The organism is Streptomyces sp. T028 (assembly GCF_048159505.1).
GTDB lineage: Bacteria > Actinomycetota > Actinomycetes > Streptomycetales > Streptomycetaceae > Streptomyces.
Genome location: NZ_JBLRVZ010000009.1, coordinates 56,444 through 285,372, shown reverse-complemented (window position 1 = coordinate 285,372; position 228,929 = coordinate 56,444). Strand labels below are relative to the sequence as shown.

The window sequence follows — 228,929 nt, the reverse complement described above, 5'->3', positions numbered from 1 at the left end:
GAGCTAGCCCGTCCCGGCCACCTAGGCTGACGGCATGGCACCGAACATCGCGACCAACACCGCCGTCTCGCTCGACGAGCTGCTGGACTTCGTACGACCCCGTCATCGCGCGATCCTGCTGACCCGGCGGCGTGACGGCGGGCCCCAGGGGTCGCCGCTGACCTGCGGCGTCGACGACTCGGGGCGGATCGTCGTCTCCACCTACCCCGAGCGGGCCAAGACGCGCAACGCCAAGCGGGACGAGCGGGTCAGCGTGCTCGTGCTGAGCGACGACTGGGACGGGCCGTGGGTGCAGATCGACGGGACGGCCGAGGTGCTCGACGTGCCGGAGTCCGTCGAGCCGCTGGTGGAGTACTACCGGAACATCGCGGGGGAGCATCCGGACTGGGACGAGTATCGGGCGGCGATGGTGCGGCAGGGGAAGTCGATCGTCCGGATCACTCCCGTACGGTGGGGGCCGGTTGCTACCGGCGGCTTTCCTTCTCGGCTCGCTTCGCGAGGGTGAGCGCCTATTGACTCGGGGCGCCTTGTCGTCTTGCGGGTGCGGGTTGAGTGGGGTCTTTCGCGCCCACGCGGCGGAGCCGCATATCGATACAGCCCCGCGCCCCTAGGGGGTTGTCCTGGACCTTTCTGCCATGGCTTCGATTCCTGCGATCAGTAGGTCCAGGGCGTACTCGAAGTCCCGTTCCCACATCTCCTCGACCGTGTCTCCGCCCCGGGCCGCCATGATGTCCTCGCTCTCCCTGATGACGTCGGCGGCCTGGGGGGCCTGGGTCACTGTGGTCATGGCCTCGCGGAAGTACTCGTCGGGGGTGAGGCCGACGGCTGTGGAGCGGGCGATGAAGTGGCCCTCGATCGTGCCGAAGCCGTAGACGAACTGGAAGACGGAGGAGATGGCCGCCGCCAGGCCGTGCGTGGGCAGGCCGGTGCGGCGGACGACCTGCTGGATCGTGCGGGAGAACGCGAGGTTGTTCGGGCCGACGTTGAGGAAGGTGCCCGCCAGCGGCGACAGCCAGGGGTGGCGGACCAGCAGGGAGCGGTAGGAGCGGGCCAGGGCGCGCAACTGGTCGCGCCAGTCCTCGTCCTCGTTCGCCGGGTCGGGCAGCTCCAGGCCCTCGAAGGCGGCGTCCAGGGCGAGTTCGAGGAGGTCGTCCTTGGTGTCGACGTACCAGTACACGGACATCGCCGTCACGTTCAGCTCGGCCGCCAGCCGTCGCATGGAGAACTTGGCGAGGCCCTCCGCGTCCAGCAGCCGTACGGTGACCTCGGTGATCCGGGTCCGGTCGAGCCCGGAGGGCTGGCCGCCGCCCCTGCCGCGCCGCCGTGCCTTGCCCTCCAGCCACACGCTGTGGTGCGGGGCGTCCTTGGCGGTCTCGGCCATGGCAGGGCACCTTCCTCGTCATCCGGTACGGGGAAATATGTTCCGGTACTGGGGAAGATGCTAGGCCTGCCCGGGGCGGCCGGTGTTCAGCGCAGGGTCAGCGGGTTCTCTGAGTCGACCCGCGTCAGTTTCTCCGGGTTGCGGACGTAGTAGAGGCCGGTGATGCGGTCGTCCTCGAGGCGGATGGCGACGACACCGTCGATCTCGCCGTCCAGGCGCAGGACCAGCGCCGGGCTGCCGTTGACCATGGTGAACTCGCTGGTGAGCCTCGTCTCGTGCCTACGAGTGCCGCCCATGATGAAGCGGGCCACCTTGAGTGCGCCGGTGATCGGCCGGGGCGCGGCCTGCTTGAGCCCGCCACCGTCGCTCATCAGGACGACCTCGGGGGCGAGGACGTCGAGGAAGCCCTGGAGGTCCCCGGTGGTGACCGCGTGCTGGAAGGACTCCAGGGCGGCCCGGGTCCTGCTCTCGGAGACCACCTCGCGCGGGCGGCGGGCGTCGACGTGCCGACGGGCGCGGTGCGCGATCTGGCGGACGGTGGCGGGGCTCTTGTCGACGGCGGCGGCGATCTCGTCGTAGCCGACGTCGAAGACCTCGCGCAGTACGAAGACGGCCCGCTCGGTCGGCGACAGCGTCTCCAGGACGAGCATCAGCGCCATCGACACGCTCTCGGCGAGCTCGACGTCCTGGGCCACGTCGGGGGTGGTGAGCAGCGGCTCGGGCAGCCACGGGCCGACGTAGGCCTCCTTGCGGCGGGTCAGGGTGCGCAGCCGGTTGAGGGCCTGGCGGGTGGTGATCCGGACGAGGTACGCGCGCTGGTCGCGCACCTCCTCCAGGTCGGCGTCGACCCAGCGCAGCCAGGTCTCCTGCAACACGTCCTCCGCGTCGGCCGCCGAGCCGAGCATCTCGTAGGCGACGGTGAAGAGCAGGTTGCGGTGGGCGACGAACGCCTCGGTCGCCGGGTCGGCGGTGTGATCGTTCATGTCCGGGTCCCTCCCCCGTTCGGGTGTGGCCTAGGCCGCGTGTTCGACGGCGGCCGGGCTCTCGGCGCGGTCGGCGTGCTCGGTGTGCTCGGTGTGCTCGGTCTGGAGCAGGAGCTGCTGCCGCTTCGATCCACCCGAGACCTTGTGCAGACGGTACGAACCGGGCTTGTGCCCCTCACCGGCCAGGTGCTCGATGATGCCCTTGCACACGAACTCCTTGAGCTTCGCTCCGGCGCGACCGGCGATGTGGAACCCCACCGCGACGTCGTACCGGTGGGCGAACTGGAAGATGCCGGCGTCCCGGCCCAGGCTGATGCACTGGCCGGCGAACACCTGGTGGAGGGTCGAGGGCTGCTCACCCGCGATCCGGCTGAGCACGGTGTCTGCGGCCCGGGCGCCCAGCGGGATCGCGGCCTGGCAGCTCATCCGCAGCGGCAGGCCGGAGGGCGCCGCCGAGTCCCCGGCCGCGACGATGTGCGGGTCGTCGACGCTGGTCAGCGTCTCGTCGGTGAGCAGACGGCCGAGGGCGTCGGTGCTCAGGCCGCTGCGCGCGGCCAGGTCCGGCACCCCGAAGCCGACGGTCCAGACGGTCACCTCGCTCGGCAGTTCTCGGCCGTCGGCGAGCGTGACGGTGTCCCGGGTCACGGCCGTCACCTTCGTGCCGGGGCCGTCGAGGACGGTCACCCCGAGCGCGGCCATCCGCCCGGCGACCGAGCGCCGGCCGCGCGGGTGGAGGTAGGGGCCGAGGACTCCGCCGCAGACCAGGGTCACGGTGTGGCCCTGCTCGGCCAGCTCGGCGGCGGTCTCGATACCGGTCGGACCGGCTCCGACGACGGTCAGCGGGGCGTTCGGGGACGCGGCCTCGACGGCCGGGCGCAGTCGCCGCGCGTCCTCCAGGGTGGCGATCGGGTGGGCGAACTCGGCCGCTCCGGGCACACGCGGGTCGGCGCTGCCGCTGCCCACCGCGTAGACCAGGTGGTCATAGCGGACGGTGCCGCCGCTCGCCAGCGTCAGACCGCGTCCGGCCGCGTCGATCCGGGTCACGGTGTCGACGACCAGCCGGACGCCGTCGCCCAGGACCTGCTTGTAGTCGGTGACGGCGTCATGGGTGCCGGCCACCAGCTGGTGCAGCCGGATCCGCTCGACGAAGGACGGGCGCGGGTTGATCAGCGTCACGTTCACGTCGTCGCGGCTCGTCAGGCGGTTGGCGGCCATCACACCGGCGTATCCCCCGCCGATCACGACGACTTCGGTGTTCTCGCTCACGGTGTCTCCTCCGGTTCCCGTTCCAGGGGGTTCGGCCACAAGACACCGGGGGCCGGTCAGCCGTGACAGCTTGTGACCCAGATCACTCCGCCGGTACCGATACGGCCGTCGGCGCCTTCTCCTGGTCGGCCCTGCGCAGCAGCCCCGCCGCCACCAGTCCCCCGCCCAGTACGGCGACCGCTCCCACCAGCAGTCCCGCGCCCAGCCCGTCCGAGAGCGAACTGCCCGACGCGACGGAGGAGCTCAGTACGGCGCCCAGGACGGCGACGCCGAGACCGTTGCCGAACTCCGCGAGCGTGCCGTTGATGCCCGCGCCCACGCCCGCCTTCTCCGGCGGTATCGCGCTCATGACGGCGTGGGCCATCGCCGGGTTGGCGACCGCGCAGCCGACGCCGATGAGCACCAGACCGGCCGCGACACCGCCGTACCCCTCGCTGCTGAGCGCGATCGAGACGAGCCCGCCGGCCATCAGCACCATGCCGGCCGGCACCGACAGCGGAGCCCCCAGCCGGGTGGTGGCCTTCGCCGCGAGCCCGCTGAAGTTGAGCACGACGACGGTCAGCGCCAGCGGCGCGGTGCGCAGGCCCGCCTCCAGGGGGCCGTATCCGAGGACGGACTGCAGGTGCTGGGTGAGCAGGAAGAGCGCGCCACCCATGCCGAAGGTGATCAGGACGACCCCGCCGACCGCGCCGGTGAACCGGCGGTCACGGAAGAACGCCAGATCGAGCATGGGGTACGGGATCCCGCTCTCCCAGCGGGCGAACAGCGTGAGGACGACGGCGGCGACCGCCGCGCTCACCAGCACCCGCGCCGAGGTCCAGCCGTGGGTGGGGCCGGAGATGATCGCGAAGACGAGCGAGGCCATGCCGATCGTGGACAGGACCGCGCCGAGCAGGTCGGGGCGGTCGCCCTGAGGGTTCTTGGACTCGGGGACCAGGGCGACGACGGCCGCCAGGCCCAGCGCCGCGACCGGCAGGTTGATCAGGAAGATCGTGCCCCACGCGAAGTGGTCGAGCACGAAGCCGCCGACAAGCGGGCCGGTGGCGAAGCCGAGCGCGTTCACCGCGGCCCAGATGCCGATCGCCTTCGGCTGCTCCTCGGGGGTGAAGATCTGCATCGCCACCGCGAGGGTGGTGGTGAGCAGCAGCGCGCCGCCCACGCCCATGCCGGCCCGCGCGGCGATCAGCTGTGCGGAGGTGGTGGCGAACCCGGCCACCGCCGAGCCCACGCCGAACAGCGCCAGGCCCGTGGCCAGCATCTTCTTGCGGCCGTATCGGTCGGCGGCGCTGCCCGCGGTGAGCAGCAGACCGGACTGGACGAGCGAGTAGGCGTTGATCATCCACTGGATGTCGGCGGTTGTCGCGTCCAGCTCACGGGTGAGGGAGGGGATCGCGACGTTCAGGATCGTGTTGTCGAGCAGCACGGTGAGCTGCGCGAGACAGATCACGGCGAGGATCAGCCAGCGTCGGGGGTGGCCCTGTGGGGACGTAGACATGTTGTACACCGTAGAAGGTTTCCCATACGCCGTACAACAGCAAGACGGGGAAACGAGGAGAGGGCGGTGGCCCTTGAGCCACCGCCCTCTCCTCTTCCTTTCTTCCTTCTCAGCGCGCCGCCGTCAGCTGTCGGTGCTGCTCGCCTTCTGCGTCAGGTCGTAGAAGGTGGACGAACCAACCGTCACCTGCTTGAAGTTGGCCTCGACCCAGGACGTGATCTGCGAGGACGTACCGCTGCTGCTGCCGCCCATGCCACCGCCGGTGCCGCTGGAGATGAAGTAGTGGATCTTGCCGTCCTCCACGTACTGCTTGAACTGCGCCAGCGTCGGGGACGGGTCGGTGCCGTTGAAGCCGCCGATCGCCATGACCGGGTCGCCCGTGGAGAGCTGGTAGCTCGCCGCGTTCTGGGCACCGATCGCCGCCGCGACCCAGGTGTAGTCGTCGGAGTCGGTCTCCAGCAGCTTCTTGGCCTCGTCGGAGACGCTCGCGCCGTTCAGCAGACCGCCGACGCCACCGCCGCCGCCCATGCCGCCGCCGTCACCGGTCTGACCGCCGGGACCGCCCTGCTGGCTCTGGCCCTGGTTCTGGCCCTGGGTGTTGCCGTTGCCGTTCTGCTGATTCTGACCCTGCTGGCCCGGCATACCGCCGCCGGGGAAGCCGTTGCCGTTCTGGCTGTTGCCGTTGCCCTGCTGGTTCTGGCCCTGGGTGTTGCCGTTGCCGTTCTGCTGGTTCTGACCCTGCTGGCCCGGCATACCGCCGCCGTTGCCGCCGCCGAAGCCGCCCCGGCCGCCGCCACCGCCCGGACCGCCGCCCATGGACGCGCCCGACGGACCCGCCGTGACGATGGAGCCGGTGTGGCCCGTCTGCAGGGTGCTGATGGTGTAGGCCGTCGGACCGGCCAGGGAGGCGACCAGGCCGACGGAGGCCGCCGCGAGGGCGAGCCGGCGGTTGATCCGGCCCGCGAAGACCAGGCCGAGCGCGGCGGCCAGACCGCCGATCAGGACCAGCCACTTCAGCCAGGGCAGGTAGTCCGAGGTGCGGTTGAGCAGGACGTACGACCAGGAGGCCGCCGCCACGACCGAGGCCGCGAGGGTGATCGAGGCCCACAGCTCGGACCGCTTCTCCCACAGCACACCGGCGCCCATGCCGATCACGGCCGCCATGTAGGGGGCGAGGGCCACCGTGTAGTACTGGTGGAAGATGCCCGCCATGTAGCTGAAGACGACCATGGTGATCAGCAGCGAGCCGCCCCAGACGAGGAACAGACCGCGGGTGGCCGAGGTGCGCTTCAGCTTGCGGGTGGCGACCAGACCGCCCACCAGCAGGATCAGTGCGGCCGGCAGCAGCCAGGAGATCTGGCCGCCGACCTCGGAGTTGAACATCCGGTCCCAGCCGGTCTCGCCCCACTGCCCGGTGTTGCCACCGCCGCCGCCGACGCTGCCGGTCTCCTCGCCGTTGAGGCGGCCGAGACCGTTGTAGCCGAAGGTCAGCTCCAGGAAGGAGTTGTTCTGCGAGCCGCCGATGTACGGGCGGGAGGAGGCGGGCCACAGCTCGACGATCGCGACCCACCAGCCGCCGGACGCGATCAGCGCACCGGTGGCCAGGGCCAGCTGTCCGAACCGCTTCTTCACGCTCACCGGCGCGCAGACCGCGTAGACGATCGCGAGCGGCGGGAGGATCAGGAAGGCCTGGAGGGTCTTGGCGAGGAACGCGAAGCCGATCGCGACACCCGCCCACACCAGCCACTTCGTCCGGCCGTCCTCCACCGCGCGGGCGGTGAAGTAGCAGGCCACAGCCATCAGCAGGGCCAGCATCGCGTCCGGGTTGTTGAACCGGAACATCAGCGCGGCGACGGGGGTGAGCGCGAGCACGGCGCCCGCGATCAGGCCGGCCGCGGCGCTGAACCGGCGGCGCACGGAGGCGTAGACGACGGCGACCGTGCCGACGCCCATCAGCACCTCGGGAGCGAGGATCGCCCACGAGTTCAGGCCGAAGATCCTGACCGACAGCTCCATCGGCCACAGGGAGGCCGGGGGCTTGTCGACGGTGATGGCGTTGCCCGCGTCCAGCGAGCCGAAGAAGAAGGCCTTCCAGGACTGGCTGCCCGCCTGGACGGCCGCCGAGTAGAAGGAGTTGGCGTACCCGGAGGCGCTCAGGTTGTAGAGGTAGAGGAGGAGGGTGGCGAGGAGGAGGCCGAGGAAGGCCGGGCGGACCCAGCGGGGGTCCTCGGGGCGGCCGCGCCAGAGCCTGCGGTGCAGGGGCTGCTTCGGCTCACCCGCGTCGGGCGCCGGGACGGCACCGGAGTCGGGGGCCGGGAGGGCCGGCTGCTCCGGCTCTCTCGTCGGAGGGGCGGTGGGGGGCGGGCCCCAGGCCGTCGGCTGGTCGAGATGGGTGGTCATCGGGGGTCCCCCGGGTCGGTGTCGTGAGGGCGCACCGGCTGCAGTCGCACGGTGGCGTCCCTCCAGGTGCCGTCCGCGGCTTCTCCGGCGCGGAACTGGGTGGTTTCTTGGGTGGCGGTGGTGCTCCGGTACGGCGAGGCGTACGCCGGGGCCTGCGGCTGATGCTGCGGCGCGTACAGCGGTGCCGTCGGCAGGCCCGGGTGCTGGGGGCCGTACGTCGGACCGGCCGGCCGGTCCGGCAGGTGGGAGGCGACCACGGTCGACATCGAGTCGTCGTCCTCCCGTCGGTCCGAGAACACCCACGCGCGGAAGAGCAGGAAGCGCAGGACCGTCGCCGCGAGGTTGGCGGCGATGAGCACCGCGAGTTCGGTGGCGTGCGCGGGCTCGGTCGTCGCCGCGTTCAGGGCGACGAGCGAGCCGCTGGTCAGCGCCAGGCCGATGCCGAAGACGACCAGGCCCTGCGCCTGGTGCTTGACGGCCCCGCCGCGACCGCGGACCCCGAAGGTCAGGCGCCGGTTGGCGGCGGTGTTGGCCACCGCGGACACCAGCAGAGCGAGCGCGTTGGCGAACTGCGAGCCCGTGAACTGGCGGAAGCCGCTGTAGAGCAGCAGGTAGAACAGGGTGGACAGCCCGCCCACGACACAGAAGCCGACGAGTTGGCGGGCCAGGCCCTTGGGCACGTCCTGGATCTCACGGTCGCGCGGGTCGTCGCCGAAGGGGCGGGTGAGCCGGTCGAGCGACAGGGAGCCGGTGGCCAGGGCCTTGCCCACGCGCCACACGCCTTTGAGGTCCTCGGTGGCCGTCTTCACGATGTGCACCGTGGAGTCCGGATCGTCGACCCAGTCGACGGGCACCTCGTGGATCCGCAGGCCGGCCCGCTCGGCGAGCACCAGCATCTCCGTGTCGAAGAACCAGCCGGTGTCCTCCACCAGGGGCAGGAGCACCTGGGCGACGTCACGGCGGATCGCCTTGAAGCCGCACTGGGCGTCCGAGAAGCGGGCCTGGAGCGAGCCGCGCAGGATCAGGTTGTACGCGCGGCTGATGAACTCCCGCTTCGGGCCGCGCACCACGCGCGAGCTGCGGGAGAGCCGGGAGCCGATCGCCAGGTCGGAGTGACCGGAGATCAGCGGGGCCACCAGCGGCAGCAGCGCGTTGAGGTCGGTGGACAGGTCCACGTCCATGTACGCGAGGATCGGGGCGTCCGAGGCCGACCAGACGGTCCGCAGCGCACGGCCGCGGCCCTTCTGCTCCAGCCGGAAGTTCCTGACCTCGGGGATTTGCGCCTCCAGCCGGCGCGCCACCTCGGGGGTGCTGTCGATCGACGCGTTGTCCGCGATCGTGATCCGGAACGTGTACGGGAACGTACGCGTCAGGTGGTCGTGCAGTCTCTCGACGCACGGCTGGAGGTCCTTCTCCTCGTTGTAGACGGGGATCACTACGTCCAGGACAGGCGTACCGGCTGTGGCGGCCGGGAGGTGCTCCCGCGCCGGCAGGGTGCCGGGAGAAGAGTCGGTTCGCATGTCAACGACTTTCGTCAAGCCCCCTGTTGCACCCATGTGGCGGCACTGTGCTGTACCTGTGAGTCCAGTTGCCAGTTCGTTTCGGGTGCGGGCTGGGGCACGGCGGGGGCGAGCGCGGGCAGATGCACCGTGAAGACGGTCTGTCCGGGCACGCTGTCCACCGTCACGGCACCGCCGTGCGCGGTCGCCACGGCCTGCACGATGGCGAGTCCGAGGCCGGTGGAGCCGGTGGAACGGGAGCGTGCCGAGTCACCCCGGGCGAACCGCTCGAAGACATGCGGGAGCAGGTCGGACGGAATGCCCTGCCCGTTGTCCTGGACGTCGACACACAGCCACGGTCCGCGCCGCTGCACCCGTGCGGTGACGGTCGTCCCGGGCGGGGTGTGCGTACGGGCGTTGGCCAGCAGGTTGACGAGCACCTGCTGGAGGCGGGCCGAGTCGGCGGAGACGAGCGCGGGCTCGTCGGGCAGTTCGAGCCGCCAGACGTGGTCGCGTCCGGCGGCGCGGGCGTCGCTGATGGTGTCGATGACCAGCGGGACGAGGTCGGTCTGCTCGAACTGCAGCGGGCGCCCGGCGTCGAGCCGCGCGAGAAGGAGGAGGTCCTCGACGAGGAGGGTCATCCGCCCGGCCTCGGACTCGATACGGCCGAGGGCGTGCTTGGTGTCGGGGCCGACCTCCTCGCGTCCGCGGCGGGTCAGCTCGGCGTACCCGCGGATGGACGCGAGGGGCGTCCTGAGCTCATGGCTGGCGTCCGCGACGAACTGCCGGACCCGCATCTCGCTCTCCTGGCGGGCGTGCAGGGCGCCGTGGACATGGTTCAGCATCCGGTTCAGCGCGGCGCCGACCTGGCCGACCTCGGTGTGCGGGTCGGTCTCGGACTCGGGCACGCGCTCGCTGAGGTTGACCTCACCGGTGTGCAGGGGGAGCTCGGAGACCCTCGTCGCGGTCGCGGCGACCTTGCGGAGGGGGCGGGTGGCGACGTTGACCATGACGGTGCCGGCGAGACCGGCGGCGACGAGACCGGCGACGGTGAGGCTGATCTCTACGATGATCAGGGTGTTGATGGTGTTGTCGACGTCGGTCGTGGGGATGGCCACGTAGTACGCCGAGTCGTCGTTGTACGCGTACTTGACGCGGTACGAACCCAGGTCGGGCAGCTCCACGGTGTGCATCTTTCCGTCCTGGGAGACGGAGTTGAGTGCCTTGATCTGGGCATCCGTGAGCGACGTGGCGCCCATCGAGAAGTCGCTGGACTTCACGCCTCGCCTGGAGTCGGTGATGACCTTGTTCTCGACCTTGGCGACGACCGTGCTGTCCGACTGCGGGCCCTTGACGAATTCCTCGAGGGAGGTGGTCTTCGCCTTGCCCTGCTGGTCGGACGCGGTGGAGCCGTTCTTGGGCTGGTCGGGCGGTCCACCCTCACGAGGTGCCACGCGCGCCGCGACCTCACCCAGCCGGCCGTTGAGCTGGCCGTACAGATGGTCCCGCAGCACCAGCGTGGTGACCGTCCCGATCACCGCACACACCACGGCGATCAACGTCACGGACACGACGACGAGCCGGGTCCGCAGGGTGCGCGGCTTCCCCGCTCGTCTCTTCTGCGGACGCGGCCGTCGTCGCCCGCTCATGACGCGGCGGGCTTGATCAGGTAACCGGCCCCACGCCGGGTGTGGATCATCGGCTCCCGGCCGGCGTCTATCTTGCGGCGCAGGTAGGAGATGTACAGCTCGACCACGTTGGCCTGGCCGCCGAAGTCGTACGACCACACCCGGTCCAGGATCTGCGCCTTGCTGAGCACGCGCCGCGGGTTGCGCATCAGGAAGCGCAGCAGCTCGAACTCGGTCGCGGTGAGGTGGATGTTCTCCCCGGCCCGCGAGACCTCGTGGCTGTCCTCGTCGAGCGTGAGGTCACCGACGACGAGCACGGAGTCGGAGCGCCGGTCGGCGGCACCGGAACGCCGGATGAGACCGCGCAGCCGGGCCACGACCTCTTCGAGGCTGAACGGCTTGGTGACGTAGTCGTCGCCACCGGCGGTGAGCCCGGCGATACGGTCCTCGACGGCGTCCTTGGCGGTGAGGAACAGGACGGGGACGTCCGGCAGTTCACGGCGCAGCCGGCCCAGGACGGTCAGCCCGTCCATGTCGGGCAGCATCATGTCGAGGACGACGGCGTCGGGACGGAACTCCCGGGCGGTCTGGATGGCACCGGTGCCGTCTCCCGCACTGCGGATCTGCCATCCCTCGTAGCGCAGGGCCATGGACAGCAGTTCGGTGATCGACAGCTCGTCGTCCACCACAAGCACTCGGACGGGGCTCCCGTCCGGCCTCAGCAGTTCGGTGCGCCCCTGGGGCGAGGTCGTGGTCATGGGGAACACCATGTCGGTGTCCTCTGAGAACACTCTTTCCAGAACCTGTGATTTCCCTAAGAAACTCACAGGAGCCTCTCAGGCAATGCCTGGCAACCCCTGACGCCGAGTTGATCTCGGGCGGCCGCGGCCCTGCTCACCGCCCATCATCCCCGATCAGCTCGGTGCGGGCCGCTCGAACCCGTGGCTGTGTTCCACCTTGGCGATGTGCAGGGAGTAGCGCTCGTACCAGCGTGCCCTCCCGCGCTCCTTGGCCGCCCGATGCTCCTCGTGCGCCCGCCACCGCTCGATTCCCGCCAGATCCTGGAAGTAGGCGACGGTGATCCCGAGCCCTCCCGGTGTACGGGCCGAGTCCTCTCCCAGGAACCCCGGGATGTCCTTCACCAGCTCCCCGAGCCGCTCGGCCGTCTCGCCGTATCCCGCGTCCGGCTCGGTGCGCAGGGAGGTGAAGACGACGGCGTAGTACGGCGGTTGAAGTGCGGGGACAGGTGCGATCTGCTGTTCGCTCATGTCACCCACGATCGGCCGAGGGACCGCCACGAGTCCAGGGACCTTGCCGAACGGGATCCGTCCGGGATCCAAGTCTTTACCTGGGGGCGGCCCGAGGCCCGACCCGAGCGGCACCCCGAGGTCCGACCCGAGCGGCACCCCGAGAGCGGGCCCGAGCGGCACCCCGAGAGCGGGCCCGAATGGCGCCCCGCTCAGAACAAGCCGTCCTGCAGATGCCCGCTCCCCCTGAACTCCCGCACGGGCAGCCGCGCTTCCGAACCTCCCCCGACGCCGAGCGGAACCAGCTCCCACCCGCTCATCAACCGTGTGTCCAGCACGATCACGCCCTCCCCGCCTGCCTCCCCGCCTGCCAGATGAAGATCGGGCCCGGCCGCCGCCACCAGTTCCCCGCTCACCGAGCCCCCGGCGACGAGCTCGCTCACCTCCCCGCGGGCGGCGGGCGCCGCGTCGAGCCCGAACACCCTGAGATGGTCGACGCCTTCGAAGGGCGCCCGCGTCAACGACTCGGGCCACTCGGCCAGTTCCACGGCCCGCGCGTGCAACTCACGGATCTCACCGACCCGTTCCCCCTCCTCTCCCGGCAGGGCACCCCGTACCGCCCGCTTCTCGGCGTACGGAATCCGGTCCGGCACCCGCAGCGCCGCCCTCAGCAGCTCCTCGGTGCGCCGGGCGGCCATCAGCGGCCCGCTGCCCAGCCAGCTGAAGCAGACCGCCCCCTGCTCCAGCAGCCGCGCAGACCCCCGCTCTACCGCCGTGATCCCGACCTTGACCAGCCCCGGCCCGAACCACGCCAGATACACCCGGTACGGCCGGGGATCGTCGGCGATCCCGTCCGCGGCGACGGAATGCGCCCGGTCCAGCCGCGCGCACTCCTCGCACCGCGCCCCCGTACTCCTCGCCGGCACCGCCGCCCGCACCGGGCACGCGTGCCCCCGAGCCCCGACACACCCCCGTACACCCCCTTCCGCGACCCCGAAGGCCACCCGCTTCCCCCAGGACAGCGGGCTGAGGCGACCCCCGTCCCACAGCAGTACGGGACCCTCAGTCGCCCACCGCAGCCCCGCGCACTTCCATGCCTGTGCCATCGCCCACCACGCTAGCCCCCACCACTGACAACGCACCCCGACGTGCGGCTTCACGCCCGGCAAGCCGGCATCCGACGCACCCCGGGTGACCGCCGCGCGCCGAGGCGTCCCGCACCCGCATCCCCCACTCCGCCCGGGGCCGCACCCCCGGCGGCTTGCCCCACCCGGCCAGATGCAGCGCCCACGTGACCAGCACGCTCACGGCCACCACGGCACCCCCGCCGACCAGCAGCGCGGGGGAGACGGCACACACACCCGCCCCCATCACCGCGGTCCCGACGGTCGCGATCCCGAATCCGGTCCAGCCGGCGACCGTGTGCCCTTCGTCGTACTGATGACCCGCCACGCGATTCCCTCACAGCCTAAGAGATTTATGACATGAACCTCTTACAAGGTAAGAGAAACCGAAAGCAGATAACAAGGACCCAGCACGAACCCTCCGAGAACCACCGAGAACACGCCGAGAACACGCCGAGACCCGCCGAGACCCCGCGGGCCCTCCGAAAGGAACCTCCCCCGCGATGACAGCCCAGCCACCCCGCCCGCGCCCCGCGGCGACCCCCGCCCAGGCGATCTCGGCCATGGACGACCTCATCGCGACGAGCATGATCGGCCAGCAGGAGATGGCCCAGCGCCTCGGCCTGAACGTCACCGACGTGACCTGCTTCGCCTACGTCCTCCAAGCGGGCGAGAACCTGCTGACGGCAGGCGAGTTGGCGACCCGCGTCCACGTCACCACGGGCGCGGTCACCGGCATCCTCAACCGCCTGGAACGCGCCGGTTACGTCACCCGCCGCCCCGACCCCCAGGACCGCCGCAGGGTCCGCGTGGCCGCCGTACCCGCCGCCGTGGCCCGGGCGTACGCGCTCTACCAGCCGTACTACGACCGTCTGAACGACCTCTTCGCGGACTACTCCCCGGACGAGATCGCCGTCCTGACGGACTGGTTCACGCGGGCGACGGCACTGGCGAACGCGTATCGCGAGGAACGCCGGGCGGACGAGGACGGAGCCGAGGACGTCACGGCGTGAAGGTGATGACCGAGGTGTAGTCGGAACCGAGGTGGAACTCCACCCTCTGGGTCCCGCTCGGTGAGCCGATGGCCCGCAGCGGCAGCGACCAGGTGTGTGTGGAGCCGCTGACCGACATCGAGGGGCTGGTCCCCAGTTCGCTCCAACTCCACTCCGTCGAACGGCTCTTGTAGAGGCCGTCGTTCTCGATCATGTAATCGGCACCGAGGGCGGAGGGCGAGGGATAGGGGAGCTGATAGCCGGTGGAGGTGTCGCCGTCGGTGTTGATGAAGACGTGGTAGTAGCGATCCGAGCCGTTGAAGGCCGCCCGGAAGGTGACGGTCCCGGAGGAGACGCAGACGGAGTAGGCGCCGATGGTGCCGGAGACCGAGCCCGACCCGGAGGCACAGGAACTGCCGCTCCCACTGCTGCTACCGCTACCCGTGCCGCTGCCGCTGCCGCTGCCGCTGCCGCCCGACCCGGAGTCGGTCCGCTCGGTGCCGGTCGTGGAGGTGGTGTCCGACTCGTCCTGCGCGTCCGCGCCGGAGCTACCGGCGGTGGCCGATTCCTTGGCCGACGCCTTCGGCGACGCGCTCTTCCCGTCCGCCGACGGCGAGGCGGACACCGACGCGGACGCCGATGCCGAGGCCGACTCGGGCACGCTGGGCGGACTGCCGTACGGCCCACTCCCCTGAGTGTGATCCGGCCCGGCACCCGGCACGGCCGACGACGACCGGCTGTCACCACCGCCACGCACGAGGAACACCCCGCCGATCAGCGCGGCAACGGCGAGGCCGGCCCCGGCGAACAACGCGGCTCGGGGTATCCGCCGCCGCGCGCCCGGAGTCCTGGCCGAGGCAGAAGTTTCGGCCGAGGTGGCGGTCGGGGCCTTGACGGAGGCCGGAGCCTTGACGGAGGCCGGGGCCTTGGCCGAGGCAGGAGACTTGGCCGAGGTCTGAGACACGGTGTTGGCGGGGCGCCCGCCCGGCCGCCCCGCCATCGGGCTTCTCCGAACGCTCCCGGCGGAACCGCCGCCCGCCGGGTGCTCCCCACCCACCCCCGGACGGGCGGCGTCCGCCGAACCGGCCGCCGTATCGGTCAGCTCCGCGACGAACGACTCGGCAGCCGCCGACATCACCGACGACGAGCCCTCCCCTTCCGGCTCGCCCCCTGCCTCACCCCGAGAGTCGGAGTCCTCCTGGGAACCACCCCGGGCCCCCTTCTTGGCGCCCCGAGCGGACGCCGCAGCGATCGCCGAAGGCCCCTTGGACCGGCGCGGCAGCGGACCCTGCACTGTTGGGGCGTCCTTCCACGAGAGCTACGCCGCACGCATCCGTCGGCACCGGGCCGCCGATCGTACCGGGGTTCGATACGCATCCAACCCCAGGGTTGTTGTCGCGGCATTGTTTCGCTTCCGACCACCCGTTGATCCTCGTAGGAATTGCGGCAGGATGACCGAATGAGACTCAGCTGGGGCTGGTTGGGGCTTGAGCGCCTCCGTGGGACGGACCGGAGGCGACGTGCCGCCGACCTCGCCGAGATCGAAGCGGAGATCACGTCGTACGGAGAGATCCTCGACCGGCACCCCTTCTCCCCCGGCCAGTTGGGCGCCACGGACGAGATGCGCTCGGACCTGGCCCGCGCCCTGGACGCCTACGAGGAGGCCAAGCGTGCCTTTGTGGGGGACCGGGACCGTGCGGACGCCTTGGACGTGTTGCGCGCGCTCGACGAGGGGCGCCACGCGTTGGCCTGCCTGGACGCACGGCTTGCGGGTGCTCCCGTCCCCGAGCGGTTGCCGCTCTGCTTCTTCGACCCGCGGCACGGAAGGTCGACCGCCCGGATCAGCTGGGCCCCGGACGGCGGAGCCGCACGCGATGTCGCCGTGTGTGCCGCCGACGCGGTGCGGATCGCCGAGAGCCGGGAACCGATCACCCCGAGGAGAGCCCGTGCGGAGCGCAGCTTGCGAGGGTCGCCGCGGGGCACCGCGCAGCCCGGCGGGCGGGCGAGCCGGACGGCGTCGGGAAAGGGCAACGGCAGCCACCGGGTGGCCCTGCCCGGACCGCGACAGCCGGCTGTCCTGGTGCTCCGCACCGAACGCCCCGCCCACATCACCGTGCTGGTGGATCAGCCACAGGGACGCCGCCCACGCGGCTACCTGAAACCACGTCAACCCGCCCTGACCTGCTAGTCAGTCACTCCCGCGCAGCGGGGGAACCTCACCGCGCAGGACGATGAACTCGCCGATGCTGAGTCACCCTGACGAGCCTTCTGGACGACGCGGACATCAGAGCAGGACGGCCACACCACCCGTAATCACCACTGACGGCCACAGCCTGCGTTCATACTGCAGCCTGTCGGCCGTACCTTGCGCATCAGCCGAGGTACGGCCGATTGCGGTGCTCCAGAAAGTGCCGAAGCCGTAGCCGTTGGGTGTGGTGCATGGGCAACTCGGCCAACTCCTCCTCCGAAACGAAGCGCAGCTCCGTGGACTCGTCCGAGATCGTGAGTCGCCCGCCGATCACGCGGGCGGTGAAACAGACGTTGAACTGTCGACGCACCTCGCCGTCCGTATAGGCGATGACGTGGCGCGGGTCGGTGTAGGTCCCGACGAGCCCGGTGATCTCCACGTCCAGGCCCGTTTCCTCTTTCACCTCACGGATGGCAGTCCCGGGCAGCGAGTCGGTCATCTCCATGCCGCCACCGGGCAGCGCCCAGAGATCATTGTCCCGCCGGCGCTGGAGAAGGATGCGTCCTTCGTCGTCAGTGACCACCGCAGATGCCGCGACGACCAAACTGTTGGGCTTCGGGGCGTCCGGATCGTCGTAGTACTCGGTCCGTGCCATGGTCACCCTTCTCGGACTGGCGTCGCGGTCGCCCACACCGCGTCGAAACTGTGAGCGTATGTGTCGAACATGCTGCCCGCCCTGCTCTGGCGCACGTGCCAGACAGGGGCGCTGTAGGCGTTCACGCCCCAGACATGCGCGTTGACCAAGGCCTGATCATCGGCACGGTAGATCGAGTTGTAGAGCGTCGTGGCATGGGTCCGTACCTCGATGCCAGGTACCCCTACGAGGGGGCGATAGTGCATCTGCGCAAGACGGCAACGAGACTGGATTCCGTGGCCGAACTTCTCTTCCTCGCCACGCTGTTGGACGTTGGAGCTGTCCGCTTCGCCGACGGCAATACGGACTGCGCAGCCCTCGGCCGCTCGCTCCTTCAAGAGCTCGTTGAGTCTCGGGTACGCCTCGTGCAGGAAGACGGCGGCGTAGACCAACACGTCGATCTGCTCGCGCGCCTGGCTCAGCAAGTCCACGAAGGTGGACACGGGGACGTCCGCCCGTTGGTCGTAGAGAGCCACAAGTTCCGGGCTGACGGCGCGGGCGGGGCGTGCCTGCCTGAGCGATGGCCATAGAGCGTGCACGTCTTCTCCTAGCGTTTCTGCTGCCAACATGGCCGTGGCACGGCGCGGCGTACGCCCCAGATTGACCCATCGTTCGACGGACTTGGGGTCGACTTCGACCTTGTCCGCGAGGGCGTTGTACGTCCAGCCGCCGGCCGCCATGGCAGCACGTAACCTCTCGTTCGGCATCTCAATCTCTCCCAACGTCCGGGGACGGCACTAGGGACGTTCCACCCGATGCGGGACGTCCCAAAGTGGGGTTTGTCGGTGGTTCCAACGTCCTGATGAACGGCACGAAGCTCGTGTGCATGGCGAGCAATCAGCAGACCAGGCCAGGCATCGGCGAACTGGCGAGAGACAGAGCCAGCGGACGCATCGGCGTCGTCATGGGTGAGATCGGCGGTCGTGTGCAGATACGGCCGGTCCGTGGCGGCAGGGAGTGGGATGCCATGCCGTGCAACGTCGTGGCGCTCAGCGCTCGGGAAGAACTGAGCGCACGTCTGGCCATGAAGAACGGCAACAGTCGGGCTGGGCTGTGATGCGCGCCGTCGGCCGATACGCGGGGGTCCTGTTCATCATCTGCCTCAGCGGTGCATGCGGCTTGGTGATCGGCATGGCCTTCGGGACTGACCAGTACTAGACCGGCCGCCCCAAGCGGGGTGCCGCTTCCGGCTCCCCGTCCCCGTTCGGGGCCGGCCTCCAAACCCGCTCGCGATCGCCTCCGAGCCGAGCTCGGCGATCAGGACGGGACCGTTCATCCCCGCACCACCTCACACGAGGAGACTGCACATGACGGCAACGACGAACGCCCAGAGGACCGGTCGCGCGGCGGCAGGTGAGGAGCTGTTCGAGAGCCTCGCCCACTTCGTGGCCACCCACAACGGCCAGTCGGCCGAGCGTGCCGAGCGCATCGCCGACCAGGCGGTGGCCTTCGTGGTCACGGCGGCCACCGCGACCGTTCCCATGGTCCCGTCGGACGACGTGGACTTCGGCCTGCACGCGCTCATCCTGCACACGAAGGAGTACGCGGCGCTGTGCGAGCAGTACGCGGGCCGCTTCCTCCACCACAACCCGAAGCCGGGCGGCGGGGGCCGTGACCCGGAGAAGGTCGCGACCTCGGCCCGTGCCATGAAGGCGGCCGGATTCGTGGTCTTCGACGACCTGTGGACCGTGGACGGCACGAACCTCGCACAGTGCGACTCCGACTGCGGCCGTCCCTACGGTCAGAACTAGCACCCGACATCACCGACGCGGCCGGCCTGGACCCAGGGTCGGCCGCGTTCGTCCGGAAGGAGAACAACGACGTTGTCCGGCTCGATCCCTGAAGTGCCGACCGTGGTGCTCGATGCGCTCATGCCGAACGTGCAACGCCTGGTCATCAACCGGCGGGGCTCCACCGTGTGGGAGGTGTTCGGCCCTCGGGGCCGCTACGCCGTGAAGGTCGGCTGTCCGATCGAGGCCACGGCCGACTGGCCCGGGCAGCCCTGGACCGCCCTCGCGCCGGCCCGCGAGGGTGCCGTGCTGCATCACCTCGGCTTCGACGAGATCGCCTACGGCGAGTGGGAGCAAGGAACGTGGAACTTCCAGCCGTGGCACGAAGGGCCGGACCTGTACCAGCTCTGGGAGCCCTGCCGTAGGCCGGACTCGTCCATCGCACCGCACACCAGCGTGGCGCTGGGCTGCGTCGAGGCGCTGGCCGAACTGCATGCCAAGGGCTGGGCACACGGTGACGTACAGCCCGCCCACTTCATCATCGGCCCGGAACGAACGCATCTCATCGACCTCGCCCTGGCCCGGGGCGGACACGTGCCGCAGGGATACGACTTCCCGTTCCGCGGCTGCCTCGTCCACTACGAGGCCCCGGAGATCGCCCGCAGCGTGCTCGCCACCGGCGAGGCCGAACCGACGCAGGAAGCCGACATCTACGCCCTCGGCGCCTCCCTGCTCATCTCCGCCACCGGCTGGCGGGCTGTCGAGTACCCGGACGACGCTCCCCGCCCCGTACAGCGAGAAGCCGTGGCGAACGGTCGGCGCCGCACCGTGAAGGCGCCCGGTGAGCTGGGCGACCTGATCGACGCGATGCTCAGCCACGCTCCCGAGGACCGGCCGACGATCTACGAGGTGGGCAAAGCTCTGAGCTGACCTCGAAGACCGTTCGCCGTGGGTTGCCCGTGCGGCGGCTGCCAGCAACAAAGACGGACCACCCCTCACTCGCATGTTCGCCCTGCGGGCCCGCCATGCAAGCGAGGCGGAGGTGCGCGCCGCGCTCGGCAAGCTCAGAAGGGAGGCGGGTCCGGGTGAGCGGGTACGCGATTGGCGCCCTTGAGCAGGTTGATGATCCGCTCATGGGTGTCTCCGACTCGATCTACCACCTGCACTCTGACGAATACGTTCTCCACGTCGCTCATGGCCTCCTCCGTGAACCAGCCCAGGAACATCAACTGTTCCCCTGGAATGGGCCGACCAGGTCCTATGAGGTCGAGGGCAAAGTCTCGCCTGCTCAGGAGTGCTCGGCTCTCCATCGAGTCCACCGCCGCCTGATGGGTCATCCAGTCCGAGGAGTCGGCGGAACCGCCCCGGGTCTTCGCGGCGGACGTGTAGGTGACCCAGTAGCTCACGTGCGTCGTAACAGCCACATCCTGGCCACCGTTGAACAAGTGGCACGCCCAAGCCAAACGGCTGTCCGGGGCCATACCGTTCATGACACGGCCGAAGTAGCCGATAGCGGGTCTAACAGTGCGCGCGTACTGGGCACGAGCCAGAGTCGCCCCGCCCGTGGCGAGGACGGCCGCCGTCGCGCTCTGGATGTCCAGAAGCTTGAGCTTCCACGGCCAGTCACGGGTGAGTCGCTGCGGGAGGTTCTCCCGGACCAGGGTGTAGCAGAAGAGCAACACCGCGAGCCCAACGAGTACCAGCAGGAACTTTGAGAAGAGCCCGTTCCGGTGGATCACGCGCTGCGTCGTCTCCATGCCCCGCCCCAGTCGACCCCGTCCAGTTGATCAAACTCTAGGGAGCAATCCTGGATGGAGACAGAGGGCGTGGGCGCTTGGGTACTGCAGCACGCCGAGTGACGGCCGTGAAATCGCCGGCACCCCGTAGCCGCACTTCGGTGCCGTACACCCTCGAAACGTCAAGGGCCCCGGATCTCTCCGGGGCCCTTGACCTGTGTGCACTCGGCAGGATTCGAACCTGCAACCTTCTGATCCGTAGTCAGATGCTCTATCCGTTAAGCTACGAGTGCTTGTTATTCGGTTTTTTCTGTCTTCGATCCTTGCCCTTCCGGGCCGCTCTCGGCGACAGGAAGAACATTACATGACTGCCGCCGACATGTGAAATCCGTTTGCCGTACCCCTTGTGACCTGGGCAAACACCTTCAGGGGGTGATCGCGAGGGGCTGGGGTACGACGAAGCCCCGGGCCGTGAACGGACCGGGGCTTCGGTGATCTGGCGGAGGCGGAGGGATTTGAACCCTCGATGGGCTTTAAGGCCCAAACCGCATTAGCAGTGCGGCGCCATAGACCGGACTAGGCGACGCCTCCAGCACAACCTCTCGCGTGTGTGCGAGTGGTGCGTGCAGATGATGACACAGTCGAGCGCGCTGTCACCAATCGACCTCCACGGTACTAGGCAGTCGGGTCACAGGGCAAAGGGCTTCCCCCGTGCGCAACGTCCGGCGTGGCGCCGCGTTGGTCCGGACATGTCGCAGGTCACCGCCGTCTCCCGCCGCAGCAGGCTTCCTCGCCGGCTCGGGGGCACCGTCGTCATGTCCATTGCCATCGCCGGGCTCGGAGGCATCCTCTCCCTTCCCGCCTCCGCCGCGCCCCCGCCCGTCCGGGAGGAGGACCGGGCCGCTCAGGATCACCTCGTCGTCACCGTCCGGAACGCGGGCGGGAGGGTCGACGGGGTGTTCGAGGTGTGGTGCCGTCCCGACGGGGGCCGTCACCCGGACGTGTCAGGCGCCTGCCGGGCCGTCGAGCGGAACACCCGCTGGGGGCGGGACCCCTTCGCACCGTTGCCGGGCGGTTCCGTGTGCACCATGCGGTACGGCGGGCCGGCCACCGCCCATGTCACCGGCCGCTGGGCCGGGCGGCCCGTCGACGCGACGTACGACCGCCGCAACGGGTGCGAGATCGAGCGCTGGGACCGGATGGTGCCTCTGCTGCCCTCGCTGCCCCGTCTTCGGCCACTCCCCGCCGCCCGCTGACTCTCCCCGCGTCCCCTGACGGCGTCCCCCGACGACCTCCCCGAGGGCGGTAGCCCGGGTTCCGCTCCCGGGCCGCCGCCCCCGGCCGGTCCGCCTCGCACAGGTCCCCCACGGCGGATTCACCCGTCCCGTGAAACTCCCTCGAAGGTCATGCGTACGGTCACACGTTCTGGGTCACTTCATAGTGCGAGCTCCCTCTCATCGAGGGCCTGTGACGGGAACCCAGCCCTTAGACTCCCTCGCGTGACACGCTGCGGGCCGGTTGGCAAGATGGCCCGAGCGGTCGGCAAGGTGCGGTAACAGGGAGGAAGCGACTCGTGAGCAGCAGGCCATCCCGAGGCGCTGCTCGCCTCGCAGCCATACTCGACGCCCTTCCCGACGCGTTGGTGCTGGTCAACGCGAACGGGACCGTCGTCAACGCGAACACCATCGCGCTCGAGGCCTTCGAGACGCCCGGTACGGCTCTGGTGGGGCGAGGCCTGCTCGATCTGCTCCCGCAGTTCGACTCCAAGCTGATCCCGGGTTCCATGCGCCGGCCCGACCACATGGATCCGCGCGGGCGGACCAAGCCCACCCGGATGGTCGCCCGGCGAACGGACGGATCCGAGTTCCCCGTCGAGGTCACCAGCGCGAACCTCGAGAACGGGCAGCAGGCCTACGACGGCTACGGCTACAGCGGCGACGAGCTGCTGATGCTCGTCGTACGGGATCTGACCGGGACCGTGGACACCGAGGCCGAGCTGGCGCGGTCGCAGCGGCAGACCGAGATGATCCTGCGGGCCGCGTCCGAGGGGGTCGTCGGGACCGACACCGACGGGCGGATCGTGCTCGTCAACCCGGCCGCCGCGCAGATCCTCGGGTACCGGGCCAGCGATCTCGGCGGCAAGGAGCTGCACACCCTCGTGGTGCACTCGCGCGCCGACGGCTCGCCGTTCCCGTACGACGAGTCGCCGCTCGCCGACACCCTGCGCTCCGGGCGCAAGCACCGGGTGCGCGGGCAGGTGCTGTGGTCCAAGGGCGGGGAGAAGGTGTCCGTCGACCTGACCACCGCCCCCGTGCGCGACGGGGACCAGCTCGTCGGCGCCGTGATGACGTTCACGGACCGGCGGCCGTACGACGATGTCGTCGCGGAGAAGGAAGGTCTCGAGAAGCGGCACGAGGGCGAGCTGGAGCAGCTCTCCGAGGAGCACGCCTCCGATCTCACCGCGCTCCGCCAGCGGCACGTCACCGAGCTGGAGGAGCTGCGCGAGGAGCATGCGGAGGAGGTCGCCGCCGCCGAGGAGCGCTACGCGGCCCTCGGCGAGCGGGAGAAGGACCGGTACGACGCCCTCGCCGGGCGGTACGACCAGCTGCTCACCCTCCTTGCGGCCTCCCTGCGCGGGCCCCTCGACCAACTGCGCCGTGAGCTGGCCGCGCTCGCCGCCGACGACGCCGGGCAGCTGTGGCCCGAGGCCAACCAGGTGCTCCATCACCTGTCGGCGGGGTATTCGAGGATCACCACCCTCATCGACAACGTCCTCGGCTACCAGCGTCTCGACGCGGGCGCCGAGGACGTCGTCCGTACGAAGGTGATGCTGGACGCCGTCGTCGCCGCCGGTGTCGACGGGGCCGTCGAGCTCATCGGGCCCGGCCGGGTGCAGTTCGCCGTACACGCGCCGCCGATCGAGGCCGAGGTCGACGCCCGGCTCCTCGCGACCGCGCTCGCGCATCTCGTCGCCGACGTCGCGGGCGTCGACGCCACCGGCAACGCGCCCGTCTCGGCGGGCGGTTACATGGACAACACGGTCGTCGTCGCGGCCGCCCAGCGGGGCGAGGTCGTACGGATCGAGGTACGCGGGCCGTACGCCGGGGGCGACCCGGTGCACGAGCCGATCGTGCGCGGGATCGTGCGCGCTCACGGGGGTGTCCTGCAGACGCACGAGGTGCCGGGCATGAGCGGCAGTGCCTACGTCCTCGAAGTCCCCCTCGGGGGCGGGGCGGGGGCCGTCGCCCCTCCGGGGCCCGCGGCGCTGCCCGCCGCGCTGCCCGCGGCCCAGAGCGTCCCCGACCACGGCGAACCGCCCGCCGAACACGCGCAGGGCCGCCGCCGGGCCCGCCGGTCCTCCGTGGACGCCTTCCTGGAGGGCGAGGTCCCGGGCTCGGCCGAGGGCACCGAAGCGGAGGCCGCGGCACCCACCGGTAGGCGCCGTCGGCGCGGTCCGGCCGCCGACGAGACGCCCGGTGAGCTGCCGGAGGGGGCCGACGAGGCCTCCGGCGGTTCCGGGCGGCGGCGCGGCCGTCCCGCCGAGGACGCCGGGTCCGGTGCGGCCGGCGCGGCCGGTGCGCCCGGTGCGGGTGTGGCCGAGGGTGCGGTCGTGACCGCTGCCGAGAGCGCGGCCGGTACCGCCGCCGCGGGCACGGGACTGGGCGGCACCGTTCCGCCCCAGGGGGTACCGGCGCCGCCCGGCGGACGACGGGCCCGGCTCGCCGACGACGGACAGCAGAACGCCCTGCCGCCCGCCCTGCCCGCGGTCGCCGGGGCGTCGGCCGAGGACACTCAGCCGACCGGGCGTCGGCGGCGTGCCCTCGCCGCCGCGTCCGAGCGCGCCGCCGCGCAGGAGGCTGGACCGCGCACGGTGTTCGCCCTGCCGCCGGCCGAGGCGGACCGGGTGGCCGACGGTCCGGGCGTGCCCGGTCAGGGGCAGGAGGCCGGGCCGGTTCCGGTTCCGGTTCCAGTTCCCGGCCCGGTGCCCGGCCAGGCTCCCGTGGCCCAGATTCCCGCCCAGGGCTCGTCCGAGGACGCCCTCGTCGACCACGGTCGCCACGACGCCGTGCCGGTCGGCCAGGACGACGACCACACCCCGCCCCAGCCGCACCCCACGAGCGCGCCCACCGGCCGCCGCCGACGCGCCGTGGGTCAGCCCGCGGAAGCGGCGGGTCCCGTGGCACCCACGGGCACGATGGCCCCGGGTGGCGTTCCGGCCCAGGCCACGGCTCCGGTGCCGACACAACAAGCACAAGCACAGGGACAGGGACAGGGACAGGGACAGCCTGCCCAGGTCCAGCCGCAGCCCGTGAACGCGACCCCGGCACAGGGCCAACCGCTCCCCGCCGAAGCCGCCCCGGCGGCTCCCGCACCGCCCCGGACCCCCACCCCGCCGACCGCCACCCCCAGCACCGGCACCCCCCTCCCGCCCGAGGCCCCCGTGCGCCCGGTCGCCCCGGCGGCGCAGCCGCTGCCCGCCGAGGCGGCGGCGCTGCCCATGGATCCGAACTCGACGCAGGGCCGGGCGTTCAGCGTGCGGACGCTGGGGCAGGGCGTCCCCTTCACCCGGCAGGCCGCCCAGGTGCAGCAGGCGCAGCCCGCCGCGCAGGCCACGGCCACTCCCGCCCCGCACTCGCCGGGCGGTTCCGGGCGCCGCCGCAAGCTGGGCACACCGCCGGACCCGGCCTCCCGCCCGGAGCAGACGGCCCGTCCGCATCCGCCGGCCGAGCAGCCCGTCGCGGGCCAGGCACCCGTGCCCGCGCACCCCTCGCTCGCGGGCCAGCCGCTGGGCCAGCCCCTGGCCCAGCAGCCGTCGCTCGCCGGACAGCCGCTGCCCCAGCCCTCCCTCGCCGGTCAGGCGCGGCTCGCCCCCGGGACGACCGAGGGGGCCGGACGGTCGTACGCCATAGGAGCCCCGGACGAGAACGCCGCCGAGGGCCCCGAGCCGCTGGACGGTCCCGGTGGGGCCGTCGAGGTGGCGGATCCGCCTCGGCCGATGCCGATGGACGACGAGCTGCCGCCGGAGCCGCTGGACAACCCGCGCCGGCTGCTGGTGTGGCCCGCGCCGGACGTCTCCACCCAGCAGGCGCTCAGCGACCGCGGCTACCGGCCCGTCATCGTGCACTCGCGCGAGGAGGTCGACGCGCAGATCGCCGCGTTCCCGGCCGCGCTGTTCGTGGACCCGCTGACCGGGCCGATCACCCGTACCGCGCTGCAGTCGCTGCGGCAGGCTGCGGTGGCCGCGCAGGTCCCGGTGCTGGTCACGGCCGGGCTCGGGCAGGCGACGCGCGAGGCGGCGTACGGCGCCGACCCCGCCGTACTGCTGAAGGCTCTCGCGCCGCGGGACAGTGAGCAGCACCCGCCGCGTGTGCTGCTCATCGAGGAGCACGCGGAGATCGCGCTGGCGCTGACCGCGACGCTGGAGCGGCGCGGGATGCAGGTGGCGCGGGCGGCGAGTGACGCGGATGCCGTGACGCTCGCGGGGCAACTGCGGCCGAACCTGGTGGTGATGGACCTGATGCAGGTGCACCGGCGGCAGGCCGGATTCGCCGGGATCATCGACTGGCTGCGGGCGAACGGCCAGCTCAACCGCACTCCGCTGGTCGTCTACACCGCCGCCGTCGGCCAGGCGGACCTGCCCCGGCTGGCGTCGGGGGAGACCGTGCTGTTCCTGGCCGAGCGGTCGACGAGCGCCGAGGTGCAGATCAGGATCGTGGACCTGCTGGCGCGCATCGGCACCAACTGAGCTCCGCTGGACGGGCCGCGCCATGCCGTCTTTCGTCTGCGGTGTCGTCGTGGCTGGTCGCTCCCCCACTCTCGGCTTCGCTCGAGCGGGGGGGACCCCCATCGCGGCGGAGCCGCACATCGATACGGCCCCGCGCCCCTTCGGGCGCTGCCGAACCGCCGCGAACTTCGCGGGCCCCGCTTAATGCCGCGGCACCAGCGACCAGCCGACGACGAATAACGGGCGCGCGGCCAGCTGTACGACGGTGAAGGCGCCCGTAGTCGGCGCGGCACACGCCGGGCAGGTGCCGCGAGGTGACCTGCCCGGCGTGCACGGCAACCGTACTCAGATCTGGGTGATGTCCAGCGCGCCCTCGGCGTACCGCCGGCGCAGCACCTTCTTGTCGAACTTGCCCACGCTCGTCTTCGGGACCGCCTCGACGATCGTCCAGCGCTCCGGGAGCTGCCACTTGGCGATCTTCCCCTCCTCGGCGAGGAAGGCGCGCAGGGTCTCGAAGTCGGCGTTGGCGCCCTCCTTGAGGACGACCGTGGCCAGCGGGCGCTCGCCCCAGCGGTCGTCGGGGACGGCGACGACGGCGGCCTCGGCGACGGCCGGGTGGGCCATCAGCGCGTTCTCCAGCTCCACCGAGGAGATCCACTCACCGCCGGACTTGATGACGTCCTTGGCGCGGTCGGTGAGGGTGAGGAAGCCGTCGGGGCTGATCGTGCCGACGTCGCCGGTCTTCAGCCAGCCGTCCTCGCTGAACTTGTCGGCGGGGCGCAGCGTTTCGGCGCCGGGGCCGTTGTAGTAGGCGCCCGCGATCCAGGGGCCGCGCACCTCCAGTTCGCCCGCGGACTCGCCGTCCCAGGGGAGGCGCTCGCCGCCGGGGCCGGTGAGGCGGGCCTCGACGCCTGCCGGGAAGCGGCCCTGGGTGAGGCGGTAGGCGAACTCCTCGGGCATTCCGACGACATGGGCCGGCGGGCGGGCGATGGTGCCGAGCGGGGAGGTCTCGGTCATGCCCCAGGCGTGGCAGACCCGCATGCCGAGGTCGTCGAAGGCCGACATCAGGGCGGGCGGACAGGCCGAGCCGCCGATGGTCACCTGGGTGAGGGAAGTGACGTCCCGCGGCTTGACGGTCAGCTCGGCCAGCAGGCCCTGCCAGATGGTGGGGACTGCGGCCGCGTGGGTCGGCTTCTCGCTCTCGATCATCTCGGCGAGCGGGCCGGGCTGCAGGAAGCGGTCCGGCATCAGCACGTTGACGCCGGTCATGAAGGTGGCGTGCGGCAGACCCCAGGCGTTGACGTGGAACTGGGGGACCACGACGAGCGAGGTGTCCTGGTCGGTCAGGCCCATCGACTGGGCCATGTTGACCTGCATGGAGTGCAGGTAGATCGAGCGGTGGCTGTAGACCACGCCCTTGGGGTCGCCGGTCGTGCCGGAGGTGTAGCACATGGAGGCGGCCGTGCGCTCGTCCAGTTCGGGCCAGTCGTACTCGGTGGGCTTTCCGGCGATGAGGTCCTCGTACTCGTGGACCTGGGGGCGGACGTCCGCGAGGAGGGAGCGGTCGCCGGGGCCGGAGACGACCACGTGCTCGACCGTCGGCAGATGCGGGAGCAGCGGGGCCAGCAGGGGGAGGAGGGAGCCGTTGGCGATGACGACCTTGTCGGCCGCGTGGTTGACGATCCAGACCAGCTGTTCGGCCGGGAGACGCAGGTTGAGGGTGTGCAGGACCGCGCCCATGGAGGGGATCGCGAAGTAGGCCTCGACGTGCTCGCCGTTGTTCCACATGAGGGTCGCGACCCGGTCGTCGCCCTCGACGCCGAGGTCCTCGCGCAGGGCGTGGGCCAGCTGGGCGGCGCGGTCGCCGATCTCGGCGAAGGTGCGGCGCTGCGGGGCGCCCTCGCCCGTCCAGGTGGTCACCCGTGACGAGCCGTGGATCTTCGCCCCGTGGGTCAGGATCCTCGAGATCAGCAGCGGTACGTCCTGCATGGTGCTCAGCACGGCGTCCTCCCAGGGTGGCGACATTGCCTACGCGGTGGTAACGGTTGCGCTGATTCTGCTCACATACCGCGCGGTATGTCACTAGGTAGCGACGATCGATCACATGATCGATCACACCGCTTAAAGCACCGGTAAAAGCATTACGTCAGCACGCTAGCGGACAAGCACCAGCTCAGAGTCCTCGCGGAGCTTGGCGAGCGCGCGCGACACCGCCGATTTCACCGTGCCCACCGAGACCCCGAGCACGTCGGCCGTCTGGGCCTCGCTGAGGTCCTCGTAGTACCTCAGGACCACCATCGCCCGCTGCCGGTCCGGCAGCTTCATGATCGCCCGCCACATCGCGTCGTGCAGGGCCTGCCGCTCGGCCTGGTCCTCCTCGCCGGGCGCGGGCTCCGGCTCGGGCAGCTCGTCGCAGACGTACTCGTCGACCTTGCGCTTGCGCCACTGCGAGGTGCGGGTGTTCAGCAGGGCGCGGCGGACATAGCCGTCGAGCGCCCGGTGGTCCTCGATCCGCTCCCACGCGACATACGTCTTGGTGAGCGCGGTCTGCAGCAGGTCCTCCGCGTCGCTCTGGTTCGCCGTGAGCGACCGGGCGGTACGCAGCAGCACCGGCCGGCGGGCTCTGACGTACGACGCGAAGGACGGGTACGGAGACGGCCGCCTCTGGCCGTGGGAGGCGCTGGTGCAGACGGGTGTGGTCATGGCTCCACGCTAGGAGTGAGCCCGTGTAATCCGGATCGCCCGCAGGTGCCGAAGACGGGTCCGCCTCAGGTTGTAGTGGTGGTGCCTGCTCCACCTACTGGAGGTGGAGCGCGGGGCGCCGAGTACTACGGGTCGACCCCTGAGACGCACCGCTGACGAACGCCGGCCGGGATTCAGCCGTCGGAGGTCAGGACCAGGCCGGAGGTCGGCACTCCCGTCCCCGCCGTCACCAGGGTCCGTGCCGCGCCCGGCACCTGGTTGACGGAGGTGCCGCGCAGTTGCCGTACCGCTTCCGCCACCCCGTTCATACCGTGGAGGTACGCCTCCCCGAGCTGGCCGCCGTGGGTGTTGAGCGGCAGCCGGTCCTCCGCGACGAAGGCGGCCGCCTCCCCGGGCGCGCAGAAACCGAACTCCTCCAGCTGCATCAGCACGAACGGGGTGAAGTGGTCGTAGACGACGGCCACGTCGACGTCGGCGGGCGCGAGCCCGGAGGTGCGCCAGAGCTGGCGGGCGACCACGGCCATCTCGGGCAGGCCGGTCAGGTCGTCGCGGTAGAAGCTGGTCATCTGCTCCTGGGCCCGCCCGGCGCCCTGCGCGGCCGCCGCGACCACGGCGGGCGCCTGGGGCAGGTCGCGGGCCCGCTCCACCGAGGTGACGACGAGCGCCTGGCCACCGTCCGTCTCCTGACAGCAGTCCAGCAGCCTCAGCGGCTCGGCGATCCAGCGGGAGGAGGCGTGGTCGGCGAGAGTGATCGGGCGGCGGTGGAAGTACGCCGCCGGATTCGCCGCCGCGTGCCGGCGGGCCGTGACGGCGACCGGCCCGAAGGCATCCTCCGGGGTCAGCCCGTACGTGTGCAGATACCGCTGGGCCGCCATCGCCACCCAGGATGCCGGGGTGAGCAGCCCGAACGGCATCACCCAGCCCAGCGCCGCGCCCTCCGCCGTGGGCTCCCGGTGCCGTACGCCCGACCCGAAGCGGCGGCCCGAACGCTCGTTGAAGGCCCGGTAGCAGACCACCACCTCGGCAACGCCCGTCGCGATCGCGAGCGCCGCCTGCTGCACGGTCGCACAGGCCGCCCCGCCGCCGTAGTGCACCCGGGAGAAGAAGGACAGCTCGCCCATCCCGCAGGCCTGCGCCACGGTGATCTCCGGGCTGGTGTCCATGGTGAACGTCACCAGCCCGTCCACGTCGGCCGCCGTCAGCCCCGCGTCGTCGAGCGCGGCCCGCACCGCCTCCGCCGCCAGCCGCAGCTCGCTGCGCCCCGAGTCCTTGGAGAACTCGGTGGCCCCGATGCCGACGACGGCGGCCCGGCCGCCGAGCTCGTCACGCGCGCGTACGCTCATGCCGGGCCCCCCACGGTGACCGTGACCGTGCCGGTGACGTGCCGGCCGATACCGTTGTCCCCGGTGACCCGCACCACGGCCGTGTCCCCGTCGACGATCTCCTCGATGCGGCCGCGCAGCACCATGGTGTCCCCGGGGTAGTTGGGCGCCCCGAGCCGGATGGCGACCTTGCGGAGCACCGCCGTGGGCCCGAAGTGGTCGGTGAGATAGCGGCCGACCAGGCCGTTCGTGGTGAGGATGTTCATGAAGACGTCCGGGGAGCCTTTCGCGCGGGCCGCCTCGGGGTCGTGGTGCACGTCCTGGTAGTCGCGCGAGGCAAGCGCTCCGGCGACGATCAGCGTCCGGGTGATCTCTATCTCCAGCGGGGGCAGCGCGTCACCGGCGTTCACACCGTCACCCCCCGGAACACCGGCAGCGTCAGTTCCTCGTCGTACCGCCGGAACTCGAGCCGTACCGGCATCCCGATCCGCACCTTGTCGTACGGCATCCCGACCACGCTGCTCACGATCCGCACCCCTTCGGCGAGTTCGACCAGCGCGACCGCGTACGGCCCCGCCGCGTCACCGGCATGATCGGACTCCGTGAAGGCCGGGAACGGCGGGTGGTGCATGACGACGTACGAGAAGACGCTCCCCTCGCCGGACGCCTCCACGGTGTCCCACTCCGGGCAGCCGCAGCTCTGGCAGCCGGGCAGCCACGGGAAGCGGAGGGCGGCGCAGGCGGCGCAGCGCTGGATGAGGAGCCGGTGCTCGCGCACGCCCTCCCAGAAGCCGGCGTTGTCGCGGTTGACGACGGGCCGGGGCCGGCGCTCGCGCGGTGCCTGTTTCCGGCGGGCGGGGGCGTACTTGAGGATGCGGAAGCGGTGGGTGCCGACGAGGTCGGGGCCGACCCTGACGTCCGTGCGGGTCGTGACGAAGTGGCCGGTGCCCAGCTTGGTGGTCTTCCGCGCCGACACCGACTCGATCACCGTGTCGAAGGCGACCTCGTCGCCGGGGCGCAGGGGGCGGACGTACTCCTGCTCGCAGTCGGTGGCCACGACCGCCGTGCAGCCCGCCTCGTCGAGTACGGCGAGCAGCTCCTCGTAGGCCGGGGCGCGGCCCGCGTGGCCGCTCAGGCCGCCCATGATCCAGGCCTGCAGCATGGTGGGCGGGGCGATCGCGTCGGGCCCGGTGTACGCGGGGTTCCGGTCGTCCATGGCCTCGCACCAGTGGCGGATCATCGGCGCGTTGACGGGGTCCCGGCCGGTGCCGGCGACGGCGGCGGGCCGGCCCTCGTAGGCCTTCAGGCGTGCGTAGAGCCCGTCGTCGTCCACGGTCGCCGCTCCCTCCGGGAAACACCGCTGGGACAGGTTTCCGAGCGGGTTTCTGACTGTCCGTCAGATAGGGGGAGCTGTCAAGGTCACGGGTGGGCCGTCACGGGAGGGCTGCCGCAGGAGGGTCGTAGGAGGCATGCCGCAGGAGGGCCGTAGGAGGCATGCCGCAGGAGGGCCGTGGGAGGCATGCCGCAGGAGGGCCGCAGGAGGCATGCCGCAGGAGGGCCGCAGGAGGGCTGCCACCGCCACGGGAGGGCTACCGCGGCGCCGCGGGCACACCTGTGCGGCGGTACCGAGGCACCGCCGCACAGTCACTGCCACACCCCCACGGAGCACACTCCGACGAGAGACCGGGGGCCGCCTCCCCCGCCTTCCCGGCTTCCCCGGTCTCCCCGGCTCACCTGAAGAGCGGGGCGAAGGAGACCGCGGTGTTGCTGTTGCCCTGGTTGAGGGCCGTGTACGCGGCGCCGTTGACCTGCCCGGTGTTGCTCTGGTTCGAGGCGCCCGAGCCGACGGCGTTCTGCTGGGTGGTCGAGGAGTTGCCGTTGTTGTCGTGTCCGACACCGCTGCCCACGACGCTCGCGACACCCGCGTTCGATCCGTCGTCCGCGAAGCCGCCGTTGTCCGCCACCGCGACGCCGTTGAAGAGCGCGGCGGCCAGCGGAAGGGCGGAAACGGCGGCGATGACGCGGGCGGTACGGATGCTTGCCATATTGGTCCTCCAGAACCATCGGTCCATGCGGTACGAAACCCTGAACTGCGGCTTCCACCAGGCCGGTTGGCCGACCGGCCCGGTGCGGTGACGACGTCGCGAGACCAGAGTTGCCCACGGATCCCGGCCGAACCACCTCGGAAGGCCCGATTAGCACGCAAGCGTGATGACAAGTCGATAAACCCCTAGCCGCACTTTTCTTTCCCCGAGCGCCACAACACCTGCAAGTCGGGTTACTCGCCATGCGGGCCCCACAAGGGATGAAGCGTTTCGCCAGCTGTCCGGCCGTGGATGCCCGCGCACGGCCATCCACGGCCGCCATCGCGACTCTCGGCGCGCCGGACGGTCCCACCCTTCCTTTTTTCGAACACCAGTACGATAATGGGTCCATGGCCACCACCGACCGGCACAGCGCCCGGAACCCGGACCGCCGTCCGGACCGGCACCCCCGGCAGGCCGCCACCCTGGCCCTCGCCCACGCCCTGTCGGCCGCCGAGCGCGGCCTGGCCGTCATCCCCCTGTCCCGGACCAAACTCCCGGCCCTGCGCTCCCCCCACCGCCCCGACGACCCTCCGTGCCACGGCACCTGCGGCCGTTTCGGCCACGGGGTGTACGACGCCTCCACCGACCCCGCCCGGATCCGCGCGCTCTTCGCCGCCGCGCCCTGGGCCACCGGCTACGGCATCGCGTGCGGGCTGCCCCCGCACCATCTGATCGGCGTCGACCTGGACACGAAGTCCGGGACGGACGCCACAGGCGCCCTGCGCGAGCTGGGCCTGCGCCACCTGTTCACCATCCCGCCGACGGTCGTGGTCGTCACCCCCTCGGGCGGGCGTCACCTCTGGCTCACCGGCCCGCCGGACGTCGTGATCCCCAACTCGGCCGGCCGCCTCGCCCCCGGCATCGACATCCGGGGCGCCGGGGGCTATCTGGTCGGCCCCGGCTCGCGCACGGCCCACGGCGTCTACAGCACCGCCCCGGGCACCGGCCGTCTCGCGCCGGCGCCCTGCCCGCGGGCCCTGGTGAGACTGCTGGTCGCGGGGCCGGCTCGGGGGCGAGGGGTGTCCGGACGCGGGATCGGCTCCGGGGGCGGGACCGGCGGGACCGAGGGCAGGACTGGAGGTGGGCCCGGGTCCGGGTCCGGGTCCGGGGTTGGGGCCGGGGCCGGGGCTCTGGCCGGCTCTTCGGCCGGGGCGGATGGCGCGCACGGCCGTGGGCTGGTCCAGTTCGTCCTGGCTGCGCACGAGGGCCAGCGCAACACCCGGCTGTTCTGGGCGGCCTGCCGGGCCTATGAGAACGGCATCGGCGAGGCGCTCGCCGACGCGCTCGTCGCGGCCGCGGTCCGCACGGGGCTGACGGAACGCGAGGCCCGCTCGACGGTCGCGTCGGCGGCACGCATGTCCCGCCCTACGGCGTGAAGACCTGCTCCAGCCGGTGAATGGCACCGTCGTCGCCGGTCTCGTACTCGAACACCAGACCGGAGTCGGGGTGCGCGTCGACCCAGTCGATCAGCTCCTGCACGCCGATGCGCTCGTTCTCGGTGCTGTCGGTGATCGGCGTGACGGCGGTGACGTACGCGGCCTGGTCCAGCGCCCAGCGGCTGTCCTCCCCGGAGACGACGAAGGGCGGGCCGTCGGTGTCCTTGCCGGGGCATCCCCAGGCCCCGTGCTGGATGACCAGGTTCACCTTGCCGGTGTCGGCGGGGAGTTCCTCGACGCGGAACAGGGCGAACTCGTCGGGGTCGTAGTCGTCGGGGGTGGGGGGCTTGTCGGCGCAGGCGGAGGCGGATCCGGCGGACGCCGCCGGGGTGGCCGTGGTGGCGGCGGAGGGCTTGGCCTTGGAGGTACCGGTGGACGTGCCCGCGGACGTGCCTGTGGGCGTCTTTGTGGCGACGGAGCCGGCGGGCGCGGCGGTGGCACCGGCGGTGGGGCTCTTCGGGCTCTTCGCCGTGCCCGTGCTCGCGGTGGCCTCCCCCGCCGCCGCGGCGGAGCCGCCCTTCTCGCACCCGGTGAGTACGGCGGTCAGCGTGGCGGCGGCCATGAGCGCGCCGACGACGGGTCTGAGCCGGTTGACCTTCATGTGGGACATCCCCCCTGTGCACGGGCGACCCAGTCGGCCGCACCCGAGGCGGGACGCTAACAACGTCCCTGGTCAGAGGGGAGTGCAGCAAGCCCTTGCGTCACACAGTCGAGACACAGCTGTCACTGGCCGGGGACCGGTGTGACGGCCCGCGTGCGAAACGGTCCAGCCCTTCCCGGAGCAGGTCGAAATCGGTCGGCCCGAGGTGGAAGTCCTTCGGCGCGGGCGCGTGCCGTCAGGACGGCTGGGGTGGCGCTTTGGCGGTGCGTCTGGCGAGCAGGCCTGCCAGCAGCATGACGGCGAGGCTGATGCCCACGCCGCATAACGTCCACAGCACCCGGTAGCCCTCGGCCGAGTAGTCGGAGGGCCGCGGAAGGTCCACCAGGATGAGCACGCCCGCGGCGATGGCGGCGCTGTAGAACGTGTAGCTCCAGAAACGGAGCCCCGCCCCGTGCATGAACAGGACGAGCGCCACCACTTCGAGTCCGCGCTCCACCGCGAACAGCCTGAGTCCGGTTTCGTTCGCGGGCACCAACAGCAACAGCCCAGCCGCAACGGCGCCGATCAACGCGCCGACCAGTCTCTGTGCGCTGACGAGCGTGGCCTGCTCCAGGCTCGGCTTCATCGCGATCATGGCCGCGATCGGGATCCAGCTGCCGTACGACAGGTCGAGTCCGTACGCGAGCGCGACGGTGCCGGCGATGACCAGGGCGCGGATCACCGCGAACAGGATCAGCGGCGGGGTCAGCTTCCTTCGCGAAGTGTCACCCGGGAGTTCCGAGAAGGGCTGGGCCCAGTCGGCGCGCCCACGGATCAGCCACCAGATGAACGTCACCACGATCCACAGCGCCGCACCTCCGGTCCAGGCCACCACCTGAGCCCAGGTGTAGCTGGTGACGTGGGCCGCTTGATCGAGGCCGGATTCAAGTCCGATGGCGACGATGAACCAGATGTTGAGAATCAGGGCGTTGACGAACCTGCGCGTCCCGAACGCGACGGCCAGCCCGGCCACCAGCGTGACCCCGAAGGCCGCGAGCACCAGCCACCCCCATGCGTCTGCCCCGATACCGAAGCCCAGGGCGGTCACCCCGGCACCGATCAGCGCGAAGACGGCGACGTCGAAAGCGCGGTGCCCGAAGCCACCTCCGGGGTCGGCCAGCGCCGCGAACAGCAGTCCGAACAACGCGCTGAGCAGGTACTGCTCATACCCGATCGCCCAGAAGACGAACAGCGGCACCAGCCCGACGTCCAGGAACACCACCGCTCGCGGCCAGTTGAGCCCTGCGGGGTTGACCTCGAACACCTTCGACAGTCGGCCCATGACCTTCCCCCGGCGAACGGGCTGTGCTGCTCGTTTGCTCCGACTGGCCACGGCCGCCCTCTCTCACCTGACGGCCCGGTATGCCGCTTCAGCGAAGATAATCCTCCGATTCCCCTACTTTCACCGCGAAGCGACCCGCCGTGCAGCCGTCGACAAGAGCCCGCACGCCCCCGATCGGCCGTCGCGACCGACTGCCGTCGGACACGAGAACGGCCCCCGACCTGAATTTCAGGTCGGGGGCCGTTCTCACTGCTCACCACGCGGAGACGGTGGGATTTGAACCCACGGTGACATCGCTGCCACGACGGTTTTCAAGATCTCTCGGCGATACGTCGACCGGGTAGCTCCGCCGCAGGTCAGACGGGTACGGGCACCTCGGCGGACCCGTCGTCATCCTCGTCGTGCCCGCTACGTGCCCCCGGCTCGTGATCGTGCCCGCTCAGCCAGGAGTCGGCCGCTTCGGCGACCTGGTCGTCGCGACCGGCGACCGGCCGGGCGTAGTGCCGGGTGGTGACGCTCGCGTTGGAGTGGCCGAGCCGATGGGCAGCGGTCATGACGCCGTACCGGTCGGCGACCCAAGTGCCGTGCGAGGCCCGGAGGTCATGCGGGGTCACGTCGGTCAGCCCGGCCGCGGAGACGGCGGGGTCGAAGTAGGCCTTGCGCCACTGGTTGTAGCGCATCGGCTTGCCGCCCAGTGTCGTGAACAGGAGCGCGTCATCACCGCCGGGCAGAGTCTCCAGGTGCCGGCCGAGCTGCTTCGCCAGCTTCGGGCCGACCCGAAGGAGCCGCTTCTGATGGGACTTCGGGGTGTCGAAGACCAAGGTGCCGTTGGCTTCGGCGAGGTTCTCGTCGACCAGGACGAAGGCGCCGGACACGTCGATGTCCGCGCGCCGGAGGGCGAACGCCTCGCCGACTCGCAGGCCCGCGTACGCGAGAAGCGCGATCAGCAGGTCATGAGGCTTGGCCGCACTCCGCACCATCCGGGAGGCTTCGAGCGGGGTCAGGATGTGCGGCTCGGTCTGCGGCATTCGAGGCAGCTTGACGCCCCGGCAGGGGGTCTGCGGGATCATGTCGTTGTCGACGGCGGCCCGCATGACCTGGGACAGGACGCGGTACGCCTGCCGGATCCGGGACGCGCTGAGCCCCTTGGTCTTCATCCCGCCGACCCACTCGGCAACCGTGATCGGCCGCAGGCTGGACAGCTCACGGTCCCCGAGGGCGGGGTTGATCAGCGAGTTGATCAGAGACCGGTACGACGCCTGTGTCTTGTGCTTGAGCTGCGGGGAAACGGCTGCGAGCCACCGGGCCGCCCAGTCTCGTACGGTCGTCTGCCCCTCGGCGGGGTCCAGCCAGTGCCCTTCCTCGATCTCGATGCGCTTCCGGGCGAGCCAGCGGTCAGCGTCCGTCGAGGTGGCGAACGTCCGATCCGCAGGGCGGAGGACCCCGTCGGGCCCCGGGTACCGCGCTTGGAAGCGGCCGGAGGGGAGCTTGCGGACCCGGCCGAAGGCACGGCGGGACTTGCGCTTGCCAGCCATCAGGCAGCCCTCCTGAGCGCGTTGGGCCGCAGGGCGATCGACTGAACGGTGTTCTCGGCCACGTACGCCTCCAGAGCCCATTCCGGGATCCGCACGTGTCGGCCGACCTTCACGAAGGTGATGCGACGCTCTTCAACAAGCCGACGGGGGAACCTCACACCGGTGCCGAGCCGGTCGGCGACCTCTTGCACGCTCAGCAGTCGATCCACACTCACCACTCCCCCTCAGCCTCAAGATCAGAAATGTCGGCCAGGGCCTCACGGGCCGTCTCTCGGTTCAGTCGGATCTCCTTTGCGATCGATGCGGCGAGCCAGGATTCGCCGGGGGTGTGGCCGTGCCCGGCGTAGGACCAGTGGGCGAGCACGAGCGTGGAGCCCTCCGTGTCGTCCGGGTCCTCGGGCAGCCCTCGTTCCCGACGCTCCTGGCGTGCGCGGAAGTCGGCGCGGACCTGGCGGCGTTCGGCGAAGGTCGAGGAGTACCGGCGGGACTTGGTGAGGAAGTGGCCCCGGAAGCCGAGCATGTGAGCCCAGGCCCAGAGCTTGCGGTCCGGGTAGTGCCCGTCCAGTGCATGACAGGCTCGGATCAGGCGCCGGGTGTGATCGGGAAGGTCGGGCCGCTTGTCGAGCTCGGAGAGCTCCCCGACGCGGCGGTCCACGGTGCCGGTGGACTCAGCAGCCTTGGTGGCGTACTTCGCGACGTACGCGGCTACGGCCTGTTCGGTCAGCTCCTGGCCGTCGGTGCCGATGGCGCGTACGTCGACCTGGGCGCCCCAGCGCAGGACGCGCGCCGGGAGGTCACCGGCAGGCGCGACCGGCACGGAGACCCGGGCGGCGGCATCGCGGATGGCGTCGCCGAGCAGCGCCGTACTGGCCCACTCGGGCGGGGTGTCGTCGGGACCGGCCGGGCCGTCCAGTCGGACGATGGCGTGAAAGTGGATCGCTCCCCGCTTCTGGAACTCGGCGACCTTGCCGAAGGAGATCCGGCAGACCTCCCGCAGGGTGGCTTGGGTGATCCCGGCACGGGCGGCGATCTCCCGGCGGAGGTAGATCGTGAACCGGCGCCAGAGGTCCCCGGCATGGTTGTTCCAGAGGACGGCCCCGGCGTAGTCGTACGTGACCGAGTCGAGGGCCGTACCGAGTTCGAGGGCGTCCTCGGCGTGAGCGGCACCGCAGCGGCAGCGGCCCGTCTTGGGGCGGTTGTGGACCGGCCCGAAGGAGGGGGCCGTCAGGGTGGCGAACACGCCGGGATGGATGCGTACACCGTCCGGGATGCCCATGCGCGGGTCACCGGTGAGCCCGGCGCGTATGAGGTGGTAGGCGTCCCCTGCGTACGTCCAGGCGCAGGAGGGGCACCGGGAGGCCCGCCGGTTGCCGCAGGCGACCCGCAGACGTCCGCCAGGCTCCTCGGCCGTGGAGTACGAGTAGAGGACATCCCCGGTACGGGCGTCACGGGTGACCGTCGTACCGGAGAGATGGATCGGATCCGAGCAGCCACCCGTACGGCGTACTTGCTCGCGCCACCGGTCGAACCCGGGAGCCGAGGCGACCCGCAGCAGATCGGCCAGAGTCACGGGGTCGGTGCCCATGGTGGCCGCAGCACCGGCGACGGCCGCAGGGGAGACGGGGAACACCGTCACTCGACCACCCCCGGAGCGTCGACGATCTCGACCTCCAGGACCTTCGCGCCGCCGCAGTCGGGGCAGTACAGCTGGAACCCGGTGGTGTCGTAGCCGCTGCCCGCGCAGGCCGGGCACTCCAGCCACTCGGTGGTGCCGAAGGCCGCACGGCAGGTGTTCTTGTCCTGGCAGCGCGTCTTGCCGCACACCGCGCAGCTACGGGTCGTACGCCGGACGATCCTCGGTGCTGAGGCCCCGGTCTGTCGGCCGGGGTGGATCAGCGAGACAGGCATGATGGAGGCTCCCTTGGAAGAGGGGTAGGGCGGCGCATCTGCTTGGCGGTAGGGGCGCCGCCCTTCTTCAGGGAGTGTTCACCTCCCTAGGGAGATTGAAACCAAACCTCCCTAGGGATGTCAACGAGACCTGCGGATGACAGGTGGGTTGGCGAAGTGATCGGGTACGCGTTCATGCGACCGGAAGGGGGTGGCAGGTAGGCTGACCACCCTAGGGAGCATCGACAAGTGGGAGAGACAATGCCCGAGACTGCGCGGCAGATCGCCGACGATCTCCGGGCGCGGATCGAGTCCGGTGAGCTACAGCCGGGCGATCGGTTGCCCGGTGAACCCTCGTTGGTGAAGACGTACGGCGTCGCCAAGATGACCGCGAACCAGGCGCTGAAGATCCTCGTGAGCGAGGGCCTTGCGGTCGCACGGCCGGGATCCGGAACCTACGTACGGGAGTTCAGGCCGATCCGCCGGGTCGCGAACGACCGCCTCTCCAAGACGCGCCGAGACGCAGGGCAGTCCATCTGGTCGGCCGATGTCGCCCAACGCCCCCTGGTCACCGACGTCCAGGTCTACGAGGCCGAGGCTCCGCGCCAGATCGGGCGCCTGCTGAACCTTGAGCCCGGAGCCGCCGTCATCGTGCGAAGCCGGAAGTTCGTCGTCGAGGACCGCCCAGTGCAAATCGCGACGTCATACCTCCCGGCGGACCTGGTCCGAGACACGGCGATCGCCCAGCCGAACACGGGCCCCGGAGGCAGCTACGCCCGCCTGGCCGAGCTGGGCGCGGAACCCGTGCTCTTCTCCGAGGAGCTGCGGGCGCGGATGCCGAGCGAGGAGGAGCGCACGGCCCTGGCCCTCGCGGCCGGCACTCCGGTCCTGGAGATCTGCCGCACCGCCTTCACCGAGGACGAGCGCCCCGTAGAGGTCAACCAGATGCTGCTGGACGCCGGTTCGTACGTCCTGGAGTACCGCCTGAGCAGCTGAGCTGTTACAGGAATCCCTACCTCATCAAGCACCCGTCGTCGCTCCGCTCCTCCGGGCGGGCGCGGGCCGCCGTCCGCGCCCGCGCTCATGTCTCCGCCCCGCTCGGCACGGCCGACGACCCCCGCCCGCCCAAGAGGCAGGCACACAGGAGCATGAGGTCAGAACACGTCGTGGCTGGGGCGGTCAGCTCCACGGCTTTAGGCAGCCACTTTGGGGCGAGCCTCTAAGATCATGGCCCCCACGTCGTGCTTTACCGGGCAGGTCCACAGACTGCCCGACGCGCCATCAGCTTACGGGGCCATGATCACTCGCCCCAAAGCAGCTCCAGCCCAAAGCCGCTCCGCCGACCTCAACGGGCCACGTTCGCAAGAGAGTTGGAAGGGGTCTGCTACACTCGCGCCCGAACATGACGAAATGGCCGTAGGGCGTGCTGTCTCTTGGTGGGAGACACGTCTTACGGCTTTCGCGTATCTACTCATTGAGGAGGAGTCAGGTGACCAACCCGAAGGGCCAGGACATTGACCGCAACACAACTTTCGACGGTGGCAATAGTACACCAAGGGAAATCAACGAGCCAAGCACCAGAGGTCACCAGGCCGCAGCGCTGATCACGGCTCTCGCGCAACTGATCACCGCTCTGACAGGTGCGGCAGCAGTGCTCTTGTACCGTTCCTGACCTTCACGCAACACCGTGCCCCAGTCGTGCCCGATACAGCGGGAAACCACGGGGCACAGCGGCCAATCAGGGGCAGCGCCCAGCACAACGACCCCTGACCGTTTCACCTGGTCAGGGGCCGTTCACCTGCGGAGACGGTGGGATTTGAACCCACGGTGACATCGCTGCCACGACGGTTTTCAAGACCGTTCCCTTAGGCCGCTCGGGCACGTCTCCCCGCGCCGCTTGATCGGCGGCGCGGGGATAAGGGTAACGGGTGGACACGCACGCGTGTGGGTCAGTCGGTACTGAGCCGGGGAGGTACGCGCGCGTGGGCTCAGTTGTCGCCCGTGCGGGAGCCGAGGGTGAGTTCCACGGTGCGGGTCTTGCCGTCGCGCTCGTAGGTGATCGTGACCTTGTCGCCGGGCTGGTGGGTCCAGATCTCGCCGATGAGGGTCGGGCCGGAGTCGATCACCGTGTCGTCGAGCTTGGTGATGACGTCGCCGGGCTTGAGGCCGGCCTTGTCGGCGGGGCCGCCCGACTCGACGGCGGAGGAGCCGCCCGAGCCCTGGTCGGTGATCTTCGCGCCGCCCGTGGAGTCCTCCAGGGAGACGGACGCGCCGATCTTCGCGTACACCGGCTCACCGGTCTTGATCAGCTGCTGGGCGACGTACTTGGCCTGGTTGATCGGGATGGCGAAGCCGAGGCCGATCGAACCGGACTGGGAGGTGCCGCCCAGGCCGCCGCTGCCGGTGGACTGGATCGCCGAGTTGATGCCGATGACGTTGCCCTGGGCGTCGAGCAGCGGGCCGCCGGAGTTGCCCGGGTTGATCGAGGCGTCGGTCTGCAGGGCGCTCATGTAGGACGAGGAGCTGCCGCTGCCGTCCGAGGAGGCCACCGGGCGGTTCTTGGCGCTGATGATGCCCGTGGTCACCGTGTTGGAGAGACCGAAGGGGGCGCCGATGGCGATCGTCGAGTCGCCGACCGCGACCTTGTCGGAGTCGCCGAGGGTGAGCGGCTTGAGGTCCGACGGGGCGTTCTTCAGCTTGATGACGGCGACGTCGTAGCCCTGGGCGTGACCGACGACCTCGGCGTCGTACTTCTTGCCGCTCGGGAAGGTGGCCGTCACCTTGCCGCCGTCGACGGCGTCCGCGACGACGTGGTTGTTGGTGACGATGTGGCCCTGGGTGTCGAAGACGAACCCGGTGCCGGTGCCGCCCTCGCCGCTGCTGGACTCGGCCTCGATGGTGACCGTGGAGGGCAGGGCCGCTTCGGCCACCGCCGCGACCGAGCCCGCGGCGCGCTTCACATCGCCGCCGCTGGTGGAGGCCGAGACGGTCGTCGAGCCGGTGTTGTCGTCGTTCTTGGCGAGGGTGTAGCCGAGTCCGCCGCCCAGGCCGCCCGCGACGAGTGCGGCGACGAGGACCGCGGCGACGAGCCCGCCCCGGCCGCCGCGCCCGGGCTTGGGCGCGGGCTGCTGGTAGGAGGCGCCCCAGGCGAGGCCGTCGGCTCCGCCCGCGCCACCGGCACCGCCCATTCCGGCGTCGCCGTACGCTCCGGTGGCACCGGCCGCACCGCCGTCACCGTACGCGTGCGTGCCGGCGTCGGCTTCGGCGTAGAGAGGGGTGGCCGGCGGGTTCTGCCAGCCGTCCGGCGCGGCCGGCGCGGCGGGGGCGGCGGGGGCGGCCTGGGGTGCCGTCGGCGGGGGCCAGTCGCCCTCGGCGGCGGCCGGCGCCTGCTGCGGGGCGGCGGGCGGGGGCCAGTCACCCACGGGAGCCGCCGGGGCCACCGGGGCCGCGGGCGGGGTCTGCGGGAGCGGGGTGGTGGGGGCGCCGGCGTCCGGCGCGGGTGTCTGAGGGGTGGCTGCCGAGGAAGACTCCACCGGCACGGGGGGTGCGGACGGCGCCGGGGGTACCGGGGTGCCCTCGTTCGTGCCCTCGTTCTCGGTGCTCACAGCTCTTCTCCTCGATCCACGGCTGTTGTCGTCGGTCGCACTAGGTCTCGCCCGTTCACGCTTGTCGTCGACCCGGCGCGGCGGTAGCTGTGCGTGTGCTTGTGTACTGCTCAGCTTTTCCCACGGGCCGTCAGAGCACCATAAGCGCTGGCTGTGGGTACGCGGGCAATCTTTATAAGGGACTTTTAGTGCACTAAGTGCGCATCTTCGAAACATCTCAGACTGTTCTCAGATGCTTACGGTGGCACCATGACGCGGTGACCCACGCACGGCAGCACCACATTCAAGTCGTCGCCCACCGCGGAGCCTCCGAGGAAGCGCCCGAGCACACCCTGGCCGCGTACAAGAAGGCCATCGAGGACGGTGCGGACGCCCTCGAGTGCGATGTACGGCTGACCGCGGACGGCCATCTCGTCTGCGTGCACGACCGACGAGTCAACCGTACGTCCAACGGCCGCGGAGCCGTCTCCGCCCTGGAGCTCGCCGATCTCGCGGCCCTGGACTTCGGCTCCTGGAAGACGAAGGAGGCACGCGAGGCCTGGCACGCACGCGTGGAGGACCCGGACTGGGAGGTCCGGCCGGAGGACCGCGAGGAGACGTCCGTACTGACCCTGGAGCGACTGCTGGAGCTGGTCTCCGGCGCCGACCGCCGGGTGGAGCTGGCCATCGAGACCAAGCATCCGACGCGCTGGGCCGGGCAGGTCGAGGAGCGGCTGCTGATGCTGCTGAAGCGGTTCGGCCTGGACGCGCCGGACTCGGCGGCCGACTCGCCGGTGCGGATCATGAGCTTCTCGGCGCGCTCGCTGCATCGCGTGCGTGCGGCGGCGCCGACGCTGCCGACCGTCTATCTGTCGCAGTTCGTCTCACCCCAGCTGCGCAACGGGCGACTGCCCGCGGGAGTGGGGATCGCGGGCCCCTCGATCCGGATCGTGCGCAACCACCCGGTGTACGTCGAGCGTCTGAAGCGTGCCGGTCACCAGGTGCACGTCTGGACGGTGAACGAGCCGGAGGACGTGGACCTCTGTGTCGAACTGGGCATCGACGCGATCATCACCAACCGCCCGCGCGCGGTGCTGGACCGACTGGGCCGCTGAGCACTCACACCGGCCGGGCTCCGACGCCCCACAGGTCACTCACACCTCACAGATACCTCACGTCCCCTTGACCCCACGCCAACCCTCCCGCATCCTCCAAATCGGCCACTCCGTCGAAAATCAGCCATGCGCTTACGGGGGGTGCTCCGGCGCGTTCGCTCCGTAACCGATCGTTGCGAATGCGTCTGAGGACATGGATTGGCCGGTTTCCGGTACAGGCCAATGGGGCATCCACACGGTGGCGTGGGGCGAAGGAGGTCTCGGGGGTGGCGTTGGTGGTGGCACAGGAGGTGCCCACGTCGTCGAGCATGGCCGTACCCCATGGCCCTGCGGGCGTGGGGGAGGCGCGACACCGCATGCGTGATCAGTTGCGCAGGGGCGGGGTGTCGGAATCGGTCATCGATGATGCCGTACTGATCCTTTCCGAACTTTTGAGCAACGCGTGCAAACACGGCCGGCCCCTGGGTGACGCCCTGGCCGGAGACGGCGACGTGCGTGCCGCGTGGCGGGTCGATCCCGGCGGCCGACTCGTCGTCGAGGTGACCGACGGCGGCGGTCCGACCCGGCCCTCACCGGCCACCCCCTCCGTCACCGCGCACGGCGGCCGGGGGCTGAACATCATCACGGCCCTGTCCGACGACTGGGGCGTACGGGACGACGCCCGCGGCGAGGTCACCGTCTGGGCCCTGGTCCACGCGGACGCCTTCGACCCCGACGTCGGCCGTCGCCGCGACGACTTCGCCTCACGGGTCGGCGCACCCTCGGTGTCGTCGATGCCCGGACTGGGCTTCACCGACGCGTTCGACGACATGGACTGACACCGACCGGCCGGAGCAGCCCGGACCCACCCACCCCGACCCGCTCCGACCGGCCGCGACCGACCCCAACCGGCTCCGACCGACCTGAACGGGCTCCGACCGGCCGCGACCGACCCCAAGCGGATCCGACCGGCCCGAACCGGCTCGTATCCGCCCCGATCAACCCCCTGAAGAACCAACCCGTTGTCCACAACCGCCGCGTTGTCCACAGGTTCCCGTGGTCTCGGGTGCGAACGGCTAGGCTCCCGCCGTACCAGACGAGCCGTACCCGGGAGACACCCAGTGGCCAAGAAGCGACCCCAGACGAAGGCCGGTCGGCCGCAGCTCACGGACGGGGAGATCCCGGTCGTCGGCGCCCGGGAGCCCTGCCCCTGCGGCAGCGGCCGCCGCTACAAGGCCTGTCACGGCCGGGCCGCGGCGCACGCCGTGACCGAGCTGGTGCAGCGTCCCTTCGAGGGTCTGCCCGGCGAGTGCGACTGGGTGGCGCTGCGCGAACTGGTCCCGGCCGCGACGGTCGAGCTGACGCTGAAGGACGGTCTGCCCGAGGGCGTCCCCTCGGTCACCCTCGCCACGGTCCTGCCGATGGCGTGGCCCGCGCTGCGCCGCGACGACGGCTCGGTGCTGCTCGGCCTGCAGAACGACACGCCGTCCGGCGACATCAGCCGTGACCTGGCGGACACCCTCCAGCGGGCCCTCGAGGCCAAGCCGGGCACTCCGGTGCAGGCCCGTCGTGCCCCGGCGGACGGTCCTCGGATGCAGGATCTGCTCGACGCCGAAGGCGTGTTCGAGCCAGTTGTGCACGACGGTTTCGAGTTCTGGGTGCCGGACCCGGAGAACGCCTCTCCGGACGTGGCCGCCTCCCTGGAACGGGCCAACGCGGCGGCGATCCCGACCGTGAAGCTGACCGGTGTGGACGCGGCGTACTGGTGCGAGACGCCGGACAAGAACCATCTGCGGTGGGTCATGCCGCACCCGGAGGAGCGACTTCTGGACGCTCTCGCGCGGTTGCACGCGGCGGGCGGTTCCAGCCTCGGCGAGGGCACGCGTCTGGTGGGCTCCTTCCGGGCCCACGGCCTGACGGTGCCGGTCTGGGACCTGCCGAGCGGGGTCTCGGCGGACGACGTGGAGAAGCCGGCCGCCGAGTTCGCGGAGCGGCTCGCGGCGGCCCTGGCGTCGGAGGCGGCGCTGACCCCGGAGGAGCGCCGGGCCCGCGGCGGGCTCACCAACCGTCAGGTGACGCTCAGCTGAGACACGGTCGTCGAACAGGCTCGGCTGACCGGTCGGTCAGCCGGAGCGAGGCGGACGGAAGGCGTGACTCCGCTCACAACTCCCTTGTGCGCAAGGTGAGTCGGCGCCAGAAAACGCCGATCAGCGGGTGTCCGAAAGCCCGATGAAAACCAGAGATCGAATTTGCTTGGAGCCGATCTCTTGTTACCGTTTCTTTAGCCCGGTTGCTGGTGCATCCCCCGTCGCCAGCAACCGGGTCTTTTCATGCCCGCCGGGCTGGGCAGAACCGGCCCGTCCGTCAACTGCCGCCGTCGGTGGTGGAGTTGCTGCCGGAGCGCAGCAGTAGCGGCCCCTCGCCGGCCTCCCCCGCGGACGCCGAGAACTCGGCGACGGCGGTGTACGCGTCCAAGGTCCCCCGCGTCGGCTCACGGGGCGTCTCACAGGTCTCCGGCTCGTCCTCGGCGCCCACAGCGCAGCGCATCTGCACCGTGCGCCCCGCGGGCCCCATGAGGCTCAGGACGGCGTCCAGGGCGCGTCCGGTGGCGTTGCGGTAGTAGGTGCGCGCCCAGGTGTCCTCGCCCTGGGTCATGAGACAGGTCTGCGCCTCGACGCCCTCGGGCGAGGTCAGTCCGGGACCGCAGCGCGCGGCGGCGGCCAGGCCGAGGCCCAGCAGCAGCGGAGAGGAGAGAGCGGACGGGGCCGGGGACGCGGACTGGGACGAAGACGGGATAACCCACGGTGCCTTCGGGTCCGTATCACCGCCCGAGGTCGTCGGGGGCCCCTCGGCCGAGCGCACGGCGGAGCGTCCTTCGTCTCCGTCCTGCCCCGCCGAAGCCATGGCGAGGGGCAGTGCGACCACGCAGGCCACGGCTCCGCCGAGGGCGAGGAGACGAAGGTTCATAGTAGGAAGATAGGGGGCGAACCCGGGCACCCCCGGGCGGCGCGCGCCCGGCACCCCTACAACTCGGGCGCGCTCACACCCGTACGAGTGAGGGCGTCGACGACGGCGTCCACCACGGCCTCGACGTCGGGCACCCAGGGGGAGGCAGAGCCGGGCAGCGGGGCGCGTTCCCAGCGGATGTCGCCGCGGCCGGTCTCGGACGGGGGCAGGGCGAGGTAACCGCCCTCGCCGTGGAAGCGCAGGGAGCCGGGGACGAAGTCCTTGGCGTACAGCAGTTCGCCCAGCTGCTCCATGGAGTAGGGGCGCACAAGGATCGCCCAGCGGGTGGGCGAGGCGACGACCGGGCCGAGCCGCATGCCCTGCCGGTCCAGCGCCACGAGCGCGCGGGAGGCGGCGAGTGCGGGGAGGCTGACCGCACAGGGAGCCTGGCCCCCGGTCGCGAGGATGATCGGCGCGGCCGGCCGGTTCGTCCACCACCAGCGCACCATACGGGCGTCGGTGGTGGCCGCGAGCAGGCCGGGGTCGAAGGGATGGGCGCCGGGCAGGACGCACTCCGGGTCGGGGCAGCCGCACCGGGAGGTGCTGCGCCGGTCCGCCGTCACGCCGGGGAGGACGGGCCACTGCCATTCCGTCGCGAAGGTCAGAGCCGAATCGACCAGCTCAGGCCCCTTGTCGCTGGACTGGGACAGGAGCCTGCGTCGCCTTCCGAGGATCTCGCGCATGAGCGCTCGTTCCTTTCCGTTGCACCGCTGGCAACACCGTGGGCCACATCACACCATGTGTAGATCACTTCACTGGGCGTACCTGTTGGCGCATCACACCCCTGTCCTCGACAAGGGGAACCCCTGGGGGCCGAGCTCCGGCCGCTTCCGCGGCCGCTCCGCCGACTTGCGTCCATCAAAACGCTGGGCGTGGCGTGGGGTGGCGAAGTCTGGCGTTTTGCCGCTCGCCGTATTTCTCTCGGCCTCCGCCACGGGAGGATGGGGCACGGTCGTCGGTGGCTATGACGCTCGGTTCGGTCACCAGGTTCCGGGTGGCTCCCGACGACCCCTGGTCCTTACCGAGTACGTACCCATCACGACCGCTGTGACGCTCCGTGGAGCAAGGCCAGTCGACCGCAAACAACCGTAACCCGAGTCAGTTTTAAGCCATTTTCGCTTTTCGACAAGAGGGCGGGATGACCCGCGTCGGATTCCCCCCAAAGGCCTCATGGACACCACTAATCCCAGCAGGACAATGCTGGACATCCCCTTACGAGTGCGTGTACATGTGGAGACACTGCTAAGCGGCGCAGATTGACATGGGGGTTTGCGATGCTTTTGAGCAATACGCTCCGGTCCGAGAGCCGGACACCATGAACGCCCCTCACGCTCCGAAAGTGGCCGGAATCGATTCACCGGTTCCCTCGCCAGCACACACTGTCGCGCCCGCGCCCGCCTCCCCGGACGCCCCACCGGCCGCCGCGGCCTCCTCCGGCCCGGGTGCCCTGCTGACGGACCGGCTCGCCGGCTGGGTGTCGGACCTCACGACCCTGCACGAACTGACCGAACGTCTGGCCCGCACAGATGCACTGAGCGAGGCCCTGACCGAACTACTGCGCGCCGGAGCCGCCCTCGTGGGCGCCCGGCGCGGTCTCGTCGTCCTGGAACCGGCGAGCGGCCTCGGCCCCGACACCACGATCGGCCTCGGACTCGGCCGCGCGGATCTCGGGCACATCGAGACCGTGCCGCGCAGCGCCATCTCCTACGGCCGGATCCTCGACGGTCTGCCGGGTGCCGACGGCGAGATCGCCGAGCCCGACCTGTTCGCCGAGGACGGGCTCGACCCCCGCCACCGCGAGGTGGCCGCACGCCTCGGCTACGCCGCCAGCTACGCCCTTCCCCTGGTCGCCGAGGGCCCGGAGGGCCGCGTCGGCGCCGCCGTCTGGCTCTACGACGAGCCCGCCGAACCGGGTGAGCGCCAGCGCCATCTGATCGGCCTGTACGTCCGCACCGCCGCCGAGCACCTGGCCCGGCTCGTCGAGGTCGAGCGCACGCGCGCGTCCATGGCCACCATGGCCGAGGAACTGCTGCCGTCCCGGCTGCCGAGAGTGCCCGGCGTACAGCTCGCCGCCCGGCGCAGCAGCGGCCCGCGCGGCGGCGGCGACTGGTACGACGCGCTGCCGCTGCCCGACGCGGCCCTGGGCCTCGCCGTCGGGTCGGTCACCGGCTCCGGGCCGAGCGCGATCGCCGCGATGGGCCGGCTGCGCGCCTCCCTGCGGGCGTACGCCGTCATGGAGGGCGAGGACCCGGTCGCCGTCCTGTCCGACCTGGAGCTGCTGCTGCGCCTGACCGAGCCCGCCCGCTCCGCCACCGCTCTGTTCGCCTACTGCGAACCCGCCCTGCGCAAGATCACCCTGGCCGGGGCCGGGCACTGCCCGCCGCTGCTGCTGGGCGAGCGGCGCACCGAGTTCGTGGAGACCTCCGTCTCCGCTCCGCTGAACATGCTGACCTGCTGGGAGGCGCCGAGCATCGAGCTGGAGCCGGAGCCGGGCGAGACGGTTCTGCTCTACACCGACGGGCTGCTGCACCGCACCGGCGACCCCGTGGACCGCGCCTTCGCCCGGGTGCACGCGGCCGCCGCCGGGGTACCGAAGACCCTGCGGGGCGACCCGGGCGCGATCGCCGACCATGTGCTGCGCACGGTGCTGCCGGGCGGGCTGGCCGAACAGGACAGCAAGGAGGACGTGGTGCTGCTGGCGGCACGCTTCGAGTGAGCGACCGGGGCCGCGGGCTTCCCGCGCTTCCGAGCGCCCGGGTTCCTCCCCCGGGCCGTCTCCCGTACGACCGTACGATGGAGAAGGTCCAGTGCCTTATCGAGGAGGATGACCGTGGCCGAGGAGCTCACCCCGGAGACGCCGGAGACCCCGGAGGAGACCGAGGAGCCCATCAAGCAGCGCAAGAACGGCCTGTACCCGGGCGTGTCCGACGAGCTCGCCGAGAACATGAAGTCCGGCTGGGCCGACACGGAGCTGCGTGACCTGGAGCCGATCGCCCAGGCCGCCGAGACCGCCGCCCGCCGCGCCGCGCTCTCCGGGCGCTTCCCGGGCGAGCGTCTGGTGATCCCCGCGGGCAACCTGAAGACCCGGTCCAACGACACGGACTACCCGTTCCGCGCCTCCGTCGAGTACGCGTACCTCACCGGCAACCAGACGGAGGACGGCGTCCTGGTCCTGGAGCCCAAGGGCGAGGGCCACCGGGCGACGGTCTACCTCCTGCCGCGGTCCGACCGTGAGAACGGCGAGTTCTGGCTCTCCGGCCAGGGCGAGCTGTGGGTCGGCCGCCGCCACTCGCTGAGCGAGGCGGAGAAGCTGTACGGCATCCCGGCCGCCGATGTGCGCGAACTCGCCGGCAGCCTGCGCGAGGCCACCGGCCCGGTGCGGGTCGTCCGCGGACACGACGCCGGGATCGAGGCCGCCCTGACCGACAAGGTCACCGGCGAGCGCGACGAGGAACTGCGGGTCTTCCTCTCCGAGGCACGGCTGGTCAAGGACGCGTTCGAGATCGGCGAGCTGCAGAAGGCCGTCGACTCGACGGTCCGCGGCTTCGAGGACGTCGTCCGCGTCCTGGACAAGGCCGAGGCGACCAGCGAGCGGTACATCGAGGGAACGTTCTTCCTCCGCGCGCGCGTGGAGGGCAACGACGTCGGATACGGCACGATCGCCGCGGCCGGGCCGCACGCCTGCACGCTGCACTGGGTGCGCAACGACGGGCCCGTGCGCTCGGGTGACCTGCTCCTGCTGGACGCGGGCGTCGAGACGCACACGTACTACACCGCGGACGTCACGCGCACGCTGCCGGTCGGCGGGCGGTACACCGAGATCCAGAAGAAGATCTACGACGCGGTGTACGAGGCCCAGGAGGCCGGTATCGCGGCGGTCGTGCCGGGGGCGAAGTACCGCGACTTCCATGACGCCGCGCAGCGGGTGCTCGCCGAGAAGCTCGTCGAGTGGGGGCTTGTCGAGGGGCCGGTGGAGCGGGTGCTGGAGCTGGGGCTGCAGCGCCGGTGGACGCTGCACGGCACCGGGCACATGCTCGGCATGGACGTCCACGACTGCGCCGCCGCGCGGGTGGAGTCGTACGTCGACGGGACGTTGGAGCCGGGGATGGTGCTGACCGTCGAGCCGGGGCTGTACTTCCAGGCCGACGATCTGACCGTGCCGGAGGAGTACCGGGGGATCGGGGTGCGGATCGAGGACGACATCCTCGTGACGGACACCGGGAACCGGAATCTGTCGGAGGGGTTGCCCCGGCGGTCCGGTGAGGTGGAGAGCTGGATGGCTTCGCTGAAGGGCTGACGTGTGAGTGACGAGGCCGGGTACCGGAGGGGTACCCGGCCTCGTCGCGGTCTGCGCGCGCCCCTCAGGGGGTTGCCCTTACGTCGGGCAAAGAGTCCACGAAGAGAGCACCCGCCAGTAGGCCTGCGCTTCCCCTCGGGCTCCAGGACCGGTCGTGGAGGTCCGCGTCGAAGGACGTGAGGGCCTCGCGGCCCGCGTCCGTGGTCACGCCGCCCGCCTCCAGGACTCCGCGGGCGCCCGCCTGGACATGGCGCAGGCCCAGGGGGCCCGCCGTGTACAGGAGTTCGGAGTCCTGGAGGGTGGACATCACGGTGAGCAGGGCGTCCAGTCGTGCCTCGGCCTCGCCCGCGCCGGCGGAGCGTGCCTTGGCCAGGGCGTCCAGTGCCCGCCGTACATGAGGGAACCCGGCGCGTGCCTCGCCCCGGGCGCCTGCCGCGCCGTACTTCGCCGAGACCGTCGAACCGCGTGACGGCCGCCGTGGTGCGCCCCGGTCGGGGTGCGCGGCGATCCGCTTGGCGGCCTGGGCGACCTCGGCTCCCCGCGCGCGGGGGTTGAGGGCGGCCGCGGAGACCAGCAGACCCAGCGTCCACAGGGCTCCCCGGTGTCCACCGCCGGCCAGGCCCACGGAGTGCTCGGTGCAGCGCCCGATGGCGCCGAGTTCCGCGCGGAGCCGGGGGGTGGGTTCGCCGGTGCGGCGGGCGGCGGCAGCCATCGCCGCAAGGCCTGGTGCGAGCGCCTTGGCCGACCAGCGCAGCCCGCAGTGGTCCCTGCGGGTGACGCGGGCGTCCAGGTCACGGGGGTCGGGCAGGCCCGGCTTGGGAGCGAGGGCCAGCTGACCGGTCAGCGCGGCCACGGCGGCCTGCGCGAGCACGTCGTCCTCACGGCTGGTCATGACCCCGCCTTACGAGGACGTGGTTGCGGAGTCGGTGGGGGCGTCGCTCGGCGGGGTACCCGTGGGGGCGTCGCCGGTCGGGGCGTCGCTCGGCGGGGTGCCGCCGTCGCCGCCACCGCTGCCGCTGCCCGCGCCGGTGTTCTCGGCGTCCGGGTCGATGCCGAGGGTCAGGAAGCCCTTGTAGCCCTTGGAGGGGTCGGCCTTGTGGACGGCCTTCAGGGTCAGCAGGCCGCTGGAGGCGCCGCCGCCGTCGTACACCATGTCGTTGTCGAGGGTGGTGTAGCTGCCGGAGTGCTGCGAGTACGGCTCCAGGGTGAAGATCTCCTCGGCGATCGTGTCGTCGAAGAAGAACTGGCCGGTGTAGTTGACCTTGCCGCCCTCGTAGGTGCCGTCCTCCTTCTCACCGCCGGTGTGCACCTTGACGTGGATGTGGCAGGTGCGGGGCGTGTACCAGCCGGGGAAGATCGTCTCGAACTTGACGACCCCGTTGGCGTTGGCGATCTGGTAACCGCGCAGATAGGTGTTGTCGTTGGCGGTGGAGCCGTCCTCGCTCTCGGCGGGGGCCGAGCCGCCGGGGTTGGCGGTGGTGTAGCCGGAGTAGTAGCCCCAGGCGTCGCAATGCCAGATCTCGACGGCCGCGCCGGGGACCGGGGTGCAGCCGTCGGTGGCGTCGACGACCGTGAGGCGCAGGGTCAGCGGTACACCGCTCTTGCCCTCGGTGATGTCCTTGCGCACCAAGGCACCGTCGAGGTAGTACGGCCCTTCCGTGACGCTGCTCATCAGCGTCATGCACTCGCTGCTGGTCGCGGTGGCGTCCGCGGTCGCCGCGGTGTCCGTGGTGGTGTCGGCGAACGCCGACTGGTAGCCCGCGACGGCGAGTCCGCCGGCCGCGACCGTGCCACCCGTGACCACGAGAGCGCGGCGCCGGGTGATGCTGGTGTCTTTGTGGTTTCCCGTCATGAACAGGAAATTAGGAACGCAGTCCATCAGCGGGCTGGAAGAACGCTGAGAGGAACCTGTGAGTGCTGAGGAACCTGAAGTTCCGTGCCCTCAGGAAGCCTGAGAGGACGTCATACGGCCATCAGCGGGGCGTCCTTGCGCCACTTCAGGATCTTGTCGAAGCTGACCACCGCTCCGCCGCGTCCCGGAGTGTTGCCGATGTGGACGTGGTCGGCGAGCTCCTGGATGAGGAAGAGGCCTCTGCCCTGTTCGGCGTCCGTGCCCGTGCGCACCGGCGCGGGCGCGGGGCGGTCGCCGGTGAAGCCGGGGCCGGAGTCGGCGACCTCGATCCGGCACTTCTCGCCGTCGAGGTACGCGGTGACCCGGTACGCCTCCGAAGGGCCCCCGCGCGCGTAGTCACCGCCGTGCTCGACGGCGTTCGCACAGGCCTCGCTCAGCGCGACCGAGAGGTCGTAGCTCACGTCGGGATCGACTCCCGCCGTCTCCATCGTGCCGAGCAGCAGACGGCGGGCGAGCGGAACACTCGCGGCTTCGCGCCGCAGATGGAGTGACCACCAGATGCTCATGCTCCAGCCTCCTGGCCGCGGCTCGACATACCGATACGTATTGCCGCCCAGGCGTGTATGTAAGCGCGAATTCCGCGTGATGCCGCCCATATGGGGGATGCACGGATGACAAGAATCGGTGTATGTGGGGCGCACGGGGCATCAGTCGTCTCAGTCTTCCCAGAAGGCGATCTTCCGGATGGTAGGGAGCCCTACCGCATCGCGTGAACCGGGCATGGGGAGCCGTACCGCATCGTGTGGACCTGGCGTAGGGCGGTCGTAAGGCCAGTGCGATGATGAGGCCGCCATGACTGCCCCCCACGAGGTCCGCCTGCTGCGGGCCGCGGTGTTCACCGCGGTCTGTGTCGTGCTGGCCGCGGCCGGGCACACCATGGCCTCGTGCGCCACCGTTCCGCTGTGGACGCTCGGCGCCGGCTTCCTGGGCGCCCTCGCCGTCGTGCTGCCGCTCGCCGGGCGCGAGCGCTCGCTGCCGGGCATGGTGGCGCTGCTCGCGGTCGGACAGACCGTGCTGCACACCCTGTTCGGGCTGGGGCAGCACACCGCCGCCACGGCCACCGGCGCGATGTCGGCGTCCGACGCCGCGCTCGTCGCGCGGGCGGCCCGGCTGGTGTGCGGGGCGACGGCGGCGGCGATCAGCCCCGCCCAGGCCCAGAAGATCCTCGTCGACGCGCGGCTCTACAGCGCCACCGACGGCACGGACATGGCCGGTATGGGCGGGATGGGGTCCATGGCCCACCCGGCGGACGCCGTGTCCACGGCCGGCACGACCATGTCCCTGCTGCCGTCGCTGCCCATGGTGCTCGGCCATCTCCTCACGGCCCTCACCACGGGCTGGCTGCTGCGCCGCGGCGACCTCGCCCTGCGGCAGCTGATCCGACTGTCGGCGCACGGCGTCGCCGAGGGCGCTCTCGTACGGTCCCTGCGCGGGGCGCTCGCGCTGGTGCGTGCCCTGCTCGCGGGACTGCCGGCGACACCGGGAACGGGGCCGCGCACCCCGCGCACCGCGCTTCTCGCGCCCCCTCGGCCCCGTACCACCGCACTCCAGCACACGGTGATCCGGCGCGGCCCGCCGACCGGCTCCGTCCTCGTCCTCGCTGCCTGACACGACACGACCAGCACTCCGACATTCGGTTGGGAGGGTGGCCGCTGTCGTGCGGCACGCGCGCGTGCGCGCTTCTCTCCGGTCTCTTCCGGCTCCCGCCGGTCCCTTCCGGCTCGGTCGCCGGTCCCTTCCGGTTCCGTCGCGTACGCCTCCCACCGTCAGACTCTGTCGTCAGACCTCATTCGGAGTGGAGTGCTCCTCGCCATGCAGGCCTCTCGTATCGCCGCCGCCGCTGCCGTCGCCGGTTCCGCGGTCCTCCTCCTGTCCTCGCCCGCGTTCGCGCACGTCAGCGTGCAGCCGGACGGCACGGCCGCGAAGGGCGGCTACGCCCTCGTCAACTTCCGCGTTCCCAACGAGCGCGACGACGCCTCGACCACCAAGCTCGAGATCAACTTCCCGACCGACCATCCGCTGGCCTCGGTGATGCCGGAGAAGATCGCTGGCTGGAAGGCCACCGTCACCAGGACCAAGCTCGCGAAGCCGCTCGAAGTGCACGGCCAGAAGATCAACGAGGCCGTCTCCAAGGTCACCTGGACCGCCGACGGCAAGGGCATCGAGCCCGGCTACATCCAGCGGTTCCCGGTCTCCATGGGCGCTCTGCCCGAGGACGCGGACGAACTGGTCTTCAAGGCGATCCAAACCTACTCGAGCGGCGAGGTCGTGCGCTGGATCGAGGTGCAGGAGGACGGTGCGGAGGAGCCGGAGAACCCGGCGCCCGTGCTCACCCTGTCCGCCGCGTCCGAGGACCACCACGGGGCGAGCACCGCCGAGGACGCCTCCGACGAGTCCTCCGAATCCTCCGAGTCCTCCGACGACGCCAAGGCCGCCTCCGTGACCACCGAGGCCGCCGCCGACTCCTCCGACGGCAGCGACACGACCGCCCGCGTGCTCGGCGTGGTCGGCATCGTCGTCGGCGCCGCCGGGGTGGCCTACGGCGTGCTCGCCGGCCGCCGCCGTACGACGTCCGACGCCTGACCGACCCCGCTCCACGGCCGTACCGCCGTACGCACCGGGCCCGTGCAGCCGCACGGACGCACGGCCCCGGTGCGTGCCGGAGTTCATACATCTGGGACATTTCTCTATGCGCAAGAAGACGTTCGCCGCGGCCGCGCTGCTCGCCGCCGCCACCCTCACCCTCTCGGCCTGCGGCAGCGGCGACAGCGCCGACACCTCCGTCGCCGCCGTCTCCGAGGAGAACGGCAAGCAGCAGGCCGCGACCGTGCTCGACCAGCCCTTCACCAAGCCGGACCTGGTCCTCACCGACACCCAGGGCAAGTCGTACGACCTCCGCAAGGAGACCGCCGGCCACCCCACGCTGATCTACTTCGGCTACACCAACTGCCCGGACGTCTGCCCGCTGACGATGAGCAACATCGCCGTCGCCAAGAAGCAGTTGTCCAAGGCCGACCAGGACGAGCTGCGCGTGGTGTTCGTCACGACCGACCCGGACCGGGACACCCCGGCCGCGCTCGGCAAGTGGCTCAAGGGCATCGACCCTCAGGTCGTGGGCCTCACCGGCAAGTTCGCCACCATCCAGGCCGCCGCGCGCACCGTCGGCATCTCCGTCGAGCCGCCGCACAAGGACAAGAACGGCAAGTTGGTCTCCACCCACGGCACCCAGGTCATCGCCTTCTCGCCGAAGACGGACGGCGGCTATCTGCTGTACGGCGAGGAAGCCACGGTCGACGACTACACCAAGGACCTGCCCAAGATCATGAAGGGGCAGAACCCGTGAGGCGTCCCGTCGGCACCGCCATGGTGGTGGGGGCCCTGCTGCTGACCGGCTGCGGCTCCGACGGCAAGGCCGAACTGTCCGTCGAGTCCGCCTACATACCGCAGCCGGTCTCCGACACCATGGCCGCCGGTTTCCTCACCGTCGTCAACAAGGGCGGCGAGCAGGACGAGCTGACCTCCGTCACCAGTGCCGTCGCGGGCAGCGTCACCCTCCACGAGACCGTCGGGTCCTCGATGCGGGAGGTCACCGCGCTGGAGGTGCCCGCGCACGGTCAACTCGTGTTCAAGAGCGGGGGAAACCACCTGATGTTCGAGAAGCTGAAGCGCAAGCCGGTGCAGGGCGAGACGGTCGCCGTCGAACTGCACTTCGCCGATTCCGGCCCGCTGAAGGTCGAGATCCCGGTGGAGTCGGCCGTGTACAGCCCCAAGACCGGCCACTGAGGGAAGGACCATCGTGAGGCAGACCATCGCCCCCCGCGTCCGGATGATCGTGCTGCTGTTCCTGGCGGTCACCGGCGCGCTTCTCGCCGGTGCCGGACCGGCCGCCGCGCATGCCGCGCTGACGGGCAGCGACCCCGCGCAGGGAGTGGTGGTCGACAAGGCACCCACCCAGGTGACGCTGACCTTCTCCGAGACCGTCTCCCTGAACGACGACTCGCTGCGCGTCCTCGACCCCAAGGGCGCCCGGGTCGACAAGGGCAAGCCGTCCGACGTAAGCGGCACCTCGTACGCCGTCCAGCTGCACTCGGGGCTGCCCGACGGCACGTACACCGTGACCTACCAGGTGGTGTCCGCCGACAGCCATCCCGTCGCCGGCGCCTACACCTTCTCCATCGGCTCCCCCTCCGAGACCAGCGTCTCGGTCTCCGACCAGACGGCCGGCGGCGGGGTCGTCGGCGGGCTCTACGGCTTCGGCCGGTACGTGTCGTACGCCGGGTTCATCGTGCTGGTCGGCGGCGCCGCCTTCGTGCTGGCCTGCTGGCAGCGCGGCACCGGGGTACGGGCGCTGCAGCGGCTGGTGGTCTCCGGCTGGCTCGCGATGACCGCGGCCACGCTGTTCCTGCTGCTCCTGCGCGGCTCCTACACCGGCTCCGGGAAGCTCGGCGACATCTTCGACCTGGAGCTGCTCGGACAGGTCCTGCAGACCAAGACGGGCGCGGCTCTCGTCTCCAGGCTGCTGCTGCTCGCAGCGGCGGCGCTGTTCATCGCCGTCCTGTTCGGCGCCTACGACAAGCGCGAGGACGAGGAGAAGCGGGACCTCACCTTCGGGCTCGCGGTCGGCGGCATCGTCGTGGCCGCCGGGCTCGCCGCGAGCTGGGCCATGGCCGAGCACGCCTCGACCGGGCTGCAGCCGGCTGTCGCGATGCCCGTCGACGTCCTGCACCTGCTGGCGGTCGCCGCCTGGCTGGGCGGGCTCGCCGCGCTGCTCGTCGCCCTCTACCGGGCGCCCGCCGACCGGCCCGTCGAGGCCGGCGCGGTCCACCGCTTCTCCCAGGTCGCCTTCGGCAGCGTCATCGCCCTGGTCGCGACCGGTGTCTACCAGTCCTGGCGCCAGCTCGGCTCCTGGTCGGCCTTCACCGAGACCCGCTATGGGCAGCTGCTCCTGGTGAAGATCTGCCTGGTGGCGTTGCTCGTCGGCATCGCGTGGATCTCCCGGCGGTGGACGGCACGGCTGGGGGACACGGCGGTCATCGCCGAAGAAACCGACGCGTCCGAAGAAGCCAAGGAAGCCGAAGAAGCCGAGGAAGAGCAGCCGGCGAAGGAGCGTGTGACCGCCCAGCGCGTGACCGCCCCGGCGGCTGCCGGTGATTCCCGGCGTGCCGCCCAGCTCGCCCGGCAGCAGGCCGCCGTGGACACCGCGCGGGAGAAGCGACTGCGGGACGGCGACCCCCACCGCTTCGGGCTGCGCCGCTCGGTGCTCGCCGAGGCCGGTGTCGCCGTCGTGCTCCTCGCCGTCACCACCGCGCTGACCTCGACCGAGCCCGGCCGTACGGAGCTGGAGGCCGCCAAGGCCACCTCGTCGGCCTCCTCTGCATCCTCCTCGTCCTCGTCGTCGGACTCCACCTCGGGCGCCCTGACGCTGGACATGTCCTTCGACACCGGTGGCACCGACGGCAAGGGTGTCGTCAGCGTGGATCTCAACCCCGCCCGGTCCGGCGCCAACGAGATGCACGTCTATGTGACCCGCCCCAACGGCCGCGGCTTCGACGTCCCCGAGGTCAAGGTCGCCTTCACCCTCGAAGCCCAGAACATCGGGCCGCTGCCCGTCGTCCCCGACCACGTCACCACCGGCCACTGGGCGGCGAAAGGCGTGCAGATCCCCATGGCCGGCGAATGGAAGATCTCCGTGACCGTGCGGACCTCCGACATCGACCAGGTGACCGTCTCCAAGAACGCGCAGATCGGCTGAACCGCACCATGCCTGACCAGTCCACCACCGAAGCCCATGAGCCGGAGGTCTCCTCCCCCGAGGAGGGGTTCGCGCGGCTGACCCGACGCCGACTGCTCGGCACCGCCGGAGCCACCGGGCTGGTGCTCGGAGCGGCGGGCACCGCCGCGGGCTATGCGGCGGCACCGGCGGAAGCAACCCCGCTGTCCTCGATCGGTGCCGGGCATGTCCCGTTTCACGTGAAACATCAGCCCGGCATCACCCAGGGCCTCCAGGCGCGGGGGCATCTGGTGGCCTTCGACCTGGCGGCGGGCGCCGGCCGCAAGGAGGCCGCCGCACTGCTGCGCCGCTGGTCGGAGACGGCCCGTCGGCTGATGGCGGGCGAGGCGGCCCCGAACGACGACACGGACATCGCCCGGGACGCGGGGCCGTCCTCGCTGACGATCACCTTCGGCTTCGGCAACAGCTTCTTCGCCCGTACCGGTCTGGAGAAGCAGCGTCCCGTCGCCCTCGACCCGCTGCCCGACTTCTCCTCCGACCACCTCGACAAGGCCCGCAGCAACGGCGATCTGTGGGTGCAGATCGGTGCGGACGACGCCCTGGTCGCCTTCCACGCCCTGCGCGCGATCCAGAAGGACGCGGGCAGCGCGGCGAAGGTCCGCTGGCAGATGAACGGCTTCAACCGCACGCCGGGCGCCACCGCCCACCCCATGACGGCCCGCAATCTGATGGGCCAGATGGACGGCACCCGCAACCCCAAGCCGACCGAGTCCGACTTCGACCAGCGCATCTTCGTCCCGGCGAAGAGCACCAAGGACCCCGCCTGGATGGCGAACGGCTCCTACGCCGTCGTACGCCGTATCCGCATGCTCCTCGACGACTGGGAGAAGCTGTCGCTCACGGCGCAGGAGCAGGTCATCGGGCGGCGCAAGTCCAATGGGGCGCCGCTGACCGGGGGCGGCGAGACGACCGCGATGGACCTGGAGAAGACCGACGCGAACGGCGATCTGGTCGTCCCGCTCAACGCGCACGCCCGGATCACCCGGCCCGACCAGAACGGTGGCGCGGCCATGCTGCGGCGGCCCTTCTCGTACCACGACGGCATCGACCCGGACGGCACCCCCGACGCGGGTCTGCTGTTCGTCTGCTGGCAGGCGGACCCGCTGCGCGGTTTCGTCACCGTTCAGCGCAAGCTGGACCGCGGCGACGCCCTGTCGAAGTACATCCGCCACGAATCCAGCGGCCTCTTCGCGGTGCCGGGCGGAGCAACGGAGGGCGAGTACGTGGGGCAGGCGTTGCTGGAGGGGTGAGGCGGGAGGCGTGAGGCGCGGCGGTTCCCCGGTCTGGTCCAACTCCCCGGCCCGGGGTTACGCGGATTCATTCGTGGGAGGGGTGCGCGTGAGACGGCGGCCCGTGGTTTCGGTAGGGCCATTAGGGTGAGGGCATGCCAGCGAGCTATGCGTATCTCGGCCCCGAGGGCACCTTCACGGAGGTCGCCCTGCGTACGCTTCCGGAGACCGCCACCCGGCAGCTGATCCCGTACGTGTCCGTGCAGTCCGCGCTCGACGCGGTGCGCGGCGGCGAGGCCGAGGCCGCGTTCGTGCCGATCGAGAACTCCGTCGAGGGCGGTATCACCACCACTCTGGACGAGCTGGTCGCGGGTGAGCCGCTGATGATCTACCGCGAGGTGCTGCTGTCGATCACCTTCGCGCTGCTGGTCCGGCCCGGCACCACGCTGGCGGACATCAAGACGGTCTCCGCGCATCCGGCCGCCCAGCCGCAGGTGCGCAACTGGCTGAAGGCGAACCTCCCCGACGCCGTCTGGGAGTCTGCCGCCTCGAACGCGGACGCCGCCCGGCTGGTCCAGGAGGGCCGTTACGACGCCGCCTTCGCGGGCGAGTTCGCGGCAGCCCGCTATGGCCTCACGGCCCTGGAGACCGGGATCCACGACGCCGAGAACGCCCAGACCCGGTTCGTGCTCGTCGGCCGGCCCGCCCGGCCCGCGGCGCCGACGGGCGCGGACAAGACCTCGGTCGTGCTGTGGCAGCGCGACGACCACCCCGGCGGGCTGCGCGATCTGCTGGGCGAGTTCGCCACCCGGGGCATCAACCTCATGGTGCTGCAGTCCCGGCCGACGGGCGCCGGCATCGGCAACTACTGCTTCTGCATCGACGCCGAGGGACACATCACCGACCGCCGGGTGGCGGACGCGCTGATGGGGCTGAAGCGGATCTGCCGCGATGTGCGCTTCCTCGGCTCGTACCCGCGTGCGGACGCGACCGTGGCGGACGTACCGGATCCGCTGACCGGGACCTCGGACCGGGAGTTCGTGACGGCGGCGGACTGGGTGGCTCGCTGCCAGGACGGCCGCTTCTAGCCCCGGCGGGATCGGACCGGATCCAGTCCGGTCCTACCTACATATCTTCGTTATCCACAGAAGTTATCCACAGGTGGGCTTCTCGACCTGGGGACAAGTCGACAACGAAGCATCATCCAGTCGACAAATCGCCCTGGAGCACCCAAGCGTGCCCACAGTCACGCGCATCACCCTTCGTCCACCCGTTTCCTTCGATCAATCCTTTGGGGCGACCCATTTCCACTCGAAAGTGGGGGCGAAGGGCGTCGGGGACGGGAATTCCTCGTGTCGCCGAGGCATCTCGGAATGATCCATTCCGATGTCCACAGACCTTTCGCACACCCTGTGGATAACTCACTCGGGGCGTGGATCCCTGTGGACAACTCCTCCCCCAAGTCCCGCCTCGCGCAAGGAAATCGAGTCAATGCGACGCCCGTCACATGCCCCGTCCCAGGGAGTGAGACACTATTCCTTGACACGCTCGGCAATTCCCTCATAACGGAACGTAAGCCGTGATTCGGGTGTTCGGCGCGCGGTTCGGAATAGCGAGTCGTGAGCCGCAACCGGGCACCGGTAGCCTTGACCGCGTGATTGACCTTCGCCTGCTCCGTGAGGACCCCGACCGTGTGCGCGCGTCCCAGCGCGCCCGTGGAGAGGACGTCGCGCTCGTCGACTCTCTCCTGTCTGCCGACGAGCGGCGCAGGTCGTCCGGCGTCCGCTTCGACGAACTGCGCAACGAGCAGAAGTCGCTCGGCAAGCTGATCCCCAAGGCCTCCGCCGAGGAGAAGACCGAGCTGCTGAAGAGGGCGAGCCAGCTCGCCGCCGATGTCAAGACGGCCGACGCCGAGCGTGACGCGGCCGACGCCGAGACCCAGGAGCTGCTGCTCAAGCTCGGCAACCTCGTCCACCCCGGCGTGCCCGTCGGCGGCGAGGAGGACTTCGTCACCCTCGAGACGCACGGCACGATCCGCGACTTCGGCGCCGAGGGCTTCGAGCCCAAGGACCACCTGGAGCTCGGCCAGCTCCTCGGCGCGATCGACGTCGAGCGCGGCGCGAAGGTCTCCGGCTCGCGCTTCTACTTCCTGACCGGCGTCGGCGCCCTGCTGGAGCTGGCCCTGGTCAACGCGGCGATCGCCCAGGCCACGGCGGCCGGCTTCACGCCGATGCTCACCCCGGCCCTGGTCCGCCCCCAGTCGATGGCGGGCACCGGCTTCCTCGGCCAGGCGGCCCAGGACGTCTACCACCTCGACAAGGACGACCTCTACCTCGTCGGCACCTCCGAGGTCCCGCTCGCCGCGTACCACATGGACGAGATCATCGACGCCGAGCGCCTCCCGCTGCGCTACGCCGGCTTCTCGCCCTGCTTCCGCCGCGAGGCCGGTTCGCACGGCAAGGACACCAAGGGCATCTTCCGCGTCCACCAGTTCGACAAGGTCGAGATGTTCTCCTACGTCCACCCCGACGACTCGGTGGCAGAGCACCAGCGTCTGCTGGCGTGGGAGAAGCAGTGGCTGACCTCGCTGGAGCTGCCGTTCCGCGTGATCGACGTCGCCACCGGTGACCTCGGCTCCTCGGCCGCCCGCAAGTTCGACTGCGAGGCGTGGATCCCGACCCAGGACAAGTACCGCGAACTGACCTCGACCTCGGACTGCACCGAGTTCCAGTCCCGTCGGCTGTCGATCCGCGTCCGCGAGGGCAAGCAGGTCCGCCCGCTGGCCACGCTGAACGGCACCCTGTGCGCCGTCCCGCGCACGATCGTCGCCATCCTGGAGAACCACCAGCAGGCCGACGGTTCGGTGCGGGTGCCCGAGGTGCTGCGTCCCTACCTCGGCGGCCGGGAGGTCCTGGAGCCGGTCGCCAAGTGAGCACCGCGTCTCCCTCCGGGGGATTCCCCTACCGGCTGATCGCGACCGACCTCGACGGAACGCTTCTGCGCTCCGACGAGTCGGTCTCGCGGCGCACTCGCGACGCGCTCGCCGCCGCCACCGCGGCGGGCGCCGCGCACATCGTCGTCACCGGTCGCGGGGTCCCCTGGACCCGGCACATCCTCGACGACCTCGGCTACGAGGGCCTCGCCGTCTGCGGGCAGGGCGCGCAGGTGTACGACGCCGGCGAGCACCGCCTGCTGACATCGGTGACCCTGGACCGCCGACTGGCCGGAGTGGCCCTCGCGAAGATCGAGGCGGAGGTCGGCCCGCTGTACCTGGCGGCGAGCCGGGACGGGCTGGACGGCGATGTGCTGGTCGGGCCCGGTTACTCGGTCACCGGCAAGCTGCCCTCGACCCCGTTCACGGACGCGTCCGATCTGTGGGCGGCCCCGCTGAGCAAGATCTACGTACAGCATCCGACGCTGACCGACGACGAGCTGGCGGAGACGGCCCGCCGGGCCGCTGGTGGTTTCGTGACCGTCGCGCTGGCCGGCGAGGGCATCGTGGAGCTGCTGCCCTTGGGCCTCTCCAAGGCCACGGGTCTCTCCCTGGCCGCCCGCCGCCTGGGCGTGAAGGCCGCGGAGACCATCGCCTTCGGCGACATGCCCAACGACATCCCGATGTTCGCGTGGGCCTCGCGGGGTGTGGCCATGGCCAACGCCCATGAGGAGCTGAAGGCTGTCGCCGACGAGATGACGTCCTCGAACGAGGAGGACGGGGTCGCGGTGGTGGTGGAGCGTCTGCTGGGCTGAAGTCGTGGTTCGGGTGCGGGTTGGTGGGACCAGGCGCTCTGGATTTCAGTGTCTTGCGGAGGATGCACGGATCGAACGTGCGCGGGCTTTCCAAGCCCGACCGCGGTTTAGCAAACCGGTGCCTTGCCACTCGGCCAATCCTCCGGGTGGGCGGCCCACGCGAGAGCGACATCGCGTGCTCGAAGCGGCCGCCCCGGGCAGCTCCCCGTGCGACTTGGGCTCCACGGAGGGGTAACTACTCCGAAGCCCGCCGCCGGCTGCCCTGTCGGGAGCTGGACGTACTGCCGTGCATGGACATCGCCCCGCTCCTCTCCCAGCTCGTGGTGGACGACAACCACTGTGCCCGGCGGACGAGTTGGGCGCCACCGAATAAAACAGGTGTGCTATCGGCGGCGCCACCTGCGGCGGCGGGCCTTGCTGAAGAACCAGCCGGCGGGCGGCTCGTCGGAGCGCCACGGCTGCGGCTCGGGCTCCTGGGCCCGCCAGCGTGCGGCGAGCATCCGGGCCCGGGCGGACGGCTCGGACGTCTCGGCGGCCCGGACGAAGTCCTCGTCCAGGACGAGGTCGTCCCAGGTCTCGTCGCCCGATTCCTCACGACCGCCGCGCTGTGACGTCGTGTCTGCCATCCCCGGCCTCCTGACCTCCTGATGGGCCGCAATCCTTCGGCCCAGTGTGCCCGGAAGGGGGTGAAGCCACCGTCAAGAGCGACGACGGCCCCACTCCCCGCCCCTTGCTACTCCTCGCCCGCCAGGGTCAGCGCCCGCAGCTTCTGTCCCGCGTACCAGGTGGCCAGGACGGTCACCGCGACCAGCAGCACCGTCGCCGTCGTCAGTCCGACGTCCGAGGTGATCAGGTCCCCGCCGGCCACCTTGTGGGCGACGGCCAGCGACCACTGCTGGACACTCAGGGTGCGTGCGCCCGGCACCAGGGAGCCGAACAGGGCCTCCCAGACCAGGGCGTAGACGAGCCCGAAGACCACCGCGTGCCGGGACACCGTGCCCAGCAGCAGGAAGAGCGCCGCGTAGGCGATGGAGGAGACCAGGGCCGCGACCGTGTAGGCCACGGCGATCTGCTGGCCGTTGCCGTTGAGGATGAACCCGGCGATCAGCGTCGGCAGGGCCGAGAACACCATCGTGACCGCTATCGCCACGATCAGCTTGGTGAAGATGATCGTCGGCCGCTTGATCGGCTTGGACAGCAGATACACCACGGAGCCGTCGTCGATCTCCGGGCCGATCGCGCCGGTGCCGGCGATGACGCCGATGATCGGCACCATCGTGGCCAGCCCGAGCCCGCCCAGCAGGTCGGCGGCCGTCTGGTCGTCGGCACCGGTCAGGGCCCGTACGACCACGGAGATCACGATCAGCAGCAGGGGCAGGGCGCCCAGGATGAGGGCCCGACGGCGGCCGAGCAGGGCCCGGTAGGTGAGCCGGGCGACTGTGGGGTCGTACATCTTCGGCCTCCTACGCCGCGACCAGGTACGAGAACACGGACTCGAGGGACTCGTCGGACGGCGAGACCGTCAGCAGCCGGATGCCGTGGTCCCTGGCGACCTTCGGCAGCAGCGTCGTGAAACGGCCGAAGTCGACGGCCTGGATGCGCAGCGCCCCCTCGGCCAGGTCCACCTCGATGCCGGAGGTCGACGGGTCGGCGATCAGCGCGGCCGCGAGGGCGCGGTCGTCGCTGGAGCGCACCAGATAGCGGTGCGGGCGGTCGGTCATCAGGCGGCGGATCTTGCGGAAGTCGCCGCTGGCCGCGTGCCGTCCGGCGACGACGACCTCGATGTGCCAGGCGAGTTGCTCGACCTCTTCGAGGATGTGGGAGGAGAACAGCACGGTGCGGCCCTCGTCGCCCATGCGGCGCAGCAGGTCCATGAGCTGCATGCGCTGGCGCGGGTCCATGCCGTTGAAGGGCTCGTCGAGCAGGAGCAGCGAGGGGTCGTGGACGAGGGCGCTCGCCATCTTCACGCGCTGCCGCATGCCCTTGGAGTAGGTCGCGATCTTGCGGTCCTGCGCGTACTCCATCTCCACCGTGGCCAGGGCCCGTTGGGCGGCCTTGTCGCCGAGGCCCTGGAGTTCGGCGTTGGCGACGACGAACTCGCGGCCGGTGAGGAAGTCGTACATCGCCTCGCGCTCGGGGACGATGCCGATGTGTTTGTAGATGTCCTCGTTGCGCCAGACCTGCTGTCCGTCGAGGGTGACGGTGCCGGTGGAGGGGGCGAGGAAGCCGCCCATCATGTTGATCAGGGTGGACTTTCCGGCACCGTTGGGGCCGAGCAGGCCGGTGACTCCGGGGCCGATGGTCATGGTGATGTCGTTGACGGCGACCACGTTGCCGAACCAGCGGGAGACATGGTCGATGTGGAGCGTGGTCACCGGAACCTCCGGAGGATTTCCTGATTTCGGGCGTGGCGGGGCAAGGATCCGCGGTACGCTCGCGGCGTGCTGAGCGAGAGCCAAGCCAGCACAACACCCTCCATTCCATTGGGGAACCGGGCTGGTTCCAACCCGGCTGGTGTTGATCGTGTGAGACTCGATCGCTCGCTGAGCGGCTGAGCAACGTGAGCCAGGAATCCTTCTCGTTTGCGAGAGGGAGGGTTCAAAGGCCCACCTTCCGGTAGCGGCGCATCAGCAAGCCGTAGCTGGCGGCCACAAGACCGACGGCGGCGAGGACGTACACCAGGCCCTCGCCGTCAGTCGGACCAACCCCGCCCGGGAAAGCCGAACTCGCGCCCAGGAACGCGGACTGCACGCCGTCGATCAGCGTGACCGGCGAGAACAGGCCGATCCAGGGGATCGCGCCGGTGCTGTTCTGGGCGTCGGCAATGGCCTGGAGCGTGGAGACGGCTCCGTAGGAGATGGTCAGGACGGCGATGACGGCCGCGATGCCGAAGCCGCGGCGGGGTGTCACCGAGGCGATGACCAGGCCGATGCCGGCGAAGAGGAGCGAGAGCAGTGCCACGGAGACGAGTCCCTGAGCGAATCCCTTGGTCTGGTCGGCGAAGTCGAGCTTGGCCAGGAGTGCGCCGATGTACAGCACGAGCAGGGGGGCGCCGGTGAGGACGAACAGCGCCGAGGCCAGTGCCGCGTACTTGGCGCGGACGTAGTCCGCGGTCTCGATGGGCCGGGAGAAGTACAGCGGGACGGTCTTGAAGCGCAGGTCGCGGGAGACGGACTGGGGTGCCTGCGAGGCGACGTACAGGCTGATGACGGCCTGCATGACGATCGCGTAGCGCGTGTAGTCGAGGGGGAGTTCCTTGGCCTTCGTGGCGACGGCGACGGCGACCATGATGGCCGCGGGCACGCACATCACCACGAACAGCAGCATCGGCAGCACCTTGGACTTCACCGAGCGGCCGAGGCCGTAGGAGCCGCGCAGGGACTGCGAGTACAGGGAGCGGCGGGCGTAGGCGCGGCCGAGGCGGGGGCCGTCGTAGCTGCGGTAGCCGATGTTGTGGATGCGGGTCTGGTCACCCGCGGGGGTGGTGACGGGCTGGTCAACCGCCATGGCCGACGGCCTCCTTCCTTGTTGTGGTGTCGCTGTCCGCGGTGTCGGTGAAGACCTCGGAGATGTGGTGCCGGCGCTGCTCCATGCGGACCAGGCCGAGGCCGAGGTCGGCGACCACGTCGCGGACGAGGTCGTAGGTCTCCTCGCCCTGGGCGGTCAGCAGGAGGATGTGGCCGGCGCCGGGCAGGCCCGCGCCGGATTCCACGATCTCCACCCCGCGCGCGTGGAGCGCCTCGCGGACCGCGCGGGTGCCGTCCGGGTGGTCGTCGGTGTCGGTGACCTCGATGGCCAGGGTGGTGGTGGTCTGGGTGAAGTCGGTCGTGGAGCTGGAGCGCAGGAGCTTGCCGCCGTCGACGACCACGACGTGGTCGCAGGTGCGCTCCAGTTCGCCCAGGAGATGGGAGGTGACCAGGACCGAGATGCCGAAGTCGGTGTGAATGCGGCGGATCAGGCCGAGCATCTCGTCGCGGCCGACCGGGTCGAGGCCGTTGGTCGGCTCGTCCAGGAAGACCAGCTGCGGGTCGTGCACCAGGGCCTGGGCGAGTTTGACGCGCTGCTTCATGCCCGTGGAGTAGCCGCCTATGGGGCGGTAGCGCTCCTCGTACAGCCCGACGTGGCGCAGGGTGTCCGCGGTGCGCTCGCGCGCGGCGGTGGGCGGCAGGCCGGACATGCGGGCCATGTGCACGACGAACTCGGTGGCCGAGACGTCGGGCGGCAGGCAGTCGTGTTCCGGCATGTAGCCGACCCGCTCGCGGATGGCGGCGCCCTTGGTGGCCACGTCGAGGCCGAGCACCTCGGCGCGGCCCTCGGTGGCGGGGGAGAGACCCAGCAGGATCTTGATGAGGGTGGACTTGCCGGCGCCGTTGGCTCCGACGAGTCCGGTCACACCGGCTCCGATGTCCACGGACAGCCGGTCGAGCGCGGTCACCCGGGGGAACCGCTTGCTCAGGCTTTCGGTCGCGATCACAGTCACAGCTTCGAATGTAGTGACGCGCGCCACGGACATCGTCAGACCTCAGAGCCGTCTTCGCCTCAGACCTCAGATGTACGGGCCCGTAGGGGGACCCCCTTCTTGAGAGTTACGGGGCCGTTAATCCGCCGCCGACTCCTCGGGGTGCGGCCGCCCTGTTGACGCTTTCTCTAACAAGTGCCAGATTCGGCGTGGCCAGGGCACCTTCTGGCTGGACGACGATCTGCCGCACCCGCGGCGCTGGGCGGAAGCGAAGGCGGAGGGGAAGTGACGGTGCTCCAGGGCGCGCGCGAGCGGTGGGTGCGGACCGGCGGGACAGTGCTGTGCGTGGCCGAGCTGGGGGATCCCGGGCGGCCGACGGTCGTGCTCGTCCACGGCTACCCGGACAGCAAGGAGGTGTGGTCCGAGGTCGCGGTCCGGCTGGCCGACCGGTTCCATGTGGTGCTGTACGACGTCCGGGGCCATGGCCGGTCCAGCGTGCCGAGGCCGCTGCGGGGCGGGTTCACCCTGGAGAAGCTGACGGACGACTTCCTTGCGGTCGTGGACGCGGTCAGCCCGGACCGGCCGGTGCATCTGGTGGGGCACGACTGGGGTTCGGTGCAGTCCTGGGAGTTCGTGACCGTCGAGCGCACCAGAGGCCGGATCGCGTCCTTCACCTCGATGTCCGGGCCGTCCCTCGACCACTTCGGCCACTGGATCAACAAGCGCCTCACCAGGCCCACTCCGCGCCGGGTCGGTCAACTCCTCGGCCAAGGCGCCAAGTCCTGGTACGTGTATCTGCTGCACACCCCCGCTCTGCCCGAACTCGCCTGGCGCGGCCCGCTCGGCAAACGCTGGCCCGCGATCCTCGCCCGGGTCGAGAACATGCCCGGCGACGGCTACCCGACCTCGTCCCTGCCGTCGGACGCGGCCAACGGCGCCTGGTTGTACCGGGACAACGTACGGACCCGGCTGCGCAACCCGCGTCCCGACGCGCACGCGCACGTTCCGGTGCAGCTGATCACGCCCCTGGGCGACAAGTTCCTGTCGGAGCGGCTCTACGACGAACTGGAGCGGTGGGCTCCGCAATTGACCCGGCGCACGCTGCCCGCGAAGCACTGGATCCCGCGGACGCGCCCCGACCGGCTCGCCTCCTGGATCACTGAGTTCGCCATGTCCGTCGAGACCACCGGGGAGCCCGAGCTGCAGGCCACCGGGCGTCATTCCGACCGTTTCGGGGGTCAGTTGGTGCTGGTGACGGGCGCGGGCAGCGGCATCGGGCGGGCCACGGCGTTCGCGTTCGCCGAGGCCGGAGCACGGGTGATCGCCGTCGACCGGGACGCGGAGAGCGCCGCCCGCACCGCCGACATGGCACGGCTGACCGGCGCTCCCGAGGCCTGGGCGGAGACCGTGGACGTCTCCGACGAACAGCAGATGGAGAAGCTCGCGGCCAAGGTGCACGCCGAGTACGGGGTGTTGGACGTGCTGGTGAACAACGCCGGTGTCGGGCTGTCCGGTTCGTTCTTCGACACGGCCTCCGACGACTGGCGCCGGGTACTGGACGTCAACCTGTGGGGAGTCATCCATGGGTGTCGGCTCTTCGGCAGGCGGATGGCCGAGCGCGGCCAGGGCGGCCACATCGTCAACACCGCGTCCGCCGCCGCCTTTCTGCCGTCCAGGGCGTTGCCCGCCTACAGAACGTCCAAGGCCGCCGTGCTGATGCTGAGCGAGTGCCTGCGCGCCGAACTGGCGGGACAGGGCGTCGGTGTTACGGCGATCTGCCCCGGACTGGTGAACACCAACATCACGGCCACGGCCACCTTCGTGGGCGTCGACGCGGCGGAGGAGAAACGCCGCCAGGAGCGCGCCACGCGCGCGTACGGACGGCGCAACTACCCGCCGGAGAAGGTCGCGGACGCGATCCTGCGCGCCGTGGCCCGCAACGAGGCCGTGGTCGCGGTGACGCCGGAGGCGCGCGGAGCGCATGTTCTGTCGCGCTTCGCACCAAGGGTGTTGAGGGCGCTCGCGCGGCTGCAGCCCCCGGTGTGAGGCAACTTGGACCGCCCTGCCTCAAGCCAGGTCGTATCAGATGGCGTTGGCGAAAGAAGCCAGCAGTGCGGCCAGTTGTCCACAGAAACGCCAACTCGCCTGTGGATAACCACTGTTGGTTGTGGATCAAACCTAGGGCCCAAAAGAAAATGCGTGATCCACGTCTCCCCCGCCATGCTGAGGGCATGAACAAGAAGGACCCTCACCACCAGGGCATGGACGAGAGACGCACCGTGAAGGTGTCGAAGTACCTCTCCAAGCATCTGCGCCACCAGCCCGAGCGCATCGGCCTCACTCTCGACGAGGCCGGCTGGGTCGAGATCGACGAGCTGATCGCGGCGTGCGCCGCGCACGGCTTCCACTTCACCCGGGACGAGCTGGACCACGTCGTCGCCGCCAACGACAAGAAGCGCTTCGCGATCGAGGGCACCCGGATCCGTGCCAGCCAGGGCCACAGCATCGAGGTGGACCTCGGTCTGCCCCCGGCGACTCCGCCGCCGTACCTCTACCACGGGACCGTGGCCCGCTCGCTGGACGCGATCCGCGCCGAGGGGCTGCGGCCGATGAACCGGCACGACGTGCACCTCTCTGCCGACCGGGAGACCGCGACCCGGGTCGGTGCCCGCCGGGGCCGCCCCGTCGTCCTCTCCGTGGACGCCGGCGCCATGCACCGCGACGGCCATGTCTTCCACCTCAGCGCCAACGGGGTGTGGCTGACCAAGGCCGTACCGCCGCAGTACCTGCGGTTCCCCGAGAAACACTGACCCGGCATGATCGATGGTATGGACCACCTCCCCACCACAGAGGCTGCAGTCACCGCGCTCCGTGCGATCGCCGACGCCTTCGGCCTCGCCATCGCGGTCACCCACGACATCGGCGCCGACCACACCTCCCGCCGTACGGCAGCGGGCATCGGCGTCACCACCGACCCGGACGGCTCGCTGCCCCACGAGGCCCACGTCGAGCTGGGCGGCCGGCCCAGCGTGAGCGTACGGCTCTACCCGGACGACGACGCCCTGATCACCGTCGACGGAGTGGAGTGCCCCGATGTGGACCGCGACGACGTCCCCGCCTTCCTCCGCGCCCTCTACGAGGGCCACGCCTGGGTAAAGACGCGCCGCTTCCCGCCGAGCCACACCCTGATGGTGCCGCTGCCGGGCGACCGGGTGCACAAGGAGTTCATCGGGATGAGCCTCAGTCCGTGGCTGGCCGGTCGCGTGCGGTGACTGTTTCACGTGAAACACGGTCGGCCGCATACGCTCGATGACATGAGTCTGCGTCTGAGCACCGTGATCCTCCCGTACCGCCGCTGGAACGAAGGGGGCCGTTCGGCGTGGACGCGTGCCGAGCAGCTCGGCTTCCACACGGCCTACACCTACGACCATCTGTCCTGGCGCAGCTTCCGCGACGGCCCCTGGTTCGGTGCGATCCCGACGCTCACCGCCGCGGCTGCCGCCACCGGCCGACTGCGGCTGGGCACCCTGGTGACCTCGCCGAACTTCCGGCACCCGGTAACCCTCGCCAAGGAGCTGATCTCCCTGGACGACATCTCCGGCGGCCGGGTGACCCTCGGCGTCGGTGCCGGCGGCGCCGGCTTCGACGCGACCGTCCTCGGTCAGGAACCGTGGACCCCGCGCGAGCGGGCCGACCGGTTCGCCGAGTTCGTCCCGCTGCTCGACCGGCTGCTCACCGAGGACTCCGTGTCGCACGAGGGTGACTTCTACTCGGCGCACGAGGCGCGCAACATCCCCGGCTGTGTCCAGCGCCCCCGGCTGCCCTTCGCCGTCGCGGCGACCGGCCCGCGCGGACTGCGGCTCGCGGCCCGGCACGGACAGGCGTGGGTGACCACCGGGGACCCCAAGCTGTTCGAGACCGGCACCCCGGAGCAGTCGGTTCACGCCATTCGCGGTCAGATCGAGAAGCTCACCGACGCCTGCGCCGCCCAGGGACGGGACGTGAACGAGCTGGACAAGATCCTGCTCACCGGATTCACCCCGGACCGCGGCCGTCCGCTGGAGTCCCTGGACGCCTTCGTCGACTTCGCCGGACGGCACCAGGAGCTCGGCTTCACCGAGCTGGTGCTCCACTCGCCCATCCCGGGCTCCGACTTCGCTGCGGACGAGAAGGTCTTCGAGCAGATCGCCATGGAGGCGCCGGCCCAACTCGGCTGACACCGACGGCCGGTCACCGACCGCGAAGACCGGCCGCCTGAGCCGTTTCTGTGACTCATGTGTGCGGGCTCTCGCACGGCCGTGCGGGCATATGCGCGAGAATGGCCCGGTGACCTCAGCGACTCGACAGCCCGAGACCCCGGCCCCCGCTCTCCCGCCGCGGCTGATCGCAACCGATCTCGACGGCACTCTCCTGCGCGACGACAAGTCCGTGTCGCCGCGCACGGTCGACGCCCTCGCCGCCGCCGAGGAGGCGGGCATCGAGGTCTTCTTCGTCACCGGCCGCCCGGCCCGCTGGATGGACGTCGTCAGCGAGCACGTCCACGGCCACGGCCTGGCGATCTGCGGCAACGGCGCGGCCGTGGTCGACCTGCACGGCGGCCCCGGCACCCACCGGTTCGTGAAGGTCCGCGAGCTGGAGCGGGACCACGCGCTGGACGCCGTACGGCTGCTGCGCGAGGCGGCGCCCGGCACGATGTACGCGATCGAGCAGACGTACGGCTTCCACCAGGAGCCGGAGTACCCGAAGATGCACATGGAGGTCCCGGACAACCTCGCGCCCGCCGAGGAGCTGCTGGCGCCGGACGGTCTCGCCGCCGACGAGCCGGTGCTGAAGATCCTGGCGTTCCATCCCACGCTCGACCCGGACGCCTTCCTCACCCTGGCCCGCCTCGCCATCGGGGAGCGCGCCAGCGTCACCCGGTCCAGCCCCAGCGCCCTGCTGGAGATCAGCGGCCCGGACGTCTCCAAGGCCAGCACGCTCGCCCTGTGCTGTGCCGAGCGCGGGATCTCGCACGAGGAGGTCGTCGCGTTCGGGGACATGCCCAACGACGTCGAGATGCTGACCTGGGCGGGCCGTTCGTACGCCATGGGCAACGCGCACCCCGACGTGATCGCGGCCGCCTCGGGGCAGACGGTCGCCAACAACGAGGACGGGGTGGCCGTCGTCATCGAGCGGCTGATCGCCGAGCGTCGATAATTCGGGGAAAGCCACGCAGCCCGGTTTCTAGGCAACCGGCACCCCGCGTTCCGCCAGCCACGGCACCGGGTCGATCGACGAGCCCAGCTCGGGCGTGATCCGCACCTCGAAGTGCAGGTGCGGGCCGGTGGAGTTGCCGGAGGTCCCGGACTGGCCGATCCACTGACCGGGCGCCACTCGGTCGCCCTGGTCGACCGTCACGGCGGCGAGATGTCCGTACTGGGTGAAGTAGCCGTCGGAATGCCGGATCACGACCTGGATGCCGAAGGCGCCTCCGCACGACACCCGCACGACCCGCCCCGCGCCGACCGCCCGCACCGGCGTCCCGATCGGCACCGCGAAGTCCTGCCCGGTGTGCCGGTTCACCCAGCGGTCACCGCCGCTGCCGAAGCCCGCGGACAGGGCGTACGTCTCGACAGGGGTGGCCCACTCGCTCGTGACACTCGTGGGCGGCTCGTCGAGCCGTACGGCGCCGCGGCACGCGCCCGCGGCCACCGAGGCGTCCGCCTGCCCCTGCAACTCCCACCGCGCCTGTTCGAGCTGGTCCTCGATGCCCTTCTTCAGGGCCTCGAGTTCGGCGCGCTTGCGCTCGACCTCCTGCCAGACCGCCACGGCCTTCCCCTCGCCTGCGGCCAGCCGTGCCTCGGCCCGGCGGCTCTTCTCCATCGCGTTTTCCACGGCCAGATTCGCCTGCGAGAACAGATGCTGACCGCGCATCAGCCGCTCCGGATCGCCCGTTAGCAGCATCTGCGCGACGACCGGCAGCCCGCCCCCGCCCCGGTACTGGGCACGGGCGATACGGCCCAGGTCCTCGCGCAGCACCGCGGTCTCCCGCCGTTCCCGGCCCAGGAGTTCCTCCAGCCGCCGCACCTCGCCCTGCTTCGCCTCCGCCTCGCGCCGCCCCGTCTCGTACCGCTGTGTGGCCACGGCCGCGTCCTCGTACAGCCGCGCCACCCGCGTACTGAGCCCGGAGTCCGGGCCGTCACCGGGCTCCCCGTCGGCGGCCGTGGGCCCGGCCGCGAGCAGGGCGGCCCCGCACAACAGGACCACGACGAGCCGGGAACGACGGCGAAGTGAGCGCATGTCAGCGATCGTGACCCGGCCAACGGCCCCGGTCCTGTTGGGGGCGTACGCCCGGGGGACGCCTCACCCCTGATGGCTCAACGCGACGGCTACGCTCCCACCAGCAGGTCCGCCGCCGCCTCCCGCTCGACCATCCTCCGCAACGGTCCTTCCACGGCCGTCAGTTCCGCGTACGTCCCGCGCTGCGCGATCCGGCCCGTGTCCAGGACGACCACCTCGTCCACCGAGTCCAGCCCGGCCAGCCGGTGGGTGATGAGCAGGGTGGTGCGGCCCTCGGTGGCGGCCAGCAGGTCCGCGGTGAGCGCGTCGGCGGTCGGCAGATCGAGGTGCTCGGCGGGCTCGTCGAGCACCAGCACGGGGAAGTCGGCGAGGAGCGCGCGGGCGAGCGCGAGGCGCTGCCGCTGGCCGCCGGAGAGCCTGGCCCCGTGCTCGCCCACGAGCGTGTCGAGCCCGTCGGGCAGCCCGTCCGCCCACTCCAGCAGCCGGGCCCGTGCCAACGCGTCCCGCAGCTCGTCCTCGCTCGCGCCCTTCCGCGCCAGCAGCAGGTTCTCCCGCACCGAGCTGTCGAAGAGGTGCGCGTCCTGGGCGCACAGCCCGACGAGCCGCCGTACGTCGTCGCCGTCGAGGGCGCCGGCGTCCACCCCACCGAGGGTGTACGACCCCGCGTCCGCGTCCAGGAAGCGCAGCAGCACCTGCGTCAGGGTCGTCTTGCCGGACCCCGAGGGCCCCACGACGGCGATCCTGCGCCCCTGCGCCAGCGTGAGGTCGACCCCGGCGAGCGCGTCCCGCTCCTGCCCCGCGTACCGGGCGGTGAGCCCCTTGACGACAAGCGGGAACGGCGACGCGGGCGCCTGCCGAGGCCGCTCCGGCTCGCGCACCGGGTCGGGGGAGTCCAGCACCTCGTACACGCGCTCGGCGCTCCTGCGGACCCGCTGGCGGTACTGGACGGCGAGCGGCAGCCCCAGGACGGCCTCGAAGGCGGCCAGCGGGGTGAGGACCACCACCGCCATGGTCACGCCGTCCAGTCGCCCGGCGGCGACCGCCTGGGCGCCGACGAGCGCCGCGGCGGCGACGGTCAGCCCGGAGACGAGCGCGGTCAGCCCGTCGCCGAGCGCGGTGGCCGTGGCGGCCCGGGAGGCAATCCGGGTGAGGACGCCGTCGGCCGCCTTCACCTCGGCGGTACGAGCGGGCAGGGCGCCGGCGACGGTCAGCTCGGCGGTGCCGGTGAGCAGGTCGGCCGTGCGGGTGGCCAGCACCCCTCGGGCCGGGGCGAGCCGGTGTTCGGCCCGGCGGGCCACCGCGCCGGTGATCAGCGGAACGCCCACCCCGGCCGCCAGCAGTCCGGCCGCGAGCACCGCGCCCGCCTCGGGCAGCAGCCACGCGGTGAACGCAACCGAGCCGGCCGAGACGACGGCGGCGGCACCGGCGGGCAACAGCCAGCGCAGCCAGTAGTCCTGCAAGGCGTCCACGTCGGCGACCAGCCGCGTCAGCAGATCACCCCGTCGCGCCGTGCGCAGTCCGGCGGGCGCCAGCCGCTCCAGGCGCCGGAAGACCGCGACCCGGGTGTCGGCCAGCATCCGCAGCACGGCGTCGTGCGACACGAGCCGCTCCGCGTAACGGAACACCGCCCGGCCGATGCCGAAGGCGCGGGTCGCCGTCACCGCCACCATCAGGTACAGCACCGGCGGCTGCTGCGAGGCCCGCGAGATCAGCCACCCGGAGGTGGCCATGAGCCCGACGGCACTGCCGAGGGCGAGACTGCCGAGCAGCAGCGCGAGGGCGAGACGACCACGGCGGGCGCCCGCCATGCCCCGGACCCGGGCGAGCACGCTGCCGCCGGTCCCGGCCTCGCCCACGGCGGGGACGGTAGCCGCCGCTCCCTCCACGGGGTCGGCAGCGGCCTTCGACCGGGCCTCCACAGGCCGGTGAGCATCGGCGCCGGCCGCCCCCGCCACCCGGTCCGCCGGCTCCAGCCGTACGACCCGGTCCGCCACGCCCAGCAGCGCCGGCCGGTGGACCACCAGAAGGACCGTACGCCCCGTCGCCAACCGCCGGACGGCCGCCACGACCTCCGCCTCGGTCTCCCCGTCGAGCGCGGCCGTCGGCTCGTCCAGCAGCAGCACGGGGCGGTCCGCGACGAACGCCCGGGCCAGCGCGAGCCGCTGCCGCTGCCCGGCCGACAGCCCGGCCCCGTCCTCACCGAGGACCGTGGCCGCCCCCTCGGGCAGCGCGTCCACGAAGTCCAGCGCCCCCGCGTCGGCCAGCGCCCGCCGTACGGCGGCCTCGTCGGCGTCGGGACGTGCCAGCCGTACGTTCTCGGCGATGGTCCCGGCGTACAGGTGCGGGCGTTGCGGCACCCAGGCGATCCGTGACCGCCACTCCTCCAGGTCGAGTTCGGCGAGATCGGCTTCCCCGATCCGCACCCGGCCCTCGGTGGGCCCCACGAAGCCCAGCAGGGCGTGCAGCAGGGTCGACTTGCCCGCGCCGCTCGGGCCCACCAGCGCGACGGTCTCCCCCGGTGCGACGGTGAACGACACGTCGGAAACGGCGTCTGCCGCACGGCCGGGGTAGCGGACCGTCACCCCCTCGAAGGCAAGCGGGCCGTTCGGGACGGCCGCCGTGCCCGCGTCCGGGACCGGCGTCTCCAGTACGGCGAAGATCTCCTCGGCGGCCGCGAGCCCCTCGGCGGCCGCGTGGTACTGCGCGCCGACCTGGCGCAGCGGCAGATACGCCTCGGGGGCGAGCACCAGGATGACCAGGCCGATGTACAGATCCATCTCGCCGTGCACGAGCCGCATGCCGATCGACACGGCGACCAGGGCCACCGAGAGGGTCGACAGCAGCTCCAGCGCGAAGGACGAGATGAAGGCGATCCGCAGGGTCCGCATGGTCGCCTGGCGGTACTCGCCGGTGATCCGCCGGATGGACTCGGCCTGCGCCTTGGCCCGCCCGAACACCTTCAGCGTGGGCAGTCCGGCGACCACGTCCAGGAAGTGCCCGGAGAGCCGGGACAACAGCCGCCACTGACGGTCCATCCGTGACTGGGTGGCCCAGCCGATCAGCATCATGAAGACCGGGATCAGGGGGAGGGTGCCGACGACGATGGCCGCCGAGACCCAGTCCTCGGTGACGATCCGCGCCAGCACCGCGACCGGCACGACCACCGCGAGCCCCAACTGCGGGAGATAGCGCGCGAAGTAGTCGTCGAGGGCATCGACTCCCCTGGTCGCCAGGGCGACCAGGGAACCGGTGCGCTGACCGCTGAGCCAGCCGGGGCCGAGCGCGGTGGCCCGCTCCAGGAGCCGCCCCCGCAGCTCCGACTTCACCGCCGCGCTCGCCCGGTGCGCGGCGAGCTCGGTGAGCCAGGAGACCAGCGCACGGCCGACCGCCACGGCCGCCAACAGCAGCAGGGGAGTGCGGAGTCCGGAGAGGCTCAGTCCGTGTTGGAAGGCGCCTACCACGACTTCGGCGATGAGCATCGCCTGGGCGATGACCAGCAGTGCCCCGACAACGCCCAGACCGACCACGGCCACCAGGAAGAACCGGGTGGCCCGGGCGTAGCGGAGGAGACGCGGATCGATTGGTTTCACGTGAAACGTGCCCTTCGGCCCAGTGGGGTGTGTTTCACGTGAAACACACCCCGGTCGGACTCAGTGAGCGGCCTCGGCGATGTGCTGGGTGCCGATGCGCTTACGGAAGACCCAGTAGGTCCATCCCTGGTAGAGCAGGACGAGCGGAGTGGCGATCCCCGCACACCAGGTCATGATCTTCAAGGTGTACGGGCTCGACGAGGCGTTGGTGACCGTGAGGCTCCAGTCCGAGTTCAGGCTGGACGGCATGACGTTCGGGAAGAGCGTCAGGAACAGCATCGCCACGGCGGCCACGATGGTGACGCCGGAGAAGGCGAACGACCAGCCCTCGCGCCCCGCCTGGTTGGCCACCAGCGCCGCGACCAGGGCGGCGACCGTGACGACCAACGCGACCAGGCTCTTGGCGTCACCACTGTCGACCTGGGTCCACAGCAGGAAGATCAGCGCGCACCCGGCCGTGACGAGACCGACATACAGCGCCAGCTTGCGAGCCCGCTCCCGGATCTCGCCGACGGTCTTGAGAGCGGTGAAGACCGCGCCGTGGAAGGTGAACAGCGACAGCGTGACCAGGCCGCCGAGCAGGGCATACGGGTTCAGCAGGTCCCAGAAGTTCCCGACGTACTCGAAGTGCCGGTCGATCTTCACGCCGCGCACGATGTTGCCGAAGGCGACACCCCAGAGGAACGCGGGGAGGAGCGAGGTCCAGAAGATCGCAGTCTCCCAGTTGCGCTGCCAGTTCTCCTCCGGCCGCTTCGCCCGGTACTCGAAGGCGACGCCCCGGACGATCAGGCAGACCAGGATGAGCAGCAGGGGCAGGTAGAAGCCGGAGAAGAGCGTGGCGTACCACTCGGGGAAGGCGGCGAAGGTGGCGCCGCCGGCAGTGAGCAGCCACACCTCGTTGCCGTCCCAGACGGGGCCGATGGTGTTGATCAGCACCCGCCTCTCGGGCCGGTTACGGGCGAGCAGCTTGGTGAGGATGCCGACCCCGAAGTCGAAGCCCTCCAGGAAGAAGTAGCCGATCCACAGGACGGCGATCAGGACGAACCAGACGTCGTGCAGTTCCATGACTGTGCAGCTCCCTCGGCCTAGTAGGAGAAGGCCATCGGCTTGTCGGCGTCACGGGGGTCGCCGCCGATCTTCGTGGGCGGGTTCAGGTCGGCCTCGGTGAGCTCGGGCGGGCCGGCCTTCACGTACTTCGCCAGCAGCTTGACCTCGACGACGGCGAGGACGGCGTACAGGACCGTGAAGACGATCATCGAGGTGAGGACCTCGGCCTGGGAGACGCCGGGGGAGACCGCGTCACGGGTCTGCAGGACGCCGTAGACCGCCCAGGGCTGGCGGCCCATCTCGGTGAAGATCCAGCCCCAGGAGTTGGCGATCAGCGGGAAGCCGAGAGTCCAGATCGCGGCCAGCCAGTACAGCTTCGAAAGCTTGGGATTGAGGGCCTTGTTCCGGAAGAGGACCAGGTGGGGCACCTCGTCGTCACCGACCCTCAGGTGCTGCGGGAGCATGAACTTCTTGCGGGTGAGCCAGAGTCCGGCAACGCCGATGGCGAAGGAGGCCATGCCGAAGCCGATCATCCAGCGGAAGCCCCAGAAGGTGACCGGGATGTTGGGCCGGTAGTCGCCGGGGCCGTACGCCTCCTGCTCGGCCTTGTTGACGTCGTTGATGCCGGGCACGTACGAGGTGAAGTCGTCGTTGGCGAGGAACGACAGCAGGCCGGGGATCTCTATGGCCACGCTGTTGTGGCCTTTCTCGACGTCGCCGTAGGCGAAGATCGAGAACGGCGCGGAGTTCTGGCCGTCCCACAGGGCCTCGGCGGCGGCCATCTTCATCGGCTGCTGCTTGAACATCACCTTGCCGAGGACGTCACCGCTGATCGCGGTGAGCAGGCCGGCGATGACGACGGTGACCAGGCCGAGCCGAAGCGAGGTCTTCATCACGGTGACGTGCTTCTTGCGGAACAGGTGGAAGGCCGCGATGCCCACCATGAAGGCACCGCCGGTGAGGAAGGCCGCCGACATGGTGTGGAAGACCTGGCTGAGCGCGGTGTTCTGGGTCAGTACGGCCCAGAAGTCGGTGAGCTCGGCGCGGCCCTTCTCCTCGTTGATCCGGTAGCCGACCGGGTGCTGCATCCAGGAGTTTGCCGCGAGGATGAAGTAGGCCGACAGGAACGTACCGATCGAGACCATCCAGATGCAGGCAAGATGGATCTTCTTCGGCAGCTTGTCCCAGCCGAAGATCCACAGACCGATGAAGGTGGACTCGAAGAAGAAGGCGATCAGGGCCTCGAAGGCCAGCGGGGCGCCGAAGACGTCGCCGACGAAGCGCGAGTAGTCGGACCAGTTCATGCCGAACTGGAACTCCTGCACGATGCCGGTGACGACGCCCATCGCGATGTTGATCAGGAAGAGCTTGCCCCAGAACTTGGTCGCTCTGAGGTACTTCTCCTTCTCCGTACGCACCCATGCGGTCTGCAGCCCGGCGGTGAGGGCGGCGAGGGAAATCGTCAGGGGGACGAAGAGGAAGTGGTAGACGGTGGTGATGCCGAACTGCCAGCGCGCCAGAGTTTCCGGCGCCAAAGCCAGGTCCACGTCGCCGCTCCTTACCTCACAGGCTGGTGGCGCTTGTGAAAGCGTTCACATTCACAAGCAATTATGACGCATGCCCGTTCGACACTGCAGAGGCGGGGGGTCCCCAATGCTCACCCAAGAGGTCCCGGCGGGTGTGGACCGGTCGACCCATGGCCGAAAAAGGGCGCCTCGGTTTCACGTGAAACGAGGCGCCCCACGGGCTACATCTCCTTGCGGAAGCCCTCCGCCGTCTTCAGGAAGATGTCGTTCGCCTCGGCCTCGCCCACCGTCACCCGGACCCCCTCGCCCGGGAACGGCCGGACCACGACCCCGTGCTGCTCGCACGCCGCCGCGAACGCCGCCGTCCGCTCCCCCAGCCGCAGCCACACGAAGTTGGCCTGGCTGTCGGGCACCGCCCAGCCCTGGGCGCGCAGCCCCTCGACCACCCGGGTGCGCTCGCCCACCAGCGAACCGACCCGCCCGAACAGCTCGTCCTCGGCGCGCAGCGAGGCGACCGCCGCCTCCTGCGCGAGCTGGCTCACCCCGAACGGCACCGCCGTCTTACGCAGCGCCTCCGCCACCGGCTCATGCGCGATCGCGAAGCCGACCCGCAGACCGGCGAGACCGTACGCCTTCGAGAACGTCCGCAGGACACAGACGTTCGGCCGGTTCCGGTACAGCTCGACGCCGTCCGGCACCTCGGGGTCGCGGATGAACTCCCGGTAGGCCTCGTCGAGCACGACCAGCACGTCACCGGGCACCCGGTCGAGGAACCGCTCCAGCTCGGTCCGCCGTACGACCGTACCGGTGGGGTTGTTGGGGTTGCAGACGAAGATCAGCCGGGTCCGGTCGGTGATCGCGTCGGCCATCGCGTCCAGGTCGTGGACGTCCCCCGGGGTCAGCGGCACCTGCACCGGCCTGGCGCCGCTGATCTGGGTGATGATCGGGTACGCCTCGAAGGAGCGCCAGGCGTAGATCACCTCGTCGTCGGGGCCCGCGGTCGACTGGACCAGCTGCTGGGCGACGCCGACCGAGCCGGTGCCGGTGGCGATGTGGGAGGCGGGCACGCCGAAGCACCCGGCGAGCTCGTCCACCAGGGCCGAGCACGCCAGGTCCGGGTAGCGGTTGAAGTTGGCGGCGGCGGCCGTCACGGCCTCCATCACGCCGGGCAGCGGCGGGTAGGGGTTCTCGTTGGAGGACAGCTTGTAGGCCACGGGACCGCCGGCCGCGGCAGGCTTGCCCGGCTTGTAGGTGGGAATCCCCTCCAGCTCGGCACGCAGCTTGGGGCTCGTCTCGCTCACCGCAGTCCTCCTCGTGACCACCACCGGCTCCCGGCTTCAATACTGCTCACCTTATGAGGATTCGAGTCGGGTGCGAACAGCTGTGGACCCACCTCGTTCGCCACAGAAGACCTACCTCGTTCGCGGCAGAGGACTGGTCTCGTCGTCACACCGGCATCAGAGGCATCACAGCACGAAGGCGTACGAACTGGGGGGCGCGCCATACATATATCTACGCGCCGGTGGCTCACGCCGTGGCGCGCATCCCTCGTGCAGGTGAGTTGAGACCTCTTCGAAACATCGGTGTGTTGGCAGGCTCATCCGTGTCAACACGCCACGTCCTGGCATGTGAACGCTCAACTGACTTTGTTTCTAAGGCAATTGGGGTGCATCGACCATGCAGAAACGTGCCTGTCAACGCGTGCATATGCGTCCGCCCTACCCCACCGGATGAGCCCTACTATCGGCTCGCCATGACAGCAGCAGGGAAGCACCAGGTGAGCCGCGCGGAAACCTCACGCCGAGGCAACCGGCCGGGCCGGGCGGGCATCAGGGACGTGGCCGCCGCCGCCGGAGTGTCCATCACGACCGTCTCCGACGCCCTCAACGGCAAGGGCAGGCTCCCCGACGCCACCCGACGCCATGTCCGCGAGGTCGCCGACCGACTGGGCTACCGCCCCTCGGCCGCGGCCCGAACCCTCCGTACCGGCAAGTCGGGCCTCATCGGTCTGACCGTGACCACGTACGGGGATGAACCTTTCACCTTCACCGAGTTCGCGTACTTCGCGGAGATGGCGCGCGCCGCCACCTCGGCCGCGCTCGCCCGCGGCTACGCGCTCGTCATCCTCCCCGCGACCTCACGCCACGACGTGTGGTCGAACGTCGCCCTGGACGGCACGGTCGTCATCGACCCGTCCGACCAGGATCCGGTGGTCAGTGAGCTCGTGCGACAGGGTTTACCGGTGGTATCCGACGGCCGCCCGGTCGGCGCGCTGCCGGTCACCGCCTGGGTCGACAACGACCACGAGGCCGCCGTGCTCGACATCCTCGACCACCTGGCCGACGCCGGTGCCCGCCGTATCGGCCTGCTGACGGGGACCACGACGGACACGTACACGCATCTGTCGACCAGCGCCTATCTGCGCTGGTGCGAGCGGGTCGGCCAGGACCCGGTGTACGAGGCCTACCCCGCCCACGATCCGTGCGCGGGCGCCGTCGCCGCCGACCGGCTGCTCGCCCGCCCCGACCGCCCGGACGCGGTCTACGGCCTCTTCGACCCCAACGGCACCGATCTGCTCGCCGCCGCCCGCCGCTACGGGTTGCGGGTGCCGGAGGACCTGCTGCTGGTGTGCTGCAGCGAGTCCACGGTGTACGCCAATACCGAGCCGCCCATCACCACGCTCTCCCTGAAGCCCCGCCGCATCGGCACGGCGGTGGTCCAGCTGCTCATCGACGCGATCGAGGGCGTGCAGTCGGACTCGCCGGTCGAACAGGTGATACCGACCGAACTGATCATCCGTACCTCTTCTCAGCGACGTCCGCCACGGACGACGGTCAGCCCTCCCCGCGCACCGGAGAAGGGGTAGCCGGGGCCCGAAAGGGCGCCGGAAGGGGCGGGAAGGCGCCCAGCAGGGGGCGCAGGCGGTACGACGGGGGCGCACTCGTCGTACCGGCGGCCCACGGCTGTGTTTCTCGCACACAGCTCTACGGCCGTACTTCTCGTCGTACCACCGAGGCTGTGTGCCTGGTCGTCCGTGTCCGAACGGCCGGGCCGTCCGGACATCCGGCGTCGCCCCGGGAAACCGGTCCTCCGCCCCATCGGTGGGACCCGGCGCGTATGAGTGTGGTGTGCGCCGGGTGTGTGCGGGCTGCCGAAGCCCGGCCCAATCGGGGCGAAAGCCGCGATGAACAGGAGCCTTGCTCCGATTCACCACCCCTGGGTCATCACACGGCTCGATCCGCATTCCTATGATGGGCCCACGGCACCGCGGGCCGCTGAGACCAAGCAGCCCGCAGAGTGCAGCTGCGGCGCGATGGTGGAGGGGTCTGATGACTCAGGGGGCCGGTCAGGGACCCGAGGCGGAGCGGACGGCGACGTTGCGCGACTTCCGGGTACCCGCTTACGTGCACGAGACCGGTCCGTACGACCAGAACACGCATCCGGGCAACGCCACGCCGCCCCTGGAGGACGCCCGGGAGGACGCCTTGGAGCACCCGGAGGGCTACACGCCCACGCAGCGCGATCTGCCGGTCATCAAGCGCGGCGACACCCTGCAGGTGGCCGTGGACCCGGCGCCCGCCGCCGCACCGCAGCCCTCGACCGGCCCGGGACCCCTGTTCGTCGTCGGCGACGTACACGGCTACCTCGACGAACTGCTGGCCGCACTGCGGGAGAAGGGCCTGATCGACGAGGCCGGCAACTGGTGCGCGGGCACCGCCCGGCTGTGGTTCCTCGGCGACTTCACCGACCGCGGCCCGGACGGCATCGGCGTCATCGACCTCGTGATGCGGCTGTCCGCCGAGGCCGCGGCCGCGGGCGGCTACTGCAAGGCCCTCATGGGCAATCACGAGCTGCTCCTGCTCGGCGCCAAGCGGTTCGGCGACACTCCCGTCAACTCCGGCGCGGGCACCGCCACCTTCCAGGCGGCCTGGCTGCTCAACGGCGGCCAGAAGAACGACATGGACCGCCTCCAGGACCACCACCTGCAGTGGATGGCCCGCCTCGACGCCGTCGAGGAGGTCGACGGCCATCTCCTCGTCCACTCCGACACCACCGCCTATCTCGACTACGGGGACTCGATCGAGGCGGTGAACGACACCGTCCGCGAGACGATCACGCGCAACGACGCGGACGAGGTGTGGGATCTCTTCCGCAAGTTCACCAAGCGTTTCTCCTTCCGGGACGAAGGTGGAGCAGACGCCGTCCGTTCCCTCCTCGATACGTACGGCGGCACCCGTATCGTTCACGGACACAGCCCGATCCCGTATCTGCTGGGCGAGGTCGGCTCCGAGGAGGAGGACGAGAACGGCGGCGGCCCGCACGTCGAGGGACCGCACGTCTACGCCGACGGACTGGCCATCGCGATGGACGGCGGCGTGACGATGGCCGGAAAGCTGCTGGTCCAGCAACTGCCGCTGGACGACTGAGCGTTCAGAAGCGGCTGTCCAAGCGCTCGCTCGGCCGGCGCACCCCGTTGCAAGGCGGTCGGCGGCGGCGCAGGCCAGGGGCCAATTTCGTCAAACCCCCTGTCACCGCAGGCCGTCGCCGCTCTACCATCGCATTATCCGTAGCAGGCTCCCCTCCGTTTCTGCCCGACGGCTCGTTGGCATGCGAGCCCCAAGCCCTACGGAGCATCGGGGGATGCACATGAACAGCGTTCCGCAGCACCTGCACAGTGAGGACCGCCAGGAGTACGAGCGGGTCCTCGACGAGGCGCTGCGCTCCGCACCACACCACCCGGAGCTGGCCGCTGTGGGCCAGCGGCTCAATCCCGAACAGCTGCGCACCATGGCGCTCAACGCCTCCGCGCTCATCACGGCGGCCGCGGCGACCGAGTACCAGCACTACATAAAGGTCCGCGAGGAACTGCGCCACCCGGCGCCGTCCACCCCGTCGTCCCCGCGTGAGTCCGGTTCGGGGGAGCCGGGCTCGGGCGCGATGGGGCTCGCCACCTCCATGGGGGACGCCGCGCAGGCCGCCGAGGCCGCCGGGGCTGGCGCCGTGGCCGTCGCCGCCGTGCTCACCCCCGTCCTCGCCGGCACCGCTGCGGTGATCTTCCTGCTGGTCGGCTACCTCCTCATGGCGGTCGACTCCGATCGGACGGCCGCCCACGCCATGCTCAACGTCGGATGGACGTTCGGAGCGATCGCCGCCCTGGCGATCCTCGTCGCCACCGTCGGGCTGCTGCTCACCGCCCTGCGCAACCGTCCCTCCCTGGAGGCGGGAGCGTACGGCGAACTGAGCGACGAGGTCGACCGGGCGAGGGAAGCCTGGCGGGAGGCTCTGCTGGAGCGGGGCATCCTGCCGTTCCTGCAGAAGGCCCTCGCCAACCAGAGCACGAGCGCCCTGTCCCCCGAACCAGCCCCGCCCGCCCCCACCGGCCGCCTGCCGAAGATCGGGTACGACCGTCCGGGCTTCACCAGCCCCGACGACGGCCCCGCGGCCGGCCCCCGCCCGAGCTTCACCAGCCCGGACTACACGAGCCCGGACTTCGGCGGCCCGGAACACCAGCCGGAATAGCCGCTCGGCTTGCGCCCCCGCATACCTGGGGTCGGGGAGCGCAAGCCGATCGGTGGGGGTGGTTGTTCGGCGATGTGATGGTCGTACGACGTGATGCTCGCGCGCGGCTCAGAGAATGCCGGCGTGTCCGGCCGCGGTGATCCACGACGGGAACTCCGACAGCAGCCGGTCGTAGAGTTCCTGATCCGGTACGGAGCTGATGTCGTCCACTGCGAAGAAGCCGACGTTGTCCACACGCCGGCCGGGGAGGGTGTCGAACCGCTCCAGGACGCCGTAGTGGGACCGGCCGAGCCCCACGAACTGCCAGAAGACCGGCTCCTCCACCGCAGCGCGCAGCTCCTGTTCGATCGCCGCGTCCCGGTAGACCCCGCCGTCGGAGAAGAACAGCACGAGCGTGGGCAGGCTCGTGGGATTCTCCCGTACATAAGCCCTGACCTCGGCGATCGCCTTCTGCTCCTCGTTCTGGATGCCGACCGCCCGCATGTCCACCTGACCGGCCTCCAACCCCTTGCGGGGCTTCTTGCCCCGGCGGAACAGGCTGATCTCGCCCACCCGGACATGCAGCCGCAGCCACTCGGGGAGTTCGGCCAGACGGAGATCGGGGAGCCGGGCGGGGTTGCTGGCGAACGTCCAGGCCTGCATCTCGCCGTCGTCGTCGAGCTGCGCCGCCACCGCGGCCATCCGCTCCACGACGTCCGCCACCACACCGCGCGAGTACAGGAACGCCATGGAACCGGAGGCGTCCAGCACGAGCACGACCCGCGCGCGGACGCCCGCGGCCCCCCGCTTGCTCAGACTGACGGCGACCTGCTCCTTGCGCAGAGAGAGCCGCTTGCGCATGTCGACGGGGAGCCGCTCCTCCCCCTTGATCAGGCGGGGGCCGGGAGGTGGCGCAGCTGAAGTGGGCTGAGGGGGAGACTGCGGCGGCGACGGGGCTGTGGCCGGCATTGGCGTCGGCGACGCGGTGGCCGACGAAGGCGGCGGCGACGTGGCGCCCGCGTCGGCCGGTTCCTCGTCGACCGTGATCCCGAAGTCGGTGGCCAGTCCCGCGAGCCCGGAGGCGTACCCCTGGCCGACCGCGCGGAACTTCCAGCGCCCTTCTCGCAGATACAGCTCGCCGCAGATGAACGCCGTCTCGGTCTCGGCCCGCATCTCGAAGCGCGCCAGTTCGGACCGCCCGTCCGGGCCGAGCAGCCGTAGCGTCAGCCCGGCCACCTGCCCGAAGGTGCCGCCGTCGGCCGACGCACCGAGCACGACCCGTGTGACGGCGCTCTCCAGCGCGCCGAGGTCCACCTGGACCGTGTCGGTCATGACCCCGCCGGCCCGCTGCTTGCCGAGGTGGGTGACGGCGCCGGAGGCATGGCGCGGCTGGTTGTAGAAGACGAAGTCACCGTCGTCACGCACCCGCCCGGCGGAGGTCAGCAGCAGTGCCGAGGCGTCGACGTCCGGCCTTCCGGGCCCCTCGGACCAGCTGAGCTCCGCCCTTACGGCGGGAGAGTCGACCGGCAGGTTCGCGCCCTTGCTCATGGATCCCGCGTTCATGGACTCAGTCAAGCACCGACACCCCTGATTCCGAGCCGTGCGCGCCGAGGCGTTCGGTGACCCCGGGACGTTCGGTGGCACCGGGACGCTCGGTTGTGCCGAGGCGGATCGGCGCCCTCTCCGCGACGTCCGCGGCGGCCCGTACGAACTCGCGAACGCGCTGCGTGGTGTTTCCCTCCCGCCAGACCGGTCCCCGTTCGATCAGTGGTGTGTCGTACATGTGCACGTACGACACGTCCGGCCGGGGGTAGTAGCGCCGGGCGTGTTCTCCGACCGGGAGGACGCCTCTGCCCATCGCGACCAGCGTGAGCATCTCGGAGAAGGACCCTCCGGACGGCCCCTTCGGCACGGGTCTGCCCGACGGGGTGCGGTCGGGGGTGCGGTCCCGTTTGAACCCCGCCGACGTCACCTCCGGGTACTGCACCACGGGGTGGTCCGCCAGCACCTCGACGGAGACCGACTCCTCGCCGGCGAGCGGATGCCCGGCGGCGACCGCGAGCATCCGCCGCTCGGTCAGCATGACGGGCCCACGGGCCATCCCGTCGAAGGGGTACGAGGCGATGAGCACGTCGATCGAGCCGTCGAGGAGGCTCGCACGGGAGTTGGACAACTGGACCTCCCGTATCTCGACCCGGCACTCGGGATGCTGCTCGCCGAAGAGGGCGACCGCTTTCAGGAGCGCGGGTGCCGTCACCTCGCCGAGGAAGGCGACCCGCAGTTCTCCCGTGACACCGCGACTGGCGTCGGCGGCCCGGCGCAGCGCCTCTCGCATCCCGGCGACCAGGGGGCCGAGCTCATCGGCCAGCTGCCGTCCGACGGGTGTGAGGCGCACGGTTCTGCTGGTCCGCTCGAACAGCGTGCCCCCGATCCGCCGCTCCAGCTTCTTGATCACCTGGCTGACCCGTCCCGTCGTGACCCGCAGACGCTCGGCGGTACGGCCGAAGTGCAGCTCCTCGGCCAGCGTCAGAAAGGCCTCGAGTTCGACCCGTTCCAGCATGGTCCCCCGTTTCGTTCAGTCACACTCAACGATCGTATGCAGATCCCGTCTTGATGGCGTATCCCCGTCGGCGGATCGTGAGAGGCGTCCACCGCAGCCCACACCCGACAGCCAAGGAAGCTCCCATGACCTCTCTGCGCGTGAAGGCCTTCGACCACCTGGTCCTCAACGTCGGCGACGTCGAGCGGGCCCTGGACTTCTACGCCGGACGCCTCGGCCTGGAACCGGTCCGTGTCGCCGCATGGCGGGCCGGCGAGGTCCCGTTCCCGTCGGTACGGATCACCCCCGACACCATCGTCGACCTGGTCGCCCGACCACGCGGCGAATCGAACGTCGACCACATATGTCTCACCGTCGACCCCCTGGACTGGGACGAGTTCATCTCGTCGGGATCCTTCACGGTCCTCGAAGGCCCGGTCCAGCGCTTCGGCGCACGCGGCACCGCCACCTCGGTCTACGTCGCGGACCCGGACGGCAACACCGTGGAGCTCCGCTGGTATCCGCAGGACCGATGAACGACGCCCCGCCCGGCGGAGCAGGACGGCCCGCGACTCTCCATGAGGCGCGAGCCGCCCGGTGGGGCTGCGAACTAATCCGCCAGTGGCAGGTACACCCGGTTCCCGCTCGCCGCGAACTCCTTCGATTTCTGGAGCATCCCCTCGGCGATGTCCTCAGGTGACACGCCCTCAGCCACCGCACCACCGAACCGCTCCGTGATGGTTTGGCTGATCTTCATCGAGCAGAACTTCGGCCCGCACATCGAGCAGAAGTGAGCCGTCTTGGCCGGTTCGGCGGGCAGGGTCTCGTCGTGGAACTCGCGTGCCGTGTCCGGGTCGAGGGCCAGGTTGAACTGGTCCTCCCAGCGGAACTCGAAGCGGGCGTCGGACAGTGCGTCGTCCCACTCCTGCGCACCGGGATGCCCCTTGGCGAGGTCGGCCGCGTGGGCTGCGATCTTGTAGGTGATGACACCGGTCTTGACGTCGTCGCGGTTGGGCAGGCCCAGGTGTTCCTTGGGCGTGACGTAGCAGAGCATGGCCGTGCCCCACCAGGCGATCATCGCGGCACCGATACCGGAGGTGATGTGGTCGTACGCCGGGGCGACGTCCGTCGTCAGCGGGCCGAGCGTATAGAACGGAGCTTCATCACAGATCTCCTGCTGAAGGTCGATGTTCTCCTTGATCTTGTGCATCGGGACATGGCCCGGGCCCTCGATCATCGTCTGTACGTGGAAACGCCTGGCGATCGTGTTGAGTTCCCCGAGCGTGCGCAACTCCGCGAACTGCGCCTCGTCGTTGGCGTCCGCGATCGAGCCCGGCCTGAGGCCGTCGCCCAGCGAGTACGTGACGTCGTAGGCGGCGAGGATCTCGCAGAGTTCCTCGAAGTTCTCGTACAGGAACGATTCCCTGTGGTGCGCCAGGCACCAGGCCGCCATGATCGAGCCGCCGCGCGAGACGATCCCGGTCTTGCGGTTGGCGGTGAGCGGGACGTACGCGAGGCGCACGCCCGCGTGGACCGTCATGTAGTCCACGCCCTGCTCGGCCTGTTCGATGACGGTGTCCTTGTAGATCTCCCAGGTCAGTTCCTCGGCCCTGCCGTCGACCTTCTCCAGCGCCTGGTACAGCGGCACCGTGCCGATGGGGACGGGGGAGTTGCGCAGCACCCACTCGCGGGTGGTGTGGATGTTGCGGCCGGTGGACAGGTCCATGACCGTGTCGGCGCCCCAGCGGGTCGCCCAGGTCATCTTCTCCACCTCCTCCTCGATGGAGGACGTCACCGCCGAGTTGCCGATGTTGGCGTTGACCTTCACCAGGAACCTCTTGCCGATGATCATCGGCTCGATCTCCGGGTGGTTGACGTTGGCCGGCAGCACCGCGCGACCCGCCGCGATCTCCTCACGCACCACCTCGGGAGAAACGTTCTCCCTGATGGCCACGAACTCCATTTCGGGCGTGATCTCCCCCCGGCGCGCATACGCGAGCTGGGTGACGGCCTTGCCGTCCCGGCTGCGCCTCGGCAGCCGAGGCCGCCCGGGGAACACCGCGTCGAGATTACGCAGTCCGCCGCGCGGCGAGGTGTGCTTAATGCCGTCGTCCTCGGGACGGACCGGACGACCGGCGTACTCCTCCGTGTCACCACGGGCGATGATCCAGTTCTCGCGCAGCGGCGCCAGGCCCCTGCGTACGTCGGTGTCGACGAGCGGATCGGTGTACGCGCCGGAGGTGTCGTACAGCGTGACGGACTGCCCGTTGGTGAGGTGCACCTGACGGACCGGCACACGCAGGTCGGGGCGAGCGCCCTCGATGTACCCCTTGTGCCAGCCGATGGACTTCCCGGTCTTCTCGCTGGTCTCGTCGGCCGTGTCTCCGTCGGCCGCGTACTGCGTGAAGGCAGGCGTGCGTGCGTCCTTGTTGGTCATGAGACCTACTCCCTACGCCGGCATTACCCGGTAACAGGTTCGGCGGTCGACGCAGCGGCTACCGTCTGTCGACGTTTCATGTGAAACATCACTCGCTGTGGTGACGTTCCACGTGAAACATCGCGAAGACGGAGGTCAGCGCCCTCTCAGCCCGGTGCTCCGAGCTCCCGCGTGTGCAAAGGTGGCTCCACGCTAGCGTCATGTGTGGCGCGGTGAACAGTGGGCCTCTGCCGTTCTTGCGATGATCGGGCGGTGACCACGACACACCAGTCCCCGTATCCGCCCGGCGAGCCCCCTCGCAGGCCGGGCGCCACTGGCGGCCCTGCCAACGGTCCCGCCGGTGGCCTCGGAAACCGTCCTGGAAGCAGCTCCGGGGGCGGCTTCGGACGCGGCCCGGGAAGCGGTCCGGGCGGCGACTTCAGAAGCGGTCCGGGGCGCGAGGACGGCCGTGCCTTCAGCAGCGGCTTCGACCGCGGTCACGATGTCGGGCACGGCCATGGGCCGGGGCAGGGGTCACCTCCAGGTCCCGGCGACGGCCCCAACTCCGGGCATCAGCACGGCCATGGCGGCGGTCACACCGGCGGACACGGCACCGGTTCCGGGGGCGGGCACGGCCACGGGCACGGGCAGTCGCACGGGCACAGCCACAGCCACGGTCCGGCCGCGCCCGTCTCCAAGCATCTCCGCAAGGTCATCGGAGCCATCCTCATCCCGTTCGCAGCCGCGGTGCTCGTCGGGCTCGTGGTGCTGTGGCCCGGCGGTGCCCCACCGCACGAGCGCACCGGGGTCGGCTTCGACCGGCAGACGCAGCACGCCACGGTCACCAAGGTCGTCAGCGTGAGCTGCCAGTCGGTGAACTCCTCCGGTGGCACCCCGACCGGTGACACCTCCACCGCCGAGGGCTCCTCCGCCGTACAGCAGGCGAACGGCACCTGCAAGAAGGCCACGATCCGCGTGGACACCGGCGACGACAAGGGCCGTACGTTCACCGAGATCGTCCAGCCGGACCAGTCACGACAGTTGGAGCAGGGCGAGAAGGTCGTGGTGGCCTACGAGCCCTCCGCACCGAAGGACCTGCAGTACTCGGTCACCGATGTGAACCGCCGTATCCCGATGACGGTGCTGGCCGTCATCTTCGCGGTCGCCGTCGTGGTCGTGGGGCGGCTGCGCGGTGTCATGGCGCTGGTGGCGCTCGCCGCGAGCTTCCTGATCCTGAACTTCTTCATCCTGCCCGCGATCCTGCAGGGCTCGAACCCACTGCTCGTGGCCGTGGTGGGGTCCAGCGCCATCATGCTGATCGCCCTGTATCTGTGCCACGGCCTGTCGGCCCGAACATCCGTCGCCGTGCTCGGCACGCTCATCTCGCTGATGCTGATCGGCCTGCTCGGCTCCTGGTTCGTCGACTGGGCCGCGCTCACCGGCAACACGGACGACAACACCGGTCTGATCCACGGTCTGTACCCGTCGATCGACATGAGCGGTCTGCTGCTGGCCGGGATCATCATCGGCTCGCTCGGTGTCCTCGACGACGTCACGGTCACCCAGACGTCGGCGGTCTGGGAGCTGCACGAGGCCAACCCGGCGATGGGCCGGCGCGGGCTGTACCGGGCCGGCATCCGGATCGGCCGCGACCACATCGCGTCCGTGGTGAACACGCTCGTCCTGGCCTACGCCGGTGCCGCCCTGCCGCTGCTGCTGCTTTTCTCGATCGCGCAGAGCAGCGTCGGCACGGTCGCCAACAGCGAGCTGGTCGCCGAGGAGATCGTGCGCACCCTCGTGGGCTCGATCGGGCTGGTGGCGTCGGTGCCGGTCACCACGGCCCTCGCGGCCCTCGTGGTCGCGGCCGACCGCCCGGAACCGGGTTCGGCGGCCGCGGCCGCACCGGCGGGAGCGCCGGCGGCCGACCAGGCCACCCAGCCCCGCGGCGGCCGGGGGAGACGGCGCAAGCACTGAGGCGGCGCGTGCGGGCACAGCGGCGGCACGGCAGCGGCACGCATGCACTGCAGGCAGATGCACCAGGCACAGAGGGGGATGCGGGCGCCCTAAGGCGCTCGCATCCCCCTGAAGAAGAAGCGTTCCTGCATGGCCCCACCCCCTGGCGAAGCGTTACGCCAGCGTCGGCCGTCGGACTGTCAGCCGGTGCTCTGCTCCTCGGCGAGGATCCGGTCCAGCGCCTCGTCGAGATGGGCGTCGAAGTCGGCGAGCGCACCCTCCTGGCCCAGCGGGACCAGCTTGTCGGTACGGTCCAGGAAGGCCACCAGGGGAGCCGCCGAGGACCGGAACAGCGCCTGGTCACCGCCCACCTGAAGCCGGATCAGCACCTCACCGAGCACATCGGGGTCCACGGGCGAGACCCGTACGTCCCCCTCCCCGCACGGCCTACCCACCCCGTCGATGAGCAGCTCGCGCCCGAAGGCCCAGGTCACCGGGGCATCACCGGGCAGATGGAAGGTGAGCCGTACGGCGTAGGGATCGCGCGACTCATAGCCCAGTTCCACCGGGATGCGGAACGAGAGCTCCTCGGACACGAGGAAGCTCATCATGACCTCTGCCTGAACTGCCTGTACGGACTCGCGCATCGCGTTACCCCGTCATTTGCCGTCGAATGGCCGGTAATCAACCCCTGACACTGCACCGCATCTTGCTGAACGTGCACAACAGATCACAAGGAGTGAGTTTTCACATACTGATAGAGATCGCGATTGACCCCAACTTGCTCGCGATCTCGCTCTGCAGCTGTCGTGCCGCAGGGAGCAGCCGGTCGGCCTGACGGGCGGGCAGGGAGATGGCCATCGTCGCCATCGTGGCGCCCACAGTGATCGGGATCGCGGCGCACACCGTGCCCAATGCGTATTCCTGCCTCTCCACGACCGGTTCCATGCGCCGCGTCCGCTCCAGGCGTCGCAGCAGGGTGTGGTCGTCACGCACGGTGTACGGGGTGAGCGACTGAACGGGGTAACGGTCCAGGTGGTCGCGGCGGGCGTCGTCGTCCATCTGGGACAGCAGACACTGGCCGATGGCGTGCGCGTGCGCCGTCTCACGGAAGTCGGCCCACTCCTGCACCGCCGGATTACCCGGGCTGTCGGAGACGCACATGATCTCGATCTCGCCGTCGCGGTACCGGGCGTAGTACACGGGGGCACCGATCGAATCACGCCACCCGGCAAGGGTGTCGGCGACCGTGCTGCGACGTTTCTGCGCGGCGCCGTTGCCGGCCAGCCGCTCGGCCGCCTCGCCGAGGAAGAACAGTCCCTTGTCCCGCCGTAGATAGCCCTCGTACACGAGGGTGCGCAGCAGGTGGTACGCCGTGGGCAGCGCGAGGCCGGTCTCACGGGCGAGCTGCTTGGCAGGGGCTCCGCACTCGTGCTCTGCGACGGACTCCAGCAGCCGCATCGCACGCTGCACCGAGCCGATGAGCGTCATGGCGGGGTTCGGCTGCGCCGGCGCGGAACGGGGCTGCTCGGGGAGTCCCGTGCCCGAAGGACGCTGGAGCGGGGGCGCGGGTGGACGCCGGACGGGGGGTGCGTGTGGTTCCGGGGATACGGTGTCGACCAGGGCCAAGGGGTCACTCCCGAAGCGCGAGGGGGCGGCCCGTGCGGGGAGACACGGGAGGGGGGTGTACGCCGCTCGCGGGGTTCTTCCCCGCGTCGAGTTCCGGACTTTAACCGTCCGCCACCGCCCGGGAACCGGCCCTGCGGGAAACTTCCCCCAGCCGAGGGAACAGGCGATTCCTGTTACCGCTCAGTGGTCTCCCGCGCCGCTCACCAGTCGCCGCGCGAGGAGGACCCCGCCATGAACTTCCGTACGACATAGACCAGTCCGCCGACCAGGGCCACGAAGATCAGCACCTTGAACAGGAGCCAGACCAGGAAACCCACGACGTTGGCTATGAGGCCGCCGAAGACGACCAGGGCGATGACCGGCACCGCCACCCACTTCACCCACCACGGCAGTCCCGCGAAGATCTCTCGCATCGCCCTCGTCCTTGTCCTCGTCCGTCCGGAACTCCTGTGAGTCCGGCTGCTTCCGATGTCCTGCCGTCGATGCTAGGTCCGCGGAGGGTACCGGCGGGGGCCCGGCGCCCCTTGTCCTCCCCTGATCGATCCCCTAGGGAACCCGGGGTGCCGGGTCAGGCCTCAGGCGGAGAGAACACCACCATGACCCGCAGATCCTCGCTGATGTGGTGGAACTTGTGCGCGACCCCGGCCGGGACGTACACCACGCTGCCGCGCGCGACCTGGGTGGTCTCCATCCCGACGGTGATCGAGGCGCGGCCGCTCACGACGAAGTACACCTCGTCCTGGTTGTGCGGGTTCTGTGGATCGTGTTCCCCGGCGTTGAGCGCGTACAGGCCCACGGACATGTTCCGCTCCCGCAGAAACTGCAGGTAGGCGCCGTCGTTGGCGGCCCGCTCCGCCTCCAGTTCGTCCAACCGGAATGCCTTCATCGTATTGGTCCGCCCTCGCCCGGTGCCCGTTGCCGATCTCTCTGCCACGATTCGACACATGAAGAATTTCGTAGTCAAGACGATCGCCAACGCGGGTGCCCTGGCGGTCGCCGTCTGGGCGCTGTCCGGCATAACCCTGTCCGGTGACAACACGGGCAAGGAGGTCTTCACCCTCCTGCTCGTCGCCCTCCTCTTCGGCCTGGTGAACTTCCTGGTCAAGCCGATCGTGAAGGTGCTGACCTTCCCCCTGTTCGTCCTGAGCCTCGGTCTGATCACCCTGGTCGTCAACGCCCTGATGCTGCTGCTGACCTCGTGGCTGGCCGACGCGTTCGACCTGAGCTTCCACGTCGACGGCTTCTGGACCGCGGTCGGCGGCGGCCTGATCGTCTCCGTCGTCTCCTGGGCGCTCAACGTCGTCCTGCCGGACGGGGACTGAGCCCGCGATGACCTACCGCGTCTGTTTCGTCTGCACCGGCAACATCTGCCGCTCGCCGATGGCCGAATCGGTCTTCCGCGCGCGCGTGGAGGAAGCCGGTCTCGACGGGCTGGTCGAGGTCGACAGCGCCGGCACGGGCGACTGGCACGAGGGCGAGGGCGCCGATCCGCGCACCCTCTCCGTCCTGGAGCAGAACGGTTACGCCCTCGATCACACAGCCCGGAGGTTCGAGCCGTCCTGGTTGGCCCGCCTCGACCTCGTGATCGCCCTGGACGCCGGACACCTCAAGGCCCTGCGCCGCCTGGCGCCCACCGCGCAGGACGCCGGGAAGGTGCGCCTGCTGCGCTCCTACGACCCCGCAGCGCAGGACGACCTCGACGTCCCCGACCCCTACTACGGCGGCCGGGACGGCTTCGAGGAGTGCCTCGAAATGGTGGAGGCGGCGTCTGTCGGTCTGCTGGCCGCCGTACGCGAGGATCTGGAAGGACGGCTGCCATGAGCGGCTCCGCCGCGACCGGCGGCCTCCCCGAGGACGCCGGTGAGGGCACACGCGCGGTTCGGGCCGGGCTGCCCGAGCCGGTGAAGTACGAACCGACCCTTCCGGGCCCGGTGTTCGCCGCGCACTACCACCTGCCGGGGCAGCCGACCGGGCCGTACACCTACGGCCGCGACGAGAACCCCACCTGGACCCGTCTGGAGCGGGCCATCTGTGAGCTGGAGGCACCGGGGCAGGACGGGGTGGAGACGCTCGCGTTCGCCTCCGGCATGGCGGCGATCTCGGCGCTGCTCTTCTCCCGGCTGCGCTCCGGCGACACTGTCGTCCTGCCCAGCGACGGCTACCAGGCGCTGTCCCTGGTGCGCGCCCAGCTGGAGTCGTACGGGATCGAGGTGCGGACCGCCCCGACCGGCGGCGACGCCCAGCTCGATGCCCTCGACGGCGCCCGGCTGCTGTGGATCGAGTCGCCGTCGAACCCCGGCCTCGACGTGTGCGACATCCGGCGGCTCGTCGAGGCGGCACACGCGCGTGGCGCCCTCGTGGCCGTCGACAACACCCTCGCGACCCCGCTCGGACAGCGCCCGCTGGAGCTCGGCGCCGACTTCTCCGTGGCCAGCGGTACGAAACAGCTCACGGGGCACGGCGACGTCCTCCTCGGATACGTCACCGGTCGGTCCGGGGAGGAGATGACCGCCGTACGACGCTGGCGGAAGATCGCCGGAGCGATCCCCGGGCCGATGGAGGCCTGGCTGGCGCACCGCTCCATCGCCACGCTCCAGCTGCGCGTCGACCGGCAGGCCGCCAGTGCCCTGGCCGTCGCCGAGGCGCTGCGGGTCAGGCCGGAGGTGACCGGGCTGCGCCACCCCGGACTGCCCGGCGACCCGGCCCACGAGGTGGCGGCCCGGCAGATGCGGCGCTTCGGATGCGTGGTGTCGTTCACGCTGCCCACGCGCGCGCGTGCCGAGCGTTTTCTGGCGGCGCTGCGGCTGGTGGACGACGCGACCAGCTTCGGCGGCGTGCGCTCCACCGCCGAGAGGCGTGGGCGCTGGGGCGGCGACGCGGTGCCGGAGGGCTTCATCCGGCTGTCGGTCGGCGCCGAGGACCCCGAGGACCTGGTGGCGGATGTGCTGCGTGCGCTGGAGGAGTCGGCGCCATGACCGGTTTACGGACGCCCGGGTGGCGTCCCCCTGCGTACGACGGACGGTCCGAGCCTCCCCCCTCGTGGCTCGGACCGTCCTCGGTTCCACGCGCGAAGAACCGCGCGAACAAGGCTAGTTGACTCTGTGTCAGTGTCCAATCACAGTAGCGACAGGGACCTATCGACATATTTATAGTTGGGCCCTGCCCCCGAGCCGGGACAAAGACGGGGGAAGGCAGGAGGACACACCGTGGATCTGGCCTTGCTGCGCACCTTCGTGACCGTGCACCGGGCCGGCTCCTTCACCCGCGCCGCCTCTCTGCTGGGCCTGTCCCAGTCGGCCGTCACCTCGCAGATCCGCACGCTGGAACGGCAGCTGGGCCGCCCTCTGTTCCTGCGCCAGGCGCGCGGGGTGACACCGACGACCATCGGGGACGAGCTCGCCCACAAGGCCGCCCCCCATCTCGACGCCCTGGTGGAGATCACCGAGACCGGCCTCGACGACGAGTCCTCCCTGCGCTCCCTGCACCTCGCCGGGCCCCCGGAGTTCACCGCCGAGCGAGCCCTCCCCGCTCTCACCGAACTGACCGGCGACGACGGTCAGGGACTCACCCTGCGCGTCTCCTTCGGCACCGCCGAGGAGGTCCTGGAAGGACTGTCGGCCGGGCACCACGACCTCGCCATCAGCACCGCACGGCCACGCGGCGCCCTGCTCACGGCCACCCCGCTGTGCGACGAGGAGCACGTCCTGATCGCCGCCCCGCAGTGGGTGGAGCGGATCGACACCGGGAAGCTTCGCCGCAAGGGCGCTGCCGCGCTGGAGAACCTCCCGGTGGTCGAGGTGCACGAGTCGCTGCCCCTCGTCTCCCGCTACTGGGCCTCCGTCTTCGACTCCCGTCCCGCGGCCTCCGGCACGGTCATCGTCCCCGACCTGCGCGCGGTGCTCGCCTGTGCCGTCGCGGGCGCCGGGCTCGCGGTGCTGCCCCGCTACCTGTGCGAGCCCGCCCTGGAGCGCGGTGACGTCGTCGCCCCGCACGAGCCGGCGGTGCCGCCGCTGCGGACGTACGTGCTGGTCGTGCGAACCGGCACCCTGGCGATGCCGCATGTCGCACGCGCCCACGAGTGGCTTCTGGGGGCGGCCGCAGGATGGTGCTAAGCGAGCTCGGGGCAGCTTCCGCGGCACCGTCACCAGGTGCGCTCTCCTGGTGACGTTTCGCGATGTTTCACGTGGAACATGCGGGGCCACATTTCTCCCATGACCGTCCGACCTGTGGTCAAGCGCACCGCCCGTGCCGTTCTGCTGGACGGCGACGACCTCATCCTGATCAAGCGCACCAAGCCCGGTGTCGATCCGTACTGGGTCACGCCCGGTGGCGGCGTCGAGCCGGATGACGCGACCGTCGTCGACGCCCTGCACCGCGAAGTGCACGAGGAACTGGGTGCGAAGATCACCGATGTGGTTCCCTGCTTCGTCGACACCGTCGAGCACATCGGCGAGGACGGCGGCGCGACCGGCGTGAAGGTGCAGCATTTCTTCGTCTGCCGTCTGGAGTCCATGGACCCCTCCCTGCGGCACGGCCCCGAGATCGACGAGCCCGCCGGGGAGTACGAGATCGTCTGGGTGCCGTTCACCCGGGTGGGCATCGCGTCCGTCCATCTCGTGCCGCTGTCGCTGCGCCATTACCTCGACGGCAACATCGAGGGCGTACGCGCCATGCACGCGCCCGATCTCGGGTGAACCCGTAGGGACCGCCTCCGCGTCAGCTGCCGGAGGCGACGAGTTCCTCCACCGAGTCGTGCCGTATGCGCTCCAGGGGGAAGCCGACACCGCGCAGAGCGTCCACGCCGCTGCGGATCATGCCGGGCGGGCCGGAGACATAGGCGTCGTACTCGGTCCAGGGTCCGAAGGTCCGTATGGCGTCGGGCAGCTGAAGCAGACCGTGCCGGTCGACCACCGGGTGCACCTCCAGCCACGAGTGCGCCTGCTGGAGGCGGAGCATCGTGTCGATGTCGTACAGGTCGTGGTCGCTTCGGGCGCCGTAGAACACCTCGACCGGGCGGCGGGCGCCGTGCTCGGCGACATCCTCGACCAGCGCCTTGATGGGGGCTATGCCGGTGCCGCCGCCCAGGCAGAGCAGCCCACTGTCCCGGGTGTGGTCGACGGTCATCGAGCCGGCCGGCGGCCCGAGCCGTACGACGTCGCCGGGCCGGGCGCGGTGCACCAGGGCGTTGGAGACCCAGCCGGCCGGAATCGCCTTCACGTGGAAGGCCAGAAGCCCGTCGGACCGGGGCGCCGAGGCGAACGAATAGTGCCGCCAAATGCGCGGCCACCAGGGTGTCTCGAGGCTCGCGTACTGTCCGGCGCGGAAGGGATAGGGCTGGTCGGGCCGGAGGGCGAGGACGGCGACGTCCGGTGTTCTGAGGTCGTGGGAGACGATCTCCGCCTGCCACCAGGCCGGAGCGTGCAGCTCGTCCGCAGCCGCCGCATCGATCATGACCTGCGAGATCGTCGTGTACGCCCGGACCCAGGCGGCTTCGGTCTCGGCGTCCCAGACGGCGTCGGCGTACTTGTTCAGCGCGCCGATGAGGCACTCGCCGACGGCCGGGTAGTGCTCGGCCCGGGTGCCGTACTTGCGGTGGCCGCGGCCGAGGTTCTGCAGGTACTCGACGAGGACCGGCGTGTTGTCGATGTGCTCGGCGGCGGTCAGCAGGGCCTTGAGCAGCCGGTCGCGCTGAGCGTCCATCGCGGGCGGGAAGAGCGGGCGCAGTTCGGGGTGGCGGACGAACAGCATGGCGTAGAAGTACGAGGTGACCTTGTCGGCCACCGGGGCCACCTGGGCCATGGTCCGGCGGATGAGGACGGCGTCCGGGGACGCCTCCTCCTGGGCGGGGCCGGAGGCGGGCCGCTGGGCGGGGGCCATGGGATCGGTGAGCGGAGAGGGTTGTGCCGCCCCGGTGGGCGGGGAGGGCTGCGCCGCCGAGGGCTTGGGGGCTCCGGCGGGCCCCGAGAGGTAAGGGGCGGACGATGCGGCGCGCTGTAGGGGGGTACCGGCCAGGGTGGCCGCTCGCGCCAAGACGGGCTGTTGGGCCTGAGCGGGTGTGCGAGGCTCGGCGGGAGGCTGAGGCCCCTGCGGCGCCGGGGACCGTCCGAGAGCGTCGGCGCCCACGGTCGCCGGTGGGGCTCCCATCGGTGCGGCAGGGGCGCCTGACGGGCCGTACGGGCTCTGTGGCCCGGTTTCCGGCTGACGCCCCACGTCCGCCTCCACGCGCTGTCCCGTGTCCTTGGGGGCGCCTTGGGGCGAGTCACCGTAGGCCCGACGGGGATCGCCGTCGGTCTGAGGCGTGCCACGGCCCACCGGGCGCAGTGCGGCCAGACGGCGGCGGCCGTCCGACGCCCCTTGCTCGCCCCCCGTAGCCGGCTCCGGCTGTTTGCGCGGCGAGAACCATCCCTCCCCGCCGCCGGACGTGCCGTTGTCGGCCGAATTGGTGGTCGGAGCGTCCATGGTCTGCCTCGCCTCGAACATCTTTCGGTCGGTCTGCGCACTTCCTGGCTCGGAAGAGGCCTGCTTCCCCCGCAGACGGCTTGCTTTTCCGTTCGGTTCCGCGGGCGGCAAGGCCCGCGGTCCACCCGTGTTTCCGCTCCGCACGAACGCATGAGACGAGAGTGCGACCTGGTCCGCAGCACTCTCACCGCAGCATCCCACCCCTTGTGGACACCGCGGTCGCGCAACCGGAAATGCGGGTCTTCGATCTCTCCGTCCCGTTAGGCTGCACTGCCCTGTTCCCGGCCCACTCGGAAGGGGTGCACCAAGTCCCGCGCACCTCATCCCGGAAGCGAACCGGAGTCGACCATACCGGCCGCGGTGGGCCGCACAAGTCCCCCCTTCCTTCCCCTGGAAAACGGCCGGGGTGTGAACCGTCGATTCCCTCAACTACCGGGCGTGACGCACCAATTCATAGGCATCCCACAGATCTTTCCCCGTGTAGGAATGGGTCGCGAGGCTCAACAGATGCCGGTCCGCGTTGACCGCCACGGAGACGGGCACTGCTCCGAACAGGTCTTTGTCGGAGCCCGAGTCGCCATACGCGACGCAGTCGTCCCTCGTCACCCCGAACTCCGCGCACAGCCGATCGGCGATCACCACCTTCGCCGCGGCACTGAGCACTCCCGCCGGATCCACCGGCTCGGTGAAGGGAAGGGTGGGAAAACGCGATCCATAGGCCGCGTGAGCGCCCCAGCCCGTGAGTTTTTCCACGAAGAAGGAGGGCGAGAGCGACACGACGGCGCAGTACTCGCCCCGGCTGCCGATCTCCGCCCAGACCTCACGGATGCGCGCCAGCCAGGGAGCACCCTCGAACGCCGCCGCCACATGCTCCTCGGTGAGGCTCGCCCACAACGCGTGCACCTGAAGCGCGTACTCCGGCGGTTGGATCCGCCCTGCCGACGCAGCCCGGTCCAGCTCCACCGTCTCGGCCTCCAGGCCGAGTTGGCGTGAGATCTCCCGTGGCGCGGACGTTCCGTGCAGCAGGGTGCCGTCGAGGTCGAAGAGATGCAGTCTCGCCATGGGCCGAGGCTAACCGGGCGGGTGGTCCGCCTCCTGACAGCGGTTCGCCGCCCCGGACTGCGTGTTTCACGTGAAACAGCGGCACACGGCCCCTTGTCCCCGCTGTCGAAGCCCTGTGCGGTTGACAACGACATGGCCAAAAGCACGTACGTCTCAGGGGAAACAGGTGGACGCCAGGGGTGCCGGTCGGACAGCCTGGCCCGCGTGCCGACTCCTTCCCTCGCCGCTCTGCCCATCCGCCGTCTGACGCACCGCGATCTCACCGCCTGCGCCGACTTGTCCGAGGACCGGGGGTGGCCGCGCGAGGAGCACAAGTGGGGTCTCCTCCTTTCCGCCGGAAGGGGATACGGCATCGACGACCCCGTCGGAGGTCTGGTCACCGCCTGCGTCGTCACGGAGTACGGCTCGCACGACCGTCCCGCCCTCGGGGCCATCGGGATGGTGCTGGTCGCCGAACGGCATGCCCGGCAGGGCGTCGGTCGTCGGCTGATGCAGCATGTCGTCTCCACGATGGGTCCAACCCCACTGACCCTGCACGCCACGCCGAACGGCCGTCCGCTGTACGAGGAGCTCGGCTTCAAGACCACGGGCCGGGCGGAGATGGTGCTCGGGCACTTCACCCCCGACGGCTCGTCGTCGGACATCGCCACCCGCGCGGCCACGGCCGAGGACCTGCCGGCGATCCTCCGGCTCGACGAGGAGGTGTTCGGCGCCGATCGCACGCACATGATCACGCGGCTGCCCGCCTTCGCCGACCAACTGCGGGTCGCCGAGGACGGTGGCCGGATCATCGGCTACGCGGCCGCCTGGCCGAACATGGCCACCCATGTGGTGGGTCCGCTGATCGCCCGGGACACGGAGACCGCGAAGGCTCTGGTGGCCTCCCTCGCGGCCCGCACCGACCGGCCCCTGCGGACGGACATCGACGTACGACACAAGGAACTGCTGGCGTGGGTGAAGGCCCGGGGCCTGCAGTCGATCGCCTTCAACGCCATGATGAACCATGGCATCGCGGAGCTGCCCGGCGACTGGAGCCGACGGTTCGCCCCGCTGACGGTGGCGGCAGGCTGAGGCGCACACCCGACGGTTCTGCGGGCTGCCCGGGTTCACGGGCTGCCCGGGTTCAGTGGTGGACGGCCGCACGTGGTGCGGTGGGCACGCCACCGATGACGATCGTGCCGGGAGCGCCGCTGTCACGGCGTTCCAGCGCGGACGAGACGACGGCGAGGAGCAGGGGCCGTGGCGATGACGCGGCCACCCAGCCAGGCGGACAGCGCGTTGCCGAGGTTGAAGGCGCCGATGTTCACGGCCGAGGCCGGCGTCGGGGCACCATGCGCCTGGTCGAGGACGCGTTTCTGCAGGGGTGGCACGATGGCGAGGCCCAGGGCGCCGATCAGGACGATCGTGAGGGCGGCGAGGACCTTGTGGTGGGCGGTGACCGTGAACAGGGCCGGGACGACCGCCAGGGTCCTGAAGGCGGCCAGTTCCTCGCGCAGGGTGCACGCCCTGTGCGCGGGGCATCTCGGCGACGACCTGGCCGATCAGCATCACGGCGAAGGCCGGGGCGACGGCGGAGGGCAGGTTGCCGACGATGAACAGGCCCATCAGCAGCACCAGCATCCGCTTGCGGCAGACCTTGGCGCCTAGGACGGTCATCAGCGCGGCGCCGAACACGACACCGAGCGCGTAGCCGGTCACGAGGAAGCCGGCGACAATAGTTGCAGACGCAGGTTATATGCAATCACCGACTATTGCGGCACTCTCCTATCCTGGTGTCAGCCGCTCCGGGACCGAGGAGAACGCCCATGACCGCGACGGACCCCGCACTCACCGCTCTGGCCCAGGGCTGGTGCGCCCTCACTCTGCTGCACGGGAGGATCGAGGCCCACATCGAGCGCGCCCTGCAGAGCGGCCATGACCTGAGCGTGCGCGAGTACTCCCTGCTCGACGTGCTCAGCCGGCAGCACGACGGCAAGGGGGGCCATCTGCAGATGAAGCAGGTCGCCGACGCGGTCGTCCTCAGCCAGAGCGCCACCACCCGACTGGTCACCCGGCTCGAGGACCGCGGGCTCCTGGAGCGCTACCTGTGCCCCACCGACCGCCGGGGCATCTACACCAACGTCACCGAGGCAGGTCTCGAACTGCTCGCCGGGGCCCGGCCGACCAACGACGCCGCCCTGCGCGAGGCCCTCGACCAAGCCGCCGAGAACCCCGAACTGGCGCCGCTGGTACGGGTCGTGGAGTCATTGAAGGCACCCGCCGCCGCTTGGGGCACCTGAACGCCCACCGCGGGTACGTAGGGTGCGGCCATGGGAGATCCTGAAATCCGAGCCGCCGTCGCCGAGGACATCCCCGCGATCGTCGGCATGCTCGCGGACGACCCGCTGGGCGCACAGCGTGAGTCGCCGGACGACCTCACGCCGTACCGCAGCGCGTTGAAACGGCTCAGCGCCGATCCGAACCAGCGTCTGGTCGTCGCCGTACGCGAGGGGCGCGTCGTCGGCACACTCCAGCTGACGATCATCCCCGGCCTGTCCCGTCGGGGCGCGACCAGGTCGGTCATCGAGGGCGTGCGAGTGCACGCCGACGAACGCGGCAGCGGTCTGGGCACGCGTTTCATCGAGTGGGCCATCGAGGAATCCCGACGGGAGAACTGCCAGTTGGTGCAGCTGACCTCCGACGCCACCCGCACCGACGCGCACCGCTTCTACGAGCGGCTGGGGTTCGCGGCCTCACACGTGGGCTTCAAATTGCAGCTCTGAAGAGCACGAGGGGGGCATGTTCCACGTGAAACATGCCCCCCTATTTTCCGCGGGACCGATCAGCCGATCCCCCGCCATCCCTCCGGGTCCACCCCGCCGGGCACAGCGGCCCCTTCCTCATACGGCTGGCGCGTGAACACGAACGTCCCGAGGTCCAGGTGGTCCACAGTCCCGTCCGGCCGTCGTACGGGCCGCAGAAGCTCTCCGGCAAAGTAGCCCTCGAGGCCCGTCCAAGTGCCGTCCCCGTTCGCCCGGAACCGTGAGCGGCGGCCACCACCGGCCAGCGGCCCCAGGGAGACGAGCCCGTCGGCCGTGACCCGCAGGACACTGGGGCTGGTCCCCCAGTACCAAGGGCCCGCCAGCTCCAGCAAAGAACGGTCGGCTTCCCGCAGCGGCCGCCATGGCTCCGGGATCCGCGGCTCGGCCTCCGCGACGAGGCGTACGAGATCGGCACCCACCTGCCCCAGCAGCAAACCGGAGGTGCAGTTGGCGAGCACCACGGCCGCGACGTCGTCCGCCACGGCGATGGTGAGGTTGGCCAGGAAGCCCGGCACCGAACCGGAGTGGCCCACGAGCAGCCGCCCGTCCCGGTGCTGGACCTGCATACCGAGTCCGTACGTGGCTCCGTCGGCGAGATCGGCGACCTCGGTCGGCGCCGCGGGCGTCCGCATCTCGCGCAGGGTCTCCTCGCTCAGCACCCGCTCGTCCCCGCGCATCAGGAAGGCGGCGAACCGCGCCAGGTCCCCGGTGGTGGACCAGAGCTGGCCTGCCGGGGCCATCGCCCCGTACTCCTCGACGGGTTCGGGCTGCATCGCGTCCGCCCAGGGATGAACCGCCCAGCCCCCCGCGGCAGGGGGCTGCGGGCGCATGCTCGTGCGGTCGAGGCCCAGAGGTTCGAGCACTTCACGCCGGAGTACGTCCTCCCAGGACGCTCCGCGCAGCCTTTCGATCAGTGCGCCCAGTACGGCGTACCCGGGGCTCGAGTAGTGGTGACGGCGGCCCGCCGGATGCAGGGCCGTCCCCTCACCGAGGACGTCGGCGAGCTCCGGCCGCAGCGACCCCGGCGTCCGCTCCCACCACGGAGCGGGCGTCTCGGCCGCCAACCCGCCCGTGTGGGCGAGCAGCTGGGCGATCGTCAGCTCCCCCGCCCCGGTGCCGGGCAGGTGTTTCTCCAGCGGATCCTCTAGGTCCAGCACTCCCTCGTCACGCAGCCGCAGCACGAGGACGGCGGTGAAGGTCTTGGTGATCGAGCCGATCCGGTACTGCACGGTCTCGTCCGGCGCATGCCCGTCGACCGAGGTCCGCGCCCCGTGCCACACGGCCCGCCCGTCCCGTACGACCGCGGCGACGAGCGACGGGGCACGGCCGTCCGCCTGGGCCACGGCGATCCGGTGCAGCAGTGCGCGCCGGGTGCCGGGGAGCAGTTCTTCCTGGGGTGTCGTCATGGCGCACAGTCCACCCGCCCGCACAGCCGGCGTCGAGTTCATTTCACCCGGCGCGGGATCGCACTGCTGGTTCGGGGCGGGATCAGCTCCGGTTCATGGCCGGCTCAGGTCTGTGCCATGTCCACGAAGCGGGAGTAGTGGCCCTGGAAGGCGACGGTGATGGTGGCCGTCGGGCCGTTACGGTGCTTGCCCACGATGATGTCGGCCTCGCCCGCGCGCGGCGACTCCTTCTCGTAGGCGTCCTCGCGGTGCAGCAGGATCACCATGTCGGCGTCCTGCTCGATGGACCCGGACTCTCGCAGGTCGGAGACCATCGGCTTCTTGTCCGTACGCTGCTCGGGGCCACGGTTGAGCTGGGAGAGCGCGATCACCGGGACCTCGAGCTCCTTCGCCAGGAGCTTGAGGTTACGGGACATGTCGGAGACCTCCTGCTGACGGCTCTCGGAGCGCTTGCCTCCGGACTGCATCAGCTGGAGGTAGTCGATGATGACGAGCCTGATGTCGTTGCGCTGCTTGAGCCGGCGGCATTTCGCGCGGATCTCCATCATCGACAGGTTCGGGGAGTCGTCGATGAAGAGCGGCGCGGACGACACCTCGGGCATCCGGCGTGCCAGCCGGGTCCAGTCCTCATCCGTCATGGTGCCGGACCGCATGTGGTGCAGGGCGACGCGGGCCTCGGCGGACAGCAGACGCATCGCGATCTCGTTGCGGCCCATTTCGAGGGAGAAGATGACGCTGGGCAGGTTGTTCTTGATCGACGCCGCCCGCGCGAAGTCCAGCGCGAGCGTCGACTTGCCCATGGCGGGACGGGCGGCGATGACGATCATCTGGCCCGGGTGCAGACCGTTGGTGAGTGAGTCGAGGTCCGTGAAGCCGGTGGGTACACCGGTCATCTCGCCGGTGCGCGAGCCGATCGCCTCGATCTCGTCGAGGGCGCCTTCCATGATGTCGCCGAGCGGCAGGTAGTCCTCGCTGGTGCGCTGCTCGGTGACCGCGTAGATCTCCGCCTGGGCACGGTTGACGATCTCGTCGACGTCGTCGTCGCCCGCGTATCCCATCTGTGTGATGCGGGTGCCGGCCTCGACCAGGCGGCGCAGGACCGCCCGCTCGTGCACGATCTCGGCGTAGTACTCGGCGTTGGCCGCAGTGGGCACTGTTTGCACGAGGGCGTGCAGATACGATGCGCCGCCGACCTTGTTGATCTCGCCGCGCTTGGTGAGCTCGGCGGCGATCGTGATGGGGTCGGCCGGTTCGCCCTTGGCGTAGACGTCGAGGATCGCCTGGTAGATCGTCTCGTGCGCGGGCTTGTAGAAGTCGTGGCCCTTGAGGATCTCGACGACGTCGGCGATGGCGTCCTTGGACAGGAGCATGCCGCCGAGGACGGACTGCTCGGCGTCGAGGTCCTGCGGCGGTACGCGCTCGAAGGCGGAGCCGCCCTCCCACTCACCGTTGTCCCGGCCCCGGTCGTGCTGCTCGTCCCGGCTTCGGCCGCCCTCCCCGCGGCGGCGGGCAGGGGGCAGACGATCACTGGGTCCGCTGTCGGCCCACGGGTCGTCCAAGGGCTCGGAAATGCTCACCGAGCCACCTCCTCCCGTCCGCCGAGCGGACCTCGCCGTGACCTCAGTTCTACGGCACGGCACTGACAATTGAGAGGCCCAGTTCCGGTTCAGCCACGTCGGTTTCGTGAGGGTTCCACAGGCCGGTGGACGGAGCGGGCGCCGGACCACGTTAGGCCCGCGGGCACCGTCAGCCAATCTGGTTATCCACAGGCCATGTGGACGACGGCCCGGATGCTGTGGACAACTCCGCAAAACCTGTGCACGACGCGGTGGACAGCCCTGTGAACAAGCCCTCGCCTTTTCCTGCCGACCGTCCCCGACCTGCACCTTTCCCATCCACCGGCTGTGCAGAAGAAAAACTTCCCCAGTCAGCGCAAGATCGCTTCGAGCGAGGGGCGAAGCGACACGCAACGCAACGAGAGGTAAGGGTCACAATGCAATTGCATCTCTTACCTGTGGACGATTAGATTGATGCCCATGACACAGGCTCCCGCGATCCCCAGGGCCACCCGGCGACAGCACGATCGGGAGATCGTCTCACTGGCCGTCCCGGCCTTCGGCGCGCTTGTCGCCGAGCCTCTCTTCGTCCTGGCCGACAGTGCCATCGTCGGCCATCTCGGCACCGCCCAGCTCGCCGGACTGGGCATCGCCTCCGCCCTCCTGACAACGGCCGTCAGCATCTTCGTCTTCCTGGCCTACGCCACCACCGCAGCCGTGGCCCGCCGTGTGGGAGCCGGTGACCTCACCGCGGCCATCCGGCAGGGCGTGGACGGCATCTGGCTGGCCCTGCTGCTCGGCGCCGCAGTGGTAGCCGCAGTCCTGCCCACGGCTCCGGCGCTCGTGGAACTCTTCGGCGCCTCGGACACGGCCGCCCCCTATGCGACCACCTATCTGCGGATCTCGGTGGCCGGCATACCGGCCATGCTCGTCGTGCTCGCCGCAACCGGAGTGCTGCGCGGCCTCCAGGACACGAAGACCCCTCTGTACGTCGCGGTCGCGGGCTTCGTCGCCAACGCCGCCCTGAACGCCGGTCTCGTCTACGGCGCCGGTCTCGGCATCGCGGGCTCCGCCTGGGGGACGGTCATCGCCCAGTGCGGCATGGCCGCGGTCTATCTGGCCGTGGTGATCCGGGGAGCCCGCCGCCACGGAGCCTCGCTACGGCCCGACGCGGTCGGCATCAGAACATCCGCCCAGGCCGGCGTGCCCCTGCTGGTCCGGACGCTGTCCCTGCGGGCCATCCTGATGATCGCCACCGCCGTCGCGGCCCGGCTGGGCGACGCCGACATCGCGGCGCACCAGATCGCGTTGTCCCTGTGGAGCCTGCTCGCCTTCGCTCTCGACGCCATCGCGATCGCCGGTCAGGCCATCATCGGCCGGTACCTCGGAGCGGGTGACGCCCGGGGTGCCCGGGACGCCTGCCGCCGCATGGTGCAGTGGGGCATCGTCGTCGGCCTGGTGCTCGGGCTCATGGTCATCGTGGCCCGGCCCCTCTTCCTGCCGCTGTTCACCAGCGACTCGGGGGTGACGGACGCCGCGCTGCCCGCTCTGCTCGTGGTGGCGCTGTCCCAGCCGATCTGCGGCATCGTCTTCGTCCTGGACGGCGTACTGATGGGCGCCGGGGACGGGCCGTATCTCGCCTGGGCGATGGTGGTCACCCTGGCGGTCTTCACTCCCGTGGCTCTGCTCGTCCCCGTCCTCGGTGGCGGCCTCACCGCGCTGTGGGGCGCCATGACACTGATGATGACGATGCGGATGCTGACGCTGTGGCTGCGGGCCCGCTCGGGCCGTTGGATCGTCACAGGCGCCACCCGCTGACCGTTTCACGTGAAACACGACGAAGGGGCCGCACCCTGGTGGGTGCGGCCCCTTCTCAGCTGTTCACGCCAGACGCGCGATCAGGCCGCGACGACCTCGATGTTGACCTTGGCGGCAACCTCGGGGTGCAGACGCACGGACGTCTCGTGGGCGCCCAGGGTCTTGATCGGCGTGCCGAGCTCGATGCGGCGCTTGTCGACCTCGGGGCCACCGGCAGCCTTGATCGCGGAGGCGATGTCGGCCGGGGTGACGGAACCGAAGAGACGACCGGCGTCGCCGGAGCGGACGGCCAGGCGGACCTTGACGCCCTCGAGCTGGGCCTTCACCTGGTTGGCCTGCTCGATGGTCTGGATCTCGTGGATCTTGCGAGCACGACGGATCTGCTCGACGTCCTTCTCGCCACCCTTGGTCCAGCGGATCGCGAACTTCCGCGGGATCAGGTAGTTACGGGCGTACCCGTCCTTGACGTCGACGACCTCGCCGGCGGCGCCGAGGCCGGAGACCTCGTGGGTGAGGATGATCTTCATGTGTCGGTCACCCTTCCCTTAGCGCGCGGTGGACGTGTAGGGCAGCAGCGCCATCTCACGGCTGTTCTTGACGGCCGTGGCGACGTCACGCTGGTGCTGCGTGCAGTTGCCGGTCACGCGGCGCGCACGGATCTTGCCGCGGTCGGAAATGAACTTCCGCAGCATGTTCGTGTCCTTGTAGTCCACGTACGTGACCTTGTCCTTGCAGAAAGCGCAGACCTTTTTCTTCGGCTTGCGCACAGGCGGCTTCGCCATGGTGTTTCTCCTGTGTGATCAAGAAGTGTGGGTACGACCCGCCCTCGATCCCGGGGTCCCGCTGGACCCTGAGGACCTAGAAGGGGGGCTCGTCCGAGTAGCCGCCGCCACCGCCGCCGGAGTTTCCACCCCAGCCACCGCCGCCGCCCTGGTTGCCACCGGCGGGAGCGCCGGTCGCCCACGGGTCCTCGGCGGGAGCGCCGCCCTGCTGACCGCCACCGGGGCCGCCGCCCCAGCCGCCGCCACCCTGGCCGCCACCGCCGCCGTAACCGCCCTGGCCACCGCGTCCGCCACCGCTGGTCTTGGTGACCTTGGCCGTGGCATTGCGCAGGCTGGGGCCGACTTCCTCGACGTCCAGCTCGAAGACCGTGCGCTTGACACCCTCACGGTCCTCGTAGGACCGCTGCTTCAGCCGACCCTGCACGACGACGCGCATGCCTCGCTGGAGCGACTCGGCGACGTTCTCCGCCGCCTGACGCCAGACCGAGCAGGTCAGGAAGAGGCTCTCGCCGTCCTTCCACTCGTTCGTCTGGCGGTCGAAGGTGCGGGGGGTGGACGCGACACGGAACTTCGCGACCGCCGCACCCGAGGGGGTGAAACGCAGCTCGGGGTCATCGACAAGGTTGCCGACGACCGTGATGACGGTCTCGCCTGCCATGGGGGAACCTCTCGGCGGGTTTGCTGCTGCTGGCTGCTTGTGCTGCTACTCGAAGTCCCGAGATCGGCTGAGCGGGAGAGCTCAGTGGGTCTCGGGACGGAGGACCTTGGTCCGGAGGACCGACTCGTTCAGGTTCATCTGGCGGTCGAGCTCCTTGACGACCCCAGGCTCGGCCTGAAGGTCGATGACCGAGTAGATGCCCTCGGGCTTCTTCTTGATCTCGTACGAGAGACGACGACGGCCCCAGGTGTCGACCTTCTCGACCTTGCCGTTGCCCTCGCGGACGACGGAGAGGAAGTTCTCGATCAGGGGGGCGACAGCGCGCTCCTCCAGATCGGGGTCGAGGATGACCATCACCTCGTAGTGACGCATGTGGAACCCACCTCCTTTGGACTCAGCGGCCACGGTCGTTCCGTGGCAGGAGGGTTGTGATGCGTACGCAACGGTATCGGCCACCACTGACAATCGGGGGTCGGATGCCGACGTCCCCGCTCTGATCTGGGCGGATTCCCTGGCTGTGCCTGGGCAGACACCGGTGCAGACGGTACAGACTACCTGCACACCCGCTTCCGGTTGAAATCCGGCCGCGAGGGCAGCCAATCTGTACACATCGGGTGTGTATGGCGCTACGATGCGCCGCCTTCCGCAGGAGGTGCCCTATGGCACAGGCATTGCGACCCAACACCGGAGTCGGTTCCCTCTTCGCCACCGACGGAAAGTCCCATCCCGTCCAGGACACCCTTGTGGCGGTGACCCTGGTCCTGGGAGTCGTGTCCTTCGTCACGGCGCAGTTCGACAGCCTCCATCTGCTCAGCTCCTGGACCGGTCTGGTGGGGATCGGGACCGGCGCGTACGGCCAGTGGATCTCCGAGACCACCCGTGAGCGCTTCGGTCTGATCCTGGGTCTCGGCGCCTCCGGCGTCGGCTTCTTCCTCGGCATGGCGCACGGCGGTCTCTTCGGCGGACTGTGGTGACCTGACCGACCCCCGGATCACTCTCCTGGCCGATCCGGCCGCGCAACACGCACACCGTTCCCACCGCGGGACACGTAGGACAGCTACGAACCCTGACGTAACGCCCCGGCCCTTCAACGGGCCGGGGCGAAGGTGCCGTACGCCCAGTCGAGGCCCGCGCACGGCGCAGTAGGCTTCGGCGAGAGCCGGAGCCCCTGTACCCATGGGGACACACCAGCCCGAGGAGCGCCCCGAATGAGCCTGACCCTGAGGACGATCAGCCGCGAGCAGCATCTGGCGTACATCCAGAGCCTGCCAGCGGCGAGCCACATGCAGGTTCCGGCCTGGGCCGACGTCAAGGCGGAGTGGCGTTCGGAGAGCCTCGGCTGGTTCGACGAGCGGACCGGCGAACTGGTCGGCGTGGGCCTCGTCCTCTACCGCCAGCTGCCCAAGATCAAGCGCTACCTCGCCTATCTGCCCGAGGGCCCGGTCATCAACTGGTACGCGCCGAATCTGACCGAGTGGCTGGAGCCGATGCTCGCGCACCTCAAGCAGCAGGGCGCGTTCTCGGTGAAGATGGGCCCGCCGGTGATCATCCGGCGCTGGGAGGCCACGTCCATCAAGGCGGGTATCCAGAACCCGGACGTGAAGCGGCTGCGCGACATCGAGGCCGACTTCATCGAGCCGCGCGCCTTCGAGGTGGCTGACAAGCTGCGCCGCATGGGCTGGCAGCAGGGCGAGGACGGGGGCGCCGGCTTCGGCGACGTCCAGCCGCGTTACGTCTACCAGGTACCGCTGGCGAACCGCTCCCTTGAAGAGGTCCACAAGAACTTCAACCAGTTGTGGCGCCGCAACATCAAGAAGGCCGAGAAGGCCGGTGTCGAGGTCGTCCAGGGCGGCTACCACGACCTCGAGGAATGGCAGCGGCTGTACGAGATCACGGCCGTGCGTGACCACTTCCGGCCGCGCCCGCTGTCGTACTTCCAGCGCATGTGGACGGCCCTCAACACCGAGGACCCCAACCGCATGCGGCTGTACTTCGCCCGCCACAACGGTGTGAACCTGTCGGCGGCGACGATGCTGATCGTCGGCGGCCACGTCTGGTACTCCTACGGCGCCTCCGACAACATCGGCCGTGAGTTCCGCCCGTCGAACGCCATGCAGTGGCGGATGCTGCGCGACGCCTACGCGCTCGGCGCCACCGTCTACGACCTGCGCGGCATCTCCGACTCGCTGGACGAGACCGACCACCTCTTCGGCCTGATCCAGTTCAAGGTCGGCACGGGCGGCCAGGCGGCCGAGTACCTCGGCGAGTGGGACTTCCCGCTGAACAAGCTGCTCCACAAGGCGCTCGACATCTACATGTCGCGCCGCTGACGTCACGTTCAGTGATTCCATACGTCCGACACGTCTGACGCACCTCCCTCACCCAGCCACGAGAAAGGTCCCAGGTCCGGCCATGGCGCTCACGCTCTACGTCGACACCGCGCGCTGGCGGGCGCACCACAAGCACGTGCAGGAGCAGTTCCCGGGACTCGTCCCGGTCTGCAAGGGCAACGGCTACGGCTTCGGGCACGAGCGGCTGGCGGAGGAGGCCACCCGGCTGGGCTCGGACATCCTCGCCGTCGGCACGACGTACGAGGCCGCGCGCATCAAGGACTTCTTCGGCGGCGACCTGCTGGTGCTGACGCCCTACCGGCGCGGCGAGGAGCCCGTCCCGCTGCCCGACCGGGTGGTGCGCTCGGTGTCGTCGGTGGACGGTGTGTACGGCCTCGTGGGCGCGCGGGTGGTCATCGAGGTGATGTCGTCGATGAAGCGGCACGGCATCAGCGAGCAGGACCTGCCGCAGCTGCACTCCGCGATCGAGAACGTCCGACTGGAGGGCTTCGCCATCCATCTGCCGCTGGACCGCACCGACGGCTCCGACGCCGTCGAGGAGGTCATCGGCTGGATGGACCGGCTGCGCGCGGCACGGCTGCCGCTGCACACCATGTTCGTCAGCCACCTCAAGGCCGATGAGCTGGCCCGGCTCCAGCAGCAGTTCCCGCAGACCCGGTTCCGTGCCCGGATCGGCACGCGGCTGTGGCTGGGGGACCACGAGGCCACCGAGTACCGCGGGGCGGTCCTGGACGTCACGCGCGTCGCCAAGGGCGATCGCTTCGGCTACCGCCAGCAGAAGGCGGCCTCGGACGGCTTCCTGGTGGTCGTGGCGGGCGGTACGTCGCACGGGGTGGGCCTGGAGGCCCCCAAGGCCCTGCACGGCGTCATGCCGCGCGCCAAGGGCGTCGCCCGGGCCGGCCTCGCCACGGTGAACCGGAATCTCTCCCCGTTCGTCTGGGGCGGCAAGCAGCGCTGGTTCGCCGAGCCGCCGCACATGCAGGTGTCGATCCTGTTCGTTCCCGCGGACGCTCCGGAGCCCACCGTCGGCGACGAGCTGGTGGCCCATCTGCGGCACACCACGACACAGTTCGACCGGCTCGTTGACCGCTGAGCGGCCCAGGGGCAGCGAACAGGCCGTACACGAAGTCTCCGTGTACGGCCTTTTCGACGTCCGGTGCGGCCGACCTGCGCCCGGTGCCGCTGAGCTACCGCCGGTCGACGCCCTGTTCGCTCACGGCGAACCCTCGGCGGTGTCCCGGCTGCCCCACTCCACTTCGCCCTGCGTGCCCCACTCCACCGGTGGCCCCTCGAAGTGGGAGGCGTGCCGGGGCGGATGAGCCGCGGCGCCGATGACGAAGACGTCCTCGGCCCTGTCGAGCACGCCGCCCGAGGGGTCGTCGTCACCGTTCTGGCGCACCACGTCCCGGTCCGGCATCAGGATGTCGCGCACGACCACGGCACACAGGTAGAGCGTGCCCAGCAGATGCAGCCCGATGGCCCAGTGGTAGCCGTCGGTCGGCAGTCCCTTGTGGGCGTCTCCGCTGGTCGTGTAGGCGAGGTACATCCAGATGCCCAGGAAGTACGCGACCTCGCACGCCTGCCAGATCAGGAAGTCCCGCCACTTCGGCCGGGCCAGCACGGCCAGCGGCACCAGCCACAGGACGTACTGCGGCGAGTAGACCTTGTTGGTGACGATGAAGGCGGCCACCACCAGGAAGGCGAGCTGGGCGAACCGGGGGCGGCGCGGCGCGGTCAGCGTCAGCCAGGCGATGCCCGCGAAGCACACCACCACCAGGAGTGTGGCGAGGGTGTTGACGCTGTCGGTGGCGAGGGGATCGCTGGAGTTCTGGGCCAGGATCAGCCAGAAGGACCCGAAGTCGACGCCGCGCTCCTGGCTGAACCGGTAGAACTTCGACCAGCCCTCGAAGGCGAAGAGCATCACCGGCAGATTGACCACCAGCCAGGCGACAGCCGCGCCGCCGAGGGCCTTGCCGTAATCCCGCCACTTGCCCGCGCGCCAGCACAGGACGAACAGCGGTCCGAGCAGGAACACGGGATAGAGCTTGGCGGCCGTGGCGAGCCCCAGCAGCACACCGAAGGCGAGGGAGCGCCCCCGCGACCACATCACCATCGCCGCGGCCGTCAGGGCGACGGCCAGCAGGTCCCAGTTGATGGTGGCGGTCAGCGCGAAGGCGGGCGCCAGGGCGACCAGCAGACCGTCCCAGGGGCGCCGGGCGTGCGTACGGGTCACGCAGACGGCGATGACGGCCGCGCAGCCCATCAGCATGCCGGCGTTGACCATCCAGTACCACTGCTCCTGGTGCTGGATACTGCCGCTGCCCGGAGTCAGCCAGGCGGCGACCTCCATGAACACGCCGGTCAGCACCGGGTATTCGAGGTAGTCCATGTCGCCGGGGAGCTTGTCGAAGTACGGCACCAGTCCATCGGCGAAGCCACGCCCCTGGTAGAGGTGCGGGATGTCCGAGTAGCAGGCGTGGGTGTACTGGGTGCTGGCGCCGAAGAACCAGCCCCCGTCGTAGCAGGGCACCTTCTGGATCAGGCCCAGGGCGAACATCCCGATCGCCACGAGCGCGATGACCCGTACGGGTGTCCACCACGACGTCCCGGTCAGGGCTCGCTGTCCTAGAGGGCCGCCGATCAGCTCGCTGCCGGCCGAGGCGACCTTGTCGTTCCTGGTCGGCTGCACCGGCTCCGGCTCGTGCACGCGCGCTGGCGTCGATTCTGCACTGGGCATGGGCCACATCCTGCCGTACCGAGTTAGGAAAAAGCCGAGAGCCGCCCCACCTGGTTCGGTGGGGCGGCTCTCGTTTCACGTGAAACATCCACATGTTTCACGTGAAACACCCGTGCCGGGCAGAGCGTGGCTAGCCGTCTGAGCCTCCGAAGAGGCCTCCGTTCTGGTTGCCTCTGGTGCTGTCCGTCTCGGTCGCCGTCGGTGTCGGTGAGGAGCTCCCGTCCGAGCCACCGTTCGAGTTGCCGTTGCTCGTGCCGCCGTTGTTGCACTCGAAGAAGTTGCCGCAGGTCGCCGTCGCCGTGGGCGAGGGCAGGGTCTGCGTCTGCGTGGCGGTCGGAGTCGGGGACGGCTCCGCCTCCTCGGTGGCCGTCGGGGTCGGCGTAGCCGACGGTGCCGCGTTGACGACCTCACCGATGGGCTCGGGCTCCGGGAAGTCCTTCGCCTGCGTGCCCTCCAGCGCCTCTGCCATGTAGTCGTGCCAGATCTGCGCCGGGAACGAGGCACCGTGGATCTTCTTCTGGCCACCCGTTCCGAACATCTCCAGGAACGTGCGGTTCTTGTTCTTCTCGTTGTCGTCCAGCCGGAACATGCTGATCGCGGTCGACAGCTGCGGGGTGTAGCCCACGAACCAGGCCGACTTGTTGCCGTCGGTGGTACCGGTCTTGCCGGCCACCTCACGGCCGGGCAGCTGGGCGTTGGTGCCGGTGCCCCGCTCGACCACGGTCTTCAGGACGTCCGTGACGTTGTCGGCGACCTTCGAGGTGAAGGCCTGCTTCGCCTCGTCCTTGTGCGTGAAGATCTGACCCTTCTCGCTGGTGACCTTCTCCACGGAGTACGGGTCGCGCTGCTTGCCGCTCGCGGCGAACGTGGCGTACGAGCCCGCCATACGGATCGCACTCGGGTCGGAGATGCCGATCGAGAACGAGGGGAAGGTCGTGCCGGCGAGGCTGCTCTCCCTCAGGCCCGCGCTGACGGCGGAGTCCTTGACCTTGTCCAGACCGACATCCATGCCGAGCTGCACGAAGGCGGAGTTCACCGACTCACGCATCGCCTCGCGCAGGTCGATCTTGAAGTCGGGCGCAGAACCGTACGACTCGTTGCCGTCATTGGTCTGCAGCCACTCCTCACCCTTCTCGTTCTTCCAGACCGTGCGGTTGTAGTCCTGGATCTTCAGCTTGTTCTTGCCGCTGAACAGGCTCTCCGGAGAGACGATGGTGCGCTCGTCCTGCGCCTGGGACGACCCCAGGTCGGGATCGCGCACGCCCCAGGTCATCGCGGCCGCCAGCACGAACGGCTTGAAGGTCGAACCGACCTGGGCACCGGTTTCGTCGGCGTTGTCGGTGAAGTGCTTGGTGGCGTCCTCACCGCCGTAGATGGCCCGGATGGCACCGGTGTCCGGCTCCACCGACGCCCCGCCGAACTGGACGTGGGTGTCGGTGTCCGGGCGTTCCTTCGGCTTGATGTTGGCCTTCTGGACCTTGGTCACCGCGTCCTCGAGCTGCTGGACCTTCTCCTTGTCGAAGGTCGTGTAGACCGAGAAGCCGCCCTGCTGCAGCTGGTTCTGGGTGATCCCGGTCTCCTTGCTGTGGGTGACCAGGTAACCGTTGGCGAGGTCGACAAGGTAGCCGATCTGACCGCTCAGCTGGGTGTTCGACCGCGGGTTCTTCACCGTGGGGAGCTTCGTGTACTTGGCGCGGACCGAGGCGTCGAGATGGCCGTACTCGACCATCTTGTCGAGGGTGTCCTGCATCTGGAGCAGGGCCCGCCTGCTGTTCTTCTCGGGCGTGGCGTTGACCGGGTCGATGGAGGTCGCACCCGCGGGGTCGTAGTACGTGGCGCCCTTCAGCATGGCGGCCAGGAAGGCGCACTCACCCGGGTTGAGCTTGATCGCGTCCTTGCCGAAGTAGCCGCGGGCGGCCGCCTGGATGCCGTAGTCGGTGCGGCCGTAGTACGCGGAGTTCAGGTAGCCGGCCATGATCGTGTTCTTGTCGACCTCGGCGCCGACCTTTATCGCCACGAAGATCTCCTTGAACTTGCGGGAGATCGTCTGCGACTGGTCGTTGAGCATCGCGTTCTTGACGTACTGCTGGGTGATGGTCGAACCACCCTGCGTCTGTCCGCCCCGGGCCATGTTGAACAGGGCGCGGGCGATGCCCTTGGGGTCGATGCCGCTGTCCTCGTAGAAGGTCTTGTTCTCCTGCGAGATCACCGCGTAGCGCATCTCCTCAGGGATCTGCGACAGGTCGATGTTCTGCCGGTTCGTCTCACCACCGGTGGCCACCATCTGGGAGCCGTCTTTCCAGTAGTAGACGTTGTTCTGGGCGGTCGCCGTCTTGTTGACGTCGGGCACGGTCACCATGGCGTAGCCGATGCCCGCCACGGCCACCAGGCTGCCGACGAAGCCGATGAACAGACCGGCGACGAGTTTCCAGGACGGCATCCAGCGCTGCCAGCCGTACTTGTCTGCGCGGGGATAGTCGATCAGGCGCTTCCTGCCGGGCGCCGAGCGCCCTCTGCCGGGCCCGTTGAGGCCGCCGAAGGACCCTCCCGGCTCGGCCCCTCTGCGCCGGCCGCCCGTGCTTCTCTGGGCGGCGCGTCGGGCGTCGGCGCGGCCGCTGTACGACTGCTCCGGGCTTCCCGACACCTGACCCAACCCATAATCGGAAGGCGATCCGGTGGCGCCTCGCGGTGCGCGGCGACCGGAGGACGGCCCGGACTGGCCGCGTCGGGCCGCGGCACGTCCGCCTCCCTGCGGCTGCGGCGGTTTGCGACGGTGCTCGCTCATCGAACGATTACTCCTAGGGCAGGCGCATCCGTGCGCGCCTGTAAAGGGCGGCTGGTTTCCTGTCCCCCCGAAGTACGGATGCGGTCGGCTGCGCATTCACCCGTACGGCACCGGGGGCCACGACGCCCCCCGGCGTCTCTCGGGTCCCGGTGGTCTGCATGGCGCACAGACTACGCACCGTCAAAACCTGATCAGCCCCAAGGTTCACCCCAAATCAGGCAAGTCGCCTGCGAAGAAACGGTGATGTGATCCCGTTCACCACCGCCCCCCTTGTCGCATCCGGAAGGCCGTTCTATCGTCATGATGTATCGAGTCGATACATCAGAGCGAGATAAGCGGGCTGTGGACGAGAGGAGGCGACGGTGAGCCGACGTTCCGGCATCCTCGAGTTCGCCGTGCTCGGCCTGCTCCGCGAATCTCCGATGCACGGCTATGAGCTGCGCAAACGACTCAATACGTCACTGGGAGTGTTCCGTGCGTTCAGCTACGGGACGCTGTACCCCTGCCTCAAGATGCTGGTCGCCAACGGCTGGTTGATCGAGGAGCCGGGGAACAACCCCGAGGACGCCCTCGCCGCGCCACTCGCAGGGCGTCGCGCCAAGATCGTCTACCGGTTGACGGCGGAAGGTAAGGAACACTTCGAGGACCTGCTCTCGCAAACCGGCCCCGACGCGTACGAGGACGAGCACTTCGCCGCCCGTTTCGCCTTCTTCGGGCAGACGTCGCGCGATGTGCGGATGCGCGTCCTGGAGGGCCGCCGCAGCCGGCTGGAGGAGCGGCTGGAGAAGATGCGCGCCTCGCTGGCGCGCACGCGGGAGCGCCTCGACGACTACACGCTTGAGCTCCAGCGCCACGGGATGGAGTCCGTGGAGCGCGAAGTGCGCTGGCTGAACGAGCTCATCGAGAGCGAGCGGGCCGGACGGGACCTGAAGGGTTCCGCTTCCGGGGGGTCCGCTCAGCAGAACACCAATGGAGCGCCGGGCGTCCTGCCCCGTCCCGGGGACACCCCCGGGACGGATACGCCCGGCGACACCACCCCGTGAGCGCCCAGCCAGGGCCTCACTCGTACACACAGGGAGCAACCGGAATGGGTTCGGTTCGCGTAGCCATCGTCGGTGTGGGCAACTGCGCCGCATCGCTGGTGCAGGGCGTCGAGTACTACAAGGACGCCGACCCGGCGTCCAAGGTCCCGGGCCTGATGCACGTCCAGTTCGGCGACTACCACGTCCGTGACGTCGAGTTCGTCGCCGCGTTCGACGTGGACGCCAAGAAGGTCGGCCTCGACCTCTCGGACGCCATCGGCGCGTCCGAGAACAACACGATCAAGATCTGCGACGTGCCCAACACCGGTGTCACCGTGCAGCGCGGTCACACCCTCGACGGTCTCGGCAAGTACTACCGCCTGACCATCGAGGAGTCCGCCGAGGAGCCGGTCGACATCGTCCAGATCCTCAAGGACAAGCAGGTCGACGTCCTCGTCTGCTACCTGCCGGTCGGCTCCGAGGACGCGGCGAAGTTCTACGCCCAGTGCGCCATCGACGCCAAGGTCGCCTTCGTCAACGCCCTTCCGGTCTTCATCGCCGGCACCAAGGAGTGGGCGGACAAGTTCACCGAGGCGGGCGTCCCGATCGTCGGCGACGACATCAAGTCCCAGGTCGGCGCCACCATCACGCACCGCGTCATGGCGAAGCTGTTCGAGGACCGCGGTGTCGTCCTGGACCGCACCATGCAGCTGAACGTCGGCGGCAACATGGACTTCAAGAACATGCTCGAGCGCGACCGCCTCGAGTCCAAGAAGATCTCCAAGACGCAGGCCGTCACCTCCCAGATCCCCGACCGGGAGCTCGGCGAGAAGAACGTCCACATCGGCCCGTCCGACTACGTCGCCTGGCTCGACGACCGCAAGTGGGCCTACGTCCGCCTCGAGGGCCGCGCCTTCGGCGACGTCCCGCTGAACCTGGAGTACAAGCTCGAGGTCTGGGACTCCCCGAACTCCGCCGGTGTCATCATCGACGCCCTGCGCGCCGCGAAGATCGCCAAGGACCGCGGTATCGGCGGCCCGATCCTGTCGGCCTCCAGCTACTTCATGAAGTCCCCGCCGGTCCAGTACTTCGACGACGAGGCCCGCGAGAACGTCGAGAAGTTCATCCGCGGCGAGGTCGAGCGCTAGCTCGACACCACACGGCGCGCCACCCGCTGAAATTCGCTCCTGCCAGGGCTGAGAAGGTCCCCGGGTCGCATGACCCGGGGACCTTCCCCATATGTGAGGCTGGGCCCCATGGCCGTCGTCCGTGATCTGCGCGTCCTGCTGCGCTTCGGCAACTTCAGGCGCCTGCTCGCCGTACGGCTGCTGTCCCAGTGCGCCGACGGCGTCTACCAGGTCGCGCTCGCCACGTACGTCGTCTTCTCCCCGGAGAAGCAGACCTCGGCCGCGGCGATCGCCTCCGCGATGGCGGTCCTGCTGCTGCCCTACTCCCTCGTCGGCCCCTTCGCCGGCGTCCTGCTGGACCGCTGGCGGCGCCGCCAGGTCTTCCTCTACGGCAATCTGCTGCGCGCCCTGCTGGCGTGCGCGACGGCCGTCCTGATGCTCAGCCATGTCCCCGACTGGCTCTTCTACGTCTCCGCGCTGTGCGTCACCGCCGTCAACCGCTTCGTCCTCGCGGGCCTCTCGGCCGCCCTGCCGCGGGTGGTCGACGCCGAGCGCCTCGTCCTCGCGAACTCCCTCTCCCCGACAGCCGGAACACTGGCCGCGGTCGCGGGTGCCGGTCTCGCCTTCGTCGTACGCCTCGCGATCGCGGACACCGACGCCGCGGTGGTCCTGTTCGGCAGCGCGCTGTACCTGTGCTCGGCGCTCATGTCCCTGACCATGGCCGCGGATCTGCTCGGGCCCGAACGCGACCTGGTTCCGGCCGGGTTGTCGAGCGCCCTGAGGGGTACGGCCCGCGGACTCGCCTCCGGGGTCCGCCATCTGGCCGAGCCGAGGCGCAGGGAGGCCGCCTGGGCGCTCGGCTCGATCACTCTGATGCGGTTCTGCTACGGCGCCCTGACCGTCATGGTGCTGATGCTCTGCCGGTACGCCTGGTCCACCGACACCGACGAGGGGCTGGCGCTGCTCGGCGTGGCCGTGGCCATCTCCGGCGTCGGCTTCTTCGTCGCGGCCGTGGTGACCCCGTCGGCAGCCGGGCGACTGGGCCCGGGCCGCTGGATCGTCGTCTGCTCGGCGTCCGCGGCCGTGCTGGAGCTCGGCTTGATGCTCCCCTTCGCCCAAGCCACCACGTTCGTCGCGGCGTTCGTCCTCGGACTGGTCACCCAGGGAGCGAAGATCGCCACCGACACCATCGTGCAGTCGTCCGTGGCGGACGGCTTCCGCGGCCGGATCTTCTCCCTCTACGACGTCCTGTTCAACGTCGCGTTCGTCGGAGCCGCCGGAGTGGCCGCCCTGATGCTGCCGACTGACGGCCGCTCAGCGGCGCTGGTGGTAACGGTCGCTGTTATCTACGGGGCAATTGCTATGGCTATGGCCCGCTTTGAGCGTCGGTAAGTGTCACATCAAAGACACAGAGTTCCTCTGAGGTCGGGCACTGTCAGTGGTGGCCGGTACTTTACGTGAGTCTTATTTCGCGCCATGCGCACCCATGTTCTTGCGCACCCACGTTCTAGGGGGACCCCAGCATGACCACTCCGCCGCCTCCGCAGGGCCAGAACCCGTACGCCCAGCCCACTGCGCCCACGGGGCAGCAGCAGCCCGGTCAGCCGGGAGTCCCGCCGCAGCAGCCGTACGCCCCGTTCCCCAACCAGGGCGGCGCTCCGGTTCCCCCGCCGCCCGCGCCGGCCGGCAAGCGCATGGGCAAGAAGGCCATACGCATCATCGGTGCCATCGTCGTCGCCGTCATCATCGGCATCCTCAAGTTCGGCGCGGGCTGGTTCCTGACGCGCGACGACGCGGAGACGACCTCGGTCGGCGCCTGCATGTACAACGAGGGCACGGACACCAACGCGGACCTCAACGAGGTCGGCTGCACGGACAGCAAGGCCCAGTACAAGGTCGTCGAGAAGTTCGACGGCTCCAGCGACGACAGCAAGTGCGAGGCCGTCACCGACGCGACGATCTCCTACGTCCAGTACGGCGGCGGCCACGACGTGGTCCTCTGCCTGAAGGAAGTCAAGTAGCAGCACAGCTGCCATGACTGAGGGCCGGTGTTTCACGTGAAACACCGGCCCTCAGTGCGTGCGGGGCTTTCGGGGTTATGGATCGGGGCGATGTTTCACGTGAAACATCGCCCCGTTTCACGGCCTCAGCTCTGCTCGGCCCACCACTCCTTGAGGGCCGCCACCGCGGCGTCGTACTCCATCGGCCCGTTCTCCAGGCGGAGCTCCAGCAGGAACTTGTACGCCTGGCCGATGACAGGGCCGGGGCCCACGCCGAGGATCTCCATGATCTGGTTGCCGTCCAGATCGGGGCGGATCGCGTCGAGCTCCTCCTGCTCCTGGAGCTGGGCGATGCGGTCCTCCAGGCCGTCGTAGGCCCGGGAGAGCGCGGTGGCCTTGCGCTTGTTACGGGTCGTGCAGTCCGAGCGGGTCAGCTTGTGGAGGCGTTCCAGCAGCGGCCCCGCGTCACGGACGTAACGGCGGACGGCGGAGTCGGTCCACTCGCCGGTGCCGTAGCCGTGGAAGCGCAGGTGGAGCTCGACCAGCCGGGAGACATCCTTGACCAGATCGTTGGAGTACTTCAGCGCAGTCATGCGCTTCTTGGTCATCTTCGCCCCGACCACCTCGTGGTGGTGGAACGAGACCCTGCCGTCCTTCTCGAACCGCCGGGTGCGCGGCTTGCCGATGTCATGGAGCAGCGCGGCAAGCCGGAGGGTGAGGTCGGGTCCGTTCTCCTCCAGCGCGATCGCCTGCTCCAGAACGATCAGCGTGTGGTCGTAGACGTCCTTGTGCCGGTGGTGCTCGTCGCGCTCCAGCCGCAGGGCGGGCAGCTCCGGCAGGACATGGCCGGCGAGGCCGGTGTCGACCAGCAGGCTCAGGCCCTTGCGCGGATGGTCGGAGAGGATCAGCTTGTTCAGCTCGTCCCGCACCCGCTCCGCGGAGACGATGCCGAGGCGCTCGGACATCTCCTTCATCGCGGTGACGACCTCGGGGGCGACCTCGAAGTCGAGCTGGGCGGCGAACCGGGCGGCGCGCATCATGCGCAGAGGGTCGTCCGAGAAGGACTCCTCGGGTGTGCCAGGGGTGCGCAGCACACGGGCCGCGAGGTCGTCGAGGCCGCCGTACGGGTCGACGAACTCCTTCTGCGGGAGCGCCACGGCCATCGCGTTCACGGTGAAGTCACGGCGGACGAGGTCCTGCTCGATGGAGTCGCCGTAGGACACCTCGGGCTTGCGCGAGGTGCGGTCGTACGCCTCGGAGCGGTACGTCGTCACCTCGATCTGGAAGCTTCGATCAGCGTCTCCGACGCGGGCATCCTTCTGCGCACCGACCGTGCCGAAGGCGATCCCGACCTCCCACACCGCGTCCGCCCACGGCCGCACGATCTTCAGTACGTCCTCGGGACGGGCGTCCGTGGTGAAGTCGAGGTCGTTGCCGAGCCGGCCGAGCAGCGCGTCCCGGACCGAGCCGCCGACCAGGGCGAGGGAGAACCCGGCCTCCTGGAAGCGGCGGGCGAGGTCGTCGGCGACAGGCGCGACCCGCAGCAGTTCGCTCACCGCGCGGTGCTGCACCTGGCTCAGGGCGCTGGGGGTGTCTTCGTTGGCGTTCGGCACAACAGGAAAGGGTACGTGGCCGTGCGGGCGCCGGGCGCCCCGATTAAGGCCGGGGGCCACCACTCATGGACCAGGGACAGCTCGGGCGATAGCCGTTGAAGGACAGCGTTGGAGCTTTTTCACAGACACTCCCCTCTATACGCGACCATAGAGGACAGGACGAAGGCCTCACCTGATCTTGTGGACCGGTCCGCGGCACTTCACCTCCGCGCGCATCGTTACCATGCGTGGACGCACATTCCAACGACCACTGACGACGACGAGAGACGGGCGAACGCGTGGCCGAGGCGGCAGACTTCCCGGGGATGAGTCCCTCACCTGCCCGCCGGTGGCTGCGGCGCACCGGAGCACTGCTCGCCGGGGCGCCCCTGCTGGCCGGGCTGCTGCAGCTGCCCGCCGCCCTGCCCGCGCACGCCGACGCCGCGACAGGCGTCAAGGAGGCCTCCGACAAGGGCTCCGTCTCCGTGGCCGTCGACTCCCTCAGCCCGGCCGTCCCCACCGACGACGACACCGTGACCGTCTCCGGCACGGTGACCAACAAGGGCAAGCAGGCCGTCACCGACGCGCACGTCGGCCTGCGGGTGGGCTCCGCGCTGACCACCCGCTCGGCGATCGACGACGCCGCCGAGGAAGCCGACGACCTCTCGGCCGGCTACGGCTCCGAGGTGGGCGGCAAGTACGTCGCCGAGTTCGCCGAGCTCACCCCGGGCGTCGCCGAGCACTTCAGCATCTCCGTACCGGTGGACGAACTGGACCTCGGCGGCGACGGCGTCTACCCGCTGGCGGTCTCCCTCTCGGGCGAGACCTCCGCGCAGCAGTGGGAGCAGGTGCTGGGCATCCAGCGGACGTTCCTTCCCTGGCAGCCCGACGGGGCGGACACGGCGACGAGGACGACGGTCCTGTGGCCGCTGGTCTCCACCGTCCACATGACCGCCGAGACCGGCTCGAACGCGAGCCAGACGCCTGTCTTCCTCAACGACGACCTCGCCGAGGAGATCGCTCCCGGCGGCCGTCTCGACCAGTTGCTGAGCCTCGGCAAGGACCTCGACGTCACCTGGGTGATCGACCCGGACCTGCTGGCGTCCGTCGACGCGATGACCGGCAGCTACCGAGTACGCGCCGACGGTGACACCACCACGGCCGGCACCCACCAGGCGGTCGCCAAGAAGTGGCTGGCGGAGCTGCAGGACGCGGTGGCCGACAAAGAGGTCGTCGCCCTGCCCTTCGCCGACCCGGACCTGGCCTCGCTCGCCCACAACGGCACCGGGGTCGCGGGCTCGCTGAGCCAGCTCAAGGCGGCCACCGACGTCGCGGCAACCACGGTGGAGACGATCCTCCACGTGACACCGAGCACCGACTTCGCCTGGCCGGTGAACGGAGCCGTCGATCCCTCGATCGTCAAGGTCGCCACCTCAGCGGGCGCCGACAAGGTGATCGCGCGCAGCGACAGCCTGGCGGAGACCGGCGGCCTCTCCTACACCCCCTCCGCGACCCGGCCCATCGGCGGCGGCACCACGGCCGTGGTCGCCGACGCACGCCTGTCCAAGACGTTCCAGGGCGACCTGACGAACGCCTCCGCGTCCACGCTCGCGGTGCAGGAGTTCCTCGCCCAGAGCCTGGCCCTGAACCTGCAGACGCACAAGCAGCGCAGCATCGTCGTCGCCCCGCAGCGCATGCCGACCGCCGGCCAGGCCCAGGCGATGGCGGCGGCCGTCACATCCCTGCAGGACTCCGGCTGGTCGCAGTCGCAGGACCTCACCGCGGCCGCCGAGGCCAAGCCCGACGGCGGTGCCACCACCGAGGTGCCCTCGCGGTCCTCGTACCCCTCCTCGCCGCGCAAGCAGGAACTGCCGAAGTCGGCCTTCGAGCAGATCGCGGCCACGCAGGACACGCTCGACAACTTCAAGGTCATCCTCACCGACAAGTCCCGGGTGGTGACCCCCTTCGGGCGGGCCACGAACCGGGAGATGTCCACGTCGTGGCGGGGCCGCTCCACCGCGGCGAGCACCTTCCGCCAGGGCGTGCAGAGCTACCTCGACACCCTCACCGGCCAGGTCAAGCTGATCGAAAAGTCGGAGACCAAGCTCTCCGGGCGCAGCGCCACGATCCCCGTGACCGTGCAGAACAACCTGGTGCAGGGCGTCCAGCACCTGGTCCTGCGGCTCACCTCGACCAACGACACCCGTCTGGAGATTGGCGGCCACGACTCCGACCCGCGCATCGAGGTCTCCGGCGGGCACAGCACGACGGTGAAGTTCACCGCCTCGGCCAATGTGAACGGCCAGACCACGGTGATCGCCCAGCTGTACACCGAGGACGGCCAGGTGTACGGCGCGCCGGTCACCTTCGATGTGAAGGTCACCGAGATCACGGCCACCGTGATGCTGGTCATCGGCGGCGGTGTGCTCCTGCTCGTGCTGGCCGGCTTCCGCATGTACACCCAGCGAAAGCGGGCGGCGGCCCGCGAGGCGCAGGAGGCGGACGCCGAGGACACCGAGGACACCGGGAACACCGAGGAGAGCGAGGCCTCGGAGGCCGACGGCAGCCCCGGGAAGCACGCGGACGCAGAGGACCGTACCGGGGAGGAATCGCCCGCCCGGTCCGGGGCAGACGACCCGGAGCAGCCGAGTGACGGGACACCGGACACCGCAGCGGAAAGCGCGGCCCCCTCGGGGACGGGTGAGAGAGTGGACCGTTGAGGATGTCGTGGCCGGTGGGCCCGGGACGATGAGGTGGGGTAAACCATGAACGCGCCGTACGAGGGTGACCGCGGCCAGGCCGCGGGCAGCTCGGGTCACCCCGAGGGCCCGCCGCCCGAGCACGGCCAGGTGCCGCCGCAGCACGCCGCGGACATGTACCTCCAGGACGCCTACGACCAGGACCCCTACCGGTCCCAGGACCTCGCGGCGCAGGACCCGGTCGCCGAGGCGCTCTACGACCGTGCCGCGCACCCCCCGCCGCCCCCGGGCACCTACCAGCCGCAGCAGCCGCTCTACGGCCGCCCGGCGCAGTCCCCGTACGCGCCCGACCCGAACGTGTGGGCCCAGCCCCCGGCGCCCGAGCCGGATGGCCCCACCCAGTACCTGCCCTACGGCGACGACCCGCGCACGACCCAGTTCGTGGGCGTGGACGACCTGGTGTCGCACTCCGGTGAGGACCCGCACCAGCCCGACGCGTTCGCGCATCTCTTCAAGGACCAGCAGCAGGGCGGCACCCGCCCGTCGGCCGGGTCTGCGGCGGTGCCGGGCCCGGCCCTGGCTCCCGGCGGCCAGGGGCCCGCGCCGCGCCACCAGGCTCCGGCCTCCGTGCCGCCCACGGACGACCGCACCATGAACCTGGGCAGCTCGGCCGCCGCGACCGAGGCACCGGCTCCCGAGCCCGCTGCCGCTCCGGCCGCGAAGAAGGGCGGCAAGGCGGCCGGCCTGCTGAAGTCCAGCGCCGTGATGGCCGCGGGCACGATGGTCTCGCGCCTCACCGGCTTCGTCCGTTCCGCGCTGATCGTCTCCGCGCTCGGCGTCGGTCTGCTCGGCGACACCTTCCAGGTCGCCTACCAGCTGCCGACGATGATCTACATCCTGACCGTCGGCGGCGGCCTCAACTCCGTCTTCGTGCCGCAGCTCGTGCGGGCCATGAAGGAGGACGAGGACGGCGGCGAGTCCTACGCCAACCGGCTGCTGACGCTCGTGATGGTGGCACTCGGCACGCTCACCGTCGCCGCGATCGCCGGTGCCCCGCTGCTGATCCGGGCGCTGTCCGACCCGGTCGCCAGCGACCCGGCGGCCAACGAGGTCGCCATCACGTTCGTCCGCTACTTCCTGCCCTCGATCTTCTTCATGGGCGTCCATGTCGTGATGGGCCAGATCCTCAACGCACGCGGCAGGTTCGGCGCGATGATGTGGACGCCGGTCCTGAACAACATCGTCATCATCGTGACGCTGGGCATGTTCATCTGGGTCTACGGCACCGCCGCCGACTCCGGCATGAAGGTCACGTCCATCCCGCCGGAGGGCCAGCGGCTCCTCGGCATCGGCGTCCTGCTGGGTCTGGTCGTACAGGCGCTCGCGATGATCCCCTATCTGCGGGAGACGGGCTTCCGGCTGCGGCTGCGCTTCGACTGGCGGGGTCACGGGCTCGGCAAGGCCGTGACGCTCGCCAAGTGGACCTTCCTGTTCGTCCTCGCCAACCAGGCCGGCGCGATCGTCGTCTCCCAGCTGTCGACCGCGGCCGGCAAGGCCTCGCCCGTCGACGGCACCGGCTTCGCCGCCTACGCCAACGCCCAGCTGATCTGGGGCCTCCCGCAGGCCATCATTACCGTCTCGCTCATGGCTGCCCTGCTGCCGCGCATCTCCCGCTCGGCGGCCGAGGGCGACGGCGGCGCGGTCCGCGACGACATCTCCCAGGGACTGCGCACCACGGCCGTCGCGATCGTGCCGATCTCCTTCGGCTTCCTCGCGCTCGGCATCCCGATGTGCACCCTGATCTTCGGCTCGTCCGGCACCAGCGAGGCCACCAACATGGGCTTCATGCTGATGGCCTTCGGCCTCGGCCTGATCCCCTACTCGGTGCAGTACGTCGTCCTGCGCGCCTTCTACGCGTACGAAGACACCCGCACCCCCTTCTACAACACGGTCATCGTGGCCGCGGTCAACGCGAGCGCCTCGGCGGTCTGTTACTTCGTCCTCCCGGCCCGCTGGGCCGTCGCGGGCATGGCCGCCGCCTACGGCCTGGCCTACGCGATCGGTGTCGGCGTCGCCTGGAACCGGCTGCGCAAGCGACTCGGCGGCGACCTCGACGGCTCCCACGTCCTGCGCACGTACGCCAGACTGTGCATCGCCTCCGTACCCGCGGCGCTGATCGCCGGCGCCGCCTGCTACGGCCTGGCCCAGACCCTGGGCCAAGGCGTCGTCGGCTCCTTCGCCGCCCTTCTGGTCGGTGGAGCCCTGCTGCTCGGTATCTTCTTCGTCGCGGCCCGCCGCATGCGCATCGAGGAGCTCAACTCCCTCGTCGGCATGGTCCGCGGGCGCCTGGGTCGCTGAGCGAGGAGGTAGTCGCACAACCATCGTCAGCCGCCGCGTGTCGTGCATAGCGGCGGACTGTGGGCACAATTGGATCCGGCGTCGGACGGCGCGCACGAGGTCGGCGGCGCGCATTGGATGGGGAGGCAGGAACGACGGTGGCGGAACGGAGCACGGCTGCCGTCGACGTGGCAGACAACAGCGGCGACGAGCCGCTGACCGCACAGGCGGACCAGTCCACGGCCGACGGGGTGGCCAAGAACCGGGAGCGGGACACGGACAGCGACGAGGCACAGGGGAGTGGCGGGACCGAGCATCCCGGGAAGGCCTCAGCGCCTGAACTGCACAGCGGCCACAAACTCGCCAGACGGTACCGCCTGGAGGAGTGCGTCACCCGTCTGGACGGTTTCAGCAGTTGGCGTGCGGTCGACGAGAAACTCCGCCGCGCCGTGGGGGTTCACATCCTGCCCGCGGACCACGCCCGCGCCCGCTCGGTGCTGGCCGCGGCCCGTTCCTCGGCGCTGCTCGGCGACCCTCGTTTCGTCCAGGTCCTGGACGCCGTCGAGGAGAACGACCTCGTCTATGTCGTCCACGAATGGCTGCCCGACGCCACCGAACTGACGACGCTGCTCGCGTCCGGCCCCCTGGAGCCGCACGACGCGTACCAGATGGTCAGTCAGATCGCCTCGGCGATGGCCGCCGCGCACCGTGAGGGTCTGTCGCATCTGCGGCTGAACCCCACCGCCGTCCTGCGCACCTCCACCGGCCAGTGGCGCATCCGCGGTCTCGCGGTCAACGCCGCTCTGCGCGGCATCACCTCGGACACCCCGCAGCGCACCGACACGGAGGCGATCGGCGCCCTGCTGTACACGGCGCTCACCCAGCGCTGGCCGTACGAGAACGACGCCTACGGTCTGTCCGGGCTACCCAAGGACGTCGGTCTGATCGCGCCCGACCAGGTCCGCGCCGGCGTCCACCGGGGTCTGTCCGAGCTGGCCATGCGCGCGCTCGCCAACGACGGGGCGACCGCGTCCCGGCACGAGGCCGCGTGCACCACACCGGAGGAACTGGTGAAGGCGATCGGGGACATGCCCCGCATCCGCCCGCCGGAGCCCGCGTTCACCGCGCCGCCGGAGTATCAGCGCACGACGTACCAGCAGGGCACCTACGGCCGCCCCGCGCCCCACCCGGGCGCCACCCAGCCGGTCCCGGCCCCGCCGCCCCCGCTGCAGAGCCGCACCGGCCGCGCCCTGAAGTGGGCGGTGTCCGCTCTGCTCATCGCCGCGCTCGGCCTGGGCAGCTGGCAGCTCGCGGACGCCCTGATGGACCAGGGCAAGTCCGAGGACACCAACAAGACGCAGACTACGGACGACGACGGCGACAAGAGTCCGACGAAGCCCGCCAGCCAGCCGATCACCATCGCGGGCGCCCGGGACTTCGACCCCTTCGGAGACCGGTCCGAGAAGCCTTCCGACATACAGAAGGCCTACGACAACAGCCCCTCGACGTACTGGCAGACGGACTTCTACAAGGGTGCCAACTTCGGGAACCTGAAGCCGGGCCTCGGCATGATCCTCGATCTCGGCAAGGTGCAGCAGGTCGGGAAGGTGACCGTCACCTTCGTGGGGAAGACGTCCGTCGAGCTGCGTACCGCCTCCAGCACGGCCGGCTCGGAGCCCACGTCCTTCGACGCCTACACGAAGGTCGCGGGCGGCTCCGGCACGACCGTGACGCTCACTCCGTCCCAGTCCGTCAAGACTCGCTACGTACTGGTCTGGCTGACCGAGCTGCCGCTGACCGACGACGGGAACTACCGTGGCCGAGTGGCGGACATCGAAGTAGCCAGCTGAGGCCGAGGGGAGGGGGTCCGATGGCGGAGAGCGCCGGATATGACGCGGCCAGCGATCAGGACCTCCTCGCCCAGCACGTGGAGGGCGACCCGGACGCCTTCGGTGAGCTTGTGCGACGTCACCGGGACCGACTCTGGGCCGTTGCCCTGCGGACGCTGGGAGACCGCGAGGAGGCCGCTGATGCCGTCCAGGACGCCCTGGTCTCGGCCTACCGGGCCGCCCACACCTTCCGCGGCCAGTCCGCCGTCACGACCTGGCTGCACCGCATCACGGTGAACGCCTGTCTGGACCGGGCCCGCAAGGCGGCCTCACGCAAGACCTCGCCGGTCGACGACACGGAGCGCCTGGAGCAGCTGCTCGAACCTCACGAGTCGGCCGCCGCCCCCGCGGAGCGCAACGACGTGCACCGCCAGCTCTTCGAAGCGCTCGGTGCCCTCCCGCCCGACCAGCGGGCCGCTCTCGTCCTGGTGGACATGCAGGGCTACCCCGTCGCCGAGGCCGCCCGCATCCTCGATGTGCCGACCGGAACCGTGAAGAGCCGCTGCGCCCGGGGCAGAGCCAGGCTCCTGCCGCTTGTCACCCATCTACGGCCGGAAAACACCGGCGACGACGAGGAGAGCGGCGGAGGACGGAACCGGGCGCAGGGGACATCCGTCCCATCGGCAGCGGGCCCTCCCGACAAGAAGTCGGACGGCACCGAATCAGGCGATTCAGCAGCGGTGAAGGGCGGAGGTGGGCGAGCGTGACATCGACGCCGGACACGACCGGGCACCCGGACGTCACGGAGATCTCCGACCTCACCGAGGGCCTGCTCGCGCCTTCCCACAGCGCCGATATACGCCGGCACCTCAATGGCTGTGAGCTCTGCGCCGACGTCCACGCGTCGCTCGGGGAGATCCGCGGTCTGCTCGGCACAGTCTCCGATGCGCCCCGGATGCCGGAAGACATCGCCCGCCGCATCGATACCGCACTCGCCGCCGAAGCGGTTGTTGGTGCCGCGACCGACAGCGAGGCCGCGGACGCCAAGGCGTCCCATGTTTCACGTGAAACAGCGATCGCTGCGGACCGGCCCTCGGGGCATGCCCGCCCCGCCACCACGGGACCGGGGCGCAAGAGCGGCAATCGGGGCGGGCGCCGCAGGATCGCCGTCCTGGGCGCCGTCCTCGGTGCCGCCGCCCTGGGGCTCGGTGGCGTCCTGCTGTCCTCACTGTCGGGAGGCGGGGGACCGGGCACCTCCGCGCAGGGGCAGTCCACCGCCGCCGACACCTTCGCCCAGAGCTCCCTGGAGCAGGAGGTCACGGATCTCCTTGGCGAGGCCCAGGGGTCCAAGGATCCGAACAGTCTGGGCATCGAAGGCAGCACCGGCAGCCCCCGGACCAAGGTCTACACGGAGCCCACCGTCCCCCCCTGCGTCCAGAAGGGCATCGGCCGCAACGACGCGGCCCTCGCCACCGAGGAAGGCGTGTACAAGGGAACGGACGCGCTTCTCGTCGTGCTGCCCGACACCTCCGACAGCACCAGGGTCGACGCCTATCTCATGGACAGGACCTGCGTCACGCATCCTTCGTCAGGCCCGGCCAAGATCCTTCTGAAGGACTCCTACACCCGTCACTGACGGCCCACCTGCGCCTCCGTCTCTCGCGGCTCTCCCCAGGGGGTCCTCCCTCCGTGCGCCCGGACACACCGGGAATGCGCGCCCCTTAGGATCCGTTGGGTGGGGTGAGAGTTCAGAGCAGCTCCCACCGGTCGAACGACGCAGACCAGAGACGAGGAACAAAGCCGTGAGCGACGTCCGTAACGTGATCATCATCGGCTCCGGGCCCGCCGGCTACACCGCCGCGCTCTACACCGCGCGCGCGTCGCTGAAGCCGCTGGTGTTCGAAGGCGCCGTCACCGCGGGCGGTGCCCTGATGAACACCACCGAGGTGGAGAACTTCCCCGGCTTCCAGGACGGCATCATGGGCCCCGAGCTCATGGACAACATGCGCGCCCAGGCCGAGCGCTTCGGTGCCGAGCTCATCGCGGACGACATCGTCTCCGTCGACCTCACCGGTGAGATCAAGACCGTCACGGACACGGCCGGAACGGTCCACCGCGCCAAGGCCGTCATCGTCACCACCGGCTCCCAGCACCGCAAGCTCGGCCTGCCGAACGAGGACGCCCTTTCCGGCCGCGGTGTCTCCTGGTGTGCCACGTGTGACGGGTTCTTCTTCAAGGACCAGGACATCGCCGTGATCGGCGGTGGCGACACCGCCATGGAGGAAGCCACCTTCCTCTCCCGCTTCGCCAAGTCCGTCACCATCGTCCACCGCCGGGACACCCTGCGCGCCTCCAAGGCGATGCAGGAGCGCGCCTTCGCCGACCCGAAGATCAAGTTCGTCTGGGACAGCGAGGTCGCCGAGATCCAGGGCGACCCGAAGCTGGCCGGTCTGAAGCTGCGCAACCTCAAGACCGGGGAGATCTCCGACCTGGCGGTCACCGGTCTGTTCATCGCCATCGGCCACGACCCGCGCACCGAGCTCTTCAAGGGCCAGCTCGACCTGGACGAGGAGGGCTACCTGAAGGTCGCCGCGCCCTCGACCCGGACGAACCTGACCGGTGTCTTCGCAGCCGGTGACGTGGTGGACCACACCTACCGCCAGGCCATCACCGCGGCCGGAACCGGCTGCTCCTCCGCTCTCGACGCCGAGCGCTTCCTCGCCGCCCTCGCGGACGCAGAGCAGGCCGAGCCCGAGAAGACCGCTGTCTGACACCCCCCTCTCCCGCCCCACCGCACAAGGAATGAAGGAGCCCCCTGTGGCCGGCACCCTGAAGAATGTGACCGACGCCGACTTCGATGAGGTCGTCCTCAAGAGCGACAAGCCCGTTCTGGTGGACTTCTGGGCCGAGTGGTGCGGCCCGTGCCGCCAGATCGCTCCGTCCCTCGAGGCCATCGCCGCCGAGCACGGCGACAAGATCGAGATCGTCAAGCTCAACATCGACGAGAATCCGAACACGGCCGCGAAGTACGGCGTCATGTCGATCCCGACGCTGAACGTCTACCAGGACGGCGAGGTCGCCAAGACCATCGTCGGCGCCAAGCCGAAGGCCGCGCTCGTCCGCGACCTGGAGACCTTCATCTCCGAGTGACGCACTGTTCCACGTGAAACGACGCACTGTTCCACGTGAAACAGGAGAAACACGAAGGGGCCGGTCCTGGTGGACCGGCCCCTTCGTCATGCCTACAGCGGTCGTAGCGCCGGCTCCTTCTGTACGGCGCCCAGCAGCCGGTCCAGGGCCATTTCCACGTCTTCCTTCCAGGAGAGCGTGGTCCGCAGTTCCAGTCTCAGCCGAGGGTGGCGGGGATGCGGCCGTACCGTCTTGAAGCCCACGGCCAGGAGATGATCGGCGGGGAGCAGACAGCCCGGTTCCTTCCAGCGCGCGTCACCGAACGCCTCGATCGCCTTGAAGCCCCGCCGCAGCAGATCCTTCGCGACCGTCTGCACCATTACCCGGCCGAGCCCCTGCCCCTGGTATCCCGGCATGATGAACGAAGTCATCAGCTGCACGGCGTCCGGCGCCACGGGACTCGTGGGAAACGCCGTCGAGCGGGGCACATAGGCGGGCGGCGCGTAGAGGACGAACCCCACGGGACGGTCGTCGACGTACACCACCCGGCCGCACGATCCCCAGTCCAGCAGGACGGCGGAGATCCAGGACTCCTTCTCCAGAGCGGCCGTGCCCGCCTTCAGCGCGGCCGCACCCCTGACGGGATCCAGCTCCCAGAAGACACACGAGCGACAGCGTTTGGGAAGGTCCTGAAGGTTGTCCAGCGTGAGCGGTACGAGCCGACGCCCCATGAAGGCTGTTCCTCGCTTCCTTCGCCCGCGGCGTCGCGAGCGGCTGTCAGAGCGCTGCGTTCCCTGAGCAGGCTGCCGACGAATCCGCCGACCGCGCCCAGTCCCAGCCCCGCGCTCACCAGTCCGGTCCGGCTCATCGTTCGCATGGCCCCCGCCTCCCATGTCGAGGTGCTGCCTGGTGGATGCGCCATACCCTCTCGCATCGTATCCACGATGAGATTCCCGTCGATACCGACTGAACGCAAAGAGCGAGCCGTGTTCCGGACACACCGGGCACGGCTCGCTCAGACGATCGCCAGGCCGACCTATGACGGGGTCGCAGCGCCGGCCGGTGACTCAGTCGTCCGCTTCCTCGGAGTCAGTCTCCTCATCGAGCCCCTTCTGCAGGGCGAATCCCTCGCCCGGGGCCAGCGTGCCGAGGATCCGCTCCAGGTCGTCCACCGAGGCGAACTCGACGGTGATCTTGCCCTTCTTCTGCCCCAGGTCGACCTTCACCCGGGTCTCGAAGCGGTCCGAGAGCCGGGTGGCGAGCTCCGACAGCGCCGGGGAGACCAGGGCACCGGCACGCGGCTTCCGGGCGCGCTGGGCCGTCTGCGGCCGGGAGCCCATGAGGGTCACGATTTCTTCGACGTTCCGCACCGAGAGGCCCTCGGCCACGATCCGGTGGGCCAGCCGCTCCTGCTCCTCCGCGTCCTCCACGGAGAGCAGCGCCCGCGCGTGCCCGGCGGAGAGCACACCCGCCGCCACCCGGTTCTGAACGGCCGGCGAGAGCTTCAGCAGCCGCAGTGTGTTGGAGACCTGCGGGCGGGACCGGCCGATGCGGTCCGCCAACTGATCGTGCGTGCAGTTGAAGTCCTTCAGCAACTGGTCGTAGGCGGCTGCCTCTTCCAGCGGGTTCAGCTGCGCCCGGTGGAGGTTCTCCAGGAGTGCGTCCAGCAGAAGCTTCTCGTCGTCCGTGGCCCGCACGATCGCCGGGATCGCCTCAAGCCCCGCCTCACGGCAGGCCCGCCAGCGCCGCTCGCCCATGATGAGCTCGTAGCGCCCGGGGCCCAGCTGCCGTACGACGACCGGCTGGAGGAGACCGACCTCCTTGATGGAGATGACGAGTTCTTCCAGCGCGTACTCGTCGAAGACCACGCGGGGCTGCTGCGGGTTCGGCGTGATCGCATCAAGGGGGATCTCGGCGAAGTACGCACCGATGGGAGGCGCGAGCGTCTCCACCGCATCGTAGGCCGACGGCTCCTCTGTTTCACGTGAAACAGTCGGCAGTGCGGCCACCTTGGCCGCGGCCACCCCGCGGTCGGAGTTCGGGCCCGGGACAGCCACCGGGGACGCGGAGCCCGCCACTGCGGTCTGCGCCGGCGTCTTCTCCGTCGGGGCGGCAGGGATCAGTGCGGCGAGACCACGGCCCAACCCCCTCCGTCGCTCATTCACTGGATCCCCTCCACCATGCTCGGATTGTTCTGAGCGCCGATATGGGCGTGAGTGGCGTCATAGCTGATGCCCACACCCTTCAGCGCGATCTCTCGGGCGGCCTCAAGATAGGAGAGGGCACCGCTCGATCCTGGATCGTAGGTCAGCACCGTCTGCCCATAGCTCGGCGCCTCGGAGATACGGACCGAGCGAGGAATGCTCGTCCGCAGCACCTCGTCACCGAAGTGGGTGCGCACCTCCTCGGCGACCTGAGACGCCAGGCGCGTCCGGCCGTCGTACATGGTGAGCAGGATGGTCGACACATGCAGGGCGGGGTTGAGGTGCCCCCGCACCAGGTCGACGTTGCGCAGCAGCTGGCCCAGTCCTTCCAGCGCGTAGTACTCGCACTGGATCGGGATCAGAACCTCCGCACCCGCCACCAGCGCGTTGACCGTCAACAGGCCGAGCGAGGGCGGGCAGTCGATGAGGACGTAGTCCAGCGGCTGCTCATAGGCCTGGATGGCCCGCTGCAGTCGGCTCTCTCGGGCCACCAGGGACACCAGCTCGATCTCCGCACCGGCGAGATCGATCGTGGCGGGGGCGCAGAAGAGGCCTTCGACATCGGGGACCGGCTGGACGACTTCCGCGAGTGGGCGGCTCTCGACCAACACGTCATAGATGGACGGGACCTCGGCGTGATGGTCGATCCCCAGGGCAGTGGACGCGTTGCCCTGCGGGTCGAGGTCGACGACGAGGACGCGGCCGCCGTGCAGAGCCAACGAGGCCGCAAGGTTCACGGTCGTCGTGGTCTTGCCGACCCCGCCCTTCTGGTTGGCGACCACGATGATCCGGGTCTGCTCCGGACGTGGCAGACCCTCGCCGGCGCGGCCCAGTGCCTCCACCGCCAGTTGGGCAGCACGACCGATCGGAGTGTCGTCCATCGGGGGCGGTGTTTCACGTGAAACATCCTCCCCCAAGGACTCGGTACGGGGACCGGGGACCGGATCGGCCATCGGTCCCGCGATGTTGGCGTCGGACCGCAAGGATTCACTCTCCTCGACTTCAAGCTCGCAATGAACAGAGCCTGCCATGTCTTCGGGGTCGCGAACCAGTGAGGCCTGTTGTTCTGTGGAGAAATCCACCTGTGTGGACAACTCCACTCCCGCTTTGAGTGAACGGAGGGGCTTTCGTTCGCGGGGTTCGGCCGCGGCGCGACCGCGGCTGATGATGCCGTGCAGCAGGGAGCGACGTTTCACGTGAAACACGATGCACAGCGCCTACGGCCGAACGGACGCGACACTCCGTCATACGTAGGTGGGGCAGCTTGTGTGGAGTACGTCTCACCACCGAGTCCGCCCCACGACCGCGTCCGACCCACCACCTGACATCAACGACGGCTCAGCGTCGACGGCGTGCCCGCCCCGTCCGTGCCGCCTTCGCCCGCTTGGCCGCGAACCTCACACCGCCTGGGCTCTCCCCGACCTCGACCCGCACCACCGTGGAGAGCGGATCGACGACGCCCTCGCCGACCTGGAGGATCGAGGTGGTGACCGCGCCCAGCTTGCTCAGGGCGGTGGCCGCGCTTTTCAGCTCCTCCTCGGCGGTGTCGCCCTTGAGAGCGAGCATCTCACCGTAGGGACGCAGCAGCGGGATGCCCCAGGTCGCCAGACGGTCCAGGGGAGCCACGGCACGGGCGGTCACCACATGCACGGGCGGAACCTTGCCCATGACCTCCTCGGCACGGCCGCGGACCACCGTGACATGGTCCAGACCGAGGAGTTCGACGACCTCGGTGAGGAAGTTCGTGCGCCGCAGCAGCGGCTCCAGAAGAGTGATCTTCAGGTCCTCGCGCACCAGCGCCAGGGGGATGCCGGGCAGTCCGGCGCCGGAGCCCACATCGCACACGGTCACCCCCTCGGGCACGACCTCGGAGAGCACCGCGCAGTTGAGGATGTGCCGCTCCCACAAGCGGGGCACCTCACGCGGGCCGATGAGGCCGCGCTGCACACCGGCCTCGGCCAGGAGCTCGGCGTACCGGACCGCATCCGCGAAGCGATCACCGAATACCTCGCGTGCCACCTCGGGCGCAGGGGGGAGCTCCGCTGCCTCCGTCACGGGGACCGTCCTTCCGTACCGCATCGGCACATCCAGCGCCGACCATCAGAACCACCAGGCTGACAAAGACCGGCCCCGCCTGCGCTACAGACGGGGCCGGGGTGACGTACGTACCGAATCTAGTTGGGGAGCACGACGACGAAGCGCTGCGGCTCCTCGCCCTCGGACTCGCTGCGCAGGCCCGCGGCCTTCACCGCGTCATGGACGACCTTGCGCTCGAAGGGCGTCATCGGCTTCAGCTTCACGGGCTCGCCGCTGTTCCTGGCGTCGGCCGCGGCCTTGGCGCCCAGCTCGGAGAGCTCGGCGCGCTTCTTGGCGCGGTAGCCCGCGATGTCCAGCATCAGCCGGCTGCGGTCGCCGGTCTCCCGGTGCACGGCAAGGCGCGTCAGCTCCTGCAGCGCCTCCAGCACCTCGCCGTCCCGGCCGACCAGCTTCTGCAGGTCACGGGCGCTCGTGTCGCTGATGATCGACACAGAGGCGCGGTCGGCCTCGACGTCCATGTCGATGTCGCCGTCGAGATCGGCGATGTCCAGCAGACCCTCGAGGTAGTCCGCCGCGATCTCGCCCTCCTGCTCCAGGCGGGTCAGGGTGTCTGCACCCTCGGCAGCGGAGGTGGTGCCTTCCGTCACGGGATGGGCTCCTTCTTACTTCTTGGACGGGGACTTGGGGCGCTGCGGGCCGCCCTTGCGCTGCCCGGACTGGGCCTTGCTGCGGCCACCGCCGGTACCGGCCTTGGGAGCGGTCTGCCGGGCGGCGCCGGAGGGCTTGTCGTCCTCGGGCTCGTCGGACTTGCTCAGCGAGGTGGTCTCGCCGGCCGCCTTGGGGCCGCCGTGCTGGCGCTGGGACTTGGTCTGCCGCTTCGGCTGCTGGCGCTTGGCGGCGGCCGCGGTCGTGGTGGTGCCGTCCTCGGTCTCCACGACGGTCTGGGCGTCGCTCTTCATCACGGTGCCGTCGGCCTGGGCCGCGAGGCCCGCCTTGGTCAGACCGTTGATGAACTTGCGCTCGGCCTCGTTGCGGTCGCGGCCCTTGGCGACGATGGCCTTGATGATGGTCTTCTCGCTGCGGCGGCGGGCCTTGCCGGCATGCGTCACGTGCTTGTACAGCCGCTCCAGGTACGCGGCCTGGGCCTTGGAACCCGGGGTCGGGTTGTTGTGGATGACGTACATCTGCTGGCCCATGGTCCACACGTTGGTGGTCAGCCAGTAGACGAGGACACCGACGGGGAAGTTGATGCCGAAGACGGCGAACATGACCGGGAAGATGTACATCAGCATCTTCTGCTGCTGCATGAACGGCGTCTTCACCGTGGTGTCGACGTTCTTCGTCATCAGCTGGCGCTGGGTGAAGAACTGGGACGCCGACATCAGGACGATCATGATCGCGGTGACGACCCGCACATCGGTGAGCGAGGCGCCGAGGGCCTCGACCTCCGAGGCGCTGTCGGTGAACTTCGCGGCCAGCGGAGCGCCGAAGATGTGCGCCTTCTGAGCGCTCTGCAGCAGGCTCTCGTTGATCACACCGACGGTGTCACCGTTCGCGATGCCGTTGAGCACGTGGTACAGGGCGAAGAAGAACGGGGACTGCGCCAGGATGGGAAGGCACGAGGAGAGCGGGTTGGTGCCCGTCTCCTTGTACAGCTTCATCATCTCTTCGGACTGACGCTGCTTGTCGTTCTTGTAGCGCTCCTGGATCTTCTTCATCTCGGGCTGGAGCGTCTGCATGGCCCGGGTCGCCTTGATCTGCTTCACGAAGAGCGGGATCAGGCAGATGCGGATCAGGATCACCAGAGACACGATCGACAGGCCCCAGGCCCATCCGGTGTCAGGGCCGAAGATCTTGCCGTACACCGTGTGGAACTGGACGATGACCCAGGAAACGGGTGTCGTGATGAAGCTGAAGAGGCTGGCAATCGTGTCCACTAATCATGCTCCTTGGGCATGGGACGGGGTCTCTGCGGCCGGGCTCGGGGAAACACTCTCCTCGGTGGCCGTTTCGGCGGCGGAGGTCCCGCCCCTGCGTGCACGCCAGGCGTCCCGCAGCATTTCGTGCCACCGCGGGCGCTTCCGCGGCGGAACATGGTCCACACCCCCCAGCGACCACGGGTTGCACCGCAGGATGCGCCAGGCGGTGAGTGCCGTTCCCTTGATCGCGCCGTGCCGGTCGATGGCCGTGTATCCGTAGTGGGAACACGACGGGTAGTACTTGCAGACCGGCCCGAGCAGCGGACTGATCGTCCACTGGTAGAGCTTGATCAGGGCCAGCAGCGGGTACTTCATCGCGCGCCCCCTCCCAGCAGCCGTTGAAGGGCGGCATCAAGGTCTTGGGCCAGCTGTGCGTGGTCGGCGTCGCCCGCACCGGGCAGCGCCCGTACGACTACCAGGCTACCGGGGGGCAGGAGAACGACCCGATCGCGCATCAGATGACGCAGTCTGCGCTTCACCTTGTTGCGCACGACCGCTCCACCCACGGCCTTGCTCACGACGAAACCCGCACGCGTCGGGGGAGCGCTCTCCCCAGGCGCGTGCGGGTCCATGGCACCGCTTCGAAGGTGGACGACGAGCGTCGGGCGTCCGGCCCGGCGGCCCCGTCGTACCGCGGTCGCGAAGTCCTCGCGCCGCCTCAGCCGGTTCTCGGTGGGCAGCACGACGGCATGACCTGACCGGGATCAGGCGGACAGACGGGCGCGACCCTTGCTACGGCGGGACGCGAGAATCGCGCGGCCGGCACGGGTGCGCATACGCAGCCGGAAGCCGTGGGTCTTGGCGCGACGACGGTTGTTCGGCTGGAAGGTGCGCTTGCTCACTCGGGGGCTCCAGAAATCAAATCGGTGTGGCGGGTGCCGTCCTGGCTGTCACCGTGCGCCCACGAGTAGCTCTCGTTACGCCCGAGTGCACCGCTTCCCGATCACCTGAAGCGATCTGTGCCCATCGGAGGCAGGCGGCAGCAGCCATCGACAACTCGACCTGGTTACGGTACGCGCGGCTGCGCCATCCGGTCAAACCAGGGGTCGCCGGGAGACACTATCCACAGCCTGGGGACAACAACTTGAACCGCACCCGTCGCCCTGACTACCGTGACTGGACTCCGATTCGTTCCTTTGACCCCTGGTTCCCGACTCGCAGTTCTCGGCCCCCGCCGAGGTGAATCCCGATTCGTCCCGCAACCACACGTTCGTGGGACCCCCACGAGAGAGCGTGCCCTGTGGCTGACGTACCTGCCGATCTTGCCGCAGTGTGGCCACGAGTACTGGAGCAGCTCCTCGGTGAGGGCCGTGGTCAGGGTGTCGAGGTGAAGGACGAGCACTGGATCCGGCGCTGTCAGCCGCTCGCGCTGGTCGCCGACACCGCCCTGCTGGCCGTACCGAACGAATTCGCCAAGGGCGTACTGGAGGGCCGGCTGGCCCCGGTCGTCAGCGAGACGCTGAGCCGCGAGTGCGGCCGCCCGATCCGTATCGCGATCACCGTGGACGACTCCGCCGGCGAGCCCCCGGCCCCGCCGGCGCCCCCTGTCCAGCAGCAGCCACAGCCGCGCTACGAGGAGCCCGAGCTCCCGTCCGGCCCGTACGACGGCCCGTACGACGAGCCGAAGGGCCGCTACGACAGCACGTACGACAATTCCTACGACAGCGCTTACGACGGAAGCTACGGTCGGCACCGCGCCGAGCCGCGCCCGGGTCCTGTCGGGGAGGGTCCGCGCGGGGACCAGCTGCCGACCGCTCGGCCCGCGTATCCGTCGGAGTACCAGCGCCCGGAGCCGGGCGCCTGGCCGCGGCCCCAACAGGACGAGTACAGCTGGCAGCAGCAGCGGCTCGGTTTCCCTGAGCGCGATCCGTACGCCTCGCCGGCCCAGGACCCCTACAGGTCGCCGTCGGCGGACTCCTACTCCCAGGATTCCTACGGTCAGCCGCCGCAGGACTACCGGCCGCAGTCGATGGAGCGGCCTCCGTACGACTCTGCCCCCTACGAGCAGAAGCGGCCCGAGTACGACCAGCGGGACGCGGGCCGGCGCGAGCTGCCCGACCTGTCGTCCGGCTCGAACGCGCCGCAGCGGCCCGGCGGACCCGGGGTGCCCGGGGTGCCCGGATCCTCGACCTCGCCGTCGCCATCGGCGGGCGGGCCCGGTGAGCCGACCGCGCGGCTGAACCCCAAGTACCTGTTCGACACGTTCGTCATCGGCGCGTCCAACCGCTTCGCGCACGCGGCCGCGGTCGCCGTGGCCGAGGCACCCGCGAAGGCGTACAACCCCCTCTTCATCTACGGCGAGTCGGGGCTCGGCAAGACGCACCTGCTGCACGCGATCGGACACTACGCGCGGAGCTTGTATCCCGGCACGCGCGTGCGGTACGTCAGCTCGGAAGAGTTCACCAACGAGTTCATCAACTCCATCCGCGACGGCAAGGGCGACAGCTTCCGCAAGCGGTACCGCGAGATGGACATCCTGCTCGTGGACGACATCCAGTTCCTCGCGGACAAGGAGTCGACGCAGGAGGAGTTCTTCCACACCTTCAACACGCTCCACAACGCCAACAAGCAGATCGTGCTGTCCAGCGACCGGCCGCCCAAGCAGCTGGTGACGCTGGAGGACCGGCTTCGGAACCGTTTCGAGTGGGGTCTGATCACCGATGTCCAGCCGCCCGAGTTGGAGACGCGGATCGCGATCCTGCGCAAGAAGGCGGTGCAGGAGCAGCTCAACGCCCCTCCGGAGGTACTGGAGTTCATCGCCTCGCGGATCTCGCGGAACATCCGTGAGCTGGAGGGCGCGCTGATCCGGGTGACCGCGTTCGCCTCGCTCAACCGGCAGCCGGTGGACCTGGGCCTGACGGAGATCGTCCTGAAGGACCTGATCCCAGGCGGCGAGGACTCGGCGCCCGAGATCACCTCCACGGCCATCATGAGCGCCACCGCCGACTACTTCGGCCTCACGGTCGAGGACCTGTGCGGGACCTCGCGCGGGCGGGCCCTGGTGACGGCCCGGCAGATCGCCATGTACCTGTGCCGCGAGCTGACGGACCTCTCGCTGCCGAAGATCGGCGCGCTGTTCGGCGGCCGTGACCACACCACGGTCATGCACGCCGACCGCAAGATCCGCAATCTGATGGCCGAGCGCCGGTCCATCTACAACCAGGTGACCGAGCTGACCAACCGCATCAAGGCCGGCTGACCGCCGTACGACGCCGCGGAGGGCGCCCCCGGAGCTGATCCCNTACAACCAGGTGACCGAGCTGACCAACCGCATCAAGGCCGGCTGACCGCCGTACGACGCCGCGGAGGGCGCCCCGGGAGCTGATCCCGGGGCGCCCTCCGCGTGTGCGGGGACGCCGTGGTGCGTCCTTGGAGGGGCCTGGGGAAGACCGTGCGTCCCGGCCGTGCGTCCTGGGCCCGTCATCCGCTGTTCGATTTCCGGCCGGGTTACGGCCACTCTCCACAGATTCGGTGACTTTTTCCCGTCCACACCCTGGGGACCCGGAAGTTGTCCAGACTGTATCCACAGGCGAGCCTGTGGGAGGAGCATCGAGCCAGGTCAACAGGTTGTGGATTCGTGGACGAAGGACGTCCACAGGCTGTGGACAAGAAAACCTTCCACAGGCTGTGCACGAAGTTGTCCACCGGCAACCCACAGGCTGGGGCCGGTTGTCCCCAGCGATCAGCGGTTTCTCCACATCCCTGTCCACTGTTCGGCAAGCTGACGCGCCTCCTCACCGTGTCGAGTGAAAGGCGTCACACGAAGTTGCCGGGTTGGGCTGTGGGAAAGGTGGGTAAAGCTGGGGACAACGCTGGGGAGAACTCGCCCCTCCCTGTGCACGGAGTGTGCAGAACTTTCTGTTCTCCACAGACGGCCCCGGTTGTCCACCGCCTCCACCCACAGGGCCAGTGGATAAAAAATCGCCTCTGAGCTGCGAAAACAGGGTTATCCACGGTATCCACAGGCCCTACTACTACTGACGACTAGAGAGAGCCAGGAATCCGTTTCGAAGTGGGTCCTGTGCACAACTCGCTCTCCGGCGTCCGGCTGCCCCTCGTCACGACTTGACCCCGAGAGGCACCTACTGTCAGTGCGGTGCGTCAGACTGGTCCCCGGTGGTCCTTCCCTTCACAGGGGTCGATCACACCGACACCAGACAGACGAAGCCAGGCAGGCCTAGAAGCGCCGGCAACAGCAGGAGGCGGCAAGAGTGAAGATCCGGGTGGAACGCGACGTACTCGCGGAGGCAGTGGCCTGGGCGGCGCGCAGCCTCCCGGCCCGTCCGCCGGCGCCTGTCCTCGCCGGCCTGCTGCTGAAGGCCGAGGACGGTGCGCTGAGCCTCTCCAGCTTCGACTACGAGGTCTCCGCGCGTGTGTCCGTGGAGGCCGAGGTCGAGGAGGAGGGCACGGTCCTCGTCTCCGGCCGTCTGCTCGCGGACATCTGCCGCGCGCTCCCCAACCGGCCGGTGGAGATTTCCACAGACGGTGTACGGGCGACCGTGGTCTGCGGCTCCTCGCGGTTCACCCTCCACACCCTGCCTGTGGAGGAGTACCCGTCGCTGCCCCAGATGCCCAACGCGACGGGCACCGTCCCCGGCGAGGTCTTCGCCTCCGCGGCCGCCCAGGTGGCGATCGCCGCCGGCCGTGACGACACGCTCCCCGTCCTCACCGGTGTGCGCATCGAGATCGAGGGCGACACCGTCACCCTCGCCTCCACCGACCGCTACCGCTTCGCGGTCCGTGAGTTCCTGTGGAAGCCGGAGAACCCGGACGCCTCCGCGGTCGCCCTGGTCCCCGCCAAGACGCTCCTGGACACCGCCAAGGCGCTCACGAGCGGCGACAGCGTCATCCTGGCGCTCTCCGGATCGGGCTCCGGCGAGGGCCTGATCGGTTTCGAGGGCGCGGGCCGCCGGACGACCACCCGTCTCCTCGAGGGCGACCTGCCGAAGTACCGCACGCTGTTCCCGACCGAGTTCAACTCCGTCGCCGTGATCGAGACCGCCCCCTTCGTGGAGGCCGTCAAGCGTGTGGCCCTGGTCGCCGAGCGCAACACCCCGGTGCGGCTCAGCTTCGAGCAGGGTGTGCTCATCCTGGAGGCCGGCTCCAGCGACGACGCACAGGCTGTGGAAAGGGTCGACGCGCAGCTGGAGGGCGACGACATCTCGATTGCCTTCAACCCGACCTTCCTGCTGGACGGCCTGAGCGCGATCGACTCCCCCGTCGCCCAGCTGTCCTTCACGACCTCCACCAAGCCCGCGCTGCTCAGTGGCAAGCCGGCGGTGGACGCCGAGGCGGACGAGGCGTACAAGTACCTGATCATGCCGGTGCGGTTGAGCGGTTGAGCGGCGCTGGGGCCGGGCGGGGGTGGGTTTCTCCACCGGCGTTGGCCGGGTGCCGCTGCGCCCACCCGTGCCGCCTGGGGGTACCTCCCAGGCCCTTAGGGCACTGGGGGAGGCACGATTGCCCGCAGTTCTGTGAGGCGTACGTTTGAGCGCGTATGCCCACAGGTGTGCGTGAGCGTCCGGGTTTAGGCTCGGACATGGGTACGAAGGTGCCCCACACGCCACACAGCGACCTAAGGAACAACTGATGGAGCTCGGTCTCGTCGGCCTCGGCAAGATGGGCGGCAACATGCGCGAGCGGATACGCCGCGCAGGCCACACCGTCGTCGGATACGACCGCAACCCGGACCTCGCCGATGTCCACAGCCTCGAAGAACTTGTGGGCAAGCTCGAGGCCCCGCGCGTGGTGTGGGTGATGGTCCCCGCCGGTGCCGCCACCCAGTCGACGATCGACGAGCTGGCCGAGCTGCTGGAGCCGGGCGATGTCGTCGTGGACGGCGGCAACTCCCGCTGGACGGACGACGAGAAGCACGCGGAGGAACTGGCCGCCAAGGGCATCGGCTTCGTCGACTGCGGTGTCTCCGGCGGCGTCTGGGGCCTGGAGAACGGCTACGCGCTGATGTACGGCGGCGACGCGGAGAACGTCGCCAAGGTGCAGCCGGTCTTCGACGCGCTCAGGCCCGAGGGCGACTTCGGCTCGGTGCACGCCGGCAAGGTCGGCGCCGGCCACTTCGCCAAGATGGTCCACAACGGCATCGAGTACGCCATGATGCAGGCCTACGCCGAGGGCTGGGAGCTGCTGGAGAAGGTCGACTCCGTCACCGATGTGCGCGAGGTCTTCCGCTCCTGGCAGGAGGGCACCGTCATCCGGTCCTGGCTGCTCGACCTCGCGGTCAACGCCCTCGACGAGGACGAGCACCTCGACAAGCTGAAGGGCTTCGCCCAGGACTCCGGCGAGGGCCGCTGGACCGTCGAGGCCGCCATTGACAACGCCGTGCCGCTCCCCGCGATCACGGCCTCGCTGTTCGCGCGGTTCTCCTCCCGCCAGGAGGACTCCCCGCAGATGAAGATGATCGCGGCGCTGCGCAACCAGTTCGGCGGCCACGCGGTCGAGAAGAAGTAACTGCCCGAGGACTCTGGGGGAGGTCGGCGAACGACCATGCACGTCACGCATCTGTCGCTGGCCGACTTCCGCTCGTACGCCCGGGCCGAGGTTCCGCTCGACCCGGGTGTCACCGCGTTCGTCGGCCCCAACGGCCAGGGCAAGACGAACCTCGTCGAGGCCGTCGGCTACCTCGCCACCCTCGGCAGCCACCGGGTCGCCTCCGACGCGCCCCTGGTCCGCATGGGCGCCGACCGCGCGATCATCCGGGCCCAGGTCCGGCAGGGTGAGCGGCAGCAGCTCGTCGAGCTGGAGGTCAACCCCGGCAAGGCCAACCGCGCCCGCGTCAACCGGTCCTCGCAGGTCAGACCCCGGGACGTGCTGGGCATCGTACGGACTGTCCTGTTCGCGCCCGAGGACCTCGCGCTGGTCAAGGGAGATCCCGGGGAGCGGCGGCGGTTCCTGGACGAGCTGATCACGGCCCGCTCGCCGCGCATGGCGGGGGTGCGGTCGGACTACGAGCGCGTTCTCAAGCAGCGCAACACCCTCCTGAAGTCCGCGGCCCTCGCCCGGCGGCACGGTGGGCGAAGGGGGGCACCTCCCGCGCGAGCGGATTCGAGCGTGGAGGCGGATCTGTCGACGCTCGACGTGTGGGACCAGCACCTCGCGCGTGCGGGTGCCGAGCTGCTCGCGCAGCGGCTCGACCTGGTCGCCGCGATCCAGCCGCTCGCCGACAAGGCGTACGAGCAGCTGGCGCCGGGCGGCGGACCGGTCACCCTGGAGTACAAGCCGTCCGCGCCCGGCGAGGCGCACACGCGCGAGGACCTCTACGCGCAGCTGATGGCGGCGCTCGCGGACGCCCGCAAGCAGGAGATCGAGCGGGGCGTCACCCTGGTAGGACCCCACAGGGACGATGTGTTGCTCAAACTCGGGCAACTGCCCGCCAAGGGATACGCCTCCCACGGCGAGTCCTGGTCCTACGCGCTCGCGCTGCGGCTGGCCTCGTACGACCTGCTGCGGGCCGAGGGCAACGAGCCGGTACTGGTGCTCGACGACGTGTTCGCGGAGCTGGACGCGCGCCGCCGGGAGCGGCTGGCCGAGCTGGTCGCGCCCGGGGAGCAGGTGCTGGTGACGGCGGCCGTGGACGACGACGTACCGCAGGTGCTGAGCGGGGCGCGGTACGCCGTGGCGGACGGGACGGTGGAGCGCGTATGAGCGAGCAGGAGCCCCGCAGGACGCCCGAGCCCTCCGGTGTCGACCTCGCGCGCGTGGCGCTGCGGGCGGCGCGCGAGCAGGCACGCGCGCGTGGGGACGCCGCGCAGCAGAAGAAGCAGGCACGGCGCGGAGGCGGTCTGCGCTCCGGCGCGCGGGCGGACGGGCGCGATCCCATGGCGCTCGGCGCGGCGATCAACCGGCTGCTGAACGAGCGCGGCTGGGAGGCGCCGGCCGCGGTGGGCGGGGTGATGGGGCGCTGGCCCGAGATCGTCGGCGAGGACGTGGCCAAGCACTGTGTGCCGGAGCGGTACGACGAGGACGAGCGGGTCCTGGTGGTGCGCTGCGACTCCACGGCCTGGGCGACGAATCTGCGGCTGCTGGCCCCGACCCTGGTCGCCCGGCTCAACGAGGACCTGGGGCACGGCCGGGTCCGGCAGATCAAGGTGCAGGGTCCCGGCGGCCCGGCGCGCCGTTACGGCCCGCTGCGCGCCCCGGGGAGCACCGGCCCCGGCGACACATACGGGTGATCTGCATCACGTTCTGCGTCACGTAGGGACGGNNNNCCCCGGCCGTCCCTACGTGTGTCCGGATATTGCCCGGATGTCGGCCGAAGGGTGCCCGTGGATGCACGCGGTCATTCGCCCACAGCCTGTGGACAAGCGCTCAAACCGCCCGCACACGGGGCCGATTTCCGAGCTGACCCGTCGGTAGCCAAGGGTTGACACCCGGAAGCGCTGAGTGCCTCCGTGAGCCCCTTAGAGCCCCCATCCGTATATCGGGACCCGTCGGAGACCGGTTGAGGGCGGCACATCCGGACTCAGGTACCGGCAAACCCCCATCACTGTCAGTGCTACCGGTAGACTGGAAGCCAATCCCGCCCCAAACGTGGGGACCGCCCGGGACAAGCTGAGCAACGCTGATCAAGGCTTACCAACGCAACATGCCGCAGCCGCTCCGGCAACCTGCCGAGGAGCCTGGCTCGTGCTGTGCCAGAAAGGGCGCTTCGTGGCCGATTCCGGCAACCCCAACGAGAACAACCCGTCCACCGACGCCGGCGTGAACGGCGAGGTCACCGCCTCGTACGACGCCAGCGCCATCACCGTCCTCGAGGGCCTGGACGCGGTCCGCAAGCGCCCCGGTATGTACATCGGCTCCACGGGCGAGCGTGGTCTTCACCACCTTGTGTACGAGGTGGTCGACAACTCCGTCGACGAGGCGCTGGCCGGCCACGCGGACACCATCGACATCACGATCCTGGCCGACGGCGGCGTCCGTGTCATCGACAACGGCCGTGGCATCCCGGTCGGCATCGTCCCGTCCGAGGGCAAGCCGGCCGTCGAGGTCGTGCTGACCGTGCTGCACGCGGGCGGCAAGTTCGGCGGCGGCGGCTACGCGGTCTCCGGCGGTCTGCACGGCGTCGGCGTCTCCGTCGTGAACGCCCTGTCGTCCAAGGTCGCGGTCGAGGTCAGGACCGACGGCCACCGCTGGACGCAGGACTACAAGATGGGCGTCCCCACGGCGCCCCTCGCCCAGCACGAGGCCATCACGGAGACCGGAACCTCGGTCACCTTCTGGGCCGACCCGGACATCTTCGAGACCACCGAGTACTCGTTCGAGACGCTCTCCCGGCGCTTCCAGGAGATGGCGTTCCTCAACAAGGGTTTGACGATCAAACTCACGGACGAGCGAGAGTCGGCGAAGGCCGTGACCGGCGCGGACGAGGCGGGCGCGGACGAGAAGTCCGAGGTCAAGACCGTCACGTACCACTACGAGGGCGGCATCGTCGACTTCGTGAAGTACCTCAACTCCCGCAAGGGCGACGTGGTGCACCCGACGGTGATCGACCTCGAGGCCGAGGACAAGGAGCGCGCCCTCTCCCTCGAGGTCGCCATGCAGTGGAACAGCGGTTACAGCGAGGGCGTGTACTCCTTCGCCAACATCATCCACACGCATGAGGGCGGCACGCACGAGGAGGGCTTCCGCGCGGCCCTGACCAACCTGGTCAACAAGTACGCGCGTGACAAGAAGCTGCTCCGCGAGAAGGACGACAACCTCACGGGCGACGACATCCGCGAGGGTCTGACCGCGATTATCTCGGTCAAGCTGAGCGAGCCGCAGTTCGAGGGCCAGACCAAGACCAAGCTGGGCAACACGGAGGCCAAGACCTTCGTCCAGAAGGCGGTCTACGAGCACCTCCAGGACTGGCTGGACCGCAACCCGGTCGAGGCGGCGGACATCGTCCGCAAGGGCATCCAGGCGGCCACCGCGCGCGTGGCGGCCCGCAAGGCCCGTGACCTGACGCGTCGTAAGGGCCTGCTGGAGAGCGCCTCGCTCCCGGGCAAGCTCTCCGACTGCCAGTCGAACGACCCCATCAAGTGCGAGATCTTCATCGTCGAGGGTGACTCCGCCGGCGGCTCGGCCAAGTCCGGCCGCAACCCGCAGTACCAGGCGATCCTCCCGATCCGCGGCAAGATCCTCAACGTCGAGAAGGCCAGGATCGACAAGATCCTGCAGAACCAGGAGATCCAGGCGCTGATCTCCGCCTTCGGCACGGGTGTGCACGAGGACTTCGACATCGAGAAGCTCCGCTATCACAAGATCATCCTGATGGCGGACGCCGACGTCGACGGCCAGCACATCAACACCCTGCTGCTGACCTTCCTGTTCCGCTTCATGCGGCCGCTGGTCGAGGCCGGACACGTGTTCCTGTCGCGGCCCCCGCTGTACAAGATCAAGTGGGGCCGGGACGACGTGGAGTACGCGTACTCCGACCGCGAGCGCGACGCCCTGATCGAGATGGGCCGCCAGCGCGGCAAGCGCATCCGCGAGGACTCCATCCAGCGCTTCAAGGGTCTCGGCGAGATGAACGCCGAGGAGCTGCGCGTGACCACGATGGACCAGGAGCACCGCGTCCTCGGCCAGGTCACCCTCGACGACGCCGCCCAGGCCGACGACCTGTTCTCGGTCCTCATGGGCGAGGACGTCGAGGCCCGCCGCCAGTTCATCCAGCGCAACGCCAAGGACGTCCGCTTCCTCGACATCTGAGTCGGTCTCAGCTGACCGCACCAGGAAGGATCTTCACCAGCAATGGCCGACGAGAACACTCCCGTCACCCCTGAAGAGGGCGGCGAGCTCGCGATGCGCATCGAGCCTGTCGGGCTCGAGACGGAGATGCAGCGCTCGTACCTCGACTACGCGATGTCCGTCATCGTCTCCCGCGCCCTGCCGGACGTCCGTGACGGTCTCAAGCCCGTCCACCGCCGCGTGCTCTACGCGATGTACGACGGCGGCTACCGCCCCGAGCGCGGCTTCTACAAGTGCGCGCGCGTGGTCGGCGACGTCATGGGCAACTACCACCCCCACGGCGACTCCTCGATCTACGACGCGCTGGTCCGCCTCGCCCAGCCGTGGGCGATGCGCATGCCGCTCGTCGACTCCAACGGCAACTTCGGCTCCCCGGGCAACGACCCGGCGGCCGCCATGCGCTACACCGAGTGCAAGATGGCGCCGCTGTCGATGGAGATGGTCCGTGACATCGACGAGGAGACCGTCGACTTCACGGACAACTACGACGGCCGCTCCCAGGAGCCGACCGTCCTGCCGTCCCGCTTCCCGAACCTGCTGATCAACGGCTCCGCCGGTATCGCGGTCGGCATGGCGACCAACATCCCGCCGCACAACCTGCGCGAGGTGGCGGCCGGTGCCCAGTGGTACCTGGAGAACCCGGAAGCCAGTCACGAGGAGCTCCTCGACGCGCTGATCGAGCGCATCAAGGGCCCCGACTTCCCGACCGGCGCCCTGGTGGTGGGCCGCAAGGGCATCGAGGAGGCGTACCGCACGGGCCGCGGCTCGATCACCATGCGCGCGGTCGTCGAGGTCGAGGAGATCCAGAACCGCCAGTGCCTGGTGGTCACGGAGCTGCCCTACCAGGTCAACCCCGACAACCTCGCGCAGAAGATCGCCGACCTGGTCAAGGACGGCAAGATCGGCGGCATCGCGGACGTCCGTGACGAGACGTCCTCGCGCACCGGCCAGCGCCTCGTGATCGTCCTGAAGCGCGACGCGGTCGCCAAGGTCGTCCTGAACAACCTCTACAAGCACACGGACCTGCAGTCGAACTTCGGCGCCAACATGCTGGCCCTCGTCGACGGTGTCCCGCGCACGCTGTCCCTCGACGCGTTCATCCGCCACTGGGTGACGCACCAGATCGAGGTCATCGTCCGTCGTACGCGCTTCCGCCTCCGCAAGGCGGAGGAGCGCGCGCACATCCTGCGAGGCCTCCTGAAGGCCCTGGACGCCATCGACGAGGTCATCGCGCTCATCCGGGGCAGCGAGACCGTCGAGGTCGCGCGCACGGGCCTGATGGCCCTTCTGGAGATCGACGAGATCCAGGCGAACGCCATCCTCGAGATGCAGCTCCGCCGACTGGCCGCCCTGGAGCGCCAGAAGATCGTCCAGGAGCACGACGAGCTCCAGGCGAAGATCACCGAGTACAACGCGATCCTCGCCTCGCCGGTCCGCCAGCGCGGCATCGTCAGCGAGGAACTCGCCGCGATCGTCGAGAAGTTCGGCGACGACCGCAAGAGCATGCTGGTGCCCTACGACGGTGACATGTCCATCGAGGACCTGATCGCCGAGGAGGACATCGTCGTCACGGTGACGCGCGGCGGTTATGTCAAGCGCACCAAGACAGTCGACTACCGCGCCCAGAAGCGCGGCGGCAAGGGCGTGCGCGGCACGAAGCTGAAGGAAGACGACATCGTCGACCACTTCTTCGTCTCCACCACGCACCACTGGCTGCTGTTCTTCACCAACAAGGGCCGGGTGTACCGGGCGAAGGCGTACGAGCTGCCGGACGCCGGCCGGGACGCGCGCGGTCAGCACGTCGCGAACCTGCTCGCCTTCCAGCCGGACGAGGCGATCGCCGAGATCCTCGCCATCCGCGACTACGAGGCGGCGCCCTACCTGGTCCTCGCCACCAAGGGCGGCTTGGTCAAGAAGACGCCGCTGAAGGATTACGATTCCCCCCGTTCCGGCGGTGTCATCGCGATCAACCTCCGGGAGACGGAGGGCGGTTCCGACGACGAACTGATCGGTGCCGAACTCGTCTCGGCCGACGACGATCTGCTGCTGATCAGCAAGAAGGCACAGTCGATCCGCTTCACGGCCACGGACGAAACGCTCCGCCCCATGGGCCGCGCCACCTCGGGTGTCAAGGGCATGAGCTTCCGCGAGGGGGACGAGCTCCTCTCGATGAATGTTGTTCGACCCGGTACGTTCGTGTTCACTGCCACAGACGGCGGGTACGCGAAGCGGACCGGCGTCGACGAGTACCGCGTCCAGGGTCGCGGCGGCCTCGGTATCAAGGCCGCCAAGATCGTGGAGGACCGCGGTTCGCTCGTCGGCGCGCTGGTGGTCGAGGAGACGGACGAGATCCTCGCCATCACGTTGTCGGGCGGTGTGATTCGTACGCGAGTCAACGAGGTCAGGGAGACGGGCCGTGACACCATGGGCGTCCAACTGATCAACCTGGGCAAGCGCGATGCCGTCGTGGGTATCGCACGCAACGCCGAGGCGGGGCGCGAGGCGGAGGAGGTCGACGGCGACGAGGCCGTGGACGAGACCGCCGAAGGCGCCGCGACCACCGGCATGGACGAGGGTGAGGCGCCCTCGGCCGAGTAGGCACGAGGAGTGAGTCATCGTGAGCGGAGCCACGGGCGCCGGTACGTCTGCCGGCACGGACAAGAACGGCGGCGGCCGTGGCTCCGCCGCGCCGGAGGGGGACGCGCGCAAGACCGGCGCGCGGGGCGCGGAGGGACGTGAGCAGGACACGCACACGACCCAGCTGAAGGCGATCAAGCCGGCCGCCGCCGACGCCCCCTCCTCTTCGCCCGACACGCAAGGATCCAAGGGATCCCAGGGGGGAACCGTGACGGACACCAGAGGTCCGCAGGCCCAGCAGCCGCCCTCGCCGCTGCCCGCCGACCGGCCGGCCCAGCAGCCTGCCGCGGCGCCGTACCACCCGCCGCAGGCCTACCCGACCCAGGCGACCCCGCCGGGCACGGTACGGCGTCCGCGTACCGGCGTCGGCGCCCGCACGGTGCCGCGGGTACGCAAGGCGCGGCTGCGGGTCGCGAAGGCCGATCCGTGGTCGGTGATGAAGGTCAGCTTCCTGCTGTCGATCGCGCTCGGCATCTGCACGATCGTCGCGGCGGCGGTGCTGTGGATGGTCATGGACGCGATGGGGGTCTTCTCCACGGTCGGCGGCACCATCTCCGAGGCCACCGGCTCCAACGAGTCCAATGGCTTCGACCTGCAGTCCTTCCTGTCGCTCCCCCATGTCCTGATGTTCACGGCGATCATCGCGGTCATCGACGTCGTCCTCGCGACGGCGTTGGCCACCCTGGGCGCGTTCATCTACAACCTCTCCGCCGGCTTCGTCGGCGGCGTGGAGCTGACCCTCGCCGAGGACGAGTGAGCTGCGGCTAAACCCACCGTGGGCGGTCCCCCGACAACCGATTTTGGGACTGCCCACGTCGTGCGCTAATCTTCAGGAGTCAGCGCGCGGGACACACCGCAGAGCGCGGCGGGGCTATAGCTCAGTTGGTTAGAGCGCATCCCTGATAAGGATGAGGCCACAGGTTCAAATCCTGTTAGCCCCACCAGCGAAAAGACCCCCGGACCATCGGTCCGGGGGTCTTTTGACACCCATGGTTGACACCAACGAGGGCGACCAGCGGCGAACGGCTGCGGTCAGCCGCTGAGCGGGTCTTCGAGCAGCTCTGCGAGCATCGTCACAGCCTCCCGCTCACTGTCCCCCACGACGTGCGTGTACACGTCCATGGTCATGCTGATCTGGCTGTGGCGGAGGATCACCTGAGCGACCTTGGGATGCACCTTCAGGAAGGCCAGGAGGGCGCCGCAGGTGTGCCGGGCGAGCCGGACCGTGATGCGGCGGACGCCGGCGCGCTTGACGAGGCGATCGGCGGCCGCAGAACTCTGGTAGCGGCAGCACGGCCTGTGAGGACTCCGTCTTGAGGTCTTGAGGACCAGGCCCACGCCTTTCTCCCGCTGCACCTGCTTGACCGGGGTGAAACGGCCGGCCTCGAAGTCGATGTCCTGCCAGCGCAGGCCGAGGACCTCACTTCGGCGGAGGCTGAGGACGAGCACCAGGACGCAGGCCGCGTAGAGGCGGTGCGCGCGGACGGAGCGCAGGAACGTGATCGCCTCCCGGGCGCTCCAGGCCGTGCCCTTGTCCTTGGAGACCTTGGGCATGTCGACCAGGAGTGCGACGTTGCGCGTGAGCAGCTCCTCGCGCATGGCCCGGTTGAGGGCGTTCCGGAGGACGCGCAGCACCTCGAAGCGGGTGGCCGCGCCTGCCTCTTCCGGCCGCAGCGTGGCCATGAGGGCGCGGAGCTGGGCGGGCGTCAGCTTGGTGAGCGGCTTCTTGCCGAGGTGGGGGAGCAGGTAGAGCCGGACCTTGGATTCGTACTTGGCGTACGTGTTGTGCTCCCGTTCCGGCTTGACGATGTGCTCCAGCCAGTACGGCAGCCACTCGCCGAGCGTCCAGGTACGCGAGGGCACCGGGATGCCGTTGCGCTCCTGGTCCGGAAGCTTGCCGAGCTTCTCGTCCGTCTCGTCCCACGTGGCGCCGTAGACGGTCTTGCGAAGGTGTCGCGGCGGTAGACCTCGGCGCAGGCGGGGCAGCGGGTGGTGCGGCGGTTGTTGCAGCGGACGAGGAGTTGGCCGGCCGGGAGGGTGGTGGAGTCGAGGTGCTGGAGGACGCGGCCGATCTCACCGGTCGCGGTGTCGACGTCGTACTCGGTGCGGTGGCCGTCAAGGCGGATCGGGTGGGTGCAGCCGCCGAGGCCGGAGAGCCGGCGGAGGATACCGGGCAGGGTGCCGTCTGCGGCGAGCTTGCCGAGTTCCGGGAGTGGGGGCGGGTGGGGCGGGCGAAGATGGCGGTGGAGGCTTCCCCCCGAAGCAGGGACACCGTTTGCCATGCGGCAGCGGCCGGCGTAGCTGATCGCTGTTCGAAGGCGATCGGGCTGATGTAGCCAAGCCCCGAGTGCCTGCGTCGCGTGTTGTAGCGGGTGACCCATCGGAACACTGCGAGACGGGCCTCGCGTGCTCCCGGCCAGCGTTTCTTTCCTTGCAGAGTCTCTCATTTCAAGGTCGCGTTGAAGCTCTCCGCGGCCGCGGTCCGCGCTGGTGCCGACCGCTCCGCGCGAGCGGGTCACGCCGAGCGTGCGGCACGCCTTCGCGAACTCCTTCGACGCGTACTACGCGCCGTTGTCGTGGATCTCCCGGATCCGCCTCGCCTGCCGGGCATTCTCCCGGGCCCACGCCAGGCGGGCCGGGGCGGCCTTCAGCCACCGGTAGAACCCGGACCGGGAGACCTGGACGGCCGCCCCGACGCCAGCAAGGCCGTGAGTTCGACGACGATCACTTTCCTGCCGCCGCCGGCGCCGGAGCCCACACTGCCCACGACCACGGTCCCCCAGTACGTCGGCCCCGGCAGGACCAGCAACCGCATGACACGCGTCCTGGCCATCCTCCAGGCAGAACCCCAACGGCTATGGCGCTCAAGGGACATCGCCGAGCAGCGAAAACGCCAACTACCCGGCCTTGGGGAAAGGCCCGACGGTGGCTACCGGGGCACCGGCCCGGTCATCCCGCACCGCCGCGAGAAGGGCCAGAGTGAACTCCCCGCCTGGAAAGAGGAACACAGAGCACCAGTGCCCGGTCAGCGCAGGGTGAGTACTGGGAACCAGCGGCCCTCGTCGTGCAGATTCGCCGTCCGGAAGCCGGAAAGCGGAGTCACCTTGCCGTCCAAACCGACCAGGAGCAGCTGGTTGCGGAACTCACCTCCGCCGGGGCTGCAGCGTTCGGGAGCGCACCGCCAGACGATGAGGTGACTGTTGTCGGCCCACGCGAGCAGCTGCTGGCCGGGGATCACCGCAGCCCGCTTGCCGGTCTTCGCATTCCTTATCTCGGAGACGATCTCGTCGCCTTTCCCCACGAAGGCGCCAGTCACCAGGTTTCCGTCGGGAGACAGGACCGTCTCCGGGTAGGGCAGACGCGTCTCCGTATCCGGGGCAGGCATCCTCTTGCCGGTCACGCCATAATAGATCTTGCCCATCTTGTCGTTGCCGGGTTCCCACACCAGCTTCCCGTCACGGCTCCAGTGGAAGTCCTGCCGCCCTCCGACTGGGATCACCTTATTCTTCTTGGCCGGGCTCTCGGTGAAGTCCGCCTTGCCGGAGGCGACATCGATCACGTAGAAGCCGGTGCGGCTCTGCTTCGGCCCCGGCACGCTCTTGCCGTTCAGCTTGTAGGACGCGTCCTTGAACAGACCGTCCGGGTTGAGGCGGTACGTCGTCGCCAGCAGGCGTTTGCCGTCCGGTGAGAACTGCACACTGCCGACGCTCCTGTCGACCATGATCCAGCGCTGAACCTTGCCCGTGGCCAGGTTCAGCAGTCCTATCCGGTCGACGGGCAGGTCACGCTCAAGCACCGCCGCGGTCTGCATCTCGGGGGCAACGTCCAGCCAGGCCCAGTCGGCCTTCTCGTACCGCTCGGTGGCCGTGTTGAGCAACCGCCACTCGTAGGTGCCGGTCGCGTTCCCGTTCGGCAGCCTCACGAGCTTCTTCGTGTAGTACGCCGAGACGGCACTTCTTCCCGCAGCGATCAGTTCTCGAGGAGGCGACTGATTCGGGTGCGCCGCCACGCTCGTGACATCGGTCACGCCCGCAGGCCCCTCCTGCGCATCACCGCCGGGCCGGGCGAGCGACACCGCGAGCCCCGCGACTACGACCGCCGCGACGACGGCAGCCAGCGCGAGGCGTCGAGGCTTGCGACGGCGCAACAGCGGCTGTGGCCGTTCGGCAGATTCCGCGGCCGGTCGCGCCACCGAGGAGGACACCTTGAACGCTGTGCGGGCATGCGGGTCGGGAGTCATACTCATACCTCCACGGGGCAGATGACCGGGCCGGAGATCTGGTCGGCAAGTGTGAAAGACAGCGAAGTAGTCCACCGCGTGCACAGCCCCCTGTGCCTACGAACAACGAAGGGGGCTGCCCCCGCAACACCGGAGCAGCCCCACCGCAGTAGTTCTCAACCCACGACAAGATCAAGCAGCAAGATGAGTGCACGGGGTGAGAGCTGACGCACCCGCTGTTTACTCACGGAACCAGTCGGAGTAATAATCGTCTCCGCCGCCATTCCACCAGATGTGCATCCGGACGGCGCGGATTCCGACGTTGTATCCCTGCTTGTCGCAGCCGTCGTCGCCACCGTCGTTGAGGTAAACCACGATCGCCATGTCGGCGTTCTGCACATTACCGCTCACGCCGTGCCCATCGGGGCTGGTGTCACAGATCGAGAACACATCGCCGTCGTCCGTGAATTTCATGTAACCACGGTTATACGGAAGTTTGACGGTCTCGTTGGTGAGGGCCTGCGCCGAGGGAGACATCCCCACGACCAAGGTGGCGGACGCACTGACGACCAGCGCTGCACGAGCTAGCTTTGACTTGACCACGATTCCCCCGTTCTATGAGGCGGCTTACCACTTACCTGTGATGCCGCAACGATCCGAACGCTAGTTCGCCTCTCGCGTGCGTGTCCACATCAAACTGACCCCGCCAGTCCTTGTCATCATTCTGTAACCCTGCTCAGAGGCGTGGCAGCGCCTCGATGGCGCACCCCGTGACCTCGTCCACCTTGCCGAGGGGCGAGATCATGACCAAGGGGTGTCCCGTCCCATGCTTTGCAGTCGTTGCGGTTGCCGGGCAGTGGCCGGCCGACGGCGACGACGAGCCGGGTGTCGGCGTCGATGACGACCTGGCGGTTGGTCGAGTACCGGTGGTTCTTCGACTACTCGGCGACGGGGTGGTCGCGGGTTAGGGCCAGGGTGCTGTCCACGATCAGCACGGTGTCCTTGCGGAACCGCTTGCGCTGCTGGAGCGCGAGTGCAGGGCCGAGGTGGTCGATGATGCGGTCAGCGGCCGACTTCGACACCCCGAGCAGTGGCGCCAGCTGCCGCAGCGTCAGGTTGGTTCGCCAGTACGCAGCAACCAGCAGAACCCGGTCTTCCAGCGGCAGGCTCCACGGCCGGCCCTTGCGGACGGGGTCTGCACCCTCGCGCCGCAGCGCGGTGGTCAGCTTGCTGAACTGACGCGTGCTCAGCCCGGTGAACGGGCCTGTCCGGGAAGGCTCCGAAGCCGTGATCACACCAGACACGGCAAGATCATATCGCCCTTGACCAGCAGTTACGGGACAGCCTTTAGGTGACATCGGATAGCGCGGCGGAGACGAGGAAGGCCTTGCGACGGTTTGGGGGTCATGGGTCAAGTCCCCCGGGCGGGCGGGCGGGCGGGCGGTTGGTTGGCGCTGGGCGCGTTCGCCTCCTCAGTGCCTGTTCGACCATGAAGAGGCAGCCGGGACCGGCCGGACACCTCGGTCGTTGATCCAGGACGACGCCATCACGGTCCCAGGACATGACCAACTCGGCTGTTTCACGTGAAACGGCGTCTGTGTCCGGGCATGGAAAGACCCGGTCGCTGGCGACGGGGGATGCACCAGCGACCGGGCTTGGGCCAAGGCTAACAAGGGAGGTTGATCAACGGGAGGCGACTGGTCGGGCGGAGTGGGGAGTTGTGACTGGGATCACTTCCCGGTCAGGTCGGGCACGGAGGATCGTACGAGAGGCGGGGGAGGTACTCGTGCCACTTCTCCGGGGTGAGGACGTTGCGGGTGGTGGCGCAGATGTGGGTGACGGCCTGGTCGACGTCGAGGTTCCAGAGACGGACGGTGTCGGCGCCGCTGGAGACGCCCAGCATCCGGCTGTTGGGGCTGAAGGAGAGGAAGTTGCCGGTCTTGGCGCTGGGGCTCATCGACTGGCCGATGGGGGAGGCGTGGGAGGGGACGCGGACGTTCCAGAGACGGACCGTGTTGTCGTTTCCGCCGCTGGCGAGCGTGCCGCCGTCCTTGCTGAACGTCAGGGAGACCACCGCCTCGGTGTGGCCGGTGAGGGGGGAGCCGAGGTCGCCCGCCTGCGCGAGGTTCGTGATGTTCCACAGGCGGACCGTGTCGTCGTCGCTGCCGGAGGCCAGGGTTCTGCCGTTGGGGCTGAAGGCGAGGGCGTTGATCGGGCCTGAGTGGCCCGTCAAGGGCTTGCCGATGCCCGTCGTACGGCCCGGGTCCGTCACCTTCCACAGGCGGACCGTGCCGTCCGCGCTGCCGGAGGCCAGGGTTTTGCCGTCGGGGCTGAAGGCGAGGGCGTTGACGTAGCCGCGGTGGCCGGTGAGTGGCTCGCCCAGCGGGGTGACGTGGGCCGGGTCGGTCACGTTCCAGAGCTGGATCGTGCGGTCGTCGTAGCCGGTCGCCAGGGTCCTGCCGTCGGGGCTGTACGCGAGCGCGTCCGGGCCCGTGAAGCGGGTGCGCAGGGTGATCGGGGCGCCGTGGGAGACGGGGCGGGCCGGGTCGGTGACGTCGTAGAGGTGGACCGCCCGGTTGCCTGTCAGGATCGCGAGGGTGTGGCCGTCGGGGGAGAAGGCCAGGGAGCGGTAGCCGCCGTCGGCGGCCATGAAGGGCTTGCCGAGCGGCTCCGGGCGGTCCGGGCGGGCCACGTTCCACAGGCGGATGCGTCCGTCGCGGGCGGCGGTGCCGAGCACCCGCCCGTCCGGGCGGAACGCCCCGGTGCTGCCGATCATGTCCGCCGTGGGCACCGACCACAGCCGGATCTTGTTGTCCCCGCTGCCGGTGGCGAGGGTGGTGCCGTCCGGGCTGAAGCCCAGCGCGTACATCTCGCCGCTGCTGCCCGCGAGGGGCTCGCCGACCTGGGACGGGTACGCCGGGTCGCTGACGTTCCACAGGATGGCCGTGCTGTCCGCGCTGGCGGCGGCGAGCAGCGAGCCGTCCGGCGAGAACGACACGGACCACACCGGGCCGGTGTGGCCGGTGAGCGGGGTGCCGAGGGCGGTCGGACGGGCGGGGTCCGACACCTTCCACAGCCGTACGGTGTCGTCCGCGCTGCCGGAGGCCAGGGTTCTGCCGTCCGGGCTGAACGCCACGGAGTGGATCGTGCCGTCGTGGCCGGTCAGCGGCTTGCCCAGGAGGCGCGGCCGGCTCGGATCGGCCGTGTTCCACAGGCGTACGGCGTTGTCGTCGCCGCCGGTCGCGAGCGTACGGCCGTCGGGGCTGAACGCCACGGAGCGCACGGCGGCGGTGTGGCCGGTGAGGGTGGCGAGGGACTTCGGCGCGGACGGGTCGGCCACGTCCCACAGGCGGACCTTGCCGTCCTCGTTGGCGGAGGCCAGGGTGCGGCCGTCGGGGCTGAAGGCGACCAGGTAGACCGTTCCGCCGCCGGCCTTCATCGGTTCCCCGAGGGGGCGGGGAGCGGTGGGCCTGTTCACGTCCCACAGGCGGACCGTGCCGTCGTCGCCGGCGCTGGCGAGCGTATGGCCGTCGGGGCTGAAGACCGCGCTGCTCACCCAGCTGGTGTGGCCCGTGAGGGGCTTGCCGAGCGGCTCGGGGCGGGAGGGGTCGGCCACGTCCCACAGGCGGACCGTGCGGTCGTAGCTGGCGGTGGCCAGAAGGCTGCCGTCCGGGCTGAAGGAGGTGAGGTAGACCGCGCCGGTGTGGCCGAGGAGCGGGGTGGCCAGCGGGGCGTTGACGATCGAGATCAGGCGGTTGCGGGCGCCCTCGTCGTCCGGGCGCAGCCGGTGGGCGACCAGGTCGAGCTGGGCCGACAGCGACGGGTCCGTGTACTGCACCCGGTCCGCCTCGGCGACCACCTGCTCGAACACGGCGTCGTTGCGCTGTTGCCAGGCGACGGCGGCCGCGCCGACCGCCAGTACGGCCAGCACCACCAGGGCCGACACCGCGCCGCGGCTGATCAGCACCGTGCGTCGGCGCAGCCGGACCGACGCGGCCAGGAAGTCCACCGCGCTGCGGGTGAGGAAGGTGTCGCCGGCGGACTTGGCCCAGGTGTGGGCCTGTTCGAGGCGTGAACCCCGGTAGAGCAGCGAGGAGTCGCGGTGCGAGCCCTCCCAGGCGCGGCCGTCCTCCTCCAGGCGCTGGCGCAGCAGATGGTCGCTGCGGTCCTCGTCGATCCACTCGCGCAGCCGTGGCCACGCGGTCAGCAGGGCCTCGTGGGTGATCTCCACGGACTCCGCGTCCAGCGTCACCAGCCGGGCGCGCACCAGCGCCTCCAGGGACTCCTCCGTCGCGCCGGGGTCCGTCGACTCCTGCGCCAGCTGACGGCGGGTGCCGCGTCGGCGGGTGGCCTGGGTGTCCTCGCCGAGCCGGACCAGCCGGAGCAGCAGCAGCCGCGCGGCCGTGCGGGCGGCCGGGTCGAGGCCTGACCAGGCCCGTTCGGCGGTCGCGGCGACCGCGCCCTGGATGCCGCCGGCCGCGCGGTACCCGGCCAGGGTCAGCCGGCCGCCCTTGCGGCGCTGCCAGGTGGCGAGCAGGGCGTGCGAGAGCAGGGGCAGTACGCCGGCGTCGTGGGCGCCACGCGGGCCGTCGGCGCTGACCTCCCGGACGATGAGCTCCGCGAGGCCGGGTTCGAGCTCCAGTCCCACGGCCTTCGCGGGTCCCGTGACCGCCTCGCGCAGCTCGGCCGTGGTGAGCGGGCCGAGGACCATGTGCCGGTGCTGGAGGGCGTCGGCCAGTTCGGGGTGGGCCAGGCACTGCTCGTAGAAGTCGGCCCGGATGCCGAGCACGACCAGCACCGGGGCCGGCTCCTCGGTCCCGTCGGGCATCGCCGCGGCGTGCAGCATCTGCACGAAGAGGCGTCGGATCCGTTCGTCGGAGCAGAGGGTGAAGACCTCCTCGAACTGGTCCACGATCACGACGGCCTGTCCGGACCCGGCCGCCTCGCGCTGCGCCCAGCGGGCGACGGCCTCCCGCACGGACCGTGCGAACGGCAGCGAGACGGGGTCGCCCGCCCAGTCGAAGCTCCGCGCGAGGATCGCGAGCTCGGGGATCTTGGCGGCCAGCTCGCCGAGCGGGTCGGCGCCGGGGACCAGATGCACGACGTCCCCCCGCGGTGCTCCCGTCCCCTCCTCCCCGTCCTCCGCGTCCCCGAGCGCCCCTTCCCGCAGCGCCGGCACCAGACCGGCACTGAGCAGGGAGGACTTGCCCGCGCCCGAGGCGCCCACCAGCATCACCAGGCCGCCCGAGCCCCGGGCCGCGCGCAGCTGGCCGACCAGGGCCTCGGTGCTGCGCTCCCGGCCGAAGAACCAGCGGGCGTCCTGCTGACGGTAGGAGGCCAGGCCCCGGTACGGGCACACGCTCCCCGGAACGGCGGACTCGCCCGAGGCCGATCCCGATCCCGAGCCTGTGCCCGAGGCCGTCTGCTCCTTCTCCGCGTCCTCCGCGGACACGGCGCCCTCACCGGCGGCGACCGGGTCGGCCAGCGCGCGCTCCCACAGCCGCTGCCACTGGGGCATGTCGTACAGGCCGGGGGAGACCGGGGCGGGCCGGGCGCGGCGCGCGTCGGGGATCAGGACGTGCAGGACGGCGGCGAGGGCGGCGAAGTGGGCGGGGACGTTCCTGGCGCGGCGCCAGTCGCTGATCCGCTGAGCGGACACCCGCACCGGGCGTCCGCGCTCGTCGACCCGCTGCAGCCGGGCGACCGCCTCGGACACGCGTTTGAGGGGCGGGTTGCCGGCCTCCCTGTACAGCAGCGCAAGGCGTTCCGCGAAGGCTGTGCGCGCCCCTGAGTCGGAACTCAAGGCCTCCACCCCTTTACTTCCCCCGCACCTGGAATCCGGACCGGAAAACTCACTTTATACGGCTGACCTGCGGCGACGAGATTGACCGGATGCGGGTACCCTCCTCGCCGCGAGCCGCAACTGGCAGGATCCGAAGGGCGACCGGACGTCACCCGCACCGTTCGGCAGCGGTCCGCACGAGGGGAGGGACCGGTGCCGAACGGTGTGGCGTGCGCGATGGTGTGTGCGATGCGCACCGGTCACTTTCCGCTCCTCGGTTCCCGAACCGGGTTGAGCTACCCAGGGCTCGCGGCCCCCACGCATTGATCCACTGCCCGGGCCGGTTCCCGATCACCTTTGGCCGAGACCAGGACCCTGCCGTCCTGCATACCTGCTGTCCGGACGCTTGATGCCCGCTGTCCGGACGCCCACTGTCCGGATGCTTGATTCGCGTCTGGTGAGAATGTAGTTTTCAAAAACCGAGAGTGCGGATCCAGCAGGGCGTGCGGGAGGCACTGACATGCAACGGGACGACCTGATCCTGATCAGCGTGGACGACCACATCATCGAGCCGCCGGACATCTTCGTGAACCACCTGCCGAAGCGGTACCTGGACGACGCGCCGAAGCTCGTCCACCGCGAGGACGGCAGCGATGTGTGGCAGTTCCGGGACAACACCGTGGGCAACGCCGCGCTCAACGCGGTCGCCGGGCGGCCCAAGGAGGAGTACGGCCTCGACCCGCAGGGTATGGACGAGATCCGGCCCGGCTGCTACGACGTGCATGAACGCGTGAAGGACATGAACGCGGGCGGTGTCCTCGCCCAGATGAACTTCCCGTCCTTCCCCGGCTTCTCTGCGCGGATGTTCGCCACCGAGGACTCCGACTTCTCCCTCGCCCTCGTGCGCGCCTACAACGACTGGCACATCGACGAGTGGTGCGGGGCGTACCCCGGCCGGTTCATCCCCATGGCGCTGCCCGCCATCTGGAGCGCCGAGCTCACGGCGGCCGAGATACGGCGGGTCGCGGCCAAGGGCTGTCACTCGATGACCTTCCCGGAGAACCCGGCCGCCCTCGGCTACCCGAGCTTCCACGACCCGTACTGGAACCCGGTGTGGCAGGCGGCCTGCGACACGAACACCGTGCTGTCGGTGCACATCGGCTCCTCCGGCCGGCTCGCCATCCCGGCCGTCGACTCGCCGCCGGACGTGATGATCACGCTCCAGCCGATCAACCTCGTCCAGGCCGCCGCCGACCTGCTGTGGTCCCGGGTCCTCAAGGACTTCCCCGACCTCAGGATCGCGCTGTCCGAGGGCGGCACCGGCTGGATCCCCTACTTCCTGGAGCGCGTCGACCGCACCTTCGAGATGCACGCGACCTGGACCCTTCAGGACTTCGGCGGCAAGCTCCCCTCCGAGGTCTTCCGTGAGCACTTCCTGACCTGCTTCATCACCGACCGGCTGGGCATCAGGCTGCGGCACGAGATCGGCATCGACAACATCTGCTGGGAGGGCGACTACCCGCACAGCGACTCGCTGTGGCCGGACGCGCCCGAGCAGCTCCACCAGGTGCTGGCGGACTGCGCCGTACCGGACGCGGACATCGCGAAGATGACCCACGAGAACGCGATGCGCTGGTACTCCTTCGACCCCTTCACCCACATCCCGCGCGAGCAGGCCACGGTCGGCGCGCTGCGCAGGGCCGCGTCCGGCCATGACGTGAGTGTGCGCTCGCGCAGCCGGCAGCTGACGGAGCCGGTGGACAAGCTGGAGGCGTTCCGGGCCAGGGCGCGGGCTGCGATCGCGGCGGCGCAGTAGGGAAGGCGCAAGGCGGTAAGGCAGGAGGGAAGGCGCAAGGCGGTAAGGCGGCAAGGCGGGAGGGAAGGCTCAAGAAGGCCTGGATAGCTGACGGTCCGTCAGATATCGTCGCCCCGCCGTGCCGATACGGCGATACGGAAGGGGTGAGCGCCATGGAGACTCGTCAGGACAGCCAGACCGGTCAGAGCCGTCCCCGGAGCCCGCAACCGCTGGGGGCCCCGCGCTGGGTCGCGATGTTCCACGACCCGTCCTCGGATTCCTGGCGGCCCGCCGCCGAATCGCCCGACCGCACCCCCGTGCTGTACGCGATGGGTGAGATGACGCAGGTCAAGCGGGCACGGGGGGAGGAGGTGGCGGTCGACCTGTGGGGGCCGAAGGAGGGCGAGTGGCACCTCTTCGACCCGGCCGGTGCCCCTGCTCCTGCCCCTACCCCCGCTCTCGCTCCGGTGGCCGCCGGGAGCCCGGGAACCGCCGGTCCCACCAAGCTCGCCGAGCGCATGGAGGACCGCCGGCACCAGGTGCTCATGGCCGGGCTGAGCAAGGCGGGCCTGTACGACCTCACCCCGGACGACATCGCGGCCGTACAGGCCCTGGTCGACCGGGCCGACGAGACCACGCTGCGCCAGGTGGCCCACTGGCTGGCCGTGGCCGCGGGTCAGCCCGCCGGGTAGGTCCAGCCGAGGGACGCCAGCGCCCGCGCCCTGGCCTCCGCGACCGCCATCCGCGCCGCACGCTCGGCGGGGTCGACGTGCGAGGCCTGGCCCGTGGCCTGGCCTGCCCACTTGCGGTAGAAGAGCCCGGCCTCCGGGGTGAACCAGCCGCGGCTCACCGCGTTCAGCGCGAGCAGCAGGCCGGTGTCCTCGGAGGCCGGCAGCGCCATCCAGCCGCCGAGCGCGGTCAGCAGGTCATGGCGTACGAAGAGGGAGGCCGGGTGCACCTGGGCGCGGTGGTCGTGCGCCTTCCAGTGGTCGAGGACGGCGCCGCGTTCGAGGGGCCCGCCCGCGGGATCGCCGGGGAAGCCGACGGTGGAGCCGTCGGGGAGGAGGTCCAGGACCCGGGAGGTGGCCCAGCCGAGGACGGGATCGCCTTCGAGGGCGGCTAAGTCCCGGGCGAGCGCGCCGGGCGTGAGCAGGTCGTCGGCGTCCAGGACCTTCACGTACGACCCGTCGCTGTGCGCCAGCGCGATCGTGCGGGCGACGCCGGGCCCGCCGGGGCGGCCCTGCCGGAAGGTCACCCGGGAGTCGTCGGGGACGTATGGGCGGACCTCGTCCGTCGTGCCGTCCTCCTGGATCACCCAGTGCCACTGCCAGTCCGCGGGCAGTCTCTGCTCGCGCAGCGACTTCCAGGCCTCGGGCAGATACCGGGCCGAGGGCGCGTGCACGGCGGTGAGGACGACTATGCGGCGGCTTCGTTCGTGGTCCTGGAGCACGGCCTCAGGTTAGTGGTGTGATGTGTACATGCGGCGAAGGCCCGGGCGCTCCGGGGAGCTGCCGGGCCTGCATCGTGCGGTCTGTACGCAGGTCGCCGTCACGTTCTTGCGTGGGTGGATCCGAGCGGGTTCGGTCTGCCGATCTCGATGGCCGGGGATTCTCGGATGCTCAGCGCTGGAGCGGGATCGAGGGCTCTTCCGCGTCCGCGTCCGCGTCTTCGTCAGCGTCCGCGTGGTCGCAGGTCGTGGCCTGCTCGGCCGCCTCCACGTCGTTGAGGGGGAGGTGGCGGCAGTTGGGGGACTTGCCGTGGGCCTCGGCGAGAATGCGCTGCTTCATCGTGGGGGGCAGGGAGCGGGAGTGGAACCAGTCCCAGGGGGAGGCCGCGGACGGGATCATGGTCGGCGCACCGCCGGCGACCGGGGTGCCGGGACGCTTACCGCCAGGGATCCCACGGGCGGGGCTCATGGCGCCGACGTCCCCGCGACCGGCGGACTCGCCGCTCGGGATCTCGCTGCGGACGGGCTCGTGACCAGGGATTTCGGTGCGGATGTTCTCACCGCTGGGGAGCTCGGCGCGAACGCTCTCGCCGCGCGGGCTTGCGGCGCCGACGCTCTCAATGCCGGGGCTCGACGAGCCGAAGCTCTCACGGCCGAAGCTCTCGCTGGCGAAGCCTTCACGGCCGAAGCTTTCACCGTCGAAGCTTTCGCTGAAGACACTCTCACTCCCCGGACTCGCCTCGCCGAGGCTCTCGCCGTGCGGGGTCCCGCCGCTGCCGGTGGCCTTCTCGCCGCCGGTGTGCGTCGGTCCCGTCTGCGCCGTCGCGGTCGCGGCGGTCGAAGCGACGAAGCCGAGCGCCGTGCACAGCGCGAGGAACGCGGTGACGATGGCGGTCCACAGCCTCATGAGTCGGTTCACGGTCATGCCCCTCACCTTCAGGTTGGGCGATTTGCGTACTTTGCTCATGATGTGTATGGGGAGCGTGAACCGGGGGACCGACGCACACGACGAGGCGATGTTCCGATGAACACCACTCGTATGGACGCACCGGGGAAAACGGGTCACAGGGCGGCCGGAAGCGGGAGTTGGCGGGCCCGACGCAGGTCACCGATCGATATCGGTCGGTGTGTATAGTCGGGCGCCAGAGGTCCCCTACGTCAAGGAAAGACGAGGTCGCGCGGTGAAGAAGCTGCTCCTGGTCGCACTGGCCGCCATCGGCGGTCTCCTCGTGTACCGCCAGATCCAGGCGGATCGCGCCGAGCAGGACCTGTGGACGGAGGCGACTGACTCCGTGCCCACGGGTTCGTGAGTACCGACATCAGAGACTGAGACCGAGATCAGACCCCGGCCGCCGAAGCGGTCGGGGTTTCGTGTTGCGCGGGTGCCGGTTTGCGGATAGAGGCGGGCGTTCCGGGCGGCCGTGGGGAATGTGGGGGTGGACGCGGGGGCGGCGGGGCAGGATGGGCCACGTTCGGACCAAGGCGAGGGGGCGGGTTCTGATGGCCCGGCGTAGGGGGCGTACGGGGCGCGCGATGGCGGGGCTGCGCGCCGTGGTCATGGGCGTGCTGCTCTGCTGGGCGCTCCCGGCGCCGGCGGCCCTCGCCGCGCCCGACGTCCCGTCGTACGCCTTCGCCGACGACGTCCGCGAGGCCCGCGCCGCGACCGGTGCCTCGGGGGCCGTACATCTGCGGGCCGGAGCGACGTACAGGAGCACCCTCGAGGGCGGCGGGAAGGCGTACTACCGCCTCGATCTCGACGAAGCCTCCACCATGTATGTCGCTGTCACCGCGATTCCCCGCCCCGGGAGCACGCCCGCCGTCGGCGACGGCATCAACGTCTCGGTGCAGGACGCCAACAGCGGGAGTTGCTCCTACGAGTCCGCCACGATCGGCGCCGCACGCAGCCCGCAGCCGGTGACGGCCTGGGGCGCGCGGGAGATCCGGCCCGGGAAGGGGCTGTGCCAGAAGGCGGGCACGTACTACGTGGTCGTCGAACGGTCGGATACCGGCACCGGGGCCGGGGCCGGGGAGACGGTCGACGACCCCTGGGAACTGGAACTCGCGCCCGTCACCGAGCCGCCGCTCGCCAGGACCGGCACCACGAGCACACCCGAGGCCTGGGACTCCGCGACCCCCGCACCGCAGGCCGGGGAGCCGGTCGCGCGCCCCGGCGGCGCGGGCTTCACCGCGGCGACCACCGTCGGGCAGGGCGTCTGGAGCGACGAGGTGGTCCCCGGCGAGACCGTCTTCTACCGGGTGCCGGTCGACTGGGGGCAGCAGCTGTACGCGGAGGCCGAGCTGGCCGGCGGCACCACGAGCAGCGCCACCGGGGCCGGGACCGGGACCGGGTACGTGGTGGACGCGCTGGAGCTGACCCTCTACAACCCGGTGCGCGCCAAGGTCGTGGCCCGGGGCACCGGCTACGGCGGCACCCAGAAGTCGGCCTCCCTCGACCCCGTCCCGCCCGTCCGGTACGCCAACCGGTACGCGCCCACCGACCCGCAGAACAGCCTGCGGTTCGCCGGCTCCCACTACCTCGTCGTCCATGTCTCCGCGCAGGTCGCCGAGCAGTTCGGGGACGGCCCCTACGAGGTGACCCTGCGCGTCCGCCTCGGCGGTACCCCGGAGTCCGGGCCGGAGTACCTGGGACGGGCCGAGCCCAGCGGGATCTTCGGCGCGGACACGGGCTCCGGCGAGGTTGGGGGATCCGTGACGACCGGGGACGACCCCGTGATGCGGGCGGTCGCGGTCGCCGGCATCGGAACCGGGACCGTGCTGCTGCTGTTCCTCGGCGGATGGACCCTCACCGCCCGGCGCCGCACCTCCGCTCAGATCCGCGCCAGCGCCCAGAACCCGACGGCGTAACAGGTCAGCGCGAGCAGCAACAGCGGCAGCGCGACCTTGAGGGGCGGCCCCGGCCGCCGCTGCCGTACGGCCCGGTGACCCCGAGGCCGCGGGGCCGCCGACACCGGGTCCTGAGCGGTGTAGGAGGCGGTGGCGGTGCTGGAACGGGCCAGGGCGAAGGTGGGGTCGTAGGGGGCGGGGATCGGGGTGGGGGTGGGGGTGGCGGTGATCGTGGGGAGCGGGGGCGGCAGGTGGAAGCTGCCGGTGTCCGACATGGACGGCGTGGGGGTTGGCGTGGCGGTCGGGGTGGGGGTCGGTGTAGGGGTCGGTGTAGGGGTTGGTGTCGGGGTGACCGTAGGGGGATGCGCGGGCGGGCTCGGGGTGCTCGGCAGGGAGGGAGCAGCGGTCGGCTGCGGGGGGACAGGGGTGTGAGGGGACGTTTCGCCTGGACCGGCCGGGCCAGGGGGAGTGTTCGGCCGGGCGGGAATGGGCCCTGCGGCGGGGGGCGTGGCCGGCGGGGCGGGCACGAGACGCTCGCCGGTGTGGCTCGTATGGCCGGTAATACTCGTATTGCCGGTATTGCCGGTATGGGCCGCGTGCGGAGTCGATCTCGGTCCGGTCCCCTCGAAAGGCTGGGAAGGCCCGGAAGGCCCGGAAGGTCCAGAAGGCCCGGAGGGCGTCTTCTTCGGGAGCGGCTTCAGGGGCCCCTCAGGGGCGAACCCCTGCGGGAGAGCCCCGAGTTGGTCGAAGATCTCGATGAGCTCGTCGTCGGGGCCGGGCTCCGGGAGGAGTTCCGCGGCTGCCGCCAGCGCCTTGCGTGCCCCCGTGGCCGTACGGAAGCGGGCCTCGGGGTCGGGCTGCAGCAGCATGGCGACGACCTGCCACAGCGGATCCGGGATTCCCTTGGGGGCTCCGGGAGTTCCGTGCTCGGCGAAGTACTGCACCAGCGCCTTGGCGTCGGGTTTGGCACCTTCGATGAGATACAGCGCGACCAGACCTACGGCGAACAGGTCGGCGGGGAAGTCGGGTTCGGCGCCGAGCATCTGCTCGGGGGCGAGGTAACCGGGCGTCCCCACCACGAGGTTGGTCTCGGTCAGACGCGGTTCGCCCAGCCGCATCGCTATGCCGAAGTCGGACAGCCGCAGGCGGGGGCGGGCGGTGCCGGTGGCTTCGAGGAGGATGTTCGCCGGTTTGATGTCACGGTGGACCACGCCCTCGGCATGCACGGCGGCGAGTCCGGAGAGGAGTTGGTCGAGCAGGGTGCAGACGAACGCGGGCGGCAGCGGTCCGTAGTCGTTGACGAGGTTGACCAGTGACCCGCCGGCCACGAGGTCCATGGTGAACAGCACCTTGTCGTCGTCCGCGGCCCAGCTGGCGGGCGCGAGCACATGCGGGTGGTCGATCCGCAGTCCCTGCTCGCGGACGAACCTCAGCAGGGAGTGGGCGTCCCGCTGCTGGAGCACCTTCGCGGCCACGTACCGGCGGCGGCGGTGGTCCCAGGCACGCCAGACCGCGCCGACCCCTCCGCGCCCGATCGGGTCGGCCAGTTCGTACCGTCCGGCGAAGACCTCACCCATGGCAGTGCGTCGTTCCTCCCCCTCGGCTGTCCCCCGCTATCCCCTCGCTACCCCCGCGACGAGCGCTGCGACCCCCGTGTCCCCGCGGTCCTTCCGGCTGACCCCTCCGGCCCTGCGGGTATGTCCCCCGTGCCCCCGTACCTGTTCCCCCGAATACCCCGTACTCGCCTCCGAGTACCTCGTACACATCCCCCATGTGTCCCGTACGCGTCCCCCGTGTCCCCCGTACGGATCCCCCACTGGCCAAGCGCGTGCGTCCGGTGCCGAACCCCCTTCAGCGACCGGTCCGACGGCTCAGTTCTGGTGGGACTGGTAGTGCGTGACGGCGTCCGAGGTACGGCCGGCGCCGTACACCCGGAGGAACTCTGCCAGTTCCGGGTGGCTCGGGGCGAGGGTGTCGGCGGCGTCGATGATGTCGCCGGCGGCGGCCACCGAGCGCAGCAGCGACTGGATCTCGCGGACCACCCGCTTCACCGTGGGCGCCCCCGAACTGCTCGTCGTGGTGGTGGTGTTGCTGAGCACGGAGCCCCCTTGCGACCGCTTGATCTCGTCCATCCGCTCGGTGGCCTCGGCGGCGCTCACGCTGCCGTCCGCGACCTGTCCGGCCAGCTCCTGGAGCAGCTGCACACGCTGCACCACGGCCGGGTTGCCGATCTTCGCCCGCTGACCGCTCATCAGCTGGGACAGCATCGGCGCGGACAGTCCCAGTACCCCCGCGAGACGAGCCTGGTTGAGGCCAAGATCGTCGATGAGCTTACGGAAGAGCGCCCCCAGTGGCTCTCCGTACCAGTTCCGCTGAAGTTCCCGCGCTCTCGCGGTCGCTTCCTGTTGTGCGGCGTCCATTGCGTCTCCCCATCGCTTCCCCAGAACATCCACGGTTCGCTGTAGCGAACCACGTCGAGCATCTTACGGAGAGTGGTCATCCACGGGGACCCCTAATCTTTTTGCGAGATACCCCCGGTGACCCGGTACTCTGGTCCCCGGCGGCCACCGGGACGAGCTCCCGGCCGGACGTCCCTTCCGGGGCCTTAGCTCAGTTGGTAGAGCGCTGTCTTTGCATGGCAGATGTCAGGGGTTCGACTCCCCTAGGCTCCACCTCCGGAAAGCCCCTCTGACCTGCGAAAACGTGGATCGGAGGGGCTTTTCTCGCGGGTCGACGCCCGGCCCCGCCCGACCGGTCGGCCGGACCCCGCCCCCTGTCCGGAAGGACACGGCCCCAGGGCGACGGCACGCGGAACGGCGAACTCCGGCAGGGCGAGGTCCCGTTCGGGGACCGCCACCGGGCAGGCCCGACGACACAGCACCCACGGCGGCGGGAAACGAGCGCCCGAGACGCGCCACCTCCCGGGCGACCGTCCCGGGGGCACCTCGCGCCACCTCCCGGGCGACCGTCCCGGGGGCACCTCGCGCCACCTCCCGGGCGACCGGCCCCGGGGCACCCCGTGCGCCACGTCCCGGGGGTGTGCCGGCAAAGCACGGCCCGCGCCACGCGCCTGGGTGGCAGGCCACTCGCCGTCCCGGGCAACCGGCCCAGCGGCACTCCGCGCCACGTCCCAGCCATGTGCCGGCAAGGCACGGCGCGCCTGCTCGGCCCGCCACTTGTCCCCCGCCCCCGGCCCCGCCCTCGCCCTCGCCCTCGCCCCCGCCCCCGCCACCGCCCCCGCCCCCGCCCCCGCCCTCGCCCTCGCCCCCGCCACCGCCCCCGCCCTCGCCCTCGCCCTCGCCCCCGCCACCGCCGCCGCCCTCGCCCCCGCCACCGCCCCCGCCACCGTCCTTGAGCCTGCGCCGTCCCCGCCGATGTCTCCCCGCCGTCCCGCCTCAGCGCCTTCTGTGTCTTCGCCGCCCGTCCCGCGTCAGCGCCTCCCGTGCCTTCGGCCGCCCGCGTCCCGCGTCTCCGCCGCCCACCCTGAGCGTTCGTCATCCGCCCTGCGGCCGCGCCGCCCTCCCCGGCCGTGTGCCGACAAGGCGCGGCACACGGCATGGCGCGGCACAGCCCGGCAAGCCCCGGCCGCAGGCATGCCACCGGGGCGGGAGACCCTCCGGTCTCCCGCCCCGGTGTGTGGTGGGGGGACGGGCGTCAGCCGCGGTCGTCGTCGCGGTCGGCCGCCTCGTCCTCGGCCTGCTTGGCCTGGACCTCCGGGTCCAGGACGGAGGCGTCACCGCTGCCGTCCACCGAGGTCAGACTGCCGGAGGCGGGTACCTCCGTGGGGGCGGGCGGTTCGACCAGCCAGTCGGGGTTGGCCTGCCTGTCCCACCACTTCCAGGCCGCGAAGGCACCGCCGACGACCACGCCGGCCACGAGGAGGATCCTGGCGGCCTTGCCGGCCCGGGCCCGCCGCCGGTGCCTGCGCACGAGCCGCTCGATCTCCTTCGGCGTCACCTGGCCGCGCAGCGCGGCCACCGCGGCGATGCTCCGGGCGGCGGCCTCGTCCTTCATGGGCCCTGCCGCGGCGACCGCCTGTTCGATCCTCGGCCGGGAGTATTCGGCCGCCTGCCGGGAGTACTCGGCGGCCTGCCGGGCGGCGATCCGGGTACGGGCGGCCGCCTCGTGCGCGGCCTGGTCGACCTTCGGCGGTACGTGCGTCCGCGCCAGTTCCAGCCGGGGCGCGACATGGGTGTCGTACTGGGCGCGGGCCTGCTCGGCGGCCAGTGACACCTTGGGCGCGAGTCGTTCACGGGCCTCCTGCGCGTACTGCGCGGCCCTTTCCTTGGCCGTGTCGGCGTAGGGCGCCACCACTTCCGCGGCGTGCAGCACGCTGTCCTTCGCCGAGCCGGTCGCGGCGCGCACGCTGTCGATGCGGGTCACGGGTTCCTCCTCCTCGGTGGCGTACGTATTTCGACTTTCCACCCTTTTACGGATCATGCCTGCCGGTGGCCGTCACGGCACGCGCGGACGGGCATCCGGGTGCCGGGCGGGTGTGACAGGGGGCCGGGCGAGTGCCATAGGGGATGAATACGGGCAACGGGACCTTCTCGTCGACAATGCCACGGATCGGCGCCGCCCGCTCCCGTCCGTGCGAGGATCGGGGGATCACACGAGCACAACGGAAGGCAGGATCGTGGCAGAGCAGCTCTACGCCACCCTGGGGACCAACAGGGGCGACATCGAGATCCGGCTCTTCCGGGACTTCGCACCGAAGACGGTCGCCAACTTCGTCGAGCTCGCCACCGGCGCGCGCGAATGGGTCCACCCCGCCACCGGCGAGCGGTCCACGGCTCCCCTGTACGACGGCACGGTCTTCCACCGCGTGATGAGCGGGTTCATGATCCAGGGCGGTGACCCGCTGGGCAACGGCACCGGTGACCCCGGCTACCAGTTCCCCGACGAGTTCCACCCCGAGCTGCGCTTCGACCGGCCGTATCTGCTGGCCATGGCCAACGCGGGCCCGGGCACCAACGGCTCCCAGTTCTTCATCACCGTCGCCCCGACGGCCTGGCTCAACCGCAAGCACACGATCTTCGGGGAGGTCGTCGACAAGGCGGGCCAGAAGGTCGTGGACGAGATCGCGGCCACCGAGACCAACCCGCGCACCCACCGCCCGCTCCGGGACGTCTTCATCGAGTCGGTCGTCGTCGAAAAGCGGTAGCACCGCCCCGCCCGGGGCAGGAACCATTTGCCCCGCTCGTCCGTAAGGATGAGCAGGGAGAGGCCTCGTATGCGTGTCCCGCACGCTCGTATGCGTGTCCCGCACGACTGTGTGTCCCGCACGACGACGAACTGGGGGAGCTCATGGACCAGGCGCCAGGCAGCCGGCCGGACGGCACCCACAGCGGGCTGCCCTCCTGCTACCGGCATCCGGGCCGGGAGACCGGCATCCGGTGCACCCGCTGCGAGCGGCCGATCTGCCCGGAGTGCATGGTCAGCGCCTCCGTGGGCTTCCAGTGTCCTACGTGCGTCCGTGAGGGCACGGGTACGGGGCATCCGCCGGCGGCGTCCCGGCCGCGCACCCTCGCCGGGGGCTCCGTCGCGGGCGACCCCCGCCTGGTGACCAAGATCCTGATCGGTCTGTGTCTGGCGGTCTATCTGGTCCAGCTCGCCGTCGGGGACCGTTTCACCACCAGTTTCGAGCTGCTCGGCCGGGCGTACGTGCCGGTCCTCGGCGGTGTCGAGGGCCTCGCCGAGGGCCAGTGGTACCGGCTGCTGACCCCGATGTTCCTGCACGGCGGCGTCGTCCACATCCTGTTCAACATGCTGAGCCTCTGGTGGCTCGGCGGCCCCCTCGAACAGGCGCTCGGCAGGGCCCGCTATCTGGCGCTGTACTTCGTCTCCGGCCTGGCGGGCAGTGCGCTGACGTATCTGATCGCCGAGCCCAACCAGCCGTCCCTGGGCGCCTCGGGCGCCATCTTCGGCCTGTTCGGCGCCATGGCCGTCCTGATGCGCCGGATGCGCTACGACATGCGGCCGATCATCGCCCTGCTGGTGATCAACCTGATCTTCACGTTCGGGTGGAGCAACATCGCCTGGGAAGCTCACATCGGCGGTCTCGTCGCGGGCGTGATCATCGGCTACGGCATGGTCCACGCCCCGCGTGAGCACCGGGCCCTGGTGCAGTACGGCACGTGTGCGGTCGTGCTGGCCGCGGTGGTCGTGTTGACCCTCCTGAGGACCGCCCAGCTCACCTGAGCGCCCTGTTGTCCACAGTGGGTGGCGAATCTTGTGCACAACGTGCGGGAACGGCGACGCCCCCTGCCGAAGACCGGCGTTCATGCAGGTCAGGCAGGGGGCGAACGGATTTTCGAGGAGCGGTGACTGCCGGTAGTTACGTCATACCGGCGTCAACCTCCGGCGAGTTATCCACAGATCGTCGTTTCTTTTCCCCACTCTGTGGACAGAAGACTCAGGCCTGTGGATAACTCAGCGCCGCTGCTTGCGCCGCGCCGCTACTTCCACTGCGTGGAGACGCCGAACCCGGCCGCGATGAAGCCGAAGCCCACCACGATGTTCCAGTTGTTCAGGCTGTCGATCGGCAGCGTGCCGTCCGTCACATAGAAGACGACGATCCAGGCCAGCCCGATCAGGAACATGGCCAGCATCACAGGTGCGACCCAGGCGCGGTTGGTCAGCTTGATCGCGGTCGCCTGCTTCGCCGGCGGCGGCGTGTAATCGGCCTTCTTGCGGATACGTGACTTCGGCACGAGGGTCTCTCCTGTCGATGCGCTGCGTGGCCGCGCAGGTACTGGTCGGGCTCGGGGGCTTCGTACTAGGGGACTGAGGGCCTCCCCCGGGCGTCCGTTAGCGTAGTGCTTCTACGGCGCCGAAGGAGATAAGGGTACGTTGAGCAATTCTGCCGACTCCCCCGGGACGAGTTCAACGCCCCGCTTCCGCCCCGTGCGGATCCTCACCGCGAGTGTCTTCGCCCTCGCCGGACTCCTCTTCATCACCAGCTTCAACACGGCCAAGGGCACGAACATCCGTACGGACGCTTCCCTGTTGAAGCTGTCCGACCTGATCCAGGAACACAGCCGCAAGAACGGCGAGCTGGACGAGTCCAACGCGGCCCTGCGCTCCCAGGTCGAGTCCCTCGCCGAGGCCGACGACGGCAGCACCAGCGCCGAGGACGAGAAGCTCGCGGGCCTGGAGAAGGACACCGGCACCCAGAAGCTCAAGGGCGAGGCGATCACGGTCACCCTCAACGACGCTCCGCCCGATGCCACCGCCAAGCTTCCCGGCTACCCCGAGCCGCAGCCCGACTACCTGGTCATCCACCAGCAGGACCTCCAGGCCGTGGTGAACGCCCTGTGGAAGGGCGGCGCCGATGGCATCAAGGTCATGGACCAGCGACTGATCTCCACCAGCGCCGTGCGCTGCGTCGGCAACACCCTGATCCTCCAGGGCCGCGTGTACTCACCGCCGTACAAGATCCAGGCGGTCGGCGACCCCGAGAGGCTGCAACAGGCGCTCGCGGACTCGCCCGCGATCCAGAACTACATGGTCTATGTCAATGTCTACGGCCTCGGCTGGAAAGTCACCGAGGACGGGACGGTGACTCTTCCGGGCTACTCGGGCACAGTGGATCTGCACTACGCGAAGCCTGTGGAGTAGCAACCGGCGGGGGCGCCTGTGTCGTTACGGGTGATCGTCAGGACGTTCAGCGAGCTGTGCGTCACCGTCGGCGCCGTCATCGTTCTCTTCGTCGTCTACGTGCTGTTCTGGACCGGCGTCCGGGCCGACCGGGCCATGGGCGACCAGATCGACGACCTGCACGACCAGTGGGCGACCCGGCAGCCGACCGGACAGCCGGCCCCGCAGGCGAGCACGTCCGCGCCGCCCGCGCCGCCGGAGCCGTACCGGAGCGGACAGCCCTTCGCCGTGATGTACATCCCGCGTCTTGGTTTCACGTGGAACAAGCCGGTCCTCGAAGGCACCGCGACCGGCACCCTGAAGAAGGGGCTGGGCCACTACGCGGGCACGGCCCGGCTCGGACAGACCGGGAACTTCTCCGTCGCCGGGCATCGGCGCACGTACGGCGACCCCTTCAAGGACTTCCCGAAGCTCCGGCGCGGGGACGCGGTGGTGCTCACCGACGGTACGACCTGGTTCACGTATCGGATCGACAAAGGCCCTTACAAAACCGTGCCCTCCGATGTCGAGGTGATCGACGCTGTGCCACGTAAGTCGGGGTACACGCGCCCGGGCCGGTATCTCACACTGACGACGTGCGATCCGGAATGGGGGCACAGTCATCGGCTCATCGTCTGGGCGCATCTCGACTCCACACAGCCTGTGGAGACAGGTGAACCCAAGGCCCTGCGCCGCTAGGCCCTAGTCTGGTGGCGTACGGCGTGAGTCAGGTGCCGTGGTGCGACGGAAGACGGAAGGGACGGCATGTACGGCTGGATCTGGCGGCATCTGCCGGGAAACGCGTGGGTGAAGGCGCTGATCTCGATCGTGCTGATCCTCGCTGTCGTCTATGCCCTGTTCCAGTACGTCTTTCCGTGGGCCGAACCGCTGCTTCCCTTCAACGATGTGACGGTGGACAACCAGTGAGCGCGCGCATTCTCGTCGTCGACAACTACGACAGCTTCGTCTTCAACCTCGTCCAGTACCTGTACCAACTGGGCGCCGAGTGCGAGGTCCTGCGCAACGACGAGGTCTCCACCTCCCACGCCCAGGACGGCTTCGACGGCGTGCTGCTCTCCCCCGGCCCCGGCACCCCCGAGGAGGCCGGCGTCTGCATCGAGATGGTCCGCCACTGTGCCGCCACGGGTGTCCCCGTCTTCGGGGTCTGCCTGGGCATGCAGTCGATGCAGGTGGCGTACGGCGGTGTGGTCGACCGGGCGCCCGAGCTGCTGCATGGAAAGACCTCGCTGGTGGAACACGAGGGCAGGGGCGTCTTCGCCGGGCTGCCCACCCCCTTCACCGCGACCCGCTACCACTCCCTCGCCGCCGAGCCCGCCACCGTGCCGGCCGAGCTGGAGGTCACCGCCCGCACCCACGACGGGATCATCATGGGCCTGCGCCACCGCGAACTGCCCGTCGAGGGCGTGCAGTTCCACCCGGAGTCGGTGCTCACCGAGCACGGCCACCGGATGCTGGCCAACTGGCTGGTGGAGTGCGGCGACCAGCGTGCGGTGGCGAGGTCGGCGGGGCTCGCCCCGGTGGTGGGCAGGGCCACGGCGTGACGGCGCTGCGCCCCGAGCGCGAGGACTCGTACGGCACCGCGCCGTACGAGTCCTTCGGTGTGGATGCGTATGCGGGGGAGCAGCCGCCGGGTGCCGAGCCGTACGCCGGCGATCCGCGCCCCGGCACCGGGCGGCGGCGGAAAGCGGCTCCGGGTGCCGAACCGGGGAGCGGCGCGGCGAGGGGCACGGAGGCGTTGACCCAGCAGCTTCCGCCCGTCGACGAGGAGACGGTGGCGCTGCGGATCCCGGAGCCACCGCCGACCGGGGCCGACGGGTTCGGCGGCCCCCTGTCGGCCTCTGGCGCCACAACAGCCTCTCCTGTCACCGGAACCCCTGCGGGCGGCCGGGCGGCCCGCAGAAAGGCCGCCAAGGGCCGCCACGGGCGTCATGGTGCCTCCGGCGCGGGGTCCGTCGACGGCGCGGACCTGGCGATCGCGCCCTCGCAGGACGAGCGGCCGCTGTCGCGGGTCGAGGCCCGCCGGCAGGCCAAGGCGCGCAAGCCCAGCGCGGCGGTGGTCGCCAGCCGGGCGGTCGGCGAGGTGTTCATCACCACGGGCGTGCTGATGCTGCTCTTCGTCAGCTACCAGTTGTGGTGGACGAACGTGCGGGCGCACGCGCAGGCCAGCAAGGAGGCGAACAGCCTCCAGGACGACTGGGCGAGCGGCAAGCGCAACCCGGGCACCTTCTCCCCCGGGCAGGGTTTCGCGATCCTGCACATCCCCAAGCTGGACGTGGTCGTGCCGATCGCCGAGGGCGTCAGCAACAAGAAGGTGCTCGACAAGGGCATGGTCGGGCACTACGGCGAGGACGCGCTGAAGACGGCCATGCCGGAGGACAAGGCCGGCAACTTCGGGCTCGCGGGCCACCGCAACACGCACGGCGAACCGTTCCGCTACATCAACAAGCTTCAGGCGGGCGACGACATCGTCGTGGAGACGCAGGACGAGTACTTCGTCTACAAGATGACGTCCTCGCTGCCGGTCACCTCGCCCAGCAACGTCAGCGTCCTCGACGCCGTGCCGCCGCAGTCCGGGTTCACCGGTCCGGGCCGTTACATCACCCTCACCACCTGTACGCCGGAGTTCACCAGCAAGTACCGGTTGATCGTCTGGGGCAAGATGGTCGAGGAGCGCCCGCGCAGCAAGGGCAAGCCGGATGCGCTCGTCCAGTAAGAGCCTTGGGTAAGGGCCCTGCGTCAAGGGTTTCGAGTAGGGGCAGATGCACGTGGCAGCGACCACCGACGACACCGAGCACGTACCGGACACGGACACGCCCGAGGGGGCTCCCCGGCGCCGGCGCGGCGGGCGGATCGCCCTCGCCGTCAGTGTCTTCGGCGAACTCCTCATCACCGCGGGCCTGGTCCTCGGCCTGTTCGTCGTCTACTCCCTGTGGTGGACGAACGTCGTCGCCGACCGGCACGCGGACAAACAGGCCGACAAGGTCCGGGACAACTGGGCCCAGCAGGACACCGGGCCGGGCGCCCTCGACACCGGGGACGGCATCGGCTTCCTGCATGTGCCCGCCATGAGGAACGGCGAGGTCCTCGTCGAGAAGGGCACCTCGACGGACATCCTCAACGAGGGCGTCGCCGGCTACTACACCGACCCCGTCAAGGCCACGCTCCCCACCAGCGGCAAGAAGGGCAACTTCACCCTCGCCGCACACCGCGACGGCCACGGCGCCAAGTTCCACAACATCGACAAGCTCAGGAAGGGCGACCCGATCGTCTTCGAGACACGGGACGACTGGTACGTCTACACCGTGTACGCCGTCCTCCCCGAGACCTCGAAGTACAACGTCGAGGTCCTCGGCCGGATCCCCGAGGAGTCCGGCAGGAAGAAGGCCGGCCACTACATCACCCTGACCACCTGCACCCCGGTGTACACCTCGCGCTACCGGTACGTGGTGTGGGGCGAGCTGGAGCGGGTGGAGAAGGTGAACGCGAACCGGACACCGCCCAAGGAACTGAGCTGACTGAGGTCCTGAAGGACCTCAGTCGCTAGCATGACGAAGGCCCGAAGCCGCAACTTGCCTTTGCGGCTTCGGGCCTTGTGTTCGGTGTCGTAGTTACTCAAGAACCGCCAGGGACGCCCCGGCGCTCCACTCCTCCAAGAGCCCACGGTGAACGGCGGTGATGCCGCCCTCGGCCGCGATGTTGAGGGCGTCCCGGGTGAAGGGACAGGTCGCCACGAACAACGCCACCTCGGCGTTGTGCAGGACCTTGGCGGCCCCGATGAACTTCTGGAGCTCGGGGCTGGTGATGGAGGTGTGGGGTGCGAACCTCTTGCACTGGACGACGAGGCGTCGCCCGTCTGCCGTGAGGGCGGTGATGTCGACGCCGCGGTCCCCTCCGCCGCCTTGCACGACGACATCAGTGCAGCCGTCGCGGCGCAGCAGTGTGGCGATGTGCTCCTCGAACTCTCGCCCGTTCATGGCGTCCATGGAGGCCATGACTCCTGCCAGGGGTCGATCCTCGCGCGGGGCTTCCAGCCTCTGGAGCCGGGCGTGGTGCTGCCGGAGCCGCTTCTCGATCTGCTGGACGCCTGCCCGCAGAGCGACCAGCTCCCGTTGGTGCTCGCCCGACGCTTCGATCAGGACGTTGAACATGGGTACGACGGTCTTGCCGAGGATGTGGGTGATGCGCTGGTCGATGCGGTCGTCCAGGGAGGATGCGGCCGTGTGGACAGGGTTGTCCACGGGCTGTGTACGTGCCAGGTGCTCCATGTCCAGGAGATACGTGCGCACCTGGCGGGCGATGTCGCTGTCGCGGAGGAGCATGGCGACGTTGAGGACGGCTCGTCGGGAGTAGATCGTCAGGCTCCGGCGTGCCTGTGGATAACTGGTCGGCGAGAGTGACATGTTGTCACTCTCGAATTTTCGCAGGTCAGCGCCCCGTAGCACAGTCATTCCGTTGGCTTCCAGCTCGTTGCGGTGGCGCTTGGTCAGCTGGCGGATGACTTCGGCAGTGACCCTGAAGTACGCCGCCGCCATCGCCGTGGTCACATGCATCCCGTCTGGCAGCAGGGACAGCGCCTTCACTCTGTCGAGAACATCTGTACGGTCCAGCACGCTTGCGCGCAGGGTGGTCGACTCCAGCAAGACCGATTCGTTGATCATTTTCTGCCCTTCTGTCGGTGGCACGGCCGTGTAGCCAGGGCAGAGCTGTGACATGACACCCCACCCCAATCGATCAACGAGTCGGCAGATATGAAGACACGTTCGTTTTGTGGGGGTGCGCTCGCTCGGTCGGGGCGAAGCGCGACCTTACGGGACGCATCCGGGGTCCACAGCGATCACTGCGCACCTGGTCGCCGGCTCCTCGCCGCCCACCGCGACGGCCACGGCGCCAAGTTCCACAACATCGACAAGCTCAGGAAGGGCGACCCGATCGTCTTCGAGACACGGGACGACTGGTACGTCTACAAGGTCTATGCCGTTCTCCCCGAGACCTCGAAGTACAACGTCGAGGTCCTCGGCCGGATCCCCGAGGAGTCCGGAAGGAAGAAGGCCGGCCACCTCATGCAACAGCCCCGTACCGCGTGTCGCGATACGGGGCTCGGTTGCTCGGAACGGCCGAGTGGTCCGGCGGGGGCGGCTAGCCGGTCTGGCCGAAGACGGTTCCGCCGTTGTTGCCGCCGCCGTTGTTGTTCCCGGTGTCGATGGCGACCAGGTTGACCGTCGTGCCGCGGTTGACCGTGCTGCCGGGGGCCGGGTCGGAGCTGATGACCTGGGCGTCGTCGTCGTTGGAGCCGGAGATGTTGCCGACGTTCAGGCCCGCGTCCTGCAGCTTCTGCTTGGCGTCCTCCAGGCTCAGGCCCTGCAGGTCGGACGGCACCTGGGTCTGGGTGCTCTTGCCGACCTGGATCGTCACCGTGGAGCCCTTGTCGACCTGCGAGCCGATGGACGGGCTGGTCGAGATGACCTTGCCGACCTGGTTCTGGTCCTGGGTGTCGACGTCGACACAGTTGCCGGTCAGGTTGTTGGCCTGCATCTGGGCCTTGGCGGCTTCACAGCTCTGGCCGGAGACGTCGGGGACGGTCGACTTCTCCTCGGCCTTGGCGATGGTGAGGGTGATCTCGGTGCCCTTCTCCACCTCCTCGCCGAGCTTCGGGTCCTGGTTGAGGACGGTGCCGGCCTCCTCGTCGGAGACCTCCTCCTTGGTCTTCACCGTGAAGCCGTACTTGTCGTCCTCGAGGATCGTCTTGGCGTCGTCGAGGCTCTTGCCGAGGACACTCGGCACCGCCACCTTCGGCGCTCCGGTGGAAACCACCAGGTTGACGGTGGAGTTCTTCTCGACCTCGGTCTTGGGGTCGGGGTCCTGGTCGCAGATCTGCCCCTTGGGCTGGTCCTCGCAGGCCTTCTCGGTGACCGTTCCCACCTTGAGTTCGACGTTGGCCAACTGCTCTTTCGCAGTGGCCAGGGTCTGGCTGACCAGGCTGGGCACGAGTACCGTCTCGTCGCTCGCGTCCTTGCCGTCGAACACGTACTTCCCGATCAGGATCGCGCCCACCAGCACCAGGACCGCGGCCACCACCAGCAGGATCGTCGAGGTGTTCGACTTCTTCTGGCGGCGGCGGTCCGGGCGGTCGTCGTAGGTGCCGAAGCCGTAGCCCCCGTCGTCCGGGTTCATCGGCGGCAGCATCGACGTGGCGCCGGCGTCCGCGGAGCGCAGGGCCGTGGTGGCCTGGTCGTCGCCGTAGCCGTAGCCGACGGAGCCCATCGCCGCGGTGGCCGCGACCGGCTGGCCGTCGAGGCAGGCCTCGATGTCGGCGCGCATCTCGTCGGCCGACTGGTAGCGGTAGTTCGGGTCCTTGACCAGCGCCTTCAGGACGATGGCGTCCATCTCGGGGGTGATCTCGGGGTCGAAGACCGACGGGGGCTGCGGCTCCTCCCGTACGTGCTGGTAGGCCACCGCCACCGGGGAGTCCCCGACGAAGGGCGGGCGGACCGTCAGCAGTTCGTAGAGGAGGCACCCCGTCGAGTACAGGTCCGAGCGCGCGTCGACCTGCTCGCCCTTCGCCTGCTCCGGCGAGAGGTACTGAGCGGTGCCGATCACGGCCGCGGTCTGCGTCATTGTCATCCCGGAGTCGCCCATCGCGCGGGCGATGCCGAAGTCCATGACCTTGACCTGGCCGTTGCGCGTCAGCATGACGTTCGCCGGCTTGATGTCACGGTGCACGATGCCGCTTCTGTGCGCGTACTCCAGGCCCTGGAGGATGCCGATCGTCATCTCCAGCGTCCGCTCCGGCAGCAGCTTGCGGCCGGAGTGGAGCAGTTCGCGCAGCGTGGAGCCGTCGACGTACTCCATGACGATGTACGGGATCGACACCCCGTCGATGTAGTCCTCGCCGGTGTCGTAGACCGCGACGATGGCGGGGTGGTTCAGCGAGGCGGCCGACTGGGCCTCCCGGCGGAACCGGGCCTGGAAGGAAGGGTCGCGCGCGAGGTCCACGCGCAGCGTCTTCACCGCCACGGTGCGGCCGAGGCGGGTGTCATGCGCGAGATAGACCTCCGCCATGCCACCACGACCGAGCACATGGCCCAGCTCGTACCGGCCGCCGAGGCGACGCGGCTCTTCCATAGCTACCTACCAGCCCTCTCCGTCGGTCCCGACCGGCACAGGTGTGCGGTCGAAGGCTGCCGTCCGGGCATACCGTACCCGGACGGCGGTCTGTGACCTGGCCAAGCCCGTCACCCGATGCAGGACCGGTATCGCAACGTGCACCGATGTGCAGGCAACGTGATGGGGGTCACTTCTTGCTGTCGATGACTGCCTTCATCACGTCCCTTGCGATCGGACCGGCGAGACCACCACCGGTGATGTCCTCACGGTTGGCCGCGCCGTCCTCGACGACGACCGCGACGGCCACCGGCGCGCTGCCGTCGGACAGCTTGGCGTACGAGATGAACCAGGCGTACGGCTTCTCGCTGTTCTTCAGGCCGTGCTGGGCGGTACCGGTCTTGCCGCCGACGGTGACGCCGGAGATCTTCGCCTTGCCACCGGTGCCCTGCGGGTCGTTGACGACCGTCTCCATCATGTCCTGGAGCTTCTGGGCGGTTTCCGCGGAGACCGCCTGGGACAGCTCCTGGGGCTCGGTCGTCTCCAGGGTGTCCAGGTTCGGGGCCTTGAGCTCGTCGACCATGTACGGCCTCATCAGCTTGCCGTCGTTGGCGACCGCCGAGGCGACCATGGCCATCTGCAGCGGGGTGGCGCGGTTGGAGGCCTGGCCGATGCCGTCCTGGGCGTTCTGCGGCCGGTTGTCCTCGGGGTAGACGCTCTCGGCGGCGCGCACCGGGGTGTCCAGCTTGTCCTCGTTGAAGCCGAACTTCTCCGCCTGCTCGATCATCTTCGCGTTGCCGACGTTGTCGGCCATCTTCGCGAAGACGGTGTTGCAGGACACCATGAGCGCGTACCGCAGGGAGGCGTTCTCGCACTCGCCGTGCTCGTTGGTGAGTTCGCTCGTGGACTGCGGCAGCGGGAACGGGTCCGGGGTGTCGGTCTTGTCGTCGATCCCGTCGACCTCGCCGTTCTCCAGCGCCGCGGCGGCCGTGACCACCTTGAACGTGGAGCCCGGCGGGTAGGTCTCGCGCAGCGCGCGGTTGAGCATCGGGTCGTCGGGGTTGTTCTCCTTCTTGACCGCCTCCCACGCCTCCTGGTCCTTGTCGGAGGCCCCGGCGAACTTCGAGGGGTCGTACGACGGCGTGGAGACCAGGGCCAGGATCTTGCCGGTGGACGGCTCGATCGCGGCGACGGCGCCCTTCTTGTTGCCGAGGCCGTTGTAGGCGGCCTTCTGGGCGGCGGCGTTGAGGGTGGTGACGACGCTGCCGCCCTCCTTCTCCTTGCCCGTGATCATGTCGAGCGTGTTGCGGAAGAAGAGCCGGTCGTCGTTGCCGGAGAGGATGCCGTCCTCCAGCTTCTCCAGCTGGTTGGCGCCGAACGCCTGCGAGGAGAAGCCGGTGACCGGCGCCCACATGGCGCCGTTCTTCCAGGTGCGCTTGTACTTGTAGTCGCCGGTGGTCTCGACCGAGCCGGTGATGGCCTTGCCGTCGACGATGATGTCTCCGCGCGGGGTGGAGTAGCGCGTGATGTTGACGCGGCGGTTCTCGGTGTCACTGGCGAGGCTGTCCGCCTTCATGTACTGCAGGTAGTTGTCCCGCAGCAGCAGGGTCAGCACGAGAAGGCCGCAGAAGATCGCGATCCGGCGCAGGGGCTTGTTCATGACGGGCGGACCACCTGGGTCATCTCGGCGTCGGGGTTGGAGGCGGGGGCCGGGGCCGGACGGCGCGCGGTGTCGCTGATCCGGATCAGGATGCCGATCAGGGCCCAGTTGGCGATGACGGAGGAACCGCCGTACGCCAGGAAGGGCATCGTCATACCGGTGAGCGGGATGAGGCCCATCACACCGCCGGCGACGACGAACACCTGCAGGGCGAAGGCGCCGGAGAGGCCGATGGCGAGCAGCTTGCCGAACGGGTCGCGGGCGGCGAGGGCGGTGCGCACGCCGCGCTCCACGATCAGGCCGTACAGCAGCAGGAGCGCCATGACGCCGGCCAGGCCCAGCTCCTCGCCGAAGGTGGCGAGGATGAAGTCGGAGTTGGCGGCGAACCTGATCAGCTCGGAGTGGCCCTGGCCCCAGCCGGTGCCGAGGGTGCCGCCGGAGCCGAACGCCCACAGCGCCTGCATGGCCTGCTCGGAGTGGCCGATGACGCCGTCCTGGGAGAGCTTGTACTCGTTGAACGGGTCGAGCCAGGCCTGGACGCGCTGCTGGACGTGGCTCTCGAACTGGGCCACGCCGACCGCGCCGACCGAGGACATCAGCAGACCGAAGACGATCCAGCTGGTCCGCTCGGTGGCGACGTACAGCATGATGACGAACATTCCGAAGAACAGCAGCGAGGTGCCGAGGTCCGTCTCGAAGACCAGGATCAGGATCGAGACCAGCCAGACCACGATGATCGGGCCGAGGTCACGGCCGCGCGGCAGGTACAGGCCGAGGACGCGGCGGCTGGCCAGGGCGAGCGCGTCGCGCTTCACCATCAGATAGCCGGCGAAGAAGATCGCCAGCACGATCTTCGCGAACTCACCGGGCTGGATGGAGAATCCGGCCACCGAGATCCAGATCTTGGCGCCGTAGATGTTCTGGCCGAGACCGGGGACGAGCGGGAGCAGCAGCAGGAAGAGCGCGCCGACCATGGAGATGTAGGTGTAGCGCTGCAGGACGCGGTGGTCCTTGAGGAAGATCAGCACCACGATGAAGAGCGCGATGCCCATCGCCGTGTACATCAGCTGCCGGGGTGCGGCCGTGCCGGCCTGCTTGATCTGCTGGAGCAGCTTCGACTGGTCCAGTCTCCAGATCGCGACGAGCCCGAGGCCGTTGAGCAGGGTGGCCAGCGGCAGCAGCAGCGGGTCGGCGTACGGCGCGAACTTGCGTACGACGAGATGGGCGACGCCGGCCAGCAGGCCGAGGCCCAGGCCGTAGGCCAGGAGGCCGGAGGGCACCTGGTCGTTGATCGCGAGGCCCACGTTGGCGTAGGCGAAGACCGGGATCACGACGGCGAACACCAGCAGCGCGAGCTCGGTGTTGCGCCGGCTCGGGGTGCCGATCGAGCCGATCGTGGACGTGTGATGCGTCGGCGAATGCGACGTATTCGTACCGCTCATGTCGTAACAGGGCCTCTCACGGCTTGCCTACTGCTCACCGCACCGCGAGACGACCTTCTGCTCTTCCTCCGAGAGAGTGGGGCCGGGGCTGGGATTGGCGGTCGCGGACGGGGACGGGGACGACGTACCCGACGAGGACTCGCTCGGGTTCGGGGTCGGGCTCGGTGAAGCCTTGGACGTGAGGGACGCGGGGGTGGTTCCCGTGCCGCCGGAAGCCTGGCCGGAGCCGGTCTTCGAACTGGCCGTGGTCTTGGCCGCGTCGGTCTCCGCCTGCTTCTGGCACGCCGACGCCTGGACCGACAGTTCCTCGATCTTCTTCTGGGCGCTGCTCAGGCTGCCCTCGGGGATCGTGGCCTGGACCTGCTTCTGCTGGTACTCCGGGAGGTACTTGAGTTCGATCTCGGGGTGGTCCTTCTCCACCTTCGAGAGCGAGACCCAGGCCAGGTCCTGGCTGATGCCCCGGTACAGCGCGAGGTGTTCGCCGTTGGTGCCGACGTAGTACTGCGTCTGCGTCCAGCGCCAGCCGCCGTAGAGACCCCCGCCGATGACGGCGAGGGTGAGGACGCTGTAGAAGGATCTCTTCAGCCACTTGCGGCCCCTGCGCGGCTTGACGAAGTCGTCGTCGGTGTACTCGGGGAAGCCGCCCGTGTCGATGAAGCCGGTGATGTCGCCGCCGGAGCCGGGCGGGCCGAACTCGCCGCCCCCGCCGCCCGCGTGGCGCCTGCGCCCGAGGTTGGAGGCGCGGCCGGCCGGGGTCTGCATGATGCCGTTGTCCTGCAACTGGTGCTGGACCTCGGCGACCGCGCCGACCACGACCGGGGTGTCGGAGAGCTGCCCGGCGAGGGTGTCGCCGGTGTCCAGGTCGAGGACGTCGGCGACGATGACGGTGATGTTGTCGGGTCCGCCGCCGCGCAGCGCGAGCTGGATCAGCTCCTGCACGGTCTCCTGCGGGCCCTGGTAGCTGGCGAGGGTGTCCTCGAGCGTCTGGTGCGAGACCACCCCGGACAGACCGTCGGAGCAGATCAGATAGCGGTCACCGGCCCGGACCTCACGGATCGACAGATCCGGCTCGACGTGTTCGCCGCTGCCGAGCGCCCGCATCAGCAGGGAGCGCTGGGGGTGGGTGGTGGCCTCTTCCTCGGTGATGCGGCCCTCGTCGACGAGCCGCTGCACCCAGGTGTGGTCCTGGGTGATCTGGGTCAGTACGCCGTCCCGGAGCAGGTAGGCGCGCGAGTCGCCGACGTGCACCAGACCGAGGCGCTGGCCCGTCCACAGCAGGGCGGTCAGGGTGGTCCCCATGCCTTCGAGCTGGGGGTCCTCCTCGACCAGGGAGCGCAGTTGGTCGTTGGCGCGCTGGACCGCGGTGCCCAGCGAGGTGAGGACGTCCGAGCCGGGTACGTCGTCGTCCAGGGCGACGATCGTGGAGATGGCCTCGGAGGAGGCGACCTCACCGGCGGCGGCGCCGCCCATGCCGTCGGCGATCGCGAGCAGACGGGGACCGGCGTAACCGGAGTCCTCGTTGCCCTCGCGGATCATGCCCTTGTGCGATCCGGCTGCGAAACGCAGTGACAGACTCATGCCCACCTCGCCCGTCGGCCCCGGGTACAGCCGGTCGTGTCGAGCCACACTGCCCACCCTCCGGTCGGGAGCGCGCCGGGGACCGGGGTGCCGGCCGCCGTGGCGTGCTCGCTCCGCTCGCGCTCAGTCATGATGTAGCACTACTTCCGCAGCTCGATGACGGTCTTGCCGATACGGATCGGCGCGCCCAGCGGGATCGGCGTGGGGGTCGTCAACCGCGTTCGGTCGAGGTACGTGCCATTGGTGGAGCCCAGGTCCTCGACGATCCACTGGCCGTCGCGGTCCGGGTAGATCCTGGCATGCCGGCTGGAGGCGTAGTCGTCGTCCAGCACGATCGTGCTGTCGTGCGCCCGGCCCAGGGTGATGGTCTGGCCCTGCAGCGCGACGGTCGTGCCGGTGAGGGTGCCCTCGGACACGACGAGTTTGGTCGGGGCGTTACGGCCCCGGCGGCCACCGGAGGCGGCGGCGGGCTGCTGGCGCTGCTGCGGGGGCGCCTGCTGGCGCTGTGCCTGCTGCGGTCGTCCCGCTTCCCGTCGCGAGCCGCGCTGGGTGACGCGCGTACCGAACAGGTCGCTGCGGATGACCTGCACGGCCACGATCACGAACAGCCACAGTACGGCCAGGAAACCCAGCCGCATGACCGTGAGGGTCAGCTCTGACATTGCCCCCGCTTCACCCTTCGGCTTGCCTATAGATAACGGTGGTGCTGCCCACGACGATCCGCGAGCCGTCGCGGAGCGTAGCGCGGGTGGTGTGCTGCCCGTCCACCACGATGCCGTTGGTGGAACCGAGATCCTGGATCGTCGAGGGCGAACCGGTCCGGATCTCGCAGTGCCGGCGTGAGACGCCGGGGTCGTCGATCCGCACGTCGGCCTCGGTGGAGCGGCCCAGCACGAGGGTGGCACGGGAGATCTGATGGCGGGTGCCGTTGATCTCGATCCAGTGGCGGGTGCGCGAGCCGGGCGCCGGGGCGCCGGCGAGGCCGCCGCCCGCCGCGCCGGGGCGCTGGGCACCTCCGGCGGGCGGATAGCCGTACCCGCCGGGACGGCCGCCTGCGCCGGGCGGCGGCGCGGACGGCATGGGGGGAGCGGCGGGGCCGCCCGAGGGCGGGTAGCCGTAGCCGCCGGGACGCTGGCCCGCGCCGGCGCCGGGCGCGCCCGCGGCGGCCTGGCTGCTGGAGGAGGCGAGCGTACGGCTGCGCACCCGGTACAGGCCGGTGTCGAGGTCGTCCGCCTTCTCCAGGTTGACCTTGATCGGCCCCATGAAGGTGTAGCGCTGCTGCTTGGCGTAGTCGCGCACCATGCCGGCGAGCTCGTCGCCCAGCTGGCCGGAGTAGGGGCTGAGGCGCTCGTAGTCCGGCGCGCTCAGCTCCACGATGAAGTCGTTGGGTACGACGGTCCGGTCGCGATTCCAGATCGTCGCGTTGTTGTCGCACTCGCGCTGCAGTGCTCCCGCGATCTCCACGGGCTGGACCTCGGACTTGAAGACCTTGGCGAAGGTGCCGTTGACCAGACCCTCGAGACGCTGCTCGAATTTCTTCAGGACTCCCATGGGGCACCTCCTCCGTTGTGACCTGCGTCCCGTGTCCTGCTGCTTACCTGGTACTGCTTACTGATCGTATCCACGCGCGGGTGAATCGGCTGGTTCCCCCTGTCGGCCCCGTCGACGGGTGTCGACGCCGTCGTCCGCACCTGTCTCCGTACCTGCTTCCGTCCTGCTTCCGACCCGCTTCCGTGCCTGTTTTCTGACCAGGATCGTAGAGGTGGCCGATGACCAGTGTCCCGCACCCGACTGTGGACCTGGTCCGGCTCCTGGGGAGACGGCCACCACAGGTACGAGGTTGATACGTGAACCAGTCACCGCCGAGACGTACGAGGTTGCCGCCGGTCTCTCAGGGGACCTGTGCCCCGGATAAGGGATGTGAACGCACCCTGTCCACCGTGCTAGTGTTCTGCATGTCGGAAGGCACCGGGACGAAACGCCCAAAGCCGGAGGACACACCCAATGCGCGGGTGGCGGAATAGGCAGACGCGCTGGATTCAGGTTCCAGTGCCCGCAAGGGCGTGGGGGTTCAACTCCCCCCTCGCGCACCAGAGCAGTGACGGATCGGGCGGCATCGTGATCACGATGCCGCCCGATCCGTTGTGTGGGGAGAAACACGCGGTCCGTCTTTTTGTGCCGCGGGCTGCTGGTGGCTGCTGTTGGCTTGTGAGGAAGGTCTCAGGGCCGGCAGGTCAGCCGGTGAACCCGTCCCGTACGGCGTCGAAGACGGGACGGTACGTGTCCCACTGGGCGTCCGGGGCCGACAGGTAGATGTCGTACTCCCGGCCGCCCGCCCTGCCGTATCCGAGGTCGATGGCGCGGAAGACACGGGCGCGGCCGTGGAAGGTGAACTCCCAGATCGCGGCCGGCTGCTCCCTGAACGTGGTCTTCTGCAGCCGCAGCCTGCGGTACGTCGGGTAGTTGGCCTTGGTGTTCGTCTCGATGTCCGTGAAGTGCTCGACGGGGTGCGAGCCCGCCGGGTCCACCATGCCGATGGTGATGCCGGCCAGTCCGGTCGGGTCGGCGTAGGTGACCTCGTCGCTCTGCCCCTTCTTCTCCGTCCAGCCGTCCGGCACCGGGAAGGAGACGCCGAGCTGCTGGTCCCGGACCAGGTGGTAGCCGTCGGGGACGGGCGGGACCGTGGCCGACGGGGTGACGTCACTACTGGCCCTGCCGATCTCCGGCGCCGTCCCGCCGGCCGTCCCGCCCTCGGGCAGGGAGGCGTAGACGGCCACGCCCGCGGCGGTCGCGGCCAGGACGGTGACCAGGGACACGAGGGCACGGCGCCCCCGCTTGCGGCCCCGTCGGGCCCTTTCCGCCCGCCGCGTCGGGGAGACGGGCGCTGTGTCCGGGCTCGCGGCCGTCCCGGGGTGGGTGAGGCGGGCCGACGGCTCGGTCGTGGCGGTGGTGGATCCGTGGCGGGCGAAGCCGGACGACGGCTCGTTCGTCGGGGCGGGGACGGGCCTGTGGTGGGCGGGGCGGGTCGACGGCTCGGGGGCGGGGGAGCAGGTGGCCCGTAGGGCGCGTTCCGTCTGCTCGGCCGTGGGGCGGGCCTCGGGGTCCTTCGCCAGCAGGGTCTCGATGAGCGGTTCCAGCGCACCGGCCTGCCGCATCGGCGCCGGCGGGTCGACGGCGATGGCGTACGCGGTCTCCATGGCGGTGCCGCGGCGGTGCGGCGGACGCCCCTCGACCGCCTGGTACAGCGTCGCCCCCAGCGACCACAGGTCGGAGGAGGGGCCCGGCGTCCGCCCGCGGATCCGCTCCGGGGCCATGAAGTCGATGGAGCCGATCATCTCCCCGGTCCGGGTGAGGGTCGAGGTGTCGGTGGTCGTCGCGATGCCGAAGTCGGTCAGGACGACCCGGCCCCCGGCACCGAGGAGGACGTTGCCCGGTTTGATGTCACGGTGCAGGACGCCGGCGGTGTGCGCGGCCCGGACGGCGGCGATCATGCCGAGGCCGATGCGGGCGGCCTCCTCCGGGGGCACGGTCCGGCCGCCGTCGAGGAGGTCGCCGAGGGTGGGCGCGGGGACGTACTCCATGACGATGCAGGGGCGCCCGTCGTCCTCGACGACGTCGTGCACCACGACCACGTTGGGATGGGCGACCCGGGCGGCGCTGCGCGCCTCGCGGCGGGTGCGTTCGTACAGCGTGGCGACCTCGGGTTCGGACAGGTCCGGCCGCGGGTGGAGCTGCTTCAGCGCGACCTGGCGGGCGAGCAGTTCGTCCTCGGCACGCCACACCGTGCCCATGCCTCCACGGCCGATGCGCTCGACCAGCCGGTACCGCCCGGCAACGAGCCGTCCCTCGTCCGACACAGCCTCGCCCTCCGCCTGGTCTGCCCCCTTTGCGTCACTCAGGCGTGCACAGTAGCCGACGTCGTCAAGAGACCGGTGAGCGGTCCGGTCCAGGGGACAGCAGGTCGGCGAGTTCGGCTTCGATGCCTGCTGAGACACGGACGAGGGGCCGAACCGGCGTGCGGTTCGGCCCCTCGTCCCGTGCGGTCCGGGTTCAGCTCGCGAGGCGTGCGATCGAGAGTGTCGTGGTGGTCGGGGAGGCGCCCGACAGCGAGGAGCCGTAGTCGGGGGTGGCGGAGACGAAGGCCCAGCTGAGGCTGCCGTCCGGGAGGGTCGTGATGTCACCGGAGATATGGGCGTCCACGACCTCGTCCTCGCCGACCGGCTTCCCGGTGGGGTCGATCACCTGGAGGTGGGTGCCGGTGAACTTCCCCGTGCAGGTGCCGTCCTTGCAGGTGGCGTTCGCGACGCTCTCCCACGAGACCAGCAGGTTCTTGCCGTACGGGGCGACGTGGACGTTGACGTGGTCGGTGCCCTTGTCGTCGGTGAGCGTGACCGTGCTGCCGGGGGTGGAGGCGTTCTTCAGCAGCGCGACCGTGACCTGGTGGGTGTCGGTCTTCGGGGTGACCGTCCAGCCGCGGCCGCTGCTGTCCGCGCTGTTCTTGACGGCCGAGGCGGCACCGCGGTCGGCGAAGGCGGTGGCGTAGCCGCCGGTGGAGGTCTTCACCAGGTCGCCGGAGGAGCTGGGGTACGCGCCGCCGCAGTAACCCGCCCAGCACTGCTCGCGCTGCACCACGGGGGCCTCGTCCGGCGCGGCGATCCCGGTGCTGACGAACAGTCCGGAGCGCCAGTCGTCGAAGCACACGGAGGGGAAGGCGCCGGAGTCCCCGGCGGCCAGGGCTATGCCCTCGTTGTGGCTGCAACCCCAGTCCCAGCCGCCGGACTTGGTGGTCCCGGTGCCGTCGACGTAGACCTGCTTGTCACCGTAGTGACCGTCGGCGAAGCCGCCCGCGCCGTGCACGACGAAGTAGGCGCCGTACTGGCTGCCGTTCCACCTCAGCGCGCCGTCGAGGACCGGCGAGGTGTCGTTGCTGGCGGTGCCGGTCAGCTTCTTGTTGAAGAGGGCGGAGCCGTTCTTGTACCGGACGAGGGCGGCGGCCGTGTCGTTCCACTTGTTGGAGTCCGCGACGCGGGTCAGCAGCGCGAAGCCGTCGTCGTGGGCGACCAGGCCGCTGACCTCCTTAGTGCCCGGGACCACCGTGTCGGAGCCCTCGCGGGCCAGCTTCGATGACAGCGAGGTCACATGCACGCCGTCGGACGCGGGCCACGCCACCCGCAGCGAACCGTCGGGCGCCGCCTGGGTGTCGACCCGGGTCCACTGCGGGAGGCCGTTGTAGCCGGACTCCAGGTAGGAGAAGGCCGTGGGCAGCGTCACCTTGGACACGGTGAGGTGTTCGGCGAGCGAGGTGCCGGCGGCGGTCGTGGGGGTCGTGGCGGACGGCGACGCGGTGGGCGAGGCCGACGCGGACGCCGACGCGGACGCCGTGGCCGACGGCGAGGGGCTCGGTGAGGACGCGGTGCCGGGGACCACCGCCAGCTTCCACTGCTGGTTGGTGCCCCCGTTGTCCTTGTACTGGACGATCGCCGCGCCGTCCGCCTTCGACTTCGCCTTGACGTCCAGCAGCTTGCCGCTGCCCCGGTTGACGACCTTGAGCGCGCCGCTGCCGAGTTCGGCGATCTTCCACTGCTGGTGCGCGGCTCCGGAGCCGGTGAGCTGGTCGACCGCCGCGTTGTTCGACTTCGAGGCGCCCTTGACCTCCAGCAGCTTGCCGCTGCCCCGGTTCACCAGCTCGTAGTAGCCGTCGCCGGTGGCTTTCAGCCGCCACTGCTGGTTCGTGCCGCCGTCGTCGGTGCTCTGCACGACCTTCGCGGCGTCGGCCGTGGAGTTCCCCTCGACCTCCAGCACCTTTCCGCTGCGTACCGACACCAGCCGGTAGTAGGCGTTGACGTCGATCGTCGCGGCCTCGGACTCCGACTCGGCGGAGAGCAGCAGGTACGGGCCCAGTACGGCGGGCACGCCGATCAGCAGGCCGGTCGCCGTCCACCGTTTCCGATGCCGTCCGAAGTGGCTCATGTGACAGTTCTCCTTGCGTACGTGCGTGTGCGTACGTGCGTGGGTGCGTGGGTGTGCGGCGCGTGCGGCGCGTGCACAGGTGGCGGGGTCAGTAGCCGAAGCGGTTCTTGATGTGGCGCCAGAAGTCCCGGACCATCCACTCGTCGAACTCGGTGATCTCGGTCGCGCTGCCGGCGTTCATGATGAAGCCGCCGACCCCGTCGGGAGTCCAGTCGCGCCGGCGCGCGAGCCGAGGAAGCCCGCGGTGACCGTGGTCCCGGTGGACAGCGAGCCGTTCCAGCTCGTGTTCTTCACGGTGATGGTGGTGACGGACTGCTTCCACTCGGCGTTCCAGCCCTGGGTGACCTTCTCGCCCCCCGCGAACTCGAAGGTGAGCGTCCAACTGGTCGTACGGGGCTGTCTCATGGCGCGGTTCCTTCGGCCCGACGGCTGTGTCGGACCGCAGTGGTCGCCGCTGGACGATTGGTTGCCGCCGTTGGCCGAAAAGACCTTCGGTGACGCGGGGCGAGGCCGGTCGATGGAGGAGCCGTAGGGTCACCAGCCGGGGTAGCGGTCCCACCAGTGCGGGTCCCAGCCCGGGGTGTACTCGCTGCCGCTGGGGGAGTCGGTGAGCTCGGCGACGAGGTCGCGGGCCAGGGTGTCGAGGACCCAGGACAGTTCGTGGCGGCTGACCAGATCGACGGGCAGCGCCTCGACGCCGTGCGCCGCTCCGAGCAGCGCGCCGGTCACGCAGGCGACCGAGTCGCCGTCCGGTGCCCCGGCGGCGAAGCGCAGTGCGGCACCCACCTGGTCCCGGTCGGGGAAGGAGGCGGCGGCATACAGGGCGCCGAGCAGTGCCGAGGGCGCGGTGGCGTCCGGGGCGAGCCTCGCGAGCCGTCCCGCGTCCGCGGGCTGATCCTCGGCCTGCCGTAGTGCCGCGATGAGCCGGTCGCGCTCGCCGACGGTCAAGTCGGCGTCGGAGTCGGCGTCGGCGTCGGCCGCGGTGTCGGCAGCGGCATCGGCAGCGGCAGCGGAAAGAGCATGGACGCCGGCCATCAGGGCCTGCCGCACCTGCGGCCGTTCACCGAAAGGAGAGTGTTTCGACTCGGGGACGCTGGTCAGGCAGTGCTGGACCAGCACAGCCGCGTGGGCTGCCGCGGACTGCGCGGCCGGGTCGCCGTGGGTGAGGGCGGCGATCTCCTGGGCCAGCTTGATCGACTGCTTCGATCCGTGTGCGGCGCCGACCACGGCGACGGGAAGGGTACGGGTGAGCGCGTGGCAGCCGCGACTGGTCGTCGGCTTCCCCATGTCGCCCTGCTCGATCTTGGACAAGGCCGCCACGGTCGCCGGTGCCGAACCGCGCCGCTCGGCCAGCACCGGCACCTGGGCGAGCCAGCCGTCCGGCCACACATACGTGCCGTGGGCCCAGCGTCGGCGCATCCGCTCGACCTCGATCCCCTGCAGGGCCGCCCAACGGCAGTACGCGTGCCCCACCACCGACGGCGGATGGCAGACGCCCTTGTGATTGCCGCGCACCCACGCGCGGATCGTGCCCTCGGCGGTGAAGCAGGCCAACTGGGTGCTGACCCCGGCCCGCAGCGGGACGCCGGTCGGAGGCTTGCCCTGGGCCGCGCCCAGCGTGTCCCCCAGGGCAAGGCCGAGCATCATCCCGCGCACCCGGGAGGCCGCTCCCTTTCCCCTCAGGAATTCCTTCTGCGGGGTGGGGGTCTGTGCCATGGAGTCTCTCCAAGGGGACGTGGCGCGGAGGAAGACGGGCCGGGCGGGTGGTGGCGTGTACGGCGGCGACGTCAATGGGACGATATGTGCTCGCCCTGCGCGGCAGCGTGCTCGGCCGGTTCTGCCGCCGTTCGGTCGATTTCGGTGCCGTTCGCCGAACGCGTCCTCTACGGTGATATCGCATACCGCCAGGGGGACATCGTGACCGACCACGACAGCTCAGCCCAGCCGTCTACGCGGTCGTACGGCGAGGAGTTGGCCCGCTTCGCCGAGGCCCTGACGGAGCTGCGCATCTCGTGCGGAAGTCCGTCGCTGCGGACACTGCAGCAGAACGCGCCCCGCGCCCGCCCGCTGTCCACCGCGGCGCTGAGCGAGGCGTTCAACGGCAGGCGGCTGCCGCGCCAGGACTACCTCATCGCCATGGTTCAGACACTCCTGGCCCTGGACGAGGGCCGTCCGGTCCAGCGCACCGACAGCCGACTTCAGCCCTGGCGCCTTCGCTGGCAGGAACTGGAACGGCTGCGCATCAAAGAACGCCCCGGTCGGAACCCCGCGCCGCCGGAGGCTTCCGAAGCGGCTTCGAACGCGCGGACGACGGCTGCCTCGGCAGCTGGTCCGGCCGGACCGGGCACGGACGGACCGAGCCCGGACGGACCGGGCACGGACGGACCGGGCCCGGACGGGGCGAGCCGGCACGACGCGGCGAACGCGGCGGACGTGGCGGACGTGGGGAATGCGGCGAGCGCGGCACAGGACCGTGTTCTGCTGGCGGCGGAGAAGGAAGCCGAAAGCATCAGGGCCGTGGCCGCGGCCCGGGCCGAGGAACTCCTGGTTCAGGCCCAGGCCGAACGTGACCAGGCCGCCACCGAACGGGCCCGGCTGCGCAGCACGATCGCGGACGAACTCGCGGCGGCCCGGGACGAGGCGCGGCAGCAGCGCGAGCAGGCCGCGGCGGACGCCGCCCGTATCCGTGAGGAGGCCGAGCGTGAGGCCTCGGCCCGGCTGAACGCCGTCTCCTTTCCGAGCGCGGCGCCTCCGAGCGCGGCGCCGGAGTCCGGGAACGGCGCCGTCGACGACGATGCGATCAGCGAAAAGAAGCCGACAGAGGCTGAGGACGCCCGGCCCGAAGGGCCCACGGACTTCAGCGACATCATGGACGCCTTCTTCGGCACCACGAAGCGAACGCCCCGTAGCCGTGCTCGACGAGGGCGGGACATCACTGTCGTTCTGGACATCGAGCTCTCGGACGTCGCGTTCGGCGCGACCAAGGACATCGAGTTGGACACGGCCGTCTCGTGCGACACCTGCCAGGGGGGATGCGCCGCACCGGGCACCTCGGTGCAGTGGTGCGACATGTGCAAGGGCCGTGGCGAGGTGTCCGAGGTCACCCGGAGTTTTCTGGGGCAGGTCATGCGGTCACGACCGTGCCCCAAGTGCGCGGGCGTCGGCTCGGTCGTACCGAACCCCTGCCCTCAGTGCGGAGGCCAGGGTCGTGTGCCGTCACGTCGTACGCTCACCGTCGCGATCCCCTCCGGTACCGAGGACGGCGCTCGGATCCAGTTGCGGGGCGAAGCCCAGGCAGGAGTCTGCGGAGGCGACGCCGGCGACCTGAACGTCGAGGTCCATGTGCTGCCTCACCCGTTCTTCGAGCGCCGCGATGACGACCTGCACTGCACGGTCACCATTCCGATGACCGCCGCCATCCTCGGAACGAAGGTGCCCCTGGAGACGCTCGACGGCTTGCGCAACGTCGAAATCCAGCCCGGTACCCAGTCGTTGCACTCGATCTGTCTGCAGGGTCAGGGCATCACGCGCGCAGAGGGCGACGGCCGCGGCGACCTCTTTGTCCACATCGAGGTACGGACACCGACCCGGATCGATGTCGAACAGGAACAGTTGGTGCGCCGTCTGGCCAGGCTGCGGGGTGAAGAAGCACCCGCAGGGCAGTTCGAACCTGGAGAACAGGGACTGTTCTCCAGGTTGAAGGACGCCTTCAACGGCCGCTGATCAGCGGACCAGGGCACGCAGGACAGGGATGGTGGCGCCGAAGCTGGTCAGTCCGGCGATGACCGAAGCGGCCACGGGAGCCCCGGTCAACACCGTCAGACCGCCGATGACGAGCCCGATCACGAGCGCGGCGAGCAGCACGACAGTGGTGTGCAGAGTGAGGAACGGCTCCGCTGCGGGAGTCTCGTTCGGGACGGCCGGGTCGGCCGGCTGCGGTACCTGAGAAGTGGTCATGGCACGACTGTGGCCCCACACGCGGCTGTGACCTGCATGTTCCGAACGAAACCGTAGGAAACCGATGAGACTGGCGATGCCGCCGCACAGCCTCCTCGTTCCGCCGAACACCCTGCCGTGCTCCGTACCGTTCGCAGCCGTTCGTAACCGTTCATCCGCGACCGTCCGCGCCTCGACGTACGAGGTCACGCCGGTGCGGAGTTGTCCACAACCTCTGAGTTGTCCACAGGGCTGACGTGATCCGGCCGTCGCGCTGTACCGTCGGCTCGAATTGATCGACATGGACGTGGATGCGGGGGAGGCGGTCGCCGTGACCGAGGTCGGGGCAGGGGCAGGGGCAGCGGCGGTGGCGGGCGAGGCGCGCAGACTGCCGCACGTGCGCGGATTCGCCGGGCGGTCCGCGGCGGAGGCCGAGGCGGGGGACGAGGCGGGCGTCGGGACCCTCACGCCGAAGGAGCGCGGCAAGGCGCTGCGGGACGCGGTGCCGCGTTCCACACATGCCGTGCTCGATCTGGACGCGTCCCGCCCGGACGCGGTGACGGCCGTGGAGGAGTCCAACCAGGGCCGTATCCCGGAGCTGACGCCGATGAGGGTCGGCCGGATGGCGGCGACCCCGTTCGCGTTCCTGCGTGGCGCGGCCGGGCTCATGGCCCATGACCTCGCCCGTACCCCGATGACCCGGATCGGCGCCCAGATCTGTGGTGACGCCCACGCGGCCAACTTCGGTCTGTACGCGGACGCCCGCGGCGGCCTCGTCATCGACCTCAACGACTTCGACGAGACGGTCCACGGCCCCTGGGAGTGGGACCTCAAGCGGCTCGCCGCGTCCCTGGTGCTCGCGGGCCGGGAGGCCGGCGCCGACGAGGACACCTGCCGCCAGGCCGCCCACGGCGCGGCCGGCTCCTACCGCCGCACCATGCGGCTGCTGGCCAGACTCCCGGTGCTGGACGCGTGGAACGCGATCGCCGACGAGGAACTCGTCTCGCACACCGACGCCCATGACCTGGTGGGCACGCTGGAGCGGGTCTCGGAGAAGGCGCGGGCCAACACCAGCGGACGGTTCGCGGCGAAGTCGACCACCCGTACCGAGGACGGCGGCCGCCGCTTCGTCGACGCCCCGCCGGTGCTGCGCCGCGTCCCGGACGAGGAGGCCGCGGCGGTGGCGCTGTCCCTGGAGCCCTACCTGGCCACCCTCTCCGAGGACCGTCACCCGCTCCTGGCCCGCCACGCGGTGCACGACGTCGCCTTCCGGGTCGTCGGCACGGGCAGCGTGGGCACCCGCTCGTACGTCGTCCTGCTCCTCGACCACCGGGGCGAGCCGCTGATCCTCCAGGTGAAGGAGGCGCGCGTCTCCGCCCTGGTGCCGCATCTGCGGACAGCCGGTTTCGAGACACCGGCCGAGGACCACGAGGGCCGCAGGGTGGTCCTCGGCCAGAAGCGGATGCAGGTCGTCAGCGACATCCTGCTGGGCTGGACCACCGTCGACGGGCGGCCCTTCCAGGTACGGCAGTTCCGCAACCGCAAGGGCAGCGTCGACCCGGCCGCGCTCGCCGCCGACCAGGTCGACGACTACGGCCGGATGACCGGCGCCCTCCTGGCCCGCGCCCACTCCCACAGCGCCGACCCGCGTCTGATCGCCGGCTACTGCGGCAAGAACGAGGAACTCGACGAGGCGATCGCCGCCTTCGCCGTCACCTACGCCGACCGCACCGAGGCCGACCACAACGACCTGGTGACGGCGGTACGGGCGGGAAGGATCGCGGCGGAGACGGGGGTGTGAGAAGGGCGACGTCCCGGTGAGGTGCGTGGAACGTGTGGAACGCGACGGTGAGGCCGGGAGCTGTCTCGGGTCGTGCGGGCTTGGCCTACGCTGGTCGGGTGACGACCCCCGAAGCTGAGCAGCCGCGGCCCGAGGAGCGGCTGGAGCAGGCCGTGCGGGCCGCCGAGCAGGCGTTGATCGAGTTCGAGATCGCGGTGGAGACCTTCCGCGTCGAGGTCGAGAACTTCTCGCGGCTCCACCACCAGAAACTCGGCCCCATGTACACCCGGCTCGACGAGCTGGACGCCCGGATAGCCGAGGCCAGGGCGGCCCGCACCGGCGATCCCGAGGACCTGCGCAAGGCGCAGGAGGCACGGGCCCGGGTGCTGCCGATGCCGGGGGTCGAGGAGCTGTTCCACGGCTGGATGGACAGCGAAGGACTCTTCCCTGAGGCCGTGGCGATGCTCACGGAGCAGCCGGTGCGGCCCCCGGAGCGGGTGCGGCCCAGCGACGAGGCCCGCAAGCTCTACCGCGAGCTGGCGCGCAGGGCCCACCCCGACCTGGCGCAGGAGGACGGGGAGCGGGCGCGGCGCGAGGAGTTCATCACCCGCGTCAACGCCGCCTACGCCCGTGGCGACGAGGCCGCACTGCGCGAGCTCGCCGACGAGTGGGCGGCCGGGCCGCCGCCCGCCGAGCGCCGCCCGACCCCCAGCGAGGAGCTCTACGCCCGCCTGGAGTGGCTCGCCGAGCGCAAGGAACTGCTCACCCTGGTCGCCCGCAACCTGGAGGACAGCGCCATCGGCTCCATGCTGAAGATGGCCCCGGACGACCCCGACCGCCTCCTCGACGAGATCGCCGAGCAGCTGCTGGCCGATGTCGCCAAGAAGGAGGCGGAGCTCGCCGAGCTCGTGGGGTAGGGAGCCGGGTCCGTCACGTCCGGTAGCGTCGGGGGCATGAGTTTTGGAGCTGGGGTGCCCACGGTCGAGGTCGGCGACGTCAAGGACGACGACTTCCTGCTGGACGTCCGTGAGGACGACGAGTGGCAGGCGGGTCACGCCGAAGGCGCGCTGCACATTCCCATCAGCGAGTTCGTCGCCCGCTACGGCGAGCTGACCGAGGCGGCCCCGCAGGACGGCCGCGTCCATGTGATCTGCCGCTCGGGCGGCCGCTCGGCCCAGGTCACCATGTACCTCGCCCAGCAGGGCGTCGACGCCGTGAACGTCGACGGCGGCATGCAGGTCTGGCAGGCCCTGGGCCGTCCCGTCGTGACGGACGACGGACGGCCGGGGGCTGTTCTGTAGCCTCCCGGGGCCTTCCGGCGCCACGTGGCGCTTCCCGGCGCCTTCCAGCGCCGCCTAACCGCTCCGCGGGATGTGCCGCGGAGCCGCAATGTCGACGCAGCCCCATGCCCCTTCAGGGCGCGGCCGCGTCAGCCGACGAGGGGATGGGCGGCCAGCAGGTCGCCCAGTGCCTCCTCGTGCGCCGCCGCAGGCCCGAGCGACAGCTCCAGGTGCTTGGCCCAGGCGTGATAGCGGTGCAGCGGATAGTCGACGTCGGCACCGAACCCGCCGTGCAGATGCTGCGCCGTCTGCACGATGCGCCGTACCCCCTCCGAGGCCCAGATCTTGGCCACGGCGACATCGCCGGAGGCGGGCAGCGCGCCCGGTGCCCCGGAGGCGATCCGCCAGGCGGCCTGCCACAGGGTGACCTCCATCGCCCGCAGGTCGATGTAGCGGTCGGCGGCCTGCACGGCGACGGCCTGGAACGTGGCGATCGGGTGCCCGAACTGCTCCCGCTTGCTCGCGTAGTCGCTGGTCATCCCGAGGACCCGGTCCCCCACGCCGAGCGCCAGCGCGCAGGTCCCCGTGGCCAGCAGCTGCCGCAGCCACTCCCAGGCACCGTCGGCGCCGAGGACGTACCGGGCCGGGATCCGCGCCGACTCCAGGCGCAGTTCGCCGAGCCGCTCCCCCGTGGTGGAGATCTGCTCGGCGAGGACGACCCCCTCCCGCTCCCGCGCGACCACGGCGAGGACGCTGCGGTCGTCGCCGGTGCGCGCCGGTACGAGGATGTGGTCGGCCTCATGGGCCCAGGGCACCGCCGTCTGCACCCCGTCCAGGATCCAGTCGGCCCCTCCCTCGCTTCCCTCGCTTCCCTCGCCGTCCTGCCGGGCGGTCACGGCGAGTTCGGCCGCGTCGTGCCCGGTACGGCCGTTCGAGGCGACGGTGAGCACGACCTCGCCCCGCCCCGACCGGGCGAGCAGCTCGGACCTCAACTCCGGCCCGCCGTACGCCTGTACGGCCGCTGCGGCGGCCCCGCTCTCCAGCAGAGGCACCCGCGCCAGCACCTTCCCGGCCGCCCGCAGCACCAGGCACAGCGCGACGGCGTCCAGGCCGGCCCCGCCGTACTCCTCGTCGAGCAGCAGGCTGAGCAGGTCCGCGGCGGCGAGCCTGCCCCACAGCTCCCGGTCGAGGTCGTCGGCCACCGGGCGGCCCTGGGTGAGCGCGGGGCTCGGCACGGCGTCGGGCGCGACCCCGGCGAACACCCCGCGCGCCGCCTCGGCCGCCGCCTGCTGCTCCTCGCTGAAGGTGAAGTCCACGGCCTGTCCTCTCCGACGGGTCGGCTGATCCGGCGCGCGGCTCCGCCCGGATCTGACGATCCGTCAAGATAGAACAGGTTCTAGAAGAAGGGAACGCCCCGCACCCCACCTCAGGGGAACGGCCCGCACCTCACCTACCGGTCGAAGTCCACCTCCACCGCCTCCGTCACCGGATGGGACTGGCACGCCAGCACGTACCCGGCCTCCGTCTCCTCCGGCTCCAGGGCGAAGTTGCGGTCCATGCGCACCTCGCCGGAGACCAGGAAGGCCCGGCAGGTCCCGCACACCCCGCCCTTGCAGGCGTAGGGCGCGTCGGGCCGGTTGCGCAGCACGGTGTCCAGGACCGACTCCCCGTCCCGCACGGGCCAGCTGCCGCCGCGGCCGTCGAGCCGGGCCGTCACCGTGGCGTGCGCGGGCGCCGCCGCGGCCGGCGGCGGGACGACGCTGTCCACATGGAAGATCTCCTCGTGGATACGGGACCGGGCCACCCCCAGTTCCCGCAGGGCCCGCTCGGCGCCCTGCACCAGCCCGAACGGCCCGCACAGGAACCAGCCCGCCACCTCCGCCACCGGCAGCAGCGCCGGCAGCAGCCCGGTGAGCCGCTCCCGGTCCAGCCGTCCGGACGGCAGCCCCGCCTGCTGTTCCTCCCGCGAGAGCACGGTGACCAGTTGGAGCCGGTCGGGCCAGCGGTCCTTGAGGTCGGCGACCTCCTCCAGGAACATCGTCGACGCGGCCGTACGGTCGCCGCGTATCAGACAGAACCGGGCGCCGGGTTCGCGCGCCAGCAGGGTCGCCGCGATCGACAGCACCGGGGTGATGCCGCTGCCGCCGACGATCGCCGCGTACAGTCCGGGCGCCGGGTCGAGCGTGAAGCGGCCCGCCGGGGTCATCACCTCCAGCTCGTCACCGACGCCGATCTCCTTGAGCGCGTACGTCGAGAACGCGCCGCCCTCGACCAGCCGCACGCCCACCCGCAGGGTGCGCGGCCCCTCGCCGGCCGGGTCGGGGGCGGGGGAGCAGATCGAGTAGGTCCGCCGGATCTCGGTGCCGTCGGCCACCCGACGCAGGGCGAGATGCTGACCGGGCGCGTGCCGGTACTCCTCGCGCAGGGCCTCGGGGACGGTGAGGGTGAGGGCGACGGAGTCGTCGGTGAGCCGGTCCACCGCGGCCACGCGGAGCGGGTGGAAGCGGGCCGTCACGGCTCGGGCCGCCACAGCTCGGTCCATCACAACTCCTTGAAGTGGTCGAAGGGTTCACGGCAGGACAGGCAGCGGCGCAGCGCCTTGCAGGCGGTGGAGGAGAACCGGCTGAGCAGCTCGGTGTCGGCACTGCCGCAGTGCGGGCAGCGCACCGGGTCCTCGTCGAGCGTCCTGGTGGGGCCCAGGGTGAGCGCGACCGGGCCGGTGTCCCGTGTCGTCCGGGGCGGCGCTATGCCGAACTCCCGCAGCTTGCGGCGGCCTTCGTCCGTGATGTCGTCCGTCGACCAGGCCGGGGCCAGCACCGTGCGCACGGTGACGTCCCGCACTCCGTGCTCCCGCAGCACCCGCCGGATGTCGGACGCCATCGTCTCGACCGCCGGGCAGCCGGTGTACGTCGGTGTCAGCTCGACCTCGACCGGGCCGGCGTCCTGGACCCGCACCCCGCGCACCACGCCCAGCTCGCTCAGCGTGAGCACCGGAAGCTCCGGGTCCGGTACCGAACCGGCCAGCGCGAGCAGCTCCGCCTCCAGGGCGGTGGCGGTCACCATGACGCCCCCGGGTGGCTGCGGTGCAGATGCTGCATCTCGGCGAGCATCCGGCCGAAGGGCTCGGTGTGCAGGCCCTGCCGGCCCGCGCCGGCCGTCCAGGCACCGGACCGCGGTCCCTCGGGAAGCGTCAGACCGGCCCGCCGCAGCACCGCGCCGACCGCCTCCAGCCAGCCGTCCCGCAGCGCCTCGGGCGCCACGCCGTCGAGCCCCTCCACCGGCTGGAACATCTCGCCGGTGAACCGCCACAGCGCGGTGCACGCCGTCCGCATCCGCTCATGGCTGAGGTCCGTGCCGTCGCCGAGGCGCAGCGTCCACTGCTCGGCGTGGTCGCGGTGGTAGGCGGTCTCCTTGACGGCCTTGGCGGCGAGCCCGGCGAACGGCCCGTCACCGGCGGCCAGTTCGGCGTACAGCAGATGCTGGTACGTCGAGAAGTACAGCTGGCGGGCGATGGTGTGGGCGAAGTCGCCGTTCGGCTGCTCGACCAGCTGGAGGTTGCGGAAGGCGCGCTCCTCGCGCAGATAGGCCAGTTCGTCCTCGTCGCCGGCCATCGACAGCAGGACGCGGGCCTGGCCCAGCAGATCGAGGGCGATGTTGGCGAGGGCGACCTCCTCCTCCAGCACGGGCGCGTGGCCCATCCACTCGCCGAGGCGGTGGGAGAGCACCAGGGCGTCGTCGCCGAGACAGAGGGCGGCGGTCACCGGGACGGTCGTGGTCACAGGTGCCGCACCCCCTCCGGGATCTCGTAGAAGGTCGGGTGGCGGTACGGCTTGTCGGCGGACGGCTCGAAGAACGGGTCCTTCTCGTCCGGCGAGGAGGCGGTGACCGCCGAGGACGGCACGACCCAGATGGACACGCCCTCGCCGCGCCGGGTGTACAGGTCGCGGGCGTTGCGCAGGGCGAACTCCGCGTCCGGCGCGTGCAGGCTGCCGGCGTGGGTGTGGGAGAGGCCGCGCCGGGAGCGCACGAAGACCTCCCACAGCGGCCAGTCGGTGTTCGTCATGCCTGTCCCACTTCCCTTTCGTGCCTGTCGCCGGTGTGCCCGGCCGCTTCGCCGGTGTGTCCAGCCGCTTCGCCGGTGTGCTTGGCCGCGTGCGCCGCGGCGGCCTCCCTGACCCACGCGCCCTCGTCATGGGCCTGCCTGCGCTGGGTGATCCGCTGTTCGTTGCACGGCCCGTTGCCCTTGAGGACCTCCTTGAACTCGGTCCAGTCGATCGGGCCGAAGTCGTGGTGCCCCCGTTCCTCGTTCCACCGGAGGTCCGGGTCGGGCAGGGTGAGGCCGAGGGACTCCGCCTGGGGGACGCAGATGTCGACGAAGCGCTGGCGCAGCTCGTCGTTGGAGTGGCGCTTGATCTTCCAGGCCGTGGACTGCGCGGAGTGCGCGGACTCGTCGTCGGGCGGGCCGAACATCATCAGCGACGGCCACCACCAGCGGTCCACCGCGTCCTGCGCCATGGCGTGCTGCTCGGGGGTGCCCCTGCTGAGGGCCAGCAGCAGCTCGTACCCCTGGCGCTGGTGGAAGGACTCCTCCTTGCAGATGCGGACCATCGCGCGCGCGTACGGCCCGTACGAGCAGCGGCACAGGGGGACCTGGTTGGTGATCGCGGCGCCGTCCACGAGCCAGCCGATCGCGCCGACGTCCGCCCAGGTCAGCGTGGGGTAGTTGAAGATCGAGGAGTACTTCTGGCGACCGGTGTGGAGCTTGTCGAGCAACTCGTCGCGGCCGACGCCGAGGGTTTCGGCGGCGCTGTAGAGGTAGAGCCCGTGGCCGGCCTCGTCCTGGACCTTCGCCATCAGGATGGCCTTGCGGCGCAGAGAGGGCGCGCGCGAGATCCAGTTGGCCTCCGGCTGCATGCCGATGATCTCGGAGTGGGCGTGCTGGGCGATCTGCCGCACCAGGGTCGCGCGGTACGCGTCGGGCATCCAGTCGCGGGGCTCGATGCGCTCGTCGGCGGCCACGGCGGCGTCGAAGGCGTGCTGGTACGCCTCGTCGCCGGCCGCGCGGGGCGCGGTAGCTGTCGCCATGAGGTCCCCCTCTGTCTTCTTGGATCTGTCTTCCCGGATCTGTCGCCCGGATCTTTCCCGGCGCTCCCGACCGATCGTTCGGTCCGTTCGATTCCATGGTGGGACGGCCGTCGTAAGGTGTCAACCGCTGTGGATAACCTGCGGGCGGGGAGGGGCTGCGCCGAGCGGGTGGGGCTGAGTACCGTTCGCGATTGCGCGACGCAGCAGACACGGGAAGTCGACCGGGATCGGGGAACGGGGCGGAATGGACGCGTACGACAAAGGGCCTGACGCCGCACGGGCGCCGGGGACGGCGCAGGAACCGGAGGTGGAGACTCCGCCGACGGCCGCCGCGCCGGTGAGTACGCAGCCGCAGGGCGCCATACCGGAGGGCACCCCGCCGGAGGACACCCCACCGACGGGCGCCACGCCCCTGAGCAGCGCGCCCCCGGACGGCGCGCCTCCGCCCGAACCCCGCACCGGTGTGGCCGCGCTCTCCCCCCGCTACCAGATAGGCGCGGCCCTGGCGCTCGCCGTCGTCGCCGTCGCCGTCTGTGTGCACCTGGGAATGGTGTTCCTGCACGTCGCGCCCTCGAACACGGTGACGAAGACGCACGGCGAGGCGATCGACGACTGGGTCTACCCCGAGTTCGAACAGAACTGGAAGCTGTTCGCGCCGAACCCGCTCCAGCAGAACATCGCGGTCCAGGTCCGCGCCGAGATCAGCACCGCGGACGGCGGCTCGCGCACCACCGGCTGGTACGACCTGTCCGCGCAGGACGGCCGGGCCATCGACCGCAACATCGTGCCGAGCCACACCCAGCAGAACGAGCTGCGCCGCGCCTGGGACTTCTTCACCGCCTCGCACGGCTCCGACAACCGCCCCGTCGGTCTGCGCGGCGCCCTCTCCGAGACCTATCTGCGCCGGATCGTCGAGCTGCGCCTGGAGCACGGCGGCGCCGCCGGCGAGGACGGGGTGCTCGAGCGGGTCCAGGTCCGCTCCCGGACCGTCAACGTGACCCCGCCGAAGTGGAGCGAGGAGAAGACGTCGTCGACGCCGATGTACCGGGTGCTGCCCTGGTGGACGGTGCCGGACGCCGAGGCCGAGGGAGGTGCGCGGTGAACCGGTTCACCCTGACGGTGTCCGCCGCCATCGCGCGCGTCACCGAGTCCGCGCTCGGCCCCTACCAGAGCGCCGTGGTCCGTATCGGCTTCAGCGCGACCTGGCTGATGTTCCTGCTGCGCGAGCTCCCCCACCGCGCCGAGCTCTACGGCCCCGACGGTCCCTGGAACTGGATCCTGGCCCGGCAGCTGATCGACACCAATGGCGCGTTCACGGCCCTGATGTGGTCGGACGGGCGGGTCTGGTTCGAGATCGTGTACGCCGTCGCCGTGCTCGCGAGCGTCCTGCTGTTGGTCGGCTGGCGCACCCGCACGATGTCCGTGCTGTTCATGGTCGGCGTGCTCTCGCTGCAGAACCGCAGCGTCTTCATGGGGGACGGCGGCGACAACGTCCTGCACCTGATGTCGATCTACCTGCTGTTCACGCGCTGCGGCCGGGTGTGGTCGCTGGACGCCCGCCGGGCGCGCCGCGCCGAGGAGGCACGCGCGCGTGGGGAGCGGGTCACCGACCGGGTCGGGCCCGCCCTGTGGCTGGTCCTCGGGGCCGTGCTGATCACGGTGACGGCAATGGGCCGGTTCCACAGCCAGTGGACGATTCCGGCGCTCCTGTGGACGGTGTGGGCCGCGCAGGCCCTGTGGTGGCTCGTCGGGCGCCGCGCCAGGTCGGCGGAGCCCCGGATCCTGCTGGACGTGATCGCCAACATCCTGCACAACGGCGCCCTGTTCGTGATCATGGCCGAGGCCTGTCTGATCTACGCGACGGCCGGCTGGTACAAGATCCAAGGCTCGCGCTGGCAGGACGGCACCGCCGTCTACTACCCCCTGCACCTGGACTACTTCTCCCCCTGGCCCGCCCTCGGCGACCTGCTGTCGAGCAGCGGAACGATGGTGCTGCTGGTGACGTACGGCACGGTCGTCGTGCAGGTCGCCTTCCCGTTCACGCTGTTCAACCGGCGGGTGAAGAACGTGCTGCTGGCGGTGATGATGACCGAGCACGCCGCGATCGCCGTGATCCTCGGGCTGCCGTTCTTCTCACTGGCGATGATCGCGGCGGACGCGGTCTTCCTGCCGACGCCGTTCCTGCGCCGACTGGGCGGATGGGCGGTACGCGCGCGTGTCCTGGTGTTCTCGCGCGACGGCCGTGCGCCGGTGCCGCAGCAGCGCGCTCCGGAGAACTCCGAGCCCACCCACGTAGGCTCCCCCACATGACCGTGAGCGACTGGCACCGCCTGGCCGACTCGCACGTCCTGCTCGACGGCTTCCACGCCCTCAAGCACGCCGTGCGCTTCGGAGCGGAGGTGCCGGTCGCGGTCACCGCCGACCGGGCGGCCGCGCTCGCCCTCGCCGACGACCTCGCCCCGGACGTACGGGACACGCTGGACGCCCTCCTGACGGAGGTCCCGGAGACGACGTACGTCTCCCTGGTCCCGCGCCCGCACCCCACGGCCGTGGCCGCCCTGGCCGTACGCCCCTCCCGCGAGGCCCAGCTGGCGAGGCTGGCACACACCCCTCGCACCGCGCCCGTCGTGGTCCTCGACAACCCGCGCAACCTGGGCAACGCGGGCGCGGTGATCCGGCTGGCCGCCGGCTTCGGGGCGACCGGCGTGGTCACCACCGGCACGCTCGACCCCTGGCACCCGACCGTCGTACGCGGCGGGGCGGGCCTGCACTTCGCGACCGCGGTGGAGCGACTGGCCGTGTCCGAGCTGCCCACAGGCCCGGTGTTCGCCCTGGATCCCGAGGGCGACGACCTGCGGAGCGTCAAGCTCCCCGACGACGCCCTCCTGGCCTTCGGCTCCGAACGCACCGGCCTCTCCACCGAACTACGCGCCCGCGCCGACCACTTGCTGTCCCTCCCGATGCGCCCCCAGGTCTCCAGCTACAACCTGGCGACGAGCGTGGCGATGACGCTGTACCACTGGAGCCTGACGGGGCGCACAGCGCCCCCGTAAGGGGCGCGGGGCTGTATTGACATGCGGCTCCGCCGAGAGTGGGGGAGCGACCAGCCACGACGCACCCGCAGTCGCGCAATCCCCGAGGCTCCCGACCTCTCAGGCGTCCCGCCGCACCTCGACCACCCGGAACCGGTTCGCCACGAACGCCCCGTCGCACAGCGCGGAGTTGGCCGCCGGGTTGCCCCCCGACCCGTGGAAGTCGGAGAACGCGGCAGTCTGGTTGACGTACACCCCACCCGTGAGGTTCAGCGACAACTGCGCGGCCTCCTCGAGGCACACCTCCTCCACGTCCCGCTCGAACACCGGGTCGGTCGTGTACGCCCCGACGGTCATCGCCCCCTTCTCCCGTACCGTCCGCCGCAGCAGCGCCAGCGCGTCCGCGGCGGAGTCGACGGCGACGGCGAAGGAGACCGGACCGAAGCACTCGCCCATGTACGCGGCCTCGTCGTCCGCCCCCTCCCAGTACTTCCGCGCCCCGTCCAGCTTCACGATCACCGGCGTGCGCACGACCGCGTCCGGGAACTCGGGGTTGCTCACCTCGCGGGAGGCGAGGGCGACCTCGCCGAGGCCGGCGGCTGCCTCCAGCCTGGCCTTGACGTCCGGGTTGACGATCGCGCCGAGCAACGCGTTCGCGCGCGCGTCGTCGCCGAGCAGGCCGTCGACGGAGCGGGCGAGGTCGGCGACCACCTCGTCGTAGGTCTTCGGGCCCTCGTCGGTGCGGATGCCGTCGCGGGGGATCAGCAGGTTCTGCGGGGTGGTGCACATCTGGCCGCTGTACAGGGACAGCGAGAACGCCAGGTTGGCGAGCATGCCCTTGTAGGCGGCGGTGGACTCCACGACGACCGTGTTGACGCCGGCCTTCTCGGTGTAGACCTGCGCCTGCCGGGCGTTGGCCTCCAGCCAGTCGCCGAAGGAGGTGGATCCCGTGTAGTCGATGATCTTGATCTCGGGGCGGGTCGCCAGGGTCTTGGCGATACCCTCGCCCGGGCGCTCGGCGGCCAGGGCGACGAGGTTCGCGTCGAAGCCGGCCGCGGCGAGCACCTCGCGCGCGACGCCCACGGTCAGCGCGAGCGGCAGCACCGCGCGCGGGTGCGGCTTGACCAGGACCGCGTTGCCGGTGGCCAGGGAGGCGAACAGGCCCGGATAGCCGTTCCACGTGGGGAAGGTGTTGCAGCCGATCAGCAGGGCGACACCGCGTGGGACGGGGGTGAAGGTCTTGGTCATCGCGAGCGGGTCGCGCTTGCCCTGGGGCTTGCTCCACTCCGCCGTGCCGGGGGTGCGGACCTGCTCGGCGTAGGCGTACGCCACCGCTTCCAGGCCGCGGTCCTGCGCGTGCGGGCCGCCCGCCTGGAAGGCCATCATGAACGCCTGGCCGGAGGTGTGCATGACCGCGTGCGCGAACTCGTGCGTCCGGTCGGCGATGCGCTTGAGGATCTCCAGGCAGACCACCGCGCGGACCTCCGCGCCCGCCTCGCGCCAGGCGCGCTGTCCGGCCGTCATGGCGGGCAGCAGCACGTCCACGTCCGCGTGCGGATACGTCACGCCCAGGGCGATGCCGTACGGGGAGGTCTCGTCGCCCACCCAGTCGTCGGTGCCGGGCTGGCCGAGGTCGAGGCGGGTGCCCAGAAGGGCGTCGAAGGCGGCCTTGCCGGCCGCGGCGTCCAGGCTGCCGCTCTCCCCGTAGGCCTTGGGGTGCTCCGGGTGGGGGGACCAGTAAGCGCGGGTGCGGATCGCTTCCAGGGCCTGGTCGAGGGTGGGCCGGTGCTGGGCGATCAGAGCGTGCGCGGTCGGTTCGGCGGCGGCCATGCGGGACCAACTCCTCGTCTTGAGAACTCTCCGTCGAGCTCATGACCTGGCGGAAGCCTGGGCAGGAACAGCCAGTCAGGGCTAGAGTAACCGAACGATCGGTCGGGACAAGGGGGCCTGCCGCATCTGTGGAAAACCCCGTGCGGGAGGATCGCGCACATGACAGCACTCGACCTCAGCAGCCCCGTGGCCGTCGTCGGCGCCGGCACCATGGGCCAGGGCATCGCCCAGGTCGCGCTGGTCGCGGGCCACCCCGTACGGCTGTACGACGCCGTCCCCGGCCGGGCCGGGGAAGCGGCCGCCGCGATCGGCGCCCGCCTCGACCGGCTCGTGGAGAAGAACCGTCTCGCCGCCTCCGACCGGGACATCGCACGTGCCCGTCTGCTGGCCGCGGACAGCCTCACCGACCTGGCGGACTGCGGACTGGTCGTGGAGGCCGTCCTGGAGCAGCTCGACGTCAAGCAGGAGCTGTTCCGCCAACTGGAGGACGTGGTCGGCGAGGACTGTCTGCTCGCCACCAACACCTCCTCCCTGTCGGTGACGGCCATCGGCGGCGCCCTGCGCAACCCCGGCCGTCTCGTGGGCCTGCACTTCTTCAACCCGGCGCCGCTGCTGCCGCTGGTCGAGGTCGTCTCCGGGTACGCCACCGACGTCACGTCGGCCACGCGCGCGTACGAGACGGCACGCTCCTGGGGCAAGACCCCGGTCGCCTGCGCCGACACCCCCGGCTTCATCGTCAACCGCCTCGCGCGGCCCTTCTACGCCGAGGCGTTCGCCGTCTACGAGGCTCAGGGCGCCGACCCGGCCACCATCGACGCGATCCTGCGCGAGTCCGGCGGCTTCAGGATGGGCGCCTTCGAACTGACCGACCTGATCGGGCAGGACGTCAACGAGTCCGTCACCCACTCGGTGTGGCAGGCCTTCTTCCAGGACGTGCGCTTCACCCCCTCGCTCGCCCAGCGCCGCCTCGTCGAGTCCGGCCGCCTCGGCCGCAAGACCGGCCAGGGCTGGTACGACCACGGGGAGGAGGGCGAGACGGCCGAGCCGCACACCGCCGAGAGGCAGCAGCCGCCCGCCTACGTCCTCGCCGAGGGCGACCTGGGCCCCGCCTCCGAGCTGCTCGCGCTGATCCGCGAGGCGGGCATCCAGGTCCGCGCGGACGAGGAGGACCACGGCACCCGGCTGGTGCTGCCCGGCGGCGGCCAGCTCGCCCTCGCCGACGGCCAGACCTCCGTGGAGTTCCGCGACGTCGTCTACTTCGACCTCGCCCTCGACTACCGCAAGGCCACCCGGATCGCCCTGTCCGCCTCCCAGGACACCTCGCAGCAGACCCTGTCCGAGGCGATCGGCCTGTTCCAGGCGCTCGGCAAGGACGTCAGCGTCATCGGCGACATCCCCGGCATGATCGTCGCCCGCACGGTCGCCCGGATCGTCGACCTCGCGCACGACGCCGTCGCCAAGGGCGTCGCCACCGAGGAGGACATCGACACCGCGATGCGCCTCGGGGTGAACTACCCCCTCGGCCCCTTCGAGTGGAGCCGCCGCCTGGGCCGTATGTGGGCCTTCTCGCTCCTGGACGACCTGCACGAGCGCGACCCCTCCGGCCGCTACGCGCCGTCCCTCGCCCTGTACCGGCACTCCTTCGCCACCGAGAAGCGGGAGGGCGCCTCGTGACCACTGCCAAGCGCGACACGTACACCCCCGAGACCCTGCTCTCCGTCGCCGTCCAGGTCTTCAACGAGCGCGGCTACGACGGCACGTCCATGGAGCACCTCTCCCGCGCGGCCGGCATCTCCAAGTCGTCGATCTACCACCACGTGGCCGGCAAGGAGGAGCTGCTGCGCCGGGCCGTCAGCCGTGCCCTGGACGGTTTGTTCGGGATCCTCGAGGAGGAGCACGCGCGCGTGGGGCGCTCCGTGGAACGCCTGGAGTACGTCGTACGGCGCATGGTCGAGGTCCTCATCGGCGAACTGCCGTACGTCACGCTGCTGCTGCGCGTGCGCGGCAACACCGACACCGAGCGGTGGGCCCTGGAGCGGCGCCGCGACTTCGACCACCGCGTCGCCGAACTGCTGAAGGCGGCCGCCGCCGACGGGGACGTACGCGGTGACGTGGAGGTGCGGCTCGCCACCCGGCTGGTCTTCGGGATGATCAACTCGATCGTCGAGTGGTACCGGCCCGGCGGCCGGGGGATGGTCGAGGGCGACGTGGCCGACGCGGTGGTGCGCCTGGTCTTCGCCGGCCTGCGCACCGAGCACTAGACCAGGACAGGGCAGGCCCCGGAGGCTACCCCTGCGGCTCCAGGTCCTCCTCCTCGAACACCAGCAGCGTGCGGGTGCTGAGCACCTCGGGGATGGCCTGGAGCCGGGTCAGCACCACCTCGCGCAGCGCCCTGTTGTCCGGCGTGTGCACCAGCAGCAGGACGTCGAAATCGCCCCCCACGAGGGCGATGTGGGAGGCGCCGGGCAGCTGTCTGAGCTGCTCCCGCACGGTCCGCCAGGTGTTCTGCACGATCTTCAGGGTGATGTACGCGCTCGTCCCCTGGCCCGCGCGCTCATGGTTCACCCGGGCGCCGAAGCCCCGGATGACTCCGTCCTCGACGAGCCGGTTGATCCGCGCGTAGGCGTTGGCGCGCGAGACGTGCACCCGTTCGGCGACCGACCGTATCGAGGCCCGGCCGTCCGCCTGGAGCATCTGCAGGATGTCCCGGTCGATGGCGTCGAGCGGCCGCGCCGGGAGCGGCTCCTGCGCGCCTTCCCCGCTCTGCCCGCCCTCCTGGTTCTCCGGGTACTCGGCCATTTGTTCAGGTGCCATGTCCCCCCGCCTCTCCGGCATGGACGTCCTGCGTCCATCTCAGGCTGTGGAGAACCGTTTGTCCACAGCCTGAGGGGGCCTGTAGCCAAAATGTGCCGACGACCGAACAATCGGTAGGTGAGGCGGGTCACAAGCCGGCACGCCTCCCTGAGCCGCTCCCACGAGGAGGTGCCGTCATGACGGTCATGGAGCAGCGGGGCGCGTACCGGCCGACCCCGCCGCCCGCCTGGCAGCCCCGCACCGACCCCGCGCCGCTGCTGCCCGACGCGGAGCCCTACCGCGTTCTCGGCACCGAGCAGGCCGCGAAGGCCGATCCGGAGCTGCTGCGGCGGCTGTACGCCCAGCTGGTGCTCGGCCGCCGCTACAACGCCCAGGCCACCGCCCTCACCAAGCAGGGGCGGCTCGCCGTCTACCCCTCCAGCACCGGCCAGGAGGCCTGCGAGGTCGCCGCCGCGCTGGCCCTGAAGGACCGCGACTGGCTCTTCCCCAGCTACCGCGACACCCTCGCGGTAGTCGCCCGCGGCGTCGACCCCGTCGAGGCACTCACCCTGCTGCGCGGCGACTGGCACACCGGCTACGACCCGTACGAGCACCGCGTGGCCCCCCTGTGCACCCCGCTCGCCACCCAGCTCCCGCACGCCGTGGGCCTCGCGCACGCCGCCCGCCTCAAGGGCGACGACGTGGTCGCGCTCGCCATGGTCGGCGACGGCGGCACCAGCGAGGGCGACTTCCACGAGGCGCTGAACTTCGCCGCCGTCTGGCAGGCCCCGGTCGTCTTCCTCGTCCAGAACAACGGCTTCGCGATCTCCGTCCCGCTGGCCAAGCAGACCGCCGCCCCCTCCCTCGCCCACAAGGCCGTCGGGTACGGCATGCCGGGCCGCCTGGTCGACGGCAACGACGCCGCCGCCGTGCACGAGGTCCTCACCGATGCCGTACGGCACGCGCGCGAGGGCGGCGGCCCCACCCTCATCGAGGCCGTGACGTACCGCATCGAGGCCCACACCAACGCCGACGACGCCACCCGCTACCGGGGCGACGCCGAGGTCGAGACCTGGCGCGAGCACGACCCGATCCTGCTGCTGGAACGTGAGCTCACCGCGCGCGGGCTGCTCGACGACCGGGCCAGGCAGGCCGCGCGGGACGCCGCCGAGACCATGGCCGCCGACCTGCGCGCCCGGATGAACCAGGACCCGGCCCTCGACCCCATGGACCTCTTCGCCCACGTGTACGCCGAGGACACCCCCCAGCTGCGCGAACAGCGCGCCCTGCTGGAGGCGGAACTCGCGGCGGAGCAGGAAGGCGCCCACCGATGACCACCGTCGCCCTCAAGCCCGCCACCATGGCGCAGGCCCTCACGCGCGCGCTGCGCGACGCGATGGCCGCCGACCCGTCCGTGCACGTCCTCGGCGAGGACGTGGGCACCCTCGGCGGCGTCTTCCGGGTCACCGACGGGCTCGCGAAGGAGTTCGGCGAGGACCGCTGCACCGACACCCCGCTCGCCGAGGCCGGCATCCTCGGCACCGCCGTCGGCATGGCCATGTACGGACTGCGCCCGGTCGTCGAGATGCAGTTCGACGCCTTCGCCTACCCGGCGTTCGAGCAGCTCATCAGCCATGTCGCCCGGATGCGCAACCGCACCCGGGGCCGGATGCCCCTGCCGGTCACGATCCGCGTCCCCTACGGCGGCGGCATCGGCGGCGTCGAGCACCACAGCGACTCCTCCGAGGCCTACTACATGGCGACTCCGGGCCTCCATGTCGTCACGCCCGCCACGGTCGCCGACGCCTACGGCCTGCTGCGCGCCGCCATCGCCTCCGACGACCCGGTCGTCGTTCTCGAACCCAAGCGCCTCTACTGGTCCAAGGACACCTGGAACCCCGAGGACCCGCAGACCGTCGACCCCATCGGACGGGCCGTGGTCCGCCGCCCCGGCCGCAGCGCCACCCTCATCACGTACGGCCCCTCGGTCCCCGTCTGCCTCGAAGCCGCCGAGGCGGCCCGCGCCGAGGGCTGGGACCTCGAAGTCGTCGACCTGCGCTCCCTGGTGCCCTTCGACGACGAGACGGTCGCCGCCTCGGTCCGCCGCACCGGACGCGCGGTCGTCGTCCACGAGTCGGGCTCCTTCGGCGGCCCCGGCGGGGAGATCGCGGCCCGCGTCACGGAACGCTGCTTCCACTACCTGGAGGCACCGGTGCTCCGTGTCGCCGGCTTCGACATCCCCTACCCGCCGCCGATGCTGGAGCGCCACCACCTGCCCGGCGTCGACCGCGTCCTGGACGCCGTGGCACGGCTGCAGTGGGAGGCCGGTAACTGATGGCACAAGTGCTGGAGTTCAAGCTCCCCGACCTCGGTGAGGGGCTCACCGAGGCGGAGATCGTGCGCTGGCTCGTCCAGGTAGGCGACGTGGTCGCCGTGGACCAGCCCGTCGTCGAGGTCGAGACGGCCAAGGCGATGGTCGAGGTGCCCTGCCCCTACGGCGGTGTCGTCACCGCCCGCTTCGGCGAGGAGGGCACCGAACTGCCCGTCGGCGCCCCCCTGATCACGGTCGCGGTCGGCGCGCCGGCCTCCGGCGGTCCGGCGGAGGGCTCCGGGAACGTGCTGGTCGGGTACGGCACCTCGGAGGCCCCGGCGCGGCGCAGGCGGGTACGGCCTGTTCCGCCGACGCCCGCCGCTCCCGCGCCGCCGATGACGCCCGCCGCTCCTGCCGGTCCCGCCGCACCCGCCGCTCCTGCCGGTCCCGCCGGTCCGCTTTCGGAGCCGCAGGGCGCCGGCGGCGGTGGCCGTGCGCTGCCCGAGGGCCCGGTCCCGGTGATTTCTCCGCTGGTGCGCCGGCTGGCCCGCGAGGGGGGCCTGGATCTGAGGGAGCTGACGGGCTCGGGTCCCGACGGGCTGATCCTGCGCGCGGACGTGGAGAACGCCCTGCGGGCGGCGGTGGCCGCTCCCGAACCCTCGCCCGCCCCCGCCCCCGTCTCCCCCGCCCTCACCGGCGGTCATCGCGTCCCCCTCAAGGGCGTCCGGGGTGCCGTCGCCGACAAGCTCTCCCGCAGCCGTCGTGAGATCCCCGACGCGACCTGCTGGGTGGACGCCGACGCGACCGAGCTGATGCGGGCCCGCGCCGCGATGAACGCCGGCGGCGGCCCGAAGATCTCCCTCCTCGCGCTGCTCGCCCGTATCTGCACGGCCGCCCTGGCCCGGTTCCCGGAGCTGAACTCCACCGTCGACCTGGAGGCGAGGGAGATCGTCCGGCTCGACCAGGTGCACCTGGGCTTCGCCGCGCAGACCGAGCGGGGGCTGGTCGTGCCCGTCGTCCGCGACGCGCACGCCCGGGACGCCGAGGGGCTCACCGCCGAGTTCGCCCGGCTCACCGAGGCGGCCCGGGACGGCCGTCTCACGCCCGGTGAGCTGACCGGCGGGACCTTCACGCTCAACAACTACGGCGTGTTCGGCGTCGACGGCTCCACGCCGATCATCAACCACCCCGAGGCGGCCATGCTCGGCGTCGGCCGGATCGTCCCCAGGCCGTGGGTGCACGAGGGCGAGCTGGCCGTGCGCCAGGTCGTCCAGCTCTCGCTCACCTTCGACCACCGGGTCTGCGACGGCGGCACCGCCGGGGGCTTCCTGCGGTACGTCGCGGACTGCGTGGAACAGCCGGCGGTGCTCCTGCGCACTGTGTGATCGCGGGGAACGCGAGGATCCCCGCGTTCCCCGCGATCGAGGAGGCCCCGCATACTCGTGAGGTGACCTCGTTCGAGCCCTCCGGCACCGCCGCCGCGTACGACGCCCCGTACGACGCCGTCGTGCTCGCCGGTGGCGGTGCCCGGCGCCTCGGCGGCGCCGACAAGCCCGGTGTGCGCGTGGGCGGGCGGATGCTGCTCGACCGGGTGCTCGCCGCCTGTGCCGACGCCCGCACCACCGTCGTGGTCGCCGACCCCCGGCCCACCGCCCGGCCCGTGCGCTGGGCGCGCGAGGACCCGCCGGGCGCGGGCCCCGTGGCCGCGCTCGACGCCGGGCTGCGCGGCGCCACGGCCGACGACGTCCTCGTCCTCTCCGCCGACCTGCCCTTCCTCGCGGCCGGCACCGTACGGCGGCTGCTGGCCGCCCTGCGCACGGCCGGCGCCGAGGGCGCGCTGCTCACCGACGCCGACGGCCGCGACCAGCCGCTCGTCGCCGCGTACCGCACGGCCGCCCTGCGCCGCGAGCTGGCGTCGCTCGGCGCGGCCTCCGGCGGCATCACGGGGCTGCCTCTGCGCCGGCTGACCGCCGGTCTCCACCTCACCCGCGTCCCCGACCCCGTCGCGTCGTTCGACTGCGACACCTGGGACGACATCGCCACCGCCAGGGCACGTATCAGGGAGCATGACCACGTGTTGGACGAATGGATTTCCGCAGTCAAGGACGAGCTGGGCATCGACCTCGACGTCGACACCGGCGTGCTGCTCGATCTCGCCCGGGACGCCGCCCACGGTGTGGCCCGGCCCGCCGCGCCGCTGACCACGTTCCTGGTCGGCTATGCGGCCGCCCGGGCCGAGGGAGGACCGGAGGCCGTCGCCGAGGCCGCCCGCAAGGCCGCCGCCCTGGCTCTGCGCTGGGCGAAGGAGGCCGAACAGGAAGGCTCCGAGGGCTCCTCCGAGGGCTCCTCCGGAGCCGCTGCCGACCGGCGCGGTGACGCGGCACCGGACGCAGGATGACCCGCCGCGGCATCCACGAGGGCCGGGACACACAGGCCCTCGATGCCGAAGGCTTCGACGTCGAGGAGGTGCTCGCCCTCGTGAACGACGGTAAGGGCCCCGCCGAAGGCCGCGCCGCCGGCCCCGCTCACGGCACCCACACCCCGGATGCCGCTCACGGGGCGACTGGCGCGGCCTCCGCTGCCTCCACGCCCCCTCCGGGCGACCGGCACGGACACGGGAAAGGCCACCGGCACCACGCCACCCCCTGGCCCGAGGCCCGGGCCGTCGCCGCCCGTGCCGCCCGGTCCCAGGCAGCCCGCCGTGCCCCCGTCTCCGTGACCCTCGGCGACGCACTCGGTCTCGTCCTGGCCGCCCCGCTGACCGCCCTCACCGACCTGCCCTCCTTCGACACCTCCGCCATGGACGGCTGGGCGGTCGCGGGCCCCGGCCCCTGGAGGGTCCGGGACGAGGGCGTGCTGGCGGGCAGCGCCGCGCCGGAGCCCCTCGCCGACGGCGAGGCCGTCCGGATCGCCACCGGCGCCCGGATTCCCCCGGACACCACGGCGGTCCTGCGCAGCGAGCACGGTCGCACCGACGCCCAGGGCCGGCTGCACCCGACCCGGGACATGAGCCACGGCCAGGACATCCGCCCCCGCGGCCAGGAGTGCCGTAGCGGCGACCAGTTGCTGCCCGCCGGCGCGGTGGTGACCCCGGCCGTCCTCGGCCTCGCCGCAGCCGCCGGGTACGACACGCTGGCCGCCGTACCGCGGCCCCGGGCCGAGGTGTTCGTCCTCGGCGACGAACTGCTCACCGAGGGCCGCCCGCACGACGGTCTCATCCGGGACGCGCTCGGCCCGATGCTGCCGCCGTGGCTGCGGGCCCTGGGCGCCGAGGTCGTCGCCGTACGGCGGATCGGTGACGACGAGAAGGCCCTGCACAAGGCCGTCAGCAAGTCCTCCGCGGACCTGATCGTCACCACCGGCGGCACTGCCTCCGGCCCCGTCGACCACGTCCACCCCGTCCTGCGCCGCGTCGGCGCCGAGCTCCTCGTCGACGGCGTCAAGGTGCGCCCCGGCCACCCCATGCTGCTGGCCCGCACCAAGGACGACCAGCACCTCGTCGGCCTGCCCGGCAACCCCCTCGCGGCCGTCTCCGGGCTCCTCACGCTCGCCGAACCCCTGCTGGACACCCTCTCCTCCCGGCCCGCTCCCGAGCGGTATGGGCTGCCCTTGCGGGACGAGGTGCACGGGCATCCGTACGACACCCGGCTCGTCCCGGTGGCGCTGCGCGGCGACCATGTCGTGCCGCTGCACTACAACGGTCCGGCGATGCTCCGGGGAGTCGCGGCGGCCGACGCGCTGGCCGTCGTACCGCCCGGTGGCGCCCGGGCGGGTCAGCGGGTGGAGCTTCTCGACCTGCCGTGGGCGACGGCCGGGGTCGCGGCCTGTTTCACGTGAAACAGCCGGTTCGGGACACGCCCTGTTTCACGTGAAACAAACCGCCTGTTTCACGTGAAACACCCGCAAGGGGGACCCGTCACCCCCGCACGGCCGCCTGCTCACGCCTGTTCCGGCGCCGGGACGGCCCGGCGGACCGTGACCACCCGGTCCCCCTGCTGGAGCCGGGTGAGCCGGGGATCGGCGTAGTCGAGCAGCTGCTTGCCCCGCACGACGGCCACGACCAGGTCCGCGGAGCTGCGCGGCGACTGTCCCGCCTCCCCTTCGGTGACGGGGCGCTCGAAGAGGGTCAGCCCGCTGCCGAGGGTCATCAGGTCCTCCAGGGTCTTCGCCACGGTCGGGCTGACCATGGAGACGCCGAGCAGCCGGCCGGCGGAGGACGAGCTGGTGACCACGGTGTTCGCGCCGGACTGCCGGAGCAGGGGCACGTTCTCGTCCTCCCGGGCGGCCACGACGATCGTGGCGCGCCGGTTGAGCTGCCGGGCCGTCAGGGTGACCAGGGCGGCCGTGTCGTCACGTTGCGGGGCGACGATCACCCGAGAGGCGTGCTGGGCCTCGGCGCGCCGCAGCACATCACTGCGGGTGGCGTCCCCGGTGATCGCCACCAGCCCGTCGTCGCCGGCTGCTTCGGCGGCCTTGCGCTGGCTGTCCACGATCACGATCCGGTCCTTGGCGATGCCCTGTCCGACCAGTGTCTCCACCGCGTGGCGGCCCTTCGTGCCGTATCCGACGACCACGACGTGGTCGCGGGTGCGCATGCGCCAGCGGTGGATGCGGACCTGCTGCCGGGTGCGCTCGGTGAGGACCTCCAGGGTGGTGCCGACCAGGATGATCAGGAACAGCACGCGCAGCGGGGTGATGACGAGGATGTTGACCAGCCGGGCGGTGTCGCTGACGGGGGTGATGTCGCCGTAGCCGGTGGTGGAGAGGGTGACCGTGGCGTAGTAGGCGGCGTCGAGGAAGTCCACGGAGCCGTCGGAGTTGTCGTGGTAGCCCTCGCGGTCGGCGTAGACGATCAGGGTGGTCAGGACCAGCACCAGCAAGGCCATGGCGAGGCGGCGCAGCACCTGCTGGAGCGGGGGCGCGCCGACGCTCACCGGCATGGTGATGGAGCGCCCCGCCTCGGCGTCGTCGCGTGCCTCCTGGCCGGAGCGGTACCAGAGGGACCTGACGAGAGAGACCCGCACCGCCTTGGTGGGCTGTCGTTCCTGGTCCTTCATCGCGCGCCCCCTGTGGCCGTGATCCGATCGACGGGCACCATGGTTCCCGGCGGGTCCGTGCCCGTCATGAAGCAACACGGTCCCTGAGCGACACGGTCCTTGGACCGTGTCCGTTCCCGCTCCGGAGGTCCCCTTGCGCGACCACATTGTCGTCGTCGGCTTCGGTACGAAGGGGAGGTCCGCGATCCGGACGGCCTGTGCCTCGGGGCTGCGCAAGGACCAGGTCGTGGTGATCGACCCCAGTGCGAAGGCGATCGACACGGCGAGCGCCGAGGGCTACGAGGGCGTGGTCGGGGACGCCACCCGCAGTGATGTGCTGCGGCGGGCGGAGGTGCAGCGGGCCGGGCGGATCATCATCGCGACCCAGCGCGACGACACGGCCGTGCTGGTGGCGCTGACGGCCCGCCAGCTCAACCCGGCCGCGAAGATCGTGGCCGCGGCACGCGAGGAGGAGAACGCGCCGCTGCTGAAGCAGTCCGGCGCCGACGAGGTCATCACCAGCGCCGGAGCGGCCGGACGGCTGCTGGGCCTGTCCGTGCTGAGCCCGTCGGCCGGGCTGGTGATGGAGGACCTCATACAGCAGGGCAGCGGGCTGGACCTCGTCGAGCGGACCGTCGCCAAGGCGGAGGCGGGCCGTGGTCCGCGTGAGACGGACGACCTGGTGGTCAGCGTCGTCCGCGGCCACCGGGTCCTCGCCTACGACGACCCCGCCGTCGGCGTTCTGGAACTGACGGACCGGCTGATCACGATCGTCCGCGTCGACTGAGTCGCCTGAGCCGCCCGACTCGCCTGAGCCGCCGTGCGGCCGACGGCCGGGCAGCCGTCACTTGCGGTTGTGGAGCCGCATGGTGACCGGCCCGAAGACAGCCACGTTTCCTGAGGGATCCCGCGCCCGGAGCGCGCGGTAGCGTCCCCTTCATGCATGCGATCACGATTCCCGAACCTGGTGGTCCCGAGGCGCTGGTGTGGGACGAGGTCCCCGATCCCGTGCCCGCCGAGGGCGAGGTCCTGGTCGAGGTGGTGGCCGGCGCCGTCAACCGCGCCGACATCCTGCAGCGGCAGGGCTTCTACGACCCGCCGCCCGGCGCCTCCCCCTACCCCGGCCTGGAGTGCTCCGGCCGGATCGCCGCGATCGGCCCCGGAGTCTCCGGCTGGACCGTCGGCGACGAGGTGTGCGCGCTGCTCTCGGGCGGCGGATACGCCGAGAAGGTCGCCGTCCCGGCCGGGCAGCTGCTGCCGGTGCCCGCGGGCCTGGACCTGCGGCAGGCCGCCGCGCTCCCCGAGGTGACCTGCACGGTCTGGTCGAACGTGTTCATGGTCGCCCATCTGCGCCCCGGCGAGACGCTGCTCGTGCACGGCGGCTCCAGCGGCATCGGCACCATGGCGATCCAGCTGGCCAAGGCCGTCGGAGCCAAGGTCGCGGTGACCGCCGGCACCAAGGAGAAGCTGGAGCGCTGCGCCGAGCTGGGCGCGGACATCCTGATCGACTACCGCGAGCAGGACTTCGTCGCCGAGCTGAAGGCGGCCACCGGCGGCGCGGGCGCCGACGTGATCCTCGACAACATGGGCGCGAAGTACCTGGACCGCAACGTCCAGAGCCTCGCCGTGAACGGGCGGCTCGCGATCATCGGCATGCAGGGCGGCATCAAGGGCGAGCTGAACATCGCGGCGCTGCTGAACAAGCGGGCCGCGATCAGCGCGACCTCGCTGCGGGCCCGTCCGCTCGCCGAGAAGGCGGCCATCGTCGCGGCCGTACGCGAACACGTCTGGCCCCTCCTCGCGGCGGGCCACGTCCGCCCCGTCGTCGACCGCGAGCTCCCGATGAACGAGGCCGCCGCGGCACACCGGGTGGTCGAGGAGAGCGGTCACGTGGGCAAGGTGCTGCTGGTCGTGCCGTAGGGCGCCGCTCAGGACCGCCGTAGCCGGAGCGCGGCGAGGCCGAGGCCCAGCCCGAGGCCGATCAGGACCAGTCCGCTGCCCAGCGGCAGGATCCGCGGCACGGGCCCCTCGGCCCGCTCCCCCGGCGCGGCGGCCTGCCCCACCCCGTCCTGCGGTACGGAGGCCTCCGGCACGACGGCGGCCTCGGACGCCGACGCCTCCGCGGTGCCGACGTCCGGTTCACCCTCGGGCTCGGCCGCCGGGCCGTCGGAGCCGTCCGTCCCTTCCTCGCCGTCGTCCGGCTCCTGACCCGTACCGTCCTCGTCCTCCGCCGTGCCCTCCTCGTCCGCCCGCCCGGGCCGCGCCCGCCCCTCACCGGCCCGGCTCCCGGCCCGGTCGGGCTCGCGGGAGGAGGAAGCGGAGGCCGAGGCCGAGGGGACCGCCAGCGGCCGCGTGCCATGCGTCGAGCCCCTGTCACGCGTCTCGCCCCTGCCATACGTGCCGTTCCCGCCGTCCGCCTCGTTCCTGCCGTACGACGAAACGCTCCCGTACGACGAAACGCTCCCGTACGACGAAACGGCCCCGTACGACGAAACGCTCCCGTACGACGAGGCGGCCGCGTACGTCGACACGACCCCGTACGGCAGCACGAGCACCCCCAGCGCGCACAACCCCCGCCGCAATCGAGTCACGCCCTCCAGACTCACACCGCCCCCATATCCCCGCATACCGGACTACACCGAACGCGTGCCGTGCGAAAACGGTGGATCTTCCTTCATGGGGGGCACCTCGGTGATGAGGTGTAGGCGTGCGAGAGAATGGCGGCATGGAGATGCCGAGGAACGAAGGGTCACCGGAGACCGCCCAGAAGATCCTGGTCGTGGGCCAGGACGGCATGGCACTCGGTGGCGTCGACCCCGACGAGGACTCCCGTGAGATCCCCGTGACGGAGCAGGTCGAGCAGCCGGCGAAGGTCATGCGGATCGGCAGCATGATCAAGCAGCTGCTGGAGGAGGTGCGCGCGGCTCCCCTGGACGAGGCGAGCCGGGCCCGGCTGAAGGAGATCCACGCCAGCTCGGTGAAGGAGCTGGAGGACGGCCTGGCGCCGGAGCTCGTCGAGGAACTGGAGCGGCTCTCCCTGCCGTTCAACGAGGAGTCGACCCCCAGCGACGCGGAACTGCGGATCGCGCAGGCCCAGTTGGTCGGCTGGCTGGAGGGCCTCTTCCACGGCATCCAGACCACGCTGTTCGCCCAGCAGATGGCCGCACGCGCGCAGTTGGAGCAGATGCGCCGGGCGCTGCCGCCGGGTATGGGCGGTCACGAGGGCGCCGACGACCCGCGTACGGGCGGCCGTTCGGGCGGGCCGTACCTCTAGGAGCAGCGACCCTTCACAGCCGTAGACGACAAAGGGCCCGGCGCCGAAGCCGGGCCCTCTCTCATGTCACCGGACGAATGATCACCGTGCGGGTCAGGACGCAGGGTTGCCCGTCGACACGCTCAGCTCGATCTCCGGTACGTCCGACGGGTCGACGTCCGTCCCGGCGGAGGGGAACTGGTCCATGACCGCGCCCTCGCCGTACGTGTTCTCGTCCACGTACTTGATCTTCATTTTCCAGCCGGCCGCCTGGAAGCAGGACTTGACCGATTTGATGTACTTGAACTTGAAGTCCGGCACCCGGATTTTGTCGGGGTCGTTGTACGACTCGTCCGGCTCGGAGCACTCGGTCGACTCGATCGTCTTGGAGGTGTCCGGGCCGCGGTAGTTCGCCGCCTTCGTCGCCGAGGGGGAGGCGCTGGAGCCGCCGCTGCCGCCCTCGTTGTCGTCGCCGCCGTTGAAGGCGAGGCTCATGAGCAGCGCGCCCACCGCCACCACCGCGACCACGGCGGAACCGATCACCACCGGCTTGTTGCCCTTGCCGCCGCCCGAGGGCACCGGGGCCGAGGGCTGCGGGGTGAGGTTGTACGCCGGTGGCGTGGGCGGGCCCTGCTGGTGGCCGTAGGCCGGGGCGGGCGTCTGGTAGCCGGGCTGCTGCGGGTAGCCGTAGGACGGCGGGGTCGGGGCGCTGTACGGGTTCGGGGTGGGCGCCGGCTGGTACGGCGTCTGCACATGCCCCACGGGCGGCTGCGGCGTGTTCTGGCCGACCGGCGGGAACACCGCCGAGCCGACGCCCGAGCCGCTCTGCGCCGAGGTGCCCGGGACGATGCTCGGCGGGGCCGCCTGGAAGGAGGCGGCGACGCGCAGGCACTCGTCGCGCATGGCGACGGCCGTCGGGAAGCGGTCGTTCGGGTTCTTCTTCAGCGCGCGGGCTACCAGCGCGTCCACGGCCGGCGGTAGCGAACGGTTGATCGAGGAGGGCGCCACCGGCTCCTCCTGCACATGCGCGTACGCGATCGCCAGCGGCGAGTCCGCGTCGAACGGCAGCCGCCCGGTGACCAGTTGGAACAGCATGACGCCGACCGAGTACAGGTCGGAGCGGGCGTCCACGCCCCGGCCCAGGGCCTGTTCGGGCGAGAGGTACTGCGGGGTGCCGACGACCATGCCGGTCTGCGTCATCGACGTCACACCGGACTGCATCGCGCGCGCGATGCCGAAGTCCATCACCTTGACGACGCCGCGCTTGGTCATCATCACGTTGCCCGGCTTGATGTCGCGGTGGACCAGCCCCATCTCGTGGCTGATCTCCAGCGCCGCCAGCACATCCGCGGTGATCTTCAGCGCCTTGTCGGCGGGCATCGCGCCCTGCTGCCGTACGTCCTCGTCGAGCACGGAGCCGAGCGGGCGGCCCTCGACGTACTCCATGACGATGTACGGAGTCGTCAACCCGCCCATCTCGTCCTCGCCGGTGTCGAACACCGAGACGATGTTGGTGTGCGTGAGCTTGGCCACTGCCTGGGCCTCGCGGCGGAAACGCTCACGGAAGGCCTGTTCACGGCCGAGTTCGGTGTGGAGCGTCTTGACCGCGACCTGGCGGTCGAGGACCGAGTCGTAGGCGAGGTGCACCGAGGCCATGCCGCCCTGGCCGAGCAGATCGCGCAGCTGATACCGGCCATTGGCCAGCGCCCGCCCCGCGTGCGCGCCCTGTGCGCCGTCCTGGCTCATGTTCCGCGTCCCCCGTAGGCCCTTGAGGCGCCGTCGTCCGCCGCCGGGCGTCTCTCTGCTGTTGACTGCCGTTGATCGAAAGTGCTATTCCCGGCCAAGTCTGCCGCAGGGCACTGACACGTCAAGCTCGGTGCCCGTTCCGTGACCCTACGAGAAAGAAGCGTCGCGGAAGCGTTACCGGTGGCTTGCGGCCGGTACACAGAATTTGCACGCCGGCAGGTGGTACGGGTTTGATGACCGGTCCGTCTCGGACCGGTGGCGGAGTTCATCAGGAACTCATCGAGGACCGGAGGCTTGCGCAAAGGCTGTAGCGTGGCCGACGGAGACCGTAACAACACCGCGCGCACCGCGGGCAGAAACGACGGCGAGGACTGATGGCACAGCAGCAGCCCCAGGGCCCGTCCGACCCCGAGGCGACTGGCGGCGGTATGTCAGACGCGCCGGAGAACTGGGGCAACGGCGGGCTGGTCGGCGACGGCCGGTACCGGCTGACCCGCAGACTCGGCCGGGGCGGTATGGCCGAGGTGTTCGCGGCCGAGGACGTACGACTCGGCCGCACCGTCGCGGTCAAACTGCTGCGCGCCGACCTCGCCGAGGACCCCACCTCCAAGGCCCGCTTCACACGTGAGGCCCAGTCGGTGGCCGGCCTCAACCACCACGCGATCGTCGCCGTGTACGACTCCGGCGAGGACTTCGTCGGCGGTCAGAGCGTGCCGTACATCGTGATGGAGATCGTCGAGGGGCGCACGATCCGCGACCTCCTGATCAACGCCGAGGCGCCCGGGCCCGAGCAGGCCCTGATCATCGTCTCCGGTGTGCTGGAGGCGCTCGCCTACTCGCACCAACACGGCATCGTGCACCGCGACATCAAGCCGGCCAACGTGATCATCACGCACAACGGCGCCGTCAAGGTGATGGACTTCGGCATCGCGCGCGCCCTGCACGGCGCGTCCACGACGATGACGCAGACCGGCATGGTCATGGGCACCCCGCAGTACCTCTCCCCGGAGCAGGCGCTCGGCA

The 228,929-nt window shown here is 70.3% G+C and carries 198 protein-coding genes, 7 tRNA genes, 8 pseudogenes and 1 riboswitch (1 of these 214 cut by a window edge); of the genes and pseudogenes, 102 read left to right on the top strand and 111 right to left on the bottom strand.

The window, feature by feature from the left end; genetic code table 11:
* Positions 1-34: 34 nt before the first annotated feature.
* Positions 35-505, top strand: a complete 471-nt coding sequence (locus ACLZN2_RS10135; protein WP_416978030.1) for a PPOX class F420-dependent oxidoreductase — start codon at positions 35-37, stop codon at positions 503-505.
* 102 nt (positions 506-607) lie between these two features.
* Here ACLZN2_RS10135 and ACLZN2_RS10130 read toward each other — a convergent pair whose 3' ends face one another.
* The 11 genes from ACLZN2_RS10130 to ACLZN2_RS10080 all read right to left on the bottom strand — a co-directional run bounded on the left by ACLZN2_RS10130 (position 608) and on the right by ACLZN2_RS10080 (position 13,351).
* Positions 608-1,381 (bottom strand): TetR/AcrR family transcriptional regulator, encoded by a 774-nt coding sequence (locus ACLZN2_RS10130; protein WP_416978029.1) that lies wholly within the window; start codon positions 1,379-1,381, stop codon positions 608-610.
* An 86-nt stretch (positions 1,382-1,467) separates the two neighbouring features.
* Complete coding sequence (locus tag ACLZN2_RS10125; RefSeq protein WP_416978028.1) at positions 1,468-2,364, bottom strand: RNA polymerase sigma-70 factor; 897 nt, start codon at positions 2,362-2,364, stop codon at positions 1,468-1,470.
* A gap of 30 nt (positions 2,365-2,394) precedes the next feature.
* The gene (locus ACLZN2_RS10120; protein WP_416978027.1) at positions 2,395-3,630 is read right to left on the bottom strand and encodes an NAD(P)/FAD-dependent oxidoreductase; all 1,236 of its coding nucleotides are present in this window, start codon (positions 3,628-3,630) and stop codon (positions 2,395-2,397) included.
* Positions 3,631-3,712: 82 nt separating this feature from the next.
* Positions 3,713-5,134, bottom strand: a complete 1,422-nt coding sequence (locus ACLZN2_RS10115) for an MFS transporter (RefSeq protein ID WP_416978026.1) — start codon at positions 5,132-5,134, stop codon at positions 3,713-3,715.
* A 114-nt stretch (positions 5,135-5,248) separates the two neighbouring features.
* Positions 5,249-7,525 (bottom strand): glycosyltransferase family 39 protein, encoded by a 2,277-nt coding sequence (locus tag ACLZN2_RS10110; protein ID WP_416978025.1) that lies wholly within the window; start codon positions 7,523-7,525, stop codon positions 5,249-5,251.
* Positions 7,522-9,045 (bottom strand): glycosyltransferase, encoded by a 1,524-nt coding sequence (locus ACLZN2_RS10105; RefSeq protein ID WP_416978024.1) that lies wholly within the window; start codon positions 9,043-9,045, stop codon positions 7,522-7,524. The genes ACLZN2_RS10110 and ACLZN2_RS10105 overlap by 4 nt, the downstream gene beginning before the upstream one ends.
* A gap of 14 nt (positions 9,046-9,059) precedes the next feature.
* Positions 9,060-10,673, bottom strand: coding sequence for a sensor histidine kinase (locus tag ACLZN2_RS10100; protein WP_416978023.1), 1,614 nt, complete (start codon positions 10,671-10,673; stop codon positions 9,060-9,062).
* Positions 10,670-11,410 carry a response regulator transcription factor gene (locus ACLZN2_RS10095; RefSeq protein WP_062701118.1) on the bottom strand — a complete coding sequence of 247 codons (741 nt, stop codon included), beginning with the start codon at positions 11,408-11,410 and terminating at the stop codon, positions 10,670-10,672. The genes ACLZN2_RS10100 and ACLZN2_RS10095 overlap by 4 nt, the downstream gene beginning before the upstream one ends.
* A gap of 156 nt (positions 11,411-11,566) precedes the next feature.
* The gene (locus ACLZN2_RS10090) at positions 11,567-11,920 is read right to left on the bottom strand and encodes an antibiotic biosynthesis monooxygenase family protein (protein ID WP_416978022.1); all 354 of its coding nucleotides are present in this window, start codon (positions 11,918-11,920) and stop codon (positions 11,567-11,569) included.
* 191 nt (positions 11,921-12,111) lie between these two features.
* Positions 12,112-13,005, bottom strand: coding sequence for a DUF2797 domain-containing protein (locus ACLZN2_RS10085; protein WP_416978021.1), 894 nt, complete (start codon positions 13,003-13,005; stop codon positions 12,112-12,114).
* Positions 12,962-13,351: an HGxxPAAW family protein gene (locus ACLZN2_RS10080; RefSeq protein ID WP_416978020.1), complete on the bottom strand. Its 390-nt coding sequence runs from the start codon at positions 13,349-13,351 to the stop codon at positions 12,962-12,964. Before ACLZN2_RS10080 ends, ACLZN2_RS10085 begins: the two co-directional genes overlap by 44 nt.
* Positions 13,352-13,526: 175 nt before the next feature.
* On the opposite strand from ACLZN2_RS10080, the gene ACLZN2_RS10075 reads away from it, so the two are divergent.
* On the top strand, positions 13,527-14,036 hold the full coding sequence (locus tag ACLZN2_RS10075) for a MarR family transcriptional regulator (RefSeq protein WP_416978019.1): 510 nt from the start codon (positions 13,527-13,529) through the stop codon (positions 14,034-14,036).
* Here the strand turns inward: ACLZN2_RS10075 and ACLZN2_RS10070 are convergent.
* Positions 14,026-14,979 (bottom strand): hypothetical protein, encoded by a 954-nt coding sequence (locus tag ACLZN2_RS10070; RefSeq protein WP_416978018.1) that lies wholly within the window; start codon positions 14,977-14,979, stop codon positions 14,026-14,028. The genes ACLZN2_RS10075 and ACLZN2_RS10070 overlap by 11 nt on opposite strands.
* A 495-nt stretch (positions 14,980-15,474) precedes the next feature.
* On the opposite strand from ACLZN2_RS10070, the gene ACLZN2_RS10065 reads away from it, so the two are divergent.
* Positions 15,475-16,203, top strand: a complete 729-nt coding sequence (locus ACLZN2_RS10065) for a hypothetical protein (RefSeq protein ID WP_416978017.1) — start codon at positions 15,475-15,477, stop codon at positions 16,201-16,203.
* A 184-nt stretch (positions 16,204-16,387) separates the two neighbouring features.
* On the opposite strand, the gene ACLZN2_RS10060 is transcribed toward ACLZN2_RS10065, so the two are convergent.
* Positions 16,388-16,858: an NUDIX domain-containing protein gene (locus tag ACLZN2_RS10060; RefSeq protein ID WP_416978016.1), complete on the bottom strand. Its 471-nt coding sequence runs from the start codon at positions 16,856-16,858 to the stop codon at positions 16,388-16,390.
* Between the two features lie 2 nt (positions 16,859-16,860).
* Positions 16,861-17,604 (bottom strand): XRE family transcriptional regulator, encoded by a 744-nt coding sequence (locus ACLZN2_RS10055; RefSeq protein ID WP_416978015.1) that lies wholly within the window; start codon positions 17,602-17,604, stop codon positions 16,861-16,863.
* A 95-nt stretch (positions 17,605-17,699) separates the two neighbouring features.
* Here ACLZN2_RS10055 and ACLZN2_RS10050 point away from each other — a divergent pair, with 95 nt between their 5' ends.
* The 3 genes from ACLZN2_RS10050 to ACLZN2_RS10040 all read left to right on the top strand — a co-directional run bounded on the left by ACLZN2_RS10050 (position 17,700) and on the right by ACLZN2_RS10040 (position 19,557).
* Positions 17,700-17,954, top strand: a complete 255-nt coding sequence (locus ACLZN2_RS10050; protein ID WP_416978014.1) for a hypothetical protein — start codon at positions 17,700-17,702, stop codon at positions 17,952-17,954.
* 250 nt (positions 17,955-18,204) lie between these two features.
* Entirely contained in the window at positions 18,205-18,648 is a 444-nt protein-coding gene (locus ACLZN2_RS10045; RefSeq protein ID WP_416978013.1) for a glycine-rich domain-containing protein, read from the top strand.
* Positions 18,649-18,720: 72 nt separating this feature from the next.
* Complete coding sequence (locus ACLZN2_RS10040; protein WP_416978012.1) at positions 18,721-19,557, top strand: protein kinase domain-containing protein; 837 nt, start codon at positions 18,721-18,723, stop codon at positions 19,555-19,557.
* Positions 19,558-19,691: 134 nt separating this feature from the next.
* Here ACLZN2_RS10040 and ACLZN2_RS10035 read toward each other — a convergent pair whose 3' ends face one another.
* The 3 genes from ACLZN2_RS10035 to ACLZN2_RS10025 all read right to left on the bottom strand — a co-directional run bounded on the left by ACLZN2_RS10035 (position 19,692) and on the right by ACLZN2_RS10025 (position 20,954).
* The gene (locus ACLZN2_RS10035; protein WP_416978011.1) at positions 19,692-20,384 is read right to left on the bottom strand and encodes a hypothetical protein; all 693 of its coding nucleotides are present in this window, start codon (positions 20,382-20,384) and stop codon (positions 19,692-19,694) included.
* A gap of 199 nt (positions 20,385-20,583) precedes the next feature.
* A tRNA-Arg gene (locus tag ACLZN2_RS10030) sits at positions 20,584-20,656 on the bottom strand.
* Positions 20,657-20,860: 204 nt separating this feature from the next.
* A tRNA-Ser gene (locus ACLZN2_RS10025) sits at positions 20,861-20,954 on the bottom strand.
* 158 nt (positions 20,955-21,112) lie between these two features.
* Between ACLZN2_RS10025 and ACLZN2_RS10020 the strand changes: the two genes are divergently transcribed.
* Positions 21,113-21,619, top strand: a complete 507-nt coding sequence (locus ACLZN2_RS10020; RefSeq protein ID WP_416978010.1) for an SSI family serine proteinase inhibitor — start codon at positions 21,113-21,115, stop codon at positions 21,617-21,619.
* A 317-nt stretch (positions 21,620-21,936) separates the two neighbouring features.
* Positions 21,937-26,109 carry a PAS domain-containing protein gene (locus ACLZN2_RS10015; RefSeq protein WP_416978009.1) on the top strand — a complete coding sequence of 1,391 codons (4,173 nt, stop codon included), beginning with the start codon at positions 21,937-21,939 and terminating at the stop codon, positions 26,107-26,109.
* A 324-nt stretch (positions 26,110-26,433) separates the two neighbouring features.
* Here the strand turns inward: ACLZN2_RS10015 and ACLZN2_RS10010 are convergent, their stop codons facing one another.
* The 6 genes from ACLZN2_RS10010 to ACLZN2_RS09985 all read right to left on the bottom strand — a co-directional run bounded on the left by ACLZN2_RS10010 (position 26,434) and on the right by ACLZN2_RS09985 (position 32,158).
* Positions 26,434-28,113, bottom strand: a complete 1,680-nt coding sequence (locus ACLZN2_RS10010) for a long-chain fatty acid--CoA ligase (protein ID WP_416978008.1) — start codon at positions 28,111-28,113, stop codon at positions 26,434-26,436.
* A 129-nt stretch (positions 28,114-28,242) separates the two neighbouring features.
* The gene (locus ACLZN2_RS10005; RefSeq protein WP_416978007.1) at positions 28,243-28,791 is read right to left on the bottom strand and encodes a SigE family RNA polymerase sigma factor; all 549 of its coding nucleotides are present in this window, start codon (positions 28,789-28,791) and stop codon (positions 28,243-28,245) included.
* A gap of 173 nt (positions 28,792-28,964) precedes the next feature.
* Complete coding sequence (locus tag ACLZN2_RS10000; RefSeq protein WP_416978006.1) at positions 28,965-30,134, bottom strand: lipid-transfer protein; 1,170 nt, start codon at positions 30,132-30,134, stop codon at positions 28,965-28,967.
* The gene (locus tag ACLZN2_RS09995; RefSeq protein ID WP_416978005.1) at positions 30,131-30,523 is read right to left on the bottom strand and encodes a MaoC family dehydratase; all 393 of its coding nucleotides are present in this window, start codon (positions 30,521-30,523) and stop codon (positions 30,131-30,133) included. The genes ACLZN2_RS10000 and ACLZN2_RS09995 overlap by 4 nt, the downstream gene beginning before the upstream one ends.
* Complete coding sequence (locus ACLZN2_RS09990; RefSeq protein WP_416978004.1) at positions 30,520-31,446, bottom strand: bifunctional MaoC family dehydratase N-terminal/OB-fold nucleic acid binding domain-containing protein; 927 nt, start codon at positions 31,444-31,446, stop codon at positions 30,520-30,522. The genes ACLZN2_RS09995 and ACLZN2_RS09990 overlap by 4 nt, the downstream gene beginning before the upstream one ends.
* Before the next feature lie 397 nt (positions 31,447-31,843).
* The gene (locus ACLZN2_RS09985) at positions 31,844-32,158 is read right to left on the bottom strand and encodes a hypothetical protein (RefSeq protein ID WP_416978003.1); all 315 of its coding nucleotides are present in this window, start codon (positions 32,156-32,158) and stop codon (positions 31,844-31,846) included.
* 389 nt (positions 32,159-32,547) lie between these two features.
* Between ACLZN2_RS09985 and ACLZN2_RS09980 the strand changes: the two genes are divergently transcribed.
* The gene (locus ACLZN2_RS09980) at positions 32,548-33,576 is read left to right on the top strand and encodes a bifunctional DNA primase/polymerase (RefSeq protein ID WP_416978002.1); all 1,029 of its coding nucleotides are present in this window, start codon (positions 32,548-32,550) and stop codon (positions 33,574-33,576) included.
* Here ACLZN2_RS09980 and ACLZN2_RS09975 read toward each other — a convergent pair.
* The 6 genes from ACLZN2_RS09975 to ACLZN2_RS09950 all read right to left on the bottom strand — a co-directional run bounded on the left by ACLZN2_RS09975 (position 33,566) and on the right by ACLZN2_RS09950 (position 39,001).
* Positions 33,566-34,237 carry a hypothetical protein gene (locus tag ACLZN2_RS09975; RefSeq protein WP_416978001.1) on the bottom strand — a complete coding sequence of 224 codons (672 nt, stop codon included), beginning with the start codon at positions 34,235-34,237 and terminating at the stop codon, positions 33,566-33,568. The two genes, ACLZN2_RS09980 and ACLZN2_RS09975, sit on opposite strands and share 11 nt — an antisense overlap.
* Positions 34,238-34,472: 235 nt before the next feature.
* Positions 34,473-35,558 carry an FUSC family protein gene (locus tag ACLZN2_RS09970; protein ID WP_416978000.1) on the bottom strand — a complete coding sequence of 362 codons (1,086 nt, stop codon included), beginning with the start codon at positions 35,556-35,558 and terminating at the stop codon, positions 34,473-34,475.
* A gap of 356 nt (positions 35,559-35,914) precedes the next feature.
* On the bottom strand, positions 35,915-37,093 hold the full coding sequence (locus tag ACLZN2_RS09965; protein WP_416977999.1) for a tyrosine-type recombinase/integrase: 1,179 nt from the start codon (positions 37,091-37,093) through the stop codon (positions 35,915-35,917).
* Positions 37,093-37,311, bottom strand: a complete 219-nt coding sequence (locus tag ACLZN2_RS09960) for an excisionase family DNA-binding protein (RefSeq protein WP_416977998.1) — start codon at positions 37,309-37,311, stop codon at positions 37,093-37,095. The genes ACLZN2_RS09965 and ACLZN2_RS09960 overlap by 1 nt, the downstream gene beginning before the upstream one ends.
* Positions 37,305-38,678 carry a replication initiator protein RepSA gene (gene repSA / locus ACLZN2_RS09955; protein WP_416978089.1) on the bottom strand — a complete coding sequence of 458 codons (1,374 nt, stop codon included), beginning with the start codon at positions 38,676-38,678 and terminating at the stop codon, positions 37,305-37,307. Before repSA ends, ACLZN2_RS09960 begins: the two co-directional genes overlap by 7 nt.
* Before the next feature lie 47 nt (positions 38,679-38,725).
* Positions 38,726-39,001 carry a hypothetical protein gene (locus ACLZN2_RS09950; protein WP_416977997.1) on the bottom strand — a complete coding sequence of 92 codons (276 nt, stop codon included), beginning with the start codon at positions 38,999-39,001 and terminating at the stop codon, positions 38,726-38,728.
* A 240-nt stretch (positions 39,002-39,241) separates the two neighbouring features.
* Between ACLZN2_RS09950 and ACLZN2_RS09945 the strand changes: the two genes are divergently transcribed.
* Positions 39,242-39,976 (top strand): GntR family transcriptional regulator, encoded by a 735-nt coding sequence (locus ACLZN2_RS09945; RefSeq protein WP_340377749.1) that lies wholly within the window; start codon positions 39,242-39,244, stop codon positions 39,974-39,976.
* Between the two features lie 493 nt (positions 39,977-40,469).
* A complete protein-coding gene (locus ACLZN2_RS09940; RefSeq protein ID WP_416977996.1) occupies positions 40,470-40,652 on the top strand; it encodes a hypothetical protein in 183 nt (60 codons plus the stop codon).
* 129 nt (positions 40,653-40,781) lie between these two features.
* Here ACLZN2_RS09940 and ACLZN2_RS09935 read toward each other — a convergent pair.
* Both ACLZN2_RS09935 and ACLZN2_RS09930 read right to left on the bottom strand, forming a co-directional pair.
* Positions 40,782-40,868: transfer RNA gene (locus ACLZN2_RS09935), tRNA-Ser, on the bottom strand.
* Positions 40,869-40,968: 100 nt separating this feature from the next.
* Positions 40,969-42,585 (bottom strand): S1C family serine protease, encoded by a 1,617-nt coding sequence (locus ACLZN2_RS09930; RefSeq protein WP_416977995.1) that lies wholly within the window; start codon positions 42,583-42,585, stop codon positions 40,969-40,971.
* Between the two features lie 257 nt (positions 42,586-42,842).
* Here ACLZN2_RS09930 and ACLZN2_RS09925 point away from each other — a divergent pair, with 257 nt between their 5' ends.
* The 3 genes from ACLZN2_RS09925 to ACLZN2_RS09915 all read left to right on the top strand — a co-directional run bounded on the left by ACLZN2_RS09925 (position 42,843) and on the right by ACLZN2_RS09915 (position 45,745).
* A complete protein-coding gene (locus ACLZN2_RS09925; protein ID WP_416977994.1) occupies positions 42,843-43,679 on the top strand; it encodes a glycerophosphodiester phosphodiesterase in 837 nt (278 codons plus the stop codon).
* A 179-nt stretch (positions 43,680-43,858) separates the two neighbouring features.
* Positions 43,859-44,497, top strand: a complete 639-nt coding sequence (locus tag ACLZN2_RS09920) for an ATP-binding protein (protein WP_416977993.1) — start codon at positions 43,859-43,861, stop codon at positions 44,495-44,497.
* Between the two features lie 282 nt (positions 44,498-44,779).
* Positions 44,780-45,745 (top strand): DUF5926 family protein, encoded by a 966-nt coding sequence (locus ACLZN2_RS09915; RefSeq protein ID WP_416977992.1) that lies wholly within the window; start codon positions 44,780-44,782, stop codon positions 45,743-45,745.
* Positions 45,746-46,022: 277 nt separating this feature from the next.
* On the opposite strand, the gene ACLZN2_RS09910 is transcribed toward ACLZN2_RS09915, so the two are convergent.
* On the bottom strand, positions 46,023-46,625 hold the full coding sequence (locus ACLZN2_RS09910; protein WP_416977991.1) for a hypothetical protein: 603 nt from the start codon (positions 46,623-46,625) through the stop codon (positions 46,023-46,025).
* 56 nt (positions 46,626-46,681) lie between these two features.
* Positions 46,682-47,347 (bottom strand): bifunctional DNA primase/polymerase, encoded by a 666-nt coding sequence (locus ACLZN2_RS09905; RefSeq protein WP_416977990.1) that lies wholly within the window; start codon positions 47,345-47,347, stop codon positions 46,682-46,684.
* Positions 47,348-48,003: 656 nt separating this feature from the next.
* On the opposite strand from ACLZN2_RS09905, the gene ACLZN2_RS09900 reads away from it, so the two are divergent.
* Both ACLZN2_RS09900 and ACLZN2_RS09895 read left to right on the top strand, forming a co-directional pair.
* The gene (locus tag ACLZN2_RS09900; RefSeq protein ID WP_416977989.1) at positions 48,004-49,380 is read left to right on the top strand and encodes a PP2C family protein-serine/threonine phosphatase; all 1,377 of its coding nucleotides are present in this window, start codon (positions 48,004-48,006) and stop codon (positions 49,378-49,380) included.
* A gap of 114 nt (positions 49,381-49,494) precedes the next feature.
* Positions 49,495-50,961 (top strand): aminopeptidase P family protein, encoded by a 1,467-nt coding sequence (locus ACLZN2_RS09895; protein ID WP_416977988.1) that lies wholly within the window; start codon positions 49,495-49,497, stop codon positions 50,959-50,961.
* Positions 50,962-51,025: 64 nt separating this feature from the next.
* Here the strand turns inward: ACLZN2_RS09895 and ACLZN2_RS09890 are convergent, their stop codons facing one another.
* From ACLZN2_RS09890 to ACLZN2_RS09880, 3 genes are all read right to left on the bottom strand, one after another.
* The gene (locus ACLZN2_RS09890; protein WP_416977987.1) at positions 51,026-51,853 is read right to left on the bottom strand and encodes a triphosphoribosyl-dephospho-CoA synthase; all 828 of its coding nucleotides are present in this window, start codon (positions 51,851-51,853) and stop codon (positions 51,026-51,028) included.
* Positions 51,854-51,862: 9 nt separating this feature from the next.
* Positions 51,863-52,813, bottom strand: a complete 951-nt coding sequence (locus ACLZN2_RS09885) for an intradiol ring-cleavage dioxygenase (protein ID WP_416977986.1) — start codon at positions 52,811-52,813, stop codon at positions 51,863-51,865.
* 110 nt (positions 52,814-52,923) lie between these two features.
* Positions 52,924-53,379, bottom strand: coding sequence for an ATP-binding protein (locus ACLZN2_RS09880; RefSeq protein ID WP_416977985.1), 456 nt, complete (start codon positions 53,377-53,379; stop codon positions 52,924-52,926).
* 286 nt (positions 53,380-53,665) lie between these two features.
* Here ACLZN2_RS09880 and ACLZN2_RS09875 point away from each other — a divergent pair, with 286 nt between their 5' ends.
* From ACLZN2_RS09875 to ACLZN2_RS09835, 9 genes are all read left to right on the top strand, one after another.
* Entirely contained in the window at positions 53,666-54,481 is an 816-nt protein-coding gene (locus tag ACLZN2_RS09875; protein WP_416977984.1) for a hypothetical protein, read from the top strand.
* 204 nt (positions 54,482-54,685) lie between these two features.
* Positions 54,686-55,456, top strand: coding sequence for a YcnI family protein (locus ACLZN2_RS09870; RefSeq protein WP_416977983.1), 771 nt, complete (start codon positions 54,686-54,688; stop codon positions 55,454-55,456).
* A gap of 106 nt (positions 55,457-55,562) precedes the next feature.
* Positions 55,563-56,216, top strand: a complete 654-nt coding sequence (locus ACLZN2_RS09865) for an SCO family protein (RefSeq protein ID WP_416977982.1) — start codon at positions 55,563-55,565, stop codon at positions 56,214-56,216.
* 20 nt (positions 56,217-56,236) lie between these two features.
* Positions 56,237-56,656 carry a copper chaperone PCu(A)C gene (locus ACLZN2_RS09860; protein ID WP_416978088.1) on the top strand — a complete coding sequence of 140 codons (420 nt, stop codon included), beginning with the start codon at positions 56,237-56,239 and terminating at the stop codon, positions 56,654-56,656.
* Between the two features lie 13 nt (positions 56,657-56,669).
* Positions 56,670-58,625: a copper resistance CopC/CopD family protein gene (locus tag ACLZN2_RS09855; protein ID WP_416977981.1), complete on the top strand. Its 1,956-nt coding sequence runs from the start codon at positions 56,670-56,672 to the stop codon at positions 58,623-58,625.
* Positions 58,626-58,633: 8 nt separating this feature from the next.
* Positions 58,634-59,914: an iron uptake transporter deferrochelatase/peroxidase subunit gene (gene efeB / locus ACLZN2_RS09850; RefSeq protein WP_416977980.1), complete on the top strand. Its 1,281-nt coding sequence runs from the start codon at positions 58,634-58,636 to the stop codon at positions 59,912-59,914.
* A 134-nt stretch (positions 59,915-60,048) separates the two neighbouring features.
* Positions 60,049-60,981 (top strand): prephenate dehydratase, encoded by a 933-nt coding sequence (pheA, locus tag ACLZN2_RS09845; protein ID WP_416977979.1) that lies wholly within the window; start codon positions 60,049-60,051, stop codon positions 60,979-60,981.
* Positions 60,982-61,547: 566 nt separating this feature from the next.
* Positions 61,548-62,825, top strand: coding sequence for a serine--tRNA ligase (serS, locus tag ACLZN2_RS09840; protein ID WP_416977978.1), 1,278 nt, complete (start codon positions 61,548-61,550; stop codon positions 62,823-62,825).
* Positions 62,822-63,640, top strand: a complete 819-nt coding sequence (locus ACLZN2_RS09835) for an HAD family hydrolase (protein ID WP_416977977.1) — start codon at positions 62,822-62,824, stop codon at positions 63,638-63,640. The genes serS and ACLZN2_RS09835 overlap by 4 nt, the downstream gene beginning before the upstream one ends.
* Positions 63,641-63,696: 56 nt before the next feature.
* Here ACLZN2_RS09835 and ACLZN2_RS09830 read toward each other — a convergent pair.
* The 6 genes from ACLZN2_RS09830 to ACLZN2_RS09805 all read right to left on the bottom strand — a co-directional run bounded on the left by ACLZN2_RS09830 (position 63,697) and on the right by ACLZN2_RS09805 (position 68,114).
* Positions 63,697-63,784: transfer RNA gene (locus tag ACLZN2_RS09830), tRNA-Ser, on the bottom strand.
* A gap of 239 nt (positions 63,785-64,023) precedes the next feature.
* A complete protein-coding gene (locus ACLZN2_RS09825; RefSeq protein WP_416977976.1) occupies positions 64,024-64,266 on the bottom strand; it encodes a hypothetical protein in 243 nt (80 codons plus the stop codon).
* A gap of 107 nt (positions 64,267-64,373) precedes the next feature.
* A complete protein-coding gene (locus ACLZN2_RS09820) occupies positions 64,374-65,093 on the bottom strand; it encodes an ABC transporter permease subunit (RefSeq protein WP_416977975.1) in 720 nt (239 codons plus the stop codon).
* A gap of 10 nt (positions 65,094-65,103) precedes the next feature.
* A complete protein-coding gene (locus ACLZN2_RS09815) occupies positions 65,104-66,015 on the bottom strand; it encodes an ABC transporter ATP-binding protein (protein ID WP_416977974.1) in 912 nt (303 codons plus the stop codon).
* Between the two features lie 223 nt (positions 66,016-66,238).
* Positions 66,239-67,147 carry an ABC transporter permease gene (locus ACLZN2_RS09810; RefSeq protein WP_416977973.1) on the bottom strand — a complete coding sequence of 303 codons (909 nt, stop codon included), beginning with the start codon at positions 67,145-67,147 and terminating at the stop codon, positions 66,239-66,241.
* Positions 67,137-68,114 (bottom strand): ABC transporter ATP-binding protein, encoded by a 978-nt coding sequence (locus ACLZN2_RS09805; protein WP_416978087.1) that lies wholly within the window; start codon positions 68,112-68,114, stop codon positions 67,137-67,139. Before ACLZN2_RS09805 ends, ACLZN2_RS09810 begins: the two co-directional genes overlap by 11 nt.
* 270 nt (positions 68,115-68,384) lie before the next feature.
* On the opposite strand from ACLZN2_RS09805, the gene ACLZN2_RS09800 reads away from it, so the two are divergent.
* From ACLZN2_RS09800 to ACLZN2_RS09780, 5 genes are all read left to right on the top strand, one after another.
* The gene (locus ACLZN2_RS09800; protein ID WP_416977972.1) at positions 68,385-70,145 is read left to right on the top strand and encodes an SDR family oxidoreductase; all 1,761 of its coding nucleotides are present in this window, start codon (positions 68,385-68,387) and stop codon (positions 70,143-70,145) included.
* Between the two features lie 215 nt (positions 70,146-70,360).
* Positions 70,361-70,909 carry an RNA 2'-phosphotransferase gene (locus tag ACLZN2_RS09795; RefSeq protein WP_416978086.1) on the top strand — a complete coding sequence of 183 codons (549 nt, stop codon included), beginning with the start codon at positions 70,361-70,363 and terminating at the stop codon, positions 70,907-70,909.
* 18 nt (positions 70,910-70,927) lie between these two features.
* Positions 70,928-71,371, top strand: coding sequence for a hypothetical protein (locus ACLZN2_RS09790; protein ID WP_416977971.1), 444 nt, complete (start codon positions 70,928-70,930; stop codon positions 71,369-71,371).
* A gap of 42 nt (positions 71,372-71,413) precedes the next feature.
* On the top strand, positions 71,414-72,316 hold the full coding sequence (locus ACLZN2_RS09785) for an LLM class flavin-dependent oxidoreductase (protein ID WP_416977970.1): 903 nt from the start codon (positions 71,414-71,416) through the stop codon (positions 72,314-72,316).
* 91 nt (positions 72,317-72,407) lie between these two features.
* Complete coding sequence (locus ACLZN2_RS09780; RefSeq protein ID WP_416977969.1) at positions 72,408-73,295, top strand: Cof-type HAD-IIB family hydrolase; 888 nt, start codon at positions 72,408-72,410, stop codon at positions 73,293-73,295.
* Between the two features lie 27 nt (positions 73,296-73,322).
* On the opposite strand, the gene ACLZN2_RS09775 is transcribed toward ACLZN2_RS09780, so the two are convergent.
* The 5 genes from ACLZN2_RS09775 to hisC form a co-directional block, all read right to left on the bottom strand.
* Positions 73,323-74,378 (bottom strand): peptidoglycan DD-metalloendopeptidase family protein, encoded by a 1,056-nt coding sequence (locus tag ACLZN2_RS09775; RefSeq protein ID WP_416977968.1) that lies wholly within the window; start codon positions 74,376-74,378, stop codon positions 73,323-73,325.
* A gap of 89 nt (positions 74,379-74,467) precedes the next feature.
* The gene (gene cydD, locus ACLZN2_RS09770) at positions 74,468-77,968 is read right to left on the bottom strand and encodes a thiol reductant ABC exporter subunit CydD (RefSeq protein WP_416977967.1); all 3,501 of its coding nucleotides are present in this window, start codon (positions 77,966-77,968) and stop codon (positions 74,468-74,470) included.
* A gap of 60 nt (positions 77,969-78,028) precedes the next feature.
* A complete protein-coding gene (cydB, locus tag ACLZN2_RS09765; protein WP_416977966.1) occupies positions 78,029-79,033 on the bottom strand; it encodes a cytochrome d ubiquinol oxidase subunit II in 1,005 nt (334 codons plus the stop codon).
* A 20-nt stretch (positions 79,034-79,053) separates the two neighbouring features.
* The gene (locus tag ACLZN2_RS09760; protein WP_416977965.1) at positions 79,054-80,562 is read right to left on the bottom strand and encodes a cytochrome ubiquinol oxidase subunit I; all 1,509 of its coding nucleotides are present in this window, start codon (positions 80,560-80,562) and stop codon (positions 79,054-79,056) included.
* 200 nt (positions 80,563-80,762) lie between these two features.
* Entirely contained in the window at positions 80,763-81,842 is a 1,080-nt protein-coding gene (gene hisC, locus ACLZN2_RS09755; protein WP_416977964.1) for a histidinol-phosphate transaminase, read from the bottom strand.
* A gap of 452 nt (positions 81,843-82,294) precedes the next feature.
* On the opposite strand from hisC, the gene ACLZN2_RS09750 reads away from it, so the two are divergent.
* The 3 genes from ACLZN2_RS09750 (at position 82,295) to ACLZN2_RS09740 (ending at position 86,061) form a co-directional block, all read left to right on the top strand.
* Positions 82,295-83,407, top strand: a complete 1,113-nt coding sequence (locus ACLZN2_RS09750) for a LacI family DNA-binding transcriptional regulator (RefSeq protein WP_416977963.1) — start codon at positions 82,295-82,297, stop codon at positions 83,405-83,407.
* 463 nt (positions 83,408-83,870) lie between these two features.
* Positions 83,871-84,968 (top strand): metallophosphoesterase, encoded by a 1,098-nt coding sequence (locus tag ACLZN2_RS09745; protein WP_416977962.1) that lies wholly within the window; start codon positions 83,871-83,873, stop codon positions 84,966-84,968.
* A gap of 214 nt (positions 84,969-85,182) precedes the next feature.
* Positions 85,183-86,061, top strand: coding sequence for a hypothetical protein (locus tag ACLZN2_RS09740; protein ID WP_416977961.1), 879 nt, complete (start codon positions 85,183-85,185; stop codon positions 86,059-86,061).
* 108 nt (positions 86,062-86,169) lie between these two features.
* Here the strand turns inward: ACLZN2_RS09740 and ACLZN2_RS09735 are convergent, their stop codons facing one another.
* Both ACLZN2_RS09735 and ACLZN2_RS09730 read right to left on the bottom strand, forming a co-directional pair.
* Complete coding sequence (locus ACLZN2_RS09735) at positions 86,170-87,603, bottom strand: VWA domain-containing protein (protein WP_416977960.1); 1,434 nt, start codon at positions 87,601-87,603, stop codon at positions 86,170-86,172.
* 4 nt (positions 87,604-87,607) lie between these two features.
* On the bottom strand, positions 87,608-88,600 hold the full coding sequence (locus tag ACLZN2_RS09730; protein ID WP_416977959.1) for a LysR family transcriptional regulator: 993 nt from the start codon (positions 88,598-88,600) through the stop codon (positions 87,608-87,610).
* Positions 88,601-88,725: 125 nt separating this feature from the next.
* Between ACLZN2_RS09730 and ACLZN2_RS09725 the strand changes: the two genes are divergently transcribed.
* Complete coding sequence (locus tag ACLZN2_RS09725) at positions 88,726-89,115, top strand: VOC family protein (RefSeq protein ID WP_416977958.1); 390 nt, start codon at positions 88,726-88,728, stop codon at positions 89,113-89,115.
* Positions 89,116-89,189: 74 nt separating this feature from the next.
* Here ACLZN2_RS09725 and thiC read toward each other — a convergent pair whose 3' ends face one another.
* Positions 89,190-91,016 carry a phosphomethylpyrimidine synthase ThiC gene (gene thiC / locus ACLZN2_RS09720; protein ID WP_416977957.1) on the bottom strand — a complete coding sequence of 609 codons (1,827 nt, stop codon included), beginning with the start codon at positions 91,014-91,016 and terminating at the stop codon, positions 89,190-89,192.
* Positions 91,009-91,197: riboswitch (TPP riboswitch) on the bottom strand. It overlaps the preceding gene by 8 nt.
* Positions 91,198-91,268: 71 nt before the next feature.
* Here thiC and ACLZN2_RS09715 point away from each other — a divergent pair.
* Positions 91,269-92,969 (top strand): YibE/F family protein, encoded by a 1,701-nt coding sequence (locus tag ACLZN2_RS09715; protein ID WP_416977956.1) that lies wholly within the window; start codon positions 91,269-91,271, stop codon positions 92,967-92,969.
* Positions 92,970-93,148: 179 nt separating this feature from the next.
* Here ACLZN2_RS09715 and ACLZN2_RS09710 read toward each other — a convergent pair whose 3' ends face one another.
* The 4 genes from ACLZN2_RS09710 to ACLZN2_RS09695 all read right to left on the bottom strand — a co-directional run bounded on the left by ACLZN2_RS09710 (position 93,149) and on the right by ACLZN2_RS09695 (position 95,463).
* The gene (locus ACLZN2_RS09710) at positions 93,149-93,595 is read right to left on the bottom strand and encodes an SsgA family sporulation/cell division regulator (RefSeq protein ID WP_059202881.1); all 447 of its coding nucleotides are present in this window, start codon (positions 93,593-93,595) and stop codon (positions 93,149-93,151) included.
* 100 nt (positions 93,596-93,695) lie between these two features.
* Positions 93,696-94,439 (bottom strand): IclR family transcriptional regulator, encoded by a 744-nt coding sequence (locus ACLZN2_RS09705; RefSeq protein WP_416977955.1) that lies wholly within the window; start codon positions 94,437-94,439, stop codon positions 93,696-93,698.
* 338 nt (positions 94,440-94,777) lie between these two features.
* Positions 94,778-94,990: a DUF5326 family protein gene (locus ACLZN2_RS09700; RefSeq protein WP_359275750.1), complete on the bottom strand. Its 213-nt coding sequence runs from the start codon at positions 94,988-94,990 to the stop codon at positions 94,778-94,780.
* Between the two features lie 155 nt (positions 94,991-95,145).
* Positions 95,146-95,463: a cupin domain-containing protein gene (locus ACLZN2_RS09695; protein ID WP_416977954.1), complete on the bottom strand. Its 318-nt coding sequence runs from the start codon at positions 95,461-95,463 to the stop codon at positions 95,146-95,148.
* A 58-nt stretch (positions 95,464-95,521) separates the two neighbouring features.
* On the opposite strand from ACLZN2_RS09695, the gene ACLZN2_RS09690 reads away from it, so the two are divergent.
* The 5 genes from ACLZN2_RS09690 (at position 95,522) to ACLZN2_RS09670 (ending at position 99,271) form a co-directional block, all read left to right on the top strand.
* Complete coding sequence (locus tag ACLZN2_RS09690) at positions 95,522-95,899, top strand: phage holin family protein (RefSeq protein WP_416977953.1); 378 nt, start codon at positions 95,522-95,524, stop codon at positions 95,897-95,899.
* Positions 95,900-95,906: 7 nt separating this feature from the next.
* A complete protein-coding gene (locus tag ACLZN2_RS09685) occupies positions 95,907-96,398 on the top strand; it encodes a low molecular weight protein-tyrosine-phosphatase (RefSeq protein ID WP_416977952.1) in 492 nt (163 codons plus the stop codon).
* A complete protein-coding gene (locus ACLZN2_RS09680) occupies positions 96,395-97,552 on the top strand; it encodes a cystathionine gamma-lyase (RefSeq protein ID WP_416977951.1) in 1,158 nt (385 codons plus the stop codon). Before ACLZN2_RS09685 ends, ACLZN2_RS09680 begins: the two co-directional genes overlap by 4 nt.
* A gap of 231 nt (positions 97,553-97,783) precedes the next feature.
* Complete coding sequence (locus tag ACLZN2_RS09675) at positions 97,784-98,689, top strand: LysR family transcriptional regulator (RefSeq protein ID WP_416977950.1); 906 nt, start codon at positions 97,784-97,786, stop codon at positions 98,687-98,689.
* A 99-nt stretch (positions 98,690-98,788) separates the two neighbouring features.
* Positions 98,789-99,271 carry an NUDIX hydrolase gene (locus tag ACLZN2_RS09670; protein ID WP_055635816.1) on the top strand — a complete coding sequence of 161 codons (483 nt, stop codon included), beginning with the start codon at positions 98,789-98,791 and terminating at the stop codon, positions 99,269-99,271.
* Between the two features lie 22 nt (positions 99,272-99,293).
* Here the strand turns inward: ACLZN2_RS09670 and ACLZN2_RS09665 are convergent, their stop codons facing one another.
* On the bottom strand, positions 99,294-101,057 hold the full coding sequence (locus tag ACLZN2_RS09665; RefSeq protein ID WP_416977949.1) for a globin domain-containing protein: 1,764 nt from the start codon (positions 101,055-101,057) through the stop codon (positions 99,294-99,296).
* Positions 101,058-101,465: 408 nt separating this feature from the next.
* Positions 101,466-102,098 carry an HAD family hydrolase gene (locus tag ACLZN2_RS09660; RefSeq protein ID WP_416977948.1) on the bottom strand — a complete coding sequence of 211 codons (633 nt, stop codon included), beginning with the start codon at positions 102,096-102,098 and terminating at the stop codon, positions 101,466-101,468.
* A gap of 204 nt (positions 102,099-102,302) precedes the next feature.
* On the opposite strand from ACLZN2_RS09660, the gene ACLZN2_RS09655 reads away from it, so the two are divergent.
* Positions 102,303-103,169: a GNAT family N-acetyltransferase gene (locus tag ACLZN2_RS09655; RefSeq protein ID WP_416977947.1), complete on the top strand. Its 867-nt coding sequence runs from the start codon at positions 102,303-102,305 to the stop codon at positions 103,167-103,169.
* 52 nt (positions 103,170-103,221) lie between these two features.
* On the opposite strand, the pseudogene ACLZN2_RS09650 reads toward ACLZN2_RS09655, so the two are convergent.
* Positions 103,222-103,808: pseudogene (locus ACLZN2_RS09650) on the bottom strand (hypothetical protein); the annotation flags it as partial.
* A gap of 95 nt (positions 103,809-103,903) precedes the next feature.
* Here ACLZN2_RS09650 and ACLZN2_RS09645 point away from each other — a divergent pair.
* Entirely contained in the window at positions 103,904-104,377 is a 474-nt protein-coding gene (locus tag ACLZN2_RS09645; protein WP_416977946.1) for a MarR family winged helix-turn-helix transcriptional regulator, read from the top strand.
* Positions 104,378-104,407: 30 nt separating this feature from the next.
* Positions 104,408-104,860, top strand: coding sequence for a GNAT family N-acetyltransferase (locus ACLZN2_RS09640; protein ID WP_416977945.1), 453 nt, complete (start codon positions 104,408-104,410; stop codon positions 104,858-104,860).
* Between the two features lie 59 nt (positions 104,861-104,919).
* On the opposite strand, the gene ACLZN2_RS09635 is transcribed toward ACLZN2_RS09640, so the two are convergent.
* On the bottom strand, positions 104,920-106,305 hold the full coding sequence (locus ACLZN2_RS09635; protein ID WP_416977944.1) for a serine hydrolase domain-containing protein: 1,386 nt from the start codon (positions 106,303-106,305) through the stop codon (positions 104,920-104,922).
* Between the two features lie 104 nt (positions 106,306-106,409).
* Complete coding sequence (gene dnaB / locus ACLZN2_RS09630) at positions 106,410-107,882, bottom strand: replicative DNA helicase (protein WP_416977943.1); 1,473 nt, start codon at positions 107,880-107,882, stop codon at positions 106,410-106,412.
* Positions 107,883-108,341: 459 nt separating this feature from the next.
* Here dnaB and ACLZN2_RS09625 point away from each other — a divergent pair, with 459 nt between their 5' ends.
* Positions 108,342-109,679 (top strand): MATE family efflux transporter, encoded by a 1,338-nt coding sequence (locus ACLZN2_RS09625; RefSeq protein WP_416977942.1) that lies wholly within the window; start codon positions 108,342-108,344, stop codon positions 109,677-109,679.
* 80 nt (positions 109,680-109,759) lie between these two features.
* Here ACLZN2_RS09625 and rplI read toward each other — a convergent pair whose 3' ends face one another.
* The 4 genes from rplI to rpsF form a co-directional block, all read right to left on the bottom strand.
* Positions 109,760-110,206, bottom strand: a complete 447-nt coding sequence (gene rplI / locus ACLZN2_RS09620; protein ID WP_055633673.1) for a 50S ribosomal protein L9 — start codon at positions 110,204-110,206, stop codon at positions 109,760-109,762.
* An 18-nt stretch (positions 110,207-110,224) separates the two neighbouring features.
* Entirely contained in the window at positions 110,225-110,461 is a 237-nt protein-coding gene (rpsR, locus tag ACLZN2_RS09615; RefSeq protein ID WP_003949403.1) for a 30S ribosomal protein S18, read from the bottom strand.
* Positions 110,462-110,537: 76 nt separating this feature from the next.
* Entirely contained in the window at positions 110,538-111,119 is a 582-nt protein-coding gene (locus ACLZN2_RS09610; RefSeq protein ID WP_416977941.1) for a single-stranded DNA-binding protein, read from the bottom strand.
* An 81-nt stretch (positions 111,120-111,200) separates the two neighbouring features.
* Entirely contained in the window at positions 111,201-111,491 is a 291-nt protein-coding gene (gene rpsF, locus ACLZN2_RS09605) for a 30S ribosomal protein S6 (protein WP_358915096.1), read from the bottom strand.
* A gap of 287 nt (positions 111,492-111,778) precedes the next feature.
* Between rpsF and ACLZN2_RS09600 the strand changes: the two genes are divergently transcribed.
* From ACLZN2_RS09600 to ACLZN2_RS09590, 3 genes are all read left to right on the top strand, one after another.
* Positions 111,779-112,093 carry a hypothetical protein gene (locus ACLZN2_RS09600; RefSeq protein WP_416977940.1) on the top strand — a complete coding sequence of 105 codons (315 nt, stop codon included), beginning with the start codon at positions 111,779-111,781 and terminating at the stop codon, positions 112,091-112,093.
* 234 nt (positions 112,094-112,327) lie between these two features.
* On the top strand, positions 112,328-113,449 hold the full coding sequence (femX, locus tag ACLZN2_RS09595) for a peptidoglycan bridge formation glycyltransferase FemX (protein ID WP_416977939.1): 1,122 nt from the start codon (positions 112,328-112,330) through the stop codon (positions 113,447-113,449).
* A gap of 82 nt (positions 113,450-113,531) precedes the next feature.
* Positions 113,532-114,563: an alanine racemase gene (locus ACLZN2_RS09590; protein WP_416977938.1), complete on the top strand. Its 1,032-nt coding sequence runs from the start codon at positions 113,532-113,534 to the stop codon at positions 114,561-114,563.
* Positions 114,564-114,683: 120 nt separating this feature from the next.
* On the opposite strand, the gene ACLZN2_RS09585 is transcribed toward ACLZN2_RS09590, so the two are convergent.
* Together ACLZN2_RS09585 and ACLZN2_RS09580 are read right to left on the bottom strand one after the other, a co-directional pair.
* The gene (locus ACLZN2_RS09585) at positions 114,684-116,207 is read right to left on the bottom strand and encodes a glycosyltransferase family 87 protein (RefSeq protein WP_416977937.1); all 1,524 of its coding nucleotides are present in this window, start codon (positions 116,205-116,207) and stop codon (positions 114,684-114,686) included.
* Between the two features lie 130 nt (positions 116,208-116,337).
* A complete protein-coding gene (locus ACLZN2_RS09580; RefSeq protein ID WP_416977936.1) occupies positions 116,338-118,992 on the bottom strand; it encodes a transglycosylase domain-containing protein in 2,655 nt (884 codons plus the stop codon).
* A gap of 362 nt (positions 118,993-119,354) precedes the next feature.
* On the opposite strand from ACLZN2_RS09580, the gene ACLZN2_RS09575 reads away from it, so the two are divergent.
* The 4 genes from ACLZN2_RS09575 to ACLZN2_RS09560 all read left to right on the top strand — a co-directional run bounded on the left by ACLZN2_RS09575 (position 119,355) and on the right by ACLZN2_RS09560 (position 123,162).
* Positions 119,355-120,035 carry a helix-turn-helix transcriptional regulator gene (locus ACLZN2_RS09575; protein ID WP_416977935.1) on the top strand — a complete coding sequence of 227 codons (681 nt, stop codon included), beginning with the start codon at positions 119,355-119,357 and terminating at the stop codon, positions 120,033-120,035.
* A gap of 44 nt (positions 120,036-120,079) precedes the next feature.
* A complete protein-coding gene (locus ACLZN2_RS09570; protein WP_416977934.1) occupies positions 120,080-121,162 on the top strand; it encodes an inositol-3-phosphate synthase in 1,083 nt (360 codons plus the stop codon).
* Between the two features lie 108 nt (positions 121,163-121,270).
* Entirely contained in the window at positions 121,271-122,533 is a 1,263-nt protein-coding gene (locus tag ACLZN2_RS09565) for an MFS transporter (RefSeq protein WP_416977933.1), read from the top strand.
* 131 nt (positions 122,534-122,664) lie between these two features.
* Positions 122,665-123,162, top strand: coding sequence for an LppU/SCO3897 family protein (locus ACLZN2_RS09560; RefSeq protein WP_416977932.1), 498 nt, complete (start codon positions 122,665-122,667; stop codon positions 123,160-123,162).
* 125 nt (positions 123,163-123,287) lie between these two features.
* On the opposite strand, the gene ACLZN2_RS09555 is transcribed toward ACLZN2_RS09560, so the two are convergent.
* Entirely contained in the window at positions 123,288-124,754 is a 1,467-nt protein-coding gene (locus tag ACLZN2_RS09555; RefSeq protein ID WP_416977931.1) for a CCA tRNA nucleotidyltransferase, read from the bottom strand.
* 278 nt (positions 124,755-125,032) lie between these two features.
* On the opposite strand from ACLZN2_RS09555, the gene ACLZN2_RS09550 reads away from it, so the two are divergent.
* The 7 genes from ACLZN2_RS09550 to trxA all read left to right on the top strand — a co-directional run bounded on the left by ACLZN2_RS09550 (position 125,033) and on the right by trxA (position 134,748).
* Entirely contained in the window at positions 125,033-127,453 is a 2,421-nt protein-coding gene (locus tag ACLZN2_RS09550) for a DUF6049 family protein (protein WP_416977930.1), read from the top strand.
* A gap of 45 nt (positions 127,454-127,498) precedes the next feature.
* Positions 127,499-129,790, top strand: coding sequence for a murein biosynthesis integral membrane protein MurJ (gene murJ, locus ACLZN2_RS09545; protein WP_416977929.1), 2,292 nt, complete (start codon positions 127,499-127,501; stop codon positions 129,788-129,790).
* Positions 129,791-129,927: 137 nt separating this feature from the next.
* The gene (locus ACLZN2_RS09540; RefSeq protein WP_416977928.1) at positions 129,928-131,619 is read left to right on the top strand and encodes a protein kinase family protein; all 1,692 of its coding nucleotides are present in this window, start codon (positions 129,928-129,930) and stop codon (positions 131,617-131,619) included.
* A 20-nt stretch (positions 131,620-131,639) separates the two neighbouring features.
* Positions 131,640-132,365: an RNA polymerase sigma factor SigM gene (sigM, locus tag ACLZN2_RS09535; protein ID WP_416977927.1), complete on the top strand. Its 726-nt coding sequence runs from the start codon at positions 131,640-131,642 to the stop codon at positions 132,363-132,365.
* Complete coding sequence (locus tag ACLZN2_RS09530; protein WP_416977926.1) at positions 132,362-133,234, top strand: hypothetical protein; 873 nt, start codon at positions 132,362-132,364, stop codon at positions 133,232-133,234. The genes sigM and ACLZN2_RS09530 overlap by 4 nt, the downstream gene beginning before the upstream one ends.
* 166 nt (positions 133,235-133,400) lie before the next feature.
* Positions 133,401-134,369 (top strand): thioredoxin-disulfide reductase, encoded by a 969-nt coding sequence (gene trxB / locus ACLZN2_RS09525; protein ID WP_416977925.1) that lies wholly within the window; start codon positions 133,401-133,403, stop codon positions 134,367-134,369.
* 46 nt (positions 134,370-134,415) lie between these two features.
* Positions 134,416-134,748 (top strand): thioredoxin, encoded by a 333-nt coding sequence (gene trxA, locus ACLZN2_RS09520; RefSeq protein WP_055632129.1) that lies wholly within the window; start codon positions 134,416-134,418, stop codon positions 134,746-134,748.
* A 92-nt stretch (positions 134,749-134,840) separates the two neighbouring features.
* On the opposite strand, the gene ACLZN2_RS09515 is transcribed toward trxA, so the two are convergent.
* The 9 genes from ACLZN2_RS09515 to rpmH form a co-directional block, all read right to left on the bottom strand.
* Positions 134,841-135,458 (bottom strand): GNAT family N-acetyltransferase, encoded by a 618-nt coding sequence (locus ACLZN2_RS09515; protein WP_133911126.1) that lies wholly within the window; start codon positions 135,456-135,458, stop codon positions 134,841-134,843.
* Between the two features lie 336 nt (positions 135,459-135,794).
* Positions 135,795-136,892, bottom strand: a complete 1,098-nt coding sequence (locus ACLZN2_RS09510) for a ParB/RepB/Spo0J family partition protein (protein ID WP_416977924.1) — start codon at positions 136,890-136,892, stop codon at positions 135,795-135,797.
* Positions 136,889-137,962, bottom strand: coding sequence for an AAA family ATPase (locus tag ACLZN2_RS09505; RefSeq protein ID WP_416978085.1), 1,074 nt, complete (start codon positions 137,960-137,962; stop codon positions 136,889-136,891). The genes ACLZN2_RS09510 and ACLZN2_RS09505 overlap by 4 nt, the downstream gene beginning before the upstream one ends.
* Before the next feature lie 307 nt (positions 137,963-138,269).
* Positions 138,270-138,986, bottom strand: a complete 717-nt coding sequence (gene rsmG, locus ACLZN2_RS09500) for a 16S rRNA (guanine(527)-N(7))-methyltransferase RsmG (protein ID WP_416977923.1) — start codon at positions 138,984-138,986, stop codon at positions 138,270-138,272.
* Positions 138,987-139,105: 119 nt separating this feature from the next.
* A complete protein-coding gene (locus tag ACLZN2_RS09495; RefSeq protein WP_416977922.1) occupies positions 139,106-139,615 on the bottom strand; it encodes a protein jag in 510 nt (169 codons plus the stop codon).
* A gap of 15 nt (positions 139,616-139,630) precedes the next feature.
* Positions 139,631-140,905 (bottom strand): membrane protein insertase YidC, encoded by a 1,275-nt coding sequence (gene yidC / locus ACLZN2_RS09490; protein ID WP_416977921.1) that lies wholly within the window; start codon positions 140,903-140,905, stop codon positions 139,631-139,633.
* Between the two features lie 3 nt (positions 140,906-140,908).
* Complete coding sequence (gene yidD, locus ACLZN2_RS09485) at positions 140,909-141,262, bottom strand: membrane protein insertion efficiency factor YidD (RefSeq protein ID WP_416977920.1); 354 nt, start codon at positions 141,260-141,262, stop codon at positions 140,909-140,911.
* Complete coding sequence (gene rnpA / locus ACLZN2_RS09480; RefSeq protein ID WP_416977919.1) at positions 141,259-141,630, bottom strand: ribonuclease P protein component; 372 nt, start codon at positions 141,628-141,630, stop codon at positions 141,259-141,261. The genes yidD and rnpA overlap by 4 nt, the downstream gene beginning before the upstream one ends.
* A gap of 21 nt (positions 141,631-141,651) precedes the next feature.
* A complete protein-coding gene (gene rpmH, locus ACLZN2_RS09475; protein WP_003956500.1) occupies positions 141,652-141,789 on the bottom strand; it encodes a 50S ribosomal protein L34 in 138 nt (45 codons plus the stop codon).
* A gap of 398 nt (positions 141,790-142,187) precedes the next feature.
* Between rpmH and dnaA the strand changes: the two genes are divergently transcribed.
* The 9 genes from dnaA to ACLZN2_RS09430 all read left to right on the top strand — a co-directional run bounded on the left by dnaA (position 142,188) and on the right by ACLZN2_RS09430 (position 155,271).
* Positions 142,188-144,146 carry a chromosomal replication initiator protein DnaA gene (dnaA, locus tag ACLZN2_RS09470; protein WP_416977918.1) on the top strand — a complete coding sequence of 653 codons (1,959 nt, stop codon included), beginning with the start codon at positions 142,188-142,190 and terminating at the stop codon, positions 144,144-144,146.
* A gap of 1,012 nt (positions 144,147-145,158) precedes the next feature.
* Positions 145,159-146,289, top strand: a complete 1,131-nt coding sequence (dnaN, locus tag ACLZN2_RS09465; RefSeq protein WP_416977917.1) for a DNA polymerase III subunit beta — start codon at positions 145,159-145,161, stop codon at positions 146,287-146,289.
* Positions 146,290-146,536: 247 nt separating this feature from the next.
* Positions 146,537-147,412, top strand: a complete 876-nt coding sequence (gnd, locus tag ACLZN2_RS09460) for a phosphogluconate dehydrogenase (NAD(+)-dependent, decarboxylating) (RefSeq protein WP_416977916.1) — start codon at positions 146,537-146,539, stop codon at positions 147,410-147,412.
* Between the two features lie 36 nt (positions 147,413-147,448).
* Positions 147,449-148,606, top strand: a complete 1,158-nt coding sequence (gene recF / locus ACLZN2_RS09455; RefSeq protein WP_416977915.1) for a DNA replication/repair protein RecF — start codon at positions 147,449-147,451, stop codon at positions 148,604-148,606.
* Positions 148,603-149,133: a DUF721 domain-containing protein gene (locus ACLZN2_RS09450; protein ID WP_416977914.1), complete on the top strand. Its 531-nt coding sequence runs from the start codon at positions 148,603-148,605 to the stop codon at positions 149,131-149,133. Before recF ends, ACLZN2_RS09450 begins: the two co-directional genes overlap by 4 nt.
* A 454-nt stretch (positions 149,134-149,587) precedes the next feature.
* Positions 149,588-151,651, top strand: a complete 2,064-nt coding sequence (gene gyrB / locus ACLZN2_RS09445; protein ID WP_416977913.1) for a DNA topoisomerase (ATP-hydrolyzing) subunit B — start codon at positions 149,588-149,590, stop codon at positions 151,649-151,651.
* Positions 151,652-151,693: 42 nt separating this feature from the next.
* Complete coding sequence (gene gyrA / locus ACLZN2_RS09440) at positions 151,694-154,288, top strand: DNA gyrase subunit A (RefSeq protein WP_416977912.1); 2,595 nt, start codon at positions 151,694-151,696, stop codon at positions 154,286-154,288.
* A 19-nt stretch (positions 154,289-154,307) separates the two neighbouring features.
* Positions 154,308-155,084, top strand: coding sequence for a DUF3566 domain-containing protein (locus tag ACLZN2_RS09435; RefSeq protein WP_416977911.1), 777 nt, complete (start codon positions 154,308-154,310; stop codon positions 155,082-155,084).
* A gap of 110 nt (positions 155,085-155,194) precedes the next feature.
* Positions 155,195-155,271, top strand: a tRNA-Ile gene (locus ACLZN2_RS09430).
* Positions 155,272-155,359: 88 nt separating this feature from the next.
* Here the strand turns inward: ACLZN2_RS09430 and ACLZN2_RS09425 are convergent.
* The 3 genes and pseudogenes from ACLZN2_RS09425 to ACLZN2_RS09415 all read right to left on the bottom strand — a co-directional run.
* Positions 155,360-156,190: a tyrosine-type recombinase/integrase gene (locus ACLZN2_RS09425; protein ID WP_416977910.1), complete on the bottom strand. Its 831-nt coding sequence runs from the start codon at positions 156,188-156,190 to the stop codon at positions 155,360-155,362.
* Positions 156,191-156,269: 79 nt separating this feature from the next.
* Positions 156,270-156,504 (bottom strand): annotated as a pseudogene (locus ACLZN2_RS09420) (replication initiator); the annotation flags it as partial.
* 104 nt (positions 156,505-156,608) lie between these two features.
* Positions 156,609-156,888: pseudogene (locus ACLZN2_RS09415) on the bottom strand (integrase core domain-containing protein); the annotation flags it as partial.
* Between ACLZN2_RS09415 and ACLZN2_RS09410 the strand changes: the two are divergent.
* Positions 156,818-156,988, top strand: a complete 171-nt coding sequence (locus ACLZN2_RS09410; RefSeq protein ID WP_416978096.1) for a hypothetical protein — start codon at positions 156,818-156,820, stop codon at positions 156,986-156,988. The pseudogene ACLZN2_RS09415 and the gene ACLZN2_RS09410 sit on opposite strands and share 71 nt — an antisense overlap.
* A gap of 260 nt (positions 156,989-157,248) precedes the next feature.
* A pseudogene (locus ACLZN2_RS09405) lies at positions 157,249-157,335 on the top strand (IS5/IS1182 family transposase); the annotation flags it as partial.
* 17 nt (positions 157,336-157,352) lie between these two features.
* Here ACLZN2_RS09405 and ACLZN2_RS09400 read toward each other — a convergent pair.
* The 4 genes and pseudogenes from ACLZN2_RS09400 to ACLZN2_RS09385 all read right to left on the bottom strand — a co-directional run bounded on the left by ACLZN2_RS09400 (position 157,353) and on the right by ACLZN2_RS09385 (position 164,358).
* Entirely contained in the window at positions 157,353-158,567 is a 1,215-nt protein-coding gene (locus ACLZN2_RS09400; RefSeq protein ID WP_416977909.1) for a hypothetical protein, read from the bottom strand.
* Positions 158,568-158,786: 219 nt separating this feature from the next.
* The gene (locus ACLZN2_RS09395; RefSeq protein WP_416977908.1) at positions 158,787-159,149 is read right to left on the bottom strand and encodes a hypothetical protein; all 363 of its coding nucleotides are present in this window, start codon (positions 159,147-159,149) and stop codon (positions 158,787-158,789) included.
* 218 nt (positions 159,150-159,367) lie between these two features.
* Positions 159,368-159,850 (bottom strand): annotated as a pseudogene (locus tag ACLZN2_RS09390) (transposase family protein); the annotation flags it as partial.
* A gap of 437 nt (positions 159,851-160,287) precedes the next feature.
* Complete coding sequence (locus ACLZN2_RS09385; protein WP_416977907.1) at positions 160,288-164,358, bottom strand: AAA family ATPase; 4,071 nt, start codon at positions 164,356-164,358, stop codon at positions 160,288-160,290.
* Positions 164,359-164,848: 490 nt separating this feature from the next.
* On the opposite strand from ACLZN2_RS09385, the gene ACLZN2_RS09380 reads away from it, so the two are divergent.
* A complete protein-coding gene (locus ACLZN2_RS09380; RefSeq protein WP_416977906.1) occupies positions 164,849-166,144 on the top strand; it encodes an amidohydrolase family protein in 1,296 nt (431 codons plus the stop codon).
* Between the two features lie 152 nt (positions 166,145-166,296).
* Positions 166,297-166,815 carry a hypothetical protein gene (locus ACLZN2_RS09375; RefSeq protein ID WP_416977905.1) on the top strand — a complete coding sequence of 173 codons (519 nt, stop codon included), beginning with the start codon at positions 166,297-166,299 and terminating at the stop codon, positions 166,813-166,815.
* Here the strand turns inward: ACLZN2_RS09375 and ACLZN2_RS09370 are convergent.
* Together ACLZN2_RS09370 and ACLZN2_RS09365 are read right to left on the bottom strand one after the other, a co-directional pair.
* Positions 166,800-167,573, bottom strand: coding sequence for a glycosyltransferase family 2 protein (locus ACLZN2_RS09370; protein WP_416977904.1), 774 nt, complete (start codon positions 167,571-167,573; stop codon positions 166,800-166,802). The two genes, ACLZN2_RS09375 and ACLZN2_RS09370, sit on opposite strands and share 16 nt — an antisense overlap.
* 169 nt (positions 167,574-167,742) lie before the next feature.
* The gene (locus ACLZN2_RS09365) at positions 167,743-168,495 is read right to left on the bottom strand and encodes a DUF6344 domain-containing protein (RefSeq protein ID WP_416977903.1); all 753 of its coding nucleotides are present in this window, start codon (positions 168,493-168,495) and stop codon (positions 167,743-167,745) included.
* A 256-nt stretch (positions 168,496-168,751) separates the two neighbouring features.
* Between ACLZN2_RS09365 and ACLZN2_RS09360 the strand changes: the two genes are divergently transcribed.
* Positions 168,752-168,880, top strand: coding sequence for a DLW-39 family protein (locus ACLZN2_RS09360; protein WP_003999697.1), 129 nt, complete (start codon positions 168,752-168,754; stop codon positions 168,878-168,880).
* Positions 168,881-169,070: 190 nt separating this feature from the next.
* Positions 169,071-170,435 (top strand): hypothetical protein, encoded by a 1,365-nt coding sequence (locus ACLZN2_RS09355; protein ID WP_416977902.1) that lies wholly within the window; start codon positions 169,071-169,073, stop codon positions 170,433-170,435.
* On the opposite strand, the gene ACLZN2_RS09350 is transcribed toward ACLZN2_RS09355, so the two are convergent.
* Both ACLZN2_RS09350 and ACLZN2_RS09345 read right to left on the bottom strand, forming a co-directional pair.
* A complete protein-coding gene (locus tag ACLZN2_RS09350) occupies positions 170,399-171,991 on the bottom strand; it encodes a serine/threonine-protein kinase (protein ID WP_416977901.1) in 1,593 nt (530 codons plus the stop codon). The genes ACLZN2_RS09355 and ACLZN2_RS09350 overlap by 37 nt on opposite strands.
* A gap of 294 nt (positions 171,992-172,285) precedes the next feature.
* The gene (locus ACLZN2_RS09345) at positions 172,286-172,834 is read right to left on the bottom strand and encodes a helix-turn-helix domain-containing protein (RefSeq protein WP_416977900.1); all 549 of its coding nucleotides are present in this window, start codon (positions 172,832-172,834) and stop codon (positions 172,286-172,288) included.
* A gap of 179 nt (positions 172,835-173,013) precedes the next feature.
* Between ACLZN2_RS09345 and ACLZN2_RS09340 the strand changes: the two genes are divergently transcribed.
* A tRNA-Ala gene (locus tag ACLZN2_RS09340) sits at positions 173,014-173,086 on the top strand.
* Between the two features lie 982 nt (positions 173,087-174,068).
* Here ACLZN2_RS09340 and ACLZN2_RS09335 read toward each other — a convergent pair.
* Positions 174,069-174,797: a DUF5324 family protein gene (locus ACLZN2_RS09335; RefSeq protein WP_416977899.1), complete on the bottom strand. Its 729-nt coding sequence runs from the start codon at positions 174,795-174,797 to the stop codon at positions 174,069-174,071.
* A 253-nt stretch (positions 174,798-175,050) separates the two neighbouring features.
* Between ACLZN2_RS09335 and ACLZN2_RS09330 the strand changes: the two genes are divergently transcribed.
* Both ACLZN2_RS09330 and ACLZN2_RS09325 read left to right on the top strand, forming a co-directional pair.
* Positions 175,051-175,578: a peptidylprolyl isomerase gene (locus ACLZN2_RS09330; RefSeq protein WP_416977898.1), complete on the top strand. Its 528-nt coding sequence runs from the start codon at positions 175,051-175,053 to the stop codon at positions 175,576-175,578.
* Positions 175,579-175,721: 143 nt separating this feature from the next.
* Positions 175,722-176,615, top strand: coding sequence for a rhomboid family intramembrane serine protease (locus tag ACLZN2_RS09325; protein WP_416977897.1), 894 nt, complete (start codon positions 175,722-175,724; stop codon positions 176,613-176,615).
* A 257-nt stretch (positions 176,616-176,872) separates the two neighbouring features.
* On the opposite strand, the gene crgA is transcribed toward ACLZN2_RS09325, so the two are convergent.
* Positions 176,873-177,127 (bottom strand): cell division protein CrgA, encoded by a 255-nt coding sequence (gene crgA, locus ACLZN2_RS09320; protein ID WP_133911038.1) that lies wholly within the window; start codon positions 177,125-177,127, stop codon positions 176,873-176,875.
* 139 nt (positions 177,128-177,266) lie between these two features.
* On the opposite strand from crgA, the gene ACLZN2_RS09315 reads away from it, so the two are divergent.
* The 6 genes from ACLZN2_RS09315 (at position 177,267) to ACLZN2_RS09290 (ending at position 181,588) form a co-directional block, all read left to right on the top strand.
* Positions 177,267-178,034, top strand: coding sequence for a DUF881 domain-containing protein (locus tag ACLZN2_RS09315; RefSeq protein ID WP_416977896.1), 768 nt, complete (start codon positions 177,267-177,269; stop codon positions 178,032-178,034).
* Positions 178,035-178,052: 18 nt separating this feature from the next.
* Positions 178,053-178,751: a class E sortase gene (locus ACLZN2_RS09310; protein WP_416977895.1), complete on the top strand. Its 699-nt coding sequence runs from the start codon at positions 178,053-178,055 to the stop codon at positions 178,749-178,751.
* 66 nt (positions 178,752-178,817) lie between these two features.
* Entirely contained in the window at positions 178,818-178,979 is a 162-nt protein-coding gene (locus tag ACLZN2_RS09305) for a hypothetical protein (RefSeq protein ID WP_330348930.1), read from the top strand.
* Positions 178,976-179,614 (top strand): aminodeoxychorismate/anthranilate synthase component II, encoded by a 639-nt coding sequence (locus tag ACLZN2_RS09300; protein WP_416977894.1) that lies wholly within the window; start codon positions 178,976-178,978, stop codon positions 179,612-179,614. Before ACLZN2_RS09305 ends, ACLZN2_RS09300 begins: the two co-directional genes overlap by 4 nt.
* Positions 179,611-180,786, top strand: a complete 1,176-nt coding sequence (locus tag ACLZN2_RS09295) for a class E sortase (RefSeq protein ID WP_416977893.1) — start codon at positions 179,611-179,613, stop codon at positions 180,784-180,786. The genes ACLZN2_RS09300 and ACLZN2_RS09295 overlap by 4 nt, the downstream gene beginning before the upstream one ends.
* 46 nt (positions 180,787-180,832) lie before the next feature.
* Complete coding sequence (locus tag ACLZN2_RS09290) at positions 180,833-181,588, top strand: class E sortase (RefSeq protein ID WP_416977892.1); 756 nt, start codon at positions 180,833-180,835, stop codon at positions 181,586-181,588.
* A 93-nt stretch (positions 181,589-181,681) separates the two neighbouring features.
* Here ACLZN2_RS09290 and ACLZN2_RS09285 read toward each other — a convergent pair whose 3' ends face one another.
* Positions 181,682-182,731 (bottom strand): restriction endonuclease, encoded by a 1,050-nt coding sequence (locus tag ACLZN2_RS09285; protein WP_416977891.1) that lies wholly within the window; start codon positions 182,729-182,731, stop codon positions 181,682-181,684.
* Positions 182,732-182,842: 111 nt separating this feature from the next.
* Here ACLZN2_RS09285 and ACLZN2_RS09280 point away from each other — a divergent pair.
* Positions 182,843-183,130, top strand: a pseudogene (locus ACLZN2_RS09280) (sortase domain-bontaining protein); the annotation flags it as partial.
* A gap of 79 nt (positions 183,131-183,209) precedes the next feature.
* Here the strand turns inward: ACLZN2_RS09280 and pknB are convergent.
* From pknB to ACLZN2_RS09250, 6 genes are all read right to left on the bottom strand, one after another.
* A complete protein-coding gene (gene pknB / locus ACLZN2_RS09275; RefSeq protein ID WP_416977890.1) occupies positions 183,210-185,195 on the bottom strand; it encodes a Stk1 family PASTA domain-containing Ser/Thr kinase in 1,986 nt (661 codons plus the stop codon).
* A gap of 169 nt (positions 185,196-185,364) precedes the next feature.
* Positions 185,365-186,834 carry a peptidoglycan D,D-transpeptidase FtsI family protein gene (locus ACLZN2_RS09270; RefSeq protein ID WP_416977889.1) on the bottom strand — a complete coding sequence of 490 codons (1,470 nt, stop codon included), beginning with the start codon at positions 186,832-186,834 and terminating at the stop codon, positions 185,365-185,367.
* On the bottom strand, positions 186,831-188,276 hold the full coding sequence (locus tag ACLZN2_RS09265) for an FtsW/RodA/SpoVE family cell cycle protein (RefSeq protein WP_416977888.1): 1,446 nt from the start codon (positions 188,274-188,276) through the stop codon (positions 186,831-186,833). Before ACLZN2_RS09265 ends, ACLZN2_RS09270 begins: the two co-directional genes overlap by 4 nt.
* Before the next feature lie 27 nt (positions 188,277-188,303).
* Positions 188,304-189,854, bottom strand: a complete 1,551-nt coding sequence (locus ACLZN2_RS09260; RefSeq protein ID WP_416977887.1) for a Stp1/IreP family PP2C-type Ser/Thr phosphatase — start codon at positions 189,852-189,854, stop codon at positions 188,304-188,306.
* 140 nt (positions 189,855-189,994) lie between these two features.
* On the bottom strand, positions 189,995-190,516 hold the full coding sequence (locus tag ACLZN2_RS09255) for an FHA domain-containing protein (RefSeq protein WP_416977886.1): 522 nt from the start codon (positions 190,514-190,516) through the stop codon (positions 189,995-189,997).
* Between the two features lie 10 nt (positions 190,517-190,526).
* Entirely contained in the window at positions 190,527-191,405 is an 879-nt protein-coding gene (locus tag ACLZN2_RS09250) for an FhaA domain-containing protein (protein WP_416977885.1), read from the bottom strand.
* A gap of 455 nt (positions 191,406-191,860) precedes the next feature.
* Here ACLZN2_RS09250 and ACLZN2_RS09245 point away from each other — a divergent pair.
* Positions 191,861-191,947: transfer RNA gene (locus ACLZN2_RS09245), tRNA-Leu, on the top strand.
* A gap of 141 nt (positions 191,948-192,088) precedes the next feature.
* Here ACLZN2_RS09245 and ACLZN2_RS09240 read toward each other — a convergent pair.
* The 4 genes from ACLZN2_RS09240 to ACLZN2_RS09225 form a co-directional block, all read right to left on the bottom strand.
* Positions 192,089-193,711: a protein kinase domain-containing protein gene (locus ACLZN2_RS09240; RefSeq protein WP_416977884.1), complete on the bottom strand. Its 1,623-nt coding sequence runs from the start codon at positions 193,709-193,711 to the stop codon at positions 192,089-192,091.
* A 193-nt stretch (positions 193,712-193,904) separates the two neighbouring features.
* Complete coding sequence (locus ACLZN2_RS09235; RefSeq protein WP_416977883.1) at positions 193,905-195,824, bottom strand: RICIN domain-containing protein; 1,920 nt, start codon at positions 195,822-195,824, stop codon at positions 193,905-193,907.
* Between the two features lie 177 nt (positions 195,825-196,001).
* Positions 196,002-196,229, bottom strand: a complete 228-nt coding sequence (locus ACLZN2_RS09230) for a cellulose binding domain-containing protein (RefSeq protein ID WP_416977882.1) — start codon at positions 196,227-196,229, stop codon at positions 196,002-196,004.
* Positions 196,230-196,358: 129 nt separating this feature from the next.
* Positions 196,359-197,540, bottom strand: a complete 1,182-nt coding sequence (locus ACLZN2_RS09225) for an ADP-ribosylglycohydrolase family protein (RefSeq protein ID WP_416977881.1) — start codon at positions 197,538-197,540, stop codon at positions 196,359-196,361.
* A gap of 1,137 nt (positions 197,541-198,677) precedes the next feature.
* Between ACLZN2_RS09225 and ACLZN2_RS09220 the strand changes: the two are divergent.
* Positions 198,678-199,547 (top strand): annotated as a pseudogene (locus tag ACLZN2_RS09220) (DnaJ C-terminal domain-containing protein); the annotation flags it as partial.
* On the opposite strand, the gene ACLZN2_RS09215 reads toward ACLZN2_RS09220, so the two are convergent.
* Positions 199,548-199,781, bottom strand: coding sequence for a hypothetical protein (locus ACLZN2_RS09215; RefSeq protein WP_416977880.1), 234 nt, complete (start codon positions 199,779-199,781; stop codon positions 199,548-199,550).
* A 280-nt stretch (positions 199,782-200,061) separates the two neighbouring features.
* On the opposite strand from ACLZN2_RS09215, the gene ACLZN2_RS09210 reads away from it, so the two are divergent.
* The 3 genes from ACLZN2_RS09210 to ACLZN2_RS09200 all read left to right on the top strand — a co-directional run bounded on the left by ACLZN2_RS09210 (position 200,062) and on the right by ACLZN2_RS09200 (position 202,841).
* Positions 200,062-201,561, top strand: a complete 1,500-nt coding sequence (locus tag ACLZN2_RS09210; protein WP_416978084.1) for a DUF2252 domain-containing protein — start codon at positions 200,062-200,064, stop codon at positions 201,559-201,561.
* A 98-nt stretch (positions 201,562-201,659) separates the two neighbouring features.
* A complete protein-coding gene (locus tag ACLZN2_RS09205; RefSeq protein WP_416977879.1) occupies positions 201,660-202,457 on the top strand; it encodes a hypothetical protein in 798 nt (265 codons plus the stop codon).
* 54 nt (positions 202,458-202,511) lie between these two features.
* Positions 202,512-202,841: a rhodanese-like domain-containing protein gene (locus ACLZN2_RS09200; RefSeq protein ID WP_416978083.1), complete on the top strand. Its 330-nt coding sequence runs from the start codon at positions 202,512-202,514 to the stop codon at positions 202,839-202,841.
* 128 nt (positions 202,842-202,969) lie between these two features.
* Here ACLZN2_RS09200 and ACLZN2_RS09195 read toward each other — a convergent pair whose 3' ends face one another.
* The 6 genes from ACLZN2_RS09195 to paaA form a co-directional block, all read right to left on the bottom strand.
* Complete coding sequence (locus tag ACLZN2_RS09195) at positions 202,970-204,136, bottom strand: acyl-CoA dehydrogenase family protein (RefSeq protein WP_416977878.1); 1,167 nt, start codon at positions 204,134-204,136, stop codon at positions 202,970-202,972.
* A gap of 134 nt (positions 204,137-204,270) precedes the next feature.
* The gene (locus ACLZN2_RS09190; protein WP_416977877.1) at positions 204,271-205,362 is read right to left on the bottom strand and encodes a 2Fe-2S iron-sulfur cluster-binding protein; all 1,092 of its coding nucleotides are present in this window, start codon (positions 205,360-205,362) and stop codon (positions 204,271-204,273) included.
* Complete coding sequence (paaD, locus tag ACLZN2_RS09185) at positions 205,362-205,883, bottom strand: 1,2-phenylacetyl-CoA epoxidase subunit PaaD (protein WP_416977876.1); 522 nt, start codon at positions 205,881-205,883, stop codon at positions 205,362-205,364. Before paaD ends, ACLZN2_RS09190 begins: the two co-directional genes overlap by 1 nt.
* Positions 205,877-206,599 (bottom strand): 1,2-phenylacetyl-CoA epoxidase subunit PaaC, encoded by a 723-nt coding sequence (gene paaC / locus ACLZN2_RS09180; protein WP_416977875.1) that lies wholly within the window; start codon positions 206,597-206,599, stop codon positions 205,877-205,879. The genes paaD and paaC overlap by 7 nt, the downstream gene beginning before the upstream one ends.
* Complete coding sequence (gene paaB / locus ACLZN2_RS09175; RefSeq protein WP_416977874.1) at positions 206,596-206,883, bottom strand: 1,2-phenylacetyl-CoA epoxidase subunit PaaB; 288 nt, start codon at positions 206,881-206,883, stop codon at positions 206,596-206,598. The genes paaC and paaB overlap by 4 nt, the downstream gene beginning before the upstream one ends.
* Positions 206,880-207,905, bottom strand: a complete 1,026-nt coding sequence (gene paaA, locus ACLZN2_RS09170) for a 1,2-phenylacetyl-CoA epoxidase subunit PaaA (protein ID WP_416977873.1) — start codon at positions 207,903-207,905, stop codon at positions 206,880-206,882. The genes paaB and paaA overlap by 4 nt, the downstream gene beginning before the upstream one ends.
* A 244-nt stretch (positions 207,906-208,149) precedes the next feature.
* Between paaA and ACLZN2_RS09165 the strand changes: the two genes are divergently transcribed.
* The 3 genes from ACLZN2_RS09165 to ACLZN2_RS09155 are packed head-to-tail and all read left to right on the top strand — an operon-like array spanning position 208,150 to position 210,958.
* Positions 208,150-209,007 carry a DUF5819 family protein gene (locus tag ACLZN2_RS09165; protein WP_416977872.1) on the top strand — a complete coding sequence of 286 codons (858 nt, stop codon included), beginning with the start codon at positions 208,150-208,152 and terminating at the stop codon, positions 209,005-209,007.
* Positions 209,004-210,215: an HTTM domain-containing protein gene (locus ACLZN2_RS09160; RefSeq protein WP_416977871.1), complete on the top strand. Its 1,212-nt coding sequence runs from the start codon at positions 209,004-209,006 to the stop codon at positions 210,213-210,215. The genes ACLZN2_RS09165 and ACLZN2_RS09160 overlap by 4 nt, the downstream gene beginning before the upstream one ends.
* On the top strand, positions 210,212-210,958 hold the full coding sequence (locus ACLZN2_RS09155; protein WP_416977870.1) for a TrmH family RNA methyltransferase: 747 nt from the start codon (positions 210,212-210,214) through the stop codon (positions 210,956-210,958). Before ACLZN2_RS09160 ends, ACLZN2_RS09155 begins: the two co-directional genes overlap by 4 nt.
* Before the next feature lie 99 nt (positions 210,959-211,057).
* On the opposite strand, the gene paaN is transcribed toward ACLZN2_RS09155, so the two are convergent.
* The gene (gene paaN / locus ACLZN2_RS09150; protein ID WP_416977869.1) at positions 211,058-212,767 is read right to left on the bottom strand and encodes a phenylacetic acid degradation protein PaaN; all 1,710 of its coding nucleotides are present in this window, start codon (positions 212,765-212,767) and stop codon (positions 211,058-211,060) included.
* A 159-nt stretch (positions 212,768-212,926) separates the two neighbouring features.
* On the opposite strand from paaN, the gene ACLZN2_RS09145 reads away from it, so the two are divergent.
* The gene (locus tag ACLZN2_RS09145) at positions 212,927-214,441 is read left to right on the top strand and encodes a 3-hydroxyacyl-CoA dehydrogenase (protein WP_416977868.1); all 1,515 of its coding nucleotides are present in this window, start codon (positions 212,927-212,929) and stop codon (positions 214,439-214,441) included.
* Positions 214,438-215,028, top strand: coding sequence for a TetR/AcrR family transcriptional regulator (locus tag ACLZN2_RS09140; protein ID WP_416977867.1), 591 nt, complete (start codon positions 214,438-214,440; stop codon positions 215,026-215,028). The genes ACLZN2_RS09145 and ACLZN2_RS09140 overlap by 4 nt, the downstream gene beginning before the upstream one ends.
* Positions 215,029-215,053: 25 nt before the next feature.
* On the opposite strand, the gene ACLZN2_RS09135 is transcribed toward ACLZN2_RS09140, so the two are convergent.
* Positions 215,054-215,581, bottom strand: coding sequence for an Lrp/AsnC family transcriptional regulator (locus ACLZN2_RS09135; protein WP_416977866.1), 528 nt, complete (start codon positions 215,579-215,581; stop codon positions 215,054-215,056).
* A gap of 176 nt (positions 215,582-215,757) precedes the next feature.
* On the opposite strand from ACLZN2_RS09135, the gene pdhA reads away from it, so the two are divergent.
* The 5 genes from pdhA to ACLZN2_RS09110 all read left to right on the top strand — a co-directional run bounded on the left by pdhA (position 215,758) and on the right by ACLZN2_RS09110 (position 221,708).
* On the top strand, positions 215,758-216,894 hold the full coding sequence (gene pdhA / locus ACLZN2_RS09130; RefSeq protein WP_416977865.1) for a pyruvate dehydrogenase (acetyl-transferring) E1 component subunit alpha: 1,137 nt from the start codon (positions 215,758-215,760) through the stop codon (positions 216,892-216,894).
* Entirely contained in the window at positions 216,891-217,895 is a 1,005-nt protein-coding gene (locus ACLZN2_RS09125) for an alpha-ketoacid dehydrogenase subunit beta (RefSeq protein WP_416977864.1), read from the top strand. The genes pdhA and ACLZN2_RS09125 overlap by 4 nt, the downstream gene beginning before the upstream one ends.
* Positions 217,895-219,256, top strand: coding sequence for a dihydrolipoamide acetyltransferase family protein (locus tag ACLZN2_RS09120; RefSeq protein WP_416977863.1), 1,362 nt, complete (start codon positions 217,895-217,897; stop codon positions 219,254-219,256). Before ACLZN2_RS09125 ends, ACLZN2_RS09120 begins: the two co-directional genes overlap by 1 nt.
* A 62-nt stretch (positions 219,257-219,318) precedes the next feature.
* Complete coding sequence (locus ACLZN2_RS09115) at positions 219,319-220,269, top strand: NTP transferase domain-containing protein (RefSeq protein WP_416977862.1); 951 nt, start codon at positions 219,319-219,321, stop codon at positions 220,267-220,269.
* Positions 220,266-221,708, top strand: coding sequence for a molybdopterin molybdotransferase MoeA (locus ACLZN2_RS09110; RefSeq protein WP_416977861.1), 1,443 nt, complete (start codon positions 220,266-220,268; stop codon positions 221,706-221,708). Before ACLZN2_RS09115 ends, ACLZN2_RS09110 begins: the two co-directional genes overlap by 4 nt.
* A 101-nt stretch (positions 221,709-221,809) precedes the next feature.
* Here ACLZN2_RS09110 and ACLZN2_RS09105 read toward each other — a convergent pair whose 3' ends face one another.
* Positions 221,810-222,928 (bottom strand): potassium channel family protein, encoded by a 1,119-nt coding sequence (locus ACLZN2_RS09105; protein WP_416977860.1) that lies wholly within the window; start codon positions 222,926-222,928, stop codon positions 221,810-221,812.
* Between the two features lie 133 nt (positions 222,929-223,061).
* Here ACLZN2_RS09105 and ACLZN2_RS09100 point away from each other — a divergent pair.
* Together ACLZN2_RS09100 and ACLZN2_RS09095 are read left to right on the top strand one after the other, a co-directional pair.
* Positions 223,062-223,694: pseudogene (locus tag ACLZN2_RS09100) on the top strand (potassium channel family protein); the annotation flags it as partial.
* A 152-nt stretch (positions 223,695-223,846) separates the two neighbouring features.
* On the top strand, positions 223,847-224,827 hold the full coding sequence (locus tag ACLZN2_RS09095) for an NAD(P)H-quinone oxidoreductase (RefSeq protein WP_416977859.1): 981 nt from the start codon (positions 223,847-223,849) through the stop codon (positions 224,825-224,827).
* 8 nt (positions 224,828-224,835) lie between these two features.
* Here the strand turns inward: ACLZN2_RS09095 and ACLZN2_RS09090 are convergent, their stop codons facing one another.
* The gene (locus tag ACLZN2_RS09090; protein WP_416977858.1) at positions 224,836-225,498 is read right to left on the bottom strand and encodes a hypothetical protein; all 663 of its coding nucleotides are present in this window, start codon (positions 225,496-225,498) and stop codon (positions 224,836-224,838) included.
* A 134-nt stretch (positions 225,499-225,632) separates the two neighbouring features.
* Here ACLZN2_RS09090 and ACLZN2_RS09085 point away from each other — a divergent pair, with 134 nt between their 5' ends.
* Positions 225,633-226,181 (top strand): bacterial proteasome activator family protein, encoded by a 549-nt coding sequence (locus ACLZN2_RS09085; protein ID WP_416978082.1) that lies wholly within the window; start codon positions 225,633-225,635, stop codon positions 226,179-226,181.
* Positions 226,182-226,274: 93 nt separating this feature from the next.
* Here the strand turns inward: ACLZN2_RS09085 and ACLZN2_RS09080 are convergent, their stop codons facing one another.
* The gene (locus ACLZN2_RS09080; protein WP_416977857.1) at positions 226,275-227,906 is read right to left on the bottom strand and encodes a protein kinase domain-containing protein; all 1,632 of its coding nucleotides are present in this window, start codon (positions 227,904-227,906) and stop codon (positions 226,275-226,277) included.
* 374 nt (positions 227,907-228,280) lie between these two features.
* Here ACLZN2_RS09080 and ACLZN2_RS09075 point away from each other — a divergent pair, with 374 nt between their 5' ends.
* Positions 228,281-228,929, top strand: partial view of a protein kinase domain-containing protein gene (locus ACLZN2_RS09075; protein ID WP_416977856.1) — the start only. It continues 956 nt past the right edge of the window; the window shows 649 of its 1,605 coding nt (coding positions 1-649); its start codon is at positions 228,281-228,283; its stop codon lies off the right edge, out of view.

Bases quoted from the DNA above. Each gene is read 5' to 3' on its own strand.
- ACLZN2_RS10135 (WP_416978030.1), top strand. From the start codon at position 35: ATGGCACCGAACATCGCGACCAACACCGCCGTCTCGCTCGACGAGCTG.
- ACLZN2_RS10130 (WP_416978029.1), bottom strand. From the start codon at position 1,381: ATGGCCGAGACCGCCAAGGACGCCCCGCACCACAGCGTGTGGCTGGAG.
- ACLZN2_RS10125 (WP_416978028.1), bottom strand. From the start codon at position 2,364: ATGAACGATCACACCGCCGACCCGGCGACCGAGGCGTTCGTCGCCCAC.
- ACLZN2_RS10110 (WP_416978025.1), bottom strand. From the start codon at position 7,525: ATGACCACCCATCTCGACCAGCCGACGGCCTGGGGCCCGCCCCCCACC.
- ACLZN2_RS10105 (WP_416978024.1), bottom strand. From the start codon at position 9,045: ATGCGAACCGACTCTTCTCCCGGCACCCTGCCGGCGCGGGAGCACCTC.
- ACLZN2_RS10100 (WP_416978023.1), bottom strand. From the start codon at position 10,673: ATGAGCGGGCGACGACGGCCGCGTCCGCAGAAGAGACGAGCGGGGAAG.
- ACLZN2_RS10095 (WP_062701118.1), bottom strand. From the start codon at position 11,410: ATGACCACGACCTCGCCCCAGGGGCGCACCGAACTGCTGAGGCCGGAC.
- ACLZN2_RS10090 (WP_416978022.1), bottom strand. From the start codon at position 11,920: ATGAGCGAACAGCAGATCGCACCTGTCCCCGCACTTCAACCGCCGTAC.
- ACLZN2_RS10085 (WP_416978021.1), bottom strand. From the start codon at position 13,005: ATGGCACAGGCATGGAAGTGCGCGGGGCTGCGGTGGGCGACTGAGGGT.
- ACLZN2_RS10075 (WP_416978019.1), top strand. From the start codon at position 13,527: ATGACAGCCCAGCCACCCCGCCCGCGCCCCGCGGCGACCCCCGCCCAG.
- ACLZN2_RS10065 (WP_416978017.1), top strand. From the start codon at position 15,475: ATGAGACTCAGCTGGGGCTGGTTGGGGCTTGAGCGCCTCCGTGGGACG.
- ACLZN2_RS10060 (WP_416978016.1), bottom strand. From the start codon at position 16,858: ATGGCACGGACCGAGTACTACGACGATCCGGACGCCCCGAAGCCCAAC.
- ACLZN2_RS10055 (WP_416978015.1), bottom strand. From the start codon at position 17,604: ATGCCGAACGAGAGGTTACGTGCTGCCATGGCGGCCGGCGGCTGGACG.
- ACLZN2_RS10050 (WP_416978014.1), top strand. From the start codon at position 17,700: ATGAACGGCACGAAGCTCGTGTGCATGGCGAGCAATCAGCAGACCAGG.
- ACLZN2_RS10045 (WP_416978013.1), top strand. From the start codon at position 18,205: ATGACGGCAACGACGAACGCCCAGAGGACCGGTCGCGCGGCGGCAGGT.
- ACLZN2_RS10035 (WP_416978011.1), bottom strand. From the start codon at position 20,384: ATGGAGACGACGCAGCGCGTGATCCACCGGAACGGGCTCTTCTCAAAG.
- ACLZN2_RS10020 (WP_416978010.1), top strand. From the start codon at position 21,113: ATGTCGCAGGTCACCGCCGTCTCCCGCCGCAGCAGGCTTCCTCGCCGG.
- ACLZN2_RS10010 (WP_416978008.1), bottom strand. From the start codon at position 28,113: ATGTCGCCACCCTGGGAGGACGCCGTGCTGAGCACCATGCAGGACGTA.
- ACLZN2_RS10005 (WP_416978007.1), bottom strand. From the start codon at position 28,791: ATGACCACACCCGTCTGCACCAGCGCCTCCCACGGCCAGAGGCGGCCG.
- ACLZN2_RS10000 (WP_416978006.1), bottom strand. From the start codon at position 30,134: ATGAGCGTACGCGCGCGTGACGAGCTCGGCGGCCGGGCCGCCGTCGTC.
- ACLZN2_RS09985 (WP_416978003.1), bottom strand. From the start codon at position 32,158: ATGGCAAGCATCCGTACCGCCCGCGTCATCGCCGCCGTTTCCGCCCTT.
- ACLZN2_RS09980 (WP_416978002.1), top strand. From the start codon at position 32,548: ATGGCCACCACCGACCGGCACAGCGCCCGGAACCCGGACCGCCGTCCG.
- ACLZN2_RS09975 (WP_416978001.1), bottom strand. From the start codon at position 34,237: ATGAAGGTCAACCGGCTCAGACCCGTCGTCGGCGCGCTCATGGCCGCC.
- ACLZN2_RS09970 (WP_416978000.1), bottom strand. From the start codon at position 35,558: ATGGGCCGACTGTCGAAGGTGTTCGAGGTCAACCCCGCAGGGCTCAAC.
- ACLZN2_RS09965 (WP_416977999.1), bottom strand. From the start codon at position 37,093: ATGGCTGGCAAGCGCAAGTCCCGCCGTGCCTTCGGCCGGGTCCGCAAG.
- repSA (WP_416978089.1), bottom strand. From the start codon at position 38,678: ATGGGCACCGACCCCGTGACTCTGGCCGATCTGCTGCGGGTCGCCTCG.
- ACLZN2_RS09950 (WP_416977997.1), bottom strand. From the start codon at position 39,001: ATGCCTGTCTCGCTGATCCACCCCGGCCGACAGACCGGGGCCTCAGCA.
- ACLZN2_RS09945 (WP_340377749.1), top strand. From the start codon at position 39,242: ATGCCCGAGACTGCGCGGCAGATCGCCGACGATCTCCGGGCGCGGATC.
- ACLZN2_RS09920 (WP_416977993.1), top strand. From the start codon at position 43,859: ATGCGTCTGAGGACATGGATTGGCCGGTTTCCGGTACAGGCCAATGGG.
- ACLZN2_RS09910 (WP_416977991.1), bottom strand. From the start codon at position 46,625: ATGAACCTTCGTCTCCTCGCCCTCGGCGGAGCCGTGGCCTGCGTGGTC.
- ACLZN2_RS09905 (WP_416977990.1), bottom strand. From the start codon at position 47,347: ATGCGCGAGATCCTCGGAAGGCGACGCAGGCTCCTGTCCCAGTCCAGC.
- ACLZN2_RS09890 (WP_416977987.1), bottom strand. From the start codon at position 51,853: ATGACCAGCCGTGAGGACGACGTGCTCGCGCAGGCCGCCGTGGCCGCG.
- ACLZN2_RS09885 (WP_416977986.1), bottom strand. From the start codon at position 52,813: ATGACGGGAAACCACAAAGACACCAGCATCACCCGGCGCCGCGCTCTC.
- ACLZN2_RS09880 (WP_416977985.1), bottom strand. From the start codon at position 53,379: ATGAGCATCTGGTGGTCACTCCATCTGCGGCGCGAAGCCGCGAGTGTT.
- ACLZN2_RS09875 (WP_416977984.1), top strand. From the start codon at position 53,666: ATGACTGCCCCCCACGAGGTCCGCCTGCTGCGGGCCGCGGTGTTCACC.
- ACLZN2_RS09870 (WP_416977983.1), top strand. From the start codon at position 54,686: ATGCAGGCCTCTCGTATCGCCGCCGCCGCTGCCGTCGCCGGTTCCGCG.
- ACLZN2_RS09865 (WP_416977982.1), top strand. From the start codon at position 55,563: ATGCGCAAGAAGACGTTCGCCGCGGCCGCGCTGCTCGCCGCCGCCACC.
- ACLZN2_RS09860 (WP_416978088.1), top strand. From the start codon at position 56,237: ATGGTGGTGGGGGCCCTGCTGCTGACCGGCTGCGGCTCCGACGGCAAG.
- efeB (WP_416977980.1), top strand. From the start codon at position 58,634: ATGCCTGACCAGTCCACCACCGAAGCCCATGAGCCGGAGGTCTCCTCC.
- pheA (WP_416977979.1), top strand. From the start codon at position 60,049: ATGCCAGCGAGCTATGCGTATCTCGGCCCCGAGGGCACCTTCACGGAG.
- ACLZN2_RS09825 (WP_416977976.1), bottom strand. From the start codon at position 64,266: ATGGCAGACACGACGTCACAGCGCGGCGGTCGTGAGGAATCGGGCGAC.
- ACLZN2_RS09820 (WP_416977975.1), bottom strand. From the start codon at position 65,093: ATGTACGACCCCACAGTCGCCCGGCTCACCTACCGGGCCCTGCTCGGC.
- ACLZN2_RS09810 (WP_416977973.1), bottom strand. From the start codon at position 67,147: ATGGCGGTTGACCAGCCCGTCACCACCCCCGCGGGTGACCAGACCCGC.
- ACLZN2_RS09795 (WP_416978086.1), top strand. From the start codon at position 70,361: ATGGACGAGAGACGCACCGTGAAGGTGTCGAAGTACCTCTCCAAGCAT.
- ACLZN2_RS09790 (WP_416977971.1), top strand. From the start codon at position 70,928: ATGGACCACCTCCCCACCACAGAGGCTGCAGTCACCGCGCTCCGTGCG.
- ACLZN2_RS09785 (WP_416977970.1), top strand. From the start codon at position 71,414: ATGAGTCTGCGTCTGAGCACCGTGATCCTCCCGTACCGCCGCTGGAAC.
- ACLZN2_RS09780 (WP_416977969.1), top strand. From the start codon at position 72,408: ATGCGCGAGAATGGCCCGGTGACCTCAGCGACTCGACAGCCCGAGACC.
- ACLZN2_RS09775 (WP_416977968.1), bottom strand. From the start codon at position 74,378: ATGCGCTCACTTCGCCGTCGTTCCCGGCTCGTCGTGGTCCTGTTGTGC.
- cydB (WP_416977966.1), bottom strand. From the start codon at position 79,033: ATGGAACTGCACGACGTCTGGTTCGTCCTGATCGCCGTCCTGTGGATC.
- ACLZN2_RS09750 (WP_416977963.1), top strand. From the start codon at position 82,295: ATGACAGCAGCAGGGAAGCACCAGGTGAGCCGCGCGGAAACCTCACGC.
- ACLZN2_RS09745 (WP_416977962.1), top strand. From the start codon at position 83,871: ATGACTCAGGGGGCCGGTCAGGGACCCGAGGCGGAGCGGACGGCGACG.
- ACLZN2_RS09740 (WP_416977961.1), top strand. From the start codon at position 85,183: ATGCACATGAACAGCGTTCCGCAGCACCTGCACAGTGAGGACCGCCAG.
- ACLZN2_RS09735 (WP_416977960.1), bottom strand. From the start codon at position 87,603: ATGAACGCGGGATCCATGAGCAAGGGCGCGAACCTGCCGGTCGACTCT.
- ACLZN2_RS09730 (WP_416977959.1), bottom strand. From the start codon at position 88,600: ATGCTGGAACGGGTCGAACTCGAGGCCTTTCTGACGCTGGCCGAGGAG.
- ACLZN2_RS09725 (WP_416977958.1), top strand. From the start codon at position 88,726: ATGACCTCTCTGCGCGTGAAGGCCTTCGACCACCTGGTCCTCAACGTC.
- thiC (WP_416977957.1), bottom strand. From the start codon at position 91,016: ATGACCAACAAGGACGCACGCACGCCTGCCTTCACGCAGTACGCGGCC.
- ACLZN2_RS09710 (WP_059202881.1), bottom strand. From the start codon at position 93,595: ATGCGCGAGTCCGTACAGGCAGTTCAGGCAGAGGTCATGATGAGCTTC.
- ACLZN2_RS09705 (WP_416977955.1), bottom strand. From the start codon at position 94,439: ATGACGCTCATCGGCTCGGTGCAGCGTGCGATGCGGCTGCTGGAGTCC.
- ACLZN2_RS09700 (WP_359275750.1), bottom strand. From the start codon at position 94,990: ATGCGAGAGATCTTCGCGGGACTGCCGTGGTGGGTGAAGTGGGTGGCG.
- ACLZN2_RS09695 (WP_416977954.1), bottom strand. From the start codon at position 95,463: ATGAAGGCATTCCGGTTGGACGAACTGGAGGCGGAGCGGGCCGCCAAC.
- ACLZN2_RS09690 (WP_416977953.1), top strand. From the start codon at position 95,522: ATGAAGAATTTCGTAGTCAAGACGATCGCCAACGCGGGTGCCCTGGCG.
- ACLZN2_RS09685 (WP_416977952.1), top strand. From the start codon at position 95,907: ATGACCTACCGCGTCTGTTTCGTCTGCACCGGCAACATCTGCCGCTCG.
- ACLZN2_RS09680 (WP_416977951.1), top strand. From the start codon at position 96,395: ATGAGCGGCTCCGCCGCGACCGGCGGCCTCCCCGAGGACGCCGGTGAG.
- ACLZN2_RS09670 (WP_055635816.1), top strand. From the start codon at position 98,789: ATGACCGTCCGACCTGTGGTCAAGCGCACCGCCCGTGCCGTTCTGCTG.
- ACLZN2_RS09665 (WP_416977949.1), bottom strand. From the start codon at position 101,057: ATGTTCGAGGCGAGGCAGACCATGGACGCTCCGACCACCAATTCGGCC.
- ACLZN2_RS09660 (WP_416977948.1), bottom strand. From the start codon at position 102,098: ATGGCGAGACTGCATCTCTTCGACCTCGACGGCACCCTGCTGCACGGA.
- ACLZN2_RS09645 (WP_416977946.1), top strand. From the start codon at position 103,904: ATGACCGCGACGGACCCCGCACTCACCGCTCTGGCCCAGGGCTGGTGC.
- ACLZN2_RS09640 (WP_416977945.1), top strand. From the start codon at position 104,408: ATGGGAGATCCTGAAATCCGAGCCGCCGTCGCCGAGGACATCCCCGCG.
- ACLZN2_RS09635 (WP_416977944.1), bottom strand. From the start codon at position 106,305: ATGACGACACCCCAGGAAGAACTGCTCCCCGGCACCCGGCGCGCACTG.
- ACLZN2_RS09625 (WP_416977942.1), top strand. From the start codon at position 108,342: ATGACACAGGCTCCCGCGATCCCCAGGGCCACCCGGCGACAGCACGAT.
- rplI (WP_055633673.1), bottom strand. From the start codon at position 110,206: ATGAAGATCATCCTCACCCACGAGGTCTCCGGCCTCGGCGCCGCCGGC.
- rpsR (WP_003949403.1), bottom strand. From the start codon at position 110,461: ATGGCGAAGCCGCCTGTGCGCAAGCCGAAGAAAAAGGTCTGCGCTTTC.
- ACLZN2_RS09610 (WP_416977941.1), bottom strand. From the start codon at position 111,119: ATGGCAGGCGAGACCGTCATCACGGTCGTCGGCAACCTTGTCGATGAC.
- rpsF (WP_358915096.1), bottom strand. From the start codon at position 111,491: ATGCGTCACTACGAGGTGATGGTCATCCTCGACCCCGATCTGGAGGAG.
- ACLZN2_RS09600 (WP_416977940.1), top strand. From the start codon at position 111,779: ATGGCACAGGCATTGCGACCCAACACCGGAGTCGGTTCCCTCTTCGCC.
- femX (WP_416977939.1), top strand. From the start codon at position 112,328: ATGAGCCTGACCCTGAGGACGATCAGCCGCGAGCAGCATCTGGCGTAC.
- ACLZN2_RS09590 (WP_416977938.1), top strand. From the start codon at position 113,532: ATGGCGCTCACGCTCTACGTCGACACCGCGCGCTGGCGGGCGCACCAC.
- ACLZN2_RS09585 (WP_416977937.1), bottom strand. From the start codon at position 116,207: ATGCCCAGTGCAGAATCGACGCCAGCGCGCGTGCACGAGCCGGAGCCG.
- ACLZN2_RS09580 (WP_416977936.1), bottom strand. From the start codon at position 118,992: ATGAGCGAGCACCGTCGCAAACCGCCGCAGCCGCAGGGAGGCGGACGT.
- ACLZN2_RS09570 (WP_416977934.1), top strand. From the start codon at position 120,080: ATGGGTTCGGTTCGCGTAGCCATCGTCGGTGTGGGCAACTGCGCCGCA.
- ACLZN2_RS09565 (WP_416977933.1), top strand. From the start codon at position 121,271: ATGGCCGTCGTCCGTGATCTGCGCGTCCTGCTGCGCTTCGGCAACTTC.
- ACLZN2_RS09560 (WP_416977932.1), top strand. From the start codon at position 122,665: ATGACCACTCCGCCGCCTCCGCAGGGCCAGAACCCGTACGCCCAGCCC.
- murJ (WP_416977929.1), top strand. From the start codon at position 127,499: ATGAACGCGCCGTACGAGGGTGACCGCGGCCAGGCCGCGGGCAGCTCG.
- sigM (WP_416977927.1), top strand. From the start codon at position 131,640: ATGGCGGAGAGCGCCGGATATGACGCGGCCAGCGATCAGGACCTCCTC.
- ACLZN2_RS09515 (WP_133911126.1), bottom strand. From the start codon at position 135,458: ATGGGGCGTCGGCTCGTACCGCTCACGCTGGACAACCTTCAGGACCTT.
- ACLZN2_RS09505 (WP_416978085.1), bottom strand. From the start codon at position 137,962: ATGGCAGGCTCTGTTCATTGCGAGCTTGAAGTCGAGGAGAGTGAATCC.
- yidD (WP_416977920.1), bottom strand. From the start codon at position 141,262: ATGAAGTACCCGCTGCTGGCCCTGATCAAGCTCTACCAGTGGACGATC.
- gnd (WP_416977916.1), top strand. From the start codon at position 146,537: ATGGAGCTCGGTCTCGTCGGCCTCGGCAAGATGGGCGGCAACATGCGC.
- recF (WP_416977915.1), top strand. From the start codon at position 147,449: ATGCACGTCACGCATCTGTCGCTGGCCGACTTCCGCTCGTACGCCCGG.
- ACLZN2_RS09450 (WP_416977914.1), top strand. From the start codon at position 148,603: ATGAGCGAGCAGGAGCCCCGCAGGACGCCCGAGCCCTCCGGTGTCGAC.
- gyrA (WP_416977912.1), top strand. From the start codon at position 151,694: ATGGCCGACGAGAACACTCCCGTCACCCCTGAAGAGGGCGGCGAGCTC.
- ACLZN2_RS09400 (WP_416977909.1), bottom strand. From the start codon at position 158,567: ATGACTCCCGACCCGCATGCCCGCACAGCGTTCAAGGTGTCCTCCTCG.
- ACLZN2_RS09380 (WP_416977906.1), top strand. From the start codon at position 164,849: ATGCAACGGGACGACCTGATCCTGATCAGCGTGGACGACCACATCATC.
- ACLZN2_RS09375 (WP_416977905.1), top strand. From the start codon at position 166,297: ATGGAGACTCGTCAGGACAGCCAGACCGGTCAGAGCCGTCCCCGGAGC.
- ACLZN2_RS09365 (WP_416977903.1), bottom strand. From the start codon at position 168,495: ATGACCGTGAACCGACTCATGAGGCTGTGGACCGCCATCGTCACCGCG.
- ACLZN2_RS09355 (WP_416977902.1), top strand. From the start codon at position 169,071: ATGGCCCGGCGTAGGGGGCGTACGGGGCGCGCGATGGCGGGGCTGCGC.
- ACLZN2_RS09350 (WP_416977901.1), bottom strand. From the start codon at position 171,991: ATGGGTGAGGTCTTCGCCGGACGGTACGAACTGGCCGACCCGATCGGG.
- ACLZN2_RS09345 (WP_416977900.1), bottom strand. From the start codon at position 172,834: ATGGACGCCGCACAACAGGAAGCGACCGCGAGAGCGCGGGAACTTCAG.
- ACLZN2_RS09325 (WP_416977897.1), top strand. From the start codon at position 175,722: ATGGACCAGGCGCCAGGCAGCCGGCCGGACGGCACCCACAGCGGGCTG.
- ACLZN2_RS09305 (WP_330348930.1), top strand. From the start codon at position 178,818: ATGTACGGCTGGATCTGGCGGCATCTGCCGGGAAACGCGTGGGTGAAG.
- ACLZN2_RS09290 (WP_416977892.1), top strand. From the start codon at position 180,833: ATGCACGTGGCAGCGACCACCGACGACACCGAGCACGTACCGGACACG.
- ACLZN2_RS09285 (WP_416977891.1), bottom strand. From the start codon at position 182,731: ATGATCAACGAATCGGTCTTGCTGGAGTCGACCACCCTGCGCGCAAGC.
- pknB (WP_416977890.1), bottom strand. From the start codon at position 185,195: ATGGAAGAGCCGCGTCGCCTCGGCGGCCGGTACGAGCTGGGCCATGTG.
- ACLZN2_RS09270 (WP_416977889.1), bottom strand. From the start codon at position 186,834: ATGAACAAGCCCCTGCGCCGGATCGCGATCTTCTGCGGCCTTCTCGTG.
- ACLZN2_RS09265 (WP_416977888.1), bottom strand. From the start codon at position 188,276: ATGAGCGGTACGAATACGTCGCATTCGCCGACGCATCACACGTCCACG.
- ACLZN2_RS09260 (WP_416977887.1), bottom strand. From the start codon at position 189,854: ATGAGTCTGTCACTGCGTTTCGCAGCCGGATCGCACAAGGGCATGATC.
- ACLZN2_RS09255 (WP_416977886.1), bottom strand. From the start codon at position 190,516: ATGTCAGAGCTGACCCTCACGGTCATGCGGCTGGGTTTCCTGGCCGTA.
- ACLZN2_RS09250 (WP_416977885.1), bottom strand. From the start codon at position 191,405: ATGGGAGTCCTGAAGAAATTCGAGCAGCGTCTCGAGGGTCTGGTCAAC.
- ACLZN2_RS09235 (WP_416977883.1), bottom strand. From the start codon at position 195,824: ATGAGCCACTTCGGACGGCATCGGAAACGGTGGACGGCGACCGGCCTG.
- ACLZN2_RS09230 (WP_416977882.1), bottom strand. From the start codon at position 196,229: ATGAGACAGCCCCGTACGACCAGTTGGACGCTCACCTTCGAGTTCGCG.
- ACLZN2_RS09225 (WP_416977881.1), bottom strand. From the start codon at position 197,540: ATGGCACAGACCCCCACCCCGCAGAAGGAATTCCTGAGGGGAAAGGGA.
- ACLZN2_RS09215 (WP_416977880.1), bottom strand. From the start codon at position 199,781: ATGACCACTTCTCAGGTACCGCAGCCGGCCGACCCGGCCGTCCCGAAC.
- ACLZN2_RS09210 (WP_416978084.1), top strand. From the start codon at position 200,062: ATGGACGTGGATGCGGGGGAGGCGGTCGCCGTGACCGAGGTCGGGGCA.
- ACLZN2_RS09190 (WP_416977877.1), bottom strand. From the start codon at position 205,362: ATGGACCGAGCTGTGGCGGCCCGAGCCGTGACGGCCCGCTTCCACCCG.
- paaD (WP_416977876.1), bottom strand. From the start codon at position 205,883: ATGGTGACCGCCACCGCCCTGGAGGCGGAGCTGCTCGCGCTGGCCGGT.
- paaB (WP_416977874.1), bottom strand. From the start codon at position 206,883: ATGACGAACACCGACTGGCCGCTGTGGGAGGTCTTCGTGCGCTCCCGG.
- paaA (WP_416977873.1), bottom strand. From the start codon at position 207,905: ATGGCGACAGCTACCGCGCCCCGCGCGGCCGGCGACGAGGCGTACCAG.
- ACLZN2_RS09165 (WP_416977872.1), top strand. From the start codon at position 208,150: ATGGACGCGTACGACAAAGGGCCTGACGCCGCACGGGCGCCGGGGACG.
- ACLZN2_RS09155 (WP_416977870.1), top strand. From the start codon at position 210,212: ATGACCGTGAGCGACTGGCACCGCCTGGCCGACTCGCACGTCCTGCTC.
- paaN (WP_416977869.1), bottom strand. From the start codon at position 212,767: ATGGCCGCCGCCGAACCGACCGCGCACGCTCTGATCGCCCAGCACCGG.
- ACLZN2_RS09145 (WP_416977868.1), top strand. From the start codon at position 212,927: ATGACAGCACTCGACCTCAGCAGCCCCGTGGCCGTCGTCGGCGCCGGC.
- ACLZN2_RS09135 (WP_416977866.1), bottom strand. From the start codon at position 215,581: ATGGCACCTGAACAAATGGCCGAGTACCCGGAGAACCAGGAGGGCGGG.
- pdhA (WP_416977865.1), top strand. From the start codon at position 215,758: ATGACGGTCATGGAGCAGCGGGGCGCGTACCGGCCGACCCCGCCGCCC.
- ACLZN2_RS09125 (WP_416977864.1), top strand. From the start codon at position 216,891: ATGACCACCGTCGCCCTCAAGCCCGCCACCATGGCGCAGGCCCTCACG.
- ACLZN2_RS09120 (WP_416977863.1), top strand. From the start codon at position 217,895: ATGGCACAAGTGCTGGAGTTCAAGCTCCCCGACCTCGGTGAGGGGCTC.
- ACLZN2_RS09110 (WP_416977861.1), top strand. From the start codon at position 220,266: ATGACCCGCCGCGGCATCCACGAGGGCCGGGACACACAGGCCCTCGAT.
- ACLZN2_RS09105 (WP_416977860.1), bottom strand. From the start codon at position 222,928: ATGAAGGACCAGGAACGACAGCCCACCAAGGCGGTGCGGGTCTCTCTC.
- ACLZN2_RS09095 (WP_416977859.1), top strand. From the start codon at position 223,847: ATGCATGCGATCACGATTCCCGAACCTGGTGGTCCCGAGGCGCTGGTG.
- ACLZN2_RS09085 (WP_416978082.1), top strand. From the start codon at position 225,633: ATGGAGATGCCGAGGAACGAAGGGTCACCGGAGACCGCCCAGAAGATC.
- ACLZN2_RS09080 (WP_416977857.1), bottom strand. From the start codon at position 227,906: ATGAGCCAGGACGGCGCACAGGGCGCGCACGCGGGGCGGGCGCTGGCC.